Origin of the sequence: Rhodococcus sp. IEGM 27 (genome assembly GCF_033142305.1) — a bacterium.
In the GTDB taxonomy this organism is placed as follows: Bacteria; Actinomycetota; Actinomycetes; order Mycobacteriales; family Mycobacteriaceae; genus Rhodococcus_F; species Rhodococcus_F oxybenzonivorans.
This window is the reverse complement of record NZ_JAWLSG010000003.1, coordinates 1-230,686: the sequence shown is the minus strand read 5'-3', so window position 1 is coordinate 230,686 and position 230,686 is coordinate 1. Positions and strand designations below refer to the sequence as shown.

Here is a 230,686-nt window from a genome sequence, read left to right as displayed (position 1 = left end):
GCCTGAATCCTCGACTCCCCGTGCCTGCGTTCGGGCGAGGGCTTCCCGAGTACCAACTTCGCCCCTTGCACAGTGACACCTGTACCTGCCGCGCCTACTGCGACCGGCGCCAATCGCAACTCGGCGAGTTCCGGCAGCTCCTCGACCAGCCACGCCACCCGCAGGATCAGGTCGGTCAGCGCGTCCAGATCGCGCTCGATCAACAGCGGAAATGCCCGCACCGAGCGAATCATTCGCAGGGCATCGAGATCACTGACCGGCGTGATGTGGAATGTGACGTCACCGTACAGCGTGATCGGATCACCGAGCACACCGAATGCGAGCAGAGGACCGAAGACCGGGTCGTCGACCACCGACACCACGACCTCGCGTCCGTCGCCGGCGTCCGGCCGTACCACAATTCCGGCCGCTGTCAGCAATTCGACGGCGTCGGCTTCATCGAGCACGCCGAGCCCAGCGCGATCGGCGACGGCCCGGACGCGCTCGGCGGAGACTCCGCTGGGCGGTCGCACCACCCCGGCAGGCTGCCGCCGCCACGCTCCGTATGCTGTCGCCCAGCCCAGTGCGGTAGCTGCAGCTTCCGGGAAGGTGTAGCTCGGCACCGCGCGAGCATCGACCTCGGGCGCCGACAGCACGCCCTCGGCACTATCGAAACTCGCGACCAGAGTCTTGGTCGGCGCGGAGGCGCCCGCCCGTATGAGTGCAGCCGCAATGTCGTCCCGGTTCTGCGCGAGGGGTGGTGTGAACAGAGCGACGACGGAGTCGACTCCGTCGTCCGCGAGTAGGGCACGTAATGCTGCCTCGTAGCGCGCAGAATCGGCGCGGGGAGTCAGGTCGACGACATCGACCGGGTCGCCGGATACGAGATCGCGCAGGACGGCCAGGGTGGGTTCGCTCAGCGTTGCGCTGCGCAATCCCGCGGTTCGGCACGCTGCCGCAGTCAGCGCACCGGGCTGACTGGCATTGGTGACCACTGCTACCCGATCACCGCGCGGTATGGGTTGATTAGCGAACAGACGTGCTACATCGAACATTTCGGAGAGTGTTCGAGTGGCCACTATGCCCGTCTGAGAAAACAGCTCGTCGATGACCGCACCGCGGTCGACATGTTCTGTACCGGCAATTCCGATGAGCGCGGTCCGTATTGCACTGGTGACGGTGATGATCGGTTTACGTCCGCTGACCCGCCGCGTCAGACGGGCGAATTTCCGCGGATTGCCGAAGCGTTCGAGGTCGAGCAGGATTACGGAGGTCGCAGGGTCCTCTTCCCACCACTGCAGCAGGTCGTTAGGCGAGACGTCGACCGACCTGCCCAGCGAAGCGAAGCTGGAGAATCCGAGCCCGATCCGACGAGCGTGCTCGAGCACAGCCAGGCCGAGCGTGCCGGATTGACTGGCCATCGCCACCACACCCGACGGCGGTAGCGACATCGAGAAGGTCGCGGCCAGCCGAAGGGCACCCTGCTGCGCGAGGATACCCATGCTGGCCGGACCGATCACCCGCATATCCTCGGCACGTGCATAGCGGATCAATTCCAGCTCGGCGGCACGGCCGATCTCACCCGACTCACCGAACCCGACCGACATCACTATCACCGCCGTGACCGAGGCCGCTGCGCAGTCGCGGATCACCTCCGGGACGAGATGTGCTGCGACCGCTACCACCACCAGGTCGACCGGCTCGCCGATCGAGCTCACCGTGGGGTAGGCAGGCATCCCCATCACGGCGGAGATGTGCGGATTGACGGCATAGACTCGTCCGGGAAAGCCGTGGGACACCATGTTCTTCACTACGGCCCGCCCGAGATTGTCCGGACTCAGGCCCGCGCCTACCACAGCCACCGTGCGGGAATCGAAGATTCGCTGTATCGAGGAACGCACCGACTGATGTTCGCGCCGTTCCGAGCGAGCAACTACCTGCACACGCGGACGAATAACGATGTCCACGTGAAGAATCGAAGCAGGGGGGCCGAATTCGACTACGTACCCCGAGTTTTCCAAGGTGCGAACCATGGCCAGGTTCTCGGCGAGTACGTCGGCCTCGAGGACCGCGATTCCACAGTCCCGCGCCGCCACGGCAATGTGCTCGAGCAGCAGGCCGCCCAAGCCGAGCGACTGGAATTCGTCCACAATGGTGAAAGTGACCTCCGCACGATCCGGATGACCTTCCACGCGCACGAAGTCGGCAACGCCTACTGCACGATTGTCGTGCAAGGCAACCAGGGCTGTTTGGGTCGCCGAGTCGAAGTTCATGAAGCGGGCCAGCCCTGCACGATCCAGGGTCACCACCGGGCCGAGCATGCGCATGGAGATGGTGCGGCGCGAGAGGCGCTGGCTGAAGTCGACGATCAGGTCGAGATCATCCGGTGTCAGTCGGCGCACGAGCACCGAACGGCCGTCTCTGAGCAAGCCGGGAGTGCCGTCGTCGGAGTTCTGCTCGACACGCGTCATCGCTACCTCTCAGTCGGAAAAATGGCGGGCGCCCGCCCCAAGGTAGTGGGGCGGGCGCGCGCAGTCAGGACTCGGTGAGGATCGTGTCGCCGTCCTGACTCACCCGACCGGAAAGCCCTACCGGGACATCGACGATCCGTGCCCGCCGCGCCGGGGTTGCCGACACGAGCAACCGACCGTCGGATTCCCGGACCGTCCATTCCGCACCGTTGACTCGCAGGACGCCTGGAGCATCGGGTAACGCCAGAGCGAGTGCAGGACCCAGGAGGGCCAACATCATCGAGTTCACACCGGCAGCTTCCAGCTCCGCGTGCGCCTCCGGGCGCGCCCAGATGAGGCGGACGTTCTCGAACAGTGCGGCCAGGTCCGGTTGCTGCGCTTTGGCCGCGCCGAGCGTGTCACCACCCAGCCCGATGACAACCGTGATCGGCAGCCGCTCCAGCACCGACAAGAATCTGGTGACGTCCCAGTTGTAGGTCTCGGCCGGAGTGTAGGTCGCTCCGATGAGGCGCAACGCACGTACCACCGGACTCAGCCACGGATTCTCGTGGTTGGGAGCGGTGATCAGCACGTGATCGTGCGCTGTGACGCCGGCAGCGAGGAGTTGCTCGTGCGCCCACGCAACGTCGCGTCCGAGATCCTCCCAGCCGATTTCGTAGTCGACGAAACCGTCGCCGGACGGGAAGACACCGATTCCGTAGATAGGGGAGCGGGGCAGGCGCCCGGCGGCTTCCAGCATGGTTTGACGTGTCATTTCTTCACCATTCTCGGGAACTTGGCGACGCTCGAGCTGTACTGCAGGATGTCTTCGAGGGTGAGCAGGGCGAGGTCGACGCCCACGCCCAGCTCGGCCCCCAGAAGGTCGGTCAGTCGACGCTCGAGATCGACCACATCCGACGTCCGTTCGGGTGCGTAACCGACCCGCAACCGAAGGTGCGTCATCGGTGCGTCCGTCCGAATGACCTGGAACATACCGTCCGACAGCTCAGGCAGCGACTCCACCAGACGCCACACGTCACCGACCACGATGGCTTTGCCGTCGATCACGACCTCGTCGCCCCGTCGACCGGAGAACCACATACGGGCGTGTGTCCGCCCAGTCGGTGCGGGAAGGCGGGTGACCCGCACCAGATCGCCGGATCGGAACCTGATGTAGGGGGCGGCCCGGTTGTCGAGGTCGGTGGCGATCAACTCGCCGACCTCCATGTCGCCGACCGGTTCGTCGGTAATCGTATCGAGCACCTCGGGGAGCATCGTGTCCTCCCACAGCTGGAAACCGTCGAGATCCGGCCCTTCCCAGGCGGTCCCGGTATCTCCTGCGCTGGTGTAGGTGACGATCCGGACACCCCAGTCCTCGGTGACCTTACGCTTGAGCGCCTCGCCCATGGGCTGTCCGGCGAAGGCGAAGAACTTGATCGAGGCGAACGCCTCCCGCAGGTCGTACTTCTCTTCGAGCTTTTCGAACTCCATGATCGCCGGCAGATGCACCTGCATGTAGGCCACCTCGTGCTCGCGGATCGCGCGCAGCAGGGACTCCCCCTGCCCCAACCAACTGTCTACGAACACCGGCGTCAACCCGAGGGTTGTGTAGAAATCGTCCCAGTAGTTACGGAACGTCCCTACGGGAACGATCACCCTGTCGCCTGGTCGTAGTCCGTGCGCATAGAGATCACGGGTGGTCGCAGCGGCCAACGGCGGAACAGTGTTCCAGATCTCCGGCAACAATTCGGGTGCCGAGGTGGTACCCGACGTCGTGGTCACCGATGTCAGATCTTTCAGATCCACGCACAGCAATCCGCCGTAGGGGTCACCGGTGCGTGCACGATAGGCCTGGATATCGGCCTTGGTGAGGGTCGGAACCTTGTTGGTGAAGTCGTCGAGAGTGCGGATGTCGTCGGGTGAAACCCCGGCCGCGCTCCAGTGCTCCCGGTACAGCGGGGAGTTGTCCCACGCGTACCGGACCAGGTCCAGGACCGCAGCCTCTTGGCTGGCTCTGATGACCTCCCGGGGAGCAGTTTCCACTTCTGGTTCCAAGAATTCGCGGAGCTCGCCATCGAGCGTCTCGCGGGGGTCGTCCCGCCCAGTGATTGTCACGGTCTCCTCCATCGCCGAGGTCAGAAGAATCCGGTGTATTAGGCGACACACCGACTGATTCTATGATCTGCAGCACAGTCTATCGGCATAAATATCTACCTGTATATACCTATGGGCGAGAACGGTGTTCCACAGCTCCACGGCCGACCGGACCGCAGGCATACATCCGTGGAACGAGTGCCCGGAAACGATCTCATGGCCGATGGTCGTGTCGGGCAAGACAGGCCCGTATCGCCCCACCTTCCCCCAGCGGGTGAACAGAAAACCGCAATCCCTCACGACCCTGTCACTTGTAGGTCCCTGCCCGCGGCCACTTGCACGAATGGAGCGATATGAGAGCAGTCCGAACGGGAAGAGGTGTGGCAACATCGCGATCTAGGTAGCTGGGCTGTGCTGACCTTCCAGCCATTCATAGTGTGACTCGAAATGCGTCTCGGGGCGCTTGACCATGACTGCGTCCGCCTCCGCGACGATCGCTGCCGAACTCTCCAGCTCGAGCGTTGCCCGGACGAAGACCTTGCGGTTCTCCCGCCCGACGATCCAGGCGCGGCCGATCAGTGCCCAGCCGATCGGCACCGGCCGTACGAACTTGACAGTGAGCGTTCCGGTGACGCCGAACTCGTTTTTCATCATCAGCGTGTGGCCCACCAGTTCGTCCATCACGCCCGCCGTCCAGCCCCCATGGGCCACCTGCGGACCACCTTCTTCCTCGGGTCCACACATCACTCGGCTCACCACCACGCCGTCATCGTCGAGGCGCTCGCTTTCGATGCCCAAGCGGCATCGGTTCAACCGCCGGCAACCATGGCACAACCGCATGCCCCCCGGTGATTCGGGTGCGTACAACAGTGATGACGGGTCGTCGCTGAGCGCAGCGGTGAGCACTGTGTCCTTGGCGAGGTCGTCGCTTCCGGTGTCGGTCACTGAATTCCTTTCGACGGAGAAATCCGGAGCCCAGCCGGATTCACCCAAGCTCGGTGAGTGCGCGCTACGAAACGTCGACACCGCGGGCGCTGGGATTTGCGCCCGCGGTGCCGACATCCACTTCAGACCGCCGGGAACAGTTCCTCGAAGGCACCGTGCAGCACCCGATCGCGGGTCTTCAGGTCTACGCCGCTGAAGACGGTGCGCAGCGTCTCCTGGGTGTGTCCATAGGTACCCTCGAGGTGCGGGTAGTCATCGCCCCACAGCACATTGTTGTAGTTCGTGTCCTCGATAACCTGCACAGCGCTGATGTCGTGCTGGAAAGAGGCGAACACCTGCTGGCGGATGATCTCGCTGGGCAGCCTCGAAAGCCTTGGCCGCACGAACATTCCGTGCTGGCGGTAACCCTCGTCCATCCGGTCCCCGATTGCAGGCACCCAGCCGGCACCGCCCTCGGCCACGAGCACCTTCAGATCAGGGTGTCGATCCAGTGCGCCGCCCGCCACCAGATGCGTGATCACCCGCATTCCCGGATAGGTGGTCTCCATGTAGTTGACCACCGCGCCTCCCGGGCCGCGATAGACGACGGTGGCCGCACCGGTACCGATGTGCCAGCACAGCGGAAGCTTCAGTTCCTCCGCCGCGGCCCATAACGGCTCCCAGATGTCGAGGCCCCACGCCCGGTCGTCATCGATCCCACACGGGAAGTAAAGGGCTCGGAACCCCATCTCGGCAGCGCGCTCGGCCTCGGCCACCGCGTCTTCCACCCGCTGCAGAGGCACGATGGCGGGGGCGAAAATCCGATCCTGCTTGCCCATGACGTCTTCCATGGCCCAGTCGTTCCAAGCGCGGGCAACCGAAACCTCGAGCTCGGGATCACGAATGTTGTTGACCCAGAATCCCATAGACGGGAACGCAAGCTGGTTGCGCACACCCTCCCGGTCCAGATCCTGCAGACGAATGTTCAGGTCCTTGAACCCCGGGGGGCGCATGGCATCCATGAAGTCGTTCAGCTGACGGTCGATCTGCATTCCATCGATATAGACGATCTCGTACTTCTCACCGCGCTCGGAGCGCGGCGCGCGGTCGGCCAGACGCTTGGGTAGCCGGGCGGTCCACAGATCTTCCGGCTCCATCAGGTGAGAGTCTCCGGAATGCGCCCAGATCTTCTCCACTTCCTGCTGATCCTGGCCTGTTGAAATCGCCTTGGTCATGGGTCCCTCCTCGGATCGGGTGACTTCTGGGCCGCGCCACTGCGAGCACCGACCCGCTACATACTTTACAGTGTAACGAAATTGCGTCATCCTGTGAAGAGAGAAACGTACGAGATGCCCGGGAGGCGCGATGGAACCGACAATCGGTAGTAAGGCCCTTACTCGTGAACAGCGCGAGAAGTACCTCGAAAGCCTCAACGAAGAGACACTGTCCGCGCTGATGCGATCCACCTGGACCTGGGACGATCGAGCACTACGGCGCACGCTCAGCGAACTGGTCACCGACCTCACCGCCGTGCGCGAATTGCGGGTCGGCGAAGTCGGCTGCCCGGCCCCGGTTCTGGAAGCAGCCGAGTCTCGAGTGCTCGCGGCGACCGGTGAGTTCGTCGCCGAGGTCCTCGGCCCGCGGCTGCTGGTCGATGCCGACAACGCTTTCCGTGAATCACTACTTCCGCTGGTGGAGGCAACCGGCGCACTCACCGCCGAAGCCTCTCGCGCGCTGGACACCCTCGCCGTCGAGGTCACCGGCCAAGTTATCGAGCGCAACGAATCACTGTCCGCGATCCTGCCCGAGGACAGGTGGGAAGAAAAAGCGTTCAGCGGATCAGCGACCGGCCTGGCCCGGGTGGGTTACTCCGCCGGCTACACCCTCGCCGACCGCGACTATTTCGCCGCCGCCGGCCTCGGCGCCCAGGCATACACCATCGCGGGCTCCCCGATCGACGATAGTGTCGACGTGCACCGGTCCACGTTGGCGGCAGCGGAGAAAACGGGTTCCTGGGATCCGGCACTCGTGCGGACCCGAGCCGAGGCCGCAGACGGCGGCTGGCAGCTCACCGGTGAGAAGTGGTACGTCCCCAGCGCCGATACCGCGGGCACCCTCTTCGTGATCGCCCGTACTGTCGGCGGACCCTCGCTGTACCGCGTAGAACATGATGCCCCCGGCGTCACGATCGAGTCCCTCGATTCCCTCGACCCGACGCGCCCTCTTGCCCGAGTCGGCTTCGAGGAAACGCCCGCTACCCTGATCGGCCGCGAAGGCGCTGGAGGCCTGATCATGAACCGCACAGTCGACAGGGCGACAACCGTACTCGCGGCCGAACAGATGGGCATCGTGGACCGGGCCCTGAAGTGCCTGTCGGACGTCCCACCTGCAGCCGCGGACAGCGAATCCTGGCGCGGATACACACGCAAGCTGGCCGAATTGGAACTGCTCCGAGCCTGCTCGACAGCGCTGTGGTACCGCGCAGTAAAGCTTCAGGGCGGGGACGACCCGAATGCTGCCTCCATAGCCGCGGGGATGGCACACATCGGCTGCTCGAACGCAGTACGCCAGGTTGTCCTGCGACTCACCTCGGTTACTCCCGATCTCGACACCACCGTAGTCCGCACCATTGCCGCCCGCGCGCGCTACACCGACCTTCTTCTCGGCGGGCCCGCACTGGCGCACGAACGGCTACTAGAGCGTTTGGGAGTGTGACAACCAAGGATGACTTCCCCTGGAACCGCATGGAGGGTGGCACGAGTATGATCCTCGACGTGGGTTCGAACGACCATCCGGCTACCGTCGACGAGTCCGGAACTCCGTCTCGGAAAACCCCGGGTCGCCCTCCTTCGTTGACCGAGGACCAGATCGTCGACGCTGCCTTAGAGATCATCCGGTCGGAAGGACTGGACGCGCTCTCGATGCGACGGCTCTCCCAGCAACTCGGCCGCTCCCAGATGGCCGCGTATTCCTACGTTGCCGACAAGCAGGAACTCCTCGATCTGGTCGCCCAACGCACGCTGGCCGACGTTGGCATCCCGGACGAGTCCGTCGGCCTCTGGGACTGTCGTTTACGTATGCTCATCGACGGCATCGATTCCCAGCTGCGACGAAATCCCGGCATCGCCGGACTTCTGCTGCAGCGCATGCTTCATTCCGATCGCCGGTTGGTCGACGCCTTCATGGCCATCCTGCTCAGCGCCGGCCTGCGAGAACCGCAGGTGTTGTTGTCATACGCCATGATCCACACCTATCTCTTCGGTCGATACCAGGTCGCACTGGCCGACGTCCCACACGATGCAACCGACCTACCGCCGGCTCTCGCGCAGGTAACACCGCACCTGGCAGGCCTGCACGGCACCGATTACTACACCTTCGGCATCGAAACTCTCATCGACGGTTTGCGTGCACGGGTCGCGGACAACGCTCCTGAAGCTTCCTGACGGGGTACCGATCACACGGTCGAAAAACGGTCGCCGTCCGCCGTGAGGCAACCGCAAATCGATACATCGACGACCATCTCGAACAACGAATCATGAATAACATCAGGTCATTCCACGTTCCGGAAGGGTCCGATCTGCCTGCCGTGCCGGGCCCGATCCGGCGGACCCGGCACGACGGTTTTCACAGTGTCAGCGGTCGATCTGCTCACGCAGTTCGACCGGAACGGAGCCGGATGTGATGTCGTCGCTCCGGCCGAGGTCGGTCGGGAAGACGATCGATGTTCGTGCGAACTGCCCCCCATCGGTCGAGGCGATGGACAGGCCGGACATGTAACGTGACTCGTCCGACGCCAGGAACAACGCGAGGTTTGCGTTGTCTCGTAACACCGGCGGCTGATCCAGCCGCAACGGCATCGCCCGGTTGTCCGGATTCCACGGCTGCATCTCTTCGTAGGATTTACCCAGCACATCGGCTTCCGGCGGTAGGGCGAAGTTCACCGACATACCGTGAGTCGGGCACAGCGCATTGGCTCGGATGCCGAACTTGCCGAACTCCAAGGCCGCGGCTCGGACCAGACCGTTCACCGCCGCCTTCGACGCGGTGTACATCGGAAATCCCGGATAGGCGGTGAAACTTGCTGCCGAGGAAGTTGCCAAGAGCGTGCCGGGGCGCCCAGCATCGATCATCCATCTGGCAGCCGCGCGCCAAGCCAGATAGATGCCTGTCACGTTCACCGCGAATATATTGTTCCAATCCTCCAACGCCGACTTCGCCAGCGGCTGCATACCGAAACCCGGTTCCGGAATACCCGCGTTCCCCCACATGACGTCGACGCGCCCGAACGTACCGACGGCGACATCGACCAACGCATTCATGTCGGCTTCGACCCGCACGTCTGCACCGGCGGCCACAGCAGTACCGCCCCGCGCCCCGATCTCTTCGACGACCTTCTCTGCTCGACTCTGGACGACGTCACTGATGACGACCTGTGCCCCCTCTGCAGCAAAGAGCACCGCACCCTCGCGGCCGAGGCCCGATCCCGCCCCGGTGATCACGACAACCTTGTCGTTCATTCGCATGTAGTTCCTCCGATTACTTCGCCGGACTGGCAATCGACTTGATACGCAGGTATTCGCGAAAGCCTGCGACACCGTGCTCGACCCCGTCGCCGCTGATGCCGTAGCCACCGAAAGGTGCGTCGGGTGAGAGATAGAAGGAGTTGTTGATGTTGACGGTTCCTGCCAGTAACTTGCGGGCGACCGCCCAGGCCCGCTCTTCATCGGACGACTGCACATATGCAGACAGTCCGTAAGGGGAGTTGTTTGCAACCCGGACGGCCTCGTCGTCGTCTCCGTCGTAGCGAATCACCGACAACACCGGACCGAATACTTCGGTCTGCGCGATCTCGGAATTCTCGTCCACGTCGGCCAGCAGAGTGGGCTCGTACCAGAAGCCGCGTTCGAACCGGCTCCCCTCCTTACCGCCTACAAGCAGCCGGGCGCCGGACTCTCGAGCGCGGTCGACCAGACCTTTCACCCGCTGTAGTTGCTCGCCCCGGATGATCGGACCGACCATATTGGCCGGGTCCGTCGGGTCGCCCCAGGGAAGGTTGCCGATCAACTCCGTGAGACGGTGCAGCACATCGTCGTAGATGTCGGCGTGCACCACCATCCTGGTCGCGAGCGCACAGCCCTGGCCGCTGTTGGCCATGCACATTACGACGCCGAGGCCACAGGCCATATCGAGATCTGCGTCCGGGAGAAGGATATTCGCCGACTTTCCGCCCAGCTCCAGGACAGTATGCCGGATGCCGACGGCGGCACGCTGTGCGATCCTCTGCCCGACGCCAGGCGAGCCGGTGAAGTGGTAAAGGTCGATGCGCTGATCGGCGGTCATCGCATCCCCCACCGCGCTCTTGTCGGCAGAGCTGATGGCGTGAAATGCGCCTTTTGGGATATCGGTAGAGTCCCGCACCACTTCGGCTATCAGCGCGGCGGTGAGCGGAGTGTCCGGCGCACTCTTCAGGACGACGGCGTTTCCAGTAGCGAGTGCATGGTGGACCTTCCAGATCGCGGTCATGAACGGTGCGTTCCACGGTGTGATCGCTCCGACGACGCCATAAGGTTCGTAGCGGATCCGACGAGCACTGAGATTACCGAGGATGTCGTAGGGGGGCAGGTCTTCTTCCCACTGGAACGCCGTGGTGAGCTCGTTGAAAAAGTCCATCCCGTCGATCATCACGTCGACATGAGTGATCATGTTCGACGCGCACACACCGGCTTCGGCAGTGAGCAGGGTCTTGATCTCGTCGGATCGGTCACGGAGTCCCTGCTGCAATTGCAGCATGCACTTACGCCGGAACTCGTGTTCGGTCCCCCATTCCGACTCGTCCGCGAAACGTCGCGCCGCTGCAATCGCGGCTCGGACGTCCTCGACGTCTGCGTCGGCCGCTCGGGCCACCACGGACTCGTCGGCGGGGTTGATCACGTCGTAGGTGCGGCGGGACGCGGATTCCCGGAATTCACCGTCGATGAACAACCGGCCTTCGTATGTCGACACCATTCGATCTCCTCGTGCTGGATGTGGGTATGCAGTGCATAGGGGTTCGACTGCACGATGGAACCAGGCGTGAGTCGTGCGTGGCCTGAGTCACTGTCTATATCAAAATGTAATGCACGTCATACGTCAAGGGAGTGTTACTCCCTACCTCTGCCCGTGTGACCATAGACGCGTGACTACCAGCGCCAACCGCAAGCGGCGGTCCTCGACCGAGGTCAGAAGGCTTATCACCGAAGCAGCATCGGCCGACTTTCTCGAGAACGGTTTCGACCGCACAACCATCCGATCGGTGGCTCGCCGTGCACAAGTCACCGAGTCGACGGTGTTTCGCCATTTCGAAACCAAGGCCGAACTGTTCCGTGCGACCGCCGCAGCTCCGCTTATCGCGTTCGTAGAAGACTTCGCACGTTCCCTCGACGTCAACCCCCAACAGGACCCGCGCGACGTCACACTCCGGTTCGCACACGGCCTGTACTCCCTGTGCTCGACCAACCGCCAGATCCTCATTTCACTGGCCGCCGGGGGCAGTGGGGGCTCGAGCATCGAAGGCGCTCCCCTACTCTCCCCCTGCCTGCAGGCCCTGGTCGACGTTGTGCACCGCTACATGGAGGGAACCGGATACGAGGCCGCGTCCGACATCAGGACCACCGTCCGACTCACTGTGGCTCTCATCCTCGGCACATCACTCGCCGGCAAGGCACTCTTTCCTGCAGAAATCGCAGAATCCGAGATCCCCCCGGCACTGGCAGATTTCATCCTCTTCGGTGTCGGATACCGAGCAGAGCCGAAGAGTTGAGCGAGCCGTTCCTCCGCCAGGACCGGATCGACACTCGCACACCCATCCCTTATGCAGTAGAATTATTAAGTGAATTAAGAGTTAGGCATGCTTGACGAGCAGGAGTTCGAAGTGCAGCAGTCCGCCACCATGTGCGACCTCCCGCGGCCGGTCCGTGATCCCGAGACTCGACGCATCCTCGACGCCGCCTGGTGGGTACTCGAACGCTCCCACTTCCGCTCCCTGAAAGTACGGCAGGTTCTGACCGCCTCCAACACCTCGGCGAGCAACTTCTATCGTCGTTTCCCCAGCAAGGCACATCTGCTCTTGGCCCTGCTGGAGGACGAAGTCCACCTCGTCGAAGGCCAGCTTCGAGACCGAATCGACCCCGACACGTCAGCGGCGGAACAAATGGAAGTTTGGTTGCGATACAACATCGGAATCCTCTATCACCAGCGCCGTGCTCAACGTGCCCGCCTGTTCGTCGACCAGACCTTGATGGAGCTACTGCCGGATCAGGTAACCGCGCTCTACGGAGCCGGCGATCGATACTTGTCCGAGATCATCCGACACGGCATGAACCGAGGTGAACTCCGCGATGGCGATCCTCTACGAGCGGCGATGCTCGTCGGCAATCTGATCCGGGGCCTACTGACCGGCGGCAGCGCATCACAGAGCTCCGAGGACGACCTGGTCGCTCACGTACACGACTTCGTCATGAGAGCACTCAACCCTGCATGACGTTCCGAACCGCCCCGATCACCTATACACGCAAGGAGAATACGGTGCCCCCCACCACATTTGGCGACATCTCACGCGAACACCGCCGTAGCTACCCGTCCGGCACTGCCATTGTGGACGACCAGCACCGGCTGACCTGGCCCGAATACGACGCTCGGATCAACCAGGCGGCGCATGCCCTACAAGCGGCCGGCGTCGAGGAAGGCGATCGGGTGTTGTGGCTCGGGCAAACCTCGTTCCGTGTCTTCGAACTGCTCGGTGCCTGCGCGAAGCTCGGCGCGATGCTCTGCCCGGCGAACTGGCGACAGTCGGACGAAGAATTTGCCTTTGTGATCGACGACTTCGATCCGAAAGTCGTCGTATGGCAGGACGAGGAGATCGGTGATGCCGTGCGCGCGGCATCCAAGCTGACACAGCGCGATCCGGTGTGGTGGCAGCACGACACCGAGGGGAAAGACAGTTACGAAAGCGCGCTCGCCACTCAGGGTGCCGACGACCTGTGGGGGCCGGTGGATGTCGATCTGCCACTGCTGGTGATCTACACCGCCGCAATCGACGGCAGGCCGAACGGCTCCATGCTGACCCAGCGCAACCTACTGGCGATGGCGCACGAGTCATCCTATCTGACCCGATCCGATTCCGAGTCGGTGTTCCTCAACTCCGGACCGCTGTTCCATATCGGAAATTTCCAGTGGGACGCCCTGGCGGTCTATCTACAGGGCGGCACCAATGTTTTCGTCCCGAGAATCGAAGCCGAAGCGGTACTGGAGATCATCACCCGCGAGGGCGTAACTTCCGCATTCTTGATGCCGCCCACAATCATGCAGATGATGCAACTGTACGACCCCGACAAGCACGACGTGTCCAGGCTGCGCGGCGGACCGTTCACTCCACTGTGGAACGGTTTGCTGGCAGAGGACACCACGCCTTGGGGTTCTACTCCCGGTGGGTTCGGCCAGACCGAAGTCAGTGGTCTGGCTGTGGTGAACGGCCACGGCGGACGCGGCCAAGGCAACTCCGGCCGCCCCTCCCCGCTCGCCCGCGTGCGCATCGTGGACGGCGAGGGAAATGAACAACCGGTCGGCAGTGCCGGTGAGATCGTGGTCGCAGGTGACGTCGTGCACGCGGGCTACTGGAACCGCCCGGAGATCAACGCCCGGAGAATGCGCGACGGATGGTGGCACACAACCGATCTGGGAAGGCGCGAGGACGACGGCAGCATCCACTTCCTCGGCACGATGACGCGCATGATCAAGTCCGCAGCGGAGAACATCTATCCGGCCGAGGTCGAGAACTGCCTGGAGCAGCACCCTGCCGTACGTGAAGCCGCACTGATCGGCGTACCCGATCCGCAGTTCACCCAGTCGGTAAAGGCAGTCGTGGCGCTTGCCGACGGCTCCGAGGTCACCGCGGAGGAACTGATCGAGCACTGCCGCGAACGTATCGCCTCCTACAAGAAGCCACGCACGGTGGAGTTCGTCAACGAGATACCCAAGCGCGACGGTGTCAAGGACTACGAGGCACTGGACGCGATGTTCGGTGGCGGCGGCTACCCGGGCGGCGACAACGTTCGCGCCTGACCCACCTGCATACACGGCGGAACACAGCACAGGGCGCGACCCTCTTCCACGCGGTCGGCCGGGTCGAAAATCGAGGAATGAACAGCCAACAAGCAACAGGAGGACGAATGGCCGCTGAGCCCACATCAGGTGACGGCTTCGGCGAGATCGGCGAGGAAGAAGGCGTGGGTCCGACAACGGAGACCGTCTTCGAGCGCTTTCCGCGAATCCGGCTCGACCAGATCAACATCGAGTACTACCGAGGACTGTTGATTCACGAACTGCGCGCGGGTTGGTGCCCACAGTGCGGGCAGTGGCACACCCCGTTACGGCCTATTTGTCCGTCCTGCTGGTCGACCGAGATCATGGTGCGCCCCGTGCGGGGAACCGGGACCGTTCACCTGCTGACCCGCCTGCACCAGGGCCCACCCGTCGTGGACTACACCACCCCCTGGCCGCTCGCCGCGATCGAGCTGACAGAACAACCCGGCCTGCGGATCGTGGCTCCGCTGGTCGACTCACCGGAAACCCTGCAGCGAATCGGACAGCCCGTGGAACTCACGTGGATCGAGCGCGACGGCGCACCGTGGCCCGCATTCCGTACGGTCACAGAGAAGGAGAACGCCCGATGAATATCCTTCCGCAACGCAATCCGATGAAGGATCGCGTCGCTGTCACCGGACTCGGACGCTCCCCCTATGCCCGCGACCGGAATACCACCGAACTGACGATGGTTCTGGAGGCAGCTACCCGTGCCATCGCAGATGCCGGGCTGACCGCGGATCAGATCGACGGCGTAGTCGGTGGTGGGCTCCACACCGGTGGCATCGATCCCGCGATCGTGGCCTCGGCCCTCGGGCTACCCAGCGTCACCTTTTGGACCACCGCGAGACCGCCGATCGGTAACCACCTCACCGCCGCCGTGAACGCGGTGTGGTCGGGAACCGCCGACGCAGTCCTGGTCTATCACTCGGTGTACCGGCTCGGCCGCGGAGCATTCCGCGAACGAGCCGCCGTCGGTCTTGCCGACGGGCGAGCGATGCTCGGAGACGGCCACACCGAATCCGAGCCGTACGGCATGTTCGGCCCCACTGGTTACGCCGCCTGGGCCGAGCGCTATCTCGCTACCTACGACCGCAAGCGGCAGGACTTCGGTCTGGTCGCACTGAACGGGCGCGCGAACGCCGCGGACAACCCCGATGCGGTGATGCGCGATCCGCTCACCATGGACGGTTACCTCGCCGGCCGGATGATCCGTGAGCCACTGTGCGTCTACGACATGGACGTCCCGATTGACGGCGCCGACGCATTCGTGGTGACCACGGCCGAACGTGCCGCGGACGGCCCCAACCGTCCGGTGACCATTCACGCGCTGTCTATGGGATTGACTGCGCACCCGGAGGAACACCTCACCGTGAGCCTGGATCACACCGGACAGAGCATCTCCGCGAACGCACTTCTGGCCCGTAGCGACCTCGGCATCAACGACTTCGACGTACTGTTCCCCTACGACGGGTTCTCCCTCATCACCCTGCACTGCCTGGAAACCTATGGATTCTGCAAGCCGGGCGAGGCCGGCGACTTCCTGCGTGAACACTGGGACGACAGTCGCGGCCGGGTCCTGATCGACGGCAAGGTACCGATCAATCCGCACGGCGGCAGCCTTTCCGAAGGCGGAACCCAGGGCGCCGGCCACCTGCGCGAGGCGGTGCTGCAACTCCGCGGCGAATCCGGAAAGCGACAGGTGCCCCACGCCGCTTCCGCCCTGTTGACGCCAGGCGGATTGTTCTTCAACGCTCAGGGAATCGCATTGCGCGCGAGCTGAACTACAACCGAAGAACACAAACGGCCGACGTCTGCCTATCCCCGCGTTCGAGTAAGAAGCCGACCACCACCCGACTCACAGGAGCGAGATCACGTGGAGCGCGAATTCATCGACCAGGTCGCACTGATCACGGGGGCAGGCTCCGGAATCGGTAAGGCAACCGCCGCACTGCTGGCGGCGAAAGGCGCGGTGGTCGTGGTCAACGACATCTCTGCCGATCACGCCGAGGCCACCGTTCAGGAGATCGGTGAGCTCGGGGGCCGAGCGCACACGATCGTCGGCGACGTCACCGAACCAGGGTTCGTCGACTCGATGTTCGACCGGGTGGCCGCCGATTTCGGGCGCCTCGATGTCGTGCACAACAATGTCGGATTCGGCGGAAACCGATCCATCACCGACACCGAGGACAGTGCCTGGCAGCACGGCTTGGACGGAAACCTCGGCGCGACCTTTCGCGGCGTGCGCGCAGCGCTGCGAATCATGGCTCCGAAACGACGCGGCGTGATCATCAATACGGCCTCCGCCGCCGGCATGCGCAAGGTTGCCGGAGTTGTCCCGTACTACGGAACCGCCAAGGCCGGAGTCATCCACCTGACCCAGGAGGCTGCGGTAGAAGCCGGCGAGTTCGGCATCCGAGTGAACGCAGTCGTTCCCGGTGCCGTGCGCACACCGGCGTTCGAGGCGTACCTCGGCGCCGATCGGTTCAGGCAGTACATGGCGCAACTACCGCTGCGCCGGATGGCCGAGGCCGAGGATGTCGCGGAGGCCGTCGCCTTCCTGGCTTCCCCTCGGGCCGCGGCCATCACCGGGATCGCGCTCCCTATCGACTCGGGCATCGGTGCCGTCATGTACCAGCCCACCATGACCTGATGCCGGCGGGGGTCGGTCCGCTGTGTGGCCACGGCGATGTCGACGCACCGGGGCACATCGAAAATGAGAGAGGATTTTTCGTGGAAACGGATCACACCAAGGACCGGGTAGGTCGATTGTCGGGCAAGGCCGTGCTGGTCACCGGTGCCGGTCAGGGCATCGGTCGCGGCATTGCACTTGCCCTCGCCCGTCAGGGCGCTTCGGTGGCACTGGCAGGCCGCACTCTGTCGAAATGTGACGCCGTCGCCGCCGAGATCGGCGAATTCGGTGGCACGGCCATCAGCCTGGAATGCGATGTCACCGACAAGGATCAGATCACACGCACCGTCGACGCCACCGCTACACGGTTCGGTGGATTGGATGCGCTGATCAACAATGCCCAGTCCATGACGAAAGGGCCGTTGGCCGACGTCACCCTCGAAGATGTCGAGATCTCATGGCGCAGCGGCCCACTCGCGGCGCTCTGGGCGATGCAGGCAGCGCTGCCGCTGCTGCGTGAGCGCGGAGGCGGCTCGATCGTGAACTTCGGGTCCAGTTCGGCTGTCCACGGCGCACCGATGTTCGGCGCCTATGCCATCGCCAAGGAAGGCATCCGGGGGCTCTCCCGCGTCGCTGCCCGAGAATGGGGTCGTTACGGAATCCGGGTCAACGTTGTCGTTCCCACGGCCCTGTCACCTTCCGCTGTTAAGTTCCGTGAGGAACAACCGGAACGATTCGAACAGCATCTCAAGCAACTCCCACTCCGTCGGATGGGCGATCCGGAAACCGACATCGGGCGCGCCGTGGTCGCACTGGTCAGTGACGACCTGGCATATCTGACGGGTGACACACTGATGCTGACCGGAGGCGAGTGATGGATTCGGCGAATTCGGCCCGATTGGCCCGAGCGGAAGCACGCTTCGAGATCAGCCAGTTGCCGATCCGCTATGCCCTCGCAGTCGACCAGCGAGACGTCGACGCGTGGGTTTCCCTGTTCGTCGAGGACGTGCAACTCGGTCGGCACGGAGCAGGACGGGACGCGTTACGCGCTCTCATCGATGCCCAGTTGCGCTGGTTCTACAGATCGATTCATTTCATCGGCGGGCATCGGATCGAGCTGGGACCGGACGTCGGTGACGACGGTCCGGAGACCGCGACCGGCCACGTCTACTGCCGAGCCGAACACGAGGTGGACGATCGGTGGATTGTCATGGCTATTCGGTACGACGACACCTATCGCCGCGTCGGTGAGGAGTGGTTGTTCGAGCGGAGAATCGAACACCACTGGTACGCAGCAGATGTGAACGAGCACCCACAGGAAGTCGATTTCGACAGCTGGCGAGTGGGAGGCCCACCTGCCCTGCCGGGACGAGAAGCGTCGTGGTCGGCCTTCTGGCCTGCGAACGTCACCGGTCCGACATCCAAGCCTGCTCACGGGAGGACACCATGACCGAGGTCGGTCTGTATTTCGATCTGCGCAACCCACCGCACCGAAAGGGTTCCGCGGCGCGGCTGCACGGGTTCACCCTCGAGATGTGCGAAGAAGCCGACCGTCTCGGTGCCGACTCGCTGTGGTTCACCGAACATCATCTGTTCGACGACGGTTATCTGACCCAGCCACTGACCTTCGCTGCCGCAGCAGCGGCGCGCACTCGCCGTGCCCGGCTCGGTACCGCGATCCTGGTTGCGCCGCTGCACTCTCCCGTCGAAGTCGCAGAGCAGGCAGCCTTGGTCGATTTGATCTCCGACGGACGGCTCGACCTCGGCATCGGGGCGGGATATCGCAAACCGGAATACGAGCTGTACGGTGCGTCCGACCGGGCGCGCTACGGCCGAACCGACGATATGGTCCGGCAGCTACGGAAACTCTGGTCGGAGGGCGGGGTGACCCCCGGGCCCGTTCAGGACCCCATCCCTGTGTGGCTGGGCTATCACGGCCCGCAAGGAGCCCGCCGGGCGGGGCTCCTCGGCGCTCCGCTCCTCTCCCCGCATCCTGAGAGCTGGGCCCCTTACCAGGCGGGACTGGTCGAAGCCGGCCACGATCCGTCGATCGGCCGGATGGGTGGGGGCATACAGGCCTGGGTCACCGAGGATCCGGAACGGGACTGGCCGCTTGTCGCTCCCTACATCGCCTACCAGGTGGATTCCTATCGTCGTCACATGGTGGAAGGAACCGGTGAACCGCAACCGAAGCCGGTCGACCCGGCTCGTTTGGTGTCCCGGGAACCGCGCGGCCCACTCTCCTACTTCTGGTTCGGCACACCGGAAGATATCGCCGAGCGAATTCGACTGCTCACGAAGGACGCTCCCGTCGAGACCGTCTACCTGTGGGCTTCGGTCGGAGGCATGCCCGAGGAGATGGTTGCCGAGCATGTCCGGGTGGTCACCACCCGCCTCGCCCCACTGTTGCGCTGACGGTCTGACTCCATTAGGAGCCCGACAGAGAGCAAGGGAGGGGTGCCACGCAGTCGCGTGTCACCGCTCCCTTGCGACGCGCTCGGATCGAGTTCGACCTCGACCGGGTCGACGACCACATCGACCCCCAGCAGCGACCCGAGCTCCAACTACGGCTCACCGCCGATGCCGGCAAGCACCCCGAGGCGTATTCCCTCCTGCAACGACACGTTCTGGAACCACGGTCACGCGCTCTCACTGCCGCACTTCGAGCCGCCCAAAAAACGGGTCAGATCCGCGACGGCGAAGTTACCTGGCTCGTTCGCGCGTTCTTCGGAGCGCTGCTGTCCTGCACCTTCCAGCACCCGAACCGATCGTGACCTTCGGCCGACGAGCTTCGCGCATTGATCGCTCAGATCAAGTCCTGGGCAGCACCCGAACCGTCCTGATCGGACGCGCCATCGCGCCGACGCCGGACACGGCGTTGCCCGAGCCTGCACCCACATCCTTGACGAGTTCGCCGCAAAGACGTTAAATGATTAAGCTATTAAATCTTGGGTGGTTCACCCCATCGGTAAACCTTCCCCTTCGGCGATCGACAGGAGAACACATATGTCCCCCACCAACCTGAGTGGAACATCCGCCATCGTCACCGGGGGCGCGGGCGGTCTGGGTGAGGCCGTGGTTCGCGGGCTGCACGCCGCCGGCGCGTCGGTCGTCATCGCCGACCTTGCGGACGACAAAGCCAAGTTGCTCGCAGACGAACTCGGCGAATCGGTCGTCTACTCCCGCACCGACGTGACCGACTCGGAAAGCGTTGCGGCCACGATCGAAACGGCAAGCCGGCTCGGCGCGCTCCGGTACGCGGTGATCACCCACGGCGGATGGGGCGTCGCCGAGCGAATCGTCAACCGCGACGGCAGCCCGGCAAGCCTCGAAGGATTCGCCAAGACACTCGATCTGTACCTCACCGGCACCTACAACGTGTTGCGACTCGCGAGCGCCCAGATCGCCAAGAACGAACCGAACGCAGACGGTGAACGTGGAGCTGTCGTGCAGACCGCCTCTATCGCCGGTTACGAGGGGCAGATCGGCCAGAGCGCGTACGCTGCCGCAAAGGCCGGTGTCATCGGCCTGACGATCGCCGGCGCACGCGACCTGAGTTCGGTGGGCATCCGACTCAACACGATCGCTCCGGGAACGATGCACACGGCGATGATGGAGTCCGTCGGAGAAGAAGCACTCCAGAAGTTCTGCGCGAATGTGCCTTTCCCGAAGCGACTCGGCAAGCCGGAAGAATTCGCAGATCTCGCTCTGACGCTGCTGACCAACGGCTACATCAACGGTGAGGTTGTGCGACTCGACGGAGCACAACGCTTCGCACCCCGCTGACGAGCAATCACGTGAATGGCCGGTCCGCACCGAAAGGGCGGGCCGGCCATTCACGTGAAGTCGTACTCGATCCTGGAACAGCAGCTCAGAACACGGTCGGAGTGTAGGGGCCGAACTGGGGATTGCGCTTCTCGACCAACGCATCGACACCCTCCCGGAAGTCCGGGCGCCCCTTCGCCAGCGTCAGCAGATACTGAGCCCTTACCCTGGCCTGCTCCATCGTCGACTCGGTGTCGTGCCACACCTGCGACTTCATCATCGCCATCGATACCGGCGACACACTCGCTGCGATGGAACGCGCATACTCGACCGCATCCTCGAGCACTGATCCCGGTTCGCTGAGGCGTTGCACCACACCCAGATCCAGCGCTTCCTCGGCCAAGAACACCCGACCGGATACCACCAGGTCCATCGCGTGAGCCGGGCCGGCCAGCCGGCTGAGGATCCACGCAGATGCGTCCTCGGCCGGCAATCCCCGCTTCGAGAATGCCGTCGTGAACTTCGCACCGCGGGCGGCGAATCGGTAGTCGAAACACAACGCCTGGGCCAACCCGATCCCGGCACAAGAACCGTTGATGGCTCCGATGATCATCTTGGGGATCGTGGTGGCATACGTCTGCGGCAACCGGTTCGTCGCATACGTCGAGCCCCCCTTGATCCCGTCCAGCACGCCGGGATCCAGCCCCGGACAGAACGTGGATCCGGCGCCGGTCACCACGATGACACGAACATCCTGATCCTCGGCAGCCCGGTCGAGCGCGGAGTAGAACGCCGTCTCCATCTCCAGCGACCACAGATTCTTGCGCTCGGGCCGGTTGAGCGTGAGTACCAGGACCCCGTCATCGTCCACTTCGTAGAGCACCGGTTCGTTGTCCGACACTGTCATCCCTCCCATTCGCTCGATGCCGCGACGTCCACCGAGTAGCGCTTGTCGAGCGTGAAATGGGGGGGTCGCTTCTCGATGAATGCCGCGACCCCCTCTGTCGCGTCCGACTCCCGGCCGATCGCCCGGAAGTTCTCCCATTCGAGATGGAAGGCCGCCTCCCGGTCGGTCTCCTCGAGCAGCGAGTACACCAGCTCCTTCGTCAGGCCGACGGCGGCCGCACTGGTGTTGTCGGCAATTTCGTTCGCAATCGTCACGGCAGTATCGAGCACCTGGTCACCAGGAACTGCCCGCGCGGCGATTCCGAGGTCCCGCGCTTCTGCGCCGCTGAACAATCGACCGGTCAGGAGAAGTTCGACCGCGGTGGACAGGCCCACGAGTTTCGGAAGCAGCCACAAGGAGTTCTGCTCGGGAATGAGTCCACGGCGCGGGAAGACGAAACCGTACTTCGCGCTCTCGTTGACCACCCGAATGTCCCATTGGAGCGCAAAGGTCAATCCCAGCCCTACCGCCGATCCGTTCATCGCCGCGATCACAGGGGTTCTCAGCTTCCACGGCCGAGGTCGGTCACGCATCATTCGTCGAGCGCGCGCGGTCTGTTCGGCGTCGAAGGCGAAGTTCGCTCCACCCGGTTCCATATCGGCGCCGGTGGAGAAGAATCTGCCGCGTCCGGTCACCACGATCGCTCGGACCTCGTGGTCGGAATCGAGCGCAACCAGCTGTTCGTGCAGCTCGACCTGCATATCCGAGATGAATCCGTTGCCGCGGTCCGGGTGGTCGAGCCAGACGACGGCAATCGCGCCGCGCCGCTCGATGCTGATGCCGTTGACGGGTGTCATCACGCTCCCTGGCGTGGTTGTCCCGAGCCGTCGGAGTTGGGACGGGCCTCCGCGACGAGACGAGGAATCACCTCACCGAGTTCGGCCGGATCCCACTTTGCGTACTTCTCCTCGGAAGGTCCGGCCACCCATGTCTCCGCGACTCCGATGCGCCCGCCCTTGACGTTGAAGACTCGTCCCGTGATCTCCGAGGCTTCGGGCGAAGCCAACCACACGACCGGAGGAGCGATATTGGCCGGTGAGCCGTAGTCGAATCCGGTCTTCTCCTTGATCTCCTCGAGCTTCGCGACGTATGCGTCGAGACCGGCCGTCATCTGCGTGAGTGCGCTGGGCGCGATCGCGTTGACCGTGACACCCAGACGCGCCAGTTCGTCCGCGAGAATGACGGTGAAGGAAGCGATGGCGGCTTTGGCCGCTCCGTAGTTCGACTGGCCGACATTTCCGTAGAGGCCGGACGGTGAGGACGTGTTGACGATGCGAGGATGCGAAACAGGGTTACCCGCCTTGTGCTTCGACCGCCAGTAGTCCACTGCGTGACGGGTGGGGCAGAAGGTTCCCCGCAGGTGCACGCGCATGACGCTGTCCCACATATCCACGTCCATGTTGACGAACATCTTGTCCCGGAGGATGCCCGCATTGTTCACCAGTACGTGCAGGTCGCCGAAGGTGTCGATCGCCGATGCGACGAGCCTGCCGGCGGCGTCCCAGTCCGACACGTCGTCCTTGCTGGCGATCGCTTCACCGCCCATCGCCCTGATCTCCGCAACGGTGTCGTCGGTCGAGCCGAGATCGTTGACCACGACTTTCGCACCCTGGCGCGCAAATTCCAGTGCATGTTCACGGCCGATGCCTTGCCCGGCACCGGTCACGATCACGACCCGATCGTCATGCAAGCCCATGTCGCCTCCTGGTAGTTCGTGGACGGCTCGTCGTCGGGCGCTTGTCGCGTTCCTGTATGCAACCCGGCACTGCTCGCACCCGCGCCGGACAAACCGTACTATAATTAGTTAGTTCTTTGTACTCTATTTCGAGTGCTACGCCAAGCCCGTCGGGCGGGGGCAGGCCCGTCAGCCATTGTCCAATAGGTTATCTTATTATACTATTTAATTAAGATGCATCCCGACTTAGGAGAGCAATGTTGATCTCAACTCCCGAGCAGGACGAGCTGCGCTCCGTCGTGCGGCGACTGCTCGACACTCATTCATCCGAGCAACACGTACGCTCCTTCCTGGATCAGTCCAGCGGCTTCGACGTCACCTCGTGGAAACTGATGGCCGACCAGATCGGCGTCCAGGCACTTGCCATCCCCGAGGAGTACGGTGGCGCCGGCTTCGGTTTCGCCGAACTCGCGATAGTTCTGGAAGAGAGTGGCCGGGCCCTTCTCTGTGCACCGGTGCTGTCGACGTGCGTACTGGCGACGTACGCGTTGCTGCTCGCCGAAGACTCCGATGCTGCCGCCGAACACCTTCCCGGAATCGCAGCCGGCAACACGATCGCAACCCTGGCAGCCAACGAAGGTGACGCCGCTGCGTCGGAAGAGGACGTCCGAGCGCGAGCCGAGCTCCACGACGGGTCCTATCGCATCACCGGAGTCAAGTCGTACGTCCTCGACGGGGCGGATGCAGATCTCCTGATCGTCGCTGCCCGTACGGATCGGGGGGTCTCCCTGTTCACGGTCGACACACACGCCGAGGGCGTCACGGCGGAACCACTGTCGACTCTCGACCGGACACGAAACCTCGCAACCGTCACACTGGACAGTGTGCCCGCGTCCTTACTGGGGGTCGACGGACACGGTTGGGGCATCGTCACCGAGGTTCTCGAGATCGGTGCGGCAGCACTCGCGGCCGAACAGGTGGGCGGCGCCGCTCGCGTCCTCGAGTCCACCGTCGAATATGCCAAGATGCGCCAGCAGTTCGGCCGCCCCATCGGCTCCTTCCAAGCCATCAAGCATCAGCTCGCAGACATGCTCGTCGAACTCGAATCTGCTCGGTCGGCGGCGTACTACGCAACCGGTGCCGTCCAGGCGGGTTCCGACGATCGATCACTCGCGTCGTCAATCGCGAAGACGTACTGCTCGGACGCCTACTATCACATCGCCGCCCAGAGCATCCAGATCCATGGCGGCATCGGTTTCACCTGGGAACACCCCGCACACCTCTACTTCAAACGGGCACGCGGATCCCAGACGCTCCTCGGATCCCCCGGACTACACCGCAACCGCATCGCGGACCTGGTAGGGCTCTAACTCCCTGAAAGACGTACGTGGGTGGTTCGATTCCGTGAAATCGAACCACCCACGTGCATTTGGAGAAGGTGCCTCACCGGCACCCGCTCCAACGTGAAACATCAGGACAGACGTTCCAAAATCATCGCCATGCCCTGACCGCCTCCGATGCACATCGTTTCCAGACCGAACTGCTTGTCATGGGTCGCCATCGAGTTCAGGAGAGTGGTTGCGATCCTGGCACCTGTCATACCGAAGGGGTGTCCTGCCGCGATACCGCCGCCGTTGACATTCAATTTGTCGAGCGGGATACCGAGTTCCTTGTACGACGGGATGACCTGGGCCGCGAAAGCCTCGTTGATCTCGAACAGGTCGATGTCGGCAATGCCGAGTCCGGTATTCGCCAGAGCGTCGCGAGTGGCCTCGATAGGCCCGAGTCCCATGATTTCCGGCGACAGTGCAGAGACACCCGTGGCCACGACGCGCGCCAGAGGGGTGATCCCCAATTCGGCGGCCTTGCGATCCGACATGACGACCAGCGCTGCTGCGCCGTCGTTGAGGGGGCACGCGTTGCCTGCTGTGACGGTCCCGTCGGGACGGAAGACCGGCGCCAACGCCGCCAGCTTTTCGAGAGTGGTACCAGCGCGCGGACTTTCGTCGTGATCCAGCACGGTTCCGTCAGGGAGGGTCAGGGGTGTGATCTCACGCTTCCAGAATCCGGACGCGAGTGACTGTTGGTACAGCTCCTGGGAACGAAGAGCAAACTCGTCCTGCTCCTCCCGCGAGACACGGCACATCTGAGCGACGTTCTCGGCCGTCTGTCCCATCGCTATATAGACGTCCGGCAACTCACCTGCCGAACGCGGGTCGGTCCATTCCGCGGCCTGTCCGGCACTCCGTTCGCGCGTCCTCGACTGCGCCGGCGCGAAACGCGGATTCGTCCAGGGATTCGCCGCGCGATCGCGCGGATCGGCGTCATCCGCGACCGGTGGAGTATCGGCGTGTCCTCGGCGACCCCGGCTGATTGTCTCGACACCCGCTGCGATGAAGACGTCACCTTCACCGGCGCGAATGGCATGCATCGCCATCCTGGTCGTCTGCACGCTCGACGCGCAATACCGCGTGACCGTCGTGCCCGGTACGGAATCCCATCCGAGTAGCGTCGACACGACCCGACCCATATTGAAGCCCTGTTCGCCGCCAGGTGCGCCGCAGCCCAGCATCAAGTCACGCACCGATGACGGATCTAGTTGCGGCACTTGATCGACCGCGGCTCGCACTGCGTGTGCAGCGAGCTCGTCGGGCCGCATGTCCTTCAGCCCACCCTTGTAGGCCCGGCCGATCGGCGTACGGGCAGCCGCAACGATTACAGCTTCCGGCATGATTCTCCTTCTATCGTCGGGTGCGGTTTCTGGACCGCTCAGTAACGCATGTGGGTTCCGGCAGCGACGTTCACTGTTTCACCGGTGATGTTCTTCGCTCTGTCGGAAATGAGGAACGCCGCCGCCTCGGCGATGTCGTCGACGTGGGACAACCGTCCCAGCGGCGACTTTTCCCGTTCGCGGGCTTGCATATCGGAGTGCAGGGCATCCGTGAATCGAGTACCGGTGACCATCCCCATCGACAATGTGTTGGCTCGAATCCCGTACGGTCCACCTTCGTGCGCGCAACTGCGTGTCAACACATTCAGCCCACCCTTGCTGACCGCATACGGCGCTTCGATGCCCTCGCCGCCCACATCGGGTGCGTAGGTCGAAACGTTCAGGATGACACCCGGGATGCCGGCGTCCCGCATCTGTCTCATCACCTGGCGCGAAAGCATCCACGGGCCGGTGAGATTCACGTTCAGTACGCGGTCCCAATCCGCTGGGTCGTAGTCGAATATCGGCCCCATCACGTTGACCGCGGCGTTGTTGACCAGGATCGCAATCGGGCCGATCTCCGCGAGCACGGCGTCGGTGACCGCCACGATGCGGTCGCGGTCACCCACGTCGAGAACGTGCCCGACCACATTGCCGCGGGTGTTCTCTCGAATCTCCGCTACAGCAGCCTCGAGGCGCCGCTCATGTGAGTCGGTGACCACCACCGTAGCGCCGTCGGCGGCCAGGCGGGTTGCGATCGCCTTGCCGATTCCGGCCCCCGCAGCGCCCGTAACCAGCGCCACGCGCCCGTCCAGTCCCGACATCGCAGAATTCCCTTCGTTCGGTGTGATCGACATGGATGTCAACTCGTCCGATTCTGCCGGGCAGCGGCAGCATCGACGAGGGCTCGGGACAGGTCCCGGTGGTCCGCAGAGTTCACGCTTGCGCGCTCTGCTGCCAGCGCGTCGTCGAGCAGGCCGGCGAGGGCACGCGAGGTATGCGTACTCATCAGTCGCTTCGTCTGCCGAAGGGCGTCATGAGGTACCGCGGCCAACTTGTGCGCGAGCTCCATCACCGCCGGCATAAGACCCTCGTGCTCCACCACGCGATTGACCAGGCCGAGATCCTTCGCGATCGGCGCAGTGATGCGCTCCCCGGTGAAGACGTACTCCTTGGCCCTCAGCGTCCCCATGATCAGAGGCCACAACAGAGCAGCCCCGTCTGCAGGAACCAGGCCGACTCCGAGATGCGGGTCGGCAAGGAAGGCGCGGTCCGAGGCAATTGCCAAGTCGCACAACGAGATGAGACTGGCGCCCAAGCCCACGGCCGCGCCGTTGACTGCTGCGATCAACGGCTGCGGCAAGGCCAGCATGCCCTGCACGGTCCGCCTCGCCTCCGAGAAGACCTCGTCCTGGATCGTGGGATCTTCCTGAGTCGCGACCATTCGAGGCAGGTCACCCCCGGCGCTGAACGCCTTGCCCGCCCCGGTCAGGACAACCACCCGACATCCCGGATCGACCGCCAGAAGATCCCAGATTTCCGCGAGTTCGCGGTGCATGACCGCGTCGGCGGCATTGCGAGCGCCCGGACGGTTCATCGTGACGATCCTCACCGGGCCGTCTGCCGTCACCTTCAGCGTTTCGAGCCGACTCGGCCAATCCGTCACCGCATTCTCCTTGCTTCGCATCGACCGCTTCCACGGTAGTTGTAGTTTAATTATTACACCTTTAACGTTCGATCGACAGCCCGATCCTCCCATCGAGAACGGAGTACAGAATGTCTACCGATTCAGCAGTGAAAGTCGAACAGCACGAACGCATCCTGCTCGTCACCATCAACCGCCCCGAAGCCCGGAACGCCATCAACCGAGAAGTCAGCTTCGCCTTGTCGGACGCCATGGATCGACTCGACGAAGATCCGTCGCTCTCGGTTGCCGTCCTCACCGGTGCCGGCGGCAACTTCTGCGCCGGGATGGACCTCAAGGCATTCGTCCGCGGCGAGGACCCTTCCGTCCCCGGACGGGGACTCGGATTCACCGAGGCTCCCCCACGCAAACCCGTGATCGCTGCTGTCGAGGGATTCGCACTGGCCGGAGGCACCGAACTCGCACTCGCCACCGACCTCATCGTGGCGTCCAGAACCGCGATGTTCGGGATTCCCGAGACGAAGCGCGGCCTCGTCGCCGGAGGAGGCGGTCTCATTCGTCTCCCCCAGCGCATTCCCTATCAGCTCGCGATGGAACTTGCGTTGACCGGCGACAACCTCCCTGCCACACGAGCTCACGAGCTGGGCCTGGTCAATCGCCTCACCGAGCCGGGGGAGGCAATGGAGGCAGCGATGGAACTTGCACGGAAGATCACCGCCAACGGCCCACTTGCGGTCGCGGTCACGAAGGAAGTCATCACGCAATCACGCGATTGGCCCGCCGCCGAAGCCTTCGACAGACAGCGGACGATGATCGATCCTGTGTTCACCTCCGCCGACGCCAGAGAGGGCGCACTCGCTTTCGCCGAGAAACGAGCACCCGTCTGGTCCGGCCGGTAGACCGCACCTTTACCCGAATACGAACCGCCGCCCGCCTCCACGACAGGCGGCGGTTCGTTCTGCCCTCCTCGGCCCGGCTGCCGGGCCTCAGCTCTACCGAGGGAGCCCGAGGACCCGTTCCGCGGCGATGTTCCGCTGGATCTCCGATGTTCCGCCGTAGATGGTTTCGGCACGAGAAGACAGGAAGAGCTTCTGAACGATGGAGACGTCGTCGAAGGCGTCACCGGTCTCGACCATCGACGCAGATCCGACGATATCCATGGCCAGCTCACCCATCTTCTGGTGATGAGTCGAGGCGAACAGCTTCGTGGTCATCGCCGCTGCAGCCGTCGCGGCGCCGGGATCCGGAGAATCCTCGTTCAGCAAGTCGGCCACCACGCGCAGGTTGGTCGATCGCATGAGCTTGATACCGATGTAGGCATCGACGAGTCTGCATCGGATATCGGGGTCGTCGAGCGAGCCGTTCCGGCGTGCAATGTCGATGATGCTGCCCAGTTCCCGCTCCATGCCCAGTTGAACCGGCATCAGAGCACTGCCACGTTCGAGTCCCAAAGTGGTCATCACCACCGACCATCCCCCGTCGATCTCACCGACCGTGAGATCGACCGTGCTCCGGGCGTCGTTGAAGAAGCACTCGCTGAACTCCGTCGAGCGGTTGATGTTCTCGATGGGCCGGACATCCACACCCTCTTGATGTGCGTCGACGAGCAGCAGCGACAACCCCTTGTGCCTGAGCGAGGCGTCGGGGTTGGTCCGGCACAGGACGTACAGCCAATCCGCGTGATGACCGAACGTCGTCCAGATCTTCTGCCCGTCGATATGCCAGACTCCGTCGTCACCGAGGACGGCTCGGGTGCGAACACCGGCGAGATCGGAACCCGCACCGGGTTCACTGAACCCCTGCCCCCACATCTCCTCGACTTTCAAGATCTTCGGAAGGAAGCGCAGTTTCTGATCGTGTGTGCCACAGGCGAGCAGGGTCGGACCCAGGAGCTCGAGCGCCTGAGTGTTGACACGAGCAGGCGCAGCGGCTCGCGCGTACTCGTACTCGAACACGATCTCCTCAGCGAGCCCGAGACCCCGACCGCCGTATTCCTCCGGCCAGGTCAGACCCAGCCAGCGCCCCTGGGACAGCTCACGTTCCCATTCCACACGGAGGTCCCATGCCGTGTCGTCGGTGGGACTGCCGACGCCACGATGCGCCGCGAATTCACCGACGATGTGCTCGGCAAACCAGGTGCGGACTTCCTCGCGGAAGTCCTCGAGTCCAGGGGCAAGGTCAAGTTCCATTATCGAGTCCTATGAACGTGTGGAAGGATTCCAGGGTCAGCTCGGCAAACCGAAGACCCTGCGGGCATTGCCACCGAGATACCCCTCACGTGCACGACCGGTCAGGGACAGGGCCCGCCCTTCGGTGATGGTTCTCTCGATGGGCAGAATGGGGTAATCCGACGCCCACATGAGCTTCTCGGGATTACGACGTTGCGCGAATGTAAGGATCTCCTCCGGCACATACTTGGGAGCCCAGCCGGCGGTCATAGCGAACACGTTGGGATGCTTGATGAGCATGGCCACGGTCTCACTGATCCACGGATCTCCGAGATGACTCATCACCAGCTTCAACTCGGGGAATGCGAGGGCGACCTCATCGATGAGAATCGTTCGCTGAAGCTTCGCGGGCTTCATCGGCCCCGGAACACCGACGTTGATCGACACTACGGCACCCTCATCACAGGCCGCGGTGTAGGCGGGATAGGCAAGCTTGTCGTCGATGGCGATACCGGTGAACATCGGGATAATTCGGATGCACTTGATATCATACTCGCGCACAGCAATTCGCACGTGTCGTGCTGCGTCGTACCCCAGACGCGGGTCGATCCCGACCGACGTGACGAATCGCCCCGGGTGATCTAGCTGGATCTGAGCGAGCCGCTCACAGGTCTCTCGCAGAACCTTCTCGCCGGTCTTCGTGCCGTGCACGTATGCAGGGGTGATGTCGCGCGGCACCTTCGTGAGCACCCCCGCGGCGATACCCATACGATCCATCTCCGCTACCACGTCGGCGATCGTCTCTCCGCCTTCGTACGCACTGTTGCCGCGCTTGAATCGCGCGACCACCGCCGGATCAGGTGTGACCTCACCTGGCAGGTAAGGCAGGTTGATCCATGCGTCGAAGACGTCCGACTCCGTAGACGCTTCCACTTGCTCCGACATCCGGTTTCTCCTTCGGTATTTGCCGTACGGATGCAGCCTCCGCCTGCAGCAGGCGTATCGGACTACCTTCCGCGATACACGGGTTCACGCTTTTCTTTCATGGCCGACAACGCCTCGGCCGAGTCTTCGGTGGCTGCGACCACTGCAAAGTGAGAAGACGCCAGGTCGAGCGCAGTCCGCAGATCCGCATCGGCGGACTGGTATGTAATTCGCTTGATCATTCGAACGGTGACGGGAGCATGGGCAGCAATCGATTCTGCGAACTTCTGCGTTTCCTCCGCGAACGATTCTGCCGGAACGACACGGTTGACCAAGCCTATCCGGTGAGCTTCGGCCGCATCGACGAAGTCGCCGGTCAGCAACAATTCGAGCGCCTTCGACGTCCCGACGAGACGCGGAAGGTAGTAGGCTCCGCCGTCCCCGGGCGTGAGTCCCACGCGGACGTATCCCTCCGAGAGCTTGGCGGTGGAGGACATGATGCGCATGTCGCACATCAATGCCATGTCCAGACCGGCGCCCACCGCAACACCGTTGATCGCCGCAATGAGCGGCTTGTCGAGAGCCTCCGCAGCGCGCGCAACGCGATGGATCTCCTCGTGCAGCTGGCTCTTGCGTTCGAGAGGCGTCAGGGTGCGATCGGCGTTGGATATCGACCCGAGGTCCACCCCGGAACAGAAGGCACGGTCGCCGGCCCCCGTCAACACAACGACGCGAACGCGTTCGTCCTCGCGAGCCTCACGGAGCATGCGCTCCCATTCTCGAACCATCGAGAAAGTGAAGGCATTGCGTGCCTGAGGTCGATTGAGGGTGATGGTTCCGATTCCCCCCGACAGCGACCACGAGATCTCGTCCACCTGAACTCCTCCAGTCCTGAAGCCTCCCCGACCAGCGATTCACGCGGAAGGGTCTGGCTAAATCTCTAACTGATTGTACTATAGGGGCATGGGTTCTTCAGAGGACAGTTTCGGCGAGCTGCCGTTGTCGGATGCCGACCGGGAGTTCTGCGACGAGGTGCGAACGTGGTTGCACGAGCACCTCACGGAGGAGTTCTCCGGTCAGGCCGATCGCGGCGGCCCGGATGACGACGACAACTGGGAATTACGCCGGGCATGGGAGCGTGAGCTCGGGGCCGGGAACTGGCTGGGCCTGTCATGGCCACGGGAGTACGGTGGCCGCGGAGCGACCATGACCCAAGAGATCGTCTTCGCCATGGAATATGCACGCGCCGGCGCTCCTCCACGGGCGGCATTCCACGGAGAGACGCTCATGGCTCCCACCGCGCTGGCGTACGGAACCGAGGAGCAGAAGCGGCGACTCCTGCCCCCGATGTCGAAAGCGGAAGTAGTCTGGTGCCAGGGATATTCGGAACCCGGCGCGGGTTCCGATCTCGCCAACGTAGCCACCAGGGCACACCTCGACGGCGACGAGTGGGTGATCAACGGCCAGAAGATCTGGACCACATTCGCTCAACACGCGGACTGGATCTTCGCGATCGTCCGCACCGACCCGACATCCAGCCGACATGCCGGCCTGTCCTACATGCTCATACCGCTCGACCAACCCGGAATCACCATCCGGCCCATACGCACCATGCTCGGGGACAGCGGGTTCAACGAAGTGTTCTTCGACGACGCCCGAACCTCGATCGACAATGTCCTGGGTGGGACGGGCGAGGGATGGAACGCCGCAATGACCACTCTCGGCCACGAGCGAGCGACGTCGGTCCTGAATTACCAGTTCTCGTTCGTCCGCGAGATGGAACACCTCGCGGAACTCTCGAAACGACGTGCACCCCTCGGTGATCCGGCACTCCGGAATCGGATCGTCGATTCCTACATCGGCCTGCAGATCATGTCCTACAACAACCTCCGAACATTGTCCACCGCACTGCGAGATGGGGAGTTCGGTCCCGAAGCGTCCATCGGCAAGTACTACTGGTCTCGCTGGCACCAGAACTTCACCGAGGTAGCCATGGACGTGCTGGGTGAAGAGTCCCTGCTGGGAACCGACTGGGCGGTCGACGACACCTCAGGTGCCGCCGTCGTCGACGAGGCCACCGCGCTGCGGCGTGCCTTCGTCCGCGCGCGCGCGGAAACGATCTACGCCGGCGCGAGCGAGATCCAGAAGAACATCATCAGCGAACGAGTGCTGAAGTTGCCCAAGGAGCCCCGCAGGTGAACGACAAGATCGAAACCACAGGCCCGTTGAGGGGCATACGCATTCTCGACCTGAGCCGCATCCTTGCCGCACCGCTCGCCACGCAGCTTCTGGGCGACCTCGGCGCCGAGGTGATCAAGGTCGAACGTCCCGGCGTCGGCGACGACTCGAGACAGTACGGTCCCCCTTTCTTCGGTGAACCGTCCGACCGCAACTCGGGTTTCTATCTCAGCGCGAACCGGAACAAGCAGTCCATCACGGTCGATCATTCCGACCCGCGAGGCGCCGCCCTGATCCGTGAACTGGCAGGCAGTTCCGACGTCCTGGTCGAGAACTTCCGAACCGGCGTGCTGGCGAAGTACGGATTGGACTTCGAGTCTCTTCGTCAGCACAACCCGAGGCTGGTCTACTGCTCCGTGACGGGATTCGGCCAGGACGGTCCGTACGCGATGCGAGCGGGCTACGACGGCGTATTCCAGGCGATGAGCGGCATGATGAGCGTCTCGGGCATTCCCGACGGTGAACCGGGCGCCGGACCCATGAAGGTGGGCGTCTCGATGGTCGACGTCCTCGCGGGTCTGTACACGTCCACAGCGATACTCGCGGCACTTCGACATCGCGACCGAACCGACGAGGGACAACATATCGACGTGTCCCTGCTCGACTGCGGTGTGGCGTCGCTGTCACATTACGTCCAGAACTATCTGGTTTCGGGCGTCCAAGCACCCCGCCGGGGCAACGGAGGGTTCGGCGGCATCCCCTCCCAGGCTTTCCGATGCAGCGACGGCAACGACATATTCGTCGTCGCAAGTACACCGAAGCAGTTCTCCGGTCTGGCTGCAGCACTGGGCGGACCCGAACTGGTCGACGATCCACGATTCGCCACCGTGTCCGCCAGAATCGAGAATCGGGATTTCGTCCTGGAGGTTCTATCGAAGATCTTCGTCACCGAACCGGTCGACTACTGGGTCGAGAAACTCGAAGCGGCCGATGTGCCGTGCAGCCCGGTCAATTCCATGAAGGAAGTCTTCGACAATCCTCAAGTGCAACATCGACAACTACTCAGACGAACCGAAGAGGACGGCCTGGCCCTCGTGGGCAACCCCATTCGATTCTCCGAAAGCCCGGTCACGACGTACCGGGTTCCCCCTCGGCTGGGCGAGCACACGGATGCTGTTCTCCGGGATTATCTTTCCATGTCCCAGGATGAAATCAACGCTCTCCGGGCCGACGAAGTCATCTGATCCCCACGTTCGGTATTCGCTCCCGAACTCGACGAAAGGCAAGTCCTCGTGACCGCTACATTCTCGAAACTCTCCCCCACTGGATCGTTCAACCATGCTGCACTGTGCAGCGGCCGCCGCTTCGATCCCACAGCCGTACTCTCCCGTGAGAAGCCCATCCACGGACTCACCCCGGAGGCCGGCTACATCTGGGGAACTCTCCGCGATGACGAGGGCGCGATGTACACGATCATGCGAAGAGTCCCGGCAGTCACAGATCCACAGGAATCCGACGGCGAAGTCAAATCCCTGGGAGGGAAGCTGCTGCTGGTCTCCAGCGACGGCAAGGACGGCCAGATGCAACTCCGGCGCGAACCCCGATTCGCTCCGGACAGCAACGAACTCGAACGACGGATCCTTGATACTTCTTCCATCGAGCTCAGCACTCCGACGAACGAACACGGCCGCCGCACATCCCTGACGCTCACGGAGAACTCGATGAAGTATGTCGAGACCGATGTGATCGACGTGAGCGGCACCCTGGTCGCCCCGCCCCTGCAGTGGTTCCTCCCGGGTCCCGACTCGTCCCTGCTGTACCTCACCCAGACATGGCTGGTCGAAGGTGTCGTGGCCGGTCGACGTGTCCGTGGCTTCCTCTTCTGGGAAGAGGCCTGGATGCCTGAGGACGCGCGTCTGTACGTGAACAAGGATCCGCTCCACGACGCCGAATACACAACCTGGTATTCGTGGGCGAACCACTGGGAAGACGGGACTGCCGAGGTGGGGCACCTCCTGTTCGGCAATGGGGACTTCCAGGTAGCCATCGTGGCGCACAGCGACGGCACCGTCACCGTCGGACGTCACATGGAGGCAGAGGTGCGGCGCGCGGCGGACGGCTACTGGCACGACGGCATCGACTACGTGATCGACGGCGAGAAGTGGGTCTGCGAAGCCGACCCGCATGGCCGCATGGAAGGCTTGGGCAAGATGCCCAACCCCCAGCAGGAAGGCCGCATCCATCGAGTATCCGACACGCGGACGCCGGATGTGTGGATGGCATGGGGTGAAACCGTGCCGGGTAATGGGGATCGTCGCAAGTGGTGATCATCCACCTGTTCGAGGAAAGGTAGCAATCGACATGACGGAAAGTTTCGTCACCTATGAGACGGTCGGAGCCGGAAACATAGCCCGCATCGGTCTCGATCGCCCGGAGGCGAGGAACGCTCAGAACCGCGGTCTACTCGTCGAACTCGACGAGGCTTTCCGTCGCGCCGAGCAGGACGACACCATCGACATCATCATCCTTTTCGGTCACGGCCCCAGTTTCTCGGCAGGCCACGATATGGGATCCGAGGTCGCAGCGAGGGAGGAGTTGCCGGGCCCCGAGCAGCACCCGACCTTCCGCATCGACGGCGGCACTGCGCAGTCGCATGTGGAGCGGCGAATGCTGCAGGAGTGGCACTACTACTTCGACTGCACACGGCGCTGGCGCGACCTTCGCAAGATCACGATTGCTCAGGTGCACGGCAAGGTCATTTCTGCCGGACTCATGCTGATGTGGGCCTGTGACCTCATCGTCGCTTCCGAGGACACGTTGTTCGCGGACGTGGTCGCCACTCGACTCGGCATGCCGGGTGTCGAATATCTCGCCCACCCATTCGAATTCGGGCCTCGCAAGGCGAAGGAACTCCTTCTCACCGGAGATGCCATCGACGCCGAGGAGGGGCACCGGCTCGGCATGGTCTCGAAGATCTTCCCTGCGGACGAGTTGGCGAACAGCACGGTGGAGTTCGCATCCAGAATCGCGAAGCGCCCTGCCATGGCACGGCTGTTGATCAAGGAATCGGTCAACGGTGCAGTCGACGCGATGGGCTTCCAGGAGTCCTTGAAGAACAGCTTCGCGCTGCACCAGCTCGGGCATGCCCATTGGACTGCACTTCACGACGACAAGTTCCCTGCAGCGAAGCCCGGACCCGACATCGAGGACTGGCGTTCGGCAGGTCCGCTGCGCATCGCCGACCCGCGTGTCCCCTGATGACAGAAATTCCGGATTACGCATCGCTCCCGGAGCGGGCAGCGCAGACGTGGCCTGATCGGATCGCGCTCCGGTTCCAGGGAGAGTCCTGGACCTACAGTGACTTCGCGGACTCCGTGACCCGAGCCGAAATATCGCTCAGGAGAGTCGGAGTAGGAGTAGGAGTAGGCACGCGCACGGCGCTGCTGGTCGAGAACCGACCGGAATATGTCATCGCGCAGTTCGCGCTCGCAAGGATCGGTGCCGTATTCGTCACGCCCAACCCCTATTGGACAGACCACGAGATCCGGGCAGCCCTGGACGGAGCACACGTCACGGCCGCGGTGTATTCACAGCGGCACCGGACTGTCGCAGCGGAATCGGCGATACGACTCCCGGTCGAGGATCTCGTTTCCCCGGTGGAAGAGCGAACTCCTCCCGAACCCGCCGAACGCATACGGTCGGGCGAACACCGGGACCTGTTCATTCCGTTCTCGTCGGGCACGACCGGACACCCCAAAGGCGTCATCCATACGCACGCCGGCCTGTCGGGAGGGGTGCATCAACTCGTCACCCATCTAGGACTCGGTGCGACGGATGTCCTCCAGATTTCGTTACCGCTGTGCCACGTGTTCGGCACCTCGATGATGGGTGCCGCCCTCGCAGTGGGAGCGCAGGTTACCCTGTTCGAACGCTTCGACCTCGACGCCTGTCTCCGGCACATCCGGGACGACGCGGTCACCGTATGGCCACTGGCCGGCACCGTCGCTCATCAATTGCTCGACATCCCGCATCTGGGGTCCGCCGATTTTCCCGGTTTGCGTTACTTCATGTGGGGTGGCAGCGCGGTTCCAGCCGAAGTTGCCAAGGCACTCACGGTCAGGACCGGTGTCGACTTCCTCTGCTCCTACGGGATGACCGAGGCGATGACCGTCGCCTTCAATCCGGTGCACGATCCCGCGGACTGGCGTCTCGATTCGCCCGGATACGCGACCGAAGGAACCGAGATTCGGCTGGGACCAGACGACGAAATCGAGGTCCGGGGCGTGTCGGTAGCACGGGGATACACCACCCGGACGACGGACGCCGCTGCTGCGTTCACCGCCGACGGGTGGTTCCGCACCGGAGACGTGGGCCGCATCGAGCCGAGCGGGCGGATTCGGATCGTGGATCGCCGCAAGGACATGATCAAGGTTTCGGGATTTCAGGTCGCACCGACGGAGGTCGAACAGGAACTGTTACGTCACCCGGTGGTGGACGACGTAGCGGTTGTCGGTCGGCCGGACGATCGGCACGGCGAGCGAGTAGTTGCATATGTCGTTGCTTCGTCGGATATCTCCGTCGATGACCTTCGACGCTTCCTCGGGGGGCGTCTCGCCACATACAAGATTCCGCGTGAGTTCTCATTCGTCGAGGTCCTGCCCAGGACGGCGTCCGGCAAACTGCAGCGATCGCGCCTGCGCACCGACGGACCTCGCTGAGTGAGCTCGGTCCCGTGATGGTACTCATACCGTCTGCTGCCTGGCGGGGCTGCCGATGCGTGGCCCACCGTAGAACCGACCGACCGTTGCTATCGTCTCGTCACGGGGCATCAGCCGCTGACGACGACCGAAGGAAGAACAATCATGGCGTCCTTGCGTGAACGGAACCGGACCAGGACGCGGCTCGAAATCGAGAACGCCGCTCTCGAACTGTTCGAGCGGCAAGGTTACGACCGGACGAGTGTCGAGGAGATCGCCGATCAAGCAGGCATCTCGCGCGCAACGTTCTTTCGCTACTACCCGTCGAAGGAAGAACTCCTTTTCACCAACGAGTCCGAAGCAGTCGACGAGATGGTGAAACATGTTGCACAGCGTGAGGATTCCGACCGGACGCTGTTGTCGCTCGCCTCACCGTTTGCCCGGTTCGGCCACCATCTCCTCGACGACGATTCCTCGGAAGGGCAGAGACTGACCAGACTCGTGATGACGACCCGCGAACTCGAAGCCCGCAGCATGCGCATGCGTCTCCGGTGGGAGCGCGCGCTCGCCCGTCAGCTGGCACACGAACGCGGGTCGGAAGCACCAGATGCCTCGGACGTGCTCCTGGCCAATCTTGCGGTCGGATGCTTGGCTGCGGCGTTGTGGGAGTGGCAGGCAGTTCCGGAGCCGATATCGATCGACCGGATCATCATGTCCATGTTCGCCCAGGCCCAGTCCATGATTGCCGCCGACTGAACTCACCTCCACACAGATATTGTGCGACACCGTCTCAGTTTGATACTCTGACTCATATCGGAGGCCCGGCGTAGCTACGCGAAGCGGCCCCGAATCCCCGACACGGAGGCGAGCATGGCGCTGATCAAGAACTCGGTGGGAACCCTCCCGTACCTGATGGCCGACTTCGATCAACATTCCTACGAGGCACCGGACGCGTTCACACGTTTCATGCCCAAAAACAAGCTTCATACGGCAGTGCGACCGATCGAGGCACCGGGCTACGACCGCAAGGTCCTGCTGGCAAACGACCGAATCGTGACAGCACTCGAGGCCGACCTCGATCAGGCATACGTCCCGGGGTCGCTCGTCGAGATGCTCAAGCAGCGCGCCTCCGGCAATGCCACCGACGCCGAGAGGTTCTACGAGCCGATCCAGGCCGAATACCTCGACAAGGACAAGCGACTGATCCAGCTGCAGGAACAGCAGATCGAAAAGGCCGTCATGTATCCCGGCGGCTGGGGACTGCTGGCCGAGGCGTACCTGGACGGCGTCGATCCCCTGTACGACAACCTCGAGTCCTTCAATCGATGGATCGACGAGGACTGGGGATTCGCATACAAGGACACCATCTACGCTCCGGCGATGCTTTCGCTGCGGGACCTCGACCGAGCATGTGCCGAACTGGACCGCGTTCTGGACAAGGGTGCCAGGTTCATCATGTTGCCGGCAGGGCCGGCCTACGGACGCTCTCCGGGCGACCCCTACTTCGATCCCTTCTGGGCACGAATCAACGAAGCGAAAGCTGTGGTTTCGTACCACATCTCGGAGTTCCACTATCAGGCCAACGTTGCCTCTCACTGGGGATGGAACCTCGTACCGCCGTTCCAGTTTTCTGCTTGGCAATGGCAGAACACCTACGGTGAACGTCCCATCACCGACACGCTGTCGGCACTCATCTTCGACAACCTCTTCGGTCGCTTCCCCAACATCAAGGTCCTCGTCAGCGAATTCGGCGCCGAGTGGATTCCCCACTTCGTCCGGCACATGGACAAGAGTCGCGGCATGGCCCGGAACGGACGATGGCTCGGTGGCCAGCTCACGGAGCGCCCCAGCACCATCTTCAAGAACCACATCCGTGTCGTTCCGTACCCGGAAGACGATACGGTCGGGATGGTCGAGAAGCTCGGGACCGTGGACTGCCTCGTCATGGGATCGGACTGGCCGCACGCCGAAGGACTCCGCGAACCGGCCGACTTCTTCGAACGGGTCGAGGGACTCGGTGACGAGAAGCGCCAGCGCTTCATCCGCCAGAACGGAATGGACCTGATCGCGGGAACGTAGTCCCGAGAGGCATATTCGACGGCGCCTGCCGATAAGGACACTCATCGGCAGGCGCCGGTCCACTCCGCCGACCCGGCCGAACCACACGATTCACTCGCAAGCTAATCCCGCCTGCTCGTGCACGAGCACAGCCGAGAGGTCCTCCGATCATGATCGGGCTAGTTCCAGAAGTAATCCCCCTTCCACCGGAAACTGCAGAGTTGCGCACCGCGGTCCGCAACTTCCTTGCGGCGGATCGTCATCGCTACGGGTGGGAGCCCCGCGTCGATTCATGGATCTCGTCTTGGGATCCGGACTTCAGCCGTCGCCTCGCACAGCAGGGCTGGCTCGGAATGACCATTCCCACCGAACACGGTGGACAGGGCCGAAGTCACCTCGAACGCTTCGTCGTCACCGAAGAACTTCTCGCGCACGGCGCACCGGTTGCGGCGCACTGGGTGTCCGACCGGCAGGTAGGGCCGGCCCTCCTCAAACACGGCTCGGCAACCCAACGAAAACGATATCTTCCTCGGATCGCCTCCGGTGAATGCTATTTTGCGATCGGGATGAGCGAACCCGAAGCGGGCTCCGACCTCGCCTCGGTGCGCACGCGCGGCATTCGCGTCGACGGCGGATGGGAAGTGACCGGCACCAAAGTGTGGACTTCGGGTGCACACCACAGCGAGGCGTTCTTCGTCCTCGCCAGGACCGAGGACCTCGATCCCAAGCACCGGCACGAGGGACTGAGCCAATTCCTCATCACCCTCGACTCTCCGGGCATCGACATCCGCCCCATCAAATTGCTCACCGGTCAACATCACTTCAACGAAGTGGTGCTCGATCGTGTCTTCGTTCCGGACGACATGGTGGTCGGCAACCCCGGAGAAGGATGGAAGCAGGTGGGGTCGGAACTGAGCTTCGAACGCAGCGGTCCCGAACGCATCCTTTCCCCGCAACCACTTCTCGACGCGGTGGGCGCGCAATTGGCAGCCGGTAGCGACGACGTGGACGACCATTCGCTGGTGACCTTCGGCAACCTCGTCGCAGATCTCACGACCCTTCGTCATCTTTCGAGCTCCGTGGCCCGGGCACTGTCGAACGACGAGCCCGCCGACCTCGCCGCGGCACTCGTCAAGGAGATCGGTACGAGTTTCGAGCAACGCGTCGTCAGCGACTGTGCAGAGTTGGCCGCACACGCTCACACCGATCTCGAATCGTCCGACACGCTCGGCCGACTGATTGCCGAGGCCCTTTTGCATGCACCAGGTTTCACACTCCGAGGTGGAACGAGCGAAGTGTTGCGCGGAGTCATCGCGCGCGGATTGGGATTGAGATGACCTCGACTGTTCACGGTTCGACCACGGCAGAACTGGATGCATTGCGCGAACTCACCGACGACCTGTTCGGTTCGATCACGCGTCCCCACTTGCACAGTCCGCAGACGACCCTGCCCTATTCTTCCGAAGCCTGGGACCTCCTGGGCGAATCGGGACTGACCCTCCTCACGACACCCGAAAGCGCCGGCGGCAGCGGCGGCGGGATTACCGAAGCCGCTCTCATGCTGGATCGCACTGGCTACCACGCACTCCCCGCGCCCCTGTTCGAAACCGATCTTCTTGCGTCGTGGCTGCTCGGACTACACGGAACCGACGCATCTTCGGCTCCGATGACTGCCGTCCAGGTCGACTGGTCGCCCGGTGACCTTCGAGCAGGGAAGATCGTTCTCAATCGTGTTCCCTGGGGACAGATCGCGAGCGACATACTCGTTGCAGGTGACCGCTTCGTCGGCCGCATCCGCACAGCTGACGCCAAGATCGAACCTGTAGGCGATCTCGTCGGAGAACACTATGCCGATGCGTCCGTTTCGGTCGAAACTCTGGAAGTGGTTCCCACGTCGACGGACACGCGTAGCGAGTACCTGACCCGAGGCGCATGGGCACGGTCGGAACAGATCTGCGGCGCCCTGGAACGCATTCTCGATCTGGGGATCGCCCACGTGACCGAACGCCATCAGTTCGGTCGGCCGATCGGGAAATTCCAAGCAGTCCAGGAGTTGATCTCCCGGTCTGCCGGGCTCGTCACCACCGCAAAGGCCGCGACCGCCCATGCCGCCGCAGTGGTCGCCCAGGAAGGCTTCGACGCCGACGGTTCACGCATCGCGGTATCGATAGCGAAGATTCAAGCCGGCCGGGCAGCGACTGTCGTCAGCCGTGATATCCACCAGGCACATGGAGCCATCGGTTTCACATTGGACCACCAACTCAGGCACTTCACCACGCGTGCACTTGCGTGGAACCGCGATTTCGGAACGCCGACTCAATGGTCGAAAGAACTGGGCCGCAGAGCGCTCGGCTCGGGGATGTCGGTCTGGGAGTTCGCCGTCGCTCACTGAAGGGCGACCATCACTGAACGGCGAGGTCACCGGGATCGAACCATACCTTTCGGAATCAACTAAATAGTCAGTATATTTAACTCATTGGCGTCATGAAGGCGCCGCCCTCCTAGTCCTGACGGAGTGACAGCAAATGCGACGCAAAATCTTCGAACCCGAGCACGACGATTTCCGGGCCACAGCGCGATCGTTCTTCGAAACAGCGTGTGTCCCCCATTCCGAGGAATGGGAGGAACGCGGCTACGTCGATCGTGACGTATGGATCGAGGCCGGAAAGCTCGGACTCATCGGCTGGGAGATGCCGGAAGAGTACGGCGGCGCCGACATCAAGGACTTCCGCTTCAACGCCATCCTCAATGAGGAATACCACGCCACCGGCGCGGTCGGCATCGGCCTCGGCGTGCAGAACGACATCCTGTCCGGCTACTTCCGCGATCTCACCACCGACGAACAGAAGAAGCGCTGGCTTCCCAAGTACGTCAGCGGCGAATACATCACCGCTATCGCCATGTCCGAGCCCGGCGCCGGATCCGACCTCGCCAACGTGAAGACGTCGGCTCGGCGCGACCGTGACCACTACGTGGTCAACGGCGCCAAGACCTTCATCTCCAACGGCCTGCTCGCCGACCTCGTCGTCGTCGTATGCCGGACCGATCCCGACGCCGAGAAGCCGCACAAGGGCATCAGCCTGCTGGTAGTGGAGACCGGCATGGACGGGTTCACCCGCGGCCGCAAGCTCGACAAGATCGGCCAGAAATCCGCCGACACTGCCGAACTGTTCTTCGACAACGTCCGAGTGCCGGTCGAGAACCTCCTCGGCGAGGAGAACCGCGGCTTCTACCACCTCATGGGCAACCTGCCGGCCGAGCGGCTCGGCATTGCCATCCATGCGGTCGCCCAGGCACGCCGCGCCGTCGACCTGACGACCGCGTATGCCCACGAGCGGAAGGCCTTCGGCCAGGAAATCGGCAAGTTCCAGGTCAATCGTCACGCCATCGCGCAGATGCGGGTGGAAGTCGATGTCATGCAGACCTATGTGGACCAGTGCATCCTGGGCGTCAATTCCGGCGAGCTCACGGCAGAGGAAGCCGCCGGCGCCAAGTGGTGGGCGACGGAAACCCAGTGGAAGATCGTCGACCGATGCCTTCAGCTGCACGGTGGCTACGGCTACATGAACGAGTACGAGATCGCTCGACTCTGGCGCGACGCCCGCGTTCAGCGCATCTACGGCGGCACGAACGAGATCATGCTCGACCTCGTCGGACGTAGCCTGGGCTTCTGACAGAGACGCGGCTGCGGCCGCACACCGAAAGGGGCGGTCCTACATCGAGTAGGACCGCCCCTTTTCGCGCGAGAACACCGATCGTCAGACGGGTCTGATCAGTCCCTCCTGCACGACGCTCGCAACATGGACACCATCGGAATCGAAGAACTCACCACGACAGAAGCCCAATCCGCCGTGCGCGGACGGCGACATGCGGTCGTAGAGCAGCCATTCGTCGACTCGGAAATCACGATGAAACCAGACGCAGTGGTCGAGAGATGCCGAATGAACACCCGGATGGGACGACGGTACGCCGTGGGGCCGAAACGACTCCGGAAGGATCAACAGGTCCGAGATACAGGCGAGCAGTGCCCGGTGCATATAGGCCTCACCGCCGGCTACTTTGTTCGCCCGCATCCACGTCAGGCCACGCGACCCGATCCCGGTCGAAGTCGGGATCGCCGGCACATCCGTGTCCGGCACGATCCGAATATCGAGCGGCCCCCATTCCAGATAGAACTCCGGCCACAGCCCGGGTTCCGCATGGTACAAATCGACGACCGACGGGACCGTATCGGGTGCCGGGGCCGAGGGGGCAGGCATCTGATGGTCGAAACCGTTCTCGGCGCGATGAAACGATGCGCGTGCCGTGAAGATGAGTTTGTCGCTCTGATACGCGTCGATCGACCTGCTCGCGAAGGACGCGCCGTCTCGGGTCCGAGTGACGACGAATCTGATGACCTGCCCCGCACGTCCCGGCCTGAGGAATTGGGACTGAACCGAGTGCATGGACCAGTCCAGAGGGACGGTACGTGCACTAGCAGCGACGGCGAGGCCGACCACCTGACCTCCGAAGACCCGCGGTAGCGGGTAATCGGCAGGAAGGGATTCGAATATCAGTTCGTCGACCTGGTCGAGTTTCAGCAGAGCGGTCAGGTCGGTCAATCCGGCGGTCATGCGCCGTTCCTCTCGTGATGAAGCAACTCAGCCCACACCTGGTACCGGGACCTGTGCACCCGTCACTGCCGACGCTGCATCCGATACCAGGAAGGCTACGGTCGAAGCGATCTGCGCCGGGGAGACCCACCCATCCCTACTAGAATCCGGTTGTGTCGAGCGGTTACCCGGAGTGTCTATTACGGAGGGCAGTATCGTGTTGGCCCGGATCCCGTCTCGCGAGTACTCTGCCGCGACTGCACCGAGGAATGCGCAGACAGCGGCCTTCGAGGTGATGTAACCCGAGGCGCCGCTGAAGGGGGCGAACGCCGCCTTCGCCGAAACACCGACGATCGAACCGCCGCCGGCTCGGACCAATGCGGGCAGAGCGTGTTGTGTGAGGAGATAGAGAGGATGCAGGTTCAGACGCAGCAACCGGTCGAATTCGCTGATCGGTGTGTCTGCAACCCGCTCTCCCATCGCGAAGCCGCCGACGAGGTTGACCGCCGCCCCGAGCGGACGGTCGTCATGTCGGGCCGCTTCGGCCACCACGGCGCGTACCTGCTCCTCGTCGAACAGGTCGGCCTCGATCAACGTGAGGCGGTCCGACTGCGGAAGCCGGCTCAGTTCTTCCTCGACGACCCACGGTACGACGACGTGCCATCCTCCGGTGAGGAGTTCACCGACGACCGCGGTGCCCAGCCCACCGGTTCCACCGGAGACGATGATTGTCCGCTCAGACATACAATTGCCTTTCTGCAAGGGCCGCTGAAATGCATTTTCTTCTAGAACGCAACCCGGCTCACCGTTTCCGCTACCAATGCCGGCTTCTCCTGCCCTTCGATTTCCATCGACTGGCCGACGATCATCTGCACAGATCCGTTCGGCAGGGATTCCGCCGATACCAACGTCGAGTGCAGACGCACGCGAGACCCGACAGGAACGGGGTTGACGAACCGGACCTTGTTGGAACCGTAGTTGATTCCCATCTTCGAGCCTTCGATCCGGTAGATCTGCCACCCCAGCATCGGGAGCAGCGACAGAGTCAGATACCCGTGAGCGATCGGCTTCCCGTATGGGCTCTCGGAAGTCGCGCGCTCGACATCGACATGGATCCACTGATGATCCCCCGTCGCTTCTGCGAAGGTGTCGATCCGCTCCTGAGTGATGTCCACCCAGTCCGAGACACCCAGCTTCTCACCCGCTGCACCGACTATCTCGTCGGTCGAGCTGAAAACACGCATGTGCTTCTCCAATCATTCTTCCGGCAGCAAGCGCAGGAACTGTTCGACAACGTCGTGCAGATGCTTGTCCTTCGAACCGTCACCGAGGCAACAGTTCGTGTTTCCGCAGCTTCCCAGTGGGTGTGCGCGGCAGTTCTTCGACGAATCGGAATTCGCGCGGAATCTTGAATTTCGCCAGGGAGTCACTGCAGAACTCAGTCAGCGCAAGCGGCAGTGACTCGACCGGAACCGTCGAGTCCGGGCGCAGTTGCACGAATGCCACCACGCGATGACCCATCTCCTCGTCCGGAAGCCCGACCACAGCAATGTCCAGCACATCCGGATGAAGAATCAGCGCGTCCTCGATCTCCCTCGGATAGACGTTGACCCCACCCGAGATGATGAGATCGGCCCGTCGATCTGCCAGAAAGAGGTAGCCGTCCTCGTCCATCCAGCCCAGATCGCCGACGGTTGCACGCCCCTCCGCGTCGTGCGCTTCTGCCGTCTTGGCAGCGTCACTGTGATAACGGAAATTACCACCGCCCGAGAACCAGATTGTTCCCACCACACCGGTGTTCACCGGCCGATGGTCGTCGTCCAAGATCTCGATCTTCCCTATCAACGGCCGCCCCACCGATCCCGGCTTGCGCAGCCAGTCTTCGGAGAAGATGCTGGTGGCCCCTACACCCTCGGTGGAGGAGTAGAACTCGAAGAGGATCGGTCCCCACCAGTGGATCATCTGCCGCTTCACCTCGATCGGGCAGGCCGCGGCCGCATGAACGGCGACGCGATGACTCGTCAGATCGAAGCGATTACGAACTTCCGGATCGAGTTTGAGCATGCGCACGAACATGGTCGGCACCCACTGACTGTGGGTGACGCGATGTCTCTCGATCAGTTCGAGGGCAAGGGGTGCATCGAACCTTTCCATGACGACGGCCGTGGCACCCTGGCGGAGGGCTCCCATCGTCCATGCAAGAGGCGCCGCGTGGTAGAGCGGAGCGGGTGTCAGGAAGACGTCTCCCGGCACCAGACCGAGCAGTCTCGACAACCACTTGCCCGGGATGTCCGGGTAGCTTCCGAATTCTCCTCCGGTCAGGGGCCGTTCGATGCCTCTGGGCCGCCCTGTCGTACCTGAGGAGTACAGGAGGAAGTCACCCTCGGCCTGGTCCACCACAGGATCGACCAGGTACGGCGAAAGGTCGAGAAGATGCCACCCTTCCGTCTCCACCCGGTCGACGGAGAATCTTCGGATCTCGCGCTCCGTGACAGCGAGGTGGCATCGTGAGGAGGACACCACCAGGGAGGCTCCACAGTCGTCGACGATGTAGTCGATCTCCGCCGGTGTCAGATGGGTGTTGACAGCCGCGTAGTACAGGCCGCATCGCTGCGCTGCGAAAGCAAGGACGAGCAGCTCGATCCGGTTCTCCAGGAGAAGGGCGACCGTGTCACCGATCCGGAGGCCCTGCTCGCGAAAGAAGTGTGCTGCGCGGTTCGAGCGTTCCTCGAGTTCCGCGAACGTGACGGTCTCGCCGGTCGGCTCGACGACGAGCGCGGTGCGATGCGCCCAGTCCCGGGAGAAAACGGCGTCGGTCACTTCGCTCACCTGACCAGGATGCTGACCGCGCCCGTGCCGGGTGATCCGTACAGGTGGGTGTATCCCACCGAGGGCACCTTTTCGATCTGACGAGTGCCGGCTTCGCCCCGCATCTGGAGAACCACTTCGTGGATCTGCCTGAGCCCCGACGCGCCGATCGGCTCTCCGTTCGCGATGAGTCCACCATCGGTGTTGACCGGCAGAGCGCCGGTGATCTCGGTGTACCCCTCGGCAATCAGCTTCTCCTGGTCACCGTCTGCGCAGAATCCGTTCTCGGCCATGTGCATGATCTCCGAACCTGCGTCCGTGTCCTGCAGTTGGGCTACACCGACGTCGGCCGGTTCGACACCGGCGATCTCGAAAGCAGCACGGGAGGCGTCGACGGTCGGGCTGGGTGCCCCGGTCAGCGGGAGGGAGGGGCTCTGCATCTCGAAGGCGCCTTCGCGGCGCGTACGTAGAACCGAGGCCTTCAGTTGAATCGGCACGGACCGGTACTGCTTCGCCTTGTCGGCACGGCACAGCACCACTGCTGCAGCTCCCTCGTCGGGTGCGCAATACATGTACTGGGTCAGAGGGAAGTTCAGGTAGGGAGCCTCGAGAATCTCCTCCTCGGACATAGGCTTTCGTCGCCACGCACGTTCGTTGCGTGCACCGTTCCGGAGATTCTTCGCTGCGACGCGCGCAAGGCTTCGGGAAGTGATCCCGTAGTCGTGCATGTAGCGGTTGATCTTCATTCCGAAGAAGTGCGTGGTCAGGAACAGGCCCGTTTCCGCGTACCAACCGGGAAGCCCGATCACCGACGGGTCGGCCGCGAAGGCGCCCTTGGGATGCTTGTCGAATCCCACTGCGACCGCAATATCCGCCTCGCCGTGCTCGATGGCCCTGGCGGCCATCGACAGTGACGTATTGGCAGTGGCACATCCATTGAACACGCCGTAGACCGGGATGCCTGTGAGGCCGACCTTTCCGATCACGGAATCGGGATTGGAAACCTCCAAGCTGCCGGCAAACCCCATCTGTACATCGGACCACCCGATTCCGGCGTCGGCGAGCGCCGTCTGCAAAGCCTCCGCGCCCATATCGAGCGCCGACTTTCCGGGAAATCGGCCGAATGGATGCATGCCCACGCCGATGATCGACACGTCTACCATTACTGTCCCCTGTCCGACTCGTCGGCCTTGATCGGTTCGAATGCGAAGGTCTCTCCCCCGGCGAAGGGGATGGTGACCACCTTCATGCGGCCGCCTATCGGGAGCTCGCTCGGATCGCAGGACGTCAGCCGTCCTTCCACGAGCAGCCCCTCCGGGAACTCGACGTACCCGACGCCGTACGAACGGAACTCTCCGTCTTTCAGGGCCGGTGGGGAGGGGGGAGGGAATTCCTGGCTCGTCCAGGTGTAGAGCGTCCCTTCGGAGCTCAGTTCGATCACCGAACGATCCGGTTCCGCCGGAAAGACGAGATATTGCGAGGTCGACGAAGTCGACGCCAACAGATGAACATTTTCGCCGTCAACCCGGAAGAGGTCGGGGGGCGACACGAACTCGGCCATGACGAAAGAGTAACACATTTATACTTATTGTATGGATTAAATTGGACCGGCAGCGCTCATGTGTCGACCACGGACGAAACGGCCCGGCATCCCTCTCGGGAGACCGGGCCGCCGAGGCGAATTCACCACTCCATACGCCATCGAAACCTTCGGAATCTACCGGCAGTTACTGAAGATTCTCGTAGATGGTGGCGTTCGCAGTGCCCCCGCCTTCACACATCGTCTGCAGACCGAATCGACCACCGGTACGGCGAAGGTGGCTGAGGAGGGTGACCGCGAGACGAGCACCGGATCCACCGAGCGGATGGCCCAGCGCAATTGCGCCGCCGGCGGGATTGAGTGCTTCGTCGGAAGCACCCGTCTCCGCCTGCCACGCGAGCGGGACGGACGCGAAGGCCTCGTTGACCTCGAAAGCGTCGATGTCTCCGATCGACAGCCCTGCTCGCTTCAGCGCCAGATGCGTCGCGGGGATCGGACCGGTGAGCATCTTGACCGGATCATCACCGGTGACCACGGCAGTGTGGACACGCGCGATGGGCTTCAGCCCCAGCGCGGCAGCCTTCTCCGAGGTCATGATGAGGACCGCGGCAGCACCGTCGGAGATCTGCGAAGCGTTTCCTGCTGTGATGCAACCATTTTCGAGGAACGGGGTCTTCAGAGTGGACAGCTTCTCCACCGTCGAGCCACGACGGATTCCGTCATCCGAGGACACGTCGCCGTGGGGCGTTCGAATCGCGATGATCTCGTCGTCGAAATAGCCGTTGTCCTGCGCGTATGCTGCTCGCTCGTGCGAGCGCACCGAGTACTCGTCGAGCTGGGTGCGTGAAAGGTTCCACTCTCGGGCGATGAGTTCGGCACCCGCACCTTGGTTGAATCGGCCACCGAATCCGGGGGCGGTCAAGGCATCGGCATACCTCTCGACTGCCGGACCACCCATCTCACCGGTTCCTTCGACCGTGGCAGCACCCATCGGTACCTGCGACATCATCTCCACACCTCCGGCGACGATGATGTCGGCATGGCCGGCTATCACCGTGGCTGCTGCAGTGGAGATCGCCTGTTGGGACGAACCGCACTGCCGGTCCACCGTGAAGCCGGGAACGCTCTCGGGCCAGCCCGCCGCCAAGACCGCCATGCGTCCGATGTTTCCGGATTGCTGTCCGATGCTGATCACGTTCCCCCAGTGAACATCATCGATGATGGAAGGGTCGAGGCCGGCCCGCTCGACGAGTCCGTTGAGTACCTGGGCCGACGCATCGACCGCATGCACCTTTGAGAGCGCACCCCCGCGCTTGCCGATCGGTGTACGAGCGAGTGCCACGATGACTGCGTCCCGCATTGTTTCTCCTCAATGTCTACGATCGGGCTCCGACCCAACCTTTCCGTATAATCAGTTAACTATATCTGGCACGGATGGCGTTCCGTCAACCATGCGAGGTGCAAGTCGGTCGGCCAGCGCCGCCTTCCGCACCTTGCCGGTCGACGTCCGAGGGAAGTCGTCGACGAGAAACCACTCGGTGGGGCGCTTCTTACGGGGAAGTCGCTCCGCAATGAACCTGTCGAGGTCGACGAGATCGAGAGTCCCTGCCGAGCCGCACATCACGGCTACCGCAAGCCGCTCCCCCAATCGAAGATCCGGAATCCCGAATGCCGCAGCCTCGTGCACTCCGGGATATTCCAGTACAACCGACTCGATCTCGGCCGGATAGAGATTCTCCCCACCACGGATCACGAGGTCGCGGGCCCTGGAATGGAACCTGACGATCCCGTCGCTCATGGAGCAGAGATCACCGGTTCGCATCCATCCGTTCTCATCCGCTACTCGCGTGATTCTCCCGTCCTCAGCGAGATATCCGGACATGATCAACGGACCACGCACACAAAGCTCCCCGACCCGACCCTCCCGAGCAACAGCGCCGTCGACGGCGATGCAGTAGTCCCTACCCGGCAACGGCCGGCCAATCGTGCGGGTGCGCAGCAACGCAGGATCATCGACTCCACTGACCGTCAGACACGGCGCTTCGCTCTGGCCGTAACCGACCAGGAAACGAATACCGAGTTCGGCCTCCACCCGGTCGATCAGCACTGGGTCCACGCTGGTCGCACCCCCGACGATCGAAGATACCGAGGCGAAATCCGTCGGTTGCACCGCGCCGCGATTCAGGAGATCGATGAGCATCGTCGGAACGAGCCCGACAACACTCGGTGCGGTCGTCCGTACAACTTCGGCGATGCCCCCGGCGTCGAAGCGATCCACGGCCACATATGCGCCGTCGATAGCGAGGGTTCCGAGAAGACCGGCGACCGACCCCCCGACATGCTCGAGAGGCAACGGGTTGAACATCGCATCGCCGTCGGATGCGCCCGTGGCATGTGCGTAGCCTGCGGCCGCTCCGAGCACCGCTCGATGCGAGAGCACAGCCACTTTCGGCGTCCCCGTGGTTCCCGATGTGAATTGATAGAGAAACGGATCGTCGGGGTTCGGCCCGTTCACATCCGGCCGGTAGGCCACCGCGCCCAGGTCCGACAGGCCACCGATCGGCACCACGCGCACGTTCCCCACGTCCGCCGTGCGAACTCCAGCGTCGTCGGTTGCCAGGACCAGATCGACACCGACTGCGCCGCAGTACCGAGCCAAGCTGTCTGCACCCTCGTCCGGCAACGGGACCACGCCGTACCCGGCGCACGCTGCACCGTAGAAAGCCTGAATCCATTGCCGACGATCACGTCCGAGAATTCCTACCCTCGCATTCGAGGGAAGCATGTGCTGAAGGTGACCGCCGATTGCCGACGCTCGCCGATGAAGATCACCCCAGCCGACTGCACGGACCTCCATGTTGTCGATCCATACGATGGCACTCCTGGCCGGGTGACGTCGAGCAGCAAGCGCCACCCGCTCGCCGACAGTGATGTCGTCTGCATCCGCCCAGGGCACAGAGACGCTGAGCAGGGCGTACGACCACCCAGGCCTCGCGTCCTCATTGAGGGCCGGCAGCTGAGAACCATGCATTGTGCACCACATCGCTCCAATAATGGGCGCGACGCCGAGTCGTTGCGCCTGAAAAGCTTAATGATACAGCTATATAGTCGGGTTGGCCTCGGCGTCCCATCCCCGATAAACTACAGCGGACGCAAGGCTCGTCGCCTTGCGTCCGCTGTAAACGAGCTGGAGCTGTCAGGAAAGTACCTCGACCAGTGTCGGTGCAGAATCATCCAGCATGTGCGCTTCCACCTTGCGTAGATGTCGACGCCAATGCTCGACAGCGCCCTCCTGGTCTCCTGCAGACAGTAGCTTCAGCAACCTGCGATACGAACGCAGCGCGACCTCGTCGATGGCGCGTTCGCGATCAGCCCCTCTGATCGAGATGAAGAGCGTATTGTGGGCGTCCAGAATTCGAAGCAACATACCCATCATGATCGACATCGTTTGCGAGCAGGCCAGGTCCACGATTGCCTGATGAACACGGGTATCGATCTTGGCAAATGCAACTGGGTCGCCGATCGCCTCAGCGGCTTCTGCGACGAGATCACAGAGTTCCGTCAGATCGGCATCCGCCGAGGCGCGTAAGGCGGCGACCTCGATCTCCGCCCGGGCACGATAGACGTCTGCGAGCGCTACACCTTTGTATTGCAGCAGCAGTCCCATATGACGCGCCGCTACCGATTCGTCCGGTGCAAGAACGCGCGCCCCGCCGTGTGCGCCCCGAAGTACGACGATGATCGATTCCGACTCCAGGATGCGGAACGCCTCACGCATCGTCGGCCGCGACACGCCGTAGCGCTCCATCAGGGCCGTTTCACCCGGGAGAGGATCGCCCGGCTTCAGCTCGCCTGTAACGATCTGCCGCCGCAGCTGAGCTGCAACGAGTTCTCCCGCTTTCGGAACGCGTACCAGCGATGATTCCGTGCCAACCGACATAGCGCCCTCTCGCGAACCCGTTAAAATCAATCTAATCCTATAACTATAGGGCACGGCGCGAAGCAGCGTCGCGTCGACCGGTCGGGATGCTCACTCATGGTTACGCCGAACTGCTCATTGACGATGTTTCGGGAATTGAGTGAGTGGTGATCATAAGGAAGTCCGGTGTGGTCGAGGAAGCTGTGACATAGGTCGTAGCTCGAGCCGATCCGAGTAAGCCCTGGACTCGGTCCCCGGTCGAGGCTCTCCACCCGCACACTCGACGCCACGTACAGCCGTGGTTTGGTGCCGTCGCCGACTTCACCGGCCCGGGCAATCCCCACCCAGGCACGACAACATCCCGGGTTCATTCGAACCGCAATCCTAATTTCGCCGCGAACACACCACACGGCGGCAGATAATTGTGGTACCGGTAAAACCGAAGCTCGGGAAGGGCCAGCCATGTCCGATCGTAGCTCGAGAGTGAATCCAGCGAGTTCCGAGTATCCCTCCGGTAAACAAGCTTTCGCGGCCGGAACCTCAATGGGGGCCGCCGTCATCATGGTCACCGTCGGCATCATCCAGTTCTTCCAAGGCATCGCGGCGGTCGCCGAAGACGAAGTATTCGTCGGCGGAATAAATTACGTCTACAAGTTCGACCTCACCACCTGGGGCTGGATCCACATCATCCTCGGCGTCCTCGTCGCGATCGTCGGCCTCGCCCTCTTCACGGGCGCCGGGTGGGCCCGAGTGTCGGCCATCGTCGTCGCGGCCATCTCGATAGTGGCGAACTTCCTCTGGCTGCCCTATTACCCGGGTTGGTCACTGCTGATCATCGCCCTCGACGTCATCGTCATCTGGGCTGTTTCGACGTGGAATCCGGAACCAAATGTCAGAAACGCGAACCTTCGCGGTACCGGCACTCCCGCTCGGTAACTCGGCCGGGGATCACGGTCGACGCAACACCAATCGCACTGCCATTTCCTTCATCGTGCAGAACTCGAAAAGTCCCGACTCCAGAGGAACGGGTGACGACCCAGGAAGCACCTCATCTCGACGTTCACCCGTTCTGGTGAACATCCGCAACTATCCCCGAGAACACAGTGAAACGAACGGGAGCGACAACAATGACATACACCTACAAGGTCGTCGAGGTCCGCGAGAAAATGATCGGCGGCAAAATGTCCGGCGGCAAACTCGAAAACCTACTCAACCAGTACGCCCAGCAAGGATGGCGTCTCAAAGCGATAACCTCGTCCGATGTCAAGGGCAGAATCGGCCCTGGCAGCGTGGAGGGGCTGCTGATCACCTTCGAACGCGAAAGCTGAGCAGGTCCGGACACGAACAGCCGACGTGTTCTTCGCGCCGAAACATCACTTTCGCCGTGAGGCGGGGACCAGGCGAGGCCCCGGGAGCGGGGCACCGGTGTCGGCGAGCATCACCGACGCCAACTGGACGGTGACCCGGTGGGTCAGGCCACGACAGGGCACGGCAACGTGTCCGGTTACGCATTCACCGGCAGCGCGAGCACGATCTCCTGTTCGTTCGCGGGAAGGTAGTGGACGTCGAGTACCCGTCCGACCTGCACGTGCGCGACGCTGCGTGAGGGCAGGAACTTCTCGACGCGGGTGGTGAATGTCGATCCGTCGGGTCGGCTGACAACCAGGCCGAGGTGCACCTTGGGATGCCCGTTGCGAATTTCCCCCGGAACGCTGAGCGACTGCACCACCGCCTGGGCCGCGACTCCCCGCGCGGCGATGTCGAGCTTGTCCACAGAGGTGATGCCTTGCCGGATCATGGTGTGATTCCACGCTTCGGTGACCGCGGCGGTGTCGCCGGAGCGATCGATCTCGACCTTGTCCGTGCGCCCCGGCACGTACCGCACGGGTAGCACGACACCGGGCCGGAGCAGCGCCAGTTCGGTGAGCGGCACAATCATTTTCGCGTGCGACTCGAATGTTTTTCCGTCGGCGTCCTCGACACCGAGATCGATTCGGACCTCCGGCTGATCGTTGAGGGTCATCCCGGTCTGCCGTACTGCGCGCACGGTACCGATCCCGACCGACCCGTTGCGGAACGCTGCGCTGTTCGTCCCGGCCAGTGCCGCCATCACGCTGTCGCCGGTGAAGGCGAAAACCATGATGAGGAGGGTCGTGGCGAGGATCGGCCAGATCATCTGCGGCCCGACCCAGGCGAGACCTTCGATCCCGTAGTCCGTTGCCCCCCGGTTACCGAGGCCGTACCAAAGGTAGTAGCCGACGGACCCGACGAAGAACGTGAGTGCTGTGATGCGCAGGATCTTGTTCATGATGTTTCCTTCCGATATGTGTGGGTGGTGAGGGCAGTGCCCCGGCGCGCGCGAATCACGCTGCAGCAGAGTCTGTCCGAGACTCGCGCGCGCCGTGGCGATACTGGTGTGGGGCTCAGCCGCCGACGATGGTGGAGCACGCGAAGGTGAGGTCGAACTTCGCCGTGGTCGGCGCGGTCGGATTGCTCATGTCGGGAGCGCCGACGCCTTCCCCCGTCACCTTGTACACGTCACCGTCCTTCACGACCGTCGCGGTGCCGCCGGGCATTCCCTGGCCGAATCCGAGGGCGTAGGGCAGCCCGTTGGACCCGCCCTTGCTGCCGGCGATTCCGACGGCCTGCACGGTGTCGGTGCCGGTGATGGTCGCGCTCACGGCCAGGTCCCCGTACGTGGCATTGCCGGTGTCGGCGAGAGCCAGCGCCAGGGTGTCACCCTGCTTGGCGCAGGTGGCGTCGAACGTGGCGTCCAACGCCTTCCCGTCGATGACGGCCGCTGACGCACCGGCCGGGCTCGCGGCGTTCGACTTCTCCGAGGCGACCGTGGGGGCGTCGGAGCTGTCATTGGACCCTTCGCTGTCACTGCAACCCGAGAGCAGCAGGGCTGCAGCCGCAATCGCGACGATGCCTGCGGTGTATGCGCGCTTCGGCTGAGTCCGAATGATCTTGTTCATGATCCGTCCTTCACGTGTCGTGAGGGGCGCTCGGCGCCCGTCTCCGATCTCTTCGGCCCGCGGTGTGGGGCCGATGGCTGAAAGGTATGGACGGCCCGCGCCCTACCGATCCCAGATTTCTGCCGACCTGCGCCGAGCGCACCTGCGGTAGCCTGCTCGAATGCGGACGGAAGCGAGGGGGGCGACGGCTACTCGGCGACCCCGCGCCATGGTCCTGGACGAGGTGTGGCGGGAACTGGACGGCGTCGAACCGCTCAGCGGCCCGGACGGCGGGCCGCTCAGCCGCACAGTCAAACTGATCCTCGATCCGCTGGTGATTCGCCCGGTGCAGAACCCGGCGTGCGCCGGTCCGGTCGTCTCCTCCGACGGCGCGGGGCTTCTGGCGACACGCCTGCACGCCTCCGCTGATCTGCTGCGTGCCACGGCAGCATGGTTCACGCTGCTCAAGCGGGTCCGCCGTGCACTACGGATCACCGAGGGCAATCCGCAGGACCTGTACTTTCAGCGCTGTTTCGAGCTGGCCACCACGGCCGGCTCGCCGGACCCTGACCGCGGCGAGTCGATCGCGGCAGACACCCTGCGCGACGTGCACGAATACTCGGCCGGACGCACCACCCAGGCGTTGAAAGCCCATATCACCGACCCATCGCAGGCCCGGCAACTCACGGCACTCATCGATCTCGCCTGGGGCCGACGACCGCTCTCGCGTGTCGCTCTCGAGGACGGCACCTCGAAGATCGAGGCACTTCTCGATGCCTGCCCCGGTGCACGGCTCGATGAATCGGACGACTCCGGCCAGTGCGTGTTCGACGGGTTGGTCTCCGGTTCCGCCGGAACCCACTTCGGAATTGCGCTGTGGACACACGCCGCTGCGTACACGGCTCACGAGCTGGGATTGACAACACATCCGGTGCCTGGGGCGCCCGTCCTGGGAATGTCTGCGTCCACCGCGGCCCTGGGACTTCCCTTCGACCGCACCGTCCACGAACGTGTTTTCACCGTGCTGCGCGCCTCGAGTGAGCGAGCCGACCTTCCGCCCGTCGCCGAGTTGGTCACGACGGAGATCGCGCGGAGTTGCTCGCCGTGGGCCCTGCTCGACGAGTCGCTGCGGGTGGTTGCGACCGCGGGGGCCACGCTGGCCGTAGATTTACGGCCAATCGGGGCCGGTGATCGTGATCCTGCCGCCGACACGGCCTCGAGCCGGGTGATCAACGGCCGCTGGCAGCGCGAGGCGTATGTACTGCAGGCTCGCCGGCTCGCGCTGAGCACCGCCGACCGGTCTCTGCCCGACACCAATCCGCTTGCCGCTATCGCCGCCGAACTCCGGAAGCCGGGGCAGCCGTACCTGCGGCGCCTGTGGGTGCGCTTGCACGGCCGCGACGCCCGGGAGTCGTCGGTGCACGCACTCGACGAGGTGTGGGACCTCCTCGACGGCGTCGCCCGATCGGTCATTCTCGACCACCGGATGCGCGTCAAACAGGCACTGAGCGTGCTGCCGCTCGCCGACTCCGCCGATTCGTCCCGATCGCGGGCAAGCTGATGCCCGACTCGGTGACGGTGCGGGCGGTAGCCGGAGGCCTCTGGGTGATCACTCCTGGCGACGCCCCCAGTGTTCTGGACGACGACCCGGGTATCGACGTTGCCGTCCTGGAGGTCGCCGGTGGTCATCTCAGCTGGAGTGTGCTCACCGAGCCCGCCCCGCCCACCGCCGTGATCGACGACGTCACCTCCGCACAGGACTGGGTGTGGGCGCTGTACGGCGAGGCAGTCGCCCTGGCGCTGGCCGAGCCCGCAGTCGCCTTGGCGCCGGCCGACCCCGGTGGGTCTGTGCACGAGGTCGAATACAGGCCGGCACGCCCGCGCCTGGCCGCGAATGTTCGGCGACTCGCCTTCGCGCTGTGGGCTGCACGCTGGTGGCCGGCCTCGACGATCGATGCCATACCGGCCCTCGACCACGCCCTGCTGGACCGCGACATCGCCGGACTTGTCGACGACTGCGAGTCGGTGGTCGCCGGCGCCGACGCAGTCCTCATGGCCGTGCCACCGCGGCCGGCAGGAAACGCGGCGCGCGCGGGGGATTACGCACTCGCGGCCGGCACTGCCACGGCGGTCCGGGCCGGCACCCTCGTCCTGGCGCGGGGGTCCGGCGGAACCGATTGGCGCCGTTGCCCTCCCGGCCTGGTCGACGCATCCGAGCGGGCAGTGTCCTGGGAGGTGCAGCGGGTCGCCGGAAACACCACCGTGCGCGTGGCTGTGGTGGGAGCGCCGAATCTGTCCGGGGCCGTGCCCGCACACCTACGGCCAAGCGCGACCGTGGCCGGCGCCGATCCTTTCCGCACCGCCGACGTCGAATTACACCTGATCGGCGACACCTGGGTCGGCGACACCGATGCCCCACCGGGATCGGAACTAGGGGTCACCGTGAACGTCTACCTGCCTGGCTTCGGCGGCAACCTCCACCCGGCACCCGGCGGGCGCGACGTCCGCGATCGAATCCGCGACCTCGCGCGACAGCGACTCCAGCGCGCCGCGGCACCGGAGTCGGACGACGACAGCGACGTGCCCCTGCTCGCCGAGATCGACGCCGCCGCCTCGGAAGCGGATTTTTGACATGACGGATTCCTTGTCACCGGACGAAGCCCGTGAACTGCTTGCCGTAGGCGGCGCCGCCTACGGCCGCGGTGATCTCACTGCAGCGCTGGCGACCTTCGAGCAGGTTGCGCGCAGCGCCACCGGCGATCTACGGATCAGCGCAATGATCAACGCCGCGAGCATGTCAGACGAGTTGGGTGACCACGCCGCGGCCGTCGACCGCTATCACGAGGCCCTCTCGGCCATGCCGGCCGACGCCCGCAGGATCCGGCCCGCCGCGTTGATCAATCTGTCCCAGGCTCTCCAGCACGTGGGCGACCTCGACGGTGCGCAGACGGCACTCGAGCAGGCGCGCTCCATGCTCACGGACGGCGCCGACGACCTCGAGGACCTCCGCGTCCCGTGCCTGTTGTCGTTGACAGCCGTTGCCATCCACCGTCAGCAATGGGCCTACGCGGCCGACCTGGCACACGAGTCACTGGAAGCCGCAGTACGTTCCGCGCCGAATCACGCTGGTCACCCGTTGATGAATCTGGCGGCCGTCCATTTCGAGACCGGACGCTTCGACCTCGCCGACGACTTCGCCGGCCAGGCGCTGGCCGCCTTCGACGAGGCCGGTGACAGCAACGCCTTCGCCGAAACGCAGCAGAATCTGGGGATCATGCGGGCCCGGTCGGGGCGTCACGAGGATGCCGAGCCACTGCTGCTGGAAAGCCAGAGGTACTTCGAGCAGGCCGGTGTCGGACATCGGGTGGGGATCGGGCTGAAGGTGCTGGCGTTTGTGGCGGAGCGACGCGAGCAGACAGAACGTGCGAGCGCGCTCTACCGGCGCAGCGTCGAACACTTTTCGGAGTCCGGGGCCGTACTCGATGTCGCGGACGTCAACACTCGCCTGGCGACACTGGCTTTCAGCGCCGGCCGGCGAGACGAGGGTGAGGCCCTGTTGGCTTCCGCTGTCGAAACGTATGCCGAACTGGGCCTCGGATTGCAGTGCGCACAGGTCGACGTCTGGCACGCGACGCTGTTGGAAGCGGCGCTGAACGTCGACCCCGACGGGGCGCTGCACAAACGAGCCGTCGACCTCGCGGTGCCCGCGGCCCTCACCATCGACGCCGTCCGCTACTCCCTCCCCACCGGGTTTCAGCGCGAGCAGTGGAACCGGCACGTCGCGGACCCGGCCATGGCGTTGGCATTCCGCCTCTCCTACAGTTGCGGTGACGCCCTTCTCGTCGGTGATCTCATCGAGGCGCACTGCGCGGGAACAGCACTCGACATCAGCCGCTCCACCGGCAGCGCGGCGCCGACGTTGCCACTCGTGATGCCCGACCTTCCTGACCGCACTCCCGACGTGTCGGCCGCACTCCACCTCGGTGCTGCGTTGGCCGGGGTCGCCGCGGGTGCCGGCCTTCCTGTTCCGCTGCCACCGCACCTCACGATGTCAGTCGGTGGCCGTGTTGCGCTCGAGCCGTACATCGCGGAGGCCGAGAAGCGGTACGGGCGGCCGATTCGCGACAGCCGATGGGTTCCGGCGTGGTGACGTCGGGGCGTCCCACCGTCTTCGTGCGGATGGCTGATGCGGGAGACCTGTTTACATCGTGGCGGTGGTCGAGCGACAGCTATCCCGGTGGAGTCTCGGTCGTCACCGCGACACAAGTGGACGCGACTCTCGCCGCACTGACACCCGCGTTGCCCGATGCTGCTGATCCGAAGAGCCTCGAACACGTTCTGACGGCTGGCGCACTCTCCACGTACGACGCGGAGCATGCACTGGCGCAGCATCTTTCGCGAACATTTCTCCCGTTCGGTCTCGCCGCGCAGCTGTACGAGTTGTACACCCGCGGGGTACGGCCTCACATCCGGATCCAGCCGTCACCTCGCGTCGCGCAGGTACCGTGGGAACTGATCGCGCCGGACGCCCACCTGCGCCTGATCGATATCGCCGACGTCAGCCTGCTCGCACCACTGAGTATCGTCCACGCCCCCGGGCGCGTCCCGCGCTCTTGGCTCGACACGCGCGAGCTGCCCGTCGTCGCCGTCCTCGATCCACGGGTGCCAGGATATCGCGCGGATTCCGTACTCGGCTCGGTGCTGGGCCGGATGTCCGGTGACGCTCCCCTGTCCCGCCAGGTCGGCGCCTACGCGGAGCAGAACAGACTTCTACCGAAAGTGACCGGCCCCGTCGACCTGTTCCGCCGGGAGGACGTAGACCGGGATTGGCTGGGCGATGCGCTCCGGGGCGGTGCCAGCCGCCTGATCTACGTCGGCCATGTGACCGCAGCAGCGCCCGAGTCCGGCCAGAGTGAGCACGCCGAACTGCATCTGTCGTGCCGGGCGGAAACCATCGGGTTCGCGGAGGCGATGCGGGCACACCGACCGCTGTCGGCGAAGGATCTACTTCTGGGAACCCACACCCTGACCGACGATCCTGTGGCGGGACTCGAGCTGTGGCCCATCCCGAGCAGGGTCGCCCTGATCGCTTGTGAGAGCGGCGGTGACCTCCGCTTCGGTGAGGCGCTGGGCCTGGTCTCGGCGATGATCAGCGGCGGTGCCGAACTGGTCACCGCCACTCGATGGGCTTTGCCCACCGACCTCGCCTTCGAACGCCTGGCCGGCGCAGATCCTCGAGAGCGCCCCCTGGAGTCGGCCATGTGTTCCGTCGATTCCGCGCACGAGGAACCGGACGCGGTGCGAGCGCTCTGCGACTGGCAGCGGGAGCGGTCGGCGGCGTGGCGAGAAGAGCGGGCCATCGTCGACTCACCGGTGCTGTGGGGAGCGTTCGCGACGGTGTTCACCGAAACCGACCCAGTGCTGCCCTGATCGGTATAGCCCTGATCCGGTGCTGCACGGATCCGGGGTCGAGTGACTGCTCTTCGCTGTACCGTCGGTGTGTCGGATCGCCACGAGAAACAATTTCTGCACAAAGAAGGAGCTTCGCCATGGCCTCACGTCTCAACCCGTACATCAGCTTCGGCGGCAACGCACGAGAGGCGATGGAGTTCTACAAGGAGGTGTTCGGCGGTTCACTGTCGATCAACACCTTCGGAGAATTCGGTGCGCCCGACACCGAAAGCAGCGACAAGATCATGCACTCGCTGCTCGAAGCCGACAACGGATTCGTGCTGATGGGCGCCGACACCCCTCCCGGGATGCCGCACAATCCCGGTGACAACATCGCGGTGAGTCTTTCCGGCGACGACGCCGACGAACTGCGCGGCTACTGGACAAAGCTGTCGGAGAACGGCACGGTATCCGTCCCCCTCGAGAAGCAGATGTGGGGCGACGAGTTCGGCGCCTGCGTAGACCGGTTCGGCATCTCCTGGATGGTGAACATCACGCAGCCGCAGTGATGCGGAGGTGCGCAACCGTGGATTTTTTCCCCGCCGGGAAACCGAACGTCCGCAAATGCACTCGTTCCGCGCCGGAGGATGGCAGTATGGGTGGTACGACCGGACCTCGATATGAGCGTTCGGCGGACAGTTGCAGGGAGTTAAAGGTATGGCGCAGGGTGTTGTGAAGTGGTTCAACAGCGAAAAGGGATTCGGGTTCATCGCACCGGATGACGGCAGCGCCGACCTTTTCGTTCACTACTCGGAGATCTCGGGCAGCGGCTACAAGTCGCTCGACGAGAACCAGCGTGTGGAGTTCGAGGTCGGCCAGGGACAGAAGGGCCCGCAAGCCCAGAACGTGCATCCCGTCTAAGGATCCAGACGTAACGCAAGGCCGCATCCGATCGTTTCGGGTGCGGCCTTCGCACGTTACGGCGAGGCCTCGAGACGCCTCCTTCCCGGTGCAGTGTGGGGTACCGAATCGTGATGCAGTGCACTCGTATGCCAGGCGGCAAGTGGGTACTCAGCCAGTGGTCGTCGCACGACCACGAACGAACGGGCTCCCATGGAGGTGACAGCCGTGAACTTGTACTATCCGCTGGTCATTGTGCTGTACGTAGTGTCGGCCCTGTTGCAGGGCAATCTCGGAACCATTTTCTGAGCCCGACACACCCGACGTTCCCGGGGCGGATCGGTGGCCCGGCTCAGCGCACGAACACTGCCGCCTGCTCTGCGATATCGAGCGCCGTCTGCGGAAGAATGCCCAGCACGATGGTGACCACGACGGAGACGGTGACGGCGGCGGTGGTCAGCACGCTGGGGATCACCACGGTGGGCGCGTCGTCCCCCGGCTCCGAGAAGAACATCAGCACGATGACGCGCACGTAGAAGAACGCCGCGATGGCGCTGCTCACCACGCCGACGAGCACCAGCGGGGTGGCGCCGCCCTCGATCGCGGCCTGAAAGACCGCGAACTTGCCCACGAACCCACTGGTCAAGGGGATACCGGCGAAAGCGAGCAGGAACATCGCGAACACCACCCCGACGAGGGGTGAACGTCTACCCACTCCCGCCCAGCGCGACATCTCCGTGACCTCTCCGTCGGCGTCCCGGACGAGGGTGACCACCGCGAAGGCGCCCAGGGTGCTGAAACCGTAGGCGAGGAGGTAGAACATCGTCGACGACAACCCGGCGTCATTGGCGGCGATGAGACCCGTGAGGATGAAGCCGGCGTGCGTAATCGACGAGTACGCGAGCATGCGTTTCACGTCGGTCTGAGTCACCGCCAGGACGGCACCGACGACCATGGTGAGGATCGCGACCACCCACAGCATGGGCCGCCAGTCGTCGCGGAGACCGGGGAGTGCGACATAGAAAATGCGGAGCATCGCGCCGAAGGCCGCAATCTTGGTCGCAGCCGCCATGAACGCGGTGATCGAGGTAGGAGCACCCTGGTAAACGTCCGGTATCCACGAATGAAACGGCACCGCACCGATTTTGAACAACAAGCCGACGGCGAGCAGTCCGGTGCCGATCAGGGCCAGCCCCTCGTTACCGGAACGGTCGGCGACGGCATCGGCGATTCCCGCCAGTCGGACGGTCCCGGCGTAGCCGTAGAGCAGTGCCACTCCATAGAGAAAGAACGCCGAGGAGAAGGCGCCGAGGAGGAAATACTTGAGCGCGGCCTCCTGGGACAGCAGGCGACGGCGGCGGGCCAGTCCGCACAGCAGGTACAGCGGCAGCGACAGCACCTCCAGGGCGACGAACATGGTGAGAAGGTCGCCCGCGGCCGGAAAGAGCAGCATCCCGCCTATCGCGAGCAGCGTGAGGGGGAAGACCTCGGTCTGGGCGGCGCCCGCCTCCTCGGCCTCCCGTTCGGCAGCGCTCCCGGGAAGGGCCGCCGCTTGAGGGGCGAAGGCATCCGCCACCACGTCGTCGTCGGCAGTCGACCGGCCGGCACTCACCGCCACACCGGCCGACATCCGCATCCGGTCGAGACCTCGCTCGGCAATCAGCAGGATTGCCGGAATCGAGACCAGCAGAATGGTTCCCTGCAGAAACAGGGTGGGTCCGTCGATGATCACGGCGCCCATGACCGCGGAGCTCCGTGTTCCCGCGAGCAGGACGACAGCGACGAACGCCGCCGCGAGACCACCGAGGCTGAGAACGAGATGACTCGTGTACCGGGCCCGGCGCGGCAGGAAGGCCTCGACGAGCACGGCGGCCACTGCGACGCCGAACACGATGAGCATCGGGGAAAGCTGGCCGTACTCGATGTCCGGAGTGGGCAGCGCCGGGCTCTGGGCGAGGAAGGTGTCGGAACGCCCGACCCAATATGCACGAGCACTCATGGGTGAGTACCTCCGTCCGGTGCCTGCTCCGCTACGGAGCCGCTGCGGGGGTCGGTGGGAACAGTGGGCGCCGGGTCCTGCCGGTCGATCGTCGTGAGGATCTGACCGACGGCGGGGGTGATCACGTCCAGGGCGGGCTTGGGATACACACCGAGGATGATCAGGAGAGCGATGAGGGGTGCGACCACAGCGAGTTCACGGGGCACGAGGTCCGGAACCTTCTCGTTGTCCTCGGTGATCGGACCGGTCATCATCCGCTGGTACAGCCACAGCACGTAGACGGCGGAGAGGACGAGTGCACCGGCCGCGAATACGGCGGCAACCTGGTAGCGCGGGTACGTGCCGACGAGGACGAGGAATTCACTGACGAACGGTGCCAGCCCGGGCAGGGACAGCGTCGCGAGGCCGGCGACGAGGAAGGTACCGGCCAGAACGGGTGCCACCTTCTGCACGCCGCCGTAGGCGTCGATGAGGCGCGTGCCGCGGCGGGAGATCAGGAATCCGGCGATGAGGAACAATGCGGCAGTAGAGATTCCGTGGTTGACCATGTACAGCGTCGAGCCTGCCTGGCCCTGACTGGTCATGGCGAAGATGCCGAGGATGATGAACCCGAAATGCGAGATCGACGTGTACGCGATCAGTCGCATCATGTCGGTCTGGCCGATGGCCAGCACCGCACCGTAGAGGATCCCGATGACCGCCAGCGTGGCGATCAGTGGCGCGAACGTCGCGGACGCCTCGGGGAAGAGTTGGAGGCAGTACCGCAACATCGCGAAGGTGCCCACCTTGTCGACGACGGCCATCATCAGCACCGCGCTCGCCGGTGTCGCCTCCACAGCCGCGTCGGGGAGCCAGGAGTGGAACGGCCACAGCGGCGCCTTGACGGCGAAGGCGAACATGAACCCGAGGAACAGGGCATTGAGCACGGCGGGGTCGGCACCGAGTTCCCCCGCAGATGCGGCTGCCAGGACCTCTCTGAAGTCGAAAGTTCCGGTGCCCCCGTCGGCGGTCACGACATACAGGCCGATCACTGCGGCGAGCATGATCAGGCCACCGAACAGGTTGTACAACAGGAACTTCACCGCGGCATACGAGCGGCGTGCCCCGCCGAAGCCCCCGATGAGGAAGTACATCGGGATGAGCATCGCTTCGAAGAACACGTAGAAGAGCAGGATGTCGAGGGCGGTGAACGACACGAGCACCATCGCCTCGACCATCAGGATCAGCGCCACGTACGTATGGGCCACCCGCCGCTGCGTGTAGTCGGGGGCGTCGTGGCCGTCGTTCCAGCCCGCCAGGAGCAGCAGCGGTACCAGCACCGCGGTCAACAACACCAGCACAAGCGCGATGCCGTCCAGGCCCAGGGTGTATCCGGTACCGAATGCCGGTATCCACGAATGGGACTCGACGAACTGGTACTGCTCGCCGCCCGCATCGAATCCGGCCGCGAGCCCGCACGCGAGAATGAGAACGGCTACCGAAACACCCAGGGCAATCGACTTGGCGAGGTGCCGTCTGGGCGCAGGTATCGCCAGAACGACACCGGCGCCGACCATCGGGAGCAGCCACAGGACCGTCAGCCAGGGAAAGTTGTTCACCACAGCCTCACCAGCATCATCGTGGCGACCACAAGTGCCGCACCTGTGAACATTGACAGTGCGTACGACCGGACGAACCCGGTCTGCAGGCGCCTGATCAACCCCGACCCACCACTCACTGCGGCGGCGAAGCCGTTGACGACCCCGTCGACGCCCTTGTTGTCGAAGTACAGCAGTAGTCGGGTCAGGTGCTGGCCGGGGCGCATCACCATCGCCTCGTTGACCGTGTCACCGTAAAGATCGTTGCGTGCGGCGACGGTCAGCGGGGACACCGCCACCGGCGCGGTGTCGGGCACTTCCCTTGCGGCATATTGCCGATAGGCCGCGGCAACACCGGCGAGGACGACCACCAAGATGAGGACGGTCATCATCCACACCGGAATCGCCGCTTCCTCGTGGTGAGCGCCGACGACCGGCTCCAGCCAGTTCACCAACGACGACCCGATCGCCAGTGCCGCACCGGAACCGACCGAACCGACCGCGAGGACGATCATCGGAATCGTCATGACCCGGGGCGACTCGTGCGGATGTGCGTCGGCCGCCCAACGCCGATCCCCGAAGAACGTCAGGAGCATGACTCGGGTCATGTAGAAGGCAGTGATTCCGGCGCCGAGCAGTGCAGCGGTCCCGAGGATCACGCCCTTGACGCCCCCGGCAGCGAAGGCCACCTCGATGATCGGGTCCTTGGCGAAAAATCCGGCGAAAGGCGGAATTCCGATGATCGCCAGGTATCCGAGACCGAACGTTGCGAAGGTGATCGGCATGACGCTGCGGAGTCCTCCGTAGCGGCGCATATCGGTCTCGTCGTTCATGGCGTGCATCACCGATCCGGCTCCGAGGAACAGTCCGGCCTTGAAGAAGCCGTGGGCCAGCAGCAGCATGATCGCGAATGCGTACCCGGCCGGACCGAGTCCGGCGGCCAGCACCATGTATCCGATTTGACTCATGGTGGAGGCGGCCAGCGCCTTCTTGATGTCGTCCTTGGCGCATCCGATAATCGCCCCGAACAGCAGGGTGGCGGCTCCGACGGTGACGACGGCCAATTGAGCGGTGGGGGCCAGGTCGAAGATCGGCCCGGACCGGACGATGAGGTAGACACCGGCGGTGACCATGGTGGCAGCGTGGATGAGTGCCGACACGGGGGTGGGTCCCTCCATGGCGTCGCCGAGCCACGATTGCAGCGGCAGCTGCGCCGACTTGCCGCAGGCGGCGAGGAGAAGCGTCAATCCGATTGCTGTGGTGATGTTCTGACCCGCAGCCTCCGCGCCGCCGAAGACCCCGGCGAAGGAGATCGTGCCGAAGGTCGCGAACATGATCATCATCGCGACGGCCAACCCCATGTCGCCCACCCGGTTGACCACGAAAGCCTTCTTCGCGGCGGTCGCTGCCGTCGGCTTGTACTGCCAGAAGCCGATGAGCAGATAGGACGCGAGACCGACGCCCTCCCAGCCCACATACAGGCCGAGGTAATTGTCGGCGAGCACCAGCAGGAGCATCGCGGCGAGGAACAAATTGAGGTAGGCGAAGAACAGGCGTCTACCAGGCGCGGAGCCGGCGGAGTGCCCGAGGTGGTTGGGCGCGGAGCCGGCGGAGTGCCCGAGGTGGTTAGGCGCGGGGCCGGTGGTGCGGCCGGCGGGGTCGGGGCCGTGGGCCATGTATCCGATGGAATAGATATGGATCAGCGAACCGACGCCGGTGATCAGCAGCACGAAACAGATGGACAGCTGGTCGAGTTGGAGTCCGAAGTCCACTTGCAGGCCGGCCACGGGAACCCAGCTGAACAGGTTTTGGTGTACCGCACGATCGGCTTCGTCCGCGCCCAGCATGTCGACGAAGAGCGCAAGCCCCAGCACGAAGGCGGCCAGCGCGGTCCCGCACCCGAGCAGGTGTCCCCACCTGTTGCTGCGGCGGCCTGTCAAGAGCAAGACGGCAGCGCCGAAGAGCGGTAGTGCGGGCAGCAGCCAGACCAGAGACGCAATCCCCCCACTCATGTCAGTACCTCAGCAGGTTGGCGTCGTCGACCGAGGCCGATCGGCGCGAGCGGAAGATGGTCATGATGATCGCCAGTCCGACCACCACTTCGGCCGCTGCGACGACCATGGTGAAGAACGCGAAGACTTGCCCGTCGAGGTTGCCGTGCATCCGGGAGAAGGTGACGAAGGCCAGGTTGGTGGCGTTGAGCATCAACTCGATGCACATGAACACGACGATGGCGTTGCGACGGAGAAGCACCCCCGCCGCGCCGATCGTGAACAGCAGGGCGGACAGATACAGGTAGTTTTCCGGGTTCATCGTGTGCCCTCCTCACCGAACGCTGTGGACTGTGCCGGCGGGATCCCCTCGCCGTGGTTCTCTTCGGGCACGGCTCCGATGGGGTGACGTCCGCGCTGGTGAAGCACCCGGCTGACCGACAGAGGTGAATACGAACCGTCCGGCAGCAGGGCCGGCATGTCGACGGCGTTGTGCCGTGCGTAGACACCCGGACTCGGCAGGGGGGTGACGTGGGCGTCGGGGGTGTCGCCGACAGTCCGTTCCGCCCATCGACGAAATCGGTCCTGCGACAACTCGCGCTGCCCCTTACGGGTGTCGAACCGCTCGCGATGCGCCAGCACCATGGCGCCGATGGTTGCGGTGATCAGCAATGCACCGGTCAGTTCGAACGCCCATACGTACTGCAGGAAGATCAGCTCGGCGAGGCCCTCGACGTTCCCGCCGGCGTTGGCCTGCTCCAGATCGGTGAAGCCGGGCCCTTCGGCCGAGCGCGCCCACTGCGTCGACGCATTGCCGAGGCCGCCGATCAGGAGGAGTCCGAACCCGATTGCCGCTGCTATCGCGGCGGTCCGCTGGCCTCGTATCGTTTCGACCAGCGAGTCGGACGAGTCGACGCCCACGAGCATGAGCACGAAGAGGAACAGCATCATGACGGCGCCGGTGTAGACCACGACCTGCACGACCCCGAGGAACAATGCGCCCTGGGCGATGTAGAAGATGGCCAGGATGATCATCGTCATGGCTAGGAAGATGGCCGAGTACACCGCCTTCGGCGCAATGACCATTCCGACAGCACCGATGACCACCACCGCGCCGAGGATCCAGAATTGGACGGCCTCCCCCGTCGACGTCCGGGTGAGGGGCTCCGCGGCCAGGATGGCGGAAGACAGGGAAGTCACCACCGCGCCTCTTCTTTCCTGATCGTCTCGCTCACCTCGACCTGCTGTTCGTCGTCTTCGGCTTCCGCGGCAGGCGTGTCTGCGGACGCCGACGCCGTCACGGTGCCGCGGTAGTAATCCTCCGCGGTGGTGCCGGGAGCCATCGGGTGCGGCGGGGCCGTCATGTCCGGCTGGAGGGGCGCGAGTAGCCGGTCCTTGTCGTAGATGAGATCGGCCCGGTTGTCGTCGGCCATCTCGTATTCGTTGGTCATCGTCAACGCCCGTGTGGGGCATGCTTCGATGCAGAGCCCACAACCGATGCAGCGCAGGTAGTTGATCTGATATACCCGGCCGTACCGCTCACCCGGCGAATAACGCTCCGACTCCGTGTTGTCGGCACCCTCCACATAGATGGCGTCGGCGGGGCACGCCCAGGCGCACAGTTCGCACCCGATGCACTTCTCCAACCCGTCCGGGTGACGGTTGAGCTGGTGCCGGCCGTGGTAGCGGGGAGCGGTCGGGGTCTTCTCCTCCGGGTAGTACTCGGTATTCGGTTTCTTGAACATCGTCGAGAACGTCACTCCGAAACCGGCAATGGGGTCGAGGAACTTAGACATCGCTGTCCTCCCTGTTCATTCGAGCGGAGCCTGCGGAACGACCCACGGTGACGGGGGTGCGTGGGGGCACCGGTGAGCGCTGGCCGGGCAACGGCGGCACCGGGAAACCACCGGCCATGGGGTCGAACGAGCTGGCCGCAGGAACGTCTTCTCCGGCTCGGCGCGTCACATCGCGGTCGGGTACACGGGTTTGCCTGCGGCGGAGCCGATTCCACAACATGGCGAGTACCACCAGCCCGAGGATCACGCCGGCGGTGACGAGAGCGACCGGCCAAAAGTCGTACCCTTCGTTGCGGAAGGCCCGCACCGTCGCGACGATCATGATCCACACCAGCGACACCGGTATCAGTATCTTCCAGCCCATGTTCATGAACTGGTCGTAGCGCAGTCGCGGAAGCGTGCCCCTCAACCAGATGAACACGAACAGGAATCCCCAGACCTTCAGGGTGAACCACAGCACGGGCAGCCAGCCCGAATTGGCGCCGTCCCACATGTTGAAGGGCCACGGCGCATGCCAGCCACCGAGGAACAAGGTGGTGGCGAGCGCTGACACCGTCACCATGTTCACGTATTCGGCGAGCATGAACATGGCGAATTTCAGTGAGGAGTACTCCGTGTGGAATCCGCCGACGAGTTCGCCCTCGGCCTCGGGCAGGTCGAACGGGGCGCGGTTCGTCTCACCCACCATCGAGGTGACATAGATGAGAAACGAAGGGAGCAAGAGAAATACGTACCAGATGCGGTCTTGCGCTGCCACGATCCCCGACGTGGACATTGTGCCCGCATGCAGGAACACGGCGGCGAACGACAGCGCCATCGCGATCTCGTACGAGATCACTTGCGCGGTCGAGCGCAGCCCACCGAGCAGTGGGTACGTGGAGCCCGACGCCCACCCGGCCAAGACGATCCCGTAGACGCCGACCGAGGTGACCGCCAGGACGTAGAGGACGGCCACGGGGAGGTCGGTCAGCTGAAGTGCCGTGCGGTGGCCGAGGATCGAGACTTCCGGGCCGAACGGGATGACGGCGAAGGCCATGAACGCGGGCACCGCGGCGATGATCGGCGCAAGCAGATAAATAGGCTTGTCGACGCCTTTCGGGGTGATGCCCTCCTTCAGCGCCAGCTTGACCCCGTCGGCGAGGCTCTGCAGCATGCCGCCGGGTCCCACCCGATTGGGGCCGATCCGCATCTGCATCCGGGCCATGACCTTGCGCTCGGCGAGGATCGCGACCAGCGGAGTCAGGATGAGGAACACGAAGACGGCGAGGGCCTTCCCGAGGGTCAGCCACCACGGGTCGTGGCCGAACAACGTCGGGTCGGGATAGTCGAGCGACAGAACGGTCACGAGACCTCCTCGGGCGCATTCATCGGCGACGACCGGGTCGCCTCGGCACCGACGGCGTTCGCGACGCGGACGACGCTTCCCATCGGGGCTGCGAGTTGCCGGAAGACTGCGGATTCCGGCGAGTTGAGGGGAAGCCACACCACTCGATCGGGCAGATCCGTGACAACCAGCGGGAGGGTGACCGATCCCCGGTCGGTGCTCACGGTTACCGAGGAACCCTCGGCGGCACCGATTTCGGCGGCCGACGCGGCCGACAACCGGACAACCGGTGTTCGAGCGGTCCCGGCCAGATGGGGTTCCCCGTCCTGCAGACGTCCGGAATCGAGGAGCATCCGCCAACTCGCCAGAACCGCTTCACCGGGTCCGGCCTGGGGCGTCGCCCGCGGAGAATAGGCGGGCCCGGCCGGTCGTTCCCCGTCCCAGCGGTCGAGCCGCCCCAGTTCCGCGCGTGCCGCCGCAGCATCAGGCAGTCCGAGCCGGATGTTCATCTCGGAAGCGAGGGCATCGAGGACCCGTTGGTCGGGCATGGCCCCTGTCCCGCGCAGAGCCGCCTCGAACACGCGCGGCCTGCCCTCCCAGTCGAGGAAGGTGCCCGGTTTCTCCACCACTGGTGCCACGGGGAAGACCACGTCCGCCCGTTCGGTCACCTCGCTGCTGCGCAATTCCAGACTGACGACGAAGTCCGCCGCCTCGACGGCCGACAGGGCGGCCCGCGGATCGGGCAGATCGCTGACCTCTACCCCGGCGATCACCAGTGCACCGAGCGTGCCGGCTGCCGCCGCGGCCAGAATCTCTGCTGTTCCACGACCGGGAGTCGACGGCAGTTCGGGCACGTTCCACATTTCCGCCACCTGTCGACGGGACTCCGGATCGTCGAGAGGCCGACCCCCGGGCAGGAGTGTGGGCAGGACGCCTGCGTCGACCGCACCCCGTTCACCGGCCCGCCGCGGCACCCACGCCAGGCGAGCTCCCGTGGCATCGGCGAGGCGCGCGGCGGCGGAAAGCCCACCGGGAACGGTCGCCAGGCGCTCACCGACCAGGATGACCGCACCGGGTTGGCGCAACGCCGCCGCGAGTGCCGCGCCCTGTTCGTCGAGTCTCGTCTCCGGGTGGGAGACGAGCGCGTCGAGCAACGCCGCCTCCTCTCCCGGCACCGCACGCAGCAACCGGCCCGACATCTTCGTCAGACTGCGGGTGGTGAAGGGCGCAATCGAGTACACGCTGTGCCCGCTCCTGCGTACGGCCTTGCGGAGCCGCAAGAAGATGATGGGCGACTCCTCTTCGGGCTCGAACGCGACGAGCAGGACGGCCGGTGCTTTCTCCAGATCGTCGTAGGTCACTTCCAGTCCGCGGCCCGCGACCCGTGCCGCCAGGAACTCGGCCTCTTCTGCCGAATGCGCGCGGATCCTGAAGTCGATGTCATTCGAATCGAGTGCGACCCGCGCGAATTTCGCGTAGGCGTACGCGTCTTCTACCGTGGCTCGCCCGCCGACGAGAACCCCCGCATTTCCGCGCGCGGCCGCCAGCCCCCGGGCGGCGAAGGAAAGGGCTTCCGGCCACGAGGCCGGCACCAGAGCACCCGTGTCATCGCGAACCAATGGGGTAGTGAGACGGTCGCGCTCGGTGGCGTAGGTGAAGGCCCACCGCCCCTTGTCACAGTTCCATTCCTCGTTGACCTGCGGATCGTCACCGGCCAGCCGTCGTAGCACTTTGCCCCGGCGATGGTCGGTGCGCTGCGCGCAACCGCTCGAGCAGTGCTCGCAGACACTCGGGCTGGAGACGAGGTCGAACGGACGCGCCCGGAACCGGTATGCGGCACCCGTCAGCGCACCGACCGGACAAATCTGTACGGTGTTGCCGGAAAAATACGACTCGAACGGTTCCTTGGCATAGATGCCGACCTGCTGTAGCGCACCCCGCTCCTGAAGTTCGATGAACGGATCGCCGGCAACCTGTTGGGAGAAACGCGTGCACCGGGCGCAGAGCACGCACCGCTCCCGGTCCAGCAACACCTGCGAGGACAGCGGAATCGGCTTGGGAAAGGTGCGTTTGACTTCTTCGAAACGAGACTCCGTACGCCCGTTCGACATGGCCTGATTCTGCAGAGGACACTCGCCGCCCTTGTCGCAGACCGGGCAGTCGAGCGGATGGTTGATCAGCAACAACTCCATCACACCCTTCTGCGCCTTGTCTGCGGCAGCCGAGGTGAGCTGAGTGCGAACCACCATGCCGTCGGTGACGGTGGTCGTGCAGGAGGCCAACGGCTTCCGCTGCCCCTCCACGTCGACCAGACACTGACGGCAGGCGCCCACCGGATCGAGCAGCGGGTGATCACAAAATCGCGGAATCTGGATACCGGCCAGCTCGGCGGCACGAATTACCAACGTGCCCTTGGGAACGCTCAGATCGACACCGTCGATGACAAGGCTCACCTCGTTCACCGGGGGTGCGTCTTTGCTCGCTGCGCTCGCAGGCACTTGGGCTGTCACGCGGGAACTCCTGCCATGAGAGTTGACTGGTGCGGATCGAATGGGCAGCCGCCCTGTTCGAAGTGCGCGAGATACTCGTCCCGGAAGTACTTCAGGGAAGACATGATCGGGCTTGCCGCTCCGTCACCGAGGGCACAGAACGACTTTCCGAGGATGTTGTCGGAAATGTCGAGCAACTTCTCGAGGTCGGTCTCGGAACCTCCCCCACTTTCGAGACGCTGCAAAATCTGCACCAGCCAGTAAGTACCTTCCCGGCAGGGCGTGCACTTACCGCATGATTCGTGGGCATAGAATTCGGTCCAGCGCAGCACCGCGCGCACCACACAGGTGGTTTCGTCGAACAGCTGTAAAGCCTTGGTGCCGAGCATCGATCCCGCAGCACCCACACCTTCGTAGTCGAGCGGAACGTCGAGGTGCTCGTCGGTGAACATCGGGGTCGACGAACCACCCGGGGTCCAGAATTTCAACTGATGCCCGGCGCGCATTCCCCCCGCATATTCCAAGAGCTCCCGCAACGTGATGCCGAGCGGCGCCTCGTACTGCCCGGGCCGGCTGACGTGTCCGGACAGCGAATAAAGAGTGAAACCGGGTGACTTTTCGGTGCCCATCGAACGGAACCACTCGACCCCGTTCTGCAGAATCGGCGGCACGCTCGCGATCGATTCGACATTGTTGACGACCGTCGGGCAGGCGTACAACCCGGCCACAGCGGGGAATGGGGGACGCAAACGGGGTTGTCCGCGACGGCCTTCCAGAGAATCGAGCTGAGCAGTTTCCTCACCGCAAATGTACGCGCCGGCGCCCGCGTGGACGACGAGGTCGAGGTCGTACCCGCTGCCGAGAATGTTGCGGCCCAGGTACCCGGCGGCGTACGCCTCGGATACCGCGGCCTGCAGGCGACGCAGCACAGGCACCACTTCACCGCGCAGATAGATGAAGGCGTGACTGGCGCGAATGGCGTACGCGGCGATGATGACGCCCTCGACGAGTGCATGTGGGGTGGCCAGCATCAACGGAATGTCCTTGCAGGTGCCGGGCTCGGACTCATCCGCATTGACCACCAGATAGTGCGGTTTGGCGTCGTCCTGCGGAATGAAACCCCACTTCACCCCGGTCGGGAATCCGGCGCCACCACGACCCCGCAGTCCCGAGTCCTTGATCGTGTCGATGACCTCGTCCGGCTGCATCTTCAGCGCTTTGCGCAGCGCCTCGTACCCGTCGTGGCGGTGGTAAGTGTCGAGAGTCCAGGACTGGGGGTCGTCCCAGTACCGGCTGAGGACAGGAGTCAGCGGCACCTCAGTCTCCCTTGCGTGTCGGGTCGGTCCCGGAGGTGGATTGGTGCGGCGGCGTCGGCTCGGACGGTGCGGGAGCCGGCTTGTCCTTCGTCGACTCCGTCGCCAATGGCTTGCCGATCTCGGCGTGCGGCCCCGACCCCGATGGCCCGGCCGGCGGGGACGGCGCATCCATGTCGAGTTCTCGGGCGACGTGCAACCCCGCCAGGGTGGCAGGGCCGGCGCCGCCGCCGGCTTCCAACGCTCCCGGTCGCTCATCGGGGAATCCGGCGAGCACGCGAGCCGTCTCGCGGAACGTGCACAGCGGCGCTCCCCGGCTGGGTGTCACCTTCTCACCGGATCGCAGCGAATCCACCAGCGTGCGGGCCGACTCCGGGGTCTGGTTGTCGAAAAATTCCCAGTTGACCATCACGACAGGAGCAAAGTCGCAGGCCGCGTTGCATTCGATGTGCTCCACCGTGACCTTGCCGTCCGGCGTCGTCTCACCCGGTCGCACACCGAGGTGATCCTCGAGCGCCGCAAGGATCGCGTCACCGCCCATGATCGCGCACAACGTGTTGGTACAGACCCCGACAAAGTAGTCGCCGGTCGGAGAGCGCCGGTACATCGAATAGAAGGTGGCCACCGCCGCCACCTCCGCCCCGGTGAGACCGAGCTGATCGGCGCAGAAGTCCACACCCGCCGGACTGATGTACCCGTCCTCCGCCTGCACCAGGTGCAGCAGGGGCAGCAACGCGGACCGGGCAGTGTTCTGAGGTCGCTCTCCTGGCCCCGCCCCGGGCTTCGGGTAGCGGCCGATGATCTCCGCGGCCTCTCCGTCCAGCCTGGCCCGCACCTCCGGCGGATAACTCTCCCGCGCACCCGGCCACACGAGTTGGTTGTTCTCCTCGGGCCGTGGTCCGAACTCGATGAACACCGGTGCGCTCTTGCTTGCTGCGGTCGCGGGCGCCGGGCTCTGGCTTCTCGGCAAGGAGCTCATCGGTCCACTCCGCCCATGACGGGATCGATGCTGGCGACCGCGGCGATCACGTCCGACACCATGCCGCCCTCACACATGGCGGCCACCGCCTGCAGGTTGGTGAACGAGGGGTCTCGGTAGTGCACCCGATACGGGCGGGTGCCGCCGTCGCTGACCATGTGCACACCCAGTTCTCCTCGCGGCGATTCCACCGCCACATAGACCTGGCCGGGCGGCACCCGGAAACCCTCGGTCACCAACTTGAAATGGTGGATCAACCCCTCCATCGAAGTGTCCATGATCTTGCGCACGTGCTTGGTGGAGTTTCCCAATCCGTCACGATCCAACGCCAGATCCGCCGGCCAGGCGATCTTCCTGTCCTCGATCATGATGGGGCCGGGGCGTAACCGGTCGAGGCACTGCTCGACGATCTTGAGCGACTCCTTCATCTCGTCCACCCGAATCAGATACCGGCCGTACGCATCACAACCGGTATGGGTACAGACGTCGAACTCATAATTCTCGTACCCACAGTAAGGTTCCGACTTCCGCAGGTCGTGCGGCAAGCCGGTGGCACGAAGCATCGGACCGGTGATCCCCAGCGCCATACAACCCGTGAGATCCAAATAGCCGATCCCCTCGGTGCGGGCCTTCCAGATCCGGTTCTCGTTGAGCAGGTTCTCCATGTCCCGAATCCGTGACGGCAGCACCGTCAGCAACTCACGAACCTTCTCGACAGCACCGGCCGGAAGATCCTGCGCCAGCCCACCCGGTCGGATGAAAGCATGATTCATCCGAAGCCCGGTGATGGTCTCGAAAACATCGAGGATCAGCTCCCGCTCACGGAAACCGAACAACATCGCGGTGACGGCACCCAATTCCATGCCACCCGTCGCCAACGCCACCAAATGCGACGAAATGCGGTTGAGTTCCATCAGCATCACCCGGACAACCGTGGCCCGCTCCGGGATCTCGTCGGTGACCCCCAGCAACCTCTCCACACCCAGGCAGTACGCCGTCTCATTGAAAAACGGAGACAAATAATCCATCCGCGTCACGAACGTGACACCCTGAGTCCAATTGCGGTACTCCAGGTTCTTCTCGATCCCCGTGTGCAAGTAGCCGATTCCACAGCGCGCCTCGGTGACCGTCTCACCCTCGATCTCCAGGATGAGCCTCAAAACACCATGCGTAGAGGGATGCTGAGGCCCCATGTTGACGACGATCCGCTCCTCGCCCGTCCCCTGCGCCGTACCCTCCGCAGGCACCCTCGCCGCCGCGAGAATCTCGTCCCAATCCTGCCCCGCGACAGTGACCATCACCTCCGGTCGCTCCCTCCGCGCCGTACCCTCGCCCATCAGTTGTACCCCCTCCGCTCATCGGGCGGCGCTATCTCCGCACCCTTGAACTCCACAGGAATACCGCCCAGCGGATAGTCCTTCCGCTGCGGATGACCCGACCAGTCATCAGGCATCTCGATCCGAGTCAACGACGGATGACCATCGAACACAATGCCGAAGAAGTCGAACGCCTCCCGCTCATGCCAATCATTCGTCGGATACACCCCATACAACGACGGCACATGCGGATCCGCATCCGGCATCGCCACCTCCACACGGACCCGGCGATTATGCGTAATCGACATCAACGGATACACCGCATGCAGCTCCCGACCCACCTCCTGCGGGTAATGCACCCCACTGACCCCCAAACACAACTCGAAACGCAACGACGGATCATCCCGCAACGCCCGAGCCACCTCCGGCAAAAACTCCCGGCGAACATGGAACGTCAACTCATCCCGGAAAACGACAACCCGCTCGATCGCCTCCCCCACACCCCGCTCCGCCAACGCCGCCCCGAGGGCATCCGCCACCTCATCGAAATACCCACCAAACGGGCGAGGAGAACTGCCCGGCAACGCCACCGGACTCACCAACCGCCCATACCCCGACGTATCCCCACTGCCCCGCACCCCGAACATCCCGCGGCGAACGCTGATTACTTCAGAGTCATGGCTCGCTTCGCTCGCGGGTGCATCAGCTACATGGCTCGCTTCGCTCGCAGGTGCTCGGCCTGAATCGCGAACCCTTCCCTCGTCACTCACTCGCTACGCTCCCTCGCTGAGACACGGCTCGCTGCGCTCGCAGGTGCTCGGCCTGGATCGCGGACCCTTCCCTCGTCACTCACTCGCTTCGCTCCCTCGCTCCTCAGTCCAGGCTCCGCGGGCCGAGCACAACACCGCCACACGGCTCGGTTTGCTTTCTGGGGTCATCGGAGAAGGCCCTTCATCTCGATCGTCGGAGTGACGGCCAGGGCGGCCTCCTCCGCCGCACGTATCGCCTCTTCACGGTTCACGCCCAGCGGCATTTCCTGGATCTTCTCGTGCAACTTCAAGATGGCGTGCAACAACATCTCCGGCCGCGGAGGGCAGCCCGGCAGATAAATGTCCACAGGGACCACGTGGTCGACGCCCTGGACGATGGCGTAGTTGTTGAACATGCCCCCAGAGGAGGCGCAGACACCCATTGCCAGCACCCACTTCGGCTCCGCCATCTGGTCGTAGATCTGGCGAAGCACCGGTGCCATCTTCTGGCTGACCCGGCCGGCGACGATCATCAGGTCGGCCTGGCGCGGAGACGCCCGGAATGCTTCCATCCCGAATCGGGCGATATCGAACCGGCCGGCACTGGTGGCCATCATCTCGATCGCGCAGCACGCCAGGCCGAAAGTCGCGGGCCACAGGGAGCCCTTCCGTACGTAACCGGCCAGACCTTCCACCGTGCTCAGCAGAAAGCCGCTCGGCACCTTCTCCTCGATACCCATATCCGACTCTTCCTACTTCCGGTTTCGCTATTCATCCGCTTCGCGGCCCGTCAGATGCGAGCGCTGCGAGCGATCGAAAAGACACCTAATCCCAACTGAGACCGCCCCGCCGCCACTCGTACACGTAGGCCACCGCAGCGCTGAAAATGAAGAGAGCCATAGCAACGAGACCGAAGAAGCCGAGGGCATCGAAATGGATCGCCCACGGATAAAGGAACACGATCTCGATATCGAAAATGATGAACAACATGGCGGTCAGGTAGTACTTCACGGGAAAACGGCCACCACCCACCGGTTGCGGCGTGGGGTCGATTCCGCATTCGTAGGCGTCGAGCTTGGCCCTGTTGTAGCGCTTCGGACCGACAACCGACGCCAAGATCACCGATACGACCGCGAATGCGACAGCAATTGCTCCGAGCACGAGAATCGGCACGTAGACGTTCATACGCTGAGCACCTCCCTGCGAAGCCTGGCCGCGATACCCCATCTCCTCGAGCCGAGAATCCCTCAGCGCGTAGATATGTGAGTTGAGACACAGACTACCGGTTTCGGCGATCTTGTCTCGGTTTCAGCGCCCGCAGTTACCCAGAGATTTACGCGGGTGTAATTCCCCAGGGCCGCATCGGTCACACGACAGGTCGCGCAGGGCAGATCACAGGGCAAAGATGCAGGTCAAGCGGATTTCACGCACTGATGGCACCCGCCCCCGAGGAGCGAGGTTCGGAGAGCCGACCCTAAGACGAGATACGCGTGCGGAGCAGCGCGACGACCGCCTCGCCGAGCCTGATGGGGTCGATCGGGTGAGGAACCGCAGCCTCGGCCCGCGACCAGTTGGCCAGCCACGCGTCGTCAGCTCGCCCGGTCAGCACGAGTACGGGCGGGCACGGGTCGATCTCGTCTTTCAACTGCTTGGCGATCCCCATGCCGCCGGCCGGGGATGCCTCACCGTCCAGGATGGCCAAGTCGATTTCGCCCGCATCCAAGTGCTGGATCACCACCGGTCCGGTCGCCACTTCCACGTACTCGAGATCGGGCAGATCGGGATGCGGACGCTTACCCAGAGCCGACACGACCTGCCGACGTGTGTTCGGGTCGTCGCTGTAGACGAGGACGCGCAGCGAGGTGGGGCGGCTGGGACGGGCGGTCGCGTCGGTCACGGACCCGATGCTACCGGCCGGCTACGGCCGGATCGCGTTGCTTTCGCCGATGATCCGGCACGGACGAGGTGGTGGAGCGCGCCACCCGGGGCCGCCCAGCAGAGCGCCCGCACCGGCGTCGAGCACCGCTACCGGCGCCGCTTCACATCCGTCAGGATGGATACACGATCTCGAACTACGACGATCGAACGGACGGTACGGCCATGAGGCGTTTCGCGTCGACATTGCTGGTGGTGCTTGCACTGTGCGCAGTGGCGGTTGCCCTGTTCTATTTCACGTCCCGGACGCCGCAGGACACCGCCGCGCGGCCGATGGAGGACAAGGCGTTCATGATCGACGGTAGACCGATGACCTGTCGTGAACTCTTTCCGCCGGGTTGCGACTTCGACCTGCAGTATTCGTACAACCGGTGGGGAGAACGGCTCGACAGTTTCGTCGATACGAGCGACCTCGGGCCCTACGCGCGGGACATCGGGTTCGCGGCGTCGGCGAAGCTGAGCCTCCAAGCCTGCCGACTCTCGGAGACGTCGGGAAAGACGATCCTCGAGTTCGTCGAACTCGCTCGACGTGACCATCCGGAGGCCGGCAGCCCCCAGGTCTTCCCCTTCTGGAACCGCGCACGTCAGTTCCTATGCCCCGGGGTGTGACTCGGCGCGGTGGCCAGTGCCTGCCCGGACGGACCCTGAGCGACGGCCCCTTCTGTTTACCCATGACGGCTGCGGGTACCACGACCTCCATGGCGACCAACACCGCGCGAGACGTTGAGCACCGTGCCTCCGAGACCGCCATCCCCGGCGGCGGTCCGACGGTTTCGGGACTCGAGGCACTTCGCATCGCGGCAGTACTCGGCTTCACCCCGATCGCTGCCGGTGTCATCGCGCGGCGTCCGTCGATGATGGCCGTCCTGGGGCGACTCGGCGCCGATGCGCCCACCGTGCCCTTCGTGCGCCGGCTGCGGGAGCGCTATGGGCCGGGACCGCTGCAACTACAGATTCCGAAGCGGCGGCTGGCAGTCGTGTTGACCGGCCACGATGCGGGTCGAGTCCTCGACGGCTCACCCGAACCGTTCAATCCCGCCAACCGGGAGAAGAAGGGTGCACTCTCGCCCTTCCAACCGCACGGCGTACTGATCTCGGAGGGATACGTTAGACAGCAGCGAAGGCGCATCAACGAGGAGGCTCTCGACACCTCACACGCGATGCATCACCTGGCCGATCCGATGGTCGAGGTGATCCGGCACGAGGTTGCTGCCCTGCTGGCGTCCGCGCAGTCGAAGGGAACACTCGACAGCGACGAGTTCACCCGCACGTGGTGGCGGATGGTCCGCCAGATCGTCCTGGGAAAGTCGGCTCGCGACGACCACGCGATCACCGATCAGCTACACAAGCTTCGGGCCAACGGCAATTGGTCATATTTCCTTCCACCGCCACGCAAGCTCCGTGATCGGTTCATCGAAAGCCTGTACTCCTACGTCGACAAGGCCGAGCGTGGATCCGTGGTCAGTTCCCTGGCCGCCCTACCGGCCGGAGGGGCCATCGACCCGGTCGGCCAGATACCGCACTGGCTCTTCGCTTTCGATGCGGCCGGCATCGCCACCAGTCGCGCTCTGGCACTGCTGTCCACACACCCGGAGCAGCGTCGACTCGCCCGCGAGGAGGTTGCCGCCTGGGATACGACAGTGCCCCAGCAGTACCCGTATCTTCGCGCGTGCGTGCTCGAGTCGGTGCGGTTGTGGCCGACGACGCCGACCATTCTGCGGGACTCCACCCGCGACACCACGTGGGGTTCCGGCGACGGCGAGTTCACCATTCCGGCTGGTACCGCCTTCATGATCCTCGCCCCCGCCTTCCACCGTGATGACCGAACGTTCTCGTTCGCCAACGGCTTCGCGCCCGAGGTCTGGCTCGACGGGACTGCGCAGTCACGCCCCGAACTGGTGCCTTTCAGCGCCGGCCCCGCCGAATGCCCGGGCCGCAACCTCGTGTTGTTCGTGACGAGCACCGTGCTGGCGTTGATGCTGGAGGCCGCCGACTTCCAGCTCACCTCCACCCCCGCACTGACGCCTGGTCAGCCACTGCCCCCGACCCTGAACAACTTCGGACTCCGCTTCCGCGTCACCTCGACGTAAGGGGTCGACGGCTCCTTTCCGCGGAGCCACTGCGTTCTGCCGCCGTCTCGTTCTGATCTCCTGGGCAGCCTCTGTGTGAACCACCCCGACGCCTCCTTCGGCTGGGCGGCGTCCTGATTGCAATCCGCTGCAACCTTTATTGCGTGCGTCATATCGCCCTACATTCATGACCCGGGTTACACGAGGTCGCGGGCGACAACGAAGTTGCAGCGTCGTCGTAATCGGAGGCGGGCCCAGCAACAGCGGCCCCAACGCAGAAACAGAGGAGAGCAATGGCGCTGACCAAAAGTGCACTATTGAGCGCGTATCGGAAGATGGCCGAGATCCGGGCGTTCGAAGACCGTTTGCACGAAGAGAACGCCACGGGAGACATCCCCGGGTTCATCCACCTGTACTCGGGGCAGGAAGCCATTGCCGTCGGAGTATGCGAGAACCTCGAGGACACCGATTACATCGGGTCGACCCACCGCGGGCACGGTCACTGCATCGCCAAGGGCTGCGACCTTCACGGCATGATGGCAGAGATTTTCGGTAAGGACGACGGGCTCTGCCACGGCAAGGGCGGGTCGATGCACATCGCCGACCTGTCGGTGGGCATGCTCGGAGCGAACGCCATTGTCGGCGGCGCCCCGTCTCTTGCGATCGGAGCCGCGCTGAGCGCCAAGACCCTCGGCAATGGTGGCGTCGCAGCGTCGTTCACCGGAGACGGCGGTTCCAATCAGGGCACCGTGTTCGAGGCCATGAACATGGCCGTGGTTCTCGACCTCCCGATCGTGTTCGTGATCGAGAACAACGGATTCGGCGAGGCCACCGGACGCGACTACGCCGTGGGCGCCCCGAGCATCGCGGACCGGGCGTCGTCGTTCGGCATGCCGGCGGCCACGGTCGACGGCACCGACTTCTTCGCCGTGTACGAGGCAACGCGGGAGGCCGTCGAGCGAGCTCGCGGCGGTGGGGGACCATCCACGATCGAGGCCGTCGCGCACCGCTGGCACGGTCACTTCGAGGGCGATGCGCAGCTCTACCGCACGGCGGACCAGGTGGCCGAGATCCGGCAGACCAAGGACCCGCTGCTCAATTTCCGCAACCACGACGACAGCAAGAAGGTCTCCGCGAAGGAACTCGACGCGATCGAGGCCGATGCCCGAGCGCGGGTCGACGACGCCGTCGCGAAAGCGCGCGCCGCGAGCTACCCCCCGGTGGAAAACCTTCTGACCGACGTTTACGTGTCGTACTGAGAGTGAGAACAGAGATGACCACGTCGAAAACGACGTATCGCGAAGCAATCAAGGCCGCACTCGCCCAGGAGATGGAGCGCGACGCGACTGTCGTGCAGATCGGTGAGGATCTGCGCGGTGGCCAGGCGGGCACCAACCCGGAACTCGAATCCGGGAAAGTCGAAGCGTTCGGTGGTGTGCTCGGTGTGACGAAAGGTTTGTGGACGGAGTTCGGTTCCGAGCGTGTCATCGACACCCCGATCACCGAGTCGGCGATCATCGGTATGGCCGCGGGTGCCGCGCTCACCGGACTTCGCCCGGTCGCGGAATTGATGTTCATGGACTTCTTCGGAGTCTGCTACGACGCCCTCTACAACCAGGCCGCCAAATTCCGGTACATGTTCGGCGGCAAGGCACGCACCCCAATGGTGGTGCGCGGCATGATCGGTGCCGGATTTTCCGCAGCCGCCCAGCACTCGCAGTCCCCGTACAACGTGTTCGCCGCCGTCCCGGGTCTGAAGGTCGTCGCACCGTCCAACGCGTACGACGCGAAAGGTCTTCTCATCCAGTCGATCCGCGACGACGACCCGGTCGTGTTCTGCGAACACAAGACCCTGTACGACCTCAAGGGTGAGGTGCCCGACGCCCCGTACACGATTGCGTTCGGCGTCGCCAACTACACCCGTGAAGGCACCGACGTCACGGTTGTCGCGCTCTCGGCCATGGTCAATGCCGCCAATACCGCCGCCGACAAACTCGCCACCGAAGGCATCTCCGTCGAGGTCGTCGACCCCCGCACCGTCTCACCGCTGGACGAGGAGGGCATCCTCGAATCGGTCGCTTCAACCGGCCGGGTGGTCATCGTCGACGAATCCGCGGCCCGATGCGGATTCGGGCACGACGTCGCCGCCCTGATCGCCACGCAGGCGTTCGGCTCGTTGAAGGCCCCCATCGAGTTGGTCACCCCGCCGCACACGCCGGTGCCATTCTCTCCCGTGCTCGAGCAGGCGTGGCTGCCGAACGCCGCCCGTATCGAGGCAGCCATCCGCAAGGTCGTGAGTGCCTGACATGAGTGACATCAAACTGATCGAAGTTCCCAAATGGGGCCTGTCCATGGACGAGGGCACCGTGACGGAGTGGCTGATCGAGGAGGGAACATCCTTCGCGAAGGGCGACCTGCTCTGCGAGATCGAGACCAGCAAGATCACCAACGAATTGGAGGCGCCGTTCGACGGCGTGCTGCGGCGGGTGGTCGCCAAGCCGGGTGAGACATTGCCGGTCGGTGCGGTGCTGGCGGTATCGGCAGAGGCCGCCGTGTCCGATGCCGAGATCGAACAGGTGCTGACCAGCATCGGGGCGGATCAGGTACCGGTGCCCGCCGAGTCCGACCGGTCCCCGGGCGGGCAGCCCACACCCGCCGAACCGGATGTCAAGCGCACCCCCTCCGCACCCGCGGCACAGGAATCAGCGCCCGCTGCCGGCGGGCACACCGGAGCGAGTGCGGGCGGGACGACGACCGTTCCGCAGTCGCTGCGGGGTCGGGCGGAGGGTGATGTGTTCGCCACCCCGCACGCGCACAGGCTGGCCGACGAGCTGGCGGTAGACCTGGGACTCGTCGAGGGTAGTGGTCGAGAGGGCCGGATTTCCGTCCAGGACGTTCAGGACGCGATCCGTGCGGCGGGCGGTACCGTCGCGCAAGCACCCACTCCGGCGCGTTCGGGTGTGCCCGGCCGCTCCACCCAGGACGACAGCACGATCGACGCCACACCGGTGGCCCGGCGCCTGGCGAGAACCCTCGGCATCAATCTGCACGATTGCCGGGCAACCGGATCCCGCGGCCGGGTCTGTGAAGCGGACATCCGGGAAGCCGAACGGAAGTTTCGGCTACTACCGGATCCGGTAACCACACCCCTCGCTGACGAGGGCGCCGCGCAGGCTGCACCGGAATACGAAACCATTCCGTTCACCGCGATGCGCAAGGCGATCGGTCGGCGACTGCAGGAATCGAAGCGCAACGCCCCGCACTTCCGGCTCACCGCCGACCTGCAGATCGACAACCTCCTAGCACTGCGCAAGCAGATCAACGCGACCGTTCCCACGGTCAAGTTGTCGGTCAACGACTTCGTCGTCAAAGCGTGCGCGGCGGCGCTGCGCAAGATGCCCGATGTCAACGTGCAGTTCGACGAAGCGGCGCAGTCGGTGCTGCGGTACGCGAGCGCGGATATCTCGGTGGCCGTCGCCCTCCCGTCGGGCCTGATCACGCCGATCGTCCGGGGTGCAGAGAGCAAGACACTCGCGGAAATCTCCGGGGAAGTGCACTCTTTGGTGACGAAGGCCAAGGCCGGGAAGCTGAGCCCCGACGAGTTCCAGGGCGGAACGTTCACCGTCTCGAACCTCGGGATGTTCGGTGTGCGCGAATTCGACGCGATCATCAACCCGCCGCAGGGCGCCATTCTCGCGGTCGGTGCCGGACAACCGCGCCCGGTTGTCGTCGATGGTCAGGTGGTGACCCGCACAATGCTCACCGTCACCCTGTCCTGTGACCACCGGGTGATCGACGGCGCTCTCGGCGCTACGTTCCTACAGGAGCTGCAGCGCTTTGTCGAGTCGCCGGCATTGATGCTGGTCTAGGGAGCAACGATGACTGACAAATACGACGTCCTGGTAATCGGTAGCGGTCCCGGCGGGTACGTCGCCGCCATCCGCGCCGCTCAACACGGACTCCGCACAGCGGTGATCGAACGGGACCGACTCGGCGGCATCTGCCTCAACTGGGGATGCATTCCCACCAAGGCGCTACTTCACGGCGCCGACGTCGCACATACCCTGGCGAACCTGCGACCGCTCGGATTCACCGCTAGCGGAATCGAATTCGACATCACACAGCTCGTCGAGTTCAGCCGTGGGGTGTCGGGCCGGTTGTCCGATGGCATCGGCTACCTGATGAAGAAGAACGGCGTCGACGTGATCACCGGCACCGCCAAGCTGATCGACAAGGGCGTCGTCGGCGTCAGGTCCGGAATGGACGAGTCGGAGCCGGCCACCGAGTACCGGGCCGATCACATCATCCTGGCCACCGGTGCTCGCCCGCGGTCGATTCCCGGAGTGACCCCAGACGGCGAACGGATCTGGACCTACTTCGATGCCCTCGTCCCGACCGAACTTCCGAAATCGTTGCTGGTCATCGGATCCGGTGCCATCGGTGTCGAGTTCGCGAGCCTCTACCGGGACCTCGGCAGCGAGGTGACACTTGTCGAAGTGGCACCGCAGATCATGCCCGTCGAGGACGTCGCCGTCGCCGCACACGTGCGGCGGCAGTTCGAAAAGCGAGGAATCACGATTCGCACCGGCGCCTCGGTGTCCGACCTGACGGTCGGCACGGATTCGGTCGCGGTAACTGTGACGTCGGCAGACGGCACGGTGGAAGAAGTTACCGTCGACCGGGTTCTGGTCGCCGCCGGAATCCAGGGCAACGTCGAGGACCTCGGGCTGGAGGACATCGGAGTCGAGGTGGACCGGAGCTTCGTCACCACCGACCAGTGGTGCCGCACCACCGCTTTCGGGGTCTACGCGATCGGTGACGTCGCGGGCGGTCCGTGTCTGGCGCACAAGGCCAGCCACGAAGGTGTGCTGTGTGTCGACAAGCTGGCGGGTGCCGAGCACGTGATCCCGTTGGACAAGGACTACGTGCCGGGCTGCACGTACGCGCGGCCGCAGGTGGCCAGCCTCGGGCTCACCGAGGACCAGGCGCGCGGCACCGGTCGTCGCCTGCAGATCGGGCAGTTCGATCTGCAGGCGTCCGGCAAGGCGCTCGCCATCGGCGAGGCCGACGGGTTCGTCAAGACGATTTTCGACGCCGACAGCGGCGAGCTCATCGGCGCCCACATGGTCGGTCCCGATGTCACCGAACAGATCCAGGGCTTCGGCATCGCGCGATCGCTGGAGGCCACCGGTGACGACCTCGCGGAAGTGATCTTCGCGCACCCGACGCTGTCCGAGGCCATGCACGAATCGGTGCTGGCTGCGCTGGGTCGCCCGATCAACATGTAGCAAACCCGCCGAACCGCGGTTGCCCCGCGGTTCGGCGGGAACCACCACCCAGGAATCGACACGTGACTGCCACACCACGAACATCGACCGAGGCCGCACAGGCCCCGACCGGCCGCAAACTCCTTCGACTGGAAATCCGAAACGCGGAGACCCCGATCGAACGCAAGCCGAACTGGATCAAGACGAGAGCGAAGATGGGCCCGGAATACTCCGAGCTCAAAAGCCTCGTCACACGCGAAGGCCTGCACACCGTCTGCGAAGAAGCCGGCTGCCCCAACATCTACGAATGCTGGGAAGACCGCGAGGCCACCTTCCTCATCGGCGGTGAGCAATGCACCCGCCGCTGCGACTTCTGCCAGATCGACACCGGCAAACCCGACGAACTCGACCGCGACGAACCCCGCCGCGTCGCCGAGTCCGTCCAGGCCATGGGCCTGCGCTACTCGACCATCACCGGCGTCGCCCGCGACGACCTCCCCGACGGCGGCGCCTGGCTCTACGCCGAAACGGTGCGCCTGATCCACCAGCTCAACCCCGGCACCGGCGTCGAACTGCTGATCCCGGACTTCAACGCCAAACCCGAGCAACTCGCCGAGGTGTTCTCCACCCGCCCCGAGGTCCTCGCCCACAACGTCGAAACCGTGCCCCGCATCTTCAAGCGCATCCGCCCGGCCTTCCGCTACCAGCGCAGCCTCGACGTGATCACCGCCGCCCGCGAGGACGGACTCGTCACCAAGTCGAACCTGATCCTGGGAATGGGCGAAACCCCCGACGAGGTCACCCAGGCGTTGCACGACCTGCACGACGCCGGCTGCGACATCATCACCATCACCCAGTACCTGCGTCCCTCACCGCGGCATCACCCCGTCGAGCGGTGGGTCAAGCCCGAGGAATTCGTGGCGCACTCCACCACCGCCGAAGAGATCGGCTTCGCCGGCGTGATGGCCGGGCCACTGGTCCGCTCCTCCTACCGGGCCGGCCGCCTGTACGCACAGGCGATGGCCCACCACCGCCGCGAAATTGCGGACCGACTCCATCATCTCGCAGCCAACCACACCACCCGTCAGGAGCCTCACCCATGAGTAACCGTTCCATCATCGAAGACTCGCGGATCCTCGAGTTCGCCCGCCGCTGGCTACCTTACGGGGGTGGGAACACCGGTGATCTCCTCGTCGAATTCGGTATGACACCCGCCGGCTACATCGCCAGGCTCGGAGAAATTCTCGACGGTCCCGCCGGCTGGCACCTCGACCCCCAACTCCGCGCGGACCTACGCAGCTTCGTCGACACACGTATTCAGGCCGTGCGCACCACAGCTCAGCCGAACATCCGAACCTGAACATTATCCGCGAACCGGTACGGCTGAGCAATCAATATCGGGCCCAGACTTTTTCGGAGACGGGAGATCTCGGCGCGGACGGCGACGACGTGGTCACGGTCGCCGAACAGCGCCTCGCTCATCGCGGCGGCGTCAGTACCGCCGGGCCCTGCGTCCGCGAGGACACGCAGAATCTGAGCGTGTCTCGGCGACAAGGCCCGGGTCCAGTTCACATCTCCGCGCACCGTCGCGCGGGGCGACGCACCGAGGTCGAGCTCGAGGTCGATGTCTGCCCGATCCTCTCGGCGACGCACCAACCACCCCGCACCGAGCGGCTCCGGCACACACCACCCCAGACCCGGCACCAGTAAGGGCTTTTCGGCGCACGGAGGCGCCAACCGTTCAGGTACAGCGATTCCGCCGGCTTCCACAACCCAGCCGTGCCGGTCCACGACGAGTGCGGGCCCACCGGCGGCGGCGAGCACCGGCGCCGCTTGCGCACGGAGCTTGTCGAGTTGGACGGTGTGCTCTCGCCACAACGTCGACTCGGCCAAGCGCACCGCAGTTCGCACGAGCGCCATGGTGGTCGGATGGACCGACATCGCCGACCCGCTGATATCGACCACGCCGAGCACCTTGCCCGTCCGCGGATCGCGGACCGGCGACCCGGTACACGACCAACCGGAGTGCGACCGCGCATAGTGCTCGGCCGAAAATAATTGCACCGGAGCCTCTTCGACCAGTGCGGTGCCGACGGAATTGGTACCGACCAAGTCCTCGGACCAGCGTGCACCTTCCATGAAGCCGAGCGCATCGGCAGCCTTGCGCACGGCGCGGGAACCGTCTCGCCACAGCACCACCCCATCGGTGTCGGCGATCACCACGATGAACTTCGCATCGTCGGCCACCTCGGTCAACGTGCTCCGGAGCTCCGGAAGAACCGAACGGAGGGCAGTTCGGGTACGGCGGGACTCGAGTTCGGAGCAGTCCGCGAATACGACGTCTTCACACCGGGCGGGGCTGACACCCTCGGCCTGAAGTCGCGACCACGACCTGGCGACAACCTCACGCGGAGGCATGGGCGGCTTCTGCCCGGACAGTACCGCGTCGTGCACCTCGCTCAACACTTGTGCGTGCCGGGAGAGGTTCACACCGGAACCCACAGCCAGGAGCCTCTCAGGCGTCGAACTGGTCGCACTCACGACACCGAGCTTACCGTCGTGTTGTGAGCCGGGACACGGGCGGTCGGAGCTCACGCCAAGGGCACGATTCGGGGAGGCCATTCCTTGAAAGCGGCTTCGCACCCGCCGATTCCAGGCCGGTGGGGGTCGGGCCGCCCTCGTCGGCGCTCACCCTGACTCCCCGGCGATCCGTTCGAGCAGCGGGCGGGTTCGGTAGGGAATGGCGTCGCGCATCGCGACCGACACCGTCGTACGTTCGATTCCAGGGACGGCAAGAATGAGGCCGGCCACCCGGTACAGATCATCGGCATCGACGGCGACTACACCGATGTGGAGGTCCGCAGCCCCGGAGATGCCGACGACCTCGGTGACCTCGGCGATGTCTCTGAGGTGGTTGATGACCTCCTCGAGACGATGTTGATCGACCACCGCAGTGACGAAGGCCTGCAAGGGATAGCCGAGATCCCGGGGCGCCACGCACCGGTCGACCGGCGCCAGTACCTTCTGCTCGTCCCACCGAGACATCCTCGCCTGCACAGTGTTACGTGCCATGCCCAACAGAGACGCCAACTGCACGCCGGTCGCGCGAGGGACATCACAGAGCGCAAGGAGCAGGCGGGCGTCGGTCCGATCGAGTCTCGTCATGTAGCGGAGTATGCCACCAGGCGACTCAACGGTGCTACGCATTCTGCTTGATTTTGTCAGCGATACTGCGCAAACGGCCCATCGCGTCGCGGTGGTGCACCGATGCAACGGCATTGAATCCCACCGTTGCCGTCACGGCTCGGGCCGTGATCGGCACCGACCACAGCGACGCGACCTGACCACTCATGACTAGGCGCCGCGCAGGACCTCATCGTCGTTCAGGTCGGGGAAGTCCTGCGGGAACCGCATCAGGTCGGCGGTCGACGTCACCCGTTCGGGTAGAACAGTGCACCGGGTGCCCGGCGTGAGCTGGGCTTGGTGAGGACGCGCTGCAGTACCGTGCGGCCGCCGATTGCACTGGCCAACAAGCCCAGTAGCAGTGCCACGTTGGTCATACCGCCATCCTCTCCGGTGCGGTGCGATCACCCCGGAGCGGTCGGGGCTCGGAGCGTTCACCGGCGAACATCGCCTCGATACGCAACTTGATTTCCTCGGTACTGATCGACCCCGCCCGGCGGGACGAGCGTGCATGGGTCGTTGATCCTGAAACGGGAAGGCTCACGAATGTAGGTGTCCTGTCGATGCGATGTTGATGGTGGAAGAAAGGTCAGATCATTACCGATGCGGCGGCGACGCAGGCAAGGGTCGCGACCGCTGCGACACCGGCCAGAAGCGCGGACCCGGTCACTACCACGGCGGGTGCCGCTGCCGCTGCCGCTGCACCGAGCGCTATCGAAGCGCCCGAGCGCACCAGTGAGGTCGTCGACTCGTCAGGAAGCGGGGTGTGGTGGGTGGTGTGCACGCCGGGGTCCTTTCCGGATCGGGTCGACTGCAATGACGGGGAAATAGACGTATTCCGCGGTCACGGTTAAGTGTGCGCTGGATCACATTCGGTCATGGCGTTAGTTGTACATCATCAAAAAGACGAATGCCACTTGTGATCGCGCCCAACAGAGCCGAACGCCCTCGACCGGCACAACTGGACATCGGTTCAAGTTGCGTGGCCGGGCGTGACGATGCCGTGGTCAAATGCGTAGACAATGGCGGCGGCGCGGTCACGAAGATCGAGTTTGACGAAGATGTGCCCGATGTGGCTCTTCACGGTTACTCCCGAGATGCCCAGCGCGCGGCCGATCTCACTGTTGCTGTATCCCCGGCCGATGAGCGCGAGCACATCGAGTTCCCGCGCCGTCAGCTCGTCGACGCTGCGACCCGCGCCGTTGGTGGGCCCGGCGGCGGTGCGATAGGTGGTCAGCACTCGGCCGGTCACCGCCGGATCGAGGCAGGCTCCTCCCTCCGCGACCGTTCGCACGGCACGAATCAATTCCTCGGCGGGTGAATCCTTGAGAAGGAAACCGGCGGCGCCTGCGCGCAGTGAGCCGGACAGCAGTTCGTCGTCGTCGAAGGTGGTGAGAACCAATACCGGCGGGGGTCGATCACCGGCCTGGAGCTCACGGGTGGCCGTAATCCCGTCTACCCCCTTCATGCGTAGGTCCATCAGCACGACATCGGGTGCGTGGCGAGCCACGGCGTCGGGCACTTCCGAGCCGTCGGCGCATTCGGCAACGATGACGAAACCGTCCTTGCGTCGCAGGATCCGCCGGAGCCCTGATCGCACCAATTCTTGGTCGTCGACGAGCAACACCTTGATCTCGGGGGCGGTCACGACTGCTCCGGGGTACGACGCCGGAGCGACAGCGGGCAGGAGTCGGTCGGGAGAGGAATCTCGGCGCGCACCGACCAACCCTGATGATCCGGGCCGGCCTGCAACGTGCCACCGAGGAGTTCGGCGCGCTCCCGCATTCCACGCACCCCCGAACCACTCGAGTCCATGGGTAGTGCTGCGGGAACAGCGGTCGGATTGCGCACCACCAGCGTGATCGACTCCGGCGCGATCGAGAGTGTCACCTCGGCGTCGGCTCCCGGCGCATGTTTGATGATGTTGGCCAGGGACTCCTGCGATATCCGATAGAGACCGAGACCGGTCGCGCTGCTCACCGCGCCCGGGTCTCCTCGCATCTCGAAAGAAACCTGGAGTCCTGCGCGGCGAAAGTCTTCGACCAGATTCGGGATGTCACCGATGGCAGGTTCGGGCCGCGTTCCGGCCGGTTTCACCTCGAGCAGCCCGACCGTCCGCCGGATGTCTGCCATTGCCTGACGACCCAGGCGCTCGGCGTCGGCGAGGGCCTCCACCGCGTCGTCGACGTCGCGATCCTCTTCGAGGGCGCGGCGGGCCCCGGTGAGATGGAGCATGGTGATGCTCAACGAGTGGGCCACCACGTCGTGGATTTCCCGGGCGATGCGTTGGCGTTCGCGAGTGGCGGCCTGCTCGGTCTGGATGACATGGGATGCGCGCTCCTGGTGAAGGAGGCGGAGCTGGGTCTGCAGCAGATGTCCGATGATCCACCCCACCGCGACACCGGCGATGTACCAGGGCACGTCACCCAGCCGGTCGGCGACGGCGAATCCGGACAGCACCGCGACGGCACCCGCCGCGGTCGCAAGGCTCACGGCCAGCTTCGCCGTCGCCGCGACTTCGCCGACCATGAACACGAGAATGAACGGGGCCACGTCGAACTGACCGATCACCTGTTGCACCAACAGCAGTGCCGTCGCTGCGGTGACCACGACCGCCAGGAGAGGCCGGGGAATCATGGATCCAGGTCTCACCAGATCTCCTGCCAAGGATGTTCCCGCGGCCACCAGCGCGACCGGCAACGCCCATCCTGGGGGCACGAACGCATCTCGCTGCGCGACGGCGACACCGGCCACGGCAACGATGGCGACGTGCCCGAAGATCGGGACACCGGGCGGGTAGTCGTACTCACTCATCGTCATGCGGCGGCGAAAGTACTCCATGACCTGCACCTCACCAGCGTAGCCGGGTGAGGTTCCCCGGAACATCGTTCCGAGAGCGGAGCCGTTTCTCCGCCCGTAGTAGGAGAAGTAGTCGCGACCCTGGCACGGCGAAATCGCCTCCACAGCCCCGTAGCGTTTCCCGCATCACAAGATTCGACGGAGGTGGCGAAATGTCCTGGAGTAATTTCCACGAACGGCGGGCGGTGCTGGAGGATGTGCTGTCGGTAGCACAGCTCGACGTGCACGCAGCCCTCGAGGCCAGTGAAAGTACCGACGCGCTAAGGCTTTTCGGACGCGCTGACAACCTTCTCCTTGCATTGCAGCATCGATGGAGCAATCACCTCGCCGCGAAACTCGATCAGGCTCTCGAGGACGGCACTCCGCTGGAGGACGAGTGGTTCCACTTGGCCGCCGAACAGCCGGCGCTTCGCGCGCTCCTCGACGCGGGTGCCGCCGTGTCCCCGTCACTGCGTTTCGCTCAACGAGGCGAACAGCGGATGATCGACGCTCACTCGACGGGCCGTCTCGCCGGTCCGGCTACAACGCGACACCGGGTGCCTGCGCCCTGCTAGCTCTCCTGGCTCTGCTGCAGGTGTGTAACGCATCGGTGTCGGATTCCGACGTGCCTGGTAACGCATTGTCATTGGTCGGGGCCGGACCGAATGAGGTTGACCATGAAACATGGCGTAACGACACCTGCGGCACACCGACGCCGGATGGCGTCGGGGCTGCTGGCGCCTGGCGTGCTGGGACTGGCCGCGCTGCTTGCCGCTCCGTGGTCGAACCCCGGGGCGCCGACGACGACGGCCACGGCCCTGACTGCTGCAGCCTCGACCGCCTGTTACGACATGGTGAGCATCGCAGTTGCCGGGCGCAACGACGCGCCGCACGCGGGCACACACCAGATGCTGGTGGCGCCCGACGGCACGCCGCTCCCGGCGGCTCTGTCCAGCGAGTACAGCAGCGACTGGGTCGATCCGGTGGTCAACGCACCCGGTCAGGCCGTCGGCGAGGGTTCCTACGCCGCCGTCTACATCGACTATCCGGCGAACATGTCGTCGTATGAGGACGCGGTGAATGTCGGTGTCGACAACACCGAAACAGTGATGCGCACGATCGCCGCCTCTTGTCCGGACACGAAGTTCGCCATCGTCGGCTACAGCGAGGGCGCCGATGTGGCGCGCCGGGTCGCGATGGAAGTCGGCAACCAGGAGGTTGGAGAGGACGGCTACGACATCGTCGACCCGGCATCCGTGGTCGGCGTGGTGATCCTGGCGGATGCCGGACGTGAAGTCGGCGGGGGTCCCTTCCCCGGCGCCGAAAACGAATTCCGCAATCCCGACGGATTCGATCTCGCCTACCAGTCCGGTACCAACAGCGCTCCGGGGCGGGGCGCCCTACCGGGCACATCCGGCGGATTCGGCGCGCTGGACGGCAAAGTGGCGTCCTTCTGTTCGGAAGGAGACCTGACCTGCTCCGCGCCGGACAACATCGCCCTGCTCCAACTCGCCGTCAACGTCGGCAGACAACTGAACGTCGATGCGCTCGAGCGCGAAGGGCTGACCATCGCGACAGCACAGGACATGGCGACGGTTCTCGGACAGATCGCCCTCGCCGCGTTCGCCGACATCCAGTCGCAGGAGAACTGGATGCAGTCGGACGAGACGTTCCTCGACGTTCTCATCAAGGTGTCGGACCCCGCTTACAAGCCCGGTACCCCAGTGGCGCAGTCGGATACATCCGCCGGACCGCTCTCGCCGAACCAGGCAATCGATTTGGTCTACCTGCCCGCCAAGGTTCGCAACGAGATCATCGGATTCATCGCGGACAACGAGAACACCGTCGCCGTGGTGATGAGCGATCCGTATCAGCAGACCCTCGGTCCGGGAACAGGTCATCACTTCGACTATTGGCGCGACGCCGACCCCGCGGGCGGAAAGGCGTTGACTTCTTCGCAATACGCCGCCGCCTGGTTGACTCATCTGGCCCGGCAAGCAGAGATGGGACAGCCGGCCGCCGACGCGTCCGCTGCCGCTCTCGTCGCGTCGTCCGATTCGGCAGCGGACCCGAGCGACACCGCGTCGACTACCTCGACAACGTCCATCGTGACGAAAGATCTTCTGTCTTCGACTGATTCGTCCACCGCGCCGACGACGACATCGTCGGCCGTCCCCACCGCCGCTCCCTTGGCACCCACGGTGGCAGTGGTCACGCCCGACACGTCGGCCGCGTTCTCGGAGGAGCCATCACCGTCCGCCGCGGTTGCAGCCACCGACACCCCGTCCACCCAGCAAGAGGTCCCGACGACGGTAGAGGTGGCCGAACCGGAAGCGACGACGATCCCGACCACCACCACCGTCCCACCGTCGCCGGTGCAGTAGAAAAACTACCGCTCAGCGTCGGGCGAGAGCGCGGTCGGCGAGGGCACCGACGACAGGAGCGAGGTTCTGGGCGTGCCCGAGCGTCAGATGGTTGTCGTCGCGGTACACCAGGTCGTTGCCGACGATCACCGGACAGCGGTCGGGGGTGCAGAAGAGTGAGGTGAGGTCCGCGTACTGACCCCCGCCGGCCGCGGTCGCCGCCGCCTCGGCGGCGATACCGGCGGAGTTCACCGCGGCACCGTGCGGCGGCGAGCAGGCCGTGGCGTCGTCGAGGTGACCGGACAGGCAGGTCGGCACGGTGGAGCGCGGATCGGGGATGGGGCCGAGAACCAGAACGGCCGCGCCGGTGGACCGCAATTGCGCCACCATGCGGGTCACGCCGTCGATCCAGGCCTGGTCGTAGGTGGTGAATCCGAAGTCGCCGCCGTACCGCCGGGACATGCTCACCACAATCAGTTGTGGACGCTCGGCCTGTAACCGGGCGGTCACCTCGCCGCGCCACTGCTCGCACTCGGAGTACGCCCGGCCGAGATAAGGACTGGTGATGGGCAGCTCCATCAAGGGACAGGTGACCTTGCCCATCGTCGTGAGCCGCCAGTGTCGCTGCTCGGCGACCGGCTCGAACGCCGGGTGCCACATCGCGGCATGCGAGTCGCCGACGAGGGCCACCGTGGTGGTCGAGGCAGGATCACCCGACACGCAGTCCTCCAGCCCGACCTCGAGCCAGGAGCGCACGCAGCCGTTGTTGAAAACCGCCGGCTTGTCGGCCGGGGCGTCGGCGAGCGGCGGGGTCAGATTGGACGGGACGGCGCGCAGCTCGGCCGAGTGCGCGACCGCGGCCGCGACCTGTGCGGTCACCTGCTGCACCGCCGCGTCATGCGGGTCGACGGTGGGGACCGCCGTGACCTCCGGCGCGGTGACCGTGAGCGCCTCCGCTGCAGCACCCTGGCCCACCGGCATAGGGCGCAATATCAGCAGTACGATCGCCGCGCAGACGGCGAGCACTGTGACGGCGCCGCCGAGAGCCAGGCTGCGCGTGTCCGACCGACGCAGTGGAGCAGCGAACCGCGCGGGGTTCTCGATGAGTCGCAGCGTGAGGACGGCGAGGCCGCCCGACAGCGCGACCGCCGCGAGCCGGTCGAAGAGGCTCAGGGAATGGCCGAGCAGGGGCGGCAAGAGCAGCAGCACCGGCCAATGCCAGAGGTACCAGGAGTACGACACCCGGCCTATCGCCCGCATCGGGGCGAGCGAGAGTCCGCGGCCGGCGCCCAGTCGGGGTTCGGCGCAGCCGGCGCCGATCACCAGCACCGTGCCGAGCACGGGCAGCAGTGCGGCAGTCCCGGGGTAAGGCGTCGTCTCGTCCAGCGCGAAACAGCCCAGAAGAATCAGGACCAGTCCCGCCCATCCGGCGACGGCAGCGGGAAGCGCCGGCAACCGGCGCCACAACGGGACGGACAACGCGACCAGTCCGCCGGCGGCCAGTTCCCACGCTCGCGAGGGCAGGGAGAAGTACGCCCACGGCGGCAGCGTGCTCGTCCAGGCCATCGAAATCGCGAACGACACGGCCGTCACGAGTGCGAGACCGAACAGAAACGGCCACACGGAGGGTGCAGCCTCGCCGTCGGCACGCCTTCGCGCGCGCCGGACCAGCCAGACCGTGCCGATGATCAGCGCAGGCCACAGCAGGTAGAACTGTTCTTCCACGCCGAGTGACCAATAATGCTGAAACGGCGACGGAGGTGTATCGGCGGACAGGTAGTCGGTGCCCTGCAGGGCGAGCCGGTAGTTGCCGACGTAGAGCGCGCTGGCTATCCCGTCGCCCAGAACGGCGCGCGCCTGTAATGGGGGCAGGAGCATGGCCGCACCGACCGCGGTGACCACCAGCACGGTGACACCGGCGGGCAGCAGCCGCCTGGCCCGCGCCGCGTAGAACCGGGCGAGCCGCACATTCCCGGTAGCGGTCACGTCCCGCCACAGCAGCCCGGTGATGAGGAAACCGGACACGACGAAGAACACGTCGACGCCCACGAATCCGCCGTCGAGGCCGGGAACGCCCGCGTGGAACAACACGACTGCCAGCACTGCGACTGCCCGCAAGCCCTCGATGTCGGTGCGGAACCCGGCGCCGGGTGCTCGCCGATTGTCCGGACGCTCCAGCGCTCCACGATCGGGGCGATGACGACCGGCTCCGCGCCGCCGTTCCGGAGTCTCGACGATATTCACTCGACCATCGGTCCTCTCCCGAAGCCAGCCCCGGATTCCTGTGGCACCCGTCATATTGCCAACGATGCGGCAGGGTACCCGACAGCCACGCCGCGTCAGCCTGCAGCATGTCCGCGCTCGACGTCACCGAGTGGGCGATCGTCCCGATCGTGATCCAGGTCATTGTGATCTTGGACCCGCTCGAGTAACCCTGTGCCCTTCGATATCGACTGCGAAAACGAAGGTGATCCGATGAGCGGCCATTCCGAACTGTCATTCGCGCTCGATCTCACGCTCGACGAAGCACGACGGCGTACCGCGGTGCTGGAGGCGATCGGGGACGACTGGGACCCTGTCGCCGTCCTCGCGGAAGAGGAACGCGCCTACGACCTGCTGTATTCGGGTCTCGACGCCGAGCAGCAGCGCATCTACGACGAACTGGTGGCGGCGGGTGTGCTCCCGGATCGGACGGTAGGCCGCGTCACCGATTGATCCGCCCCCTGTGGAGCAGCAGGTCGCGACTACTGTGCGCGGCCGTCGTACGTCTCACGAGCCGTGGTCACGTCGTCCATGTTGTGTTCCGCCCACTGTTTGACCGCTCTGAGGATCGGCAGTAGCGACCTACCGAGTTCGGTGAGCTCGTAGTCGACGCGGACGGGCACCGCCGCAGTCACTTCGCGTGCGACGAGACCGTCCCGTTCGAGCGCTCGAAGAGTCTGGGTCAGCATCTTCTGACTGACCCCGGCGAGTTCGCGCGCCAGTTCGGAGTACCTTCGCGAACCCTGACCCAGCGCGACGAGAATGAGCGACACCCACTTGTCGCTGATCCGGTCGAGGAGCTGACGACTCGGGCAGTTCGCCAGATACACGTCATACTCTCGCTTCGCCGCATGTCGCGCTTGTCCTGCGGTTGTCGTCGCCATCGGGCGCCCCTTTTGCTTCGTTACGCACTTTCAGGTGCCTACTTCCCAACGGAGAGTAGTCAGGCGATTCTGAACCGGCAACAGCGACTACCGAAGGGGTGCACCATGCGAGCAATTGTGACAACCGGGGCCGAGGACGTGAAGATCATCGAGGTGGCAGTGCCGGAGGCGGGACCCGGGGAAGTCCGAATCGAACTCCGCGCGGCGGCGGTCAATCCGGTGGACTCTCAGACCAGGCAAGGCGTCTATCACCGGCTCGGATGGATTGATCAGCCCGACGGCGCGGGCCTGGGCTGGGATGCGGCCGGGATCGTGGACGCGCTGGGTGATGGCGTGGTGGGACCCGCTGTCGGCACGAGTGTGGTCGCCCTGCACGACCGGTTGGATGCGCCGCTCCGCGCCTTCGCGGACTATGTCGTCGTTCCGGCCACTGCGGTGGCCCGAATTCCGGACGGCTTGAATTTCGCCGGGGCGGCAACGCTGCCCCTCAACCTGTCGACCGCAGATCAGGCACTCGATCTCCTCGGTGACCCCGCGGGCAGAACGCTGCTGGTGACCGGCGCGGCCGGTGCGGTGGGCGGATTCGCCGTCCCGCTCGCGGTCGAGAGGGGATGGACGGTCAGCGCTCTCGGCCGCCCCACCGACACCGACTTTCTGCGGTCCACTCGTGCGGTACAGGTTCTCGGCGATATCCCGTCGAACCGGTTCGACGCCGTGTTCGATACCGCGGTACTCGGAGACGCGGCCGTTTCCGCGGTGGTCGACGGCGGAACCTATGTGGGCGTCGTGCCGCCGGCAAAGCGCGGGGCCGTGCGCGGCGTCGACGTTCAGGCCGTGATGGTCCACCACGACGGAGCCAGGCTCGAGAAATTGCTCAGCTCTGTCGCACGCACGGGAAGGGAGAGCGGCCCGCTCGCGGTACGAATCGCCGGAACTTATCCGCTCGAGAAGGCGAATGAGGCGTTGGCGGCCCTCGATGCGGGCGGCTCGCGTGGACGCTGGGTGCTCACCTTCGAACGCTGATTCCCGAACCGCCTTCACATCGCCGATGATGGACTGCGACATCTCGTCGAGAGGAGGCAATCATGACCGTTTCGATTCAGTCGTTCCTCGACGAGCTCGCCGACATCGTCGGTGCGGCCCACGTGCTCACCGATCCCGGCGTGGTTGCCGGATATGTCACCGACTGGACCGGGCACTGGCAGGGGCACACCACCGCCGTGGTCCGGCCCGCCGACACCGGGCAGGTTTCGGCGGTTCTCGCCCTCTGCTCCCGCGCCGGCGTCGCCGTGGTCCCCCAGGGCGGCAACACCGGTCTGGTCGGTGGGTCGATCCCGATGGACGGGGAGGTGGTGCTCAGCACTACCCGGCTTTCCGTCATCGAACACGTCGACCCGATCGGCCGCACCATTGCCGCGGGAGCGGGTGTGACCATTGTCCGCGCCCGCGACGCGGCCCGCGAACACGGAGTGGAGCTCGGTGTGGACCTTGCCTCCCGCGAATCGGCAACCCTCGGCGGGATCGTCGCGACCAACGCCGGGGGCATCCGGGTAATCAAGAACGGCGACACCAGGTCTCAGTTGCTCGGCATCGAGGCGGTGCTGTCCGACGGGCGCGTTCTGACCCGATGGAAAGAGCTGACGAAAGACAACGTGGGGTACGGCCTGCCCGGCCTTCTCGCCGGCTCCGAGGGCACACTCGCCGTCATCACTCGCGTCCTGATGCGACTCGTACTACCCCCGAGCGGAACTCGAGTCGCCTTCGTCGCAGTCGGGTCGGTGGGTGACGCACTGATGGTGGTGGATCGCCTCGAGCGCGCCGGGCTGACGCTCGACGCCGCGGAGCTGATGACGAGGTCGGGTATCGACCTCGTCTGCCAACATCAGCGACTCCGGCGGCCACTTTCGGCCGACACACCGTTCTGTGTCCTGGTGGAGGTGTCCGGTCGCGAGGACGCCGAGACCACGCTCCTCGAGGTTCTGGACGACAGCCGTGAATTCGTGCTCGACGCCGTCGTGGAGGAAGGACCGGCACACAGGCTCTGGCAATACAGGGAGAGCCACACCGAGTCGGTGGGCGCCGCTTCGTCGACGCCACCCGTGAAGTTGGACATTTCGACGCCGCTGCGCGACATCGAGGCCTTCCTGAACGAGCTGACCACCGGCCTCGATCGACGCTTCCCCGGAGTGCGGGCGATCTGTTTCGGGCACGTGGCCGACGGCAACATTCACGTCAATCTTCTCGACGCCGCGCCGGATCAGCGGGACACTCTGTCCGACTTCGTTTTTCATCTCGTCACCGACCACAACGGAAGCATCAGCGCCGAACACGGTGTCGGGCGGGCCAAGGCCCCCTGGATGACACTCGGACGAAGTGCGGTCGACCTCGACGTCATGCGGTCGATACGAGCAGGGCTGGACCCCGCCGGGATCCTGAACCCCCACATCCTTCCCGCACGCAGGCCGTGAGATCGAAACGTCGAACCTTTATTACGGACCTTCCTGGCCGTCGGCGAGATCGTCGAGGACGGCCGAAAGCCGGCGCATCGCTGCGAGCGCGTCACGTAACTTTTCGGGTCCCATGGCCTCGGCCAGGCGAGCGGCGAAGGCAGCATGCGCGGGGTCGATGCCGGTCACCGCTGCACGCCCCGCCGGCGTGGGGGTGATGAGCTTGGCTCGTCGATGAGCGGGATTCGGCTGATACTCGGCGAGTCCACGCTCGACGAGCAGGTCGGCGATTCTTTGCACACTCTGGCGCGTGATGCCCATTTCCCGTGCGACGCCGGCAACAGTCAGCGGCTGGGTCAATACGGCGCCGAGAACCTGCCACCACGCGGCCGTGAGCCCCGCCGGGCGTGCCAATTCCTCGGCCACAGCGAGAAACTGACCGTTGAGCCGGAACGTGGTGAGGGCTGCTCCGCTGAGCAGTTCCTGTTCGGCTCGCTCACTCATACGGCCAGGAGTTCATAGAATCCGGCCGGATCGCGGTGGCCGTAGAGCTTGAACCAGGACGCGAGAACGCTGGGCTCGAATACATCGAGCCGAGCGAGGATTTCGCGCGCGAACTCTACCGGCGCAGTGGCACTAGCGGTAATGAGATCGCGATCCGTGACGGCCGGCTCATCACGGTAAAGGCTTCCACCGGCGTATCCGACTCCCTCGAGGAATTCGGCGGCGTTGCTGGTGTGCTCGCGATCGTCGAGCAACCCGGCGAGCGCAAGGCCCCCTGTTGCACCGCAGATCGCCGCCACCGGAACCCCGGCGGCGAGGAATTCGCGAGCTTTCTCGGCGAAGGGAGCGAACTGCTCGGTGGGCCAGATGTCGTTGCCCGCCAGAATCAGAATTGCACTGTCCTGCGGCCGAATCTTGTCCAACGTGGTGTCCGGAACTACGCGCATGCCGCCCATCGTGGTGATCGGATCCAGGGTGGACCCGACCGTACTGACGGCGTAGCGACCGGGCTGCTTGTGCCAGGCGGGCTTGTTGATGTGGGCGATCGCGTGGCCCACCTCCCAGTCGGCGAAGGTGTCGTATACGGCGACGTGCACTGTTTCAGTCATGACAGAATGCTGTCATGATGACAGAATCCTGTCAATTGTCGATCGTGCGTCTCCACCGCCCGATAATCACTGGCTCCGGTTCAGCGAACGTGATGTAGTGCGGTCATGCCAACCTCCATTCGCCGGATGACGACGACGGACGTCGACCGTGCCGCGACCGTCCTCGGTGACGCCTTCGCTGACTACCCATGGACCAACTGGTGCATCGCCGCGGACTCACACCACCAACGTGTGACCGAGCTTCAACGGCTGTATCTCGGGCACATGGCGCTGCCACACGGTCTCGCGTACATCGACGAAGAGCACAACGGTGTCGTAGCGTTCATCCCGCCGGACCTGCCCGAGCCGGAAGAATCGCTTGTAGCGAAGATCGTCGAACTCCATGGGGATCGTTTCGAGCACGCCGCCGAAGCGGAACAACGCTTGTCAGCTATGGACGTTCCGGACAACGCCTGGTGCTTGGCGACCGCCGGAGTTTCCCGCGCAGCGCGAGGCCGACGACTGGGCGGTGAGCTTCTCACAGTCGGACTGGCCGAACTCGACCGACGCCACGCAGCATGATGGCTCGATACCTCGACACACCGGAACCTGCCACTGTACGAACGTCACAACTTCAGGGTCGCCGACCATGTCGTGCTCGACGACGCACTCGAGGTGTGGAGAATGCACCGCCCGGCGGTCTGAAGAAGATCAGTCCCAGTTCGGTGCCAACGGGTCTGTGTTCCGCGTGCGATAGAAGACCATGGACAGAGCAATGACCGCTTCGAGTGCTGCGGTGAGAAGAGCTGCTGCCATGGACAGGGACAGTGCATGCCCGACCGCCGTCGGGTTCGCGGCACGGGTCGTGTGGCCGTGGTGGCCGCTCACGGACGGACCGAAGTCCACTGTATGCAGGGTGATCATGCCGACGCTCATGATCGCGACCCATCCCCAGTCGCGGGAGTTATCTCCCATCCACAAGTGTCGGGCGCAGTGGAGGCATCCGAGGAGCATGCCAACCGTAAGCAACACCATCAGTGGTGACGCCCGATGGTCGCCGAGTGAAGCGATATGCAGCCCTGAAGAAACCGGAGCCTCACGCCGAGCATGCTCGCCGATGCCGTGCAGGACGCCCTGATTGAATTGGTCCGTGTGCGGCCGTCTGTTGCGGGACGCGAAGGGCGTCCTGGTGACTGCCGCCCTTGGCCTTCTGGTGTTCGCCGTCGACCCGTCCCCGCCGCTAATATGGGGCTTTCTTGCACTGATCGCATCCGCGGCCGTGTTCGCGGGACTATTTCGCCGCGGGTGAAAGTGACTCCGGCCGACGGTCACTCGGGCTCTCAAATGTGCAGCACTTCCGCCGGACGCCGAACCGCAGGTGTGGAACACCCTGCTGGGGTGGAGGCAGCGCCAGCTCAGATCCTCCCGTACCGGCGCGATCGTGTTGCTTGTTCTGTTGGTGCTGGCGATCGGAATGGACATCGGGGATTTCGAGCTGTCCGACCTCGTGATGCCGGCTCTCCTGGTGGCCTACGAGCGAGTTTGCGATAGGGCTGCTCCATTCCTTGGGTGCTGGCCGAACCGAGAGTCTGTGCATTGCAGCGGCATGAGTCAGTCACTCGGTACCGCAGCCGAAGTACGGGGACGAGACCATGAGAATCTGATAGGACACGCCATCGAGAATCGGCCAGGACACGCCACCGAGAAGCTAGTTGTTCAATGGTGACTGTCAGTGACAGTTCGACCCCGGATGCTGTGACTTTCCCTCCAGGTGAACCTTGATGGTACTTAGGTTAGGGTTACATGATATCTTTCACGTTCTTCCTCGTGCGAACCTGCTGATCGCTGTCGCTTCGATCGACGCTCGGGCGGAGTATTGATCCTGGACGAGCAGAGAGTTATGACGATCGTGAAGATTTCCGTGGGCCGAATCGGTCTCGTGGCCGTCACCGCAGTACTGGCCAGTGCGCTGGTCGCGTGTGGACAATCCGAGGCGGTCGACGACACCAGCTCCGCCGCGACCGGGGAAGGTAGTACGAATTATCCGCTCGTCCTCGATAACTGCGGCAAGACAGCCACCGTCGACGCGCCGCCGCAGCGGGTGGTGTCGCTGGACCAGGGCTCGACCGAGATCATGCTGTCGCTCGGCCTCGCCGACCGGATGGTGGGTACCGCGTCGTGGACGGATCCGGTCCGCGAGAACCTCGCCGAAGCCAACGCATCGGTCCCCAGGCTGGCGGACAACGCACCGACGTACGAGGTCGTTCTCGACGCCGATCCGGACTTCGTCACCGCCTCGTTCGGCCGTCACTTCAAGCAGGGGGGTGTCGCGGAGCGCGCCCGGTTCGAGGAGACCGGAGTCGAGTCGTACCTCTCGCCCACCGACTGCGAGAACGGGGTGAGCATCAACGGCGGCGGCAAGCGCACCACACCCCTGAAGATGGATGCGCTCTATCAGGAAATCCGTGAGATCGCGGCCGTGTTCGACGTGAACGAGCGGGGCACCAAACTCGTCGACGAACTGCAGGGCCGCGAGGCCGCGGCCGTCGCCGGCCTCGAGAAGTCGAATGTGTCGATGGCGTTCTGGTTCGCCGACACCAAGAGCCCCTACGTCGCGGGTGGTCTGGGCTCGGCGAGCCTGCTCGCCACCACGGTCGGGGCCACCAACGTGTTCTCGGATCTGACCGACGATTGGCCTGCCGTCGGTTGGGAGACGGTCGTGGAACGCAACCCGGACGTCCTCGTCCTCGGTGACCTTCTGCGGAACCGCTTCCCCGGAGACCTACTGGCGGACAAGATTTCCTTCCTCGAATCCGATCCCGTGACCCGGAATCTCGACGCGGTGCGCAACCGGCGGTACATCGCACTGCACGGCGCGGAGATGAACCCGTCCCTTCGTGCCGTCGACGGCCTCGAGAAGGTCGCCGCTGGCCTTCGCGACCTGAAGGTCCCGTCCTGACCACCACTCTCGGACGCGCCGATACCGCTGCCGCCGAACCGGTTCGGCGGCGACGGTGGGTCGTCGGGTCGTTGATTCTGGGCGGCGGGATCCTCGCGCTCGCACTGTCGATTCTCGTCGCCGTCACCTTGGGCCCGGCGAACGTTTCACAGGTCAACGTCCGCGACGTCCTACTCAACCACCTCGGACTCGCGGACATCCCGGTGCGGCTGTCGAAGAACGCGATCGTGTGGGAGGAACGTCTACCCCGCGCGTTGGTGGCCGCTGCGTGTGGCGCCGGCCTCGGCCTGTGCGGTGTGATCATGCAGTCGCTGCTGCGGAATCCGCTCGCGGACCCGTTCGTGCTGGGAATCTCGTCGGGCGCGTCGACCGGTGCCGTGATCGTGGGTGTGCTCGGGATCGGTGGGGCGGCGCTCGGCTTGTCCGGCGGCGCGTTCATCGGGTCGCTGGTCGCGTTCGGCCTGGTGCTTCTCCTTGCCCGTCTGTCCGGTGGCAACAATGACCGCATCATCCTCGCGGGAGTCGCGAGTACCCAACTGTTCTCCGCGTTGACATCGTTCGTCATCTTCGCGTTCGCGGATTCCGACGAAACCCGCGGTGTGATGTTCTGGCTGCTCGGATCCCTCGAGGGTGTCCGCTGGGACGACGTCACGCTGTGCGCGGTGGTCGTGTTCTGCGGGACGGCGGTGTGTCTGTACTTCGCGTACGTCCTCGACGCCTTCTCCTTCGGTGACGATGTGGCGGCCTCCCTCGGCATCTCTGTCGTGAAGGTCCGTCTCCTACTGCTGGTAGTCACGGCGATCATCACCGCGACCCTGGTCAGCGTCGCCGGCGCGATCGGGTTCGTCGGGCTGGTACTTCCGCATGCGGCGCGGTTCCTGGTGGGGCCGCGGCACAGCAGGCTGATCCCCGCGACGGCGCTGATCGGCGCCGTCTTCATGGTGTGGGTGGACGCCGTCTCCCGCGTCGCGTTCGCGCCTACCCCGTTGCCGGTGGGTGTCGGCACCGCCCTAGTCGGTGTTCCCGCGTTCATCGTCATCTTGTCCCGTCGGAGGAGAGCGCAGTGACCCTGTGTGCAGAGACCGTCACCTGGAACCGTGGCGGCGCACTGGTCGTCGACGGTGTCACGGTGACGCCGTCGCAGGGTGAGACCGTGGGCCTGCTCGGGCCGAACGGCTCCGGGAAGTCCTCCCTTCTGCGCCTGCTGAACGGTGTCGTCCGCCCGACCGCCGGTGTCGTGACCCTCGGCGGGGAAGACGTCGCCACCGTGCGGCGCAAGGAGATTGCGCGCGCCGTGGCGGTGGTGAGCCAGCACGCCGACACCGACGTCGACATCACGGTCCGCGACGTCGTGCGACTCGGACGTATCCCGCACCGTGGAACCTTTGGCGGCAACCCGACCGCCGACGATGCTGCGGTGGCGGCCGCGCTCGCACACACCGGCCTGACGTCGAAGGCGGACCGGCTGTGGCACACGCTGTCCGGCGGGGAGAAGCAGCGGGTGCAGATCGCCCGTGCGCTGGCGCAGGAACCGCGGGAGTTGCTGCTGGACGAGCCGACAAATCACCTCGACATCCACCACCAACTCGAGCTGCTGGCACTCGTCACCCGGCTGCCGGTCACCAGTGTGATCGCCCTGCACGACCTCAACCTCGCCGCCATGTTCTGTGACGCGGTGATCGTGTTGAAAGACGGGAAGGTTGTCGCTGGGGGAACGCCCACCGCGGTCTTGACGTCCGAGTTGATCGCCCAGGTGTACAACGTCCGGGCCGAGGTTCTCGTCGACGAGGCGAAGGGACGACTGTCCATTCTGTTCGAGCCGGGGGCGATTCCCGTTCCCACGCACTGAGGACCTGGGGTGTTGTGATGCGGGTCGACGATCGCGGTGACGTGACCGCGGGTGCTGATGGACGGCGGACGCGCTGGCGGTGGTCGTTCTTCAACGACCTCCGTCGAGCGACGCCTACCGTCAGGCTGCTCGTCCTCACTCAGTTGACGTTCAACGTCGGCTTCTTCATGGTCTTGCCCTACCTGTCGGTGCACCTGACCAGCAACCTGGGTCTCGGTGCGGCACTGGTCGGCGTCGTACTCGGTGTTCGCACATTCTCACAGCAGGGACTGTTCTTCGTCGGCGGCACCCTCGCCGACAGGTTCGGTATCAAACCCGTCGTCCTCGTCGGCTGTGTACTGCGCGTCCTGGGATTCCTCGGCTTGGCGGTCGTTGATTCTCTGACCGGAGTGCTGGTGGCGACGGTCCTGGTCGGATTTGCGGCCGCATTGTTTTCTCCCGCAGTCGAGTCCGCGGTCGCCATCGAGGCCGGCAAGAGCGAGCGTCGCGGTGGTCCGCGCCGGGTCGAGACATTCGCCCTTCTCTCGGTATGTAATCAAATTGGCTCTTTCACCGGTCCACTCGTCGGATCGGTGTTGCTGCTGGCCGATTTCCGCATCGCCTGTCTCGTCGCTGCGGTCATCTTCGTCGTCATCATCGCCGCGCACCTGAAATGGCTTCCGAACGAACGGGGTGAGCACCAAGACGAGCCATGGCACGGGGGGTGGACAGACGTGGTGCACAACAAACTGTTTGTGTTGTTCGCGATCGCCGTGAGCACCCAACTGGTCGCCTACAACCAGCTGTACCTCCTGCTCCCTCTCGAAGTCGAACGGGTATGGGGATCGCAAACGGTGCTGGGCTGGTTCTTCGCACTTTCGGCGGTCTTCGTCGTGACGGCGCAGTTGCCGATCACCCGCAGGGTTCAGAAGCGTTCCCCTCGCGTCGTCTTGCCGATCGGGTTCGCAGTGATGGCGGTGTCGTTCCTCGTCCTCGCGGCAACCGCTCCGCTTCGACTGAGCGGTGTCATCGGTCTGATCCCCGTGGCGGTCTTCGTGCTGCTGCTGGCGCTCGGGCAAATGATCGCGATGCCGCAGGCACGCGATTTGGTGCCCCGCTTGGCTGCCGAGCGGAGACTGGGTGCCTATTTCGGATTCATGGCGTCACTCGGTGGCATCGGTGTACTCATCGGCTCGGCCGCGCTCGGGTCGTTGATCGACGCTGTCCCCGAGACCGGTTGGGGTGCAGGAATTCCGTGGCTGGCAGCGGCTGCGTTTCCCATTGCCAGCGGATTGTGTCTGCGGACCGTGCTGGCCAGATTGCAGTGAGCTCGATCCCGTCGTGTTGCCTCGACGGACAAAGCTGCCGGCGAGCTGTCAACGTCGCCTTCGAAGGCCGCCGGCGAGCCGTCGAGCTGGTGCGGTGATCGGCGACGAGTTCTACACCGCAGCACGCACGCACAAGCAGAACTTCGATGCCTCGAACGATCCGTTGATCCGGATGCTGCGGGAGATCGGCGCCGGGCTCCGAGGCGCGGCACCGTGGTCGGTAATGGTGTGGGGGAGGAGGCCACCGACATCAAAGTTCGCTCGCGTACATCGACGAAGAGCACAACGGTGTCGTAGCGTTCATCCCGCCGGACCTGCCCGAGCCGGAAGAATCGCTTGTAGCGAAGATCGTCGAACTCCATGGGGATCGTTTCGAGCACGCCGCCGAAGCGGAACAACGCTTGTCAGCGATGGACGTTCCGGACAACGCCTGGTGCTTGGCGACCGCCGGAGTTTCCCGCGCAGCGCGAGGCCGAGGACTGGGAAGTGAGCTTCTCACAGTCGGACTGGCCGAACTCGACCGACGCAACGCGGCATGTTGGCTCGATACCTCGACACACCGGAACCTGCCACTGTACGAACGTCACAACTTCAGGGTCGCCGACCATGTCGTGCTCGACGACGCACTCGAGGTGTGGAGAATGCACCGCCCGGCGGTCTGAGGAAGATCAGTCCCAGTTCGGTGCCAACGGGTCTGTGTTCCGCGTGCGATAGAAGACCATGGACAGAGCAATGACCGCTTCGAGTGCTGCGGTGAGAAGAGCTGCTGCCATGGACAGGGACAGTGCATGCCCGACCGCCGTCGGGTTCGCGGCACGGGTCGTGTGGCCGTGGTGGCCGCTCACGGACGGACCGAAGTCCACTGTATGCAGGGTGATCATGCCGACGCTCATGATCGCGACCCATCCCCAGTCGCGGGAGTTATCTCCCATCCACAAGTGTCGGGCGCAGTGGAGGCATCCGAGGAGCATGCCAACCGTAAGCAACACCATCAGTGGTGACGCCCGATGGTCGCCGAGTGAAGCGATATGCAGCCCTGAAGAAAACAGCGCAAGCACCACGGCCACCCGCCGCCACCAGAAATCGGCGGGGCGGGCGGTCGTCAGCGCGGCAGCCATGATCACAGCTCAGCCTTCACAGCAATGCTTCGACGTACTCGCCGGCACGTTCAGCGCCGGGTTGCGGTCGAAGAAGCCGACCGGCTTAAGCTTGAACCCGGCGTAGTCGACCGGCATGACCGGCCAGTCCTCGGGCCGGGGGAAGTGCGTCAGCCCGAACGTGTGCCACAGCACCAGGTCTTCGCCCTCGATGTCCCGGTTGCCCGCCACGAACGTCGGCAGACCGGCCTGGCCGGGGTGCTGGTTGACGAAGTCGCCTGCGGGATAGCGCTCGGACTCGTCGTATTGCGTGACCCACAGGTGCTTGGTCGCGAACGCGGCGCGGGAGGCGATCGAACTGGACGGGTCCGCCAGGAGCACCGGCTGACCCTCGGGGTGCAGCGCGTACCCGACGTCCTGTCCCAACCGGTTCTGCTTGGTGGGATTGGTGATGTGCCAGACCCGGGCCTTGAGGTTGTCGGCGGTGCGTTGCCCCTCCGATTCGGTGGTCAGCTTGGTCTTCTGACAGCGGAAGGCATTGCCCCACGGGCTCTCCGGTCCCATCGGGACGGGCACGGCGTCCACTTCCTCGACGGTATTCACGTTGCCGTCGACGGCCATGTCGAGCCTCGCGGAGAAGAGGTGCTGGTGGAACGGTGCGCCGAGCCCGGGTGCCATCTGGGTGGAGAATCCCTCGGCGCCGCGGTAGGCGGACGTGAAGACGATTCCGGTGGCCTTCGCCTCGAGTTCGATCGTGCCGTCGAGGTAGAGGTACCAGTAGAAGCCGTAGTCGTAGTTGCCGATGGTGAGGAAGAACGAGATGACGAGGCGGCGCGAGCGGCGGGTCTCGGTCATGCCGTTGAACATGTCCGTGTGCTTCCACAGGACGCCGTAATCCTCCTCGTGGAGGCAGATCGCGTTCTTCATGACGCGCGGGTCACCGGACTCGTCGGCGATCGTGACGTCGAAGTACTGGATCTCGCCGAGGCAGTCGCAGCCGAGTTCGAGCGAGTTGGTGTACCGGCCGAACAGGTACTCGCCCTGGTCGAAGTAGTTCTGCCAGTACCGGACCGGGGACGGATCGGCGTAGGGAACCACCATCTCGGCGATCGAGGCGCGATAGATCACGGGGCGTTCGACTCCCCCGTCGTCGAACGAGAGCTGGTGCAGCGTCAGACCTTCGCGCACGTCGAAACCGAAGCGGAACTTCCAGTCGGCCCAGGTGATCTCGTTGCCGTCGACGGAGAAGCTGGCTCCTTCGGGCTGAGTGATCTCGATGGGTTTGAGGTCGGTGCGGGTCGGTGTGGCGTGCGGTTCGGCGTTCCATTCGCCGCGTTCGGCGGGGACGGGAAGCTCGATCTCGTCGACCACCTTGACGACACGGTGCTCGGTGAGATCGACGTAGGCTACGACTCCGTCGATGGGGTGCGCCCACGGCAGGTCCGCCTTGTCCTCCTGGTGGAAGGCGAGGACGCGGACGATGCGGTGCCCGACCTCGTCCTCGTGACCGAACACGCCGGCCGACAAGGGAACGGCCCGGACCTTCAACGGTTCGATGCCGCGCTTCGCCATCGCCGCGAGCCAGTCGGTGCTGCCGAGCAGGAACGCCTCGATGTCCTCGAACTCCTCGTCGAGGATCGGCACGTGGCCGTCGGTGGCGGAATCGACGGTGGCCCTGCTGATCACGCGGTTCTCCGTCACCGACACGACGAGGTCGGTGCCGATGCCGGTGGAGCGATCGAGCAGCAGGATCCGGGCGCGTCGCTCGATCGGGTCGCCGGGCGTGAATGCGAGGACCGTCGACTTGTGCGGCTCGGCGAGCGCGACGAAGACGAAGCGCACGTTCTCGCCGATCAGTCCCTCGTCGGTGAGGAGTGCTTTCGCCGAACGGATCTCGTCCGCCGACAACGGGGTGAGCGGATGGTCCGGGGCGGCGGAACCGACGGTGGCCGGGGTCTCGGTGGTGGCGGTACTCATCGTGCGATCTCCTTGTCGATGATGGTGTCGTTCGTGTCGTGCTGCGGTAGAGCGGTGTCATGGCGTGCGGCGTGGGGTCGGAACACGGCGACGGCCGCTCCGCCGGCGAAGGTTCCTATGAGCAGGACCCCGATGACGGCGGCGAGAGTGCCCGACCCGCCGACGAGAAGGGGAAGGTTGGCGACGGTCATGATCAGAAGCCCGGCCAGGCCGACGAGCCCGAGCAGTGGTGCGATCACGGTGTTCCACACCCGCCGGTCCACGCGGGTCCGGCCGAAGTAGACGAGGACGGCCACGGAGGTCAGGGTCATCAGTGCGACGATGCCGACCGAGGACACACCGGCGAACCACGCGAACACCTCGGTCACCGGGTCGAGTCCGGCAACGGCGGACGCGACGATCAGGACGAGAGCGGACGCGGTCTGCACGACCGACGCGATGTACGGCGACGCGTGCTTGACGTGCGAGCGGCCGCATCCCGCCGGCAGGGCCGCACTGTTCCCGAGGGAGAAGATGTACCGGGAGAGCACGTTGTGGAAGGACAGCAGGGCGGCGAACAGGCTCGTGATCAGGAAGATCTGGACCAGGTCGCCGGCGATCGCGCCCACGTAGCGGGTGGCGGTCTCGGTGATCATCCCCTCCGGATTCTCGGTCGAGATGGCCACGGCACCCTCGTCGCCCCACGCGCTGACCATCGCCCAACTCGACAGTGCGTAGAAGCCGCCGATCACCAGCAACGCCAGGTAGGTGGCCCGGGGAATGGTGCGGCCCGGGTCGCGGGCCTCGTCCCGGAAGACGGCGGTGGCCTCGAAGCCGATGTACCCGGCGATGGCGAAGATCAGTGCGATGCCGGGTGCTCCGGAGAAGAACTCGGCGGGGTGGAACGCCGCCGTCGAGAATCCCTCGTCACCGCCGCCCCGGACGATGACGGCGGCGTCGATGACGAGGACGATTCCGACCTCGCAGACGAGCAGGACGCCGAGCACCTTGCCGGACAGGTCGATGTGCCGGTATCCGAGGATGGCGACCACGGCCGTCACGGCCAGGGCCCACACGTACCACGGAAGCGCGGGGCCGCCGTGAGCGGTGACGAAATCGTTGACAGCGGCTCCGATGTATCCGTACACCGCGCCCTGGACTGCGGTGTAGGACAATAGCGCGAGGAACGCGGAGCCGAGACCGGCATGCCGGCCCAGGCCGTGGGTGATGTAGGTGTAGAACGCGCCGGCGCCGGGGAGGTGCTTGGCCATCGCCGTGAATCCGACGGCGAAGAACAGCAATACCACCGTGCAGACGATGTAGGACGCGGGATAGGCGGCGCCGTTGCCCGCTGCGATGCCCAGAGGGACGGTTCCGGCGATCACGGTCAACGGGGCCGCCGCTGCGACGACCATGAACACGATGGCACCCGGACCGAGGGTGCCTGCCAGTCTGCGAGGGGTGCCGTCACTGACCGCACTCGAGTGCGTGGGGGCGTTGGTTGTCATGGATTCCTTCGACTTTCACGAGGAGAGGGTCTGCGTGGACGCTCCGCGGTGAGCTCTGGGACGAGCATGCGACTGCGGGTTGTCGGCGCAGTTGCCGAAGCGTCACAGTCCGTCGACAGCAAATGAGAACGCACGCATGATGATTCTCATTCGGGTCGGGTCGAGGAATCTAGAGTGCGATATTGACGGACTTGCTCTGGGTGTATTCGGCGATGGCGCCTTCACCGAGTTCGCGTCCCCACCCGGACTGCTTGTAGCCGCCGAACGGAAGCGCCGTGTCGAACGCGTTGTGGCAGTTCACCCACACCGTGCCCGCCTTGATTTCGGCGGCCACGTCGTGGGCGCGGGACACGTCCCGGGTCCATACGCTGGCGGCAAGGCCGTAGGGGGTGTCGTTGGCGGCCGCGCGGACGCCTTCCTCCCGATTGAACGGCACCGCCACCGCGACGGGGCCGAAGATTTCCTCCTGGTACACGCTGAAGTTCCGGTTCACGTCGACCAGCAGGGTGGGCTCCACGTAGAAGCCGGTGTCGCCGTGCCGTTGCCCGCCGGAGAGCGCGCGGGCACCGTCGGCGAGTCCGGCGTCGATGTATCCGGTGACCTTGCCCAACTGCTCCTCGGAGATCAGTGGGCCGATGTCGTTGGTGGGGTCGAGTCCGGGTCCGATCTTCTGGGACTTCGCGAAATCGGCTACACCGGAAGTGAATTCGTCGAAGATTCGATCTTCGACGAGCAGACGTGTTCCGGCCGTGCAGGCCTGGCCGTGGTTGAACAGGAACCCGCTGGCCACGCCCGGGATCGCAGCCTCGAGGTCGGCGTCGGAGAAGATCACCTGCGGGCTCTTGCCACCGAGTTCGAGGGACACCTTCTTCAGGTTCCCCGACGCGGCATTGACGATCTTCTTTCCGACCTCGGTCGAACCGGTGAACGCGACCTTGTCGACGTCGTCGTGACTCGACAGCGCCGCGCCGATGTCGCCGAAACCGGTGAGCACGTTGAACACGCCGTCGGGGACGCCGGCCTCGGCGATCACCTCGGCGAGGAGCAGCGCGGTGAGCGGTGTCTGTTCGGCAGGCTTGAGGATCATGGTGTTCGAGCAGGTCAGCGCGGGTGCCACCTTAAACGCGGCCATCACCAGCGGGAAGTTCCACGGGATGATCTGTGCGCACACACCGACCGGTTCACGGGTGGTGAACGCGTGGAATCGGGCTCCGGGCGCCCACGGCACCGACACCGGGATGGTGCGGCCTTCGATCTTGGTGGCCCAGCCGGCGTAGTAGAAGAAGATCTCCGCCGCCCACGTCACGTCGACGGCCTTCGCCACCGCCACGGACTTGCCGTTGTCGATCGACTCGAGCTGCGCGAACTGATCGGCCCGGGCCAGAATCCCCTCGCCGATCTTCCAGAGGATCCGCTGACGTTCCGCGGGGGTGAGCGAGCGCCACGGCCCGGACTCGAAGGCCCGCCGGGCCGCCGCTACCGCCCGGTCCACGTCTTCGATTCCGGCGTGCGGCACGGTCGTGATCACCTGTCCGGTGGCGGGATCGACCGTCTCGAACGTCCCGCCCGACGCCGAGTCCACCCATCGGCCGTCGACGAACATGCGCTTCGGTGACGAAACGAAGTCGACGACTCGGGGGTCGAGTCCGGCGGGGGTGTGAACGACTGCAGTCATCATGTCCTCTTCGATGGAGTTAATGAATCTGTGAATGAATCCGGCTTCTGCAGAACACTTTTGGCGGAAGTTATCGCTTCGTCGTGCTGCGGCCTGAACCCACGATAAGCTCCGAATGTGTCGCCAGTCACTACTAAATCCGGATGGGAATCAGCGACTGCGGCATTCTCATTCGACTTTTCCGGCCACCGCGGCGCCGATTCTCATTCCGGCTTTTCGGGTCGGTGCAGCTGATCCACGGTATGTGCCGACGCGGCCCCCGGAATCGGGAGCACATTCTCCGGCCATTCTCATTCGAGGTGATCGAAAATTAATTCCGATCGGAGCATCGCGCTCGTCTCCTGCGCTAGCGTGCACTCATGCAGCCCCGGGTTGATCATTCGCTCGGGGCAGGCCGGAAAGTGTGGAGAGCAGGTGCATGGTGTCCGGTACACCGAGAATCAGAAGTAGATCACCGGTCGCCGGTCTCGAGCGGGCGCGTCTGAGTTTCGTCCAGGTGCTCGGGCAGTCCGTTTCCGCGGTCGCACCGTCGGCCGTGATGGTCACGCTGCCTGCTCTCGTCATACCCGACGCGGGCCGGGCGACCATTGCGGTGTTCGTCGCGGCGGCGATTCTGATGACGGCGGTCGGCTACTGCATGGGACAGTTCGCCACCCGGATGGTGGCCGTCAGTGGTCTCTACAGCTACATCGTGAAGGGACTCGGGGCGGTGCCCGGTTTCGGCGGAGGCTGGTCGCTGCTCGTCGGTTACGCGGCCGCGGCCATGGCGAGCACGCTCGGTGCCGCGAGTTACCTCGCCGCGCTACTCGGCCGAGTCGGGCTTCCTGCGGGATCGCCCCTCATCGCGGTCCTCGCGGCGATCGTCGGACTGCTCGCCCTTCTCCTCATGGTCCGGGGCGTGCAATTGTCGGCGCGGATCATGCTCGCCATCGAGGTCTTCGCGATCGTGGCCGCCTCCGCCGCGTTGGTGGTCGCGTTCGTGCAATCGGTCCGCGAGGGCGCGACCCCGTCCGCGGGCGGCGCGAAATCAGGTTCCGCGGTCGGGTTCGCCTTACTGCTCGCGATCACGTCGTTCGTCGGATTCGAGAGCGCGGGCACGGTGGCGCGGGAAGCCCGCAACCCGTTCGTCGCCGTCCCCCGCGCCATCCGGTGGACCCCGATCGCCCTGGGTGTTTTGTACGTGTTCGCGGCCGCCCTGCAGTTGCCGGAGCCGGTGCGGCAGGGAGTCGACTCGCTGCCGATCGTCCTCACGTTGCCCGACACGTCGGGCGCAGGTTCGTCGACGCTGTCGATCGTCATGGAACTCGGTATTACCGCCTCGTGGTTCGCGTGCGTCCTCGGTTCGACGACGGCGCTGTCGCGAACCCTGTTCGCGATGGGCCGCGAAGGGGTGGTTCCGAACGTGTTCGGCCGGACGCACCACCGGTTCCATACTCCGCATGTGGCGTTGACGGCCACGATGCCGGTCGTCGTCGCAGTGCCCGTCTTCTACCTGTTCATCAGCGGTTCGAGCCGCGACGTCCTGATCGGACTCCTCGCCGTGTCCGCCCACGGCTACGTCCTCGCGTACGTCCTGCTGTGTGTCGCGACGCCGGCGTTCCTCCGGCGGATCGGCGAACTGACTCGACTTCCGGTGATCATCGGCGTGCTGACGGCGACCGCGATGGTCGCACTGGTCGGGTGGGCGGCGTTCTCGCGGACATATGTCGCGGGCGCGGCGACCGCCGTCTACCTGTTTCTGATGCTTGTCGGCGCCGCGGTCTTCGCGATCCGCGCGCGTCGGTCCCCCGGAATCGAAGAACGGATGGGTGTGTACGACGAGGCCGTGGCCGAAGACCTGCTGGGGCGGTACCGACCGTGGGAGGTCCGCCGATGAGTGCCGACGACAGAACCCTGTCGGGGCGTCAGCCGAAGGCCGTCACCAGCGCACTGCGGGTGCTCGAGGAGGTGGCCCGGGCCGGCTCGGGTGTCACAGCGAAGGACATCGCCGCCCGCCTGTCGATGCCGTCGGCGACGACGTACCGACTGCTCAACATCCTCGTGGGCGAAGGTTATGTGGTGCGGCTCCCCGACCTGTCCGGGTTCGCGCTCGGACAGAAGGTCGGGATCCTCGTCGACGCGGCCGTCGTGCCCACCGTATGTGCGGCGGCGCGTGAGATTCTCGCCGAACTGCGACTGTCGGTACGCTTCGGGGTCCACCTGTTCTTCTACACCAACGTCGCCGTCCGCACGGCCGACGCCGACCCCGAATACCCGCCGCCGGAGGACGAGTCGTTTCTCAACCAGCACCTTTACGCGTGCGCGGTCGGCAAGCTCCTTCTCGCGGAGAAGTCGGAACTCGAATCCGTGATTCCCCGTTGGGAGCCACGGGCGCTGACGGCCCGTACGATCGTCGCGAGGAGCGAACTGCTCGCGAGTCTGGACCTGATCCGGAGCCAGGGTTTCGCCACCCAACTCGGCGAACTCCGCGACGCGTCGGCCTGCGTCGCCGTGCCCATCCGATCCGACACGGGCGCCCTCATAGCGAGCATCGCGCTGTCCGGGCACGTCGATCACCACCACCTGATGCTGAGGCACGTCCCGTCGCTGCAGGAACAGGCCGGCCGGCTCGGACGGTTCATCGCCTGACCCGGATGGAAGTTCGTTCAGGTGTGGGCGGAACCGTTCTTCCCGGCGGCTCGCTCGCGAACCGTCGCGACGGCGTCGCGGATCGGGGTGCGCTGTGTTCGGCCGTGACCCGGAATGAGCAGATCGGCGTCGAGGGTGGCCAGGGCGTCGAGCGATGCCAGGACCTCCTCCTCGGAGTGATGGAACATCGGGAGCAGCAGCTGCGGACCCACTGTGCGGGAAGTGGGGTGCCCCGTCACGAGGCAGTCCCCGGTCACCACCGCGCCGACGGACGGTAGGTAGTACGACGTGTGCCCGGACGTGTGGCCGGTGGTCGCCACCGGTAACGGGGTGCCGGGAAGGTCGAGAGGACCCGCGGCGGGGAACTCGGCGGCGTGGGGCACGGTGACGTGACGTGTCGCGCCCGCCCGGGCGATGCGCAGGGACCACCGCAACATTCCCGGCCGCCAGATGTTCTTGACGACGTCCATCTCACCGGCCTGTTCGAGGTACTCCCGCTTGGCGTGTGATGTCTCCACCGCGGACATGTACACGGGTGTTCCGTACTTGTCGCGGAAGTGGTTGATCGCTCCGATGTGATCGATGTGCGCGTGTGTCAGGAGGATTGCGCGAACATCCTCCGGCCGGCGACCGATGGAACGAATGGATTCTTCCACGGCAGGAATGTCGGCGGGGTAACCCGCGTCGATCAGCGTCAGGTCCGTGCCCTCCCGCAACAGGACCCAATTGACGTCGGTACCGGTCGCACAGAACACATTCTGTTCGACCTCGACCACAGTAGGACTCGGCACAGGATCCCCCTCAGCACGTCGCGGCCTTCCACGCTAGCAGCTGACGAACACCGCATCACGGCCTGTCTTCCGCCTCCGCGTCGGACGTGAGCGCCGACTTACGCAGGTACAGATCGCGGAGCAAGGCGATCTCCGCGCCGTGATGGATGACTTCCCGGTTCACGTGCAACACGAGGGCCGCCATCGAACGATCCGCGAACGGCCCCTCACTGGGACCGCAGGGACGGGCAAGGGCATCATCTGTCAGGCTCGCGACTCCTCGCACCCACAAGGCATACATCTCGTCGAGTTGGTCGAGGGCCTCAGCAGCCGTACCGGCGTAGTCGAAGCTCTGGTAGTCGACCGGACGACCACCGAAATGACTGCTGATACGGGCCCCGAAGACGCCGACGATAATGTGCCCGAGACGCCACGCGATGGTCGTGACCGGTGGCGGATCCGGTGCAGGAATGGCGAATTCGATCGTGAAGGCTCCGCTGCCGGCCTGCACGGGCGCGTGCGAAGTGCCGCGCGGGCGCACACTCCAGCAGTCGGGTACCGGCTCCCAGAAGTACTCGTCGTCACTCAGTCCCGCCAGCCTGGTGCGCAACTGCTGTTGCCAGTGCCAGCTCAGCTGATCACCCAGTTCGTACGACGAGTCGAGCGAGTGCATTGAAATTGCTCAGTTCTCCTGCACTAGTTCAACATCGGGGAATTCTACGGTCACACCCTCCGCCAACGGTGGGGCCTCTCCGGCTTCGGCGTGCCGGAAGAACGTCGGCACACCGAGCGCGGCGCGCAGGGTGTAGCGCCCCGGATCCGGCACCGAGAAGTTGTTGGCATAGTGGTAGAAGGTGCTGTAGTAGAAGTTCAGCGGCTTCGCCTCCACCACTCGACCGTCGGCGGCCACCACCTCCAGGGTGATCGGCACATTCGGCACGATCCGCCCGGTTGCTGCCTCGAACGGGATGATCTCGATGTGGTGCGTTTCTCCGGGCGCCGGCTCACGGAAGCGCTGACCGGGCCCGTCCGCCTCGTACCACGGCTCGGCCGGCTCGACGATGTACGCCACCCGCCACGCCCCGGACTCCGTCTCACCACCCTCGGCGGCGATCTCTTCCTCGAGGGTCTCGTACTGCTCTGCGACGCCGGCCGGCACGGCCTCCGCTGCGGCTGAGGCGCTCGGACCAGCCGTCGCATCGGCCGAGTCGGTGCCGCTGTCACCGCAGGCAGAAGCGAGCGTCACTGCGCCGACGGCAGCAAGGGTCATGAACGTGCGAGGCATCCGTTCCATAAGGTCCTCCTCAGGGCACCGTAGCGGAACAAGGCAAGGCTAAGTTAGCACCCGCCATGAGTCGGATTGGGCGGAATGCACAATCCCACTCATGGGATCCGTTCGGTGTCGCCGAGAACGGTTACCTCGGATTACGAAGTGTGTGTTCGCCTGTCGATGTCTTTGTCGACGGCGGTGGCGATGTCGTGGACGAGTCGGGAGTGCCAGTGCTTGTGTGCCTCGAGGTCGGCGGTGAGGGCGTGGCAGTCGGGGCACTCCGAGGAGGCGGGACCGGATTCGGCTGTATTTTCCATGGCGCTGCGCTTTCTGAGAGAAATCGTTGTTCTTCCACCGTGGCACGGGCGGGACCGATAGTCCACGGCCGCGGCTGATGCGCTAGACCACCCGCTCCAGCGCGCGCACGTCGGCATCGAGCTTCCTGTACAACCAGTACACCGCGACGAATGCCAGCCCGGAGGCCGCGCACAAACCGAGGACCGAATCGCGCACGAGCGGAAGCTCCGCGGGTTCGAGGGTGCTGAATCCGGCCAGCACCCCGACGAGTGGCACCGATGCCGTCACCGCCAGATAGACAGTGGTTCTTCGACGCAGCCCGTGTAGCACGACGGCGTCGTGGGCGGTCGTGACGCCGTGGCGCAGATAGATGGGATAAACACAGCGGACGACGTAGAACGTCGACAGAAAGAAGGTGTAGGCAACGGAGATGGTGCCCGACACCAGAACAGTCGTCGCCGCATGAACCATCAGCCGGGCCGGAAGGTCGGTGAACCAGCGAAGAAACATCACCCCCGCCACCGATGCGCAGATGGCGAACACGAACGTGTTCAGCGCACACAGGTCCCCCCAGACCAGTGTTCGCGACCGCACTCGCGCGAGGACGGCCTCGTCGTAGCGTCTGCCCTTGCGCAACCCACGAGGAACCGCGAGCAAATCGCGTGACATGTATGCGTAGATGAGGACGGCCAGCGGCCAGGCACAGAGGTTGAAAACCACAGTGCTCGTGTAGAGCTTCGAATAGGTGGCATCGGACAGGCGATCGTCGAGCAGTTCCTGGAGGTGCACAGCCAGATAGATCGTCGCCAGGCCGATCCCGACCAGCGAAGACGACCACAGGACGGGAGTGGGCGATCGCGAGAGGCGTGCCCTCCAACTGTTCGGGGGCGGATAGACCAGGTCGCGGGACCTCTGCTCGAGGCACAGGTCGAGCTGCTGCGCCAATTCCGAACCGCACGGGTAGCGGTCCTCACGATCGGGCGACAGACACTTCAGCAGCACTCTGCGCAGCGCCATGGGGCAGTCCGGCGGAAGCTCCGACAGGAACTTCGACTCGATCGGCCTGCGCCGCAGTTCCAGCATGCGGGCGAGGGACGTCTCCGACTCGCCGGCGGACGTCGCGTCCGCGAAGGGGCGGCGCCCAGTGAGCAGCTCCCACAACATCACGGCGAGCGCGAAGATGTCGCTTCGTGTGTCGAGGTCCGCGGCGGTCGCGGGCGAGCCCGGATGGCAGGCTTCGAGCTGTTCGGGCGACATGTACGCCAATGACCCGCCGAAGTACGCCAGCGGACTTGTGCCCTTGATGCGTTTGCTGGAACTGACGTTGAAGTCGGCCAACTTCGGAGTTCCCTCGGCGCTCAGCAGCACGTTCGCGGGTTTGATGTCTCGATGCAACACCCCTCGTTCCGATGCGTGCTGAAGCGCGTCCGCGAGTCGGCGGCCCAACCAGGCAACTGTTTCCGGCCACGTCAGTGAGGCGGCCCTGGCGCGAACGGCGGATTCGCTGGGCCGAACCTCGCCCTTGGCGGCAAGGACCCCGTCGACGGCATCGAGCAGCAGTTGACCACTACGGTGCTCCGGAGGAGTCGCGCGTAGTAGATGCACGACGTCGAGCAGCGTTCCCCCCGGGAGATACTGCATGTAGAGGAGCTTCAATTCGCCGTCCGCAATGAGCCGCTGGTCGAAGATTCGAACGATGTATTCGTGATCCAACTGGGCGAGGGTCTGCGGCTCGATCCCGTGGTTGTGGGAAATCTTGACCGCAACCAGTCGCTGCATCGACTGCTGCCGAGCGAGATACACCTGCGCGAAGGCGCCTGCCCCGATCCTCATCAGGAGGTCGAAGTCGTCGACACGGTCGCCGACGTCGATGTTGCCGAGAACAACTTGTGCCCGTGGACGAGCGATCATCGTGCTGCGGTAGTCACTCGTGTACTCGTCGAGCTCCGGGTTCCCCGCCATGGTGGCGGCTTCGGTGGCCATGGTGGCCGCGTCGACTCCGTGCGAACTTCGGCGGAGGGCGTGGAACTCCTCGTAGACCAGCTCGGCAGGCAGCGGACCATCTTGCAGCTCTGCGAACTCTGCGCGGTAGTCGGTCAGTCGTTTGGGGAAGTCGTGCCGAATCCAGCGGTATTCGAGGTCGATCTTGATCAATTCGATCAGTATCGATCGCCGCTCGGCCGGTTCGCGGGGTAAGTAGGCGGACAGGTCAGGTGGGGACCCGGACCCCCAAGCCTCCGAAAATTGTGCCACCACGGTGGCAAGCGCTGTGCGGGTTCGTTCAGCTGATTCGACCAGATCGGTCGGCTCGTACATCGGTAGCTCGGAGTGCCGCCCGAGGCCGTCACACAGCGGCTACGCGCGCTGTGGCCTTGTTTCGTTGTCGCCCCACTTTGTGTCCTTCCGCCGAGTCTCCCCGGTCAAGGGTATCGCTCCGATACGGGCGTATGGGCGCAAAGGGAGGATCGTCCGCAGTCAGGTATTTCCGGTAACTGCTCCGATGCGGCACCAGACCCGCCCGCGACGAGGCACGATAGATCACGGCATGGGCACTGCTGACACAGTCTCCGCCGTCGACCACCGACGGCGATCGTGAGGGTTGTCGAAATGAGAAACACGACATCGGTCGTGGGCCGCCGTGTACTGGGGCTGGTGTTCTTCCTTGTCCTGGCTCTGTTCCTGGCCGTCACGATCGGCATGTTCGACAAGACGTTCACGAAGGTGGTCAAGATTGGGCTTGTCACCGACACCGTCGGAAATGCGCTCCCGCCCAATGCGGACGTCAAGGTGCGTGGCCTGATCGTCGGAGAGGTGCGGTCGGCCTCCACCAAGGAGGGTGAGGTCACCTTGGATCTGGCCATTCAGCCGGACAAGGCCGAGCTCATTCCGTCCAACGCGACGGCGCGATTGCTACCCAAAACCCTGTTCGGCGAACGGTACGTGTCGCTGATCGTGCCGGAGGGGGACACGGCTCCGCCGATCCAGGCTGGTGACGTTCTCGAGCAAGACAAGAGTGGAAATGCCGTCGAGATCGGCGAGGTCCTCGACGGCTTGCTGCCGCTGCTGCAGGCGATCCCGCCGCAGGACCTGGCGAACACGCTCGGCGCACTGTCGCAGGGACTCAGTGGACGCGGCGCCGAACTCGGTCTGACGCTCGACCGGCTCGAGGAGATCTTCGCCGGACTCAACACGGAACTTCCTGCGATTCAGGAAGACCTGCGGGGTATCGCAGACTTCTCGCAAACATATTCGGAGGCGGCACCGGACCTGGTCAACGCGCTCGACAACCTGCGCACCACGGGGAACACGGTCGTCGAAAAACAAGGTGTTATCTCACGGCTTCTCGCGACGCTCACCGGAACGAGTTCGTCGACCGCGGACCTCCTGCACACCAACGCCCAGAACATCGTCCTGATCGCTGCCGATTCCCGTGAAGCACTGCAACTCCTCGGCCGCTACTCGCCCAGCTTCGGTTGCACCTTGGCGGATTTCGTGGAGGCTGCACCGATCGCCCGTGAGCTACTCGCGCTGGACGATCCCAATCCCGGCGGTCGAGGGACTGTTCAGTTCATCAACCCGAAGGGCCGCTACCTGCCCAACCAGGACGAGCCGCGCCTGCTCGACAACCGCGGACCCGCCTGCTACGACGACGTCACGGCGCCCGGCGGCAAGTTTCCGCAGTACCCGGGCGGATCGTTCAACGACGGCTCGTACCAGGTGCCCACGCGGAATCCCGGCCCCCCGAGCATCGAGTACTTTCCCGCGCCCGCCGGCGTCCCCGATCAGGTTCCGGGATGGGGAGCCGAGATCGCGCCCGCCAGTTACGCGGGTTCGAAGATGGAACAGGACACGTTGGATGTCGTCTACGGCGAGGCCGGGGGAATTGCGCCGGAAGACGTGCCGAGCTGGACGACGCTCGTCGGCGCGCCGACCATCAGGGGAACCGAAGTGACCTTCGAATGACGACGGTCAGGGCCGCTGCGCGGGCCGAAAACACATACAGCATTCTCACAGCTCGTCTCCAGGTTGTCTGCACGTGCCGCTGTTTGCATGGACCTCAACCGGAAGCAGCTATGGAGGACTCATGACCGACAACGCACGCCATCACTCCGCGGACGCGCACGAACACGACCGCGGGCTCACCCACGACCTGAAGGCGATGCTGTCGCGCCGCCGCGCCTTGTTCGTGTTCGGAGCGGCGGGCGCGTCTGCACTCGCCGCGTGTTCGTCCGCCGGATGGACCACCACCGCGGCGTCCGCGTCGAGCGAAGAGGCAGCGTCGTCGGCCGTCGCCACCGACGGCAACTGCGTGGCAGCGGCGCCGCAGGAAACGGCCGGACCCTACCCGGGTGACGGTTCCAACGGGCCTAACGTTCTGATCGAGTCGGGCGTGGTGCGTCAGGACATCCGCAGCAGTTTCGGGTCGTACTCGGGCACCGCGGAGGGCGTCGAGACCACTATCGAATTATCCCTGCAGAACCTGGCGAACGACTGTGCCGCGGGTACGGGCATGGCCGTCTATCTATGGCATTGCGACCGGGACGGTGAGTACTCCCTCTATGGCCGGGATATCACCGAGCAGAACTATCTGCGCGGCGTCCAGGTGGCCGACTCGGCCGGAGCCGTGTCGTTCACGTCCATCTTCCCGGCCTGCTACTCGGGGCGCTGGCCACATATCCATTTCGAAGTGTTCGACTCCCTTGAAGCCGCGGTGGCGGGAGAGGATCCGTGGTTGACCTCGCAGATCGCGATACCGCAGGACGCGTGCGAGAAAGTCTTCGCCTACGACACCGGGTACGCGAAGAGCGTGAGCAACTTGTCGGACGTGTCTCTGCAATCGGACAACGTCTTCGGTGACGGTTGGGACGCCGAGTTGGCGACCGTGACGGGCGAACCCGCCGACGTGATGACGATCGCCATCACGATCGGTGTCGCGGAGAAGTCGGCGAACGCGGAGTCCGCTCCGAGCGCTCCGCCGGCAGGTGACCCACCGGCAGGGGGCCCGGGCGGCGGGTAGCCTCCCATGGGTGCGCCCGGCCGGTAGACGTGCCGATCACCGGCTACCGACCGTATCGATTGGGCGACAATGCGCCGGGCCTCAGGCGCTGATCCCTGCGGTCAGAATAGCCGCGAGTTCGCGGTAGGCATGGGCGTCGTCGAGGCCGGTACTGTTCCGGACCCCGCGTTGCTGAATGCGCACCATCATGGTGGTCACGAGGTCGGCGGCGAACGCGGCATGGACGTCACGGAAGTCGCCGCCGGCCACACCGTCGTCGATCAGAGCCTTGACGCGCCCGGCGGCGATCTGTGTGTTCTGCTCGTAGACCTCGCGGGCCGGCGGGAAGGCGTCGAGGTCGGCCATGAACTGGTCGGACGCAGCCGTAAGCGCGGTACCGACCGCGGACAGGTAGGCGCTGATCCGCTCTCGGGCCCCGGAAATTTGGGCGATGTGCGACTCGACGTCCTCGGTGGCGCGGCGGAAGAAGTGCACTGTGGCCTCCCGGACGAGCTGCTCCTTGCTGTCGGCGAGGGTGTAGAGGGTGGATTTGGAGCACCGCAGCCGCGCGGCGATCTCGTCGAGTGTCAGGTGAGCGAACCCTTCGGCCAGGAAGAGGTCGACCAGCGCGTCGAAGAGCTGGGTGCGCCGTCGCGTCGCGAATTCCGGTCGGGTGATCTGCTCCATACACCGGATAGTACTGGCGCAGCCCTTGCAGTACTACTTTCGCATCAGTACTGTGAGCCGTAGCTCAGTACTGTTTCCGTCGTCTTCTCGAGGAGAAATTTCGTGGCCGTCGATCGTTTGCTGCCCACCGACGAAGCGCGTGACCTGATTCAGCTCACACGCGATGTCGCCGACAAGGTCCTGGCGCCGATCGTCGACGAGCACGAAAAGTCCGAAACGTATCCCGAAGGGGTCTTCGCCACCCTCGGTGAGGCCGGACTGCTGAGTCTGCCGTATCCGGAAGAGTGGGGCGGCGGCGGACAGCCCTACGAGGTGTACCTGCAGGTTCTCGAGGAAATCGCCGCCCGGTGGGCGGCGGTCGCGGTGGCGGTCAGCGTCCACAGCCTCGCCTGCCACCCACTGATGGCCTTCGGCACCGACGAGCAGAAGCGGCAGTGGCTTCCGGACATGCTGGGCGGCAACAGCATCGGCGCGTACAGCCTGTCGGAGCCGCAAGCCGGGTCGGATGCTGCCGCGCTGGCCTGCAAGGCCGCCGCGACCGATGGCGGATATGTGGTGAACGGTGCGAAGGCGTGGATCACCCACGGCGGCATTGCCGATTTCTACAATCTTTTCGCCCGCACCGGCGAGGGGTCGAAGGGCATTTCTTGCTTCCTGGTGCCGAAGGGCACCGAGGGGCTCTCGTTCGGCAAGCCCGAGGAGAAGATGGGCCTGCACGCGGTCCCGACGACGTCGGCGCACTACGACGACGCCTTCGTCCCGGTCGAACGGCGGATCGGCGCGGAGGGTCAGGGTCTGCAGATCGCTTTCAGTGCACTCGATTCCGGGCGCCTCGGTATCGCCGCGGTCGCTGTCGGTCTCGCCCAGGCGGCGCTCGACGAAGCCGTGAGCTATGCCAAGGAACGGTCGGCATTCGGCAAGAAGATCATCGACCACCAGGGGCTGGGGTTCCTACTCGCCGACATGGCCGCCGCTGTCGACTCGGCGCGCGCCACCTACATCGACGCAGCACGCCGCCGCGATGCGGGCCTGCCCTACTCCCGCAACGCGTCGGTGGCCAAACTCGTCGCCACCGACGCCGCCATGAAGGTCACCACCGACGCGGTCCAGGTGCTCGGCGGCTACGGCTACACCCGCGACTTCCGCGTCGAGCGGTACATGCGGGAAGCGAAGATCACCCAGATCTTCGAGGGCACCAACCAGATTCAGCGGTTGGTGATCAGCCGCACGCTCGCCGGAAACTGACTACTGCACCAGAGGCGGGTCGGCGCACCGTGTGGTGTGCCGACCCGTCGTCTTGCCTGTTTCAGCTGAGCAGTTCGTAGATCAGCAGGCCGGACAGGGACAGGATCGAGACGAAACCGAGCGCCCCGATGACGTTCTTCCACCAGGTGTTGCGGAGGTTGCCCATCAGCTGGGAGTTGTTGCTCATCACGAAGAGCAGAAACCCGAGGAACGGTGCGATCAGGACAGTCAGCGCCTGAGCGACGATGATGAGCTGGACCGGCGACTTCGTGAACAGGATCGTGATGACGAGACCGAAGGCGAGGATCACGGCGCTGGTGCGTTTGGCCGTCGGCGTGCTGGGCGAGGGTCCTTTGTCGAGCGCATCCGAGAGCATGGTGCCGCCGGCGGTGGCGTTGGCAACCATCGCGGAGAACGCGGCTCCGGATAGGCCGAGGGCGAAGATCGTCGATCCGACGGGGCCGGCGAGTGGTTCGAAGATCTTTGCCAGGCCGGCGAGAGTGGTTGCTTCGGTGTCTGCCCGTCCGAGGACGGCGGCCGCGACGATGATGACGAGCGAAGTCATGATGCCCGGTGCCACGATGCCCGGGACGGTGTCGGCGATGGTGGTTTGCCGATATTCGGCCGCGGTGCGCTTTCGTTCGTGTGTGCCGTACGAGGTGAAGAAGGCGGCGTTGAGCGAGAAGTTGGTGCCGACCAGGGCGACGACGAGGAGTTGTCCGCCGGGCGGGATGGAGGGGACGAGCCCGTTCACGGCCTGAAACCAGTCGGGCTGGGCGATGACGGCGCTGATGACGAAGGTGGCCGCCAGCAGCGCGACTATCACCAGCAGGACGCGTTCGACGGTGCGGTATACGTTGCGGAACAACAAGATCAGACCGACGAAGGTGGTACAGACCGCGGACCAGATGAGCGGGGACCCACCGAAGACCATGGACAGACCCAGACCGGAACCGACGGCGTTACCGACCGAGAAACACAGGGTGATGATGAAGACGCCGACTCCCGCGGCGACGCCGACACGGCGACCCAGCACGTCTTTCACCGAGCTGATCATGGACACCGGTGTGCGGATACCGAGTCGGACGCTCATGTCCGCGTAGACGAGCATGAAAACGGTCGAGAGGGCGATGACCCAGATCAGGGAATAGCTGTATTCACTGCCGGCCTGGACGGCGCTGGCAAGGTTGCCGGGACCGAACTGCCACGCGCCGGCGATGAACGCGGGCCCCGCCATCGCCAGCGTGCGGACCCAGGTGCGTTGCGCCCGGGGTGAGCCGGCGGGTGGTCGAGGAGTGTCCGCGACCACAGCATCGCCTCCGGCCGATTCGACTGACGTACGAGATTGCTGACTCATGTGTGAGCCTACTTTCTGGTGTTCGAACCGCCGGTGCGGTGTGCGGCGCTGACGTGTGGCCGGCGCCGCCGGCTCGAAGGGAAGCTACGGCGACCTGCGGCCGCGGTAGGCCGGGGCAACTTGGGGGGACGCTGCCCGGCCCGGAGTATCCGGGCCGGGCCGGCGGGAACGCGCGCGGCAGATTCCGGGAAATGCCCGGGAACTGGTCCGACGGGGTGTGCTGGGTCAGGCGGGAACGGTGACCGAGGACAAGCCGGCCGACTGCAGGGCCGCGGCGATCTCGGCACCGGCACCCTCGGCCAAGGGAAGCAGCGGCGGCCGGACGGTGGCGTGCTCGAGGATGCCGCGGGCCACCAGACCTTCCTTGAGCGCGACGGTGCCCTCCATGTGCGAGCCGCGGTGATAGACATTGGCCGTCACCGGCAGCAGGCGGTCGTGGATTGCCCGAGCCGCGGGGTAGTCCTTGGCCTTGCCGGCTGCGATCAGCTCGACCAGCGGCTCGGGAGCGAGGCCGCCGTAGCCGACCAGCAGGCCGTCGACGTCGAACACCGTGTGCAGCAGGTACTCGTCGTGGCAGCTCAGAATCTGCAGGTCGGGGTTCTCGCGGCGCAGGACCGGGATCTCACGGTCCCACCGGCGCATGTTCCGCACCCCGTTCTTGGTGGCGAACACGCCCGGCTGAGCGGCGATCTCGAGCTGGGTGTCCAGGTTGTACGTGGCCTTGGTGACGTCCGGGTACTGGAACAGGATCAGCGGCAAGCCCGACCCTTCATAGATCGCCTTGTAGCGATCCTGCGGTGCACCCTCCTGGTAGCCGAACCGCAGCCACCCATGGGAGGGGTAGACCAGGCCGGCGGAGGCGCCGGCGTCGACCGCACGGCGCGCTTCTTCCACGGAGACGGCGGTCCCTTCCCCGGTGATGCCGGCGATGATGGGCAGCCGGCCGTCCACGGAGTCCTTGAAAGCGGCGATGACGCGAACCTGCTCGTCCTGGGTGAGGAAGGTTCCCTCACCGGCGTGGCCGAGCACGACCAGGCCCTTGACGCCGTCGATACTGCCGAGCCACGAGCCGAGGCGCGCGATGGCGTCGTAGTCGACGTCACCGTCACGGGTGAAGGGTGTTACCGGCGCCGGAGTGAGTCCGCGAAGGTCGAGTGTGCTCATGATTCTCTTTCCGATCGACGTTGTGCAAACGTTCCCGGGAACGTTCCCGTGAACGATTTCATCGTGCAGTAGAATCGGCGATTGTGTCAAGCGTCACGTGTCTGTGGCGGTGTGAACGGGACGTCACCGTGGGATCGCGGCGGCGCCGGGGCGGTAGACAGGAAGATTGTGGAAGCGAACGCACACGGCAGGAACCGGGTAGTGACTCTGCGTGAGGTCGCGGAGGCCGCGGGGGTAAGCACCTCGACGGTGAGCCGCGTGCTCGACGACCGGGTGCCGCCGTCACGGTCGGCGACGGCCGAACGCGTCCGCGCGGTCGCCGACCAGCTCGGCTACCGGCGCAACACCTTCGCCTCCAGCCTCCGGCGCGGCCACACCGCCACGATCGGGGTGCTGGTGCCGCGGCTCAGCGACACGGTCATGGCGCTGATGTTCGAGGCGATCGGGCGAGCTGCGCATCGGCTCGGTTACTTCACCGTCGTCGCGACCACCGGCGACGACCCCGCCGACGAGCAACAGGCGGCACAGACTCTCCTCGGTCGCAATGTCGACGGCCTGATCATCGCCTCCAGCCGCCGCGAAGACCCCCTTCCACGGCAACTGAGAGAGCAAGGCGTGCCGCACGCGCTGGTGTTGCGCACCGACGGCGTCAGCCCGTCCTCGATCGGCGATGACGAGGCCGGTGGCTACCTCGCCACCCGGCATCTGATCGACCTCGGGCACACCGACATCGCGGTGCTGTCCGGCCCGCTGTTCACCTCGACCGCCACCGGGCGTCTCGCCGGCGCGATGAAAGCCGTTCGCGAAGCGGGGATCACCCTCGATCCGGACTGGATCGTCGAGTCCGGATTCGGAATCGAGAGCGGCGAGGAAGCCGGACGTCGGCTCTTCGCCTCCTCGACTCGTCCGACAGCCGTCTTCGCCGCGAACGACAACCTCGCCCTCGGAGTCATGGCCGCAGCGCACCAACGGTCGCTGTCTGTCGGTGAGGATCTGGCCCTGGTCGGTTACAACGACATCCCACTCGCGCAGCGACTGCCGGTTCCCCTGACTTCGGTGCGCACCCCATTCGACCAGATCGCCGCCACTGCCCTCGATCTGTTGTTCTCTCCCGCAGCGAGCAGCGATCCGATCCGGCGTGCTCTGCCCACCCTGATCCCGCGTCGTTCCTCAGGACCGCACAAATTGCCTACCTGAACGACTGGAGCAAGTGCCCATGCGAAGTCGACTACACCTTCGATTCCAGCCCGAACAGTGACACGTTTCCGCCTACCTCGCCGAGGGTTCGCGTCACGGTTCGGGGTGGGCGGCGGTGTAGGCGTCCCAGACCTCGGGGCGTAATCGGCCGCGGTCGGGCACGGGGAAGCCGTGGTCGCGGGCCCACGCGCGGACCTCGGAGGTGGACGGCGCGGGCGCCTTGGCGGGTGTGTCGTTGGCCGCCGGTGCGCCCGAGGCGGGTGGTGCGGCGACGACATCGGCCCAGATGTAGGCGGCTGCAAGGTACCGATAGGTCCATTGTTCGGCGAGGGCGCGGGTTTCGCAGAAGACGAGCGGCACGTTCGGCCATCGAATCTGGAGTTCGGCGAGCCCGTCCGCGACGATGGCGGGCCGGACCCGGTCGAGGGCGTATATCGCCGAGTAGCGGTCCTCCACCACGACGGCGGCGCGGGGTAGCGCAGCAAGTTCGGCGAGGGCATAGCGCAGTTTTCCGCTGGTAAGGCTCGATACCAGGTCGGGGAGTGATTTGCGTTCGACCGAGGCGATCAAGGTGTCCTCGCGCAGCAGTCCGTAATCTCCACACGGTAGGGCGCGTTTGACGGTAGTGACCTGCTGGTCGGCGAACCGATACGGGTATCGCTCGTGCGAGTCGACGACGATGTGCAGGTCGGCGATCCCGGCGGCGCGGGCGGTGGGGGTGCTGACCTTTGGTCTGGCTTGTTTACGGGTGCGCGGGGACTGCCAGAACACCATGTCGCGGCCGCGGGCGGTGGTGAAGACGATCTGGGAGCGGTTCTCCCTTCCGCGGTCGAGGATGAGGTCGATGGCGGCGCCGCGCCGGGCGCACGACCGCAGTCGTGCGCGTTCGACGACCTCGGGGTGTTCGGGCCACTCGCTGACCGGAACGGGATGGCAGTAAAGCGCTTTCGTGCGGGGCCACGTTCCTGCGGTGCGCAGCACGAGTCCGCCGTCGATGGGCAGCCGGAGCAGGTAGGGCAGCTTGGAATCCGGGTCCGGATTGGCAGCAATGAGCAACTCCACTTTCTCAGGGTCTCACTGATCCGCGTTTCGTCGGCGAAGGCGGCGCCGGTTTCGTGTCCGGATGAGGCTGGTACTCGGCTCGAGGCCGGCCTCGCGGACGGGCATGAGATCGGTCGCGGCGGAACCATACGAACGACGAGCTTTCGGCGGCGAGGCCCACCGAATACGCGACGACGCCCGGGGAGAGCAGCCACTGCTCGGCCCGGGCGCCGCGAACGAACGGTGCTGCGGTCAGACCACCGACACCGCATCGGCGGCGTCCACCGCGGGGTAGATGGGGTACTCCACACCGGACAGGTACTGGACAGTGCGCACCACCTGGCACGAGTATCCGAACTCGTTGTCGTACCAGACGTAGAGGATGGCGGTGTCGCCGTCGACGATCGTCGCGTTCGCGTCGACGATGCACGCGGCGCGCGAACCGATGAAGTCACTGGACACGGCATCGGTTGCAGCGGTGTAGTCGAGGTTCCGGCTCAGCGCTCCGGTGAGCGACTCCTGGCTGAGATGCCCGAGCACCTCCTCCCTGGTGGTCTCACGGTCCAGCTGAAGGTGGAGGATGGCGACGGACACGTCCGGAGTGGGAACGCGGATCGAGTTGCCAGTGATCTTGGCCTTCAGCTCGGGGAGCGCCTTGGCGACCGCCGACGCGGCTCCGGTCTCGGTGAGCACGAGGTTGAACGGCGCCGAACGACCACGACGGTCGGCCTTGTGGTAGTTGTCCAGGAGGTTCTGGTCGTTGGTGAACGAGTGCACGGTCTCGACGTGCCCGCGGGACACACCGAATTCGTCGTCCATGGTCTTCAGCGGCGGGACGATGGCATTGGTGGTGCAGGACGCGCACGACACGATCTGCTCGTTCGGGTCGAGGTCACGGTGGTTGACGCCGTGCACGATATTCGGGACGTCTCCCTTGCCGGGAGCGGTGAGCACCACCTTCGCGACACCGGGGCGGAGGTGCTTCGACAGTCCGTCGCGGTCGCGCCAGATTCCGGTGTTGTCGATCAGGATGGCGTTGTCGATGCCATGCTCGGTGTAGTCGAGGCTCTCCGGGTCGTTGCTGTAAATGAACTTGATGACGTTGCCGTTGGCGATCAGTGTGTTGTTGTCGGTGTCGACCTTGATCGTGCCGTTGAACTGCCCGTGGACGGAGTCACGGCGCAGCAACGATGCGCGCTTGATCAGATCGTCGCTGCCACCCTTGCGGACGACTACGGCACGCAGGTTCAGCCCGTTGCCCGAACCGGCCTTCTCGATGAGCAGTCGAGCGACGAGGCGACCGATACGCCCGAATCCGTACAGGACCACGTCCTGCGGCTGCGCGGGACTCGTGTGGGCGCCGCCGACCAGGTCGGCGAGGCTCCGTGCAACGAACTCAGGGACCGTTGCTCCGTCGCTGTTGGCACGATAGGCCATCACCAGCAGTCCGAGGTCGACCTTCGAGGGCCGAAGATCGAGGTGAGTCAGCGCTTCGAGGAAGGGGAACGTCTCCTCGACGGACAGTTCGTCACCGCTGATCTGCCGAGCGAAACGATGGGTCCGCAGGATGCTGATGACCGACTTGTTCACCAGGGAGCGGCTGTGAAGCAGGATCGTCACCGAGCGTCTGCGGTGCAGGCCGCCGATGATCGGGATCATCGCCTCCGCGAGAGCTTCCTCGGAGTTCCACTGGGCCAATTCCACTGTGCTCACTGCGCTTGTCTGCCTTCCCGGCTCATCTGTCCTTGGATCGGATGCCGGCGAGCGCACACCCTTCCACCAGCAGTGACCTGGATCACCGGAGCCGGTTTCGTGACTCGCGGACACCGGCGCGCCCGACGCCTCATCATAAGGAAGCGCTTCTTTGGGCCGACAAGCCGGTCGCCGAAGCGTCCGCTGGGACGAGCATCCGGCCAGGCAACAGGCCGAGTGTGGGAGGAGAGAGGGGCGGCGGCAGCAAGCAGGCAAGCCGCTGGAACTATCGCAAAACTACCCCCGCGCCATGTCCACGAACTTGGAGAGGTGGAGCTGGTGCGCCACGGTGATGGTGGCGGTGGGGCCGTTACGGTGTTTGCCGAGGATCAGGTCGGCTTCTCCGCCGCGTGGGTCGTCGCGTTCGGTGGCGTCGGGGCGGTAGAGCAGGATCACCATGTCGGCGTCCTGCTCGAGGGAGCCGGATTCACGAAGGTCGGCCACCTGAGGACGCTTGTCCTGGCGCTGTTCGGGGCCACGGTTGAGCTGGCAGATCGCGACCACCGGAACCTCGAGTTCCTTCGCCAGAAGCTTCAGGCTACGGGAGAATTCGGAGACCTCCTGCTGACGGGATTCGACCTTCTTGCCAGAGCTCATCAGCTGCAGGTAGTCGATGACGATGAGCTTGATGTCGTGTTTCTGCTTGAGCCGCCGGGCTTTTGCGCGGATCTCCATCATGGTGAGGTTGGGCGAGTCGTCGATGAAAAGCGGCGCCTCACTGATTTCGCTCATGCGCCGGGCGAGCTTCGTCCAGTCGTCGTCCGTCATCTTGCCGGAACGCATGTCACCGAGCTTGATCTTCGCCTCCGCCGACAGCAGACGCATGACGATCTCGGTCTTGCTCATCTCGAGCGAGAACATGACGCTGGCCATGCCGTGCTTGACCGAGCACGAACGCAGGAAGTCCATGCCCAGCGTGGAGTTGTGCGTGGGAATCATCGAGCGACCGGCGAGGTACAGATGATCGGCGTTGTCTACCTCGACGCAGCGTACGGGAACGCTGTCGACCTTGCGCATATCGACGATGCGCCGTGATCGGCGCACATCACCACGGAGTTGCTTGTGGCGGAGGGCCTTCCGGTGCATCTGGAACACGTCATCGTCAGCGTAGAAGGCGACGCCACTTTCCGCGCGGTGGCAGTCGTATCCCAGACCGACGACGAGTTCGGCGACATCGTCCGACAGCGATGGGTCGCGGGTCTCGAGACGAATTTCACCGTCTGCCGCGACGGACGCGGCGGCGTCGAGCATCCCGGCCAGCAATTCGCGGCGTTCGGATTCGGAGCCGCGGAGCAGTTTCGCCGGAATCCTCTTGTTCTCGGCCTGAACGACGAGATCGGCCACACCGACGCGCAGTTCGGGATCAACGGTGGCACCGACCGTCAGCGAGGCCCCCAATGCGTACGGGTCGACAGGCACATTCGACGAAGCGAACTGCAACGCGCGGGTATTTGCCACCTGATGACGGGCGCCGATCGAGCCGGCGATCTCACCGGTGGTCCGGACAGCGCCCTGCCCGTCGATGTCCGTCAGCCACTGATGCTGCTCGTCGGCGACGAGGACGGTTCCGTCGGAGAACTCCACCTCGTAACAGGGGCGGTCGTTCATGACCTCGGTGGCGGCGACGACCCGGGTGGGCTTGCCGTCGGCGTCGATGAGGTGATCGCCCACTCGGACGTCGCCCATGGTGGTCCAGCCGGTGGGGGTGGGCAGGGGGGTGTCTAGCGCCAGCGCCTTACCCACACCGGGCCGCGCTGCGACGATGATCATCTGCCCGGGGTGGAGGCCGTTGGTGATTTCGTCGAGTTCGACGAAGCCGGTGGGCACGCCCAGCGAGATGCCGCCGCGGCTGGCGATGGAGTCGATCTCGTCCATCGTGGGCTGCAGGAGTTCCTCGAGGGGGACGAAGTCCTCGGTGGTGCGGCGTTCGGTGACCTCGAAGATCTCGGCCTGTGCGCGGTCGACGACCTCGGCGACGTCCTGCCCGTCGGCGCCTGTGTAGCCGTACTGGACGATGCGGGTGCCGGCGTCGACGAGGCGACGCAGGATGGCTTTCTCGGCGACGATCTCGGCGTAGTAACCGGCGTTAGCAGCCGTGGGCACGGTCTGGGTCAATGTCACCAGGTAGGAAGCACCACCCACCCGGCGCAGCTCACCACGACGGTCCAGTTCCGCCGACACCGTCACGGGGTCGGCGGGCTCACCGCGGCTGTAGAGGTCGAGGATCGCGTCGTACACGGACTGATGCGCGGGACGGTAGAAGTCTCCCGGACGAAGCACCTCGAGCACGTCGGCGATGGCGTCCTTGCTGAGTAGCATGCCGCCGAGGACCGACTGCTCCGCCGCCATGTCCTGAGGTGGCTGGCGACCGAACTCTTCACCGGGTTCCGCGTCGGGCGGCCCCGGGTATTCGGAACGGCCCCGATCGTCTACTACAGCCACTCGACCGACCTTCCCCATCACTGTTGCGCCGCTCGGAAACTGCAGTCCCCGTGGTGCACGAACCTTTTGTACTCGGCCCTACCGACAACCTTCGCAGGCTCTTCGCGAGAGCCGGCTCCGGAATCGTGAGACACGCCGGGACGACGTTAGGGATTAGCCAAGCCGTGTACAAACCAGCCTGTGTACACAGCTGGGGACAAAATGTGGAAACCGCTGGGTACGTTTGTTAACCCCATGGGGATAACCTGAGGATAAGTGCACATCACATTCTCATCTCCGCAGATCAGCGCCGTTTTCCACGCTTTCCCCACTGTGGATGAAAACCCGTTCGGCGTGTCTCTCACGTCGACGACTCGGGCGTGTTGGGTTCGTCTCCACTGCGCACGCGTATGATCCAGGTCACTCGACGCAGAATGCGCGGCTAACTTTCAGACACATCCCTGGAATGCATGGTCCCGCGCAGTTCACGACCCGAAATGTCCGAGAAATCCGCATGGACAGACGCGGGCCCCCACACGCCGAAGCGCGTGGGGGCCCGTGCAGCGAACGAGTCGACTAGGCGGCGACGACGTTCAGGTGGAACTTGGCAACCACGTCGGGGTGCAGGTTCACGACGATGGCATGCTTGCCGGTCGCCTTGATGTGAGCCTTCGGCAGCTCGAGGCTGCGCTTGTCGACGACGGGTCCGCCCGCGGCCTTGATGGCACCGGCGACATCAGCCGCGGTGACGGAGCCGAACAGCTTGCCCGAATCACCGGCGGTCTTGACCGTCAGCGACACGTTCTCGAGACCTTCGATGGCAGCCTTGAGCTCCTTGGCATGGTCGAGACCACGCACAGCGCGAGCTTCCTGAGCACGACGGATGCCCTCGACCTGCTTCTCGGCGCCACGGCTGGCAACGATGGCCAGGCCGCGGGGCAGCAGGTAGTTACGGCCGTAGCCGTCCTTGACCTCGACGGTGTCGCCAGGCGCACCGAGGTTGTCCACGTCAGCGGTGAGGATGAGCTTCATGTCTTCCCTCCCTTTCCTTAGCGAGCCACGGTGGCGTAAGGCAGCAACGCCACCTCACGTGAGTTCTTGACGGCAATGGCAACGTCGCGCTGGTGCTGGACGCAGTTGCCGGTGACACGGCGCGCGCGGATCTTGCCGCGGTCGCTGACGTACTTACGCAGAAGCGTCGTGTCCTTGTAGTTGATCTGCGTGTTCTTTTCTTTGCAGAAAGCGCAGACCTTCTTCTTCATTACCTTGTCGCGCAAGGGCGGCTTCGGCATTTGTTCGCTCTTTTCTGGATGTTCCGATCAGGTACGGATCAGAACGGGGGCTCGTCGCTCCCACCACCAGAGCCTCCGAAGGAGCCGGACGCCTGCGGCGCACTACCCCACGGATCGTCTCCGCCAGTGTTGGATTGCGGACGTCCGCCGCCTGAACCGCCGGAGGAACCGAAGCCACCACCGCCGCCGCCGCCACGGTTGGCCTTGTTGACTTTGGCCGTGGCGTACTTCAGCGAGGGGCCGATCTCGTCGACCTCGAGCTCGACGACAGTGCGCTTTTCACCTTCACGAGTTTCGTAGGAGCGCTGCTTGAGCCGGCCACTCACGATCACTCGTGAGCCGCGGGTCAAGCTCTCCGCCACGTTCTCGGCTGCTTCGCGCCAGATGTTGCAACGCAGAAACAGCGCTTCGCCGTCTTTCCATTCATTGGTCTGACGATCGAAGGTGCGGGGCGTGGACGCAACGGTGAAGTTCGCGACCGCGGCACCCGCGGGGGTGAATCGAAGCTCCGGATCAGCCGTCAAGTTTCCGATGACGGTGATGACGGTGTCGCCTGCCATATGGTTCCTCCTGCAGAATGTGGAGTTCGGTTGGTCACGAGCCTAGGGCTGGTGGCCGACAGAAATCACTTGTTGTGGCGCAGAACCTTCGTACGCAGCACCGACTCGTTCAGACCCAGCTGACGGTCGAGCTCCGCAACGGTGGCGGGAGTAGCGCTGATGTCGATCACCGCGTAGATGCCTTCGCTGTGCTTCAGGATCTCGTAGGCGAGACGACGCTTACCCCAGACATCGACCTTGTCGATTTTGCCGCCGTCCTGGCGAACAACATTGAGGAACGTATCCAGCGAAGGAGCGACAGTGCGCTCGTCCAGGCTGGGGTCAAGGATGACCATCAATTCGTAATGACGCATAAGACCTCATCACCTCCTATGGACTAGTGAAACGGCCACGGGCTGTCCGTGGCAGGAGGGTCGTTGCGTCAGCAACCTTTGCAGGCTACATGACGAGCCCCTGACCAGCGAAATCAGAGCGCAGGTGTGGCAGCAGTCGCGACGGGGTATCAGGCGGGAACGTCGACAACGGGAGGCACGCATGACATCGGACAAGAAGTTCGACAAGGGCGACGAGGTCGAGTGGAAGACGCACGGCACCACCACGTCCGGCAAGGTCGAGGAGAAGATCACGGACGATACCGAAGCCGCCGGACGGACGGTGCGCGCCTCCGAGGACGACCCGCAGTACCGGGTGCGCAGCGACAAGAGCGGGAAGGACGCCGTCCACAAGCCGGATGCACTCGACCGGAAGGACGAGTGACGATGGCGGACGACGAGGAAACGTGGAAGGAATTCCGCGACGCCGTCAATATGACCCCGGGTGAACTCGAGAAGTGGCTCGAGACGGAGGAGTCGAAATCCGTCGGCCAGAAATCGGGCGGCGGGGAGTCGACCGGGCACGCCAGCGGCCGGCGGATCGTCGAGGTGACCCGGACGAAGAAGTCCGACCTCGACGAGGACGACTACGAGCACATGCGCAGGGTCGTCGGATACGTGCACCGGCACCTCGCGCAGAGACCGTCCGGTGACATCCGGGACACGCACTGGCGCTACTCGCTGATGAACTGGGGTCACGATCCGCTGAAGGAGTGACCCGGTTTGTCGTCGCACAGGGGGCCCGGCGCGCCCTAGTGTGGATTCATGCACATCGGAGCTCGGCAGCGAACGTCGATCACGGCGGTCGTCGTAGGGTTGTGCGGCCTGTCCATGCTCGCCGGATACCTGAACAAAGCCCGGTGCACGGGGGCGCCGTTCGACGTCGCGGGCCGTAGCCTGATCTTCGACCGGATCAAGGACACCCAGGTCTGCTACTCCGACATCCAGTTCCTGTGGGTCGGGCGCGCCATCAACCTGCACGTCTTTCCGTATGTCAGCGGGGGCATCAATGCCGACGGCATGCTGACCGGCGGCACCGTGGAGTATCCGGTCCTCAGTGGGATCCTCATGTGGCTGGGCGGGATCGGTTCGCACACCGACGCCGATTTCCTTCTGCATTCGGCGCTGATCCTCGCACCGTTCGGTCTGCTCACCGCCTGGATGCTGGGTCGTCTCGGTGGTTGGTGGGCACTGCTGTGGTCGGCCACCCCGCCGCTCACGCTCTACGCATTCCACAACTGGGAACTTCCGGTTGTGGCCACGTCGGTGGCCGCCATCTTCGTGATGAGCATCGAGCGTTTCCCCCTCCGCTCCCGCGGGGTGGTCGCCGCGGTCCTCCTTGCCGTCGGGTTCTGCCTGAAGCTGTACCCCGGCGCGTTCGTCCTTCCCCTCATTGCGTATGTCCTCACCCAGAACCGCACGGCAGACCGCCGGTACGACGTCCGGGGCGCCGTCACGGTCGCGGCCGCGGCGATCGGCACGGTGGTCGCCGTCAATCTGCCGTTCGCGCTCATCTCCTACAGCGGCTGGCGGGCGTCGTTCACCTTCCAGGAGAACCGTCAGGCCGACATGACCACCAACTCCATCTGGTACTGGGGTCTGCGGCCACACTTCGGCACGATCGGCCTCGACACCCCGGTGCCTGCCTACGACCAGACCGTCGGCCTCCTGTCGCCGCTTCTCGTCTGCGCTGCCTTCGCGCTCGCCCTGCGTCTGGGCTGGCTGCGGTTCCTGCGGAACGGCACCTTCCCGTGGATCGCGGTCAGCGCCGCCATGCTGTGTGGATTCCTGTTGCTGCACAAGGTGCATTCCCCGCAGTACACACTGTGGCTCATCCCGTTCTTCGTGCTGCTGCGGGTGCCGTGGGGACTGGTGGCGGCCTATCTGGTGGCCGACCTGGCGATGGGTATCGGCGTCTTCAAGTACTTCGGTGCGCTCGCCGCGGGCGAGGACCCGCACACCTTCGAGTGGCTGGTGCAATTCGGCGTGTGGGGACGGGCCGGGTTACTGGTGGTGCTGTTCTTCGTGTTCCTCCGGGCACCCCTCCGACGGGCCTCGCCGGCCACTCACCCGGATGACGACGCCGAACTCGCCCTCACCAAGTCACCGGAGCCCGCCAGATGAGCGAGTCCTGGTTTGCCCGGCCCACCCTGACCGGAACCCACGTCCGCCTCGAGCCGCTCTGCGACGACCACATCGACGCGCTGGTCGCGGCCGTCGACGACCCGCGCATCTTCCACTGGACCTCGGTGGACATCTCCGACCGGAAGGATGCAGCGACATTCGTCCGAACCGCGAACGAAGACCCGACGCGACTCGCCTACGCACAGATCGACCTGGCCACCGACATCCTCGTCGGGTCCACCTCCTACTACCTGATCGATCCGCGGAACCGTTGTCTCGCGATCGGGCACACCTGGCTGTCGCGATCCGCGCAGGGAACGCTGATCAACGCGGACTCGAAGCTGCTCTTGCTTCGCCGCGCCTTCGAGGACCTCGGCGCGGTGCGCGTGGAATGGCACACCGACGAGCGCAACGCCCACTCCCGCGGTGCCATCGCGAAGTTGGGCGCCGAGTTCGAAGGCATACTGCGTAAACATCGACGACGGCGTGACGGTTCCTGGCGCAACACGGCACTGTTCTCCATGACCGACGACGACTGGCCACGCGTGTGCCCCCGACTCCAGGCGAGAGTCGAGGGCTGACGCTGCGGTGATCACACCACGGGCGCGGCGGACGAGATCTTCTTGACGAATTCGATTACTGCCGACCGCATTTCGCTACTACGCGGAACAGCACCGGACATCCAGAAGGCCCCGTGGACAAGTCCGTCGAACCGGATGACCTCGGTGTCGACGCCCGCGTTCCGCAGGAGACCGGCGTATTCTTCGGCCTCGTCACGGGCCACCTCGTTCTCAGTGGTGAGCACGAGCGCCGGCGGCAGCCCAGACAGACTGGCGGCACGACTGGGCACGGCGTACGGATTGCCGGCATCGTCCGGCGACGACAGGTAGTGACTCCAGAACCAGTCGAGGTCACCGGCGGAAATGACGTAGCCCTCGGCAAACTCCTCACGTGAGGGCAGTGTCGCGTGCGGATCGATCACGGGGTACACCAGAACCTGGCCTCGCACACGGGGGCCGTCTTCGTCACGGGCACGCAGCGCGGTGACTGCGGCCAGGTTCCCGCCCGCGCTGTCACCCATCACGATGACGTTGCCGGGGTCCCCACCGTAGCCTTCCACATTGTCGGACACCCAGCGCAGTGCCGCAGATGCGTCGTCGGCAGCGGCGGGGAAGCGATGCTCCGGTGCGCGGCGGTAGGTGGCGGCCACCACGATCGCACCGGTGCCGTTCGCGACGGCACGCGCCGGTTCGTCGATGACATCGAGGTCACCGGCGACGAACCCACCGCCGTGGAAGTAGAGAACGACGGGGTGTGGCGACAGCCCGGTGGGGACGTAAACCCGCAGCGGCAGTGTTGTTCCGGCGCTGTCGTAGTGCGCGTCTTCGACGCGGTCGACCGGTTCGGGTGGCGCCTGCAGTCCCGTGAAAGTCGACACGACTGCGCGGGCCTCCTCCACGGACATCTCCGCAAATGGCTTCATACCTTGTGCTCGTAGTCCGGCGATCAGTTCTGCTGCGTTGGCGTCGAGTGCCATGCGACTCTCCTCGGTGTGATGGTGTTCGGGATCGGTGGTTCGGTTCAGGACACGGTGACGGGTGAATCGGTGCGGGTGAGAGTGAAACCCGCATAGCCGTCGGCGACGACCTCCGCGCAGGTGGCGCGATAAGCAGGAGCTCCGCCGAGGTAGACCATGCACGCCCTCGGCTTACCGGGAATATTCGCACCCATGTACCACGAGTTCGTCTCCGGCAGCAGGGTCTGATTGGCGATGTCATTAGTCAGTGCGCCCCAGGAATTTTCGGCTTCTCTGGTGGGCTCGATGACATCGAGCCCACGCTGGTTCAGGTAATCGATCGCATCGGTAGCGAAGTCGACGTGGTCCTCGATGGCGAGCGGCATGTTGTAGAGCACCGACGGCGACTGCGGGCCGGTGATGAGGAACAGGTTCGGGAACTCGTGGACCATGATGCCGAGATAGGTCGTGGGGCCGTGCTCCCACTTCTGGGCCAACGGCAGGCCACCCCGACCGCGGATGTCCATGGCCATGAGGGGACCGGTCATCGCGTCGAATCCGGTCGCCAGAACGATCGTGTCCACTTCGTAAACGCGGTCACCGACCCGCACACCGGTAGCGGTGATCTCGTCGATCGGCGTGGTCTTCACGTCGACGATGTTCACGGTGTCGCGGTTGAACGCCTCGTAGTAGTTGGTTTCCAGGGGAGGGCGTTTGGTGCCATACGAGTATCCGGTCGGTGCCAGCTTGGCGGCCTTCTCTGGGTCCTGGACGCGCTCGCGGATCCGGTCGCGAATGTAGTCGGCGATCGTGTCATTGGCCTTCTTGTCGAACAGGATGTCCTGATAGGAGTCGATGAACAGCCGGAAACCGCCGGCGTTCCAGCGCGCGTCGAATGTGCGGCGCCGTTCTTCCGCGTCGACGGCGAGCGCCGACGGCTGGACCTGATCGAAGGGCACGCCGAGGAAGTGGTTGCGGGCCGCGTTCCGCACCTTGCCGTAGTTGCGTTTGATCTCGGCGACTTCGTCCGAGTCGCTCGGGCCGTTGCCGAGAGGTGTCGCGAAGTTGGGTGTGCGCTGGAAGACCGTCAGTTCGGCTGCCTCCTGGGCAATGAACGGGATCGCCTGGATGCCACTGGCTCCGGTACCGATCACCGCGACCCGCTTGCCGGTGAAATCGGCGCCCTCGTGCGGCCAGTTACCGGTCATCAGCACCTCCCCGCGGAAGCTGTCGATGCCGCCGAACTCCGGTGTCTTCGGCACGGACAGGTTGCCGGCCCCGGAAATGAAGTAGCGGCTCCGCACTATCTCGCCGGTGTCGGTGTGCACGGTCCACAGCGAGTTCTCGTCGTCCCAGTGGACGCCGACCACCCGCGTGCCGAAGGTGATGTCCTTGCGTAGATCGAAGCGGTCCGCGACATGCTCGAGGTAGCGGAGAATCTCCGGCTGGCCGGCGAATTTCTCACTCCACTGCCACTCCTGCTGGAGGTCCTCGTCGAACGAGTAGGAGTAGTGGATGCTCTCGATGTCGCAGCGCGCACCCGGGTACCGATTCCAGAACCAGGTGCCGCCGACGTCGGAGCCGGCCTCGAAAACGCGGGTCGACAGTTGCATCGTGTCACGCAGCTTGTGGAGCGCGTAGAGGCCGGCGAACCCGGCGCCCACGACAATGACATCGACATCGACATCGGGAGAAGAAAAGGGCTGTGACATGGTGATGATCTCCTCGTAGAACGTGCGGTCCCGGCGGAATCAGAGCGGGCAACCGGGTATGCAACGACAATGGCCCACGTCACATCACCCCCACACGGGGTAAAACACCCCCCTCGTTACCTGTGTTGGCCGTCACATCACCGCGGGGGTAGGTTCGTCCCACACCTGGTCACTCGGGGATGGGAGGCATCCACTGACTCGCAGCAGAGAACTGAAGAGATCGATGACCAGCTTCATCGGTCGACGACGCGAGATCGAGGAAGCCCGCGCACGCTTGCAGCAATCTCGGCTCGTATCGCTCCTGGGTGTCGGCGGCGTCGGTAAGACACGGTTGGCCGAGGAGCTTGCCGTGCGCTCCGCCCGCGCCTTCCGCGACTCCGTCCGGTGGATCGATCTCGCTTCGGTGCGGCAGCCCGAGGCCGTGCCGTCCGCCGCGGCCGTCGCCCTCGGAGTGACCGACCAGTCGAGCCGAGCGGTGATGGACAAGGTGATCGATCACGTGCAGTCGCGGCACATGCTGATCGTTCTCGACAACTGCGAACACCTACTGGCCGCTGCAGCCGAATTGGTGAGCGCAGTCCTCGCGGCGGCGCCGGAGGTACGAATCGTCACGACGAGCCGCGAACCCCTCTCCATCGCCGGTGAGTACGTCTATATGCTTCCGCCCCTGAGCACCCCAGGGGAGATCGAAGACTGCCGGGCCGCCGACATCGCGCACTTCGAGTCAGTGTCGCTGCTCGTGGAACGCGCGCAAAGCGTGGTCGCCGACTTCCAACTCACCGACACCAATGCCCGTGCCGTTGCCCAGCTGTGCAACCGGCTCGACGGCATCCCGCTCGCGATCGAACTCGCCGCGGCGCGGTTGCGGTCGCTGTCGCCGTCCCAGCTCGTCGAACGCCTCGACAAAAGGTTCGCACTCCTCACCGGCGGCGACCGGGGGGCGATGCCCCGGCAGCAAACGCTGCGCGCCCTCATCGACTGGAGTTTCGAACTCTGTTCCGACACCGAGCGGTTGCTGTGGGCGCGGCTCTCCGTCTTCTCGGGTAGCTTCGATCTCGATGCCGCGGAGGCAATCTGCGGATTCGGGGATCTGTCGGACACCCCGGTCATCGACGTCCTCGACCAGCTCATCGGCAAATGCCTTGTCACCGTCGACCGTACGACCGAACAGCTGCGCTACTCGCAGTTGATGACCGTGCGTGAATATGGTCATGAACTTCTCGAAAAGAGTGGCGACAGCGAGGAATTATGTCATCGCCATCTCGAGCACTACTCGACGCGAGCCGACCGCTCGTCGAACGACTGGTGCGGGCCAGGACAATCCGAGATTCTCGCCGGACTCCGCATCGATCACCCCAATTTCGTCGCGGCACTCGACTGGTCGCTTCGTGACGCTTCGCAGCGGGCCGCCGCGGCGCGGCTGGCCGTCGCGCTGCGCTACCACTGGATCGCGGGCGGCTACCTGTCGGACGGCCGGATCCGACTCGAACGGATCCTCCAGCACCTCACCGCGCCCACCCGCGAGCGGGGGGATGTGCTCTGGGTGACCGCCTGGACCGCCCTCATCCAGGGTGATCATGACGCTGCCCTCGCACACCTCGACGAGTGCACTGATCTCGCGACCGCACTCGGCGATGATCGGCTGCGGGCACACGCCGACCACTGGCGCGGCATTCATGCCGTGTTCTCCGGCAAACCCGCAGATGCCATTCGCCTGTTCCATGACGCCATCGCCGTTCACCGCTCGGTGGGCGATCTCGCGTCCGTGCTGACCGCATCGTTCGAACAGGGTATGGCTCAAACCTACGACGGTCAGCTCGACAGTGCCCTCCGGACGTGCAGTGAAGTGATCGCGGTATCGGACGCACACGGTGAGAAGTGGAACAAGGCCTACGCCCTGTGGGTGTCGAGCGTCGCGTACTTCCACCTCGGCCGCCACGACGATGCCGTCGAGGCGGCCGAGCAGGCATTGCGCATTCAGCACGACTTCAAGGACAAGATTTGCACGGCCCTGTCCATCGAGCTGCTGTCGTGGGTGGCGGCGTCCAGCGGGGATGCCGGCGCAGCAGCCACACTCAGCGGTGCGGCAAAGGGGGTGTGGCGCCGGCTCGGCACGTCCGTCGTGGCGTTCGGTCCGCACATCACCGAGGACTCTGTGACGTCGGAGCGCAAGGCCGCTCGCACAATCGGAGCGGACGAGTTCGCCCGGCTCGCGGCACGCGCGGTCGGGCTGACCATCGATCAGGCCGTCGATCTGGCCCTCGGGCCCCGGCCGGACGCGGCGCCGACGCCACCCGCGGAAGCCTCACCGCTGACCCGTCGTGAGCAGCAGATCGCCGAACTCCTCGCCGAGGGACTCAGCAATCGTCAGATAGCCGACGCACTGGTGATCTCACGGCGTACCGTCGACGGCCACGTCGAACACATCCTCGACAAGCTTGCCGTCAGCTCGCGCACCCAGGTCGCGGCCTGGGTCGCGGCCCGTGCATACCCACGCATCGGGCAGGCCGGCGGATAGCCGGAACGTAACCACCAGCTGCTCGAAAGGTGGTGTACGTCCAGACATCTGGGCGGGTCTATACTCCACGTCGGCGCCCACGGTCGTGGGCTGAACCACGGGGAGGCATGCATGACGGCGCAGCATCAGGACACCTCGGCAGACTTCGACGGCCCGCTGGCACCGCCGCCCGCAAGCAGTCTGCCACTTGCAATCCTGGCGGTGGTCGCCTTCGTTCCGTTCGGCATCGTCGCTCTTCTCCGCGCGCTCTCCGTTCACCGACTGTGGGAGCAGGGGGAGTACGACCGTTCGGTGCGGGCCGCCGCCGACGCCCGCCAGTGGTCGATCAGAGCCATTTCGCTCGGCGTCTCTATCGCCGTGTTCCTCGTCGGCGCCGCGTACGTGCTCGCGAACCCCTAGCCGCTCATCGTCCAGGTGTCCTGGGCAGGTGCATTTTTCGACGCTCGCGGCCGCAACCAGACCGGCAACCAGCGCGGATGCGCGTCCGGTGCCTGATCGAGGACCCCACCCGAGGGGTCGTCGATGAACCCGTACCGCACGAGGTCCTCGTCGGGCCGGTAGATCTGACGGATGATCAGCACGCACAGTGCAACCACCGCGACATCACGAACCACCACCGCGGAGGTGAACCATTGCTCGGGAAGACCTTTGTTGGAGACGCCGAGGTAGTACATCATCCGGGGCACCCACACGAGCGCGTCGACGGTCATCCACGCGAGAAGAATTCGACGGTGCGGTAGGGCGAGCACAGCCAGCGGGACGAGCCACAGCGAATACTGGGGGCTCCACACCTTGTTGGTGAGAAGGAAACCGGCGACCAGCAGAAAGCACAGCTGGCTCAGCCGGGGACGCTGCGGGGCGGTGAGCCCGACATAGCCCACGCCCACACAGACCAGAGCGAACAGTACGAACGACACCGCGTTGAGGATGGTGGGTGCCTGCCCTACCGGGAGAACGCCGTCGAAACCGGTCCACCCGGTGAACGAAGTGACGACGTTGTACAGCGAGTCGGGGTCGGCGCCGCGTTCGGAATTGAGTCTGAAGAATTCGGCCCACCCGCGCGGGAAGAGCAGGGCGATAGGCAGATTGACCGCGAGCCACGTGCTTATCGCGGTCAACGCGGTCACCGACCAGTCCCGCGTCTTGCCGGTGCGCACGCACAACACCAGCAGTGGTCCGAGGAGCAGCAGCGGATACAGTTTGGCCGCGCCGCCGAGGCCGAGCAGGACACCGGCGAGCACGGGACGTTTCCGCGACCACGCAAGCAGGCCACCGGTAGCGAAAGCTGTTGCCAGCGGGTCGAAATTGGTGAACGCATGGACGACCACGAGCGGTGAACCGGCCACCAGCGCGGCGTCCCAGACACGCCGCCCGGCCAGAAGCGCACTGGCCCAGACGGTGACGAGCCACGCCGCGGCCAGCCCGAGCGCCACCACATTGAAATAGATGACGACCTGCAGGGCGCCCGGTAGCCAGTGGACGGCGTCCCACGCCTTGGCCACCGCCATGGCGCCGTACTGATACAGACCCGACACCACCGGGTACTCCATGTAGCGGCGCTGCATCTGGCCGTTGCCGGCGTCTTCCTCCCACCACTTCTTGTAGGGGAAGGCGCCCTCGTTCAGCCGTTCGGCCCCGTACAGCGGCACGGTGTCGGAGTAACACATCGCGACATATTGCCGGCTACCGCTCCAGTCGAGACCCAGCGCACCGTTCGCGCCCACCGGAGCCTGCTGGATACAGGGCGCCTTGGCGAACCAGCCGAGCGCGAGAAAGACGACCGCCAACAACAGGATCGCCCGCATCGGCGTGAAGAATCGACTGCGCCCCACCACCGCGTGCCGACCCACCGGTCCACCGATCACCCCGGACAGCTCCGACACCAGCGGGTCGGTGTGGCCGGGAACATCCCGCCAGTCCGCCGAACGCTGATCCTCCGCCAATGGTGCGGGCGAGACGAATTCCGCCTCGCCCGCGCCTCGGACGACGTGCGCGTTCTGGTTTTCGGCCACTACGCGAGGCTACCGCTCGCCGCTAACCAGTCGGAATCTGCCGCTGACCGTTGCCCGCGTTCGGTGGTGTCGTGGTCTCCGGTTCCGCCGGCACCACCGGTGCCGGTGTGGTCGGTCTCGGCGCCAGACCCGGAACCGGAATGGTGATGCCGGGCAGAATTTCGACCGGCGACGGCGTCACCACCACAGGCGGCACGAGCTGCGTCGGCAGCTGGAAGGTACTCGTCGGCGGCGCAGACGTCTTGGGAGGCGCCGGGGCGGAGTACGCCGGCAGACCCGACTGGCCTCCGATGGGACCCGGCTTCGGGAACTTCTCGACGGGGGTGCCTTCGAGGGCCCCGTCCATCGTGTCCTTCCAGATGTCGGACGGCAGGCCGGAGCCGTAGATCATGGCGCCGTTGCTGTTCTCGAGAGCCTGACCATCGGTGGTGCCCACCCAGACCGCCGTGGACAGCGACGGGGTGTACCCCACCATCCAGGCGTCCTTGTTCTGCCCGGTGTCCCCGAGCTGCGCGGTACCCGTCTTGGCCGCGGACGGCCGTCCACCGGCCAGGTTGTGACCGCGCGAATATCCGGCGATCGGCTCCATCGCGGCCGTCACGTTGTCGGCGACGTCCTTGTCGATGCGCTCCTCGCCCGGATCGACACCGCGGTCGAGCAGCACGGTGCCGTCCGCGCTGACCACTTTCTGCACGAAGTGCGGGGCGCGGTAGACACCCGAGGCCGCCAACGTGGCATAGGAGGACGCCATGTCGAGCACGCGCGACTGGTATTGACCCAGCACGATGCCGTTGTTGGGACCACTGCCGTCCGGCTCGGTCAGCGTCGGCCCGACACCGGGAATCTCCTCCGGGATACCCGCCCGGTGGGCCATCTCGGCGATCGCCTGCGGCCCGCCGTCGATTTCGAGTTGCTGACGGTAGAAGCTGGTGTTCAGCGACCGCTTGAGGGCCTCGGCGATGGTGCAGGTGCCGCAACCCTCGCCCTCGACGTTGCTGATCGTGATGCCGTTGACCGTGAGCTCCGAGCTGTCGTACATCTGCGACAGCGGGATGCCCTGGTCGAGGGCCGCGGCGAGGCCGAACACCTTGAACGACGAACCGGTCTGCAGTCCGGCGTTGGCGAAGTCGTAACCGCCGCCGTCCTCGCCGCCGTAGTAGGCCCGCACCGCGCCGGACTTCGGGTCCACGGACACCACACCGGTCCGCAGGTTCTCCGGTTCACCCTCCAGGTTGGAACGCACCGAGTCCACCGCGGCGGCCTGCGCGACCGGGTCGATCGTCGTCGTGATCTGCAGTCCCTCGGTGTTCAGCAGCTGCTCGCTGATTCCGGCGTCACCCAGCTCCCGCAGGACCTGGTTCTTGATCAGGCCCTCCGGACCGGTGTCCTGGTTACCGTTGTCGACCTGGGCGAGGGGCACATAGGGCGGATACTGCATACCTGCGCGAGCCGACTGCTCGAGCGTGCCTGCGGTGACCATGCCGTCGAGGACGTAGTTCCACCGCGACTGCGCACCCTCGGGATTCGTCTCCGGATCGAGCAGCGACGGCAACTGGATCGACGACGCCAGAACCGCGCTCTCCTCGACCGTGAGCTGGTCGACGGGCTTGTTGAAGTACGCCTTCGACGCCGCCGCGATGCCATACGCACCACGGCCGAAGTAGATGGTGTTCAAGTAGGCGGCCAGGATGTCGTCCTTGGACCATTCGCGGGCCATCTTCGACGAGATGACCAATTCCTTCATCTTTCGCGTCAGCGACCGTTCGGAACCCACCATCGTCTTCTTCACGTACTGCTGGGTGATGGTCGAGCCACCACCCGCGCTGTCTTTACCCAGGACATTGTCGCGGGCGGCGCGGGCGAAGCCGCCGACCGAGAAGCCGGGGTTCGAGTAGAAGTCGCGGTCCTCGGCTGCCAGCACCGCGTCCCGGGTGTGCTTCGGGATCTGGTCGAGGGTGACCTCGGTGCGGTTACCCTCCGGCGGCACGACCTTGCTCAGCACCGACGTGCCGTCCGCGGCGTAGATGGTGGCCACCTGGTTGGTCTTCAGGTCGCCGGGACGCGGAACTTCCTGCACGACGTAGGCGGCCATGAACAGCAGGATCGGAATGATCAGGCCCAGCGCGACACATGTGTAGGCGGCGCGGCGCACAATCCTCCACCTCGACTTGTTTTTCGCCGGCGGTTTCCGCGGCGGTCCACCTGCGTTGCCTCCCGGCCGGCGACCGCCCGTCGGCGGCGGACCCGGAGGACGCCCACCGGGGGGTGGCGCACTGCGAGGACCGGCAACCGGACGGCCTGGCGGGGGACCGGGACGACGCGGCGGCGGCCCCGGAGGACGGCCCCCACCCTGCGGCGGAGGAGGCATACGACGCGGCGGCGGTCCGGGAGGACGGCCGCCACCCTGCGGCGGGGGAGGCATACGGCGCGGTGGCGGCCCACCTGCAGGCTGTCCGCCGCGGGGTGGTGGACCTCCGGGGCGCCCCTGTGGCGGGGGGCCACTCGGTCGTCTCGGTCCGTTCGGTCGATCACCCGGGGCGTTGCTGCGGGGGGAACTCACGTACAAATCTCCAGTGGTTGTGGACCTGTTTCAGTCCGGCGTCACGTCAGTGGGCAGTCCTCGGCCCTCGTCCGTGTTCGGGCGTTCTATTCGCTCGCGGTCCGCCGACTCGGCGGCCGAGGCCTCGGCGACGATCGCCTCGGCCTCTTCGGTGCGGGCACATTACCGAGAACATAAGTCTGAACCAGATGGTTCCAGCTACAGGTTCTGCACACCTCGACCACGTGAACCGAGAACTCCTCCTGAGTGGCTGCGAGACGCACCAGCTCCTCGGCCGTCCGAGCCGAACCCGACACCGGGCCCAGCTTGTCGCCGAAGACCCAGGAAACCAGGGTCAACTGCTCTTTCCGGCAGATAGGGCACACGACGTCACTGCCCTTGCCGTGGAATTTCGCGGCTCGAAGCAGGTACGGGCTGGCATCACAGACCTCCGTGACGCCCGTCCTGCCCGAGTAGACCTCGGCCAGCAGAGACTTGCGCTGAAGCGCGTAGTCCACCACCTGCCGCTGTATCCGCACGGAGACCAGAGTACGTGCGTGGCGTCAGGAGGAAAGGGGTCGGTCGAGTGACGCTGGTCAAACGCCGTTCCCCCACTACGATGCCGATGTGGCCTCCGGACCGTCCTCGCGCACCCGCGCACGCGACCTCGATCGCGTCAATGCGTGCAGCCAACTCGACGCCGCTTACGCCGACGGACAGCTCGACGCCGGCGAGTACCACGACCGCACCGCGCAGGCCATGTCGGCGAAGACGCTGGCGGAACTGAACCTGCTGATCAGCGACCTGCAGTTGCCCGCCAGCCTCACCGATGAAGTACCCGTTCGCTCTGCCCGGCCCCGCAGAACAGTTCTGCGGATCGCCGTGGGTATTGCGGTGGCGGTGGCAGCAGGGATCGTCGCAGTTGCACTGACGCAGCACGACGGCCCCGAGCCGGCCGGCGGTTCCGTACCCGTCCAGGTCGAGCGGCCCGTCGGTTTTCCCGTCCAGGAGCCGCCGGTGGCGGACGCCGAGTCGCCGATCACCGGGGTGGTTCAGCCGCTGACACCGGACGGCATCGCAGCGGTGTTCGACGCCTATCAGCGCGAGTTCGGCGACCTCACGGCTCATCAGATGGCGCTGTACCCGGGCTATGCCCTCGCAAAGAGAACGGTGGCGGAAGCACCCGGTCAGGCCGACACCTACTCCTTCCGCGGCGGCTTCACCCCGTGGGGACCGCGCAGCGGGCGGTCGCCCGGCACGGCCGACGTCGATCTGCGGCAGGTGGACGTCGCTGCGCTGGGGGCGCTGCTCGGCGATGCTCCTCGGCTCGTCGGCGCACCCGACGGCAGCATCGCCCACGTCCTCATCGCCGACGGCGGTAGAGGTCCGACCATGAACATCTACGTCAACGGCGCCGACAACCTCGGGGGCGGGTACGTCAAGGCCGGCCTCGGCGGCGAAGTTCTGCAGATCGTCCCAGCGCAATAGCGGTCCGCACACTAAGATCTCTGCGTGGCCAGCCGATACCCAGCGAACACGCGCGCGCGTGACGTCGACCGCGCCAATACCGCGGCAATACTCGACGGCGCTTTCGGGGACGGACAGCTCAGTCAGGACGAGCACCGGGCCATGTCGGAACTCGCCGCCGGCGCGCGCACACTCGACGAACTCGAAGCCCTCGTCGGCGACCTGCAGCGTCCCGCGGATGCACCGCCCGACGCCAGGCCTCCCCGCGAAACCCGCCGCCACCTGTTCACCGCAGCAGTCGCGGCCACCGCCGTCATTGCCGCTGTCGGGGCCTTCGCCCTCACCGACAGCGACGACGCGCAGGCCCCCGCACCCGCCGCGCAACCGGCCTCGATCGATCTCGGTGCAGTCGCGCCGGTGGTGATACCGACGCCGGACCTCACCACGCGGGAAGGAATGACCCTCTTCATCGATCAGTACCGCGCCAAGTTCGGTGACACGGTCGTCGACGAGTTGAACCTGTATCCACAACACGCCAACTTGGAGCGCGCACAACCGCTGGAGCCGAATCGGCTGGTCTCGTACGACTACCAGGGCGGGTTCTCGCCGTCACGTCCGGCGACCACTCGGAAGGTCGACACCCCGATCATCGACCTCGCGGGCCTGAATGTGGATGCCCTGGCGGACGTCGTGGCGACGGCGCCCACGGCTATCAATGTTCCGGACGCGAAGGTCGACTACCTCGGAATCGACACCGACGGCGCCACGCCCATCGTGCGGATCTACGCGAGCAACGACTTCGACGAGAGCGGCATGATCGTGGTCACGCCGGCGGGTTCGGTCCTCCGCGTCTCGCCGTTCAGTGGATAGGACACGATGAACAAGACACGCCTCGCCGGGCTACGGGCTCGCGACTCCGATCGGGCCGACGCATGCGGAGTCCTCGACGCGGCTCAGGCCGACGGTCAGATCTCGGCTGAGGAACACAGCTACCGCACAGCCCGGGCGATGAGCGCGAAGACCTTCGACGAACTCGACCGGCTCGTCGGTGACCTGCAAATTCCCAGCCGACTGGCCAATGCTCCCGTCGTCCGCCCGAAACAGCGCAGGTCCCGGCGACGGTGGATCGCCGCCGGTGCGATCGTCGCGAGCGCTTCGGTGGTCGGCGCAATCGCGGGATCGATCGGGGATGACGCCGGACCGTCGAAGCCGCTCCCCACCCTGACCACCGGCAGCGGGGTTCAACACTTCATCGACGAGTACCGCGCAGAGTTCGGTGACACCATCGCCGATGAAGTCGATCTCTTCCCCGAACATGCCGTTCTCGACCGGCAGGCAACCGGAAACCCGTCCCAGTCCGACCCGTACCACTACGACGGAGAATTCGACAGCTGGGGAAGCGTCTCCACCCGCGACGCCGACGAGCGGTCGTTCGACCTTGCCGCCGTGGACCTTCCGGCCCTCGCCGGCCTGCTGAAAGGCGCACCGGAAAGCGTCCGAGTGCCCAACGGAACCGTGGATCACCTGTCCTTCGGCTTCGAGCCCGGCGAAGAACAAGGGCCGCCGATCATCTCCGTGTACGCGAACAACGAAGCCGGCAACACCGGATACTTCAACGTCACCTTCGACGGTGAGATCATCGCCGTCTACCCGTTCGGTGACTAGACGTAGTTCCTACGGAGGTTGTGAACGGCGCGGCTGACCCGCGAACCGGCCGGCAGAAGCCACCCACAAAACAATCTGTGACGACTTGTCCCATGTATCGCCCACGCGTATCGTCGTATATATCGGTGCGATATAGTTCGGCATCGCATCACACGGTTAGGTCTGGCGACTCAGGGGGTGGACAAGTGCTCGAATTGGCAATTCTCGGGCTGCTCCACGAGTCACCCATGCACGGATACGAGCTGCGGAAGCGGTTGACGGGACTGCTGGGTGCGTTTCGCGCGTTCTCCTACGGTTCCCTCTATCCCACTCTGCGACGCATGCAGGCGGACGGTCTGATCGCCGAGGACGCAGGTGCCCCGGGCACCGTCAAGCGTCGCGCCCGCCGCGTCTATCAGCTCACACCGGTCGGCAGGGAGCGGTTCAAGGAACTGGTCGCCGACACGGGTCCGCAGAACTACACCGATGACGGTTTCGGTGTTCATCTCGCCTTCTTCAGCCGCACACCCGCAGAGGCGCGGATGCGCATTCTCGAAGGCAGACGACGCCAGGTCGAGGAGCGCCGGGAGGGGCTCCGCGAAGCCGTGGGACGGGCCAGCGGGTCGATAGACCGCTACACCCGTCAGCTTCACCAGCTCGGTCTCGAATCCAGTGAGCGTGAAGTGCGCTGGCTCAACGAGCTGATCGCCGCCGAGCAATCGACAGCAACACCTAATAAAGAAGGAGAACCCGACCATGGGTGAGAACAGCACCGCGGTGCGCGTGGCCATTGTGGGCGTGGGGAACTGTGCCTCGTCCTTGGTTCAGGGCGTGCAGTACTACAAGGACGCCGACGAGACGGCGACCGTTCCCGGCCTCATGCACGTCAAGTTCGGCAAGTACCACGTTCGCGACGTCCAGTTCGTCGCCGCTTTCGATGTCGACGCAAAGAAGGTCGGATTCGACCTCTCCGAGGCCATCTTCGCCAGCGAGAACAACACCATCAAGATCGCGGACGTTCCGCCGGCCGACGTGCCGGTGCTGCGCGGCCCCACCCTCGACGGCATCGGCAAGTACTACGCCGAGACCATCGAGATTTCCGAGGCCGAGCCCGTCGACGTCGTCAAGGCGTTGAAGGACGCCGAGGTGGACGTGCTGGTGTCGTACCTGCCCGTGGGTTCCGAGGATGCCGACAAGTTCTACGCCCAGTGCGCAATCGACGCGGGTGTCGCGTTCGTCAACGCCCTGCCCGTGTTCATCGCCTCCGACCCCGAGTGGGCGGCTAAGTTCAAGGACGCCGGCGTCCCGATCGTCGGTGACGACATCAAGTCGCAGGTCGGTGCCACCATCACCCACCGCGTCATGGCGAAGCTGTTCGAGGACCGCGGCGTGCAGCTCGACCGCACCATGCAGCTCAACGTCGGCGGCAACATGGACTTCAAGAACATGCTCGAGCGGGACCGCCTCGAGTCCAAGAAGATCTCCAAGACGCAGGCTGTGACGTCGAACCTGACCCGCGACCTCGGTCCCGGCAACGTGCACATCGGCCCGTCGGACCACGTCGGCTGGCTCGACGACCGCAAGTGGGCGTACGTGCGCCTCGAGGGTCGCGCGTTCGGCGACGTGCCCCTGAACCTGGAATACAAGCTCGAGGTCTGGGACTCCCCGAACTCGGCCGGCATCATCATCGACGCCGTCCGCGCCGCCAAGATCGCCAAGGACCGCGGAATCGGTGGACCCGTCTACCCGGCTTCCGCGTACCTGATGAAGTCCCCGCCGGTTCAGATGGCGGACGACAAGGCTCGCACCGAGCTCGAGGCGTTCATCATCGACGCGTAGGACCGTTCCCGAGGCGAATGCCCCTTTCGACGCTTTTCATCGCGCCGTAAGGGGCATTCGCCTTTGTGTTCGAATACTTGTCGTACCCGCCCTCTACGGTGACACCCAGGATTCATCGAGGGAGGCGTGATGTCCGAGAACACTTTCGATCGGGAGATCGACGACGCATGGACGCAGTTCCAAGACCGTCTGACCCGGTATGTGCGCGCGATGCAGGACGACGACGAGCTGGTGCTGGTGTCGCGTTACGACAGCACCGACGACGGCCTCACCGAGACGGCCGCGTGCGTGCGATTCTTCGCCTGGGCCGGTGACACGGTGCGGTGTGAGGTGCCGTCCAACCTTTTCTTGCATCCGGCGCGTCAACTTTCCGAGGAAGATCACGATCGGCTGATCGAACTCGGGTGGAACCGCCCGGATGCGGTGGTGGACGTCGACGAGGGCAACGGCTCCGCTTCGTTCTATCTCGACGCCGACCGCACCGAGGCCACTCGGCTGGCGACGATGACCATCGCCGTGTTCCGGGAAATCTGGGACCTGATGCATCCGTCGTTCCTGCACGCGATCACCCGGGGTCGACAAGATGTCCCGCCGCTCGACGTCCCCGACGTCGCACCGGCTCGGCAGCGCAACGGATCAGGTCTACGGGAACTCGTCGACACGGCCGTCGAATCGATGCTCGGGCAGGCACCGGAGAAGGACGGGGACGGAGACATCCTCGTCTGGGTCGGTGACATGCCCACCTACGTCAGGGTGCTCGACGACGACGCCCGGGTCGAGGTGTTTGCCCGCGTTGTCCATTCGATCAGTGACCGGACCCGCGCAGCGGAAGCGCTGGCCGATCTCAACCGTCAGTGGTCCGACATCAAATTCCTGCTGATAGTCGACAACGTGGTCGCCGTCATGCGAATCGACGGTTCGCCTTTCGCGGCCGAACATCTGCTGTCGGTGTTCCGCACCTTCGAGCACCTCGTCGATACCGCCGACGAGGCATTTGCCGAACGACTGGGCGGCACCCTCAACACCACCGCCACGAGTCCGACCGGCACCGACGAGCACGGCAGCCACGAGTTGCCCGCGGCGCTGATGACGCTGATTCATCTGGACTCCGACAGCGGGCTGGACGCCGACGATGTCGCCGAAATCTGCGGTCGCGATCGAGACACCATCCTCGAATTCCTGCGCCTCTGCTCCGACCAGGAAGTCGAGTGGCGCCACAACGCGGAACTCGCCCGCGAGAACGACTCCGAAGAAGCGGACATGTGTGAGAGCGAAGCCCAGTCCTGGGCCAAGACGTCCGACAGCCTACGAGCAGCGCTGCGGGTCGTGGTGCTGCCGCATCGTGCACCACCGGGCGGCGGGTACCGCAGCCTGGGCTGAAAGTTCGCCCGACCCTAGCCCGGCAGCGGAATGATCACGCCCGGAAGAATTTCGATCTGCGTGGGCGCCGGTAGCTGGAGCTGCGGCGGGGGCTGAATCGGCGGTAACGGTGCCGGCGGCGGCGCCTCTACGGGTGCCGGCGCAGGCGGCGGACTGGCGGTCTGGCCGTTGCCACTTCCGGACCCGCTGCCGCTACTCGAAACGCCGCTCCACGAAGGAACACCCGCCTGCCCGCCGATGGGGTCCGGCCAGGGGAATTCTTCCCAGTCGGTGTCCTCGAGGGCACCGTCCATCGTTCCCTTCCAGATGTCGGACGGCAGGCTGGACCCGTAGATCAGCCCGCCCCAGCTGTTGTTGATCGCGGTGGCGTCGGCCTTACCGATCCACACCGCCGTCGACAACGACGGCGTGTAACCGACCATCCAGGCGTCCTTGTTCTCACCGGTATCGCCCAGCTGCGCGGTGCCCGTCTTCGCCGCCGACGGACGTCCTCCCGCGAGTGCGTGACCGCGGGAATAGGCAGCCACCGGCATCAAGGCTTGGCTGATGTTGTCGGCGACCGCGGCCTCGAGTCGACGCTCCCCGGGGCTCGGCGCCCGATCGAACAGGACCACTCCATCGGCGGTCACCACGCGCTGGACAAAGTACGGCGGGTGGTAGATGCCGGAGGCGGCGAGCGTCGCATACGCCGACGCCATATCGATCGGACGAGACAAGTACTGACCGAGAACGATGCCGCCCTCGGGTTCGCCGCCGTTCTCACTCAACGTTTTGCCCTGCACCCCGGGGATGAACTCGGGAATACCGGCCTTGTGCGCGGCGTCGGCAATGGCTTGCGGACCGTTGTCCAAGGACATCATGAGCCGGTAGAAACTGGTGTTCAGTGACCGTTTGGTGGCCTCGGCGATGGTGCATGTGCCGCAGGATTCACCCTCGACGTTGCCGATCTGCACATTGCCGACGGTCAGCGGGGCGCTGCTGAAGCGGGCAGAGAGCGGAATGCCCTGTTCGAGCGCGGCGGCCAAGCCGAACACCTTGAACGACGAGCCCGTCTGCAGCGGAGCCTGCGCGTAGTCGAATCCGGCACCGTCCTCACCGCCGTAGTAGGCACGGACACCGCCGGTGCGCGGATCGATGGACACCACCGCGGTGCGCAGACCGGGGTCCTCCCCTTCCAGGGTTTCGTGCACGGAGTCGATCGCGGCCTGCTGCGCTTTCGGGTCGATCGTCGTGGTGATCTGTAGACCCTCGGTGTTCAGAGTCTGCTCGGAGATCCCGGCGTCCGACAGTTCCCGGAGCACCTGGTTGCGGATCAGACCCTCCGGGCCGGGCGCGGAGTTGGCGTCGGTGGGCCGATTGGCCGGCGCCGCGGCCGGAAACTCGATCTCGCTGCGGTCCTGGGAGGTGAGCACACCCATCTCGACCATGCCGTCGAGCACATAGTTCCACCGGGCCTGCAACTGGTCGACGTTCGCTTCGGGGTCGAGGTAGGACGGGCTCTGGATCACCGAGGCCAGCACGGCGCCTTCGGCCACCGACAGCTCACCGACCGGCTTGTCGAAGTACGCCCGCGACGCCGCCTCGATGCCATAGGCACCACGGCCGAAGTAGATGGTGTTGAGGTACGCCGCGAGGATCTCGTCCTTCGACCATTCCCGGGCCATCTTGGTGGAGATGACGAGTTCGCGCATCTTCCGATACACGTTTCGGTCGGCGCCGACCAGCACGTTCTTGACGTACTGCTGGGTGATCGTCGACCCGCCGCCAGCGCTTTCCTTGCCGAGGACGTTGTCGCGGGCGGCTCGCACGAATCCCGTGGTCGAGAAGCCGGGGTTGGAGTAGAAATTCCGGTCCTCCGCCGACAGGACAGCGTCCCGGACGTGCTGCGGTATCTCCCCGAGCGCGATTTCGGTGCGGTTACCTTCCGGGGGAATCACCTTCGCCAATTCGGTGGCGCCGTCCGCGGCGAACACCGTGGCCACCTGATTGGTCTTCATGTCCGACGGGCGGGGGACCTCGGCCTGGACGTAACTCACCAGGAACATCACGAGGGGAATGACCAGCACGAGCGCTATCACGCCCAGACCGACGCGGCGGACCGTGCGCCAGCGGCGGGACTTCTTCTTCCCTGCTCGCGGCGTGCTTGTCGCTGCTGCGCCGTCGTCACCGACGGGCGTGCCACCGGACTCGGCGGTGCCATCGCCCGTCGCGTCGTTGCCAGAACTCACTTACACACTCCCGGTCAGGTATCCGGTCACGGAGGATCATCGCACCCACCCCGTACGTATGTTATGTGATTGCCCCGAGTGTGACGCGCACCGCGCTACCGATCAGCAAATAATCCGACCGCTTGTCCTGTTTCAGCGGACACGGGCGCGCGCCGCAACTGCGAGCCCCGACAACAGCAGGCAACCCAGCAACACCAGCGCCGGTGTGACACCGGGATCACCGTTCACCACCTCCACGACCGCGGCGATGAACGCCATCACCGTGAAGAACCCGAGGATTCCGATGAGAATCTCGAGTCGCTGCCGCTTCGCCACCGGATGCATCTGGTGTCAGCTCTTCACGCCGCCGGCCGTCAGCCCCGACACGATGCGGCGCTGGAACAGCAGCACCATGATGACCAGCGGAATGGTGACGATGGTGCCGGCTGCCATGATCGCCGCGTAGGGCACGACATGCGGGTCGTTGCCGGAGAACCGGGCGATCGCGACGGTGACCGGTTCGGTGGCGTCACTCGACAGCTGGCTGGCGAGGAGATACTCGTTGACGGTGGCGATGAACGCCAGGATGGCGGTGGTGAACAGCGCGGGCGCCGCCAGCGGCAACATCACCAACCGGAACGCCTGGCCCCGGTTGGCGCCGTCGATCCGGGCCGCCTCCTCGAGCTCCCACGGGAGTTCCTTGAAGAACGACGTCAGGGTGTAGATGGTGAGCGGGAGGACGAACGAGATGTTGGGGATGATCATCGCCTGGTAGGTGCCGATCCAGCCGATGTTCGTGAAGAACTGGAACAGTGGAGTGACCAGTGCGACGACGGGGAACATCGACGCGCCGAGCACGATGCCGACCACCACGTACTTGAACCGGAACTCGATCCGAGCCAGGGCGTAGGCGGTGAAGATGCCGACGGCCAGAGCCACCGCGGTGGTGACGCCGCCGACGATCATGCTGTTGATCAGGGCCCGCGTGAAGTTGTTGCCGCTGCTCGTCGACAACGCGTTCTGGAAGTTCTCGAGGGTCAGGTGCGTCGGCCACGGTGTGGTGTCGAAGGTGTAGTCGGGGTCGCGGAACGCCGTCACCATCATCCAGTAGAACGGGGCGAGACCCCAGACGAGGATGATCGCGACGCCGACGTAGATGCGAGTGTTCTTGAAAGCGAATCGCTGGGGACGCTTGCGCCGCGCCGAGGTGTCGGGGACGTCCGGTTCCGGTGCGCGATGCGTCACGGCTTCGGCCCCTTTCGCTGTGCTTCCTGAGTTTCGACGGCATTGGCACCGAGAAACTTCACGAGGACGAATGCGACCGCGAAGATCATCAGGAATGTGATGGTCGAGAGCGCCGACGCGCTGTTGAACCCTTGCCGCACCTGGTCGACCACGAGTATCGACACGGTGGTGGTGGCAGGGTTGCCGCCCGTCAGGATGGCGGGCAGGTCGTACATGCGCAGGGCGTCCATGGTGCGGAACAGGATCGCCACCATCAGAGCAGGCTTGACCAGAGGGAGTGTGATCCGGCGGAACCGCTGCCACGCCGAGGCGCCGTCCACGCGGGCTGCCTCGTACACGTCCTGAGGAATCATTTGCAGACCGGCGAGGATCAGCAGCGCCATGAACGGTGTGGTTTTCCAGACGTCGGAGATGATCACGGCGAAGCGGGCCGGCCATTCGTCCGACGTCCACAGGATTTGGGTGCCGAGTAACCGGTTGGCGATGCCGTCGTAGGCGAAGATGAAGTACCACAGCTTGGCGGTGACCGCGGTCGGGATGGCCCACGGGATAAGGACGGCCGCGCGCAGCAGTGCGCGACCCTTGAATGTCTTGCCCATGATGATCGCCATCCACAGGCCGATCGCGACCTCGATCCCGACAGTGACGACAGTGAAAAAGGCGGTGTTACCGACCGCCGACCAGAACTGGGACCCGAGTGTGCCCGGGGGGCACGCCACGGCCGCACCTCCCGGAGAGGTGCATTGCTGCAGGATCCAGTGCGTGTAATTGGTGAATCCTGCCCAACCGCCCTCGACGAACATGCCCGTCGACGGGTCGAGACCGGCATCCTTCTGGAACGACATCACCAGGGCCCGGATCACCGGGTACCCGATGACGACAGCCAGGACCGCCAGCGTCGGGACGACGAACAGCCACGCGCGGCGACCGCTCAGCCCAAAGCGTCGCCCGTTCTCACTTTCCGCACGCGAACCGCGGCCGGGATCGGAATCCCCGGCCGCGGTACGGGCCGGCGCCCCACTGGTGGTCCCAGTCGGAACGGCCATCTTCACTCCTGTGTTCTACGAGCCGGTGTTGCTACGAGCCCGCGGACTGGATACCGGACTGCATGTCCGTGATCGCCTGGTCGACGGACTTCTCACCCTTGATGGCGGCGTAGGCGTTGTCCTGCACGGCCTTCGACACAGCCGGGTAGAACGGGGTGACCGGGCGGGGAACAGCGTTTTCGATCGACACCTTCAACGTGGGCATGAAGGGGTACTTCGCCACGATCTCCGGGTCGTCGTACAGCGCGGCGCGGACCGGGGGAAGCGAGTCCATCGCCATGATGCGCTGCGCCTGCTCGCCCTGCAGGAAGGTCAGGAAGTCGCGAGCGGTTGCCTTGTTCTCCGAGAACGCGCTGATGGCGGCGTTGTAGCCACCGAGCGTCGAGGTGCCGATCCCGTCCTTGCCGGGCAGCGGGGCGACCGCGAACTTGCCCTTCACCGCGGACGAGTCCTTCTCGGCGTTGGCGTACACGTACGGCCAGTTGCGCAGGAACAGCGCCTTGCCGTCCTCGAAGGCCTTCTGGCTTTCGGGCTCCTTGAACGTGGTGTCCTGAGCCGGGATGTCGCCGTTCTTGAAGTTGTCCACGAGAACCTGCAGACCCGCGCGGGACTCCGGGCTGTCGACGGTGGGGGTCTTGCCGTCCTCACCGACGAACGAACCACCGAACGCGTTGATGACCTCGGCGGTGTTCACCGTCAGGCCCTCGTAGGGCGCGAACTGACCGGCGTAGCAGTCGATGTTGTTGGTCTTGGCCACCTCGCACGCCGCGGCGAGTTCCGTCCACGTCTTCGGGGCGGCGGGGAGCAGGTCGCTGCGGTAGTACAGCAGCCCACCGTTGGTGTTCTTGGGTGCCGCGTACTGGGTGCCGTTGTAGGTGGCACTTTCCACGGTGGCGGGGAGGATTCCGGTGTTGTCGACCGCGAACTCACCGGTCAGCGGCTGCAGCCAGCCCTTGGCCGCGAACTCCGCGGTCCAGGGCACGTCGAGTGCCACGACGTCGTAGTCGGACTGCTTGGCCTGCAGGTGCTGGACGAGGTCGTCGTGCGCCTGATCGGCGTCGTTCGACTGCTCCTTGAACGTCACCTGCTCGTCCGGGTGCTCGGCGTTCCACGCGTCGATGATCTGGCGGACGACCCCGGTCTCGGTGGTGTCCTTGCCCTCGACGTACGTGATGGGTCCGCGGCCGTCGAGGTTCTCCGACGTGGAGTCGCTGCCGCTGTCGCTAGAGCACGCGGTGAGCGTGACCAGCGACGCAGCGGTGGCAAGCACCGCGGCGCGCCGGACCGCTCTCGAAATCTGAACCATGGAGTCTCCCCGTAGGTAGATGTGGATGAACCCGCCACCGGCACCGGGATTCCGGCGCATTGCGCACGAAATCCGGCGGCACCGGTGCGGTGTCGGAACATACTGTGGCACGGAACACGGCCGAAGTGCCGCATTACCCCCGACCTGAATCGTTCAGGAACGGCGGCGCGGACTCCGCGGCTAGCTCAGCCGGTATCCCTCGGACGCCGAGAACAGGTGTACCGCGGCGGGATCGACGTGCAGTTTCACCAGGTCGCCCTTGCGTGGGGGGTTCCGCCAATCGGCGCGCGCCACCAGCTGGTGTGTCTCGCCGTTGACGGTGCTGCGACCGTAGATGTAAGCGTCGGATCCGAGCTCCTCGACCACCGCGACCTCCATCGGGATGCCCGTGGTGGACAGCTCGAGGTGTTCGGGACGGATACCCACCACCACCTGGGTTTCGGACGATTCCGAGCGCAGTTGGCGGGGCAGGGGAATCGTCGCGTCGCCGAGCACGACCCCGTCCGGAGTGATCGGCAAGGTGAACAGATTCATCGACGGCGAACCCATGAAGCCGGCGACGAACACGTTGGCCGGCTTGCTGTAGAGGTTGCGCGGGGAGGCGCACTGCTGCAGCACTCCATCCTTGAGCACGGCGACCCGATCACCCATCGTCATCGCCTCGACCTGGTCGTGGGTCACGTACACCATGGTGGTCTCGAGGCGGCGCTGCAGTTGCGCGATCTGCGTCCGCGTCTGCACGCGGAGCTTGGCGTCGAGGTTCGACAGCGGCTCGTCCATCAGGAACACCTGAGGTTGCCGGACGATCGCACGGCCCATCGCGACCCGCTGACGCTGACCGCCGGAGAGCGCCTTGGGCTTGCGGTCGAGGTACGGCTCGAGGTCGAGCAGCTTGGCCGTCTCCTCGACGCGCTGCCGGATGTCGGCCTTCGGTTTCCCGGCGAGCTTCAACGCGAAGCCCATGTTCTCGGCCACCGACATGTGCGGATAGAGGGCGTAGTTCTGGAACACCATCGCAATATCCCGCTGCTTCGGCTCCTGGCCGGTGACGTCCCGGTCACCGATGAGGATTCGCCCACTGTGCACGTCTTCGAGTCCCGCGAGCATGCGCAGTGATGTGGACTTGCCGCAGCCGGAGGGTCCGACCAGCACGAGAAACTCACCGTCCTCGATCTTCAGATCGAGCTGATCGACGGCCGGCTTGTCCGAGCCGGGGAACAAACAGGTGGCACCGTCATAGGTCACTGTGGCCATGAACGTCGAAGTCCCTTCTACCCGGCGCAGCGCGCGCACGTGCGTGCGAATGTACCTTTCCGGCGTCCTCCCGCACGCACGTGTATCTGTTACCGACCGTCTGCCGGCGCCACGTCCGTCATCTCGACCAGGCGGTGATGCTCCGGGTTGCCCACCACTCCCGCGCTGCACGCGGTCAGCCGAGGCGCCGCCGACTCGGTGCGCACACGCACGCGCACAATTCCGTCGGGGAGAGCGACGAGGACGTCGGAATCGCCGTCGTCGCGCGTGGTGGCGGACAGCGGAACGACGTCGTCGATGCCGACGAGGTCACGGTCGGCGCGGACGGAATAGTCGGCGAACTGAAGCAGCGGCGGGTCGATGCATCGCCCGCGGTAATGCCCCAGCACGATGCGGCCCCGATCATGTTCGGCGACTATATGTTCCGCGGCCTCCGCGGTGACGCGTCCGTAGTAGATTCCGGAGGGCAGGCACACCATGGTCGCCGCGAACCTGTCTCCGCCGACGTGCGTGGACTCCCACACCCGGCTCCCACGATCTCCGAGGCCGGCAACCACCGGACGTCCGAAGGCGGCGCAGCACGCGTCCTTCTTGCCGTGTGTGCACACCAGGAACAGTGAAGGATGAACCGTCGACGGGTTGACCTCTGGCACAGCAGTTTCCGAGACGAGGTCGAGCAGTTCCCCATCGTCGCGCACCAGTTCTCGCTTCATCCACGCATCGGATCGGCCGGGACGGACCAGGTAGACGTGTCGCCCAGTGCTGATGTCGCGACGAGCCCTGGTCCGTATCAACACGGGTCGGACCCCGGCGTCCGCGCAGCGTCCGGCCAGCGTGTCACCGAGAATGGGGTCGAGGCGACTCTGCCGTAACCGGTCCCGGCCCCACGGGCCCGGCTGCTCGATCAGCAGCCACGCCCGCACCTCTGGAGCGGTGCCTGCCATCGGCTCCTGCAGAGAACGCGAAAGGTCGGCACACGCGGGCGGCCTGAGAAGACTCGTCGGATCGGGTCGAAGTGGGGCACGGGAACTGGACGGCACGGGCTTCTCCGATCGTGGTCGACATCAACCCGCCGCTCACTCTATAAGGTTAGGATCGCCTTTCTTCGCCCCTTCGAACTCGAGGTACGACATGCGCGCAACTACGTGCTCCCCGGAAGTGACCGAGGCCCAGTGGCAGGAACTCGTCGCTGCCCTTACTCGACGGCAGTTCGGAGCCGGTCTCGGTGCGGCCGCACTCGCCGCGCTGACCGCCGCCTGCGCCAGGAGCGGCACCGATTCCGGCACAGGCGCCGAGGGAAGTCGCACCATCACCCATGCCATGGGAACCACCGTCGTCAGCGCACGTCCCACCCGCATCGTTGCACTCGACAGCCTCCCCATCGACACCGTCGTCAGCCTGGGCAAAACGCCGGTCGGCGCCGCCCAGGCCGGATCGGCGGACGGGCTCCCCGCCTACCTCGGGACCGGCCTCGAGAACACCGCGGTGGTCGGATCGATCGCCGAGCCGAGCCTCGAAGCGATCGCGGCACTGCGCCCCGACCTGATCCTCAGCAGCAAGCAACGCCACGGTGAGCTGTACGACTCACTCGCCGCGATCGCGCCCACCGTCTTCGCGGTCTCGCCCGCGGTCGACTGGCAGGGAACGATCACCTTGTTCGCCGAGGCGATGGGGGAGCAGGACACCGCCGCAGAGAAGTTGGCGGCCTTCCACGCCCGGGCCGCCGCGGTACGCGCGCGACTCGGTGCCGGTGGCCGCACCGCCCACATCATCCGGGTGATGGACAACGGCCTGCGTTTACACGGACCGGAAACCTTCGCCGGTTCGGTACTGACCGAGGCCGGGTTCACGATCACCGGTCAGACCTGGGACGCGAAGAACAACATGTCCGAAATCTCGCTGGAGCACGTGAACCAGGTGGACTCCGACATCGCCTTCGTCGCCAACACCCTGCCGCCGGGCGAGCTGGGGATCGCCCCGGAACTCGTCGCGCAGATGGGGGCGTCTCGACGCGGCGGCGTCCACCAGACCAATTACCGCACCTGGATCACCGGCATCGGTCTCGGTGGAGCGAATCTGATCCTCGACGACCTCTAGGCGCTCCGCGCCCGTGCGCGGTCGAGGAGTGTCCGGACTCGTCAACCACTCACGGGCGTAGCCTGCCCTGGTGAGTTCCGAGAAGATGCTGACCCGCATCGGTGGGCTGCTCCGGCAGGCGGAATCCACCGACAACCCGCACGAGGGTGAAGCGTTCATGGCCGCGGCGCAGCGGCTCGCGACCGCCGCCTCCATCGACCTGGCCGTGGCCCGGTCACACGCTGCGGGCAAGGAGAAGCGGGCTACCCCTACTCAACGCCTGATCACCATCGGGGAGCCGGGCAAGAAGGGACTGCGCACCTACGCGCAGCTGTTTCTGGTGATCGCCGCCGCCAACGACGTCCAATGCGACATCGCACAGACGTCGGCCGTGATCTACGCCTACGGATTCGCCGGCGACATCGACGTGTGCGAGGCCCTGTACACGAGCCTGCTGATCCAAATGGTGAGGGCGTCCGACGCCTACATCAAATCGGGCGAGTACCGGAACGAGACGACGATGCGCACCCAGGTCGAGCAGCGCGGACGGCGTCGGGTCCGGACCACCGTGCGGCGACCGGTTGCGGGTGTGACCGCCCGGCTCAACTTCCAACTTGCCTATGCAGCCCGCATCGGGCAGCGCCTCGCCGACGCGAAGAAGGACGCCGAGCACGAGGCGACGTCTGTTCCGGAGTCGTCGGCGGAGACGGCGCTGGTACTGCGCGACAAGCAGCTCGAGCTGAAGGATTACTACTCCGAAAACTCCCAGGCACGCGGGACGTGGCGTGGAGCGCGCGCGTCGGCGGGTCATGCGTCGGGTGCTCGCCGGGCCGGGGACCGGGCCGCACGGACGGCGCGGTTGAGCAATTCGCCCGAGTTGTCGACCGCGCGAAAACAGATTCCGTCGTGAGGCGCACCCGCGACACCCAGCGTGCTGCCGTCTACGAGGCGGAAGCGTTGGTGCGCACGATGTTCGATCGCGCCGACGAGCGTGGGCTGCGCGTCGTCGACGTTCTGGGGTCGCAGGTGACACTGCCGGTGGAACGGAAATTCGCGTCCATCGAGTCGGTGCAGGACTACGTGAACCGGGTGCTCGCTCTCAACTGGGTGCGGGATTCGTGGGCGCGAGCCGCCACGCCAATCCATGTGCGTGCGAGGGCGGGCAACAACGCCGCGCACTACGAGAGTGACTGCGCCACCATGGCCGTCCCCGAGTACCGCAGCGGCAAAGCCTGGGCATTCCGGGAACTGGTGGTACTGCACGAGATCGCACATCACCTGGACCCATCCGACCCCGACGATCCGATCACCGCGGCACACGGACCGGAGTACGTCGACCGCTACCTCACCTTGGTGGGTGAAATCATCGGCCCGGAAGCAGCGTTCGTCCTGAGGGCCATGCTGCTGGCGGGTGGTGTGCGGCTGAGTTGACGCCGGTGACGACAGCGACCCGCACAGCCGGATCGCCCGGTCAGCGTGTCCAGTTCAACGTGCTGATGTCCACGTCGACCGCCTCGAAAGGTGCCCTGAGCGCGGTCGCGCTCGCCCAACCACGAACGAGGACACCGGCATCGGTCTCCTCGGAATTCTCGTTGTCGTCGGCGTGAATTTCGGCGAAAGTGACGGTCACGAACCCGTCGTCCGCTTCACCGACGTTCGCCTGGACGGCGCCGAATGCCGCGAGCGGGGCCGGGCGCAGCCCCTTCAACTCGTCGAGCGGAATGTCCGGTGCGTTCACATTCAGCACCGTGCCCGGGGTGCCGTTCTCGACGATCCAGTCCAACGCCTGCAGGCACACGACTTCGGCGGTGTCCCAATGCCTGGGGTTCGACGTGGCCAGCGACACCGCCAACGCCAGCGTGCCGTGCGTGGCGCCCGTCAGCGCCGCCCCGACGGTCCCCGAATGCAGAATCGCATGACCCGTGTTGGGGCCGTGATTGATTCCCGACAGCACGATGTCCGGCGGCGGCCCGAACGCACCGCTCGTCGCCACGAAACTGATGAGCGCGGGGGACGCTTCTACCGCGTGGACCGCCACCCCGGGAAGGTCCGGGAACTCCCGGCTCGACATCCGGAGCCGGCCGTTGCTCTCCAACGCGGTCAGCGACGCGCTCGCACCACTGCGTTCCTCGTGCGGGGCCGCGACCACAACGTCGAGTCCGGCGGCGAACGCCAACCGGGCGAGCAGGTTGATACCGTGACTGTCCACGCCGTCGTCATTGGTGACCAGAGCCCTCACTGCTTCTGCCCCTCCGGCTCGGTCATCCGCCGCACCCGAATATTCTCGACCATCTTCGCGATCAGGTCCGGTTGTCCCGTTGCGAGACCACGGCGCGTCACGTTCACAGCGCCGGCGGCGGCGCCGAACTGCAATGCGTCGTTCATCGATTTGCCGCGGGCCAAGGCTGCGGCGATACCGGCGGTCATCGAGTCTCCGGCGCCCCGGTGGTCGACGATATTCATGGGCGGAATCAGGACCTCCCAGATGTCGCCGTCGACGAGGGCCATCGCCGGATCTCCTGCTCGTGAGACGACGACGTGGTCGGCTCCTTCCGCCGCAAGTGCGCGCATCGCTTCGGCGAGATCCTCCGGCTTCTCCGACTGTGCGCGCCCGTCCTCGATGAGATCTTCGTGGCTCACCTTCAGTACGGTCAGGCCACCCTCGAGGGCCGCCGTCATGGTGGGGCCGGACAGGTCGGCAACCACCGGAACCTTCAACGCCCGAAGATCTCCCACCAACCGGGTGTAAATCTCCGGGGGCACCACATTGTTCTCGTGTGGGCCGCCGAGCACCGCGACATCCGCTGTGATTCCCTCGGCCAGCGACCCGCCGAACAAGTCGTCGACCTCGTGCCGAGACAGGACACGTGGGCGGACCTCGGCCAGCGGCTTCCTGTCACCGCCACGGCGGTCGTGCACATAGGACCCGTTCTCACCGGCCGTGGAAATCGCGCGAACCTTTATACCTTCACGCTCGATGAGAGACTGGAGGATGCCCCCCGTCTCGCCACCGAACACCCCGCACAACGTGACGTCGAGGCCGAGCGTCGCCGCCATCCTGGCAATCCATACCCCCTGCCCACCGGCGTGCACGTGCAGTTCGGTGCTCTCGTCCGGGGCGGCTTCGATCGTCACCGTCAGCAAGGGCGACGGTGCGAATACGAAGGCGGACACAGCACTCATCGGGTCGAACCTCATCTCGGTCGTCAACGTTTGGCCTGCCGTCAAGTACCCGGGAGGTGACCGGTTCACACCGACTCGGTGGCCGTACCCCGTCGAGGCGAGCAAGATGGATTCGTAAACGACCTGCACGCACGGGCCCTCGACACAGGGCCGCCGCACTCATTCGAGGAGCCACGTATGACCCGTTCAGTTCGAATCGGTGTCCAGATTCAGCCGCAACACGCGCCCGACTACGGACTGATTCGCGACGCCGTTCTGCGGGCCGAAGACGCCGGCGTCGACATCGTCTTCAACTGGGACCACTTCTACCCGCTGTACGGCGACCCGGCCGGTGCCCACTTCGAATGCTGGACGATGCTCGGAGCATTCGCCGAACAGACGGAACGAGTGGAAATCGGTGCCCTCGTCACCTGCGCCGGCTACCGGAACCCGGACCTGCTCGCCGACATGGCCCGCACCGTCGACCACATCAGCGGGGGACGGCTGATCCTCGGGATCGGTTCCGGATGGTTCGAGCGCGACTACGACGAGTACGGGTACGACTTCGGTACCAAGGGGTCGCGGCTGGACCTGCTGGCCGAGTACCTGCCACGGATCACCGCCCGGTTCGGCAAGCTCGAACCCGCGCCCACGCGGCACATCCCCATCCTCATCGGGGGCGGCGGCGAGAAGAAGACACTGCCCCTCGTCGCACAGTACGGCGACATCTGGCACAGCTTCAGCGACATCGAAACCCACGCGCGGAAGTCGGGCATCCTCGCCGACCGCTGCGCCGACCACGGCCGCAACCCCGACACCATTGCGCACTCCACGTCCTGGCCGGGCTCGGACGAAGCCGCCGCCTACGTCAACGCCGGTGTCACCCTGTTCACCGTCGGCACCAGCGGACCCGACTTCGACCTCACCGAACTGAAGGAAGCCATCGCGTGGCGGGACGAGAACACCCCGCCGCCGCTGTCCGGCCTCGCATAGGCGCTCCGCACCCGTGAGTGGTTAACGAGTCTCTGCACTCGTTAACCACTCACGGGCGGCGCAGCGGCCTACAGCCGTTCGAGGACCATGGCCATGCCCTGGCCACCGCCGACGCACATGGTTTCGACGCCGAACTGCTTGTCGCTGGACTGCAGGTTGTTCAGCAGGGTCGCGGTGATCCGGGCACCGGTCATACCGAACGGGTGGCCGAGGGCGATCGCACCGCCGGAGACGTTCAGCTTGTCCTCGTCGATGCCGAGTTCCCGCGCCGACCCCAGCACCTGCACGGCGAACGCCTCGTTGATCTCGAACAGGTCGATGTCGGAGATACCCATCCCGGCGATGGCCAGGGCCCGCTTGGTGGCCTCGATCGGGCCCAACCCCATGATTTCCGGCGAGAGTCCGGACACCCCGGTGGACACGATCCGCGCGAGCGGGGTCAATCCCAGTTCCTTGGCCTTGGTGTCGGACATGATCACCAGGGCGGCGGCACCGTCGTTGAGCGGGCACGCGTTGCCGGCGGTCACGGTGCCGTCCGGCCGGAACACCGGCTTCAGCTGCGACACGGCCTCGTAGGTGGTGCCGGCGCGGGGGCCGTCGTCCTTCGATACGACGGTGCCGTCGGGCAGGGTGACCGGGGTGATCTCCCGCTCGAAGAAACCACTGTTGATGGCTTCCTCCGCCCGGTTCTGTGAGCGCACCGCCCACCGGTCCTGCTCCTCGCGGGTGATGCCGGTGATCTGGGCGACGTTCTCGGCGGTCTGGCCCATCGCGATGTAGGTGTCCGGGACCAGTCCCTCCTGCCGGGGGTCGACCCACTGCTGGCCGCCCTGCGCGAGCTTCTCGGTGCGGGACTGGGCGTCGGCGTAGAGCGGGTTCTGGGTGTCGGGCAGCGAGTCGGAGCTGCCCGCGGTGAACCGGGACACCGTCTCGACACCGGCGGAAATGAACACATCACCCTCACCGGCCTTGATCGCGTGCAATGCCATGCGGGTGGTCTGCAAAGACGAGGAACAGTACCGGGTGATGGTGGTGCCGGGGATGAAGTCGTAGCCGAGCTGGACGGCGACGTTGCGGCCCATGTTGAAGCCCTGCTCACCGCCGGGCAGCCCGCAACCCAGGATCAGGTCGTTGATGTCGGTGGGATCGAGGGCGGGCACCTTGTCCAGTGCCGCCTGCACCATCTGCGCGGCCAGGTCGTCCGGGCGCATGCCCTTGAGCGATCCCTTCATGGCGCGACCGATCGGCGAACGGGCGATGGAAACGATGACAGCCTCGGGCATGAGGAACTCCTACCGATTCGATTCTAAGCGAATGCTTATTTTCTAAGCGTTTGCATATATTGACTGTCGGGCTCATATCCTGTCAAGGCGTACGGCCTACGCTCGACAGCTGTCACGGGTCTGACGGCCGGATTCACGGGTCGCGCGCTGCCCGCCGGCTTCGTCCATCACCGTCACCGCTTCCTCTTGTATGTCTGCCAAACAAGAGGAGTGACGGGCGTCGCTCACGCGTCTTCCGACCCCGCTTATCAGCCACCGCCGGGGTTACGCTGCTCACCATGTTTTCTTCCGTGGGAGCGAAGATCCGTGTGGTGGTGGCATTGTTGCTGACCGCCCTGATGGCGCTGACCCTGTCGTCGTGTTCGAGCGACAGTAGTTCTTCGGGGGCGGCGCCACAGGATCTGTGTGCACCACCGGGTGTCGGCGCCGCGACCGCTGCGCCCACCAACCTCGACGCGTCGGCGGGCGCCGGCGCGGAAGACCGCTACACCACGCCCGATGTCACCCCGCTGGAGCAGATCGATACATCGAAGCTGAACCTCATCACCCCCGGCGTTCTGACGGTGGGCACGCTGTCGGACGCACCGCCGAGCATCTGTGTGAACGCCGAGAACCAGTTCACTGGATACGACAACGAACTCCTGAAGGCCGTCGCCGCGAAGCTCGGTCTGCGCGTCGACTTCGTCGGCACCGAATTCGCCGGACTGCTCGCGCAGGTGTCGGGGCGACGGTTCGACGTCGGATCATCCTCGATCACGACGACGGACGAGCGGCGTAACACCGTCGGCTTCACCAACGGCTACGACTTCGGCTATTTCTCCCTCGTCGTCCCCAACGGCGGACCCATCAAGGGCTTCGACGACCTGAACTCGTCCACCCGCATCGGTGTCGTGCAGGGCACCGTTCAGGACGACTACGTCGTCAACACACTGAAGCTCGACCCGGTCAAGTTCCCCGACTACGCCACGGCGTATGCGAACCTGAAGTCGGGGCAGATCGACGCATGGGTGGCGCCGTCGCAGCAGGCGGAAGGCGCCATCGCGCCGGGAGATCCGACGTCGATCGCGCAGAACACGTTCAGTGTCAACAACTTCGTCGGGTGGGCCGTCGCGAAGGAGAACCAGCCTCTGATCGACGCGCTGAACTCCGGTCTCGACGCGACCATCGAGGACGGCACGTGGGCGGAACTGTATTCCGACTGGGTGCCTCGCGAACTGCCCGAAGGATGGAAGCCCGGCAGCAAGGCGGCGCCGATGCCGGACCTGCCCGACTTCGCGGCGCTCGCCGCCGAGAACATCGAAACCGACGCCGAGACTCCGGTGAATGAGCCGAAGTCGACACTGGCACAGCTGAAGGACACGTTCTTCGACTGGGACCTGTACGCGCGGGCATTCCCCGATCTACTGAAAACCGGCCTGCCGAACACCCTGATTCTCGCGTTGGCGTCCGGCATCGTCGGCACTGTGCTGGGCATGCTGCTCGCGATGGCCGGGATCTCCCGCACGCGGTGGTTGCGGTGGCCGGCGCGGGTCTACACCGACGTGTTCCGTGGGCTTCCCGCCGTGGTGATCATCCTCATCGTCGGACTCGGTGTGGGACCGGTGGTGAGAGGCCTCACCGGAAACAACCCGTACTGGCTGGGGGCCGCCGCACTGTCGCTGCTGGCGTCCGCCTACATCGGTGAGATTTTCCGGTCCGGAATCCAGAGCGTCGAACCGGGGCAGCTCGAGGCCGCAAGGGCCCTGGGTTTCAGTTACCGCAAGTCGATGACCCTGGTGGTGATCCCGCAAGGTGTGCGACGGGTGCTGCCCGCACTGATGAACCAATTCATCTCCCTCATCAAGGACTCGTCGCTCATCTACTTCCTCGGCCTGCTCGTCACGCAGCGCGAATTGTTCGCAGTGGGTCGCGATCTCAACGCGCAAACCGGAAACCTGTCGCCCCTCGTCGCGGCCGGCCTGTTCTATCTCGCTATGACGATTCCGCTGACACACCTCGTCAACTACATCGACCACCGTCTGCGCACCGGCCGCGCCGACACGTCCGGCACGCTCGATCCGGTGGAGCAGTCCATCGTCGTGGAAAGGGGATAAGGCGATGGCCGTCTCTCTCACTGGCACCAACCTGCATCTCGCATTCGGCACCAACAAGGTGCTCCGCGGCGTCGACATCCACGTCGACGCGGGGGACACCGTCACCGTGATCGGCCCGTCCGGTTCCGGAAAGTCCACCCTGCTCCGAGTGCTCAACCGCCTACACGAACCCGATCAGGGCGATATTTTGATCGACGGCAAGTCGGTGCTGAAAGACAACCCGGACACGTTGCGGCAGCAGATCGGCATGGTGTTCCAGCAGTTCAACCTGTTCCCGCACAAGACCGTCGTCGACAACATCGCACTCGGCCCACGCAAGCTCAAGGGCCTGTCCAAGGAGGAGGCACGGACGCTGGCGCTCGAACAGCTCGAGCTCGTTGGGCTGGCGCACAAGGCCGATTCGCGGCCGGGCAACCTGTCCGGCGGTCAGCAACAGCGGGTCGCGATCGCCCGGGCGCTGGCCATGAAACCAGAGGTGATGTTCTTCGACGAGGCCACCTCCGCGCTCGACCCCGAACTGGTGAAGGGGGTTCTCGCGTTGATGGCCGACCTCGCCAAGGGCGGCATGACCATGGTCGTGGTCACCCACGAGATGGGCTTCGCCCGTGAGGTGTCGGACACGGTGCTGTTCATGGACCACGGTGCTGTGATCGAAACCGGTACGCCTGAACAGCTTTTCGACAAACCCCAGACCGAGAGACTGCAGCAGTTCCTGTCCCAGGTGTTGTAGGCCGCTGCGCGCCTATTGGATCAGCCCGTAGAACCCCTCGATGTGTTCGCGGACGAGGATGGAGGCCTTGGTGCCGTGCCCGCGGCGTACGGCGGTCACGATGGCGCGGTGCTCGCAGCGCAGGTTCTGCGCGACCTCGTTCCAGTCGTCGAGCTGCGGGACGGCCTGCATGACGTAGCCGGAAATCGATTCGCGGAGCGAGACCATCATGGCCTCGACGAGGACGTTGCCTGCGAGCGCGGCCATCGCGACGTGCAGATCGGCGTCGAGCCGGTGGAAGGCCTCCGGCGTCAGGGTTTCGTCGTCCATGGCGTCGAGTAGTGCATCAAGCCCCTGCAGGTCGAGTTCACCTGCCCGTTCGGCAGCCTCCTGCACCGCCCACGACTCCAGCAGGGTGCGCGTCTGGACGACGTCACGGATCGGCAGGGTGCGCGTCGCCATGTGCAGTCGCAGGGCCACTCCGATGGACGCGGCGGGATCTGCCGCCACGATTGCCCCCGAGTCCGGACCCGAACCCACCGCCGTGCGGACGATGCCCATCGCCTCCAGCACTCGCATAGCCTCCCGAACGGAGGAGCGGCCGACCCCGAGCTCCTCGGCGAGCGCACGTTCGGCGGGCAATCGGCCACCGACCACGAGTTTTCCGTCCGACAGATCCCGCTCGATCCGCTGCAGGACCACCTCGTGTGTACGCACAGTCGAAGTTTACCTGGTGTGGTCTGACCACAGTGCGCTACTGTGGTCAGACCACAGCCCACCCGGTTGGAGGACCGATGAAGATCGCCTTGTTCGCCACATGCCTGGCGGATGCCCTGTTTCCCGACTGCGCCACCGCCACGGTCCGGCTGCTCGAACGCCTCGGCCACCAGGTGGTGTTTCCGCCGAAGCAGACGTGCTGCGGGCAGATGCACGTCAACACCGGTTACCAGGCCGAGGCGCTTCCGCTGGTCCGCCATCACGTCGAGGCGTTCGAGGCCGAATCCTGGGATGTGGCGGTCGCGCCGTCCGGTTCGTGTGTCGGGTCCGTCCGCCATCAGCATGCAATGGTGGCGCGGCGTTACGGTGACGAGTCCCTCGCCTCGCGTGCCGAGGATCTCGCCGCCCGGACCTACGAGCTGTCGGAGCTGCTGGTCGACGTTCTGGGTGTCACCGACGTCGGCGCCTACTACCCGCATCGCGTCACCTACCACCCCACCTGCCACTCGCTCCGGATGTTGCGGGTAGGCGACAAACCCGTGCAACTGCTCCGCGCGGTTCGCGGAATGACGCTGATCGAACTTCCCGCCGCCGATTCCTGTTGCGGTTTCGGCGGAACCTTCGCCCTGAAGAATTCCGACACCTCGACGGCCATGCTCGCCGACAAGATGGGCAACGTGCTCCGCACCGGCGCCGAGGTGTGCAGCGCCGGCGACTCGTCCTGCCTCATGCACATCGGCGGCGGACTGTCCCGGCTGCGCAGTGGGGTGCGCACCGTCCACCTCGCCGAGATCCTGGCGAGCACCGAGAAGATCGGGAGCAACGCATGACCACGTTCCTCGGCTCACCCACCTTCCATGCCGGCACCGGAAACATCCGGGGCACAGAATCTTTTCCCGACGCGGCGCGGAAGTCACTTGCCGACACCCAACTGCGCGCCAACCTGGGGGCGGCAACCACCACCATCCGAAACAAGCGCATCGCCGCGGTCGCCGAGGTCGACGACTGGGAGGAGCTGCGCCGAGCGGGCAGTGCACTGAAGGCGCAGGTAATGTCGCGGCTGCCGGAACTGTTGGTGCAATTCGAGGAAAACGTCACCGCCCGTGGGGGAATCGTCCACTGGGCGCGCGACTCGGAAGAGGCCAATCGGATCATCACCGACCTCGTCCGGGCCACAGGATCCGACGAGGTCGTGAAGGTCAAGTCGATGGCCACCCAGGAGACGGGTCTGAACGAGTACCTCGAGGAGAACGGGATCGCGGCGATCGAGACGGATCTCGCCGAGCTCATCGTACAACTCGGACACGACAAGCCGAGTCACATCCTGGTCCCCGCCATCCACCGGAATCGCGCCGAAATCCGGGAGGTCTTCTTGAAGTCGATGCCGGACATCGATGCCGGCATCACCGACGATCCGCGGGCGCTGGCAATGGCCGCCCGGGCACACCTTCGGCGAAAGTTCCTCTCCGCCAAGGTGGCGATCTCTGGTGCCAACTTCGGTATCGCCGAGACGGGGACGCTGGCGGTGGTGGAATCGGAGGGCAACGGACGGATGTGCCTCACCCTTCCCGACACCCTGATCACGCTGATGGGCATCGAGAAGCTGGTGCCCGCGTTCACCGACCTCGAAGTCTTCATGCAACTGCTTCCCCGCTCGTCGACGGCCGAACGCATGAATCCCTACAGCTCCATGTGGACCGGCGTTCATCCCGGTGACGGACCGCAGAACTTCCACGTCGTCCTGCTCGACAACGGTCGCACCAACGTTCTCGCCGACGACGTGGGACGCTCAGCCCTGCACTGCATTCGGTGCAGCGCCTGCCTGAACGTGTGTCCCGTGTACGAGCGAGCGGGCGGCCACGCGTACGGCTCCGTGTATCCCGGGCCGATCGGCGCGATCCTCAGCCCGCAACTCACCGGCACCACCGGCCACGACGACCCCAATGCGTCACTGCCCTATGCGTCGACACTGTGCGGCGCGTGTTTCGACGCGTGCCCCGTACGCATCGACATCCCGAGCATCCTGGTGCATCTGCGGGCCGAGCAAGTCGATTCGGAACGGCGCGGCCTCCCCGGCGGGCAGGACCTCGCGATGAAGGCCGCGGGGTTCGTGATGGGATCGGAGAAGCGGTTCGCCGCCGCCGAGACGGCGTCCAAGATCGGCCGAATACTCGGCGGGAAGAAGGGGCGCATCACGTCGCTGCCGTACCCGGGATCGAAGTGGACGTCGAGCCGAGACCTGCCCTCCCCACCAAAGGAAACCTTCCGGCAATGGTGGGCCCGCACCCATGAGGACACTGAATGATGGACGCCCGCAACGCTATACTGGCCAGGATCCGGTCGGCGATCGCTGATGCACCCACTCCCGAACCTGTGCCGCGCGACTATCACCGGAAGCCGATGTCCGGTCCCGGAGACGTCGAGAAGTTCACCCACACCGTCGACGACTACCGAGCCCAGGTCCATCGCGCCGACGAGAGGACGGTCGCCGACGTCGTCACCGGGCTGATCCCAGAAGGAGCGTGCGCCGTCGTCCCAGCGGATCTGCCGGAGTCGTGGCGACCACGACGCAGCGTCGTCGTCGACAGTGCACCCGCGGAATTGTCGACACTCGAACTCGACGCGATCGAGGTCGTCGTCACCGGGTGCACTCTGGGCATCGCGGCCACCGGGACAATAGTTCTCGACGGCGGCGTCGGTCAGGGCAGACGGGCACTGACCCTGGTCCCCGATCACCACATCTGCGTCATCCGTGCCGACCAGATCGTCGACACCGTGCCGCAGGCCTTCCACGCCCTCGACCCGACCAGGCCGCTCACGTTCATCAGCGGCCCCAGCGCCACCAGCGACATCGAACTCAACCGCGTCGAAGGCGTCCATGGCCCCCGCACCCTGGACGTCGTGATCGTGCGCTAGCGCCTGTGCGTGGCCGGCGAGTCCACAGACTCGTTAACCACTCACGGGGCGCGGAGCGCCCTCTCGGCGAGGGCCACGGTGGCGTCGACGATGGTGGCACCGCCGAACATCACGGCGTCGTTGTGCCCCACCCCCGGCAGTGCCACCCGCTCGACCGGTCCGCGGGCGGCGTCGGCGACGCGTTCGCTGTGGTCGGGAGGCACGATGGTGTCGGCCGTCCCGTAGACCACGGTGGTGGGTACGTCGACTCGTGCCACCGACTCCGCGACCGGGAATCGGTCGCGCAGTAGCAACCGGACCGGCAGGAACGGGTAGTGCCTGGCCCCGAGCGAGGCCAGGTCCACGAACGGTGATCGCAGCAGCATCCCCGCCGGCGGATGCTCGGTGGCGAGTTCGGTGACCACACCGGTGCCGAGGCTTTCACCGAAGTAGAGCAACCGTTCGCGGGGCACCCGGCGCTCGTCGACCAGGTGCCGGTAGGCCGCACGGACGTCGAGTGCCAGTCCTTTCTCGCTGGGCTCACCCGGGTTGCCGCCGTACCCGCGGTAGTCGAAGAGCAGGGTGGCGAAACCGGCGTCCGCCAGGTCCGACGCCAGCAACGCCCGGTCCGCCCTGTTACCCGCATTCCCGTTGGCGACGAGCACGGTCGCGTCCCGGCTCGCACCGACCGGAGGCACGTACCAGGCGCCCAGCTCGAGGCCGTCCGACGTCGTCAGTGTGACGTCCTCGGCGCGGGTGAACAGCTGTAGGGCCGATGGCACCGGGGAGGCGTCGGGGAAATAAATCAGCTTTCGCTGCAACGCCCACATGGCAGCGATCAGCAACGCGGCGACCGTGAGCGCAATGAGCAGGCCACGAGTCAGTGCCGGTGGGATGAGCCGGTCCACGCCAGCAGCTCGGTCACGGGCAGAGTGTTGATCACGTTCGCCGGCTCGACGCCGCGTTCGGCGGCGCGTTCACAGGCGTAGCCCTGCCACGCGAGCTGACCGGTGCAGTGAGCGTCGGTGTCGACGGAGAACAGGCAGCCGCTCGCGAGCGCGAGATCGATCAGGCGGCCTGGCGGATCCCGCCGCTCGGGCCGGGCGTTGATCTCCACCGCTGTGCCGTGCTCGCGGCACGCGTCGAATACCCTCTCCGCATCGAACTTCGATTCGGGCCGCGTGCCCCTGTTTCCCGCGACGAGTCGTCCGGTGCAATGCCCTAGAACATCGACGTGTGGGGACTTGACCGCCTGCACCATCCGCTTCGTCATCGTGGCACGGTCGCCGTCGAGGTGGGAGTGCACACTGGCGACGACGACATCGAGGTCCGCGAGCAGATCGTCGTCCTGGTCGAGGGACCCGTCGTCGAGGATGTCGACCTCGATGCCGGTCAGGACGCGGAACGGCGCGAGCTCCGCATTCAATTCGGCGATCACGCTCAACTGGGCGAGCAGGCGCTCCGACGTCAGTCCGTTGGCGGCCGTCAGTCGCACCGAGTGATCGGTCAGCGCGCAGTACTCATGCCCCAGGGTGGCCGCCCGGCGCATCATTTCCTTGATCGGGCACCGGCCGTCCGACCAGTCCGAATGCGTGTGCAGGTCGCCGCGGAGGGCGTCGAGTAGTTCCATGCCGCCGAGCCCGATCGGCTCGGCGGAACTCCGCAGATACGCGAGATAGGGCGGCACCGACTCCGCGCACTCCCGGATGATCGCAGCGGCTTCGGCCCCGACGTCGGGTAGCGACTTCCAGTGGTCACTCTGCTGGGCGGCTCGCTCGCGGGCCGACAGATTCGCGACCACGTCCGCAGCCTGACGGAAAGCGGCAATCCGGTAGGTCTCGGCACGTGAGCGCTCGAGCCAGAACGCTATTTCCCGCAGCGCCTCCACCGGGTCCATCTCTCCATGGTGCACGGCCGACAGGCCGTCCGCCAGACGTAGAAGCAACGACTTAGGGTCGCCTCGTTCGTCGCCCGTTCACGCAGGTGTTCCCTTTCCCTTGCTTACGACTTCTACGGTGCCGAAGTTATTTCACTTCTAATCGGGAGCCACGGTGAGCTTGAAACCCCTCGCACTGTTCGTCACCCACGACGGCGTGTCGTCGCGCGCCGCCGTCACCTGCCAGTACAAGTGCGGCAACGCCTGCTCCCACGACGTGCCCAACGATTCGCAGGGTGAGTACTTCCGCGACATCGCCCGCGCGGCACTCTCCCGGCGGGGCGTCCTGCGCGGTGCCGGGATGGCGGTGCTCGCCGTGGGTGCGGGCAGTGCGCTCGCAGCATGTTCGACCGACTCGGACAGCGGCAGTAGTTCGAGCACAGCGGGCTCGGATGATGCCGCGCCGAACGGCACGAACTTCACGGCCGTGGCCCCGAACACCGAGGACGCCGTCGTGGTTCCCGACGGATACGAGCAGGCGGTCGTGATCGGCTGGGGTGACCCGGTCCTCGCCGGCGCACCCGCATTCGACTTCGACAATCAGACCGCGGCTGCGCAGGCGCAACAGTTCGGATACAACAACGACTTCGCCGGACTCCTCCCCGTCGACGGCCAGCCCGACACGTTCCTGTTGGTGGTCAATCACGAGTACAGCAGCGAGCCGTTCATGTTCAAGGGGTATGACGCCGACAATCCGTCTCCTGAACAGTTCCAAATCGCACTCGCCGCCCATGGACTGTCCGTGCTGCAGGTGAAGGGTGAGAGCGGCTCCGGCAAGCTCACTCCCGGATTCGGACCCTATAACCGGCGCATCACCGCGACCACCGAGTTCGTCGTCACCGGGCCCGCGGCCGGCAGCGACTTCCTGAAAACGTCTGCCGATCCGACCGGCACCAAGGTCCTCGGCACCCTCAACAACTGCTCCGGCGGCCTCACGCCATGGGGCACGGTGCTGTCAGGTGAAGAGAACTTCAACCAGTACTTCGCGAACGCCGAACTGGTCACCGACCCGGTCGTCGCCGCGCGCTTGAAGCGTTACGGCCTGGAAGGTGCTGCCTCCGAACGTAAGTGGGAGCGTTTCGACCGCCGTTTCGACCTGACGCAGGACCCCAACGAGGTGAACCGCTTCGGGTACGTCGTCGAGGTGAACCCCTGGGATGCCGCGTCCGCGCCGGTCAAGCACACCGCACTCGGCCGGTTCAAGCACGAGGCCGCGACCATCCACGTCACCGACGACGGCACCGTGGTCGCCTACAGCGGGGACGACGAGCGCTTCGACTACATGTACAAGTTCGTTTCCAGCCGAAAGATGATGGACGGCAACAGCCAGGCGGCCGTGCGCCACAACATGACATTGCTCGACGCCGGCACACTGTACGTCGCCAAGTTCAGTGGCAACTCCCCGGACGAGATCGACGGCTCCGGCACGCTGCCGTCGAGCGGTTCCTTCGACGGCACCGGCGAGTGGATTCCGTTGCTTCGCACCGGCGAAGACGGCAGGGGCGAGTCCCTCGTCGACGGCATGAGCGCCGAGGAGGTCGCGGTTTTCACCCGCGAGGCCGGCGACAAGGTCGGTGCCACCAAGATGGACCGCCCCGAGGACTTCGAGCCGAACCCGAAGACCGGCAAGGTGTATGTGGCGCTGACCAACAACACCAAGCGAGGCGTCGACGGCGCTGCCGCCGCCGACGAGGCGAATCCCCGAAACAACAACAAGAACGGCCAGGTTCTCGAGCTCACCGACGACCACGCCGGCACGTCGTTCACCTGGAATCTGCTGCTCGTCTGCGGTGACCCGAAAGAAGCCGACACCTACTTCGGCGGGTTCGACAAGGAGAAGGTCAGCCCCATCTCCTGCCCCGACAACCTGGCGTTCGACACCCATGGCAATCTGTGGATCTCCACCGACGGCAACGCGCTGAAGTCGAACGACGGACTATTCAGCGTCACCCTCGACGGCGCGAACCGCGGCGAAACCAAACAGTTCCTGTCGGTGCCGAAGGGCGCCGAGACGTGCGGCCCGATCGTCGACGAGGATCGGGTGGTCGTGTGCGTGCAGCACCCAGGTGAATCCGACGACGCCAGCGCCGACAACCCCGCCTCACACTGGCCCGACGGCGGAAGTTCGCAGCCGCGTCCCGCTGTCGTCGCCGTGTGGAAGTCGGGCGGCCGGATCGGCGCCTGACCCGGTAGGTTGACCCCGGGCGGCTCACCGAGGCGCCTGGGGTCAACCTACAGGTGGCCTAACTGCCGAACGGCGACGCACTGTTGGAGTACCGGGCGAAGTCGCCCTGCGCTCCGCTGTAGACGTTGAGGTCGACGTTGCCGTTGACACCGGGGATGCGGCCTGTGCTGGTGTACTGCCAGAAGCTCCACGTGTTCCAGCCACCCGGAAGCGGTCCAGGGGCGTTCTGCCCGTTGTAATCGGCGATCCACAGGGGATACCCGGCGAATTCATGGGTGTCGGCCATCGCCGTGCGCCAGAAGTTGGGATACGTGTAGATGATCGGCTGGCGTCCGGTGAGCGCCCGCACGGTGTTCAGGTAGCGGTGCGTCCAATCGATCAACGCGGCGGGCGGTAACCCACCGGAATGCTCGATGTCCAGAACCGGTGGCATGTCGCCGGGGCCGTTGATGCCCAGCACCACCGTCGAATAGAAGGCGGCCTGCGCTTCCGGTGACTGAGTGGGGTCGGCGTAGTGATACGCGCCGCGGGACACACCGGCCACCCGCATGGCCAGACAGTCCTGCACGAAGAACGGATTGACGTAATTCAAGCTCTCGGTGGCCTTCACCATTGCGAAGTCGTGACCGGCGTTGCGGACGGCGAACCAGTCGATCGGCGAACCGCCCGGATGTTGCCAGGATGCGACGTCGGGCCCCCTGACGGGTTCGGCGGCGGCAATCCCCGGCACCGCCGCCGCAACAGCCCCCGCGACGAGAAGTGGTGCGATTTTGGACAGCTTTCGGACGTTCTCCCCGATATCCATGCGCCCGAGGTTAGCGCTTCGCGCCCGTGAGTACTTGTTAACCGCGGAGTGTTAATAAGTACTCACGGCTGGGTTAGCCCAACCAGTCCAGCACCGCGGCGGCGGTCCACGACTGCTGCATGCTTCCCAGGGGTTCGCCCGTGAACGGTTCGTAGTACTCGGCGAAGCTGCCGTCGCTGGCCTGTCGCAAGCCTTCGGATCGGAGCATGTGCGAGCGCTCCGCCCACCCGCGCCGTGCGAAAGCCCATGAGAACAGCCAGGTCATCACCGGCCACACCGGACCGCGCCAGTATTCACGGGACCGGAAGTCGCGCGACACCGGGGATGTCGACGGCGGCACCGCATATCGAAGGTCGGGGTGCCCGCAGAATTTAGGGCCCTCGAAGGTGCGCAGCAGGGCTCGTTCGGCGTCCCGGCTCAAACCGCCGCACAGCAGCGGCGCAAACATGGCGAGGGTTTCGGTGGATATCCACCTTCCGCTCCGCAGATCGAAGTCCCGTGCGGCGCCGGATCGTTCGTCGGTGGTGGTGAGCACGCCCTGGCGGAAGCGTCCGGCCCAGCCGTGCAGCTCCCGCACGTCGGAATTCGGCATCGAGTGCTCCTCACCGATGGTGGCGAGGACTTCGCATGCCATCGAGAAGACCGCGCTGACGAACACGTCCTCCACGGCGAAACTCATGGCGGTGGCCAGTTCTTCGTCGTCGTAGCGGACGCTCTTCATCTCCTCGAGCAGCCACAGGTAGCGGTCGTACTCGCCGTTGGACGGACGCTGCGACCTGTCCGCGACGACGGTCAGATCCTCGCGCAAGTACTTCGGCATCGTCCCGGTCACCACGTTGGCGTACGAAAGGTCCCAGCGCGGCGAGTTGTCCATGCCCGACTCCCAGCCGTGGAACAGGGCGATCCGGCCGTTGCCGTCGAGGTCGCGCGCGTGGGCCAGCCAGCGGTGCCAGCGGACGAGGTCGGGCCAGCGACGGTCGAGGAATTCCTCGGCCACGGCGCGGGTGGTGCGCCCGTGCCGGCGTGAATGGTCGAGGATGCGCTGGACGGCGATGGCATGGACCGGTGGTTGCGTGATGCCGGACGTCTGCGGCCCGTTGGGGGCGTGCGCCGCGAGCGTCGCGGTCTCCCACCTGGCCGGCCCGGGAAAGTAACCGTCCACACCGTTAGCGAACACGATGTGCGGAATCATCCCGTTCTTCCATTGCGCCGACAGCAGGGTGTCGAGTTCGACGACGGCTCGTTCGACGCTCAGCGGCGCCAAACCGACAGCAACGAACGCGGCGTCCCAGCTCCACATGTGCGGGTAGAGGCGGGGCGCCGCGCTGGTCATCGTGCCCAGGTCGTTGCCGCGAAGCAGATACGCAGCACGCGCTGCGAGCTGTGTCGGGGTGAATCCGGGGTCCGCCATCGCACCATTGTGCTGCGGGTTCCGTCGGATTGCGCGCCGTCGGGCTATGAAGCCGGCGACACCGGTTCGCTGGACTCGAGTTTCGAGTGCGTCCGGGAGTAGAAGAAGTACACGAAGAGGCCGAGAATCAGCCAGATTCCGAATCGCAGCCAGGTCTCCCAGGGGAGGGAGAGGATGAGCCACCCGGAGAAGACCACACCGATGATGGGCACCACCGGCATGAACGGCAACCGGAAGGAGCGGGGCACCTCAGGACGGGTATGCCGTAGGACGGCCACGGCGATGCAGACGACGATGAAGGCCGACAGGATGCCGATGTTGGTCAGCTCGGCCACCGTGTTGATAGGCAGGAAGCCGGCCATCAGTGCGGAGCCGACGCCCACGATCCAGGTGACCCGAGTGGGCACCTTCCGCACCGGATGGGTCTTGGCGAACCATTCGGGCAGCAGGCCGTCCCGGCTCATCGCGAACCACACCCGGGTCACGCCGAGCATGAAGGTGAGCACCACGGTGATGATGCCGACGATGGCGCCGACGGCGATGATGTTCGCGACTCCGGGCATCCCGACGGACTCGAATGCGGTGGAGAAGCCGCTGTCAGGGCTGATCTCGGTGTACTTCTGCATTCCGGTGAGTACCAGGGTCGCGAGCACGTACAGGGCCATGGCGATGCCGAGCGAGTACAGGATCGCCTTGGGCAGGTGCTTCTTCGCTTCCTTCGACTCCTCGGCAGCGGTGCTCATCGCGTCGTAGCCGAAGACGGCGAAGAACACGGTCGCCGCTCCGGTCATCACCGCGGCGGTGCCGAACGGGAAGTAGGGGGTGTAGTTGGCGCTGTCGATGTGGAACACGCCGAGCACGATGATCAGCACGACGAGCGCCACCTTGATCGCGACCGCGACCGTCTCGAATCGTCCGACACTCTTGATGCCACGGGAGAGCACCCAGGCCGTGCCGAGGCAGAACAGAGCGGCGAAGACGTCGAAGACGTGACCGTCACCGGTACCGAGTGCGCCCATCATCCAGTCGGGCAGGGATATGCCGATCTGCTCGAGTAGGAACCGGAAGTACCCGGACACGCCGATCGCGACAACCGCGGCGACCGCCACGTATTCGAGGAGCAGATCCCAGCCGATGAACCAGCCGACTATTTCACCGAGGGCGACGTAACCGTAGGTGTAGGCGGAACCCGCCTTGGGGATCATGCCCGCGAATTCGGCGTAACAGAGTGCGGCAGCGGCGCTGGCGATTCCCGCGATCAGGAAGGAGATCAGCACCGCGGGCCCGGTCACCGAGTGCGCGACGGATCCGGCGAGGGAGAACACCCCGGCACCGATGATGCCGCCCACCCCGATCGCGGTGAGCTGCCACAACCCGAGCGATTTGGCGAGTCGCTCATCGGCAGGCGTGTCCTCCTCGATCTCCTCGAGCGGTTTGCGGCGCAGCAGTTGGGTTCGCAACGTGACGAGTGACATCGCCGGCTTCCTTTCCCGGTGGCGCGAGACGCAGGTGAGAACAACTCAATACCTTCTGCGACCGACGTGTGACGGAAAACGCCGAACCCGGCGACACGGGACCTTGCATAAATACCATAGGGGGGTATGGTAGCTACCAGAGTCGGACATCGAGAGCCCAGAGAGAAAGGCACATCCGTGAGCACTTCGACCGTGATCGTCACCGGCATGACCTGCAACCATTGCGTCGCGTCGGTGAGCGAAGAAATCGGCGCCATTCCCGGAGTCACCTCCGTGGACGTCGACCTCGCCACCGGCAAGGTCGTCATCGACAGCACCACCGACCTCGATCCGCGCGCCGTTTCCGACGCCGTAGAAGAGGCCGGATATTCCGTGGCCGGCTGAGTCGCCGCCCACCTGTCCGCAGGAGTAACCATCATGAACGCCACCGGTAAGTTCGCCGGTTTCACTCTCGGTCTCGTCGCCGTCTTCGCTGCCGCGACGGGAGTGGGAGCGTTGGTCGGACCGGACATCGACGAACCCGCAGCACACGCCGCCGACGACCCCGGCCACGGTTCCGCCGGCGACGGCGTCGAAGGCCACGACACCGGAGGCCACGACACCGGAGGCCACCAGGAAGCTGCCGACGCGACACCGAAGGGACTGCGCTCCACGCAGGACGGCTACACCCTGGAACTGGCGTCGCCGATCGCCGCCACCGGCACCGGCGTCCCCGTGCAGTTCCGCATCCTCGACCACACGGGAACTCCCGTGACGCGATACGCCGACCAGCACGAGAAACAACTGCACCTCATCGCGGTGCGCCGCGATCTGACCGGTTACCAGCACGTGCACCCGAGCCTCGACGAGTCGGGCACGTGGAGCGTCTCACTCGATCTGGCCCGGGCGGGCGACTACCGGGTGTTCGCCGACTTCATGCCTGCGGGCGGGGACGCACTGACCCTCGGTACCGACCTGCGGGTCGCCGGCAGCTACGACCCGCAGCCCCTGCCTCCGACGGAGACGACGACCACCGTCGACGGCTACACCGTCACCCTCGACGGCACCCTCGAACCCGGACAGACTTCCACCCTGACCCTCACGGTCGGTCGTGACGGATCGCCGGTCACCGACCTGCAGCCCTACCTCGGCGCCTATGGCCACCTGGTCGCGCTTCGCACCGCTGACCTCGGTTATCTGCACGTGCACCCCGAGGGGCATCCCGGGGACGGTGTGACGCCCGCGGGGCCCGGTATCGACTTCGCGGTCACCGCACCCAGCTCCGGCGAGTACCGCTTGTTCCTCGACTTCCAGCATGCCGGGGCGGTTCACACCGCCGAGTTCACGGTTTCCGCACATTCCGAGGAGGAATGATGACCCGCACCACCGACGTTCCCGCGCCTGCGGGCTCCCAGGTCGAGTTGTCGATCGGCGGAATGACGTGTGCGTCGTGCGCCAACCGCATCGAGCGCAAGCTCAACAAGCTCGACGGGGTGACCGCCACCGTCAACTACGCCACCGAGAAGGCGCGGGTGCACTACTCGGCCGACGTGTCCCCCGACGACCTGGTGAGCACCGTGGAACAAGCCGGGTACACGGCGCGCTTGCCCGAGACCGGGCGACCCGTCGTGGAGGAGGAGGATCCCGCCGCGAGCCTGCGACAGCGGCTCCTGGTTTCGGCCGCCTTGACCGTTCCGGTCATTGCGATGGCGATGGTCCCGGCACTGCAATTCACCAACTGGCAGTGGCTGTCCCTTACGCTCGCCGCACCGGTGGTGGTCTGGGGCGCGTGGCCCTTCCACCACGCCGCCTGGACCAATCTCCGGCACGGCACCGCGACCATGGACACCCTGGTGTCGATGGGCACGCTCGCCGCGTTCGGCTGGTCGCTGTACGCATTGTTCTGGGGAACGGCCGGAATGCCGGGCATGACACACCCCTTCGAACTGACGATCGCGCGCATCGACGGCAGCGGCAACATCTATCTCGAAGCCGCAGCCGGTGTCACCACCTTCATCCTCGCCGGCCGCTACTTCGAGGCTCGCGCCAAACGGCGGGCAGGCGCAGCGCTGCGGGCACTGCTGGAGATGGGCGCCAAGGAAGTATCGGTGCTGCGCAACGGAGTCGAACAGTTGATCAGCGTCGACAAGCTGGCCGTGGGCGACCGCTTCGTGGTTCGTCCCGGTGAGAAGATCGCCACCGACGGCGTCGTCATCGAGGGATCTTCCGCCGTCGACGCGTCGATGCTGACCGGGGAGTCGGTGCCCGTGGAAGTGGCGCCCGACTCCGAGGTTGCCGGGGCCACCGTGAACGTCGGGGGCCGAATCGTGGTCGAGGCCAGCCGGATCGGCGCCGACACCCAACTGGCCCAGATGGCGGAAATGGTCGAGGACGCCCAGACCGGCAAAGCGCAGGTGCAGCGGCTGGCAGACCGGATCTCCGGAATCTTCGTGCCGATCGTGATCGCGCTGTCGGTGGCGACGCTGGGATTCTGGATCGGTACCGGCGGCTCCGTCGCTGCAGCCTTCACGGCCGCGGTCGCCGTCCTGATCATCGCGTGCCCGTGCGCCCTCGGCCTCGCGACTCCGACCGCCCTGATGGTGGGCGCCGGGCGCGGCGCCCAGCTGGGAATACTCATCAAGGGCCCGGAGGTGCTGGAATCCACCCGCCGCGTCGACACCGTCGTGCTCGACAAGACCGGCACCGTCACCACCGGCACGATGTCGCTGCACGACGTAGTGACCGACGGAAGCACGGACGAGAACACCGTCCTGCGGTACGCGGGCGCCTTGGAAGATGCTTCCGAGCATCCCATCGCCCGCGCCGTCGCACGCGCCGCGCGGGACCGACTCGGCACGTTGCCGGAGGTCGAGCAGTTCGCCAACATCGAGGGACTCGGCGTTCAGGGTGTCATCGACGGGCATGCGGTGGTCATCGGACGACCGACGTTGCTCCGTGATTGGTCACTGCACCTTCCCGCCGCGCTCCGCGAGGTGGTGGACGCTGCGGAGGCAAAGGGTCGCACCGCGGTGGGGATCGGCTGGGACGGTAAGGCCCGCGGTGTGCTGGTAGTCGCCGACTCCGTGAAACCGACTTCGCGTGAGGCAGTGTCACAGTTCCGCCGACTTGGTCTGACCCCGATCATGCTGACCGGTGACAACGAATCGGCAGCACGGGCCATCGCCGCCCAGGTCGGCATCGACGAGGTGATCGCGGACGTCCTTCCCCAGGACAAGCTCGATGTGGTGAAACGACTGCAGGCCGAAGGGAAAGTGGTGGCGATGGTCGGCGACGGTGTCAACGACGCCGCCGCCCTCACCCAGGCCGACCTGGGGCTGGCCATGGGCACCGGAACCGATGTCGCAATCGAGGCCAGTGACCTCACCCTCGTGCGCGGGGATCTACGGGCCGCCGCCGACGCGATTCGCCTGTCCCGCAGAACATTGACCACCATCAAGGGCAATCTCTTCTGGGCCTTCGCCTACAACGTGGCCGCACTGCCCTTGGCCGCTGCCGGTCTGCTCAACCCGATGCTGGCCGGCGCCGCGATGGCGTTCTCCTCGGTGTTCGTGGTCAGCAACAGCTTACGACTGCGCCGATTCCAACCACTCACCTCCGACCCGAAAGAGCGATGACCATGGCTTCCGCAGATACCCCGCACGACGAGCATGCCGGACACGGCTACATCAGCGGGAAAGACGAGTACCTCAAGCGATTACGCCGGATCGAGGGCCAAGCCCGCGGCCTTCAGCGGATGGTCGAGGACGAGAAGTACTGCATCGACATCCTCACCCAGGTCTCCGCGATGACCAAGGCGCTGCAAGCCGTGGCGCTCGGTCTGCTCGACGACCACATCAGCCACTGCGTCGTCGACGCCGCCGTCGCAGGCGGGCCGGAGGCCGAAGCCAAGATCAAGGAAGCCACCGACGCAATCGCACGCCTGGTGCGTTCCTGACCCACCGAAACGAGCACAGCTTCCAAGGGAGCAGCCATGTCTCACCAACATCAGCAAGAAGTACACCTCGGGCACGCCGGGCACGACAGCCACCAGGAACACGGTGACCGGCACGCCGGACACGGGGCGCACGGCGAGATGTTCCGGGAGAAGTTCTGGGTCAGTCTTCTGCTGTCGGTGCCGGTGGTGGCGTTCAGCCACATGTTCGCCGACCTCGTCGGTTACATGGTTCCCGACTTCCCGGGAGCGTCCTGGATTCCCCCCGTCCTCGGCACCGCAATCTTCGTCTACGGCGGCGCCCCATTTCTCACCGGCGGCTGGGCCGAGCTGAAGTCGCGCCGGCCCGGCATGATGCTGTTGATCAGCATGGCCATCACGGTGGCGTTTCTGGCGTCGTGGGTGACAACACTGGGATTGGGTGGGTTCAACCTCGACTTCTGGTGGGAACTGGCGCTGCTCATCGTCATCATGCTGCTCGGCCATTGGCTGGAGATGCGGGCCCTCGGCTCGGCGTCCGGCGCGCTCGACGCGCTCGCGGCGCTCCTTCCGGACACCGCCGACAAGGTAACCGATGACGGAATCACCGAAGTGCCTGTCTCCGAATTGTCAGCGGGTGACCTGGTTCTGGTGCGCGCCGGCGCCCGTGTCCCCGCCGACGGCACCGTGGCGGACGGGCAGGCAGAGGTCGACGAGTCGATGATCACCGGCGAATCCGCCCCGATCCTCCGCACCACCGGCGACAGGGTCGTGGCCGGAACAGTCGCCACCGACAGCGCCCTCCGTGTCCACGTCGACGCCGTGGGGGCAGACACCGCACTCGCCGGAATTCAGCGTCTGGTCGCAGACGCCCAGGCCTCGTCGTCCCGCGCCCAGGCCCTCGCGGATCGTGCCGCGGCGTTCCTCTTCTACTTCGCCTCGCTCGCCGGCGTCCTCACCTTCCTGGTGTGGTCGCTTCTCGGCAACATGGACGAAGCGGTCGTGCGCACGGTGACCGTTCTGGTGATCGCCTGCCCGCATTCCCTCGGTCTGGCCATCCCCCTCGTCATCGCCATCTCCACCGAACGCGCCGCGAAGGCCGGTGTGCTGGTGAAAGACCGCCTCGCGCTCGAGCGCATGCGGAATGTGGACGTCGTGCTGTTCGACAAGACCGGCACGCTGACGCAGGCCAGGCATGCGGTCACCGGAGTCGTCGCCGTCGCCGGCACCACGGAGCACGAACTGCTCGCTCTGACGGCGGCGGTCGAGGCAGACAGCGAGCATCCCGTGGCCCGCGCCATCGTCGCCGAGGCCGCCGTCCGGGTACCCGCGAACATGCATGCCGCCGCGTCACAGTTTCGTTCGGACCCCGGCCGCGGCGTGCGCGCGGTCGTCGACAACCATCCGGTCGCGGTGGGTGGACCGGCCATGCTTGCCGGTCTCGATATCGTTGCCCCGGAATCGATTACGCGTACTACCGCGGGATGGATCGCTCGTGGCGCCTCCGTACTCCACGTGGTCCGCGACGGGGCGGTTCTGGGTGCGCTCGCGCTCGAGGACGCCGTTCGCCCGGAGTCGCGGCAGGCCGTCGACGCACTCCACGCCCGCGGTGTGAAGGTCGCGATGATCACCGGCGACGCCCGGCAGGTGGCGGACGCCGTGGCGGCCGACCTCGGCATCGACGAAACCCTCGCCGACGTATTGCCCGAGAACAAGGACGCCGAAGTCGCTGCACTGCAACAGCGGGGACACCGGGTGGCAATGGTCGGGGACGGTGTCAACGACGCACCGGCGCTCGCCCGGGCCGATGTGGGTGTCGCAATCGGGGCGGGAACGGATGTGGCCATCGAATCTGCCGGCGTCGTCCTGGCCGCCGACGACCCCCGAGCGGTGCTGTCGATCATCGACCTCTCCCGCGCCAGCTACCGCAAGATGTGGCAGAACTTGGTGTGGGCAACCGGGTACAACATCATCGCCGTCCCACTGGCCGCGGGTGTGCTCGCCTTCGCCGGTGTCGCAATCTCGCCGGCAGTGGCCGCGATCCTGATGTCCGTGTCCACCGTCGTCGTCGCGCTCAACGCCCAGTTACTGCGGCGGCTCGACCTCGACCCACGACGACTGGGGCGGTCCTGATCGGGACATCGAAAGTAGACCGACGTCGAGAACTGTTTATTAGCAAGGGCTTGGCGGGGTTGGTGAGGGCCAAGGTCGATGCAGTCTGGCCTTGGCACTTGGCACTTGGCGCTTGGCACGACGGCATGCCGGCTCTGCAACAGGCGTGGTTCTGTTGCAGAGTCGGCAAATGTGTGTGTCGCGCCTCGGGGTCAGGCCGCTCGGGGTCGGGCCTGGTTGTGCGCGGGTATGGGTGTGCGTTCCCAGTCGACTTGCCGGGGTGGGATGAAGGCGGGGTGCCGGTCTGCTCCCATTTCGATTTCCCAGTCGCTGTGGTGCAGGAGTCGGTGATGGAACCCGCAGAGCAGTACGAGGTTGTCCATGTCGGAGGGCCCACCTTTGGACCAGTGGACGATGTGGTGGCCTTCGCACCATGAGGGTGGTGCACCGCATCCGGGAAATGCGCATCCTCGGTCTCTCGCGACCAGCGCTTTTCGTTGTCGTTTGGTCACTGTCCGGGTGGTGGTGCCGAGGTCGAGTGGCGCGCCGTGGTCGTCGAGGACGATCGGCGTGTAGATCGAGTCGCAGCTGAGGAGCCGAGCCGCTCGCAGGCTCAGCGGTCCCATCCACTCGGTCCACGCGACCCCGTCGACGGCGAACAGCGACGCGTCGGTCGCGCAGGCGCCGCGCTGATCTTCTGCGCTGGCGCCGGCGTGGTCGGCGTGGTTGGTGTGGTCGGCGAGGTCTTTGACGTTGATGTGGAGGGAGATGTGGGGTCGTTCTCCGCCTTCTTCGCCGGCGATTGCGGAGTTGAGGTACCGGCGCAGCAGTTCGGTGAATCCGTCGGCCCTGCGCTGTCCGGGGGTGCGGTTGTCGGTGGTTCCGTCCTGCGCGGGTCGCGGCTTGGAGAGTCCGGAGAGCGCGGAGAGCAGCATTTCGCCGGTGACGGCGTCGAGGTCGCCTTTGACGGCGACGCGTCCGTTGAGTGTTCTGGAGGCGTGGAATTCGTTGAGTTCGGTGTCTTCGGCGGGCGGCGGGTCGTCGGATTCGAAGGCGCGTTCGAGTCGAGCGATGACGGCACGCACGGCGTCGGTGTTGGCGGTAGGACCGCTCGCCGCGTACAGCAACGCGTTTCGGCAGTCGCCCATCGCTTCGAGTGGCATGCCTTTGGGCGGCCTCTCGCAGAATTTCATGATCAGTGCGGCGTGCTCCGCCGACATCGTGGTGTCGAAGTATGCGTCTGCGATTTCCGGTTGGGAACGTAAACCTCGTCCCAACATTACGATTCGTCCCGCCGCACCGACCTCGAGCAACGTTTTGGAGGCCAGCCACATCTTGGTGTTCGGAAACCCAGCACATCGACCTTGCAGCGGTGGTCGACGGCACCGACCAGCCTGACCCGCAAAGCCTCGAGTCGCTGAATCTCCTCCGACACAGCAACCACCGATTCGAGCAACTCGGCCTCGGCCAGACGCCACGCATCACCGACCGCAGTCGCCAAAATCTCGTCCGACAACGCCCCCTGGATATCCTCCCCGATCCCCATGTCGAAATCCTACTTCGAACGGGTGTTCGAGTCAATGGGCGAGAACGATCCCCCGTCCTCGACGCCTTCTCAACGCCCCCACGACACCGGACTGACCCTCTTCGGATTCCTCCGCGGCACCACCATGAACATCTACACCCACCCCCCACCACATCATCAACGTCCGTACGTTGACGAACCAGCCCTAGCACCAATCAATCTCTGGACCGGTGTCCGCCCGGTTCTTCCCACCGCCGGCAACGCTTTCTACGACTAGATTGCTGCCGGTATCTAGAATGGGGTAGTCGCAGTGCGAGGAGGCCCTCATGGGCAGGTGTTGGTCGGTCCGGGCACGCCGCATCGGCGAACCGGGCAAAGTGCGCTGAGGCTTGCCATGCCGGACGACGACACCGAGAGCACGCAACGACAGGTCGACGCAGACGTCGTCGCGGAGTTGGCGGCTGAAGGTTTCGAAGACGCGTGCATCGTCGGCCGCGGCGGGTTCGGCATCGTGTACCGGTGCCGGCAGCCGACGCTCGACCGCGTGGTCGCCGTCAAAGTCCTGAGCCCCGACCCGGACCACATGGATCGGGCCCGTTTCCTTCGCGAGCAACAGGCGATGGGGCGGTTGTCCGGACACCCGAACATCGTCCATGTGCTGCAAGCGGGAATCACCTACACAGGTCGCCCCTACATTGTGATGCCGTTTCATCGCCGTGATTCCCTCGACTCCTGGATCACCAAGCACGGGGCGCTGACGGCCGCAGAGGCGCTGTCGGTCGGTGTCAAACTCGCCGGTGCTCTGGAAACCGCGCACCGCGCGGGAGTGCTGCATCGCGACATCAAACCGGGAAACATCCTGTTGACCGAGTACGGCGAGCCGCAGCTGACCGACTTCGGCATCGCCCGCATCACGGGCGGCGAGGAAACTACCCGGGGTCTGGTGGCCGGGTCACCCGCCTACACCGCCCCAGAACTGCTCAGCGGCGCCGACGCGTCGGTGGTCACGGATATCTATGGCCTCGGGGCGACACTGTTCACGGCACTGGCAGGCCGGCCGGCGTATGCCCGTCGCCGCGGCGAGCAGGTCTTCGCCCAGCTGATGCGCATCGGCACGGAGCCGCTGCCCGATCTGCGAGAGGCGGGCATCCCCAATGCAGTGTGCGACGCGGTCGAGTCGGCAATGGCCCGAGACCCCGCCGACCGTCCCACCACTGCTGCGGACCTGGGCGCCGCACTGCGACGGGCGGGCGAACACATCGGTCTCGCACTGGGGGACATCCCGCTTCCGATCGTCGACGAGGAAGACCGCCCCTTCCTACCCTCGGATGAGGTCGAGGTCGGCGTGTCCGAATACCTTCGATACCGACGGGGCAGCGGGACCCGGCTGGATCGTCCTGCGCCACCGAGTGCGTCCACCAAGTACCGTCCACCGGTCACACCGGGTGCGGCGGTGGCGCGCACGCAGCTGCTCGAGCGCCTCCGCCGGAGCGGGCGTCGGCGCCTGGTGCTCATTCACGGACCCGTCGGGTTCGGTAAGAGCACGCTCGCCGCTCAACGGCTCGCGGCCTTGCGGGAGGAAGGGGTGGCGACTGCGTGGCTGACGATAGACAACGACGACAACACGCTCATCTGGTTCCTCACCCACCTGATCGAGTCCATTGCGGTGGCGGAACCAGCTTTCGGCCGAGAGCTGGTTCGTGAACTCGAAGTCTACGGCGCGGACCGCGAACGGTACGTTCTCACCTCGTTGATCGACAAGCTTCATTCGGCCGACCAGCACGTCGCAGTGGTCATCGACGATTGGCACCGCGTGAGCAATGAGGACACGCGGTCGGCGCTGGCATTCCTGCTCGAGCACGGTTGCCACCATCTACATTTGATCGTCACCAGCCGCACCCGGCTGGGTCTGCCGCTCAGTACAATGAGCGTGCGCAACGAACTCGTCGAAATAGATTCCTTCGCTTTGCGTTTCGACGTCCGGGAGTCGACCCAGTTGTTGGTGGACCGCTCCGGCCTCCACCTGGACGCACCTGACATCGTCGAGCTCGAACAGTCGACGGACGGATGGGCAGCGGCACTGCAACTGGTCTCACTGGCCTTGCGTGAGCATCCGGACCCACGGAGACTGATCGACCACCTGTCCGGAGGGAATCGGGCAATAGGCGAGTATTTGGCCGAGAACGTCCTCGGCAATCTCGATCGAGGCACCCTCGATTTCCTCCTCGCGACCTCGATCACCGAGAAAATCTGCGGCAGCTTGGCACGCGCGCTCACCGACAGCCGGGAAGGGCAAGCGACGCTCGAAGACATCGAGTCCCGTGATCTGTTCCTGCGACGGCTCGACGAGGAAGGGAGATGGTTCCGCTACCACCATCTGTTCGCCGAGTTCCTGCAACACCGCCTCGAGCGTGACGATCCTGACCGAATTGTCGAGCTTCATCGGCGAGCAGGTCGGTGGTTCGCGGACCGGCACCTTCTCAGCCAGGCGGTCGACCACTACCTCCTCGCAGGTGAGGAAGACGATGCTGTCACGCTCGTCGAGGACGCCGCGATGGATTTACTCGAGCAGTCGCAGATGGGAACGCTTCTCGGCCTCGCCGCGAAGCTGCCGGCGAAAGAAACTACCGATCGGCCCCGCTTACACATCGCTGTCGCGTGGGCGCACGCGTTGCTGCATCATCCGCGCGACGCCGAACACAATCTTTCCGTCGCGGAGACCGCACTGGCCAGCGGCGACGATGGCGACGATGCAGTCGTAGATATGCGCGTCGAAGTGACATCCATCCGGGCTGCTGTCACCGCGTTCGACGACAAGATCGACGGACTCGATGAGAGCGTCGAGAGGTGTATGGCCCGGGCGGACACACTGCGGCCATGGGTATTGTGCGGAGCCGCCGACGTCGCGTCCTTCCGCGCTATCTACCAATTCGATTTCGACGAAGCCCGCCGATGGCAAAAATGGGCCCTTCCCTTCCACCAACGGTCCGCCGGGCCCTTCAGCGTGTTGTACGGATATTGCATGGCCGGGATCGCGGCACGCGAACAACTCGATCTGCCAGCGGCTGAGGTCAGTTTCCGGCACGCTATGACACTGGCCTCGGAGGCCGAAGAGGGTCTCGGCTACGGCACCCGGCTCACCGCTGCCCTACTCGGCGACCTACTGTACGAACAGGGGCACCTCGCCGACTCGGATCAACTCCTCGACCGTAGCCACACCTTGGGCGCCGAGGGTGGCACCGTCGACTTCATGCTCGCCACCTACGGCACGGGTGCCCGACTGAAACTCCTGCTCGGACAAAAGGATGCGGCGAAGGCGCGTCTCGACGAGGGTGCCCGGCTGGCGCAGCAACTTGGCTTGCCCCGTTTGGCCGCGCGAATCACCAACGAACGAGTCCGAGCCGGATTCGGACACGCCGCTCCCGGCGCCCCGGTTTTCGACCTCGAGAGCGGACAACTTCCCGACCGGAACAACGGGATCGCCGTCGTCACATTCGAATTGGAGGAGGAGTCGAGGATCCGGGCAGCTCTGACCACCCGCGATCAGGACCTCGCGCCCGTCTACGAAAGGGCACACGCCCTCATCGAGTCGATCGATCGACGGGTTCGCCCGCGGGCATTCCTGCACGCCGCCCTGCTGCAGGTGAATGTGTTGGCCACCATGGGACAGGAAGATGAGGCACTGACGGAACTGTTGCCGCTCGCCGAGCAGTGCGCTCGAATCGGGCTGATACGACCGGTGCTGGATGCCGGGCCCGCGGTGAGCAGGTTGGCACGACGTCTCCGCACACATCTTCTCGGGCGCGCCGACGCCGCCGCGTACACCGGCTTGAACGAGTACCTCGACGAGTTGGAGAAGCAACCGACGTGATCGACTACGACGCTGAATCGCTCGAGTCGACACCAAGGCCCATAAATTTCGAGACTCCAGTGAGCAGTCTCGGACAGACGGTCGGGTAGGCGCGTGCTTCCTTGTGCCAGGTGAGCGCGCGCCGGCCCGGCCGTCATCCGTTCTCGAGGTTCAGCGGGGGATGACCGGGAGTACCAGGTCGGCGCTCGCGCATCGCGATGTAGAACGTTCAACGATCCCGTCTTGTCGTACGGGGTGCGCTGGATCAGCACCGGATACGAACCCGGTGACGCCGGCCGATAGACATCGGCCCTGAGAATCGTGCCGTCGCGCATCGGCGCCTCCACGTTGATCGATGCTGATCTGACTTCTTCGGGGTTTCCTACCTTCATTCGAACACCAACTCGATGCACACCCGGCGCTCGCGAACGCACCTGGAGTGTGCGTGAGTACCGGGTGAGAATCCTGTGAATGTGGTGACCCGCAAGGTACACATAAGGGTACAAGGAGGCAAGGAAAAGTACCCCACTCAGGGCTGGGCAAGGAATTCGAGCACTTCAGGAACGAATCGATGGTGGTACTGGAAGACACCGCCGTGTCCGGAGTTCGGGTAGATCGTCAAACGCGAATTCGGCAGTCGCCGCGCCAGGTCCTCCGAGTGCTCGCTCGCGACCATCAGGTCGTGGTCGCCATTTGCGACGAAGGTGGGGTGGGTGACCACCGACAGGTCGTCCGGAGCCGCCTTTCCGGCTCGTACGATCGCTGCGATTTGCGCAAACCTGGCTTGGATGGAAATCGGCTTGTCGCGGCCGTCGGTTCGCTCGGCCAAACGTGCGAGGTAGTCGTTCGCTGCTCGTTTGCCTTCAGAGGTGCGGGGAAAGAAGAGGAAGTGCCGTGGGTCCTTGCGTGCGAGCGCAGCCTTCAGGTACGCATTGGTGACGATTCGAGCCATCTTGTCGATACCGCTACCCCCACGCGGCCCGGTACCGGCGAGCACCATTCGTCGCACGAGCCGAGGTTCTCGCAGTGCGATGACTTGAGCCACCGCACCTCCGAGCGAAAAACCGAACAAGTCGACGGTGTCGTGGCCGAGAGCGCGAATGAACGCAATTGCGTCGACGCCCATCTGCGTGAGGTCGGCGGGTACGCGTGAACCGCTGGCACCCACCCCGCGATTGTCGAACGCGATCACATGGTGGTGCTGAGCGATGCCGTCCAACACCCGGGGGTCCCAGTCATCCATGACGGCGGTGAAATGATGGAGGAACACCACCGGCACTCCGCCCCGGGGCCCCAATTCGCGGTACGCGAACAGCACACCGTTGACGTCGATGACTTTCGTCGGCGCCTTTGCCCAAGCAATTGCGTCGCCCTCTTGCGCGTTGTGAAGTGTCATTTCATTACTCCTTGTAGCTCGACATCGATAGCTTGCGGCCAACCGTCGAGCCGATTAGCGTACGACCATAATATTACGATCGTCAGGCTATCCCGTAGACTCGCGGCTGGCAAGGAAGACGTCGTGGTGACCTACGAAGCAGGGTGGTGCAGAAATGGCGCGGTACGACGAAGCGCACAAGGCTCAGACGCGTCGTCGCATACTCGACACTGCGGGTCGACGACTCAAGCGCAGCGGTATCGATGGTTCCGGCGTGAGTGCGCTCATGTCGGACGCGGGTTTGACCAATGGCGCTTTCTATGCGCACTTCGGTTCCAAAGACCAGCTCGTCGCCGTTACCGTCGCGGATCAGTTGACAGCGCAGGAGGAAACGCTGCGTTCGCTGCTCTCCGACGACGGTTCGCTCCAATCATTCGTCGAGGACTACCTGTCGTGCGACCATCGCGATCATCCAGATCAGGGTTGTCCGTCAGCCGCCTTGCTGGACGAGATCGCGCGGGCGAGCACTGAGATCCGCAGTGCATATACCGAAGGAATCGTGAGAATCATCGAGTTGGTGGCGAACCGCACCGGCTGCGACGAATCATCATCTGCCAGAAGCACAGCCATTGGCGTCATTGCCGTACTTGTCGGCACGATGCAGCTCGCCCGAGCCGTGACCGATGAACAGCTGTCGGCGGAGATACTGGCGTCTGGAATCGCCGGCGCGGGCCGGCTCCTGGAGCACGCCGAGCCGAACTCCCACTGAGCACCGCCCCCAGGTCGCCGGTCCACCGGTTCACCTCGGCCGGCCTATCCGCCCCGCTTGGGTCGAAAGGATGTCCGCCCGTTGCGACGCAACAGTGCGACCGTGGTGGCGAGCAGCCCCCGATTCAGATCGGGTTCGAGACCGGCGCTGATGCGGTGCAGCTGGTCGGTGTGCCAGCCGAGGTCGAGGAGCCCGTCCAGCGCCTTGACGTCGACCACCCTACCCAGGACACCCCGCATTCCGGATCGCGACTGATGAGTGGTGAGGGCGTCGGCGCGCCCGGCGAGGATGACGTCGGCAGCATCGGTGGTCGTCGCGGTGGGCCGTCCGATCCCGACGACATCGCACTCGCCGGCCCCAATTGCCCCCTCCATGGCGGTGCGAGAGCGGAAACCGCCGGTCACCGCAAGCGGAACATCTCCTGCCAGCGCGCGGACAGTGCGTGCGTAGTCGAGAAAGTACGCCTCGCGGGCGCGGGTACTGGCCGCGGCACTGCCCATCATGGCGGGAGACTCGTAGCTTCCTCCGCTGACCTCGATCAGGTCGAGGCCTTCCTGGGCCAGCGCCGCGACCACCACGCGGGACTCGTCTTCGGTGAATCCGCCGCGTTGGAAGTCGGCCGAGTTGAGTTTGATGCCGACCGCGAAGCCCGGTGACACCCGCGCGCGAATGCGGCGCACGACCTCGAGGACGAAGCGCATCCGCCGCTGCGGGTCACCACCCCACTCGTCATCGCGCCGGTTCGCCAACGGTGAGAGGAACTGGGCGACGAGGTAGCCATGGGCACCGTGAATCTGCACGCCGTCAAAACCTGCTGTCTCACAGACCAGAGCGGAGGCGGCGAAACGTTCGATGATGCCCTCGATTTCACCGGAGGTCAGCTCCCGCGGGGTGGACGCGCCGGGAATATCGAGCGGCACCGGACTCGGAGCGACGGGAGTGTGCCCGAGCGCGAGCGGGTTCGCCTGGCGTCCGGGATGATTGAGTTGAACCCAGATCGGGACACCGGCATCCTTGGCCGTCTTCGCCCAGCGGGTCAGCGCGTCGAGATCACGCTCGTCCTCGATGACGATATTGCCCGGCTCACCGAGCTGGGTGCGGTCGACCATGACGTTGCCGGTGACGAGCAGCCCGTAGCCGCCTCGACTCCAGGTGGCGTAAAGCTGTTCGAGGCGGTGGTCAGGAGAGTTCCGTCTATCACCGAGCGCTTCACTCAACGCAGACTTCATGATTCGGTTCGGGAGTACCTGACCGCAGGGCAACGGTAATGGATCGTGCAGGGAGGCCATGAAGCAGTACCTTTCGCAGGGATTGATTCTTACGACGTCGCGAGGGCATGGGCGGCCCGCAGTGTGTTCTTGTCGATCTTGCCGACCGCGTTCTTGGCGATGGCTTCGACGACGACGATCGACGTCGGCCGCTTGTAGCGGCTGAGTTTCTGCGTGCACAGTGCGTGCAGCGCAGCCGGGTCGACGGTCGAATCGGGTGCCGGTTGCACGTAGGCGACGACGACCTCGCCCCAAATGTGGTCGGGTACGCCGATCACGGCGGCCTCGAGCACGGACGGGTCGCCGGCGAGGACGTCCTCGATTTCCTTGGGATAGATGTTCTCGCCGCCGCGGATGATCATGTCTTTCGATCGTCCGACCAGTGTCAGGTAGCCTTCCGCATCGAGGTGACCGATATCGCCGGTGTGCAGCCATCCGTCGACGAGGACGCGCGCGGTGTCGTCCGGGCGGCCGAGGTAGCCGCGCATGACATTGGGGCCGCGCACGAGGACCTCTCCGTCCACCCCCACACCCATGTCAGTGCCGTTCGGGTCGACGATGCGAATCTCTTGACCTGGGAAGGCAATCCCGACCGTTCCGGCGCGCCGGGGCCCCGACACAGGGTTGAGAGTGGACGCGCAGGTCCCTTCGGACAGCCCGTAGCCCTCGAGGAGGGGAAATCCGTACCTGCCCTCAAACCTGGCCAGCAACTCCGGCGAGGCGGGTGCGGCGCCGCAGATGCCGAAACGCAGTGAGGACGTGTCGGGCCGAACCTCGCTCGGGAGGGCCGCCAGGATGTTGTAGATCGTCGGCACAGCGCTGAAGAAGGTCGGGCGTTCCGATTCGACGAGATCGAAGAAGGTTCGGGGATCGAATCGGCCGGCTATAACGACGCTGGCACCGACGAGCAGCGGGGTGAGGACGCTGACGACGATGCCGTTGACGTGGAACAGCGGCAGGATCAGCAGGCATCGGTCTGCCTCACCCAGTTGCAGCGCCTGGGCACCCATCTCGGCCATGGCGTCGATATTGGTGTGGTCGAGCATCACCCCCTTCGGCACTCCGGTGGTGCCGCTGGTGTAGATCAGGAGGGCGGGGGCCGACGTATCGGCGGAAGGTGCGGGATCCGCCGCCACGGGCGCGTCGTACAGATCAGCGACACGGAGCGTGACGACATCACCCGCCGGGGTCGAGCCGTCGTCGACGACGAGGAGGCGCGCGGCGGAGTCGGCGAGCTGGCGAGCGACCTCGGCGTCGGTCAGGGCGGGGTTGACCGGGGTGACGGTGGCGCCGAGTCGCCAGGTCGCGAACAGCAGCACCACGAACTCGGTGCGGTTGGTCAGCTTCACGGCAACGACGGCTCCGGGCCCGATGTTCAGCTGATGGAGGTGGCGGGTGGCCGCGCGTACTCGGTCGAGCAACTGAGCGTTGGTGAGTGCGCTCCTGGCGTCGGAGACGGCGGGTCCGTGCGGGTCGAGATCGGCGCGGCGGTCGGGCAGCGATGCGAACGTCATGGTGGTCGTGTCACCTTCGGTGTGATGCGGCCCGGCCCGGTGCGGGTGTGGCCGGCGCTGCATCGAGATGGCGGGTGAGGAACTCGGTCTGATCGCGGACCAGGGCTTCGAAGGGTTCGCCGAGGTAGAAGTCGAAGTGTCCGGCGTCGTAGGTCTTGATCTCTGCCTGCGGTGCGGTACGCGCATATCGGAGGGTCTGAGCGGGTGGGGTGACGGTGTCGGTGTTGCTGATGCAGAACAGGATCGGGAAGTCGATGTTCTGTGCTGCGCGCCCCGGCCGGTAGGTGACCAGACTGGGAATCACTCGGGCCGCTACCTCGTTTCGGAACGTCGCCCCGGTTGGCACGATAGCCCGGTAGCCGGGAAGTGCATCCGGGGCATTCATCAGGGCCAGTGAACCGGGTGCGCCGGCGAGCGGAATCATGACCGGCTCGCGTCGGCGAACCTTGGCCGCCAGATCCCGGGCGATCAGAGGCGAGGCTTTCACCGAGGCGGCCGGACCGAGCGCGAGCGCGGAGGCCAGCCCGTCGGTGAACGGGCATTGGGCGACGGCGGCTCGCAGTTCCGGATGCCGCGAGGCGACGGTGATGGCGTGTCCACCGCCGAAGGAACTGCCCCACACGGCAATGCGTGTGCTGTCGAGACCGTCACGAGCCTTGACCCACGCAATGGCGGAATCCCAGTCGGCAAGCTGCTTCTTGATCGACAGCAGCTGGCGGGGATGACCGCCGCTGTCGCCGAAGTGCCGATAGGTGAACGCGAAGGCGGCGATGCCTGCCTTGGCGAAACGCTCGGCGAAGGCGTCCAGGCGCATGTCGCGGGTGGCTCCCAGGCCGTGCCCGAGGATGACGACGGGCGGGGACGCTACGCCGGTGGGCAGATACAGCCATGCCGCGCAGGAACTGTCGCCGGAGGAGAAAAGGACGTCGTGACGGGTGTAGGGCTTCTTGGTGGCCATGGCTGGTCTCACTGTTCGTTCGTCGAGCGGGGCCCGGGCACGCGGCCGGATTCGAGGGCCTGCTGGTAGATGTCCGGGTTGTAGAGGGGCAGCTCACCGGTGGAATCGGTGCTCTCGAGATAGTCGAGCATCAACTGCTGGCCATCGTCGGATTGATCGGTACCGAGGAACTCGGTGCGCTCGACATGCAATCCCTCCGCCAGCGACATCGAGCCGCCGAAATACACCGACCGCTTGACCGCCGCCACCGCTTCCCTCGGGCGAGCGCCGAAGTATTCGGCGAGCTCGGTCGCCCGAGTCACCACGTCGCCCGGCGCAACAACCTCGTCGACGGCTCCGTTGGCGAGGGCCTGCGCGGGCGTGAACGGTTTGCCTTCGAGGATGGCGATCAGGGACCGATGGGTGCCGATCAGTCGAGTCAGGCGCTGGGTACCGCCACCACCCGGATTGATTCCCAGCAGTACCTCGGGCTGACCGATGAAGAAATCTCCGTCGGCCATGACCCGCAGGTCGCACGCCCAGGCGAATTCTGCACCCAGACCGAGCGCCGAACCGTTCAGGGCAGCAACGAAAATGACGCCGCTCGCGTTCATCCGCAGGAATGTGGCATGCAGACGGTCGAGCTGGACTGCTCCCCACAGCGGGGTTTTGCGCATCATGGGCTCGAGGGCACGGGCGCGATCCGCTCCTCGGGCCACCCGCGCGATCGCGGAGGCACCGCGCCGCCCAAATGGCGGGACCGCCGCCCCCTCTTCCTGCAGCCACCGCACATCCGCATGGCTGACGAATCGGCCCGGGCGTGTGCCGGTGAACACCACGGCGCGGATGCCCGGATCCCGGTCGACCCGGTCTACCAACTCCTCGAGCTGGTTGGCGATATCGATGCCGAACAGGCTGTGCGGGCCGCCGTCGACCCGCACGATCAACACCTCTCCGCTGTCCTCGACCTCGAGATGTCCCTTGGTTTTGTGTGTCATGAGATTTTCACTTCCGTGAATGGCTGAAAGGGGAAGCACGTCTGGCGAGCGACCGCCAGTAACTTCGTTATAGGAGTACTGTAACCTCGTTATTAGCTAGTGGCAACCGTCACTCGTACAGATGGATGCCCCGGCGGAAAATGCGAAGTCAGGTGTAGTTATGGGAGAGACGTCGTCGGTGCCGGTTCAGGGGAGTGTTCCGGAACGGTTGGTTCTCGCCACGGTCGGCCTGCTGGCCGAACAGGGCCCGTCCGCGATCAAGGCGCGAACCGTGGCGTCCTCGGCCGGTCTGTCGACGATGGTGGTCTACCACCACTTCGGCGGGATACCCGAGCTCGTCCGCGCGGTCGCAGACTATGGGTTCACCGAACTCGGCACCGCCTTTTCCGGGGTGCCGGAGACTGAAGATCCGGTCGTGGATCTGTTCGCACTGGCATTGACGTGTCGGCGCCTGGCACGCGAGAACCCTCATCTATACGACCTGATGTTCGGACTGTCCACGCGCGCTACCTACCGGCCGCTGGAGTCGGACGTGCGATTGAGTGGGCATTCCCTGGCGTTCCGCGAAGCCTACGCACGCGTCATCCACGCGTGTGCACGTCTTGTGGCTTCCGGCAGGGTCGAGCCCCACACCCCGGAGGTGGTCGCTGCCCAGCTGTGGAGTTACGTCCACGGTTACATCACCCTCGAGCTCGGCGAGCATTTCGCCGAGTTCGACGACGCGGTGCTGCAGGTTATGTTGCCGATGGGAGTGAACTTTGCCGTCGGCCTCGGCGACACCCGCGAACTCGCCCAGGCTTCACACGAGCGGGCGGTGAGCCTGTACGGGTCGGCCCAGCCGGCGGGAAATTCGGCGGGCGAGTCGGCAGTGGCCTCGGGCGCGTAGCGAGTCTGCCGAAGTCAGTGGAAGATCCGAACCGTAGAGCCATTGCGCTCGTCGTATAACGAAGTTACAGTCGAGCCATGAAACGAGATCTGGTGGGCAGGAAAGTGATTGTCACGGGGGCCGCGCGCGGCATCGGGGAGAAGGTGGCACGCCTGGCCGCGGCCCAGGGAGCCCGTGTCGCTCTGATCGGCCTCGAGCCCGAACGACTGCAATCCCTTGCCGCGGAATTGGGGCCGTCGTCTCATTGGTGCGAGGCGGACGTGCGGGACAGCACGGCGCTGCAGTCCGCGATCGACGAGTGCGCCGGTGCCATGAACGGTGTGGACATGGTCGTCGCCAACGCCGGAGTGGCCGCCTATGGAACAGTGCGGCACGCGGACGAAGCATCCTTCGAGCGAGTCGTGGACATCAACCTGAACGGCGTATTCCGCACACTCAAGCATGCGACACCCCACCTGCAACGCAGCGGAGGCCACGTGCTGATCGTGGCATCTGCGCTGTCCTTCACCTCGATAGGCGGTCTTGCCTCCTACGGTGCGAGCAAGGCCGGGGTCGAGGCGCTCGCGCTCGCCTACCGCGGTGAAGTGGCCCATCTCGGGATCACCGTCGGCCTGGTTCATCCGTCCTGGATCGACACCGACCTGGTGCGAGGCGCCGAGGTCGACATTCCCTCCTTCCAACAGATGCGCAACCGACTCCCGTATCCGGGGAACGTCACGACCAGTGTCGAGCGGGCGGCCTCGGCGATCGTGGAAGGACTTGCCCACCGGCGCAGTCGCGTCTATGTGCCGCGGGCCGTCGTCGTCGCCAACTGGGCGAAAGCACTTTTGAATTCACCGCTGGTCTGGCCGTGGACGAGGCGGTTCTCTGCCCTGACAATCCCGTCGCTCGAGACCGAAGTTGCCGCCTTGGGCCGCAACGACCAACTCGTTCCACGCTTCGAGTCGTCCGGCCGAGAACGATCCCCGGTTTCCGCCTGAGCGACGCCCCGACACAAAGAGCAAGGAGAAAAAGACGATGAAGGCATTCGTTCTCGATCGTTACGGAAGCAATGACGGCGTGCGGTTCGGCGAAACTCCCGACCCGGAAGTGGGCCCCGGTGACGTCCTGGTTCAGATTCACGCCGCGAGTGTGAACCCGCTGGACCTGAAAATCAGAGAGGGAAAACTCAAACCCGTCCTGCCGTATCGCCTACCGATCGTGTTGGGCAATGACCTGGCCGGAGTGGTCGTCAAGGTTGGACGCGATGTGCGGAGATTCCAGCCAGGTGACGAGGTGTATGCGCGGCCGGACCAAGGCCGGATCGGCGCCTTCGCGAAACTCATCGCAATGCAGGAAGACGATGTGGCTCTCGAGCCGCGAGAGCTCACCATGGAGGAGGCGGCTTCGATACCTCTGGTCGGCCTGACCGCGTGGCAAGCGCTGGTCGAGAGGGCGAATCTGCAGGCCGGACAGAAGGTTCTCATCCATGCCGGCTCAGGTGGGGTGGGTACCTTCGCGATCCAATTGGCCAAGCACCTCGGTGCGACCGTGGCCACGACGACGAGCACCGCGAATATCGACTGGGTGCAGCGTCTCGGTGCCGACATCGTCATCGACTACAAGAAAGACGACTTCGCGGCGGTCCTGCGCGATTACGATCTCGTCCTCGACACCCTGGGTGGGGACACGCTCGCGAACTCACTCCGCGTTCTCAAACCGGGCGGAAAGGTCATCTCGGTTGCCGGTCCGCCGGATCACACTTTCGCGAAAGAAGCCGGCCTGAACTGGATCGTGCAACAGGTGATGCGCCTTCTGAGCTTTCGAATCCGAAGGAACGCCAAGCGTCACCACGTCACCTACTCCTTCCTCTTCATGAAATCGAGTGGAGACCAGTTGCGCCAGCTCGCGTCCATCATCGAGTCCGGCGCCATACGTCCAGTGGTGGACCGAATCTTTCCGTTCGAACAGACCAAAGAGGCTTTGGCATACGTCGACCAGGGGCGCGCGAAGGGCAAGGTCGTCGTCAAGGTCAGGTGAGATTTCCTGAGCAGCGGGCGGCCGGACGGCGCGTGCTGCCCGTCGGTGCCGGGCTCAACCCACCAGATGGTCCGGGTGGCGGTGCCGACCAGAGCTCGATTATCCTGCACCGCTTTACCGTTTGACTCCATGGGCAACTGCTGGGTAAGCAGGAAGCCGGGCGAGATCGTTCGAATACGGCAGCAAGGACCGGGTTACGGCGTTGCGGGGGATGCTGGTTGGGTCGAGGTTGTCACGGGTCAGGCGATTCCGGCCGATGCGGCTGGCCGGACGGCGTGTCCCCCGAACTGATTACGCAGTGCCGAAACCGCTTTCATGGCCGGGGAGTCATCCTGACGGGACGCGAACCGCGCGAACAAAGCAGCGGAGATCACCGGCGCGGGGACCGCGTGGGCGATGGCCTCTTCGACGGTCCAACGGCCTTCACCGGAATCCTCGGTGTAGCCGGAGATCGCGGCCAATTGGGGATCGTCGGACAGCGCCTGCACCAGGAGATCGAGCAACCAGGAGCGGACCACGGTGCCTTTGGACCACGCGCGCAGGACCGCGGGCACGTCGACGATGGATTCCTCCGCCGCGAGCAATTCGTACCCCTCGGCGTAGGCCTGCATCAATCCGTATTCGATACCGTTGTGCACCATCTTCGCGTAGTGGCCGGCGCCGACCCGTCCTGCGTGCACGAACGAATCCTCCCGTTCACCGTCCGGGCGCAGCGCATCGAAGACCGGCATCAACCGGTCGATGTCGGCCGCGTCGCCGCCGGCCATCAGCGCGTACCCGTTCTCGCGTCCCCACACCCCGCCGGAAACGCCGCAGTCGAGGTAGCGGATGCCGTGTTCGGCCAGAATTTCCGCGTTGAGCCTGTCGTCGGTGAACCGGGAGTTGCCGCCGTCGACGACGAGGTCCCCGGGTGCCAGCAGGCGAGAGAGTTGCCCGATGACCTGACGGGTCGGCGCCCCGGCGGGCACCATCACCCATACCGCGCGGGGAGCGGGAAGTGACTCGACCAACGCTTCGAGGCTGTCCGCGTCGCTGTCGGCGGAACTCGGATCGTATCCGACTGCCTCTAGTCCACGGTCGCGCAGACGCTCCCGCATGTTCAATCCCATCTTGCCCAGACCGACCAGTCCCAGTTTCATCGTCACCATTCCCGTTTCACATCGGCGATCTTGCCGAGACCTATGTCTACGGGGGAATCGGCACGACCTCACCTGACCGGACGGGCAGCCGGCACTGGCCGCTCGGCCAAGTGCATTCCGGCTCGCCGCCTTCGACACTGGTACCCGACGCATTGTCTGAATGCGCCTGTAGTGGAGCGAAAAGACGGAGTGCAGCTGAAGTGACCGTATCTGAAGTGCAGGAGCGGAACCCGCTGGCAGGCGGCTCAGGCGTTGTCGGCGAGGCATTGATTGGCAACACGGGTCAGGTCGCAGACCCGGCGTCGATGGTGATCTTCGGGGTCACCGGTGATCTCTCGCGCAAGAAGCTGATACCGGCCATCTACGACCTCGCGCACAGTGGTCAGCTGCCGCCGGACTTCGATCTCGTCGGCTTTGCTCGCGACAGTACAGACTTCGATTCCCGGTTGCGGGATGCTGTGATCGCGCACGCGCGCACACCATTCGATCCTGCGGTGTGGGCGGGGCTCTCCGAGCGCATCCACCTCGTACAGGGGTCGTTCGACGACACCGCGGCGTTCGCCCGGCTCGCCGCCCGTCTGGCCGAGCTCGATGTCCGCCGCGGCAAGCCCGGCAATTACGTCTTCTACCTGTCCATCCCACCGTCGGCGTTCGAGCCGGTATGCGACCAACTTGCGATCACCGGGCTGAACCGGACTGCGCACGGCTGGCGCCGGGTGGTGGTGGAGAAACCGTTCGGGCACGACCTGGCCAGCTCGCAGGCCCTCGGTGCCGCACTGGAACGAGTGTTTCCGCCGTCGTCGATTTACCGCATCGACCACTACCTGGGGAAGGAGACGGTGCAGAACATCCTCGCGCTGCGCTTCGCGAACGGAATGTTCGAGCCGTTGTGGAACAACCGGCACATCGACCATGTGCAGATCACCATGGCCGAGAGTGTCGGAGTGACTGGACGTGCCGGGTACTACGACGGGGTTGGTGCCGCCCGCGATGTCATCCAGAATCACCTGCTGCAACTCTTGGCGTTGATCGCGATGGAAGAACCGGTCGCGTTCGACGCCGACAGCATCGCCGCCGAGAAGATCAAGGTCCTCTCTGCCACCGAGCTCCTCGGCCCACTGTCGGAGACGTCGGCCCGCGGCCAGTACGGTGCGGGTATCGAGAACGGTCTTCCCGTAGCAGGATTGGCTGACGAGACTGGGTTCCCCGCCGACTCGGCGACCGAAACCTTCGCGGCACTGACGGTCGGTGTCGCGACCCGCCGATGGGCCGGCGTTCCGTTCTTCATCCGTACCGGAAAACGCCTCGCTCGGCGGACGACTGAGATCGCAGTGACCTTCAGACCGCCCGCTCACGGTTCGCCGGCCGCGCGAGCTGCTGCGGTGTCCAATGTGCTCGTCTTCCGGGTACAACCGGACGACGGCATCGAGCTCCACATCGGCGCCAAGCGCCCGGGCGGGGGCATGCACATTCAGCCGGTCAGCCTCGGGATGGATTTCCGGTCGGTGTTCGACCCGTCCCCGGAGGCCTACGAGCGGCTGATCTGCGACGTGCTGCGTGGAGACGCCACGCTCTTTCCTCGCCGGGAAGAGGTCGAATGGTCTTGGCGGGTCGTCGATCCCCTTCTCGACTACTGGGCACGTGTCGGTCGGCCGGACAACTATCCCTCCGGAACGTCCGGCCCGGAGTCGGCGGATCGGATGCTCAGCCGGTCCGGCCGTGCGTGGCGGTCACTCTGACCCGATAGGGCAGGGAGGTTCGGCGAGGTGGGACCGATCGAGGGGTTCGGTCCCACCTCGCTCGCGGACAGAAGCTGATCCAGTCTTGGACACAGGCACACTGCAGCCGACACCGCACCGTCGATAGCGAAGGCCCCGAACACGGTTCGTGTTCGGGGCCTTCGCGATTGGATGACTACTTGGTGAGGGCGTCCTTGAGTGCCTTCGCGGCCGCAGCCGGGTCCTCGGCGCTGTAGATGGCGCCACCGGCGACGGCGACGTCGGCACCGGCGTCACGGACGGCGGCGATGGTGTCGACCTTCACGCCACCGGCGACGGAGAACGGGACACCGGCGATCTTGCCGTCGTCGAGAAGGGTCTGGATGGAGTATCCGGGCTGGGCCTGCTCGTCGAGACCGGCGTGGATTTCGACGAACGCGACACCGAGCTTGGCGATCTCGCGGGCGCGCTCGACACGGTTCTCGACGCCGATCAGGTCCGCGACGACCTTCTTTCCGTGCTTCTGACCCGCTTCGACCGCACCCTTGATGGTGGCATCACCGGCGGCACCGAGGACGGTGACCAGGTCGGCGCCGGCGGAGAACGCCAGGTCTGCCTCGAGGAAGCCGGCGTCGGCGGTCTTGAGGTCGGCGAAGACCTCCTTGTCCGGGTGCGCCGCCTTGATCGCGCTGATGGCACTGAGGCCGGCGCTCTTGATCAGCGGGGTGCCGAGTTCGATGATGTCGACGTACGGGGCCACCTTGTGGGTCAGCGCCAGCGCATCAGCAGTGGTGAGCAGATCGACTGCAACCTGCAGCTTCGTCATGTGTTTCTCCTGTTATCTATCTTCGGGGGGTCTTGGGGGTTTCGGGTCAGCCGATGTTGGCGTGGCGTTCCCACAACCGCTCGGCGGTCTGGTCTTCGTTGTCCCACAGCGCCTGGAACAGTGCGTCGAACGCGAGGAGCACGGACTGTTCGAACAGGCTGCCCGCGTATTGGCGGGTGATGGTCGCGCTGTGGTCCTGTTTGTCGGCCGCCGGCAAGACCAGCACCTCGTCGGCACGCCGGGCGAGCGGCGAGTCGGATGCGGTGGTGACGGCCAGGATCGAGGCCCCGACCTTCTTCGCGGTGTCGGCGGCGCCGACCACCGATGCGGTAGTACCCGATCCTGACACGGCGATCAGTACGTCGCCGGCGCCGATCGCGGGTGCGGTGACCTCACCGGCGACGTGCACGCGCAGGCCGAGGTGCATCAGCCGCATGGCTGCCATCTGAACGGCCAGGCCGCTGCGTCCGTTGCCGATCACGAACACCGCCCGAGCGGAGGTGATCAGCAAGCCGGCGCGGTCCCATTGTTCGGCGGCAACGGAATTGAGCAGCCGCTCGTTCTCGTCGAGCACGATGCGGCGCCCGTCACTGAACCGTGTGCGTGTCTGCTCGACGGTGACGGTCATGATCCTCCTCGGTGATAGCCGACCTGTGGTGAACTCGACACTGCCAACTACCGCCTGCTTCGACACCCGGCCGCTCGGCGGGTTCGGGCTGGCCGATTGGCCAGTGCCCACCCATCCCTACCGGCGATACGGTGGATGGGTGTTAAGCACGGAGGACTCTGTTCGGTTGCAGGTCGACCCCTGGGTGGAGATGCGGAAGGTGATCACGGGACCGCTCCCGGACATCGCGACGCGCTTCTCCCTGTTCCTCGGCCAGTTGTGGCCGCATGAGGCCCTGGTCATCTTCACCCCGGAGTGCACCGGGCGTCCCCGCAAAGTAGCCGGTAAGCGCGAAATCGTCGACCGGGTCACCGTCGACGAACTCGACGAGATCAAGCAATTCCTCGAACCCGGTGGCGTTTACGACGGCGTCGCCATGCTGGCCGGCGTCCGCCGCCGAGTGTGGGCCATCCGCGACGTCTGCGACACCCTGCTGGTCCTGGTTCCGCGGCCGTCTCAGACGGGTGGACCCGACCCCGATGAGGTCGCCGCCGTGTTCGGGATCGTCGCCACGTCTATCCAGCACCAGGTGGCGCAGGCCAGCCCCGACTATCTCGCCGAGTCACGGGCCGCGTCGAGTGAACGTGCCCGCACCATCGCCGAATTGACCGAGGTTCACGAGGCGACCCTCTCCTCGATCCTCGGAACCCTGCGCTCGAACGATCTCGACGACCGCCGCTCGCGGATCACCGCCAGCGAAACAGCCTCGGCCGCATTGATCGCACTGCGGTCCGCAAGTGCCGCCGACCGTGCCCTGTCCGAGGAAGCGGTCACCACCGCATTCGCCAGGCTCCAAGGGGAATTACGACCACTGCTCAAGCACCGCGGGGTCGACGTCGACTACATCGAACCGCCGGCCGACGGTCGTCCACTCCCCGGAGAGGTGGCACACGCGGCGCGGGCGATGGTCCGGGCCATCGTCCTGGCATTCCTCGCCCAGCCGGTGCTCACCAAAATGCGGATCGCCTGGGATTGCGACGGCGACAACGTGCTGATCGAAGCCCGCGACCAGGGTCCCGGCAACATCGACCGCAACGCCCTCACACGGCAACTGTCCGGGCGCCTGAACACCTTGCGCGGGCGGATCGACATCGAATCCATCCCCGCGTGGGGGAGCAGGGTGACGCTCACCATTCCGTTGGACCCGCCCGCCGCCCGACCCGACGAGCACCTGCTCTCCACCCTGAACCCGCGCGAACTCGAAGTCCTCGCCCACCTCGCAATGGGCAAACGCAACCGCACCATCGCCGAGGAACTCGGAATCAGCCAGAGCACCATCAAGTTCCACGTCGCCAGCGTGCTCGAGAAGCTCGACGTCGCCAACCGTGGAGAGGCCGGGGCAATTGCAGTGCGGGCCGGCATCGTGCCGTAGACCCAGTGCTTGGCCGGCGTAATCAGGGCCATAGTGTTCTCGCTCGAGAAGCCGACGGTGGCATCAGGCCACGACGAAGGATCGAGTGTCATCTCATGAACGGCTCGGCCGCGCTGAGTGGGAGGAGTTGGTCCCGGCTTTAGTGGGTCAGTGTCTCACGCCGATCGGTCCGGTGAAAACCGAGAAGCGACCCCTGGTGGCCTGAATGTCAGTGGGAGGAAGGTTCGCGCGGGTTCCTAACCAGGTGATCGGTTGGCATTTGGTGCCATCGAGACGGCGGCGGTCATGGCGCTTGTTCAGGCAAACGTGCGGGTGACCTGGTCGGTAAAATTGTCGCCGAGTGGGTCGGCCCATGTTGTCCAGATGTCGGGGCCGAGTTCGATCTCGGCGGTGGTCAACAGACACGCGTCGAGCTGGTCGCGCAATGCGTGGGGGTCGATTCCTTGGCCGATGAAGACCAGTTCTTGGCGGCAGTCACCAACGGGTTCTTCCCATTTGTCGAGTATTCCTGCGCGGCGATACTCGTCGTCAGGCCAGTAGGATCCGGGTAGGAACTTCCACCAGCGTCCGATGTAGCCGTGTCGGATCAGGTGGCCGGCCTGGGAGATACTGCCGATCTCGGTGAATCGGCTCGCGTTCCAGAAGTAGCCTTTGGCTCTCAGGAGACGTCCATTGCCCCATTCGCCGGTGAGGAACTGGTGCAGCCGCCCGGGGTGGAAGGGGGCGCGTTCCCGGTAGACCACGGAGCTGATTCCGTATTCCTCTGTCTCGGGGGTGTGCTCTCCCTGGAGTTCTTGGAGCCATCCGGGCGCCTGGGCGGCCTTCTCCAAGGAGAACAGGCCGGTGTCCAATATGGTTTCGAGCGGGATCAGGCCGTGGGACATCGACTTTATGCGGGCATTGGGGTTGAGTGAGCGCAGGACCGCGGTCAGTTCGGTCAGGTGCTCTGCTGTGACGAGGTCGGACTTGCTGACCAAGATGACATCGGCGAACTCGATCTGATCGACCAGCAGGTCGGAGATGTCGCGTTCGTCGTCTGGTGCGTCGGCCTCGATGCGGCCACCGGTCCGGTAATCGTGGAGGAAGCTGTGGGCGTCGACGACGGTCACCATGGTGTCCAGCCGGGCGACATCTGCCAGCGCGTGTCCGTCGGCGTCGATGAAAGTGAACGTCTCAGCGACCGGTAGCGGCTCGGAGATACCGGACGATTCGATCAGGAGATAGTCGAATCGTCCGTCAGCGGCCAGTGCACTGATTTCCGCGAGAAGGTCCTCGCGCAGGGTGCAGCAGATACAGCCGTTGGTCATCTCGACGAGCTTTTCTTCCGAGCGGCTCAGTGCGATCTCCCGTTCGACTTCGGCGCTGTCGATGTTGATCTCGCTCATGTCGTTGACGATGACGGCCACCCGCCGGCCTTCACGGTTGCGTAGGACCTGGTTGAGGAGGGTGGTTTTTCCTGCACCCAGGAATCCTGACAGCACGGTCACAGGAAGTCGTGTGTCGGCCATGGTTTCTGAATCCTTCCGCGGGTTTGGAGAGACGCCGGCTGCGGTGCGGGCGTCGGCGGTCACGCCCATACGGGTGCGTTCCCGCCGACGCCGTGGGTGACAGTCTGGGCGCAGGGTCAGGCTGCCGGTTCGAGATATCCCTCGAATAGGTCGACTACGACGCTGCCGGCGTCGGTGTCGTCACCGAAGAGGTCTTCGGCCGCGAACTTGACGTGGTAGGTCGGTTCCTCGCCGGCGTCCGCGCGGCCGTGGCCGATGGCGTCGGGGAAGGGCCACTGGTCGCTGGTGCGGTGGGTGACGGTCCCGACCCGGCCGCGGCAGTAGGCCGGCATGCGGATGTGCCCCGGGACGTACTCGTCGCGGACCCGGACACGTTGCCCGACCTCGAAGGTGATGGTGTCGGTGCGGGCAGGCCGGCCCTCCGACTCGGCCGGCCGGGACAGCGGGAACGGGCCCCCGGCGAGCGCTTCGAGTTCTTCGTGGGTGAGGATGCCTTTTTCGACCATGAGGGTGGCAACGCCGATGGCGTACCTCTCGTAATAGGGTGTCATCATGTAATGGCGGGGTTCCATCCGTTCGACGACGTAGCGGACCTCGTCGACACTGAAGGCCCCCAGCTCCGCCACTCCGAGGAAGAACAGGCTGTAGGGCAGGTGTTCCCAGTCGGCGTGGAAGGTGGGACCGATATCGGCGTTGACGGTGTGGGGCACCTTGCCGAACCCTTGAACACCGGCGAGATCGTGAACTCCATCCATGGGTTTAACTCCTTTGATTCGGTGGATCAGTTGGCCGGGACCTGCGGGACTGCGACCCCGATCAGGCAGTCCTTGGTGACGATCTGCTGCAGTTGCTCCTGGGTCCAGCCTTCGGTGCCGGCGGGCCGTTGGGGGAGCACGATGTAGCGGGTCTCGGCGGTGGTGTCGTACACCCGGATCTCGACATCGTCCGGAATGACGGTGCCCATCTCGGACAGCACCTTTCGCGGTTCACGGACGACGCGCGCACGATACTCGAAGCTCTTGTACCAGGTCGGCGGCAACCCGAGGATGGGCCAGGCGGTGCACGAGCAGAGGGAGCAGACGATCACGTTCTTGAGGGCGGGGGTGTCCTCGAGCGCGACGATGTATTCGCCCTGTGGTCCGAGGTAGCCGTACTGGTCCACGGCCGCGGTGCCGTCGGTGAGGAGCAGGTCGCGGAACTCCGGGTCGGTCCAGGCCCGCGCGACGAGTTCGGCACCGCGCTTCGGGCTGAAGTCCTCCTCGAAGGTCTTCTTCCACCCTTCGGTGTAACCCTCGGGTACCAGGCCCTTTCCGTCGAGCGCACGGAACAGTGCCCACGCGCGATCAGACGCCGGGGCTTGAGCCGGTGCCGCGTTGTCTGGTGTGTGTTCGATCGTTGAGGTCATTTTTTTCACTTTCTGTAGGGGACTGGTACGTACCAAGTGGGACATTGATGTGTCAGGACGCGCTATGGAGTAGGTCAGCTCTTCGAAGTGCCCACTGATTGCGCATCGCGCAGCATGCCGGTCCCGGGATGGCAGTTGATGTACTCGTACAGTTGGTCGCGTGCGTCTGACACCGATACCTCGTGATACAGACGCAACTTCGACAAACCCTCGGCGACTCGGAAAAAGGTAGTGAAGATTCGCAGATGGGTGGGATGGGATTCTGCCCAACGCTCCAGTTGGTCGAGCGAAGCCCAGTGCCCGATGTTATAGCTCAAATCAAGGAAGTTCCCCTCCACATCGATATTGCGTACGAACCTATTGCTGTAACAGCCGACCGTCTCACCGTTGTCGCGGAGAAAATCCATGCCCTCCTGCAATGTTGGGAGGATGTCGTCGAGATACAGGGAGCGTTCTTCTGATTCGGCATCCTTCCAATCCTGACCGGAGCGAATCAACGCGATGTTGTCGTGGCCCTGGATAATTACCCGACCACCAACGGCAGGATCACCACTGATCACCCGCAATCCGCCCGAAGGCTGCATCCAATCAGTTTGGGACAGCGGGAAACGTTCGCGCATCGAACCCCAGTACCCGTGCTCGTTGATGTCGCCGCTGATCCCGTCCATCACCGCGCCGATACCAGGAAGGTCTTCCTGGAAGGCGTACAAAGTTTCGAATTGCTCGGCCCGGGGGGCGACGATCTCGCGGAAGTAGCCGAGTCCCTCGGACAGTCGTTCGTCCGATGTCCACCAGTCGGACACAACGGAGGTGCTTATCCAACGGGTATAGGAGGCAACATCTTTCCAGTATCCCACCACCATCAGGTTCTCGTAGCCCTCGTTGTCCTCATGGTGGGTCAGATCGTGGTGCAGAGGTCCGTCCTCCATATCGAAGCTGGCGACGATGCCGCGCATTGCCGCAAGAGCGGCCGTCCGGAGCTCGTCGCCGCGGAATTGCACGCCCAGATACGCCATCACCACCTGCCGGAGGGTTTCATCAGCGCGTCCTACCCACATGGGGAAGGGAGGTTGGTAGTCGTCGGGCACACGTCGATTCAACGTTCGCGGACATACGAGGTGGTCGCTGATTGCAGATTCCATAAGGACTCCTGTTTCATCGAGTTGGGGCTTCGAGAGAATCTCGGAAACTCGTATAGGTCAGAAGCTACCGTCCTCTAACGGTGTGAATTTGACCACGAGCGACTGATAGTTCGACGATGAGCGACAGTCAGTGAAGAAGCGCGAGAATTGCCGGAAACGGACCGGAATCGCGGCCTTCTCCAATTCGGCACGGAAGACGAGTTCGTCCGCGCCAGGACAAGGCCGAGCCCGTCCGTATCCTGAGGACGAATACTTCGTTCACGCAAAACTTCTTGCGGTCGCGGCGGCCGGTGGCGTGGGGAATACGCCGACAGCCTGTTCATAGGTGTGTGCCACGCGCAGGACCGTGGCATCGTCGAAACGCTTGCCGACGATCATCAAACCGGTCGGCAGGCCGCCGACCAGACCGGCTGGAACCGAACACGCCGGGTGCCCGGTGACGTCGAAGGGGGCAGTATTGCCCACCATCGACAGCGCGACGTGCAGGTAATCGGCCAGGCCGGCATCGGCCGGGGGGATCTCTCGGGCCGTGTAGGGGACGGTGGGCATGACCAGGACGTCGTAGTACGCCAACGCGGCGTCGTACGCCGCGCGCAGCTCGGGTACGAGTTGGCGAGCCATGGCGTAGTACTTCCCGCCGCCGACCTCGAAGGTATAGCGACCCGACAATCCCACCAGTTTCACGGTTTTGGACAGCTCGTGGCCCCGGGTGAGGCGCTGGGCGGCAAAGTGCGCGATCAACTCCGGATCGTAGAAGCCGTCGGCATTCATCCCGTAGGCGTTGCCATCGAGCATCTGATAAGCGGCGCCCTCCGTCGCGATCACATTCCACACGTGCATGGCGTCGAGATGCCAAGGAATCGACACCTCCTCCGCCGAAAGTCCGGCACCGCGCAGGACGTCAACCGCAGCCCGGACGGCCGAATCGACTTCCGGATCCGACACCGCTGTGCCGAACCCCTCGGTCACGACACCGACACGGAGCCCGGACGCCGATTGGGTGATCGCGGACAGGTAATCGACGACCTCGATTGTGGTCGGCTGGCGGGGATCGGCGCCATCGGGTCCTGCCAGCACACTGAGCATGACGGCCGCATCGGCAACGGTGCGGGTGATCGGGCCGAGGTGGTCGATGGTTCGCTCGATGGGAAACGCCCCGGTGTAGGGGACCAGTCCGTGCGTCGGCTTGTGACCGACGGTTCCGCAGAACGCTGCGGGGATCCGGATGGAGCCGCCCTGGTCGCCGCCGACGGCCATATCGACGTCTCCGTTCGCAACGAGTGCTCCACTGCCGCTGGAGGAGCCGCCGGAATTGCGTGTCGGGTCCCATGGGTTGCGGACCGGTGCGGGCTGTGATGTGAAACTGGCCCCGGAGAAACACAGGTCCTCGCACACTGCCTTACCGGTGATCGTCGCACCGGCATCGAGGAGCCGCCGGACCACCGTCGCATCGCGGCGAGGGATGAAACCCTCCACGGTGCGGGATCCGTTCATCATCGGGACACCGGCGACCGCGACATTGTCTTTGACTGCCACCGTCTTTCCGGACAGTGGGCCGTCCGGCGCGCCGGCGATCTCGGTGGTGACGTACCAGGCACCGAGACGGTTACGCTCCGGTGCGGCCGGCGCCCATTCCCGCTGCGGGGCCGGTGGGGCGGAGCGCCGATAGAGGTCCTCGACGGCGGTCGACGCACCGAGGGACGCTTCGACCGCAGGTGCAAATTCCTCGAGTTCCGAAGCGGACAGGCCGAACCGAAAGTGCCGGTCAAGGGCGGTCAGACGTGCGGAATCGGGTGGGGGCAATGCAGACATGAAAACTGTGTCTCCTTCGGTTGAACCACGGCACACCCGCAGGGGCATGGTCTGGACAGTCGAGAATCCTGTGCTGCTGGGGCAGTTGACTTGTTCGGCAGTGGCAGGGGTTCGGGTGATTTGGGCGACCTCGGGCCAATGGGGCATGGTCTACCGGCTGACCGTCGTTGCCACATTATTCGTAAGATGGGACCGTCCACGAGGCCGCGTACTCGCGAGCAGGCTTCAGGCGCCTCGGTGGCGATGAACCATCCGACGGTGCAGGCGCGGGCTTGACTTGTCCGTCCACGTTCACGCAGCCTCCAGCACACATCATTGTCAGTCCAGGAGGTCCCCTGAACACCCCGGCAATTTCCGGCGTACTCGAACGGTAGGCGCTTCCGGGGCGTGGCGTTTGACGCTGAGCGCCAGCCGCCTTTGCACGTTGCGACACTCGCGGGGGCCAATCACGTGATCGGGACTGGAGGACGTTCCAGCTCTATGCGGCCGAAGCGCCCGGGACCAGCCCGTAGCGTGCTAGTGAAGACGCATGAATTGTTCCGCGGCCCGGTCAGCGGATCGGGTCATAGCACCGCGCGTGGTGTTGCTGCTGTTCCCAACGCGCTGCCTGCTCCCCGCCGCCGGGTCGGTGGCATGCTTCTTCGGCGTCGGACGTCCGCGCAGGTTGACATGTGATTTTATCGCTCTTAGCGTGGTGTTCGCGCGAGCAGAAGGAGCCGTTCATGTCGTCGTTGCCGCCGCCGGATGGTGACGTGGTGGACAATGACTGCCCGGAGTGCCGCCGCTCGGACGAGTCGATCAAGGTAGCGCCTGCTCCAGTCCCGTCGCCACCCCGCCAGGGCCGCGAAGTGGTGCGAACCACCGCGCTCGGCACCTGGATCGAAACGATCCGCGACACGTTCGTGGCACTGGACATCGCGCCGATCGAGCCAGAGAACTTCACCGGGGCGGTGCGCACCCGCCATTTCGCGCACCTGATGGCGGCCGACGTCACCGCCACATCCCAGGTCTTCCGCAGAACCGTCAGGCTTGCCAACCTCCATCCGCTCGAGTTGATGCAAATCGGCATGGTCGTCGCCGGTGAGGGACAGCTCACCCAGGACGGGCGCACGTGCACCCTCGGCCCGGGAGATTTCGCCCTCTACGAGACTTCGAGGCCATTCACCTGGAGTTTGCATCCGGAGTGGCACCTGCGCGTGTTCACTTGGCCACGGGCGTCGTTGTCGCTCACCGAGACTCAGTTGCAGGACTTGACAGCACGGACCGTACGGTCCACGTCCCCCGTAGGACAGTTGCTCTCACCGATGCTCTCCACCCTCCTGGCCGCCGATGGGGAGGTATCGTCCGCGGGTGCCATCGGCCTAGCCAGCGGGCTGGCGGACCTGGCCATCACGGCGGCCCAAGAGGAAGGTCAGTCCAAGGATCCGGATCCAGGTCTGCGGGACCTCTACGCGAGTATGGTGCGGCACATCGAACGCCACCTAGACGATCCGGATCTTTCCCCCAGCGGTATCGCCCAGGCTTTCTTCGTCTCCACTCGTACCGTTCACAGAGTGTTCGCACGCTTCGACGCAACCGCTGCCGCCACGATTCGCGAGCACCGGCTCGAGGCTTGTCGTCGCGCGATGATGGTTCCACGCAACAGGTCCCGATCCTTGACCGACATCGCCACACAGTTCGGATTCGTCGATCTGTCGGTCTTCAGCAGGGCATTCACGGCGACCTACGGCATCAGTCCGAGCCGCTACCGCGAACAACATCGATGAATCGTGGACCGAAATACTCGACCAGAGCCGGTTCGACTGTGCAGCAACAAGAGACGTGGCTGAACTACTGAGCGCGAACCCACTCGCGGTCGTTCCGCCAGTTGCGGGGCTGAGCACACCGATGCCGTCGGTGTCCATCTCGAACACCTTCTTCGGTAGGGATTTACACCCCGTTGGGTCGACCTGCAACGCGACCTGTGGATCCTCGTGTTCGCCACCCATCCGGACTACGCGATCACACTGTTTCACGACCAAGCCGACATTCTTGCCGACCCGCTGCTGCGGCAGCTTTTCCGCGACTACGACCACGCGTACGACCTCGACGCCGATGATCCCCGTATCGACGACCTCGCGCGCCGGATCGTGGCAGCGACTCGACACCCTCATATGCGCACAACTGGACCCGTGACTCACCTCGATCCCCAGGCGGCGGAGCTGGTGGCGCGACTGACAACGTGCATCCGTCAGCGCGCGCCGCGGAAGGTTGGGGCCTGGCCGGATGTGAAGGAAGCCACGAGAACGATGTCGTTGTCGTTGCCGAGTCGGCTGTGTCAGGTCATCGATCGACCTGAGGGGGCGAATACGGATAGGTGTCGGCGAGCTCTCTGACAGTTTCGGCATCGAGGCCGGCCTCGACGACGAAGTGGTGAAGCATCTGTACGAAGCGAGTACGTGTCATGCCGAAGCTGACGAAGATGTCCTCGTCAGTCGCGCCGCCGTAGGGAATCCACGCTCGAGCGAATTCGATGAATCGAGCGGCTTCTCCCCGGGACTTGTACTCCGTCTGTATCTGTCGCCTGGTGTGTTTGGTCCGGCGTAATTTCCGATACTCGCGCGTGTAGGTTTCGACGCCCGTAGAGTCTGCGCCGTTCTTTGTCGGCTTCAATGGACAGCTTTCTGGCATCCGCTTTTAACCGGGCGGTCTGTTTGTTGACGTGGTCACCCGTGCAGGTGCGGCAGTCAGCGGAATGGCGGACTGACCGGCGACTGCCGCACCCGAATTTCGACGACGTCGAGCCGACGACTACTTCTGACTAACCGGGCGGGGTCAGGTCAGTCTGTCGAAACCCTGGTGGTGACCAGTGGTTCTGCTCCTTGTGCCGAAGTTGTCACTTTCCGTGGCAAAAGCAAGCAGCTGACGGCAACCAGGGCTGTGACGACGATGCCCATCACGAACACGATCGTGAAGGAAGTCCAGGTCGGCGCAGCCGTACTGGTGCCGGTGGTGAGGATGCTTCCCGAAAGTTGGACGCCGAGTGTGCCACCGACTGCCTTGACGACAAACGCGAGACCGCTGAACGCCCCGATCCGGCTGACCGGAGACGTCAACGCCACTGTGTTCATTGCCTGCGTCAGTGTGATCCCACCCGAAGCGCCAATGAGGATGGTCGCTCCCATGACCATGAGGAAATGTCCGTTTGCAGTGAGAAGAAGGACGAACGACGCCCCAGCCAGAATGACACCAGTGAGCATGGTGGTTCGTCCACCGACCCGAAGATCGAGCCAACCTGTCAGCGGTGCTACAACGGCACCGGCCAAGCCGAGGGGGAGCAGGAGAAGGCTCGTCGTGAACTCGGAGGCGCCGAGACCGAACCCTGTGTCGGTCGGTTGCTGCACCAGCATGGGTACCGCCAGAAACAGTGCATTTGTAGCGAACCCGCACAGCAGATACACGAGGCAGCTCACCGCAAGTGGCCGCGTCGCAAGCAAGCGCACGTCGATGAGCGGCTCGGACGAACGGAGCTCGAGGACGACGAAGGTTGTCAACAGCGCAACGCATGCGAGCACTGTTGCTCCGAACTCGACAGAGAGCCAACCCCACTCGGGCGCCTTGGTGATTCCGATGAGAATGACGGCCATTCCGCTGCCGAGGAAAGTGGCACCCGTGTAGTCGACGCGGCCGTGATTGGCAGGTGGACACGATGGGACCAGGCGCCATGCGGCGACGAAGATGATGGTGATGATCACGAAGGGGACCGAGAACAACCAACGCCAGGGGAGAACGCTCACGAGCAACCCGGAGCCGACGAGCGCAAACGCCGTCCCGGCGTAGATGAAGGCAATGACCGAACCATTGCCCGACTTGATCCGGGCTTCGGTCTGAGTATCGCGAATAATTCCGAAGGCAAGGGGGACCACCGCAAGGCCAACACCCTGCAGGAGCTGTCCCAAGGTAAGCATCAAGATCGAGTTCGAAAGACCCGAGACCGCGGTTCCGGTTGCAACGATTGCCAGTACGGCAAGGAGGATCGACTTCTTGTCGCGAATGTCAGACAGGCGGCCGATCAACGGGGTGGCCACCGCACCCGTGAGCAGCACACCGGTGATTACCCACGCGATCTGTGCTTCTGTTGCGCCGAGGGACTCTTGAATCAGCGGCAGAGCAGGGGAAAGGATCGATTCGAGACCCTTGTAGGCGAATACTGAGGCAACAACGACCGCAAGCGTCAGCGTTGGATTGACGCGGCGCCCCTGCGATCTTTCGGATAATGTCACTTCTGGTCCTCCGGAGAGATGATGGTGATTGCCGTCGATTGCACCCGACTGAACTTCACTGATCATCTGGTTTCTGTTGCGTAGCGCGACTCCTTGGTTTCCGGCGAGCAGGGTTGGTCGGGACCGGAGCTGATCGGGCAGCCATGCCCGTCAGCTCGGACGTGCGAGACCGTGGTGATCCGCGACACACAGAGACAGTATTCCTGGTTGGAGCAATGACAAATGTCCGCCGGAGACACACTGCCCTCGACTTTGTGTCCCCGAGGGGGTAGCCAGCCGTTAGTGCGAGTTCGTGACGGTGCATTCGAGGATTACGGGGCCGTCGAATTTCCGGTTTGCGGTCTTCAGCCCACGGCCGCCGCACACTGTTGGGGGACGCGTCCAGCGATATCCTGGTGATCCAGGAGGTGTCGGCCGACACCTCATCGAATCCCTCAACAGGGCAAAGAGCGCATCGCAGATGGCGACCGACAATGATCCCTTCGCAACACAGCGTGTCGACAACGCTGTGTTGGTGACGGACCTGGAATCTGCGGGATTTTTCAATGCCGAGGAGATCGGGCGCGGTGGCTTCGGCGTCGTGTATCGCTGCACGCAGACCGCTCTGGACCGCACTGTCGCGGTGAAGGTTCTCACCGCAGACTTCGACGACAACGAGAATCGGGAACGATTTCTCCGCGAACAGCGGGCGATGGGGAGGCTGACAGGGCACCCGAACATCGCGAATGTCCTGCAGATAGGTACCACCGACCGTGGCCGGCTTTTTCTTGTGATGCCCTACTACGCCCGTGGCTGCCTCGACACGCGAGTCCGCCGGCACGGACCTCTCCCACTGGACGAGGCCCTTCGCTTCGGGGTGAAGATCGCGGGCGCCCTCGAAACAGCGCACCGGCTCGGCATCCTGCACCGCGATATCAAACCCGCGAACATCTTGCTCTCCGACTACGACGAGCCCGCACTGGCCGACTTCGGTATCGCGCGTATCCAGGGGAGTTTCGAAACCGCCACCGGTACCGTCACCGGCTCACCTGCGTTTACCGCGCCCGAGGTTCTAGCCGGGAAGTCGCCGAGCCCGGCCTCGGACGTCTATGGGCTGGGCGCCACTCTCTTCTGCGCATTGACCGGTCATGCTGCTTTCGAGCGGCGCAGCGGTGAGCAGCTGGTCGCGCAGTTCGTTCGCATCACCACCGAGCCCGTTCCGGATCTACGGGAACAGGACATCGCTGACGACGTCAGTGCGGCGGTGGAACGGGCGATGGCCGCATCCGCACCGGACCGGCACTCCGCCGCCACCCTCGGTGAGGCCCTCCGGCGCGCGCAATTCGACCACGGTTTCGCGGTCGACGACATGGCGCTCCACACCGGTTCCGGAGGTGAGCGGCCGCAAGAGGCCCTACCGAACTCCATGGTTGTTCGTCCCACCGGAGGCAATTCCTATCCTGGCCCGACTCGGTTGCCGGGCAGGATGACAGGGAACTTGCCGGTGGAGCTGACTAGTTTCGTCGGTCGCAGGCATGAACTGTCGGAAGTGAAACGCTCCGTGGAAACATCGCACTTGGTGACACTGACCGGTTTCGGAGGCGTCGGCAAAACACGCCTCGCACTCAGGGCAGCTGACAGTATGCGACGCGGATTCAACGACGGAGTATGGCTGGTCGAGTTCGCCGAGCTATCGGACGGTTCATTGGTGGCAGACCTTGTGGCTGCAGCTTTAGGCTTGCGGGATCAACGGGCGAAGAACCAGCGCGACGGCCTGTTGAACTTTCTGGCTCCACGCGAGCTCTTGCTGGTGCTCGACAACTGTGAGCAGGTGGTGGACGCGGCGGCAGAGCTGTCCGTAACCCTTCTTCGCGGTTGTCCGCAATTGCGTATCCTCGCCACCAGTCGCGAGCCTCTCGGCATCGCCGGGGAAGCTGTTCTGCGTGTCCCGCCGCTCACCATTCCCGAGCACGTGCCCTCACTCCGAGGAACACCTAGCTACGACGCCGTGACATTGTTCGCCGAACGCGCCGCCACGGCTCTCCCGACGTTCAGACTGACCGAAGACAACGCGGGCACTGTGGCCCAGATCTGCCATCGGCTCGACGGATTACCGTTGCCCATCGAACTCGCTGCGGCCCGGGTGCGAGCCATGTCGCCAGAGCAAATCCTCCAGCGGCTGACCGACCGCTACACGCTGCTGTCCCGCAGCAGCCGAACCGCCCCGACCCGGCAGCAAACTATGCGTCTGTGCGTCGACTGGAGTTATGACTTGTGCAACCCCGTAGAGCGGTTGCTGTGGGCACGGCTGTCGGTGTTTGCGGGGAGCATCGAACTGGATGCGGCCGAGCAGATTTGCGGCAGTGACATGGATGAACAGGAGATACTCGATGCGCTGACTTCTCTGGTCGACAAGTCGATCCTTATTCGGGAGGAGTCCGGCGCAGTAGTGCGCTTCCGGTTGCTCGACATCCTGCGGGACTATGGCAGGGAACTCGCGCAGGGAACCGAGAAGTACGCAGATCTGCGCTGTCGCCACCGAGACTGGTACCGGCAGTTGGCGCTCGATGCAGAGTCGGATTGGATCAGCCCCCGACAGCTCGACTGGATCTCCCGCCTGGATCGCGAACAGACCAACCTTCGCGAGGTGATGGAGTTCTGCCTGAGTGACAATCCTGGAATCGGACTGACGATCGCCGCCGCCCTCCAGCCGTTCTGGCAGGCGCGCGGACTGTTCAGCGAGGGTCGGCGCTGGCTCGACCGACTCCTTGCTGTGCCGTGGAAGACTCCGACGGTGGAGCGGGTGAAGGCCTTGCATGCACACAGCGTCCTGGCCGAATTGCAGGGCGACCTGACCGCGGCCTCAGCCTCGGTATCCGAGGCACGCATGGTGGCCCAGAAGGTTTCCGACTCTACGGCAGATGCATTCGTCGCCCGAGCCGAAGGAACACTCGCTCTGTACCGCGGCGATTTTGCGCGGGCGCGATCACTGCTGGAAACCGCGATCGAAAAGTTCAGCGCTCACGATTTCTCGCACATCGAGGTACTTCACATGCTCGGACGGGCATGTGACCAGGCGGGTGACGAACGACGAGCGAACGAGTGCTATTCACAGGCACTCGCGATCACCGAGTCCTGCGGCGAGGTCGTACACCGCGCCGCGACCCTCCGGGCATTGGGCATCGCCGCATGGCGACGATCAGACCACCCCGGCACGGTTGAACTGCTGCGGCACGCACTGCAGTTGTCCCGTGAGGTAGGCGATCTCCGTACGACCGCAACGTGCCTTGAAGTCCTTGCCTGGGTCGCAGCCGAGAACAACGATGCGCGGCGTGCAGCTGTACTGATAGGTGCCGCGGAGGAAATGGCGCAGTCCGTAGGGACTTTCACGCTGTGGTTCCCGAACCTGCTCCATTATCACGACGAGTGCGAGCGCAGGACGACGCACGCGCTCGGCGAACCGACATTCGCGGCTTCCCGAAGGGACGGCCGAGGCCTGGGATTCAATGCTGCCATCGCCTATGCCCTCGGTGAGAAAACGCCCACGCCGCCGCCCACACCTGGGGAGACCGCGAAGTTGACCAAGAGAGAACGTCAGATAGCAGAGGCCGTCGCGGAGGGCCTGACCAACAGGGCCATCGCCACCCGATTGGTCATTTCCCCGCGCACCGTTCAAGGCCACGTCGAGCACATTCTGTCCAAGCTCGGGTTCACCAGCCGCGCGCAGATCGCAGCGTGGGTCGTCGAGCAGACTTCTACCTAGCCATGAACAGAACCGCTCGACCAGCTGCCGGCCGAGGCGGCGCCCCTGTGCGGAGCCGACTGGGCATCAGCCTCCAGTGTGTTCTGATTGAGCCGATGAAGTTTCAGCGCGAGACGGAGTTCGCTCGTTCGATCCACAGTTCTCCAATCGTCTCCCAATAGGTCCTTCAACCGCTGCATTCGCTGTTTCACCGTACTGACGTGAACATGCAGAACTTCCGACGCTGCTGTCGGACTTCCATCCGTTGCAAGGAGGGCCTCGAGAGTGCTCAACAATTCGGTGTGGTGTGCCGCGTCGTACCGGGCCACTGGGGCGAGCGTCATCCGCACGAATCGGTCCACATTCGGTCGATTACTCAGAACCAGTCCGACGAACCCGAGATCCTCCAAGGTGCCCGACATGGCACCGCCCTGTATCCGTTCCATCGCATCACTGCAGGTCACCGCCTCATCGAACAGCTCGCGAACGCCGGCTACCGCGCGCGTCGGTCCCGCGCCGGCCACCGATGGTGTCACCCGTCCGGCGCGCGCGATTGCTGAGGACAGCTCGGCGGAATTCGACCGCGGATCATTTCCTGGTATCAGGGCTACTACCGACGACTTGTTTCCGCGCTGGAGGATATGGCTTTGCCCGGCCAAGCCCCCTCGTATCTTCGCTGCTTCGTCTGCGAGGTGAGCGAGCCGACGTTGCTGCAGGGGTGCTCGCACTACATGAACGGTGTACGGCTGACGCAGTTCCATTCGCAGCTGCGCGGCTCGGTGGATCAGGCGGCTGGGAGCTTCGTCACCAGACAGGAGATCGTCGATGAAGTCGTCGCGACGAAAACCCGCGGCTCCGGCCTCTGCCTCGGCCAAGAGTAGAAGCAAAGCGGCGACGACTGCTGCACGTTCGAGGATTTGAATGTCTGGCTTCGCGGGAGTCTCGTCACCTTGGTAGTACAGAATGCCGAGAAGTCTGGCGGCCGCCAAGATCGGGATGGCCACGAGGCTTCCGGACGTTTGAGTGGTCCGCGCGAGAGCCGCGAGACGAATTAGCTCGGGAGGCTGCGCAGTTCCGCTGAGGTCACCGGCGTCAGCGAGTAGGCGGTCGTCCGGATCGAACACAGCCAACTCACCGCCGACGATCTTGACGACTTCCTGAACCAGATTGTCGATGTTTCCGCCGGCCAAGGCGACCTGGGAAAGCGTGAAGTGCGCCGTGGTCGCGCGCTCGGACTCGGCGTTACTCCGGGCCAGCTCGCGGTTCGCGTCCTCGAGTGACCGGAGTGCAGTTTTGGTTTCCTCGGCAAGCCTCGAGCGTTCGATCGAGATGGCGGCATGCCCGGCCAGCGAATGCAGAAGATCCAGATCCGCTGGAGTGTAGGCACGTTCGTCACGGTTGGCAGCAATCAACGCACCCAGCCGTTTAGATCCGTTCACCAAGGGCACGCCGACGGTCGCAACGATTTTCTCCCGCTCCATGACCCGGTCGACGTCTGGAAAATGAACAAAATTCGGATCGCCGAAGTATTTCGAAACGATCAACGGCATTCCGCTCTCTATTATCCGCCCTGTCATTGCCATCCCCGCCGGTACACGCAGATCGAGAAGCTCGGAAGTCATGCCCCCCGAGGTCGCACCCAGGTAAGCGTATTCACCGTCTCGTTCCGCTAACCAGAGGTAGACGACGTCGGCGCGAAGAAGCCTCCGCGCACGATCGGCAATACCGCCGAGAAGCCTGTCCGGATCGTCTTCCGAGGTGATGTCAGCGACGGTGTCCAACAGTGCGCGATACCGATCATCTCGCGCCTCGTGCTGACCGGCGACTTCTCTGAGGAGAGCAAGCAGGGCCGGATGGAACCCGGGCTCCTCAGCGCTGACCGGAACGTCCGCAGCCGCGCTCAAGATCTCGACGACCGTGCGCTCGACCTTCCCGAGATCCGCACCCGTGCGGGAGACGGCGCGCACCAGCTCAGAGGCGACTCGCAGGATGTTGGTGGCTGTGCCACCCGCGAGATTCTCGGAAGATGCGAGCCGTAATTCGTGTTTCATGATCGCCTCATCTCATCCTGCGCGCATTCAGCCGCAGCAGTTGACTTCACCATACGGTGTATGTCCAGCACGGACCAGAATCGGCGCAAGTACCGTCTGCATCGGACATATCGACACGGACACGACGAACGTAGGCTTCGGCGGAGGCCCGATTGACGCACGAAGTGTAGGGCAGACCGAACACGTTGTGGGTGCTCGACGAGGCACCGAGAACGATCCGAGATATGTACGACAATCTGTGAGGTGCACGTTGGACGCCGTTGCCTGCGCAACATTCGCACGAACCTGGAGCGAGACGGTCGCGGTTCACGCGAGCGAGACCTTCTTGGTCTTCGAAGGGTCGACGAACGACGTCACGCAATGGACCTATGAGGAGTTCGATCGAATCGTCGATTCGACGGCCGCCGCGCTCGAAGAGGCAGGGGCAGTGCCCGGGTCGGCGGTCCACGTTGTCTTGAAGAATTGTCCCGCCTTCGTGGCAGTGTGGCTCGCCGCAGCGCGTATCGGCACGACCGCCATCTTCGCCGATCCGGCGTCCTCCGCCAGGGACATCGCGATGCATATTCGTCGAACGACACCGACTGTGGCGCTGTGCGGTTCCCGGAATGCCGACACGTACCTCCAGGGCGTCAAGCGTGCGTCCGACGAGGGTGCAGCGTCGGCGCTCGATATAGAACTTATTGTCCTGAAGGAAGACTCGATCGACGTGCTTCCTGGCGGCGTCCTGGTCTCCCGCGACCGCCTCCCACGTCTTGTCGACGAACCAGGCCCGCATGACCGACTCGCAGTGATGTTCACGTCTGGAACGACATCCGAGCCCAAAGCTGTTGTACTGACGCAGTGCAACTATGCACACGTCGCCCAGGCGATGGCGAAGGCCGCCGACCTGAGACCGGGGGACCGCTGGTTGGTCACACTTCCACTGTTCCATGCGAACGCCCAATACTATTGCTTCGCTCCGGCGATCGCGGTGGGTGCAAGCGTGGCCCTGACCCACACATTCTCGGCCTCTCAATGGGGTAAGCAGGCCGCCCGACTCGCGGCTACCCACGCCAGCTTGTTTGCGGCTCCGATCCGGATGATTCTTGCGCGGCGTCCCGAGGACACACCCCAACTGAGCCTCACGCACGTCTGGTTCGCTCAAAGCCTCGCTTCCGGTCACTTCGAGGAGTTCGCGTCGATGGTGGGATGTGCACCGCGCCAGCTGTACGGAATGACCGAAACCGTTGCCATGGTCACGGCGGAACGCCCCGAAGACGCGAGTCCGGTCTTCATCGGCAACCCCTGCGACGCAGGACGCAGAACCGCCATTGTCGATCCCCACAGCCTCGAGCCCGTCGAAACGGAGACCCCCGGTCTCTTGTTGGTGGCCGGCACCCCCGGGTGTGACCTCTTTCAGGAATATCTCTCGGACCCGAAGGCGACGTCGGCCGCACTTCTCGAAGAAGGCGGCGAGACGTGGCTACGAACTGGCGACCTGGTGGTGTCCGATCAGGACGGGCGCCTGCGATTCGTCGGCCGGGTCGACGACGTCATCAAGGTCTCCGGCGAGAACGTCAGCCTCACCGAGGTCGAGGCCGCATTGGCGCAGGCACCCGGTGTCCTGGAGGTCGCCGTCGTCCCGCGGCCGGATCCCATTCGGGACGTTGTTCCCGTCGCCTATGTAGTAGCGCGGAACGCGGAGACACCGCTCGACATCGACGAGCTCACCGCCTGGGCGTCGAACAACCTTCCACCACAAGCATGTCCACGCGATTGGCACCAGGTGGCGGAACTTCCACGAACAAGTGTCGGCAAGATCAGACGCTCACAGCTGAGGTGTGAGGACGCGTAACCGTCACGACCATCGAACACCCTGCAGAATCCCGGGAGCGCGCGCCAGGCCTGGACAGTCGGGGTAGAAGGACAGAGGACAATTAGTTCCAGTCCACTACCTGGTCCAGCACCTCGGGACAATTCTTCTCCAACGCGTCGACATAACTCCGAATATGATCACGCATGAGGCGCTCAGCTTTTTCGGAATCACCACTCTTGATGGCGTCGGCGATTTGATCGTGCGATACCGGCAATTCTTCTCGGGGAATCTTCTCGTCGGCGGATTCATCGACATATATGCTGCGGAGTCCGTCCGCGAATAACAGTAAAATCGGGTCGCCGGTGAACCGGGCCACTGAAAAGTGGAAACTACCGGACTCCGCGTTGTCCCCGATCCCGTCCGCCTCGTCAGGATCCCAGGGTATACCCGACTTCACGCGTTCACTCGCGAGCCGAGCCATCAAAGGCTCGACCTGCAGGCGCGTGTTCAGCACATTCCTGAGCGTCAGGCCGAGTAGATGGAAATACAACGATGAAGCGCTCGCAAATTGCGAGCTTGCGACCTGATTTACTCGGGTACCCCCACCCGGGCCGGGTCGAATGGAGATGACTCCGTACATTTCGAGAATACGAAGGGCTTCGCGAAGCGACGGCCGGCTGACCTCGTAGCGTTCGAGCAGCTCCGCTTCCGAGGGAAGCCGGGAGAGCCCTTCGTCTCCAATGTCCTGCACGATTCGACCCGCCACCAGTCGCGCAGTCTTCCGGCCAACAACTTTCATAACGCTCATGATAGCCCTCGCCCCAGGGATTACCGCTGCGTGAAGCGATGCAGATGGGTGAGGTCGCCAATTCGTCGGCACCGCCGACGAAGTTATGGTGGCTCAACACATCCCGAGATCGGGCCTACACGAGAACAACTCGAGAGGCGGCTTGTCCGCCGTGGCCAAAGTGCGGCGCTGACAAACTTGCCAGGAATCGGGTCCGACGAGTAGGCCGTCCCGCTTCGGAGGAATCGATGCGACGGTGGTCTGCGTTCCGGGGTCAGGTGTGCGCACTGCTGCACAGGGTGTTGAGCAGGTGTTTCCGTGGGCCGGGGTGGGGGTGGCGCAAAGTGACGGTTGACACAAGACCCGGTTGCTGTAGATCATCTATAGGAACTGTTTCTGAGTCAGCAAAGGATTGTGGTGCCATGA

The 230,686-nt window shown here is 64.9% G+C and carries 206 protein-coding genes and 3 pseudogenes (1 of these 209 cut by a window edge); 97 read left to right on the top strand and 112 right to left on the bottom strand.

Going from position 1 to position 230,686, the window contains the following annotated elements:
• The 5 genes from R4P95_RS11980 to R4P95_RS11960 all read right to left on the bottom strand — a co-directional run.
• Positions 1-2,450, bottom strand: partial view of a GNAT family N-acetyltransferase gene (locus R4P95_RS11980; protein ID WP_213575725.1) — the 5' portion only. The gene continues 7 nt to the left of window position 1, outside the view; 2,450 of the gene's 2,457 nt are visible here — the first part of the coding sequence; the start codon lies at positions 2,448-2,450; its stop codon lies off the left edge, out of view.
• A 64-nt stretch (positions 2,451-2,514) separates the two neighbouring features.
• Positions 2,515-3,204, bottom strand: coding sequence for a hypothetical protein (locus tag R4P95_RS11975; protein ID WP_213575724.1), 690 nt, complete (start codon positions 3,202-3,204; stop codon positions 2,515-2,517).
• Entirely contained in the window at positions 3,201-4,544 is a 1,344-nt protein-coding gene (locus tag R4P95_RS11970) for a phenylacetate--CoA ligase family protein (RefSeq protein ID WP_249354247.1), read from the bottom strand. The genes R4P95_RS11975 and R4P95_RS11970 overlap by 4 nt, the downstream gene beginning before the upstream one ends.
• Before the next feature lie 375 nt (positions 4,545-4,919).
• Positions 4,920-5,468, bottom strand: a complete 549-nt coding sequence (locus R4P95_RS11965) for a PaaI family thioesterase (RefSeq protein ID WP_249354246.1) — start codon at positions 5,466-5,468, stop codon at positions 4,920-4,922.
• Between the two features lie 122 nt (positions 5,469-5,590).
• Positions 5,591-6,682, bottom strand: coding sequence for an amidohydrolase family protein (locus R4P95_RS11960; RefSeq protein WP_213575722.1), 1,092 nt, complete (start codon positions 6,680-6,682; stop codon positions 5,591-5,593).
• A gap of 130 nt (positions 6,683-6,812) precedes the next feature.
• Between R4P95_RS11960 and R4P95_RS11955 the strand changes: the two genes are divergently transcribed.
• Positions 6,813-8,162, top strand: coding sequence for an acyl-CoA dehydrogenase family protein (locus tag R4P95_RS11955; RefSeq protein WP_213575721.1), 1,350 nt, complete (start codon positions 6,813-6,815; stop codon positions 8,160-8,162).
• Positions 8,163-8,221: 59 nt separating this feature from the next.
• Entirely contained in the window at positions 8,222-8,890 is a 669-nt protein-coding gene (locus tag R4P95_RS11950; protein ID WP_317744430.1) for a TetR/AcrR family transcriptional regulator, read from the top strand.
• Between the two features lie 189 nt (positions 8,891-9,079).
• Here the strand turns inward: R4P95_RS11950 and R4P95_RS11945 are convergent, their stop codons facing one another.
• Both R4P95_RS11945 and R4P95_RS11940 read right to left on the bottom strand, forming a co-directional pair.
• A complete protein-coding gene (locus tag R4P95_RS11945; RefSeq protein ID WP_317744431.1) occupies positions 9,080-9,964 on the bottom strand; it encodes an SDR family NAD(P)-dependent oxidoreductase in 885 nt (294 codons plus the stop codon).
• Positions 9,965-9,983: 19 nt separating this feature from the next.
• Complete coding sequence (locus R4P95_RS11940) at positions 9,984-11,453, bottom strand: aldehyde dehydrogenase family protein (protein WP_317744433.1); 1,470 nt, start codon at positions 11,451-11,453, stop codon at positions 9,984-9,986.
• A gap of 169 nt (positions 11,454-11,622) precedes the next feature.
• Here R4P95_RS11940 and R4P95_RS11935 point away from each other — a divergent pair, with 169 nt between their 5' ends.
• From R4P95_RS11935 to R4P95_RS11885, 11 genes are all read left to right on the top strand, one after another.
• Positions 11,623-12,246, top strand: a complete 624-nt coding sequence (locus tag R4P95_RS11935; protein WP_317744435.1) for a TetR/AcrR family transcriptional regulator — start codon at positions 11,623-11,625, stop codon at positions 12,244-12,246.
• Positions 12,247-12,333: 87 nt separating this feature from the next.
• On the top strand, positions 12,334-12,966 hold the full coding sequence (locus tag R4P95_RS11930; protein ID WP_317744437.1) for a TetR/AcrR family transcriptional regulator: 633 nt from the start codon (positions 12,334-12,336) through the stop codon (positions 12,964-12,966).
• 44 nt (positions 12,967-13,010) lie between these two features.
• Complete coding sequence (locus R4P95_RS11925) at positions 13,011-14,546, top strand: AMP-binding protein (RefSeq protein ID WP_317815684.1); 1,536 nt, start codon at positions 13,011-13,013, stop codon at positions 14,544-14,546.
• Between the two features lie 107 nt (positions 14,547-14,653).
• Complete coding sequence (locus R4P95_RS11920) at positions 14,654-15,157, top strand: Zn-ribbon domain-containing OB-fold protein (protein WP_317744439.1); 504 nt, start codon at positions 14,654-14,656, stop codon at positions 15,155-15,157.
• The gene (locus R4P95_RS11915; RefSeq protein ID WP_317744441.1) at positions 15,154-16,350 is read left to right on the top strand and encodes a thiolase family protein; all 1,197 of its coding nucleotides are present in this window, start codon (positions 15,154-15,156) and stop codon (positions 16,348-16,350) included. Before R4P95_RS11920 ends, R4P95_RS11915 begins: the two co-directional genes overlap by 4 nt.
• A gap of 93 nt (positions 16,351-16,443) precedes the next feature.
• Positions 16,444-17,220, top strand: a complete 777-nt coding sequence (locus R4P95_RS11910; protein WP_213575717.1) for an SDR family NAD(P)-dependent oxidoreductase — start codon at positions 16,444-16,446, stop codon at positions 17,218-17,220.
• An 80-nt stretch (positions 17,221-17,300) separates the two neighbouring features.
• Positions 17,301-18,074: an SDR family oxidoreductase gene (locus R4P95_RS11905; RefSeq protein ID WP_317744442.1), complete on the top strand. Its 774-nt coding sequence runs from the start codon at positions 17,301-17,303 to the stop codon at positions 18,072-18,074.
• Complete coding sequence (locus R4P95_RS11900) at positions 18,074-18,649, top strand: nuclear transport factor 2 family protein (protein WP_317744443.1); 576 nt, start codon at positions 18,074-18,076, stop codon at positions 18,647-18,649. The genes R4P95_RS11905 and R4P95_RS11900 overlap by 1 nt, the downstream gene beginning before the upstream one ends.
• Positions 18,646-19,614: an LLM class flavin-dependent oxidoreductase gene (locus R4P95_RS11895; RefSeq protein WP_213575714.1), complete on the top strand. Its 969-nt coding sequence runs from the start codon at positions 18,646-18,648 to the stop codon at positions 19,612-19,614. The genes R4P95_RS11900 and R4P95_RS11895 overlap by 4 nt, the downstream gene beginning before the upstream one ends.
• 71 nt (positions 19,615-19,685) lie before the next feature.
• The gene (locus tag R4P95_RS11890) at positions 19,686-19,973 is read left to right on the top strand and encodes a hypothetical protein (protein WP_317744445.1); all 288 of its coding nucleotides are present in this window, start codon (positions 19,686-19,688) and stop codon (positions 19,971-19,973) included.
• A 232-nt stretch (positions 19,974-20,205) separates the two neighbouring features.
• Positions 20,206-20,985, top strand: coding sequence for an SDR family oxidoreductase (locus tag R4P95_RS11885; protein ID WP_317744447.1), 780 nt, complete (start codon positions 20,206-20,208; stop codon positions 20,983-20,985).
• Between the two features lie 85 nt (positions 20,986-21,070).
• On the opposite strand, the gene R4P95_RS11880 is transcribed toward R4P95_RS11885, so the two are convergent.
• The 3 genes from R4P95_RS11880 to R4P95_RS11870 are packed head-to-tail and all read right to left on the bottom strand — an operon-like array spanning position 21,071 to position 23,606.
• On the bottom strand, positions 21,071-21,871 hold the full coding sequence (locus R4P95_RS11880; RefSeq protein ID WP_317744448.1) for an enoyl-CoA hydratase-related protein: 801 nt from the start codon (positions 21,869-21,871) through the stop codon (positions 21,071-21,073).
• Positions 21,868-22,707, bottom strand: coding sequence for an enoyl-CoA hydratase-related protein (locus R4P95_RS11875; RefSeq protein ID WP_317744449.1), 840 nt, complete (start codon positions 22,705-22,707; stop codon positions 21,868-21,870). The genes R4P95_RS11880 and R4P95_RS11875 overlap by 4 nt, the downstream gene beginning before the upstream one ends.
• On the bottom strand, positions 22,707-23,606 hold the full coding sequence (locus R4P95_RS11870) for an SDR family oxidoreductase (protein ID WP_317744450.1): 900 nt from the start codon (positions 23,604-23,606) through the stop codon (positions 22,707-22,709). Before R4P95_RS11870 ends, R4P95_RS11875 begins: the two co-directional genes overlap by 1 nt.
• A 236-nt stretch (positions 23,607-23,842) precedes the next feature.
• Between R4P95_RS11870 and R4P95_RS11865 the strand changes: the two genes are divergently transcribed.
• Positions 23,843-24,955, top strand: a complete 1,113-nt coding sequence (locus R4P95_RS11865; protein ID WP_317744451.1) for an acyl-CoA dehydrogenase family protein — start codon at positions 23,843-23,845, stop codon at positions 24,953-24,955.
• A 101-nt stretch (positions 24,956-25,056) separates the two neighbouring features.
• Here R4P95_RS11865 and R4P95_RS11860 read toward each other — a convergent pair whose 3' ends face one another.
• The 3 genes from R4P95_RS11860 to R4P95_RS11850 are packed head-to-tail and all read right to left on the bottom strand — an operon-like array spanning position 25,057 to position 27,961.
• Positions 25,057-26,316 carry an acetyl-CoA C-acetyltransferase gene (locus tag R4P95_RS11860; protein WP_317744452.1) on the bottom strand — a complete coding sequence of 420 codons (1,260 nt, stop codon included), beginning with the start codon at positions 26,314-26,316 and terminating at the stop codon, positions 25,057-25,059.
• A 38-nt stretch (positions 26,317-26,354) separates the two neighbouring features.
• Positions 26,355-27,119, bottom strand: coding sequence for an SDR family NAD(P)-dependent oxidoreductase (locus tag R4P95_RS11855; RefSeq protein WP_213575706.1), 765 nt, complete (start codon positions 27,117-27,119; stop codon positions 26,355-26,357).
• A 38-nt stretch (positions 27,120-27,157) separates the two neighbouring features.
• A complete protein-coding gene (locus tag R4P95_RS11850) occupies positions 27,158-27,961 on the bottom strand; it encodes an enoyl-CoA hydratase/isomerase family protein (protein ID WP_317744453.1) in 804 nt (267 codons plus the stop codon).
• A gap of 110 nt (positions 27,962-28,071) precedes the next feature.
• Here R4P95_RS11850 and R4P95_RS11845 point away from each other — a divergent pair, with 110 nt between their 5' ends.
• On the top strand, positions 28,072-28,839 hold the full coding sequence (locus R4P95_RS11845) for a crotonase/enoyl-CoA hydratase family protein (RefSeq protein WP_213575704.1): 768 nt from the start codon (positions 28,072-28,074) through the stop codon (positions 28,837-28,839).
• A 93-nt stretch (positions 28,840-28,932) separates the two neighbouring features.
• Here R4P95_RS11845 and R4P95_RS11840 read toward each other — a convergent pair whose 3' ends face one another.
• The 3 genes from R4P95_RS11840 to R4P95_RS11830 form a co-directional block, all read right to left on the bottom strand.
• On the bottom strand, positions 28,933-30,129 hold the full coding sequence (locus R4P95_RS11840; protein WP_213575703.1) for an acyl-CoA dehydrogenase family protein: 1,197 nt from the start codon (positions 30,127-30,129) through the stop codon (positions 28,933-28,935).
• A 36-nt stretch (positions 30,130-30,165) separates the two neighbouring features.
• Entirely contained in the window at positions 30,166-31,053 is an 888-nt protein-coding gene (locus R4P95_RS11835; RefSeq protein WP_317744454.1) for an amidohydrolase family protein, read from the bottom strand.
• Between the two features lie 62 nt (positions 31,054-31,115).
• Positions 31,116-31,907, bottom strand: coding sequence for an enoyl-CoA hydratase/isomerase family protein (locus R4P95_RS11830; RefSeq protein WP_317744455.1), 792 nt, complete (start codon positions 31,905-31,907; stop codon positions 31,116-31,118).
• Between the two features lie 88 nt (positions 31,908-31,995).
• Between R4P95_RS11830 and R4P95_RS11825 the strand changes: the two genes are divergently transcribed.
• From R4P95_RS11825 to R4P95_RS11780, 10 genes are all read left to right on the top strand, one after another.
• On the top strand, positions 31,996-33,231 hold the full coding sequence (locus tag R4P95_RS11825; RefSeq protein ID WP_317744457.1) for an acyl-CoA dehydrogenase family protein: 1,236 nt from the start codon (positions 31,996-31,998) through the stop codon (positions 33,229-33,231).
• Positions 33,228-34,454, top strand: coding sequence for a CaiB/BaiF CoA-transferase family protein (locus tag R4P95_RS11820; RefSeq protein ID WP_317744458.1), 1,227 nt, complete (start codon positions 33,228-33,230; stop codon positions 34,452-34,454). Before R4P95_RS11825 ends, R4P95_RS11820 begins: the two co-directional genes overlap by 4 nt.
• Positions 34,455-34,502: 48 nt before the next feature.
• Positions 34,503-35,537 (top strand): hypothetical protein, encoded by a 1,035-nt coding sequence (locus tag R4P95_RS11815; protein ID WP_317744459.1) that lies wholly within the window; start codon positions 34,503-34,505, stop codon positions 35,535-35,537.
• Between the two features lie 34 nt (positions 35,538-35,571).
• Positions 35,572-36,468: an enoyl-CoA hydratase gene (locus R4P95_RS11810; protein WP_213575698.1), complete on the top strand. Its 897-nt coding sequence runs from the start codon at positions 35,572-35,574 to the stop codon at positions 36,466-36,468.
• Positions 36,468-37,928, top strand: coding sequence for a class I adenylate-forming enzyme family protein (locus R4P95_RS11805; protein WP_317744460.1), 1,461 nt, complete (start codon positions 36,468-36,470; stop codon positions 37,926-37,928). The genes R4P95_RS11810 and R4P95_RS11805 overlap by 1 nt, the downstream gene beginning before the upstream one ends.
• 144 nt (positions 37,929-38,072) lie before the next feature.
• Entirely contained in the window at positions 38,073-38,663 is a 591-nt protein-coding gene (locus tag R4P95_RS11800) for a TetR family transcriptional regulator (protein ID WP_213575696.1), read from the top strand.
• 114 nt (positions 38,664-38,777) lie between these two features.
• Positions 38,778-39,986, top strand: a complete 1,209-nt coding sequence (locus tag R4P95_RS11795; RefSeq protein ID WP_213575695.1) for an amidohydrolase family protein — start codon at positions 38,778-38,780, stop codon at positions 39,984-39,986.
• 149 nt (positions 39,987-40,135) lie between these two features.
• The gene (locus tag R4P95_RS11790; protein WP_317744461.1) at positions 40,136-41,302 is read left to right on the top strand and encodes an acyl-CoA dehydrogenase family protein; all 1,167 of its coding nucleotides are present in this window, start codon (positions 40,136-40,138) and stop codon (positions 41,300-41,302) included.
• Entirely contained in the window at positions 41,299-42,357 is a 1,059-nt protein-coding gene (locus R4P95_RS11785; protein WP_317744462.1) for an acyl-CoA dehydrogenase family protein, read from the top strand. The genes R4P95_RS11790 and R4P95_RS11785 overlap by 4 nt, the downstream gene beginning before the upstream one ends.
• A gap of 133 nt (positions 42,358-42,490) precedes the next feature.
• Positions 42,491-43,639, top strand: coding sequence for an acyl-CoA dehydrogenase family protein (locus tag R4P95_RS11780; protein WP_317744463.1), 1,149 nt, complete (start codon positions 42,491-42,493; stop codon positions 43,637-43,639).
• Positions 43,640-43,723: 84 nt separating this feature from the next.
• Here R4P95_RS11780 and R4P95_RS11775 read toward each other — a convergent pair whose 3' ends face one another.
• The 9 genes from R4P95_RS11775 to R4P95_RS11735 all read right to left on the bottom strand — a co-directional run bounded on the left by R4P95_RS11775 (position 43,724) and on the right by R4P95_RS11735 (position 52,845).
• Positions 43,724-44,578, bottom strand: a complete 855-nt coding sequence (locus tag R4P95_RS11775; RefSeq protein WP_213575691.1) for an acyl-CoA thioesterase — start codon at positions 44,576-44,578, stop codon at positions 43,724-43,726.
• 27 nt (positions 44,579-44,605) lie between these two features.
• The gene (locus R4P95_RS11770) at positions 44,606-45,301 is read right to left on the bottom strand and encodes an SDR family NAD(P)-dependent oxidoreductase (protein WP_213575690.1); all 696 of its coding nucleotides are present in this window, start codon (positions 45,299-45,301) and stop codon (positions 44,606-44,608) included.
• Between the two features lie 41 nt (positions 45,302-45,342).
• Positions 45,343-45,801 carry a MaoC family dehydratase gene (locus R4P95_RS11765; protein WP_213575689.1) on the bottom strand — a complete coding sequence of 153 codons (459 nt, stop codon included), beginning with the start codon at positions 45,799-45,801 and terminating at the stop codon, positions 45,343-45,345.
• A gap of 79 nt (positions 45,802-45,880) precedes the next feature.
• Positions 45,881-47,386, bottom strand: coding sequence for an AMP-binding protein (locus tag R4P95_RS11760; protein WP_317744464.1), 1,506 nt, complete (start codon positions 47,384-47,386; stop codon positions 45,881-45,883).
• Positions 47,383-48,528: a thiolase family protein gene (locus tag R4P95_RS11755; RefSeq protein WP_317744466.1), complete on the bottom strand. Its 1,146-nt coding sequence runs from the start codon at positions 48,526-48,528 to the stop codon at positions 47,383-47,385. Before R4P95_RS11755 ends, R4P95_RS11760 begins: the two co-directional genes overlap by 4 nt.
• A complete protein-coding gene (locus R4P95_RS11750) occupies positions 48,528-48,926 on the bottom strand; it encodes a Zn-ribbon domain-containing OB-fold protein (RefSeq protein ID WP_249354234.1) in 399 nt (132 codons plus the stop codon). The genes R4P95_RS11755 and R4P95_RS11750 overlap by 1 nt, the downstream gene beginning before the upstream one ends.
• Before the next feature lie 166 nt (positions 48,927-49,092).
• A complete protein-coding gene (locus R4P95_RS11745) occupies positions 49,093-50,265 on the bottom strand; it encodes a thiolase family protein (protein WP_317744468.1) in 1,173 nt (390 codons plus the stop codon).
• Between the two features lie 51 nt (positions 50,266-50,316).
• Complete coding sequence (locus R4P95_RS11740) at positions 50,317-51,936, bottom strand: class I adenylate-forming enzyme family protein (RefSeq protein WP_317744469.1); 1,620 nt, start codon at positions 51,934-51,936, stop codon at positions 50,317-50,319.
• Positions 51,937-52,101: 165 nt separating this feature from the next.
• Positions 52,102-52,845: a FadR/GntR family transcriptional regulator gene (locus R4P95_RS11735; protein WP_213577516.1), complete on the bottom strand. Its 744-nt coding sequence runs from the start codon at positions 52,843-52,845 to the stop codon at positions 52,102-52,104.
• Positions 52,846-53,286: 441 nt separating this feature from the next.
• On the opposite strand from R4P95_RS11735, the gene R4P95_RS11730 reads away from it, so the two are divergent.
• Positions 53,287-53,760, top strand: a complete 474-nt coding sequence (locus R4P95_RS11730; RefSeq protein WP_397517685.1) for a hypothetical protein — start codon at positions 53,287-53,289, stop codon at positions 53,758-53,760.
• 191 nt (positions 53,761-53,951) lie between these two features.
• Positions 53,952-54,152, top strand: coding sequence for a DUF4177 domain-containing protein (locus tag R4P95_RS11725; protein ID WP_317744471.1), 201 nt, complete (start codon positions 53,952-53,954; stop codon positions 54,150-54,152).
• 176 nt (positions 54,153-54,328) lie between these two features.
• Here the strand turns inward: R4P95_RS11725 and R4P95_RS11720 are convergent, their stop codons facing one another.
• Positions 54,329-55,132 carry a hypothetical protein gene (locus tag R4P95_RS11720; RefSeq protein ID WP_317744473.1) on the bottom strand — a complete coding sequence of 268 codons (804 nt, stop codon included), beginning with the start codon at positions 55,130-55,132 and terminating at the stop codon, positions 54,329-54,331.
• A gap of 115 nt (positions 55,133-55,247) precedes the next feature.
• Entirely contained in the window at positions 55,248-55,802 is a 555-nt protein-coding gene (locus tag R4P95_RS11715; RefSeq protein ID WP_213575683.1) for a lipoprotein LpqH, read from the bottom strand.
• Positions 55,803-56,010: 208 nt separating this feature from the next.
• On the opposite strand from R4P95_RS11715, the gene R4P95_RS11710 reads away from it, so the two are divergent.
• The 6 genes from R4P95_RS11710 (at position 56,011) to R4P95_RS11685 (ending at position 62,093) form a co-directional block, all read left to right on the top strand.
• Positions 56,011-57,342: a hypothetical protein gene (locus R4P95_RS11710; protein ID WP_317744630.1), complete on the top strand. Its 1,332-nt coding sequence runs from the start codon at positions 56,011-56,013 to the stop codon at positions 57,340-57,342.
• The gene (locus R4P95_RS11705; RefSeq protein WP_317744474.1) at positions 57,342-58,412 is read left to right on the top strand and encodes a hypothetical protein; all 1,071 of its coding nucleotides are present in this window, start codon (positions 57,342-57,344) and stop codon (positions 58,410-58,412) included. Before R4P95_RS11710 ends, R4P95_RS11705 begins: the two co-directional genes overlap by 1 nt.
• 1 nt (position 58,413) lies before the next feature.
• On the top strand, positions 58,414-59,931 hold the full coding sequence (locus R4P95_RS11700; protein WP_317744475.1) for a tetratricopeptide repeat protein: 1,518 nt from the start codon (positions 58,414-58,416) through the stop codon (positions 59,929-59,931).
• Positions 59,913-61,211 (top strand): CHAT domain-containing protein, encoded by a 1,299-nt coding sequence (locus R4P95_RS11695; RefSeq protein ID WP_317744477.1) that lies wholly within the window; start codon positions 59,913-59,915, stop codon positions 61,209-61,211. Before R4P95_RS11700 ends, R4P95_RS11695 begins: the two co-directional genes overlap by 19 nt.
• A gap of 119 nt (positions 61,212-61,330) precedes the next feature.
• Complete coding sequence (locus R4P95_RS11690; RefSeq protein ID WP_109334474.1) at positions 61,331-61,741, top strand: VOC family protein; 411 nt, start codon at positions 61,331-61,333, stop codon at positions 61,739-61,741.
• A 148-nt stretch (positions 61,742-61,889) separates the two neighbouring features.
• A complete protein-coding gene (locus R4P95_RS11685; RefSeq protein ID WP_109334475.1) occupies positions 61,890-62,093 on the top strand; it encodes a cold-shock protein in 204 nt (67 codons plus the stop codon).
• A 331-nt stretch (positions 62,094-62,424) separates the two neighbouring features.
• Here R4P95_RS11685 and nuoN read toward each other — a convergent pair whose 3' ends face one another.
• The 15 genes from nuoN to R4P95_RS11610 form a co-directional block, all read right to left on the bottom strand.
• Complete coding sequence (gene nuoN, locus R4P95_RS11680) at positions 62,425-64,071, bottom strand: NADH-quinone oxidoreductase subunit NuoN (protein ID WP_317744478.1); 1,647 nt, start codon at positions 64,069-64,071, stop codon at positions 62,425-62,427.
• Complete coding sequence (locus tag R4P95_RS11675) at positions 64,068-65,669, bottom strand: NADH-quinone oxidoreductase subunit M (RefSeq protein WP_317744479.1); 1,602 nt, start codon at positions 65,667-65,669, stop codon at positions 64,068-64,070. The genes nuoN and R4P95_RS11675 overlap by 4 nt, the downstream gene beginning before the upstream one ends.
• Positions 65,666-67,660, bottom strand: a complete 1,995-nt coding sequence (nuoL, locus tag R4P95_RS11670; RefSeq protein ID WP_213575612.1) for an NADH-quinone oxidoreductase subunit L — start codon at positions 67,658-67,660, stop codon at positions 65,666-65,668. Before nuoL ends, R4P95_RS11675 begins: the two co-directional genes overlap by 4 nt.
• A gap of 1 nt (position 67,661) precedes the next feature.
• Complete coding sequence (nuoK, locus tag R4P95_RS11665; RefSeq protein WP_109334483.1) at positions 67,662-67,961, bottom strand: NADH-quinone oxidoreductase subunit NuoK; 300 nt, start codon at positions 67,959-67,961, stop codon at positions 67,662-67,664.
• Positions 67,958-68,842 carry an NADH-quinone oxidoreductase subunit J gene (locus tag R4P95_RS11660; protein ID WP_213575611.1) on the bottom strand — a complete coding sequence of 295 codons (885 nt, stop codon included), beginning with the start codon at positions 68,840-68,842 and terminating at the stop codon, positions 67,958-67,960. The genes nuoK and R4P95_RS11660 overlap by 4 nt, the downstream gene beginning before the upstream one ends.
• Positions 68,836-69,435, bottom strand: coding sequence for an NADH-quinone oxidoreductase subunit NuoI (gene nuoI, locus R4P95_RS11655; RefSeq protein ID WP_317744481.1), 600 nt, complete (start codon positions 69,433-69,435; stop codon positions 68,836-68,838). The genes R4P95_RS11660 and nuoI overlap by 7 nt, the downstream gene beginning before the upstream one ends.
• Entirely contained in the window at positions 69,428-70,771 is a 1,344-nt protein-coding gene (nuoH, locus tag R4P95_RS11650; protein WP_397517691.1) for an NADH-quinone oxidoreductase subunit NuoH, read from the bottom strand. The genes nuoI and nuoH overlap by 8 nt, the downstream gene beginning before the upstream one ends.
• A gap of 5 nt (positions 70,772-70,776) precedes the next feature.
• Positions 70,777-73,257, bottom strand: a complete 2,481-nt coding sequence (locus tag R4P95_RS11645) for an NADH-quinone oxidoreductase subunit G (protein ID WP_397517692.1) — start codon at positions 73,255-73,257, stop codon at positions 70,777-70,779.
• An 8-nt stretch (positions 73,258-73,265) separates the two neighbouring features.
• Positions 73,266-74,564, bottom strand: a complete 1,299-nt coding sequence (gene nuoF / locus R4P95_RS11640) for an NADH-quinone oxidoreductase subunit NuoF (protein WP_213575608.1) — start codon at positions 74,562-74,564, stop codon at positions 73,266-73,268.
• A 1-nt stretch (position 74,565) separates the two neighbouring features.
• A complete protein-coding gene (gene nuoE / locus R4P95_RS11635) occupies positions 74,566-75,540 on the bottom strand; it encodes an NADH-quinone oxidoreductase subunit NuoE (RefSeq protein ID WP_317744484.1) in 975 nt (324 codons plus the stop codon).
• Positions 75,537-76,877 (bottom strand): NADH dehydrogenase (quinone) subunit D, encoded by a 1,341-nt coding sequence (nuoD, locus tag R4P95_RS11630; RefSeq protein WP_317744485.1) that lies wholly within the window; start codon positions 76,875-76,877, stop codon positions 75,537-75,539. The genes nuoE and nuoD overlap by 4 nt, the downstream gene beginning before the upstream one ends.
• On the bottom strand, positions 76,877-77,521 hold the full coding sequence (locus tag R4P95_RS11625; protein WP_397517693.1) for an NADH-quinone oxidoreductase subunit C: 645 nt from the start codon (positions 77,519-77,521) through the stop codon (positions 76,877-76,879). The genes nuoD and R4P95_RS11625 overlap by 1 nt, the downstream gene beginning before the upstream one ends.
• Positions 77,522-77,790: 269 nt before the next feature.
• Positions 77,791-78,345 carry a NuoB/complex I 20 kDa subunit family protein gene (locus R4P95_RS11620; protein WP_213575604.1) on the bottom strand — a complete coding sequence of 185 codons (555 nt, stop codon included), beginning with the start codon at positions 78,343-78,345 and terminating at the stop codon, positions 77,791-77,793.
• 85 nt (positions 78,346-78,430) lie between these two features.
• Entirely contained in the window at positions 78,431-78,790 is a 360-nt protein-coding gene (locus tag R4P95_RS11615) for an NADH-quinone oxidoreductase subunit A (protein WP_109335456.1), read from the bottom strand.
• Between the two features lie 289 nt (positions 78,791-79,079).
• Positions 79,080-79,502: a response regulator transcription factor gene (locus tag R4P95_RS11610; protein ID WP_109334499.1), complete on the bottom strand. Its 423-nt coding sequence runs from the start codon at positions 79,500-79,502 to the stop codon at positions 79,080-79,082.
• A gap of 203 nt (positions 79,503-79,705) precedes the next feature.
• Between R4P95_RS11610 and R4P95_RS11605 the strand changes: the two genes are divergently transcribed.
• The 8 genes from R4P95_RS11605 to R4P95_RS11570 all read left to right on the top strand — a co-directional run bounded on the left by R4P95_RS11605 (position 79,706) and on the right by R4P95_RS11570 (position 88,236).
• Complete coding sequence (locus tag R4P95_RS11605) at positions 79,706-80,149, top strand: hypothetical protein (RefSeq protein WP_213575603.1); 444 nt, start codon at positions 79,706-79,708, stop codon at positions 80,147-80,149.
• Between the two features lie 89 nt (positions 80,150-80,238).
• Entirely contained in the window at positions 80,239-81,630 is a 1,392-nt protein-coding gene (locus R4P95_RS11600) for a cytochrome P450 (protein ID WP_317744487.1), read from the top strand.
• Between the two features lie 272 nt (positions 81,631-81,902).
• The gene (locus tag R4P95_RS11595) at positions 81,903-82,868 is read left to right on the top strand and encodes a thiamine pyrophosphate-dependent dehydrogenase E1 component subunit alpha (protein ID WP_208960018.1); all 966 of its coding nucleotides are present in this window, start codon (positions 81,903-81,905) and stop codon (positions 82,866-82,868) included.
• A gap of 14 nt (positions 82,869-82,882) precedes the next feature.
• Positions 82,883-83,914 carry an alpha-ketoacid dehydrogenase subunit beta gene (locus tag R4P95_RS11590; protein ID WP_317744488.1) on the top strand — a complete coding sequence of 344 codons (1,032 nt, stop codon included), beginning with the start codon at positions 82,883-82,885 and terminating at the stop codon, positions 83,912-83,914.
• 1 nt (position 83,915) lies between these two features.
• A complete protein-coding gene (locus tag R4P95_RS11585) occupies positions 83,916-85,478 on the top strand; it encodes a 2-oxo acid dehydrogenase subunit E2 (RefSeq protein WP_317744489.1) in 1,563 nt (520 codons plus the stop codon).
• A gap of 9 nt (positions 85,479-85,487) precedes the next feature.
• Positions 85,488-86,897 (top strand): dihydrolipoyl dehydrogenase, encoded by a 1,410-nt coding sequence (lpdA, locus tag R4P95_RS11580; protein WP_317744490.1) that lies wholly within the window; start codon positions 85,488-85,490, stop codon positions 86,895-86,897.
• A gap of 62 nt (positions 86,898-86,959) precedes the next feature.
• Positions 86,960-87,979 carry a lipoyl synthase gene (gene lipA, locus R4P95_RS11575; protein WP_317744491.1) on the top strand — a complete coding sequence of 340 codons (1,020 nt, stop codon included), beginning with the start codon at positions 86,960-86,962 and terminating at the stop codon, positions 87,977-87,979.
• A complete protein-coding gene (locus R4P95_RS11570; RefSeq protein ID WP_109334512.1) occupies positions 87,976-88,236 on the top strand; it encodes a DUF3263 domain-containing protein in 261 nt (86 codons plus the stop codon). Before lipA ends, R4P95_RS11570 begins: the two co-directional genes overlap by 4 nt.
• Here R4P95_RS11570 and R4P95_RS11565 read toward each other — a convergent pair.
• The 7 genes from R4P95_RS11565 to R4P95_RS11535 form a co-directional block, all read right to left on the bottom strand.
• Positions 88,215-89,330, bottom strand: coding sequence for a GAF domain-containing protein (locus R4P95_RS11565; protein WP_397517694.1), 1,116 nt, complete (start codon positions 89,328-89,330; stop codon positions 88,215-88,217). The two genes, R4P95_RS11570 and R4P95_RS11565, sit on opposite strands and share 22 nt — an antisense overlap.
• A 234-nt stretch (positions 89,331-89,564) precedes the next feature.
• Complete coding sequence (locus R4P95_RS11560; RefSeq protein WP_317744493.1) at positions 89,565-90,041, bottom strand: Lrp/AsnC family transcriptional regulator; 477 nt, start codon at positions 90,039-90,041, stop codon at positions 89,565-89,567.
• Positions 90,042-90,075: 34 nt separating this feature from the next.
• Positions 90,076-90,228: a hypothetical protein gene (locus tag R4P95_RS11555; RefSeq protein ID WP_317744494.1), complete on the bottom strand. Its 153-nt coding sequence runs from the start codon at positions 90,226-90,228 to the stop codon at positions 90,076-90,078.
• A gap of 79 nt (positions 90,229-90,307) precedes the next feature.
• On the bottom strand, positions 90,308-90,436 hold the full coding sequence (locus R4P95_RS11550) for a hypothetical protein (RefSeq protein ID WP_317744495.1): 129 nt from the start codon (positions 90,434-90,436) through the stop codon (positions 90,308-90,310).
• Positions 90,437-90,648: 212 nt separating this feature from the next.
• Entirely contained in the window at positions 90,649-90,843 is a 195-nt protein-coding gene (locus R4P95_RS11545) for a hypothetical protein (RefSeq protein ID WP_213575594.1), read from the bottom strand.
• A 189-nt stretch (positions 90,844-91,032) separates the two neighbouring features.
• Positions 91,033-91,707, bottom strand: a complete 675-nt coding sequence (locus tag R4P95_RS11540) for a response regulator transcription factor (protein ID WP_230990003.1) — start codon at positions 91,705-91,707, stop codon at positions 91,033-91,035.
• Entirely contained in the window at positions 91,704-93,023 is a 1,320-nt protein-coding gene (locus R4P95_RS11535; protein WP_317744496.1) for a sensor histidine kinase, read from the bottom strand. Before R4P95_RS11535 ends, R4P95_RS11540 begins: the two co-directional genes overlap by 4 nt.
• Before the next feature lie 47 nt (positions 93,024-93,070).
• Here R4P95_RS11535 and R4P95_RS11530 point away from each other — a divergent pair, with 47 nt between their 5' ends.
• A complete protein-coding gene (locus R4P95_RS11530; RefSeq protein ID WP_213575593.1) occupies positions 93,071-93,472 on the top strand; it encodes a hypothetical protein in 402 nt (133 codons plus the stop codon).
• Positions 93,473-93,574: 102 nt separating this feature from the next.
• Positions 93,575-95,281 carry a cutinase family protein gene (locus R4P95_RS11525; RefSeq protein WP_317744497.1) on the top strand — a complete coding sequence of 569 codons (1,707 nt, stop codon included), beginning with the start codon at positions 93,575-93,577 and terminating at the stop codon, positions 95,279-95,281.
• A gap of 12 nt (positions 95,282-95,293) precedes the next feature.
• Here the strand turns inward: R4P95_RS11525 and R4P95_RS11520 are convergent, their stop codons facing one another.
• Positions 95,294-97,504: an acyltransferase family protein gene (locus tag R4P95_RS11520; protein WP_317744498.1), complete on the bottom strand. Its 2,211-nt coding sequence runs from the start codon at positions 97,502-97,504 to the stop codon at positions 95,294-95,296.
• Positions 97,505-97,735: 231 nt separating this feature from the next.
• Here R4P95_RS11520 and R4P95_RS11515 point away from each other — a divergent pair, with 231 nt between their 5' ends.
• On the top strand, positions 97,736-97,975 hold the full coding sequence (locus tag R4P95_RS11515) for a DUF6400 family protein (RefSeq protein ID WP_109335466.1): 240 nt from the start codon (positions 97,736-97,738) through the stop codon (positions 97,973-97,975).
• Positions 97,976-98,004: 29 nt separating this feature from the next.
• On the opposite strand, the gene R4P95_RS11510 is transcribed toward R4P95_RS11515, so the two are convergent.
• Positions 98,005-98,406: a winged helix-turn-helix transcriptional regulator gene (locus tag R4P95_RS11510; protein ID WP_213575590.1), complete on the bottom strand. Its 402-nt coding sequence runs from the start codon at positions 98,404-98,406 to the stop codon at positions 98,005-98,007.
• Between the two features lie 105 nt (positions 98,407-98,511).
• Between R4P95_RS11510 and R4P95_RS11505 the strand changes: the two genes are divergently transcribed.
• Both R4P95_RS11505 and R4P95_RS11500 read left to right on the top strand, forming a co-directional pair.
• Positions 98,512-99,429: an NADP-dependent oxidoreductase gene (locus tag R4P95_RS11505; protein ID WP_317744500.1), complete on the top strand. Its 918-nt coding sequence runs from the start codon at positions 98,512-98,514 to the stop codon at positions 99,427-99,429.
• A 62-nt stretch (positions 99,430-99,491) separates the two neighbouring features.
• Positions 99,492-100,874: an FAD-binding oxidoreductase gene (locus R4P95_RS11500; RefSeq protein WP_317744501.1), complete on the top strand. Its 1,383-nt coding sequence runs from the start codon at positions 99,492-99,494 to the stop codon at positions 100,872-100,874.
• Between the two features lie 21 nt (positions 100,875-100,895).
• On the opposite strand, the gene R4P95_RS11495 is transcribed toward R4P95_RS11500, so the two are convergent.
• Together R4P95_RS11495 and R4P95_RS11490 are read right to left on the bottom strand one after the other, a co-directional pair.
• Positions 100,896-101,357, bottom strand: a complete 462-nt coding sequence (locus tag R4P95_RS11495) for a MarR family winged helix-turn-helix transcriptional regulator (protein WP_213575588.1) — start codon at positions 101,355-101,357, stop codon at positions 100,896-100,898.
• Positions 101,354-101,965: a type 1 glutamine amidotransferase family protein gene (locus R4P95_RS11490; protein ID WP_213575587.1), complete on the bottom strand. Its 612-nt coding sequence runs from the start codon at positions 101,963-101,965 to the stop codon at positions 101,354-101,356. The genes R4P95_RS11495 and R4P95_RS11490 overlap by 4 nt, the downstream gene beginning before the upstream one ends.
• A 105-nt stretch (positions 101,966-102,070) precedes the next feature.
• Here R4P95_RS11490 and R4P95_RS11485 point away from each other — a divergent pair, with 105 nt between their 5' ends.
• Positions 102,071-102,526, top strand: a complete 456-nt coding sequence (locus R4P95_RS11485) for an N-acetyltransferase (protein WP_317744503.1) — start codon at positions 102,071-102,073, stop codon at positions 102,524-102,526.
• A gap of 129 nt (positions 102,527-102,655) precedes the next feature.
• On the opposite strand, the gene R4P95_RS11480 is transcribed toward R4P95_RS11485, so the two are convergent.
• A complete protein-coding gene (locus R4P95_RS11480; RefSeq protein ID WP_317744505.1) occupies positions 102,656-102,919 on the bottom strand; it encodes a hypothetical protein in 264 nt (87 codons plus the stop codon).
• 925 nt (positions 102,920-103,844) lie between these two features.
• On the opposite strand from R4P95_RS11480, the gene R4P95_RS11475 reads away from it, so the two are divergent.
• From R4P95_RS11475 to R4P95_RS11450, 6 genes and pseudogenes are all read left to right on the top strand, one after another.
• Complete coding sequence (locus R4P95_RS11475) at positions 103,845-104,903, top strand: ABC transporter substrate-binding protein (protein WP_317744507.1); 1,059 nt, start codon at positions 103,845-103,847, stop codon at positions 104,901-104,903.
• A gap of 71 nt (positions 104,904-104,974) precedes the next feature.
• Entirely contained in the window at positions 104,975-105,970 is a 996-nt protein-coding gene (locus tag R4P95_RS11470; protein WP_317744509.1) for a FecCD family ABC transporter permease, read from the top strand.
• On the top strand, positions 105,967-106,752 hold the full coding sequence (locus R4P95_RS11465; protein ID WP_317744511.1) for an ABC transporter ATP-binding protein: 786 nt from the start codon (positions 105,967-105,969) through the stop codon (positions 106,750-106,752). Before R4P95_RS11470 ends, R4P95_RS11465 begins: the two co-directional genes overlap by 4 nt.
• 17 nt (positions 106,753-106,769) lie before the next feature.
• Positions 106,770-108,059, top strand: coding sequence for an MFS transporter (locus R4P95_RS11460; RefSeq protein WP_317744513.1), 1,290 nt, complete (start codon positions 106,770-106,772; stop codon positions 108,057-108,059).
• A 91-nt stretch (positions 108,060-108,150) separates the two neighbouring features.
• Positions 108,151-108,356: pseudogene (locus R4P95_RS11455) on the top strand (Zn-dependent protease); the annotation flags it as partial.
• A 113-nt stretch (positions 108,357-108,469) separates the two neighbouring features.
• Entirely contained in the window at positions 108,470-108,721 is a 252-nt protein-coding gene (locus R4P95_RS11450; RefSeq protein ID WP_317744514.1) for a GNAT family N-acetyltransferase, read from the top strand.
• Positions 108,722-108,727: 6 nt separating this feature from the next.
• Here the strand turns inward: R4P95_RS11450 and R4P95_RS11445 are convergent, their stop codons facing one another.
• The 4 genes from R4P95_RS11445 to R4P95_RS11430 all read right to left on the bottom strand — a co-directional run bounded on the left by R4P95_RS11445 (position 108,728) and on the right by R4P95_RS11430 (position 114,295).
• The gene (locus tag R4P95_RS11445) at positions 108,728-109,177 is read right to left on the bottom strand and encodes a hypothetical protein (protein WP_317744515.1); all 450 of its coding nucleotides are present in this window, start codon (positions 109,175-109,177) and stop codon (positions 108,728-108,730) included.
• Positions 109,178-109,186: 9 nt separating this feature from the next.
• Positions 109,187-111,133, bottom strand: coding sequence for a primary-amine oxidase (locus R4P95_RS11440; RefSeq protein WP_317744516.1), 1,947 nt, complete (start codon positions 111,131-111,133; stop codon positions 109,187-109,189).
• Complete coding sequence (locus tag R4P95_RS11435) at positions 111,130-112,620, bottom strand: APC family permease (protein ID WP_317744517.1); 1,491 nt, start codon at positions 112,618-112,620, stop codon at positions 111,130-111,132. The genes R4P95_RS11440 and R4P95_RS11435 overlap by 4 nt, the downstream gene beginning before the upstream one ends.
• A gap of 169 nt (positions 112,621-112,789) precedes the next feature.
• Positions 112,790-114,295 carry an aldehyde dehydrogenase family protein gene (locus R4P95_RS11430; protein WP_213577493.1) on the bottom strand — a complete coding sequence of 502 codons (1,506 nt, stop codon included), beginning with the start codon at positions 114,293-114,295 and terminating at the stop codon, positions 112,790-112,792.
• Between the two features lie 418 nt (positions 114,296-114,713).
• On the opposite strand from R4P95_RS11430, the gene R4P95_RS11425 reads away from it, so the two are divergent.
• On the top strand, positions 114,714-116,171 hold the full coding sequence (locus R4P95_RS11425) for an APC family permease (protein ID WP_317744519.1): 1,458 nt from the start codon (positions 114,714-114,716) through the stop codon (positions 116,169-116,171).
• Positions 116,168-116,923, top strand: coding sequence for an IclR family transcriptional regulator (locus tag R4P95_RS11420; protein WP_317744521.1), 756 nt, complete (start codon positions 116,168-116,170; stop codon positions 116,921-116,923). Before R4P95_RS11425 ends, R4P95_RS11420 begins: the two co-directional genes overlap by 4 nt.
• 17 nt (positions 116,924-116,940) lie before the next feature.
• On the opposite strand, the gene R4P95_RS11415 is transcribed toward R4P95_RS11420, so the two are convergent.
• From R4P95_RS11415 to R4P95_RS11395, 5 genes are all read right to left on the bottom strand, one after another.
• Entirely contained in the window at positions 116,941-117,714 is a 774-nt protein-coding gene (locus R4P95_RS11415; RefSeq protein WP_317744524.1) for an MBL fold metallo-hydrolase, read from the bottom strand.
• A 55-nt stretch (positions 117,715-117,769) separates the two neighbouring features.
• Positions 117,770-118,366, bottom strand: coding sequence for a DinB family protein (locus R4P95_RS11410; protein WP_317744526.1), 597 nt, complete (start codon positions 118,364-118,366; stop codon positions 117,770-117,772).
• A gap of 9 nt (positions 118,367-118,375) precedes the next feature.
• The gene (locus R4P95_RS11405) at positions 118,376-118,987 is read right to left on the bottom strand and encodes a hypothetical protein (RefSeq protein ID WP_213575579.1); all 612 of its coding nucleotides are present in this window, start codon (positions 118,985-118,987) and stop codon (positions 118,376-118,378) included.
• A 131-nt stretch (positions 118,988-119,118) separates the two neighbouring features.
• Entirely contained in the window at positions 119,119-119,280 is a 162-nt protein-coding gene (locus R4P95_RS11400; RefSeq protein ID WP_201453392.1) for a hypothetical protein, read from the bottom strand.
• Between the two features lie 82 nt (positions 119,281-119,362).
• Positions 119,363-121,576, bottom strand: coding sequence for a serine/threonine-protein kinase (locus tag R4P95_RS11395; protein WP_213575578.1), 2,214 nt, complete (start codon positions 121,574-121,576; stop codon positions 119,363-119,365).
• A gap of 291 nt (positions 121,577-121,867) precedes the next feature.
• On the opposite strand from R4P95_RS11395, the gene R4P95_RS11390 reads away from it, so the two are divergent.
• Both R4P95_RS11390 and R4P95_RS11385 read left to right on the top strand, forming a co-directional pair.
• The gene (locus R4P95_RS11390; protein ID WP_213575577.1) at positions 121,868-123,223 is read left to right on the top strand and encodes an MCE family protein; all 1,356 of its coding nucleotides are present in this window, start codon (positions 121,868-121,870) and stop codon (positions 123,221-123,223) included.
• A 121-nt stretch (positions 123,224-123,344) separates the two neighbouring features.
• On the top strand, positions 123,345-124,277 hold the full coding sequence (locus R4P95_RS11385) for a dioxygenase (RefSeq protein WP_317744527.1): 933 nt from the start codon (positions 123,345-123,347) through the stop codon (positions 124,275-124,277).
• Between the two features lie 81 nt (positions 124,278-124,358).
• Here R4P95_RS11385 and R4P95_RS11380 read toward each other — a convergent pair whose 3' ends face one another.
• Positions 124,359-124,943, bottom strand: a complete 585-nt coding sequence (locus R4P95_RS11380; protein ID WP_317744529.1) for a TetR/AcrR family transcriptional regulator — start codon at positions 124,941-124,943, stop codon at positions 124,359-124,361.
• Between the two features lie 102 nt (positions 124,944-125,045).
• Here R4P95_RS11380 and R4P95_RS11375 point away from each other — a divergent pair, with 102 nt between their 5' ends.
• Entirely contained in the window at positions 125,046-126,188 is a 1,143-nt protein-coding gene (locus R4P95_RS11375) for an acyl-CoA dehydrogenase family protein (RefSeq protein ID WP_213575574.1), read from the top strand.
• A 61-nt stretch (positions 126,189-126,249) separates the two neighbouring features.
• Here R4P95_RS11375 and R4P95_RS11370 read toward each other — a convergent pair whose 3' ends face one another.
• Both R4P95_RS11370 and R4P95_RS11365 read right to left on the bottom strand, forming a co-directional pair.
• Positions 126,250-127,425 carry an Nramp family divalent metal transporter gene (locus tag R4P95_RS11370; RefSeq protein WP_317744631.1) on the bottom strand — a complete coding sequence of 392 codons (1,176 nt, stop codon included), beginning with the start codon at positions 127,423-127,425 and terminating at the stop codon, positions 126,250-126,252.
• Between the two features lie 345 nt (positions 127,426-127,770).
• Entirely contained in the window at positions 127,771-128,709 is a 939-nt protein-coding gene (locus R4P95_RS11365; RefSeq protein ID WP_317744531.1) for a dihydrodipicolinate synthase family protein, read from the bottom strand.
• A gap of 207 nt (positions 128,710-128,916) precedes the next feature.
• On the opposite strand from R4P95_RS11365, the gene R4P95_RS11360 reads away from it, so the two are divergent.
• Positions 128,917-129,906 (top strand): LacI family DNA-binding transcriptional regulator, encoded by a 990-nt coding sequence (locus R4P95_RS11360; protein ID WP_249354561.1) that lies wholly within the window; start codon positions 128,917-128,919, stop codon positions 129,904-129,906.
• A 93-nt stretch (positions 129,907-129,999) separates the two neighbouring features.
• On the opposite strand, the gene R4P95_RS11355 is transcribed toward R4P95_RS11360, so the two are convergent.
• The 7 genes from R4P95_RS11355 to rpsF all read right to left on the bottom strand — a co-directional run bounded on the left by R4P95_RS11355 (position 130,000) and on the right by rpsF (position 137,325).
• Positions 130,000-130,968 (bottom strand): histone-like nucleoid-structuring protein Lsr2, encoded by a 969-nt coding sequence (locus tag R4P95_RS11355; protein WP_317744533.1) that lies wholly within the window; start codon positions 130,966-130,968, stop codon positions 130,000-130,002.
• Positions 130,969-131,199: 231 nt separating this feature from the next.
• The gene (locus R4P95_RS11350; RefSeq protein WP_213575571.1) at positions 131,200-132,660 is read right to left on the bottom strand and encodes a glyceraldehyde-3-phosphate dehydrogenase; all 1,461 of its coding nucleotides are present in this window, start codon (positions 132,658-132,660) and stop codon (positions 131,200-131,202) included.
• A 276-nt stretch (positions 132,661-132,936) separates the two neighbouring features.
• Entirely contained in the window at positions 132,937-135,141 is a 2,205-nt protein-coding gene (gene dnaB / locus R4P95_RS11345; protein WP_317744535.1) for a replicative DNA helicase, read from the bottom strand.
• Between the two features lie 555 nt (positions 135,142-135,696).
• Entirely contained in the window at positions 135,697-136,152 is a 456-nt protein-coding gene (rplI, locus tag R4P95_RS11340; RefSeq protein WP_109334605.1) for a 50S ribosomal protein L9, read from the bottom strand.
• 17 nt (positions 136,153-136,169) lie between these two features.
• Positions 136,170-136,412, bottom strand: a complete 243-nt coding sequence (gene rpsR / locus R4P95_RS11335; protein ID WP_109334606.1) for a 30S ribosomal protein S18 — start codon at positions 136,410-136,412, stop codon at positions 136,170-136,172.
• Between the two features lie 38 nt (positions 136,413-136,450).
• A complete protein-coding gene (locus R4P95_RS11330; RefSeq protein ID WP_109334607.1) occupies positions 136,451-136,972 on the bottom strand; it encodes a single-stranded DNA-binding protein in 522 nt (173 codons plus the stop codon).
• A 65-nt stretch (positions 136,973-137,037) separates the two neighbouring features.
• The gene (gene rpsF / locus R4P95_RS11325) at positions 137,038-137,325 is read right to left on the bottom strand and encodes a 30S ribosomal protein S6 (protein WP_005249677.1); all 288 of its coding nucleotides are present in this window, start codon (positions 137,323-137,325) and stop codon (positions 137,038-137,040) included.
• Between the two features lie 181 nt (positions 137,326-137,506).
• Between rpsF and R4P95_RS11320 the strand changes: the two genes are divergently transcribed.
• The 4 genes from R4P95_RS11320 to R4P95_RS11305 are packed head-to-tail and all read left to right on the top strand — an operon-like array spanning position 137,507 to position 140,048.
• Complete coding sequence (locus tag R4P95_RS11320) at positions 137,507-137,728, top strand: DUF2945 domain-containing protein (RefSeq protein ID WP_317744536.1); 222 nt, start codon at positions 137,507-137,509, stop codon at positions 137,726-137,728.
• A gap of 2 nt (positions 137,729-137,730) precedes the next feature.
• Positions 137,731-138,060: a DUF3140 domain-containing protein gene (locus tag R4P95_RS11315; RefSeq protein WP_317744538.1), complete on the top strand. Its 330-nt coding sequence runs from the start codon at positions 137,731-137,733 to the stop codon at positions 138,058-138,060.
• Between the two features lie 48 nt (positions 138,061-138,108).
• Positions 138,109-139,467, top strand: coding sequence for a glycosyltransferase family 87 protein (locus tag R4P95_RS11310; RefSeq protein ID WP_213575569.1), 1,359 nt, complete (start codon positions 138,109-138,111; stop codon positions 139,465-139,467).
• Positions 139,464-140,048, top strand: coding sequence for a GNAT family N-acetyltransferase (locus tag R4P95_RS11305; protein ID WP_213575568.1), 585 nt, complete (start codon positions 139,464-139,466; stop codon positions 140,046-140,048). The genes R4P95_RS11310 and R4P95_RS11305 overlap by 4 nt, the downstream gene beginning before the upstream one ends.
• An 11-nt stretch (positions 140,049-140,059) precedes the next feature.
• On the opposite strand, the gene R4P95_RS11300 is transcribed toward R4P95_RS11305, so the two are convergent.
• Both R4P95_RS11300 and R4P95_RS11295 read right to left on the bottom strand, forming a co-directional pair.
• Complete coding sequence (locus R4P95_RS11300; protein WP_317744540.1) at positions 140,060-141,004, bottom strand: alpha/beta hydrolase; 945 nt, start codon at positions 141,002-141,004, stop codon at positions 140,060-140,062.
• Positions 141,005-141,048: 44 nt separating this feature from the next.
• Positions 141,049-142,695, bottom strand: coding sequence for an NAD(P)/FAD-dependent oxidoreductase (locus R4P95_RS11295; protein WP_317744541.1), 1,647 nt, complete (start codon positions 142,693-142,695; stop codon positions 141,049-141,051).
• Between the two features lie 223 nt (positions 142,696-142,918).
• On the opposite strand from R4P95_RS11295, the gene R4P95_RS11290 reads away from it, so the two are divergent.
• Positions 142,919-145,213, top strand: coding sequence for an ATP-binding protein (locus R4P95_RS11290; protein ID WP_317744542.1), 2,295 nt, complete (start codon positions 142,919-142,921; stop codon positions 145,211-145,213).
• Between the two features lie 111 nt (positions 145,214-145,324).
• Positions 145,325-145,612, top strand: coding sequence for a CD225/dispanin family protein (locus R4P95_RS11285; protein WP_159922847.1), 288 nt, complete (start codon positions 145,325-145,327; stop codon positions 145,610-145,612).
• Here the strand turns inward: R4P95_RS11285 and R4P95_RS11280 are convergent.
• The 3 genes from R4P95_RS11280 to R4P95_RS11270 form a co-directional block, all read right to left on the bottom strand.
• Positions 145,609-147,225 (bottom strand): glycosyltransferase family 87 protein, encoded by a 1,617-nt coding sequence (locus R4P95_RS11280; RefSeq protein WP_317744544.1) that lies wholly within the window; start codon positions 147,223-147,225, stop codon positions 145,609-145,611. The two genes, R4P95_RS11285 and R4P95_RS11280, sit on opposite strands and share 4 nt — an antisense overlap.
• A 22-nt stretch (positions 147,226-147,247) precedes the next feature.
• Positions 147,248-149,593: a transglycosylase domain-containing protein gene (locus tag R4P95_RS11275; RefSeq protein WP_397517686.1), complete on the bottom strand. Its 2,346-nt coding sequence runs from the start codon at positions 149,591-149,593 to the stop codon at positions 147,248-147,250.
• A 278-nt stretch (positions 149,594-149,871) separates the two neighbouring features.
• Entirely contained in the window at positions 149,872-150,303 is a 432-nt protein-coding gene (locus R4P95_RS11270; RefSeq protein WP_317744547.1) for a DUF5318 domain-containing protein, read from the bottom strand.
• Between the two features lie 88 nt (positions 150,304-150,391).
• On the opposite strand from R4P95_RS11270, the gene R4P95_RS11265 reads away from it, so the two are divergent.
• The 6 genes from R4P95_RS11265 (at position 150,392) to R4P95_RS11240 (ending at position 156,094) form a co-directional block, all read left to right on the top strand.
• On the top strand, positions 150,392-151,252 hold the full coding sequence (locus R4P95_RS11265; RefSeq protein ID WP_213575563.1) for a DUF1707 domain-containing protein: 861 nt from the start codon (positions 150,392-150,394) through the stop codon (positions 151,250-151,252).
• Positions 151,253-151,276: 24 nt separating this feature from the next.
• Positions 151,277-152,101, top strand: coding sequence for a DUF1707 domain-containing protein (locus R4P95_RS11260; RefSeq protein ID WP_317744549.1), 825 nt, complete (start codon positions 151,277-151,279; stop codon positions 152,099-152,101).
• 6 nt (positions 152,102-152,107) lie between these two features.
• Positions 152,108-152,896, top strand: coding sequence for a DUF1707 domain-containing protein (locus R4P95_RS11255; protein WP_317744550.1), 789 nt, complete (start codon positions 152,108-152,110; stop codon positions 152,894-152,896).
• 185 nt (positions 152,897-153,081) lie between these two features.
• Positions 153,082-153,639, top strand: coding sequence for a PadR family transcriptional regulator (locus tag R4P95_RS11250; RefSeq protein ID WP_109334622.1), 558 nt, complete (start codon positions 153,082-153,084; stop codon positions 153,637-153,639).
• Positions 153,632-154,714 (top strand): inositol-3-phosphate synthase, encoded by a 1,083-nt coding sequence (locus R4P95_RS11245; RefSeq protein ID WP_005249652.1) that lies wholly within the window; start codon positions 153,632-153,634, stop codon positions 154,712-154,714. Before R4P95_RS11250 ends, R4P95_RS11245 begins: the two co-directional genes overlap by 8 nt.
• 129 nt (positions 154,715-154,843) lie before the next feature.
• The gene (locus R4P95_RS11240) at positions 154,844-156,094 is read left to right on the top strand and encodes a T3SS (YopN, CesT) and YbjN peptide-binding chaperone 1 (RefSeq protein WP_213575560.1); all 1,251 of its coding nucleotides are present in this window, start codon (positions 154,844-154,846) and stop codon (positions 156,092-156,094) included.
• 14 nt (positions 156,095-156,108) lie between these two features.
• Here R4P95_RS11240 and R4P95_RS11235 read toward each other — a convergent pair whose 3' ends face one another.
• From R4P95_RS11235 to R4P95_RS11205, 7 genes are all read right to left on the bottom strand, one after another.
• On the bottom strand, positions 156,109-158,322 hold the full coding sequence (locus R4P95_RS11235) for a transglycosylase domain-containing protein (RefSeq protein WP_213575559.1): 2,214 nt from the start codon (positions 158,320-158,322) through the stop codon (positions 156,109-156,111).
• Positions 158,323-158,454: 132 nt separating this feature from the next.
• Positions 158,455-158,646, bottom strand: coding sequence for a hypothetical protein (locus R4P95_RS11230; RefSeq protein ID WP_213575558.1), 192 nt, complete (start codon positions 158,644-158,646; stop codon positions 158,455-158,457).
• Positions 158,647-158,652: 6 nt separating this feature from the next.
• Positions 158,653-159,546, bottom strand: a complete 894-nt coding sequence (locus tag R4P95_RS11225) for a carbohydrate ABC transporter permease (RefSeq protein ID WP_213575557.1) — start codon at positions 159,544-159,546, stop codon at positions 158,653-158,655.
• A complete protein-coding gene (locus R4P95_RS11220) occupies positions 159,543-160,592 on the bottom strand; it encodes a carbohydrate ABC transporter permease (RefSeq protein WP_213575556.1) in 1,050 nt (349 codons plus the stop codon). Before R4P95_RS11220 ends, R4P95_RS11225 begins: the two co-directional genes overlap by 4 nt.
• A 31-nt stretch (positions 160,593-160,623) precedes the next feature.
• Positions 160,624-161,898 carry an ABC transporter substrate-binding protein gene (locus tag R4P95_RS11215; protein ID WP_159922825.1) on the bottom strand — a complete coding sequence of 425 codons (1,275 nt, stop codon included), beginning with the start codon at positions 161,896-161,898 and terminating at the stop codon, positions 160,624-160,626.
• A gap of 180 nt (positions 161,899-162,078) precedes the next feature.
• Entirely contained in the window at positions 162,079-163,152 is a 1,074-nt protein-coding gene (locus R4P95_RS11210) for an ABC transporter ATP-binding protein (RefSeq protein ID WP_213575554.1), read from the bottom strand.
• 89 nt (positions 163,153-163,241) lie between these two features.
• Positions 163,242-164,096, bottom strand: a complete 855-nt coding sequence (locus R4P95_RS11205) for a sucrase ferredoxin (RefSeq protein WP_317744553.1) — start codon at positions 164,094-164,096, stop codon at positions 163,242-163,244.
• Positions 164,097-164,283: 187 nt separating this feature from the next.
• Here R4P95_RS11205 and R4P95_RS11200 point away from each other — a divergent pair, with 187 nt between their 5' ends.
• The 3 genes from R4P95_RS11200 to R4P95_RS11190 all read left to right on the top strand — a co-directional run bounded on the left by R4P95_RS11200 (position 164,284) and on the right by R4P95_RS11190 (position 166,659).
• Positions 164,284-165,249, top strand: coding sequence for an ABC transporter substrate-binding protein (locus tag R4P95_RS11200; RefSeq protein WP_213575552.1), 966 nt, complete (start codon positions 164,284-164,286; stop codon positions 165,247-165,249).
• A gap of 70 nt (positions 165,250-165,319) precedes the next feature.
• Positions 165,320-166,138: a DUF2786 domain-containing protein gene (locus R4P95_RS11195; RefSeq protein WP_317744554.1), complete on the top strand. Its 819-nt coding sequence runs from the start codon at positions 165,320-165,322 to the stop codon at positions 166,136-166,138.
• Entirely contained in the window at positions 166,135-166,659 is a 525-nt protein-coding gene (locus R4P95_RS11190; protein ID WP_317744555.1) for a TIGR04338 family metallohydrolase, read from the top strand. The genes R4P95_RS11195 and R4P95_RS11190 overlap by 4 nt, the downstream gene beginning before the upstream one ends.
• Before the next feature lie 40 nt (positions 166,660-166,699).
• Here the strand turns inward: R4P95_RS11190 and surE are convergent, their stop codons facing one another.
• Entirely contained in the window at positions 166,700-167,467 is a 768-nt protein-coding gene (surE, locus tag R4P95_RS11185) for a 5'/3'-nucleotidase SurE (protein ID WP_317744556.1), read from the bottom strand.
• The gene (locus R4P95_RS11180; RefSeq protein WP_236603168.1) at positions 167,464-168,411 is read right to left on the bottom strand and encodes a 1-phosphofructokinase family hexose kinase; all 948 of its coding nucleotides are present in this window, start codon (positions 168,409-168,411) and stop codon (positions 167,464-167,466) included. The genes surE and R4P95_RS11180 overlap by 4 nt, the downstream gene beginning before the upstream one ends.
• 177 nt (positions 168,412-168,588) lie before the next feature.
• Between R4P95_RS11180 and R4P95_RS11175 the strand changes: the two genes are divergently transcribed.
• Positions 168,589-169,383 carry an LLM class F420-dependent oxidoreductase gene (locus tag R4P95_RS11175; protein ID WP_213575547.1) on the top strand — a complete coding sequence of 265 codons (795 nt, stop codon included), beginning with the start codon at positions 168,589-168,591 and terminating at the stop codon, positions 169,381-169,383.
• 68 nt (positions 169,384-169,451) lie between these two features.
• Here the strand turns inward: R4P95_RS11175 and R4P95_RS11170 are convergent, their stop codons facing one another.
• Positions 169,452-170,666: an acetyl-CoA C-acetyltransferase gene (locus tag R4P95_RS11170; RefSeq protein ID WP_317744558.1), complete on the bottom strand. Its 1,215-nt coding sequence runs from the start codon at positions 170,664-170,666 to the stop codon at positions 169,452-169,454.
• Between the two features lie 278 nt (positions 170,667-170,944).
• Here R4P95_RS11170 and R4P95_RS11165 point away from each other — a divergent pair, with 278 nt between their 5' ends.
• Together R4P95_RS11165 and R4P95_RS11160 are read left to right on the top strand one after the other, a co-directional pair.
• Positions 170,945-172,759 (top strand): ABC transporter substrate-binding protein/permease, encoded by a 1,815-nt coding sequence (locus tag R4P95_RS11165; protein ID WP_213575545.1) that lies wholly within the window; start codon positions 170,945-170,947, stop codon positions 172,757-172,759.
• 4 nt (positions 172,760-172,763) lie between these two features.
• On the top strand, positions 172,764-173,489 hold the full coding sequence (locus tag R4P95_RS11160; protein ID WP_317744560.1) for an amino acid ABC transporter ATP-binding protein: 726 nt from the start codon (positions 172,764-172,766) through the stop codon (positions 173,487-173,489).
• A gap of 12 nt (positions 173,490-173,501) precedes the next feature.
• On the opposite strand, the gene R4P95_RS11155 is transcribed toward R4P95_RS11160, so the two are convergent.
• Positions 173,502-174,185, bottom strand: a complete 684-nt coding sequence (locus tag R4P95_RS11155) for a FadR/GntR family transcriptional regulator (RefSeq protein ID WP_317744562.1) — start codon at positions 174,183-174,185, stop codon at positions 173,502-173,504.
• Between the two features lie 77 nt (positions 174,186-174,262).
• Here R4P95_RS11155 and R4P95_RS11150 point away from each other — a divergent pair, with 77 nt between their 5' ends.
• From R4P95_RS11150 to R4P95_RS11140, 3 genes are read left to right on the top strand one after another with little or no spacing between them, the layout of a single operon-like run.
• The gene (locus R4P95_RS11150; protein ID WP_317744564.1) at positions 174,263-175,015 is read left to right on the top strand and encodes a (Fe-S)-binding protein; all 753 of its coding nucleotides are present in this window, start codon (positions 174,263-174,265) and stop codon (positions 175,013-175,015) included.
• Complete coding sequence (locus R4P95_RS11145) at positions 175,012-176,490, top strand: LutB/LldF family L-lactate oxidation iron-sulfur protein (RefSeq protein ID WP_317744565.1); 1,479 nt, start codon at positions 175,012-175,014, stop codon at positions 176,488-176,490. Before R4P95_RS11150 ends, R4P95_RS11145 begins: the two co-directional genes overlap by 4 nt.
• A complete protein-coding gene (locus tag R4P95_RS11140; protein ID WP_317744632.1) occupies positions 176,490-177,101 on the top strand; it encodes a lactate utilization protein C in 612 nt (203 codons plus the stop codon). The genes R4P95_RS11145 and R4P95_RS11140 overlap by 1 nt, the downstream gene beginning before the upstream one ends.
• 41 nt (positions 177,102-177,142) lie before the next feature.
• Here the strand turns inward: R4P95_RS11140 and R4P95_RS11135 are convergent, their stop codons facing one another.
• The gene (locus R4P95_RS11135) at positions 177,143-177,910 is read right to left on the bottom strand and encodes an alpha/beta hydrolase (RefSeq protein ID WP_397517695.1); all 768 of its coding nucleotides are present in this window, start codon (positions 177,908-177,910) and stop codon (positions 177,143-177,145) included.
• Between the two features lie 50 nt (positions 177,911-177,960).
• Positions 177,961-178,977 carry a PHP domain-containing protein gene (locus tag R4P95_RS11130; protein ID WP_317744566.1) on the bottom strand — a complete coding sequence of 339 codons (1,017 nt, stop codon included), beginning with the start codon at positions 178,975-178,977 and terminating at the stop codon, positions 177,961-177,963.
• A 154-nt stretch (positions 178,978-179,131) separates the two neighbouring features.
• On the opposite strand from R4P95_RS11130, the gene R4P95_RS11125 reads away from it, so the two are divergent.
• Entirely contained in the window at positions 179,132-181,201 is a 2,070-nt protein-coding gene (locus R4P95_RS11125) for a PhoX family phosphatase (protein ID WP_317744567.1), read from the top strand.
• Positions 181,202-181,259: 58 nt separating this feature from the next.
• Here R4P95_RS11125 and R4P95_RS11120 read toward each other — a convergent pair whose 3' ends face one another.
• The 3 genes from R4P95_RS11120 to R4P95_RS11110 all read right to left on the bottom strand — a co-directional run bounded on the left by R4P95_RS11120 (position 181,260) and on the right by R4P95_RS11110 (position 184,892).
• The gene (locus R4P95_RS11120) at positions 181,260-182,006 is read right to left on the bottom strand and encodes a glycoside hydrolase family 25 protein (RefSeq protein WP_317744568.1); all 747 of its coding nucleotides are present in this window, start codon (positions 182,004-182,006) and stop codon (positions 181,260-181,262) included.
• Between the two features lie 73 nt (positions 182,007-182,079).
• Positions 182,080-183,417 carry a glucosylglycerate hydrolase gene (gene ggh / locus R4P95_RS11115; RefSeq protein ID WP_213575537.1) on the bottom strand — a complete coding sequence of 446 codons (1,338 nt, stop codon included), beginning with the start codon at positions 183,415-183,417 and terminating at the stop codon, positions 182,080-182,082.
• A gap of 44 nt (positions 183,418-183,461) precedes the next feature.
• The gene (locus R4P95_RS11110) at positions 183,462-184,892 is read right to left on the bottom strand and encodes an amino acid permease (RefSeq protein WP_317744569.1); all 1,431 of its coding nucleotides are present in this window, start codon (positions 184,890-184,892) and stop codon (positions 183,462-183,464) included.
• A 177-nt stretch (positions 184,893-185,069) separates the two neighbouring features.
• On the opposite strand from R4P95_RS11110, the gene R4P95_RS11105 reads away from it, so the two are divergent.
• The 5 genes from R4P95_RS11105 to R4P95_RS11085 are packed head-to-tail and all read left to right on the top strand — an operon-like array spanning position 185,070 to position 190,935.
• The gene (locus R4P95_RS11105) at positions 185,070-185,276 is read left to right on the top strand and encodes a heavy metal-associated domain-containing protein (protein WP_317744570.1); all 207 of its coding nucleotides are present in this window, start codon (positions 185,070-185,072) and stop codon (positions 185,274-185,276) included.
• A 33-nt stretch (positions 185,277-185,309) separates the two neighbouring features.
• Positions 185,310-186,245, top strand: a complete 936-nt coding sequence (locus tag R4P95_RS11100) for a hypothetical protein (RefSeq protein WP_317744571.1) — start codon at positions 185,310-185,312, stop codon at positions 186,243-186,245.
• Complete coding sequence (locus R4P95_RS11095; protein ID WP_317744573.1) at positions 186,245-188,506, top strand: heavy metal translocating P-type ATPase; 2,262 nt, start codon at positions 186,245-186,247, stop codon at positions 188,504-188,506. The genes R4P95_RS11100 and R4P95_RS11095 overlap by 1 nt, the downstream gene beginning before the upstream one ends.
• A 2-nt stretch (positions 188,507-188,508) precedes the next feature.
• Positions 188,509-188,826, top strand: a complete 318-nt coding sequence (locus R4P95_RS11090; protein WP_109335477.1) for a metal-sensitive transcriptional regulator — start codon at positions 188,509-188,511, stop codon at positions 188,824-188,826.
• A 36-nt stretch (positions 188,827-188,862) separates the two neighbouring features.
• Positions 188,863-190,935 carry a heavy metal translocating P-type ATPase gene (locus R4P95_RS11085; protein WP_317744574.1) on the top strand — a complete coding sequence of 691 codons (2,073 nt, stop codon included), beginning with the start codon at positions 188,863-188,865 and terminating at the stop codon, positions 190,933-190,935.
• Between the two features lie 191 nt (positions 190,936-191,126).
• Here R4P95_RS11085 and R4P95_RS11080 read toward each other — a convergent pair.
• Positions 191,127-192,460: pseudogene (locus R4P95_RS11080) on the bottom strand (DUF222 domain-containing protein).
• Between R4P95_RS11080 and R4P95_RS11075 the strand changes: the two are divergent.
• Both R4P95_RS11075 and R4P95_RS11070 read left to right on the top strand, forming a co-directional pair.
• On the top strand, positions 192,459-192,716 hold the full coding sequence (locus R4P95_RS11075; RefSeq protein ID WP_317744575.1) for a hypothetical protein: 258 nt from the start codon (positions 192,459-192,461) through the stop codon (positions 192,714-192,716). The pseudogene R4P95_RS11080 and the gene R4P95_RS11075 sit on opposite strands and share 2 nt — an antisense overlap.
• Before the next feature lie 117 nt (positions 192,717-192,833).
• Positions 192,834-196,310, top strand: coding sequence for a serine/threonine-protein kinase (locus R4P95_RS11070; RefSeq protein WP_213575531.1), 3,477 nt, complete (start codon positions 192,834-192,836; stop codon positions 196,308-196,310).
• Positions 196,311-196,818: 508 nt separating this feature from the next.
• Here R4P95_RS11070 and R4P95_RS11065 read toward each other — a convergent pair.
• Complete coding sequence (locus tag R4P95_RS11065) at positions 196,819-197,685, bottom strand: alpha/beta hydrolase (RefSeq protein WP_317744576.1); 867 nt, start codon at positions 197,683-197,685, stop codon at positions 196,819-196,821.
• 154 nt (positions 197,686-197,839) lie between these two features.
• Here R4P95_RS11065 and R4P95_RS11060 point away from each other — a divergent pair, with 154 nt between their 5' ends.
• A complete protein-coding gene (locus R4P95_RS11060; protein ID WP_213575529.1) occupies positions 197,840-198,433 on the top strand; it encodes a TetR/AcrR family transcriptional regulator in 594 nt (197 codons plus the stop codon).
• A 44-nt stretch (positions 198,434-198,477) separates the two neighbouring features.
• Here the strand turns inward: R4P95_RS11060 and R4P95_RS11055 are convergent, their stop codons facing one another.
• Genes R4P95_RS11055 through R4P95_RS11040 form a run of 4 tightly spaced genes read right to left on the bottom strand, consistent with a single transcriptional unit; the run spans position 198,478 to position 203,150 of the window.
• Positions 198,478-199,722 (bottom strand): NADH:flavin oxidoreductase/NADH oxidase family protein, encoded by a 1,245-nt coding sequence (locus R4P95_RS11055; protein ID WP_213575528.1) that lies wholly within the window; start codon positions 199,720-199,722, stop codon positions 198,478-198,480.
• A 29-nt stretch (positions 199,723-199,751) separates the two neighbouring features.
• A complete protein-coding gene (locus R4P95_RS11050) occupies positions 199,752-201,215 on the bottom strand; it encodes a class I adenylate-forming enzyme family protein (RefSeq protein ID WP_317744577.1) in 1,464 nt (487 codons plus the stop codon).
• Positions 201,216-201,225: 10 nt separating this feature from the next.
• The gene (locus tag R4P95_RS11045) at positions 201,226-202,173 is read right to left on the bottom strand and encodes an alpha/beta hydrolase (protein ID WP_213575526.1); all 948 of its coding nucleotides are present in this window, start codon (positions 202,171-202,173) and stop codon (positions 201,226-201,228) included.
• 8 nt (positions 202,174-202,181) lie between these two features.
• A complete protein-coding gene (locus R4P95_RS11040) occupies positions 202,182-203,150 on the bottom strand; it encodes an enoyl-CoA hydratase/isomerase family protein (protein ID WP_317744579.1) in 969 nt (322 codons plus the stop codon).
• 160 nt (positions 203,151-203,310) lie between these two features.
• Here R4P95_RS11040 and R4P95_RS11035 point away from each other — a divergent pair, with 160 nt between their 5' ends.
• The 3 genes from R4P95_RS11035 to R4P95_RS11025 all read left to right on the top strand — a co-directional run bounded on the left by R4P95_RS11035 (position 203,311) and on the right by R4P95_RS11025 (position 206,055).
• Positions 203,311-204,036, top strand: a complete 726-nt coding sequence (locus tag R4P95_RS11035; protein ID WP_317744581.1) for a TetR/AcrR family transcriptional regulator — start codon at positions 203,311-203,313, stop codon at positions 204,034-204,036.
• Positions 204,037-204,113: 77 nt separating this feature from the next.
• A complete protein-coding gene (locus R4P95_RS11030; RefSeq protein ID WP_317744582.1) occupies positions 204,114-205,016 on the top strand; it encodes an SDR family oxidoreductase in 903 nt (300 codons plus the stop codon).
• Between the two features lie 37 nt (positions 205,017-205,053).
• Positions 205,054-206,055, top strand: coding sequence for an NADP-dependent oxidoreductase (locus R4P95_RS11025; RefSeq protein ID WP_317744584.1), 1,002 nt, complete (start codon positions 205,054-205,056; stop codon positions 206,053-206,055).
• 29 nt (positions 206,056-206,084) lie between these two features.
• Here R4P95_RS11025 and R4P95_RS11020 read toward each other — a convergent pair.
• Positions 206,085-206,256, bottom strand: a pseudogene (locus R4P95_RS11020) (glucose-6-phosphate isomerase); the annotation flags it as partial.
• Between the two features lie 38 nt (positions 206,257-206,294).
• Positions 206,295-207,194 carry a phosphogluconate dehydrogenase (NAD(+)-dependent, decarboxylating) gene (gnd, locus tag R4P95_RS11015; protein WP_213575521.1) on the bottom strand — a complete coding sequence of 300 codons (900 nt, stop codon included), beginning with the start codon at positions 207,192-207,194 and terminating at the stop codon, positions 206,295-206,297.
• Positions 207,195-207,394: 200 nt separating this feature from the next.
• Here gnd and zwf point away from each other — a divergent pair, with 200 nt between their 5' ends.
• Positions 207,395-208,933: a glucose-6-phosphate dehydrogenase gene (zwf, locus tag R4P95_RS11010; RefSeq protein ID WP_317744585.1), complete on the top strand. Its 1,539-nt coding sequence runs from the start codon at positions 207,395-207,397 to the stop codon at positions 208,931-208,933.
• A gap of 175 nt (positions 208,934-209,108) precedes the next feature.
• Here zwf and hxlA read toward each other — a convergent pair whose 3' ends face one another.
• Positions 209,109-209,738 (bottom strand): 3-hexulose-6-phosphate synthase, encoded by a 630-nt coding sequence (gene hxlA, locus R4P95_RS11005; protein ID WP_109334663.1) that lies wholly within the window; start codon positions 209,736-209,738, stop codon positions 209,109-209,111.
• Between the two features lie 46 nt (positions 209,739-209,784).
• The gene (gene hxlB / locus R4P95_RS11000; protein ID WP_317744586.1) at positions 209,785-210,366 is read right to left on the bottom strand and encodes a 6-phospho-3-hexuloisomerase; all 582 of its coding nucleotides are present in this window, start codon (positions 210,364-210,366) and stop codon (positions 209,785-209,787) included.
• A gap of 190 nt (positions 210,367-210,556) precedes the next feature.
• Between hxlB and R4P95_RS10995 the strand changes: the two genes are divergently transcribed.
• Positions 210,557-211,777: a LuxR C-terminal-related transcriptional regulator gene (locus R4P95_RS10995; protein ID WP_317744633.1), complete on the top strand. Its 1,221-nt coding sequence runs from the start codon at positions 210,557-210,559 to the stop codon at positions 211,775-211,777.
• Positions 211,778-212,073: 296 nt separating this feature from the next.
• On the opposite strand, the gene R4P95_RS10990 is transcribed toward R4P95_RS10995, so the two are convergent.
• From R4P95_RS10990 to R4P95_RS10970, 5 genes are all read right to left on the bottom strand, one after another.
• Positions 212,074-213,285 carry a GTP-binding protein gene (locus R4P95_RS10990; protein ID WP_317744588.1) on the bottom strand — a complete coding sequence of 404 codons (1,212 nt, stop codon included), beginning with the start codon at positions 213,283-213,285 and terminating at the stop codon, positions 212,074-212,076.
• A 116-nt stretch (positions 213,286-213,401) separates the two neighbouring features.
• Positions 213,402-214,040: a nitrile hydratase subunit beta gene (nthB, locus tag R4P95_RS10985; protein ID WP_213575517.1), complete on the bottom strand. Its 639-nt coding sequence runs from the start codon at positions 214,038-214,040 to the stop codon at positions 213,402-213,404.
• Between the two features lie 26 nt (positions 214,041-214,066).
• Complete coding sequence (gene nthA, locus R4P95_RS10980) at positions 214,067-214,690, bottom strand: nitrile hydratase subunit alpha (protein WP_213575516.1); 624 nt, start codon at positions 214,688-214,690, stop codon at positions 214,067-214,069.
• Between the two features lie 74 nt (positions 214,691-214,764).
• Positions 214,765-215,832: a phenylacetaldoxime dehydratase family protein gene (locus R4P95_RS10975; protein ID WP_213575515.1), complete on the bottom strand. Its 1,068-nt coding sequence runs from the start codon at positions 215,830-215,832 to the stop codon at positions 214,765-214,767.
• Between the two features lie 258 nt (positions 215,833-216,090).
• The gene (locus tag R4P95_RS10970) at positions 216,091-217,644 is read right to left on the bottom strand and encodes an amidase (protein ID WP_317744589.1); all 1,554 of its coding nucleotides are present in this window, start codon (positions 217,642-217,644) and stop codon (positions 216,091-216,093) included.
• 722 nt (positions 217,645-218,366) lie between these two features.
• On the opposite strand from R4P95_RS10970, the gene R4P95_RS10965 reads away from it, so the two are divergent.
• On the top strand, positions 218,367-219,410 hold the full coding sequence (locus R4P95_RS10965) for a helix-turn-helix domain-containing protein (protein ID WP_317744591.1): 1,044 nt from the start codon (positions 218,367-218,369) through the stop codon (positions 219,408-219,410).
• A 1,053-nt stretch (positions 219,411-220,463) separates the two neighbouring features.
• Here the strand turns inward: R4P95_RS10965 and R4P95_RS10960 are convergent.
• The gene (locus R4P95_RS10960; protein ID WP_317744594.1) at positions 220,464-221,906 is read right to left on the bottom strand and encodes an MFS transporter; all 1,443 of its coding nucleotides are present in this window, start codon (positions 221,904-221,906) and stop codon (positions 220,464-220,466) included.
• Positions 221,907-222,366: 460 nt separating this feature from the next.
• Between R4P95_RS10960 and R4P95_RS10955 the strand changes: the two genes are divergently transcribed.
• Positions 222,367-225,648, top strand: coding sequence for a protein kinase domain-containing protein (locus R4P95_RS10955; RefSeq protein ID WP_317744596.1), 3,282 nt, complete (start codon positions 222,367-222,369; stop codon positions 225,646-225,648).
• Here the strand turns inward: R4P95_RS10955 and R4P95_RS10950 are convergent.
• Entirely contained in the window at positions 225,645-227,678 is a 2,034-nt protein-coding gene (locus R4P95_RS10950) for a helix-turn-helix domain-containing protein (RefSeq protein ID WP_317744599.1), read from the bottom strand. The two genes, R4P95_RS10955 and R4P95_RS10950, sit on opposite strands and share 4 nt — an antisense overlap.
• 250 nt (positions 227,679-227,928) lie before the next feature.
• Here R4P95_RS10950 and R4P95_RS10945 point away from each other — a divergent pair, with 250 nt between their 5' ends.
• Positions 227,929-229,512: a class I adenylate-forming enzyme family protein gene (locus R4P95_RS10945; protein WP_317744601.1), complete on the top strand. Its 1,584-nt coding sequence runs from the start codon at positions 227,929-227,931 to the stop codon at positions 229,510-229,512.
• An 82-nt stretch (positions 229,513-229,594) separates the two neighbouring features.
• Here the strand turns inward: R4P95_RS10945 and R4P95_RS10940 are convergent, their stop codons facing one another.
• Entirely contained in the window at positions 229,595-230,272 is a 678-nt protein-coding gene (locus tag R4P95_RS10940; protein WP_244372896.1) for a FadR/GntR family transcriptional regulator, read from the bottom strand.
• Positions 230,273-230,686: the final 414 nt, after the last annotated feature.

Bases quoted from the DNA above. Each gene is read 5' to 3' on its own strand.
- R4P95_RS11975 (WP_213575724.1), bottom strand. From the start codon at position 3,204: ATGACACGTCAAACCATGCTGGAAGCCGCCGGGCGCCTGCCCCGCTCC.
- R4P95_RS11960 (WP_213575722.1), bottom strand. From the start codon at position 6,682: ATGACCAAGGCGATTTCAACAGGCCAGGATCAGCAGGAAGTGGAGAAG.
- R4P95_RS11955 (WP_213575721.1), top strand. From the start codon at position 6,813: ATGGAACCGACAATCGGTAGTAAGGCCCTTACTCGTGAACAGCGCGAG.
- R4P95_RS11945 (WP_317744431.1), bottom strand. From the start codon at position 9,964: ATGAACGACAAGGTTGTCGTGATCACCGGGGCGGGATCGGGCCTCGGC.
- R4P95_RS11940 (WP_317744433.1), bottom strand. From the start codon at position 11,453: ATGGTGTCGACATACGAAGGCCGGTTGTTCATCGACGGTGAATTCCGG.
- R4P95_RS11930 (WP_317744437.1), top strand. From the start codon at position 12,334: ATGCTTGACGAGCAGGAGTTCGAAGTGCAGCAGTCCGCCACCATGTGC.
- R4P95_RS11920 (WP_317744439.1), top strand. From the start codon at position 14,654: ATGGCCGCTGAGCCCACATCAGGTGACGGCTTCGGCGAGATCGGCGAG.
- R4P95_RS11915 (WP_317744441.1), top strand. From the start codon at position 15,154: ATGAATATCCTTCCGCAACGCAATCCGATGAAGGATCGCGTCGCTGTC.
- R4P95_RS11900 (WP_317744443.1), top strand. From the start codon at position 18,074: ATGGATTCGGCGAATTCGGCCCGATTGGCCCGAGCGGAAGCACGCTTC.
- R4P95_RS11895 (WP_213575714.1), top strand. From the start codon at position 18,646: ATGACCGAGGTCGGTCTGTATTTCGATCTGCGCAACCCACCGCACCGA.
- R4P95_RS11885 (WP_317744447.1), top strand. From the start codon at position 20,206: ATGTCCCCCACCAACCTGAGTGGAACATCCGCCATCGTCACCGGGGGC.
- R4P95_RS11880 (WP_317744448.1), bottom strand. From the start codon at position 21,871: ATGACAGTGTCGGACAACGAACCGGTGCTCTACGAAGTGGACGATGAC.
- R4P95_RS11875 (WP_317744449.1), bottom strand. From the start codon at position 22,707: ATGACACCCGTCAACGGCATCAGCATCGAGCGGCGCGGCGCGATTGCC.
- R4P95_RS11870 (WP_317744450.1), bottom strand. From the start codon at position 23,606: ATGGGCTTGCATGACGATCGGGTCGTGATCGTGACCGGTGCCGGGCAA.
- R4P95_RS11865 (WP_317744451.1), top strand. From the start codon at position 23,843: ATGTTGATCTCAACTCCCGAGCAGGACGAGCTGCGCTCCGTCGTGCGG.
- R4P95_RS11860 (WP_317744452.1), bottom strand. From the start codon at position 26,316: ATGCCGGAAGCTGTAATCGTTGCGGCTGCCCGTACGCCGATCGGCCGG.
- R4P95_RS11855 (WP_213575706.1), bottom strand. From the start codon at position 27,119: ATGTCGGGACTGGACGGGCGCGTGGCGCTGGTTACGGGCGCTGCGGGG.
- R4P95_RS11845 (WP_213575704.1), top strand. From the start codon at position 28,072: ATGTCTACCGATTCAGCAGTGAAAGTCGAACAGCACGAACGCATCCTG.
- R4P95_RS11840 (WP_213575703.1), bottom strand. From the start codon at position 30,129: ATGGAACTTGACCTTGCCCCTGGACTCGAGGACTTCCGCGAGGAAGTC.
- R4P95_RS11835 (WP_317744454.1), bottom strand. From the start codon at position 31,053: ATGTCGGAGCAAGTGGAAGCGTCTACGGAGTCGGACGTCTTCGACGCA.
- R4P95_RS11825 (WP_317744457.1), top strand. From the start codon at position 31,996: ATGGGTTCTTCAGAGGACAGTTTCGGCGAGCTGCCGTTGTCGGATGCC.
- R4P95_RS11810 (WP_213575698.1), top strand. From the start codon at position 35,572: ATGACGGAAAGTTTCGTCACCTATGAGACGGTCGGAGCCGGAAACATA.
- R4P95_RS11805 (WP_317744460.1), top strand. From the start codon at position 36,468: ATGACAGAAATTCCGGATTACGCATCGCTCCCGGAGCGGGCAGCGCAG.
- R4P95_RS11800 (WP_213575696.1), top strand. From the start codon at position 38,073: ATGGCGTCCTTGCGTGAACGGAACCGGACCAGGACGCGGCTCGAAATC.
- R4P95_RS11795 (WP_213575695.1), top strand. From the start codon at position 38,778: ATGGCGCTGATCAAGAACTCGGTGGGAACCCTCCCGTACCTGATGGCC.
- R4P95_RS11790 (WP_317744461.1), top strand. From the start codon at position 40,136: ATGATCGGGCTAGTTCCAGAAGTAATCCCCCTTCCACCGGAAACTGCA.
- R4P95_RS11785 (WP_317744462.1), top strand. From the start codon at position 41,299: ATGACCTCGACTGTTCACGGTTCGACCACGGCAGAACTGGATGCATTG.
- R4P95_RS11780 (WP_317744463.1), top strand. From the start codon at position 42,491: ATGCGACGCAAAATCTTCGAACCCGAGCACGACGATTTCCGGGCCACA.
- R4P95_RS11775 (WP_213575691.1), bottom strand. From the start codon at position 44,578: ATGACCGCCGGATTGACCGACCTGACCGCTCTGCTGAAACTCGACCAG.
- R4P95_RS11770 (WP_213575690.1), bottom strand. From the start codon at position 45,301: ATGTCTGAGCGGACAATCATCGTCTCCGGTGGAACCGGTGGGCTGGGC.
- R4P95_RS11765 (WP_213575689.1), bottom strand. From the start codon at position 45,801: ATGCGTGTTTTCAGCTCGACCGACGAGATAGTCGGTGCAGCGGGTGAG.
- R4P95_RS11755 (WP_317744466.1), bottom strand. From the start codon at position 48,528: ATGGTAGACGTGTCGATCATCGGCGTGGGCATGCATCCATTCGGCCGA.
- R4P95_RS11750 (WP_249354234.1), bottom strand. From the start codon at position 48,926: ATGGCCGAGTTCGTGTCGCCCCCCGACCTCTTCCGGGTTGACGGCGAA.
- R4P95_RS11745 (WP_317744468.1), bottom strand. From the start codon at position 50,265: ATGCGGGACGCAGTCATCGTGGCACTCGCTCGTACACCGATCGGCAAG.
- R4P95_RS11740 (WP_317744469.1), bottom strand. From the start codon at position 51,936: ATGCATGGTTCTCAGCTGCCGGCCCTCAATGAGGACGCGAGGCCTGGG.
- R4P95_RS11735 (WP_213577516.1), bottom strand. From the start codon at position 52,845: ATGTCGGTTGGCACGGAATCATCGCTGGTACGCGTTCCGAAAGCGGGA.
- R4P95_RS11730 (WP_397517685.1), top strand. From the start codon at position 53,287: ATGTCCGATCGTAGCTCGAGAGTGAATCCAGCGAGTTCCGAGTATCCC.
- R4P95_RS11725 (WP_317744471.1), top strand. From the start codon at position 53,952: ATGACATACACCTACAAGGTCGTCGAGGTCCGCGAGAAAATGATCGGC.
- R4P95_RS11720 (WP_317744473.1), bottom strand. From the start codon at position 55,132: ATGAACAAGATCCTGCGCATCACAGCACTCACGTTCTTCGTCGGGTCC.
- R4P95_RS11715 (WP_213575683.1), bottom strand. From the start codon at position 55,802: ATGAACAAGATCATTCGGACTCAGCCGAAGCGCGCATACACCGCAGGC.
- R4P95_RS11710 (WP_317744630.1), top strand. From the start codon at position 56,011: ATGGTCCTGGACGAGGTGTGGCGGGAACTGGACGGCGTCGAACCGCTC.
- R4P95_RS11705 (WP_317744474.1), top strand. From the start codon at position 57,342: ATGCCCGACTCGGTGACGGTGCGGGCGGTAGCCGGAGGCCTCTGGGTG.
- R4P95_RS11700 (WP_317744475.1), top strand. From the start codon at position 58,414: ATGACGGATTCCTTGTCACCGGACGAAGCCCGTGAACTGCTTGCCGTA.
- R4P95_RS11695 (WP_317744477.1), top strand. From the start codon at position 59,913: ATGGGTTCCGGCGTGGTGACGTCGGGGCGTCCCACCGTCTTCGTGCGG.
- R4P95_RS11690 (WP_109334474.1), top strand. From the start codon at position 61,331: ATGGCCTCACGTCTCAACCCGTACATCAGCTTCGGCGGCAACGCACGA.
- R4P95_RS11685 (WP_109334475.1), top strand. From the start codon at position 61,890: ATGGCGCAGGGTGTTGTGAAGTGGTTCAACAGCGAAAAGGGATTCGGG.
- nuoN (WP_317744478.1), bottom strand. From the start codon at position 64,071: ATGAGTGCTCGTGCATATTGGGTCGGGCGTTCCGACACCTTCCTCGCC.
- nuoL (WP_213575612.1), bottom strand. From the start codon at position 67,660: ATGAGTGGGGGGATTGCGTCTCTGGTCTGGCTGCTGCCCGCACTACCG.
- nuoK (WP_109334483.1), bottom strand. From the start codon at position 67,961: ATGAACCCGGAAAACTACCTGTATCTGTCCGCCCTGCTGTTCACGATC.
- nuoI (WP_317744481.1), bottom strand. From the start codon at position 69,435: ATGTCTAAGTTCCTCGACCCCATTGCCGGTTTCGGAGTGACGTTCTCG.
- nuoE (WP_317744484.1), bottom strand. From the start codon at position 75,540: ATGAGCTCCTTGCCGAGAAGCCAGAGCCCGGCGCCCGCGACCGCAGCA.
- nuoD (WP_317744485.1), bottom strand. From the start codon at position 76,877: ATGGGCGAGGGTACGGCGCGGAGGGAGCGACCGGAGGTGATGGTCACT.
- R4P95_RS11620 (WP_213575604.1), bottom strand. From the start codon at position 78,345: ATGGGTATCGAGGAGAAGGTGCCGAGCGGCTTTCTGCTGAGCACGGTG.
- R4P95_RS11615 (WP_109335456.1), bottom strand. From the start codon at position 78,790: ATGAACGTCTACGTGCCGATTCTCGTGCTCGGAGCAATTGCTGTCGCA.
- R4P95_RS11605 (WP_213575603.1), top strand. From the start codon at position 79,706: ATGAGGCGTTTCGCGTCGACATTGCTGGTGGTGCTTGCACTGTGCGCA.
- R4P95_RS11600 (WP_317744487.1), top strand. From the start codon at position 80,239: ATGGCGACCAACACCGCGCGAGACGTTGAGCACCGTGCCTCCGAGACC.
- R4P95_RS11595 (WP_208960018.1), top strand. From the start codon at position 81,903: ATGGCGCTGACCAAAAGTGCACTATTGAGCGCGTATCGGAAGATGGCC.
- R4P95_RS11590 (WP_317744488.1), top strand. From the start codon at position 82,883: ATGACCACGTCGAAAACGACGTATCGCGAAGCAATCAAGGCCGCACTC.
- R4P95_RS11585 (WP_317744489.1), top strand. From the start codon at position 83,916: ATGAGTGACATCAAACTGATCGAAGTTCCCAAATGGGGCCTGTCCATG.
- lpdA (WP_317744490.1), top strand. From the start codon at position 85,488: ATGACTGACAAATACGACGTCCTGGTAATCGGTAGCGGTCCCGGCGGG.
- R4P95_RS11570 (WP_109334512.1), top strand. From the start codon at position 87,976: ATGAGTAACCGTTCCATCATCGAAGACTCGCGGATCCTCGAGTTCGCC.
- R4P95_RS11560 (WP_317744493.1), bottom strand. From the start codon at position 90,041: ATGACGAGACTCGATCGGACCGACGCCCGCCTGCTCCTTGCGCTCTGT.
- R4P95_RS11555 (WP_317744494.1), bottom strand. From the start codon at position 90,228: ATGAGTGGTCAGGTCGCGTCGCTGTGGTCGGTGCCGATCACGGCCCGA.
- R4P95_RS11550 (WP_317744495.1), bottom strand. From the start codon at position 90,436: ATGACCAACGTGGCACTGCTACTGGGCTTGTTGGCCAGTGCAATCGGC.
- R4P95_RS11530 (WP_213575593.1), top strand. From the start codon at position 93,071: ATGTCCTGGAGTAATTTCCACGAACGGCGGGCGGTGCTGGAGGATGTG.
- R4P95_RS11525 (WP_317744497.1), top strand. From the start codon at position 93,575: ATGAAACATGGCGTAACGACACCTGCGGCACACCGACGCCGGATGGCG.
- R4P95_RS11515 (WP_109335466.1), top strand. From the start codon at position 97,736: ATGAGCGGCCATTCCGAACTGTCATTCGCGCTCGATCTCACGCTCGAC.
- R4P95_RS11510 (WP_213575590.1), bottom strand. From the start codon at position 98,406: ATGGCGACGACAACCGCAGGACAAGCGCGACATGCGGCGAAGCGAGAG.
- R4P95_RS11505 (WP_317744500.1), top strand. From the start codon at position 98,512: ATGCGAGCAATTGTGACAACCGGGGCCGAGGACGTGAAGATCATCGAG.
- R4P95_RS11500 (WP_317744501.1), top strand. From the start codon at position 99,492: ATGACCGTTTCGATTCAGTCGTTCCTCGACGAGCTCGCCGACATCGTC.
- R4P95_RS11495 (WP_213575588.1), bottom strand. From the start codon at position 101,357: ATGAGTGAGCGAGCCGAACAGGAACTGCTCAGCGGAGCAGCCCTCACC.
- R4P95_RS11490 (WP_213575587.1), bottom strand. From the start codon at position 101,965: ATGACTGAAACAGTGCACGTCGCCGTATACGACACCTTCGCCGACTGG.
- R4P95_RS11485 (WP_317744503.1), top strand. From the start codon at position 102,071: ATGCCAACCTCCATTCGCCGGATGACGACGACGGACGTCGACCGTGCC.
- R4P95_RS11480 (WP_317744505.1), bottom strand. From the start codon at position 102,919: ATGGGAGATAACTCCCGCGACTGGGGATGGGTCGCGATCATGAGCGTC.
- R4P95_RS11475 (WP_317744507.1), top strand. From the start codon at position 103,845: ATGACGATCGTGAAGATTTCCGTGGGCCGAATCGGTCTCGTGGCCGTC.
- R4P95_RS11460 (WP_317744513.1), top strand. From the start codon at position 106,770: ATGCGGGTCGACGATCGCGGTGACGTGACCGCGGGTGCTGATGGACGG.
- R4P95_RS11450 (WP_317744514.1), top strand. From the start codon at position 108,470: ATGGACGTTCCGGACAACGCCTGGTGCTTGGCGACCGCCGGAGTTTCC.
- R4P95_RS11445 (WP_317744515.1), bottom strand. From the start codon at position 109,177: ATGGCTGCCGCGCTGACGACCGCCCGCCCCGCCGATTTCTGGTGGCGG.
- R4P95_RS11440 (WP_317744516.1), bottom strand. From the start codon at position 111,133: ATGAGTACCGCCACCACCGAGACCCCGGCCACCGTCGGTTCCGCCGCC.
- R4P95_RS11435 (WP_317744517.1), bottom strand. From the start codon at position 112,620: ATGACAACCAACGCCCCCACGCACTCGAGTGCGGTCAGTGACGGCACC.
- R4P95_RS11430 (WP_213577493.1), bottom strand. From the start codon at position 114,295: ATGACTGCAGTCGTTCACACCCCCGCCGGACTCGACCCCCGAGTCGTC.
- R4P95_RS11425 (WP_317744519.1), top strand. From the start codon at position 114,714: ATGGTGTCCGGTACACCGAGAATCAGAAGTAGATCACCGGTCGCCGGT.
- R4P95_RS11420 (WP_317744521.1), top strand. From the start codon at position 116,168: ATGAGTGCCGACGACAGAACCCTGTCGGGGCGTCAGCCGAAGGCCGTC.
- R4P95_RS11410 (WP_317744526.1), bottom strand. From the start codon at position 118,366: ATGCACTCGCTCGACTCGTCGTACGAACTGGGTGATCAGCTGAGCTGG.
- R4P95_RS11405 (WP_213575579.1), bottom strand. From the start codon at position 118,987: ATGGAACGGATGCCTCGCACGTTCATGACCCTTGCTGCCGTCGGCGCA.
- R4P95_RS11400 (WP_201453392.1), bottom strand. From the start codon at position 119,280: ATGGAAAATACAGCCGAATCCGGTCCCGCCTCCTCGGAGTGCCCCGAC.
- R4P95_RS11395 (WP_213575578.1), bottom strand. From the start codon at position 121,576: ATGTACGAGCCGACCGATCTGGTCGAATCAGCTGAACGAACCCGCACA.
- R4P95_RS11390 (WP_213575577.1), top strand. From the start codon at position 121,868: ATGAGAAACACGACATCGGTCGTGGGCCGCCGTGTACTGGGGCTGGTG.
- R4P95_RS11385 (WP_317744527.1), top strand. From the start codon at position 123,345: ATGACCGACAACGCACGCCATCACTCCGCGGACGCGCACGAACACGAC.
- R4P95_RS11380 (WP_317744529.1), bottom strand. From the start codon at position 124,943: ATGGAGCAGATCACCCGACCGGAATTCGCGACGCGACGGCGCACCCAG.
- R4P95_RS11370 (WP_317744631.1), bottom strand. From the start codon at position 127,425: ATGGCGGGGCCCGCGTTCATCGCCGGCGCGTGGCAGTTCGGTCCCGGC.
- R4P95_RS11365 (WP_317744531.1), bottom strand. From the start codon at position 128,709: ATGAGCACACTCGACCTTCGCGGACTCACTCCGGCGCCGGTAACACCC.
- rplI (WP_109334605.1), bottom strand. From the start codon at position 136,152: ATGAAGCTCATCCTCACCGCTGACGTGGACAACCTCGGTGCGCCTGGC.
- rpsR (WP_109334606.1), bottom strand. From the start codon at position 136,412: ATGCCGAAGCCGCCCTTGCGCGACAAGGTAATGAAGAAGAAGGTCTGC.
- R4P95_RS11330 (WP_109334607.1), bottom strand. From the start codon at position 136,972: ATGGCAGGCGACACCGTCATCACCGTCATCGGAAACTTGACGGCTGAT.
- rpsF (WP_005249677.1), bottom strand. From the start codon at position 137,325: ATGCGTCATTACGAATTGATGGTCATCCTTGACCCCAGCCTGGACGAG.
- R4P95_RS11320 (WP_317744536.1), top strand. From the start codon at position 137,507: ATGACATCGGACAAGAAGTTCGACAAGGGCGACGAGGTCGAGTGGAAG.
- R4P95_RS11315 (WP_317744538.1), top strand. From the start codon at position 137,731: ATGGCGGACGACGAGGAAACGTGGAAGGAATTCCGCGACGCCGTCAAT.
- R4P95_RS11310 (WP_213575569.1), top strand. From the start codon at position 138,109: ATGCACATCGGAGCTCGGCAGCGAACGTCGATCACGGCGGTCGTCGTA.
- R4P95_RS11305 (WP_213575568.1), top strand. From the start codon at position 139,464: ATGAGCGAGTCCTGGTTTGCCCGGCCCACCCTGACCGGAACCCACGTC.
- R4P95_RS11300 (WP_317744540.1), bottom strand. From the start codon at position 141,004: ATGGCACTCGACGCCAACGCAGCAGAACTGATCGCCGGACTACGAGCA.
- R4P95_RS11295 (WP_317744541.1), bottom strand. From the start codon at position 142,695: ATGTCACAGCCCTTTTCTTCTCCCGATGTCGATGTCGATGTCATTGTC.
- R4P95_RS11290 (WP_317744542.1), top strand. From the start codon at position 142,919: ATGACCAGCTTCATCGGTCGACGACGCGAGATCGAGGAAGCCCGCGCA.
- R4P95_RS11285 (WP_159922847.1), top strand. From the start codon at position 145,325: ATGACGGCGCAGCATCAGGACACCTCGGCAGACTTCGACGGCCCGCTG.
- R4P95_RS11275 (WP_397517686.1), bottom strand. From the start codon at position 149,593: ATGCCTCCTCCGCCGCAGGGTGGGGGCCGTCCTCCGGGGCCGCCGCCG.
- R4P95_RS11255 (WP_317744550.1), top strand. From the start codon at position 152,108: ATGAACAAGACACGCCTCGCCGGGCTACGGGCTCGCGACTCCGATCGG.
- R4P95_RS11245 (WP_005249652.1), top strand. From the start codon at position 153,632: ATGGGTGAGAACAGCACCGCGGTGCGCGTGGCCATTGTGGGCGTGGGG.
- R4P95_RS11240 (WP_213575560.1), top strand. From the start codon at position 154,844: ATGTCCGAGAACACTTTCGATCGGGAGATCGACGACGCATGGACGCAG.
- R4P95_RS11230 (WP_213575558.1), bottom strand. From the start codon at position 158,646: ATGCATCCGGTGGCGAAGCGGCAGCGACTCGAGATTCTCATCGGAATC.
- R4P95_RS11220 (WP_213575556.1), bottom strand. From the start codon at position 160,592: ATGGCCGTTCCGACTGGGACCACCAGTGGGGCGCCGGCCCGTACCGCG.
- R4P95_RS11215 (WP_159922825.1), bottom strand. From the start codon at position 161,898: ATGGTTCAGATTTCGAGAGCGGTCCGGCGCGCCGCGGTGCTTGCCACC.
- R4P95_RS11210 (WP_213575554.1), bottom strand. From the start codon at position 163,152: ATGGCCACAGTGACCTATGACGGTGCCACCTGTTTGTTCCCCGGCTCG.
- R4P95_RS11205 (WP_317744553.1), bottom strand. From the start codon at position 164,096: ATGGCAGGCACCGCTCCAGAGGTGCGGGCGTGGCTGCTGATCGAGCAG.
- R4P95_RS11200 (WP_213575552.1), top strand. From the start codon at position 164,284: ATGCGCGCAACTACGTGCTCCCCGGAAGTGACCGAGGCCCAGTGGCAG.
- R4P95_RS11180 (WP_236603168.1), bottom strand. From the start codon at position 168,411: ATGAGTGCTGTGTCCGCCTTCGTATTCGCACCGTCGCCCTTGCTGACG.
- R4P95_RS11175 (WP_213575547.1), top strand. From the start codon at position 168,589: ATGACCCGTTCAGTTCGAATCGGTGTCCAGATTCAGCCGCAACACGCG.
- R4P95_RS11170 (WP_317744558.1), bottom strand. From the start codon at position 170,666: ATGCCCGAGGCTGTCATCGTTTCCATCGCCCGTTCGCCGATCGGTCGC.
- R4P95_RS11165 (WP_213575545.1), top strand. From the start codon at position 170,945: ATGTTTTCTTCCGTGGGAGCGAAGATCCGTGTGGTGGTGGCATTGTTG.
- R4P95_RS11160 (WP_317744560.1), top strand. From the start codon at position 172,764: ATGGCCGTCTCTCTCACTGGCACCAACCTGCATCTCGCATTCGGCACC.
- R4P95_RS11150 (WP_317744564.1), top strand. From the start codon at position 174,263: ATGAAGATCGCCTTGTTCGCCACATGCCTGGCGGATGCCCTGTTTCCC.
- R4P95_RS11145 (WP_317744565.1), top strand. From the start codon at position 175,012: ATGACCACGTTCCTCGGCTCACCCACCTTCCATGCCGGCACCGGAAAC.
- R4P95_RS11140 (WP_317744632.1), top strand. From the start codon at position 176,490: ATGGACGCCCGCAACGCTATACTGGCCAGGATCCGGTCGGCGATCGCT.
- R4P95_RS11135 (WP_397517695.1), bottom strand. From the start codon at position 177,910: ATGTGGGCGTTGCAGCGAAAGCTGATTTATTTCCCCGACGCCTCCCCG.
- R4P95_RS11130 (WP_317744566.1), bottom strand. From the start codon at position 178,977: ATGGACCCGGTGGAGGCGCTGCGGGAAATAGCGTTCTGGCTCGAGCGC.
- R4P95_RS11120 (WP_317744568.1), bottom strand. From the start codon at position 182,006: ATGGATATCGGGGAGAACGTCCGAAAGCTGTCCAAAATCGCACCACTT.
- ggh (WP_213575537.1), bottom strand. From the start codon at position 183,417: ATGGCGGACCCCGGATTCACCCCGACACAGCTCGCAGCGCGTGCTGCG.
- R4P95_RS11110 (WP_317744569.1), bottom strand. From the start codon at position 184,892: ATGTCACTCGTCACGTTGCGAACCCAACTGCTGCGCCGCAAACCGCTC.
- R4P95_RS11100 (WP_317744571.1), top strand. From the start codon at position 185,310: ATGAACGCCACCGGTAAGTTCGCCGGTTTCACTCTCGGTCTCGTCGCC.
- R4P95_RS11095 (WP_317744573.1), top strand. From the start codon at position 186,245: ATGACCCGCACCACCGACGTTCCCGCGCCTGCGGGCTCCCAGGTCGAG.
- R4P95_RS11090 (WP_109335477.1), top strand. From the start codon at position 188,509: ATGGCTTCCGCAGATACCCCGCACGACGAGCATGCCGGACACGGCTAC.
- R4P95_RS11085 (WP_317744574.1), top strand. From the start codon at position 188,863: ATGTCTCACCAACATCAGCAAGAAGTACACCTCGGGCACGCCGGGCAC.
- R4P95_RS11075 (WP_317744575.1), top strand. From the start codon at position 192,459: ATGTCGAAATCCTACTTCGAACGGGTGTTCGAGTCAATGGGCGAGAAC.
- R4P95_RS11070 (WP_213575531.1), top strand. From the start codon at position 192,834: ATGCCGGACGACGACACCGAGAGCACGCAACGACAGGTCGACGCAGAC.
- R4P95_RS11065 (WP_317744576.1), bottom strand. From the start codon at position 197,685: ATGACACTTCACAACGCGCAAGAGGGCGACGCAATTGCTTGGGCAAAG.
- R4P95_RS11060 (WP_213575529.1), top strand. From the start codon at position 197,840: ATGGCGCGGTACGACGAAGCGCACAAGGCTCAGACGCGTCGTCGCATA.
- R4P95_RS11055 (WP_213575528.1), bottom strand. From the start codon at position 199,722: ATGGCCTCCCTGCACGATCCATTACCGTTGCCCTGCGGTCAGGTACTC.
- R4P95_RS11050 (WP_317744577.1), bottom strand. From the start codon at position 201,215: ATGACGTTCGCATCGCTGCCCGACCGCCGCGCCGATCTCGACCCGCAC.
- R4P95_RS11045 (WP_213575526.1), bottom strand. From the start codon at position 202,173: ATGGCCACCAAGAAGCCCTACACCCGTCACGACGTCCTTTTCTCCTCC.
- R4P95_RS11040 (WP_317744579.1), bottom strand. From the start codon at position 203,150: ATGACACACAAAACCAAGGGACATCTCGAGGTCGAGGACAGCGGAGAG.
- R4P95_RS11035 (WP_317744581.1), top strand. From the start codon at position 203,311: ATGGGAGAGACGTCGTCGGTGCCGGTTCAGGGGAGTGTTCCGGAACGG.
- R4P95_RS11030 (WP_317744582.1), top strand. From the start codon at position 204,114: ATGAAACGAGATCTGGTGGGCAGGAAAGTGATTGTCACGGGGGCCGCG.
- R4P95_RS11025 (WP_317744584.1), top strand. From the start codon at position 205,054: ATGAAGGCATTCGTTCTCGATCGTTACGGAAGCAATGACGGCGTGCGG.
- gnd (WP_213575521.1), bottom strand. From the start codon at position 207,194: ATGAAACTGGGACTGGTCGGTCTGGGCAAGATGGGATTGAACATGCGG.
- hxlA (WP_109334663.1), bottom strand. From the start codon at position 209,738: ATGACGAAGCTGCAGGTTGCAGTCGATCTGCTCACCACTGCTGATGCG.
- hxlB (WP_317744586.1), bottom strand. From the start codon at position 210,366: ATGACCGTCACCGTCGAGCAGACACGCACACGGTTCAGTGACGGGCGC.
- R4P95_RS10995 (WP_317744633.1), top strand. From the start codon at position 210,557: ATGCGGAAGGTGATCACGGGACCGCTCCCGGACATCGCGACGCGCTTC.
- R4P95_RS10990 (WP_317744588.1), bottom strand. From the start codon at position 213,285: ATGGCCGACACACGACTTCCTGTGACCGTGCTGTCAGGATTCCTGGGT.
- nthB (WP_213575517.1), bottom strand. From the start codon at position 214,040: ATGGATGGAGTTCACGATCTCGCCGGTGTTCAAGGGTTCGGCAAGGTG.
- nthA (WP_213575516.1), bottom strand. From the start codon at position 214,690: ATGACCTCAACGATCGAACACACACCAGACAACGCGGCACCGGCTCAA.
- R4P95_RS10975 (WP_213575515.1), bottom strand. From the start codon at position 215,832: ATGGAATCTGCAATCAGCGACCACCTCGTATGTCCGCGAACGTTGAAT.
- R4P95_RS10970 (WP_317744589.1), bottom strand. From the start codon at position 217,644: ATGTCTGCATTGCCCCCACCCGATTCCGCACGTCTGACCGCCCTTGAC.
- R4P95_RS10965 (WP_317744591.1), top strand. From the start codon at position 218,367: ATGTCGTCGTTGCCGCCGCCGGATGGTGACGTGGTGGACAATGACTGC.
- R4P95_RS10955 (WP_317744596.1), top strand. From the start codon at position 222,367: ATGGCGACCGACAATGATCCCTTCGCAACACAGCGTGTCGACAACGCT.
- R4P95_RS10950 (WP_317744599.1), bottom strand. From the start codon at position 227,678: ATGAAACACGAATTACGGCTCGCATCTTCCGAGAATCTCGCGGGTGGC.
- R4P95_RS10940 (WP_244372896.1), bottom strand. From the start codon at position 230,272: ATGAAAGTTGTTGGCCGGAAGACTGCGCGACTGGTGGCGGGTCGAATC.